Raw genomic sequence first — 214166 nt, 5'->3', positions numbered from 1 at the left:
CGCCGACGAGAACGCCGAGCCGCGCGTCCCCGACGAGCCGCTGATCGCCTCCTACATGAACTACCTCGTGACCAACCACGGCGTCATCGTCCCGCAGTACGGCGACGAGAACGACCAGCTGGCCGTCGACACGCTCCAGGAGATCTACGACGAGGTCTGGGGCGAGGGCGTCTACAAGTGCGTCGGCGTCCAGTCCGACCAGGTCGTCTACGGCGGCGGCAACATCCACTGCATCACGCAGCAGGAGCCGTCCGCCTAGTAGCCTGGCTTGCCGGGGCGCGGCGCCCCTCTTTCACGGGAGTCCGCCGCACCCCGGAGGCCCGGCCGGCCAGGCGAACGGGGCCGCCTGGCCGGTCGGCCGGGCTTTCCCCGGGCGCTCCGCTGCCTCCGCACCGGAGCGCCCTTCCCCTTCGATTGGATACCCGTCTGGCCTGGGACCTATCGCGGGTTAGGCCTATTGTTCGCTTGGATATCCCAGGTCAGACGCGTATCCAATTGCCGAAAGTTCCCGGTCGTATACGCGGCCGTCTTGATCGGAGTATCTATGTACCAGCGTATCGTCATCTACATGCGCCTGTTCCGCGAGCGTTGGTCCAACAATTGCATCCCTTCTTCTCCTTGGGATGGCACCTGCACCGGTGACGCGGCCTGTAACCCTACCTTGGGCTGCGCCTTCGGTGCAGATGCCATCTTTTTTGCTGTAGGGGAAGCGTACCATGGCAGGTAAAAAGTTCTCCCTGTTCGAGGTCATCCTCTCGGTTATATGCGTCGTATTTACCATCGAGGCGGCTGCTCCGGCATCTGCCATGGGCAACGTGCAGTTCTTCTGGTGGATCTTCCTCATCATTACGTTTTTGCTTCCCTATGGCCTGGTGGTGGCCGAGCTCGGTACGGCGTTCGATTCCGAGGGCGGCCTGTACGATTGGGTTCGCCTGGGCTTGGGCGACCGTTGGGGTGCCTGTTGCTCCTGGTGCTACTGGGTCAACTTTCCACTGTGGGTTGCAAGTATCGCCTGTATGTTCCCCAGTGTCATCAATGCGGTATGGGGCATCGAATTTTCGCTTGGGGCCCGAATTGCCATCGAGCTTGCCTTTGTGTGGGGCGTTACGGTCATGGCGATGCACCCGGTGGCCGAGGCCGATTGGGTCATGGACGGCGGTGCCGTCATCAAGGTGCTCATTACCGCCGTGGTGGGAATCGTCGGCATCTGGTTTGCCTGTAATAACGGCTTTGCCAACGACATGTCGTTTAAGACCTTCATTCCAGATTTGGGCGACACCAATTCGTTGACGTACCTATCGATCATCCTGTTCAACTTTATGGGCTTCGAAGTGGTCGCGACCTTTGCCAGCACGATGAAAAACCCGTCGCGTGATATCCCCAAGGCGGTTATCGCCGGTGGCGTTGCCATTGCGGCAATCTACATTATCTGCGGCATCGGCATTGGAGCCGCGGTTCCCACCGAGCGGCTTTCGCTCGATTCGGGCATTGTGGACGCGGTCGCCGCCATGTTGGGGCGCAGCCATCCGCTGACGATGGTCGTGGGCGCGGCCTTTTTGGTGACGCTGTTCGCCAACATGATCTGCTGGAGCTTTGGCGTCAACAACGTGGCGAGCTATGCCGCGCGTCACGGCAATATGCCGCGTCCCTTTGCGCTGGTGTCCAAGAAGACCGGCATGCCCAATGGCTCGGCACTCATTAACGGTTGTTTTGCCAGCCTGGTACTACTGCTTCAGATTCCGCTGGGCGAGGGCTCCGACGTCTTTTGGGTTTTCTTCTCGATGAACGTCGTCTTCCTGCTTATGAGCTATATTCCGATGTTCCCGGCGTTTTGGCGCCTGCGCAAATACGACGATCGCCCGCGCGTGTTCCGCGCGCCCTTCGAGGGCAAGGTGCTCGTGGTGGCACTTGCGATTCCCGTGGTGGAGCTTGTGCTTTCGATTGTCGCCACGATTGTGCCGCTCAACAGCTCACCCGCCGAGATGACAAAGTTGCCGATTCTCGTGGGCGTGGTAATCGGTGTGTTGTTGGGCGAGGTTTCGCGCCTCATATCGCGCCGCGGCCGCAGCGTCGATAATCCCGGCGTTGGTGCAAGGGGGACAGGTTTCTTTGCACCAAAACAGTAACGCCGCGAGCTGCGCGGCGCTTGCTGCATCTTGGATTACCGCTCGCGGTGCTCGGGGTCAGAAGCGAGCTTAGGCGCAAAGTAGGGGACGTGTCCCAGGTAAGGGCAGCTGTCCGTACGTTCGTCGACAAGACAGGGGACATCGTCGTAGGTGAGTGAGTCGCTCAGGCGGGCGATGGCCTTGGCGGCAGGAGCGACGAGCATCTTGAGCGGTGCGATAGGCGCCATGGCATCTCCTTTTCTTCATGCGACCCGTGTTCTGGCGCGAATGTATACGCCGCCAGTCTAGCATCCCGTCGCGGAGAGTTCAAAACCAACACAAATGCGACGGCTATTTCTGCGCTATCTTCAACGTCTCAATCTGTAACGTCTACAATCTGTAACGTCTAGCTTAATAAATCGCCTCTACTTGTTACAGATTGAGATAAACCGCCGGAGCGGGCCGTTTCCTTTCTGAACCACCACATAAGTGCCTGTTCCTTCCGTAGAGGTTTGGGTGTCGTATTGGCGTTCACCCAGATAAAACTACCAAAATAACCCCGCCTATTCTTTGAGCCAGAGCCGGCACTAATTCAAATGGCGAAATCAAAGGGCGTTCTCCGTATGGAGGGCGCCTTTTTTATCGCAGAATGGTTTGCGCGGCAGTCATAAGGCCCAGTCGGTTGCTGACGCCGAGCTTGCGATAGATGGCGTTGACGTGCTTCTTTACGGTCGACTCGCTTATGAATAGCTCGTTTGCCATCTGTTTGTTCGTTTTGCCGTCGAGCATGAGCCGCATGACTTCGGCTTCGCGCGGTTGGATATTATGTTCTGCAATGAATGCATTCAGCTGGTTTGTGTCTTCGGTCTGGGTGAGTTTAATGCCCCGAGGATAGAGGTTGGCGAGCGCGAGGCTCGCGTGCCGAGCGATTTCGAGCAGGATTGCGAGCTCGGTGTCGGTAAAGTCTCCGGCCGTGCGTTCGCGAAACAGGGCGATGCTTCCTAGCGGGCTGTCGTTGTGCGCGAGCGTGGCCGTACAGCCAAAGTAGACGCCCTGCGGTTCCATCCATTTGCGATAGATGGGCGTGGCATCGCGTCGCTCGACGTCGACCAGGTCGAGGTCGCGGTAGACGCCGACCTTATGTAGGTCAAAGCTCCATGTTGTATAGTCCATCGCGGCGTAGCGGTTGTAGTAGTCGCTCAGTGCGCGGTCGTCCATTCCGCTGCTTGCAGGATGGACGTAGCGTGGGGCATCACTGTCCGCCGCCTCGATAAGATCGAACATGGCGATCCGATGGGGCACGAGCCCTGTCGTTCCCTCGAGGGTCTCCTTTTGGAGCTTATCAATACCGTGTGATGCGTGGATTGCAAGCGCGAGCTCGTTGAGAGCAGTCCAGGTTGTACCGTCCAACTCAATAGTCTGCTGTTTATTGCATGGGGGCATAGGGCGTCCTTTCCATTGTGGAACCCAGTATGTCATGTTCTCGGCCTGAATAGAACTTTAGGTCAGCGAATGGTATACCGTCGGTCGTTGAAAGGGGCTCGAGGGACCATTGAGAACATCTCGGTGCGGCCGCATCATGGTCTCGTCAAGCAAAAGCACCGAGATTTAGGAGCTTGAAATGAAGACAATCTACGAGAGTGAATCCACGCCTAAGAAGGACGGGTTCTATATGCCCGGTGAGTATGAGGAGCAGGAGCGCACCTGGATTCTATGGCCGCACCGCTCCGACGTGTGGCGCTGCGGCGCCAAGCCGGCGCAGAAGGTCTTCACCGAGATCATCAAGACCGTTGCACGCTTTCAGCCCATCACTGTGGGCGTCAACACCGAAGACTTCCCCGCGGTGTGTGAGATCTTCGACGGCGTTGAGAACGTGCGCGTTATCCACATGGAGTACAACGACAGCTGGATTCGCGACCCCGGCCCGGCGTTCCTCGTTAATGACAATGGTGAGGTGGCCCTTTCGCACTTCCACTTTAATGCTTACGGCGGCTTCATTGACGGCCTGTATTTCCCGTGGGACAAGGACGCTTCCATTGGCCTGCAGGTGGCACAGCTTGAGCAGGTTAACCGTTATCGTCCCGAGGATTACATCCTCGAGGGCGGCTCGTTCAACTGTGATGGTCAAGGCACCGTCGTGACCACCGAGATGTGTCTGCTCAACGAGGATCGCAACCCGCAATACACCAAGGAGCAGATTGAGGAGAAACTCTCTGAGTATCTCGGTATCGAGAAGGTTATCTGGATCAAGGACGGAATCGATCCGTACGAAACGAACGGCCATGTGGACGACGTCGCATGCTTTAGTGCGCCCGGCGAAGTTTGCTGCATGTGGACCGACGATCCCAACCACAAGTTCTACAAGGAGTGCCAGGAGGCGTACAAGACGCTCTCCGAGGCCACGGATGCCAAGGGTCGCAAGCTCAAGATCCACAAGGTGATCATGCCTGCGACATCGGTATATATGACCGAAGAAGAGGCCAGCACGATCGATCCCGTCGAAGGCGTGCTGCCGCGTACTCCCGAGGATGCTTTCGAACCGAGCTATCTCAATTTCCTGCCCATTAACGGTGCGGTGCTTGTACCGCAGTTCGGCGATCCCAATGACGCCCAGGCGCTCAAGGATATCCAAGCTGCTTATCCGGACCGCGAAGTCATCGGTATCATGACCCGTGAAGTTATCTACGGCGGCGGCAACATCCACTGCATCACCCAGCAGCAGCCTAAGGCGCGCTGTAAATAGCAGTTCCATGGTGAACAGCGCTTGATTGTCCGCACGCGAAAGTCCGCCGACTTCAATGGTCGGCGGACTTTTTGTGTGATGGTTTCAGCTGAACGGCGGGCCGTGCGGCTTGGATGTGCAGGCTAATCCTGCGTGTCGCCTCCGTACATGTAGACGATAAAGCCGTCGCCGGTGTCCTGGCTGTGATCTTCTAGGATGCGCTTCATGTTGAGGTGCTCGTAGAACTGCCAGTCGGAGTTGCAGTCGCTCATCAGGAAGAACTTGGTGCAGCCTGCCTTGGCGAGCTCGGCGCGCGCAAGGTCGATGAGCTCGCGGCCGAGTCCCTTGCCCTGCCACTCGGGAACGATGATGATCAGGTTGAGCTGGCCCTGGGCATACTCGTTGCCCGTGGCGGCAAAGCGGTCGGCCGTGGCCTTTTCACGACTGTCGCCAAAGAGCGAGCCCTCGAGCTTGGCGTCGGCGGTCTTTGCCATCTCGGTTGCCTGGATAAACAGCTCGTCGTAACAGGGCTCCCAGGTGGGATTGGTACGCGGCTTGCCGTCCTCGAAGATGCCGATGCAGCAGGCGGCGATAATGCGGCCCTCGGCCTCGGCGACGAGTGCGATGGGGGAACGCTGCAGCTGCATGGCGATGTTAAAGCGTGCGCAGAAATCGGCGGCTTCGACGTCGCCGCGGTTGCGCAGCGTGTTGCACCACAGCTGGTTGTAGATGGCGGCGATGCCGGTCAGGTCATCAAGCGTGGCGGCGCGCAGGGCTACGTTCTCAAGGCTCATGGAGGCTCCTTCCAAGTTGGGTCAGGCCATCTATGAGTGTGACATGGACTCAGGACGGCCGCATCGACCATTCGGCAGACGAGCCTCGATTCCTCGGGGACGGAGGGTTCCAAGAGAGAATGAGAGCGGATTATCGGACGTCCGCTCGACGAGAGTGGATAATCTCTCACTTTTAGCGCTGATATAGGCCAAAAACGGGAGATTATCCGCTCTCATTCTGGGTAGTCTTTGGGGACGTTCTTAAACGACTAGTCAAACAAGAACGTCCCCAACGACTACCATCGCCGAGACCATGGCCGGCCTCTCCGGCACCCGCATTACCGGCTAGTTTCGCCCATGCGCTGGGGTGGGGGATATGCGTCTTCCACCCTTCCTTTCTTTGGCTGGATTTTGCGCTGAAGACAGCGATCTGCATGTCTTTGGCGTAAAGTTTATCCTTAGCACATATCAATAAGCGAAAGGCCCGGTAGTGAGTACGTTCTACTTCTTCTACGGAATCACATTCGTCTTGGTTTGCATGGTGGCGGTGTGCGTATCGGTATGCGCATACCTCGTCTCACATCGAACAAGCTACTTGACGGTCTCGGCCTTCTTTTTCTTCGACATGCTCGAAAGCGCCCTCGTATTCCTCGATGAGTATCAGGGCAGTAAGATGATGGCAGATATCCTCAGCAGCCAATTTCCCATGACTCACCCCATAACGAAACTCGTCCTATCGATTGGAATCATGGCGAGCATGTGGGCATTTGCATTGGCGATCGCAAACAAGACGAGCCGGCTTCACATGCTCGTGCCCTGCATCGTCTTTTCTGCTTTCGAGGCCATGTCGCTTGTTTTGCAGCCCGATTCAATCAAACAACTCGCATTTTATGCGTTGCGCTCCTTGTTCATGTTCGTGGCGTTTGGCATGATTTTCGTCTGCTACCGCAAAAGCAAACCGTTAGCGCGAAAGAGCTTCTATGCACGCTACGGCAGGTTTCTTATTGTGATGGCTGTGTTGACGGTGTTTGTTCTGATCGAGGATGTACGCGTTCTCGGGCTGAATATTGGGCGGATCGAAGTCATTGATTACCTGTATTTTGCCTACGGCAGAAACATCTCAGAGAACATCATGAGCGTGGTGGCCGCGATATATACCGTTCGTGCGGCGTCGCGGATCTTGTCGTTGCGCTTTTCTGCTCCGCCCACAACGTCTGGCACCTCTGCCAAGCAGATTGCGGAGGTCCGCTTCTCGGCATTCTGCGACCAGCACGATATCTCCGCGCGTGAACGCGAAGTGCTCGACCTTCTGCTCGATGGCCAGGATAACCGCGCCATAGCGAATGAATTGTTTATCTCTGTCGGCACGGTCAAATCGCATGTTCACACGATATTCCGTAAATGCGGTGTCTCATCGCGGTCCGAGCTTCTTCAGAGCTTTTGGGCAGGTTAAAGGCAGGGTTATAGGGGATATAAGCCTCCGCTTACGGCAATAACCCCGTTTGTGCAGACAAGTTTATACCCGGGGGTGGTATTCAGGTGATAGCAAGCGTCGCAAAAGCGCGGCGATGTCAACTGAAAGGTGGGTTATATGAAGACCTCTATCCCCCCCGTTTCCCGTAGAAGCTTTCTCGGCCTGAGCACGTTGGGCGCCGCGGCTGTTGCGGTGGGTGCCGCCGGTTGCGCCAACAATTCTTCAAATGCCGGAAGCGCCGGCAGCGCGAGTTCCGACAAGGCATCCATCGTCTTTCGTAACGGCACGATTCAGACGATGGTCAAAGAGGGCGACACCGCGGCCGCCCTGGCTGTCTCGGGCAACAAGATCGTATATGTAGGCGAAGACTCCGGTGTCGACGAGTACATCGATGACAACACGCGCGTCATCGATCTTGATGGCGGTATGGTGATCCCCGGCTTTATGGACGGGCATATCCACGCTCCGGGCAACTGGGTGACCGCGCTGTACGAAATCGATCTTACCAAGGCTACCACGATCGATGAGTATAAGAAGGCGGTCAGTGATTTTGTAACCAAGCATCCCGATGATGAGGCTTACGTTGGTGGCTCGTTCATGATCAACGCCTTCGAGCAAGAGGATGGCACCAATCCCGGTCCCAACAAGTCCATCCTCGATGAGATCTGCTCCGATAAGCCCATCATGCTGACCGATGTTTCCTATCATTCGGTGTGGGTCAACAGCCGTGCGCTCGAGCTTGCGGGCATCGATAACGATACCCCCAATCCCACGGGCGGCATCATCACCCGCGATGCAAACGGCGAGGCGACTGGCTACTTGATCGATTCTGCTGCAGGTATGGTGAGGGAGGTTGTCTCCGTCGAGCATACGGACAAGGAGCTTGAGAACGCTATCGACAAGTACCAGCAGGTGGCTACGAAATACGGCATCACCGGCATTACCAACATAAGCGTCGTGGGAGATTCTACGGCAGAGGATTGCCAGTTCTATACTGACCTTGAGAAAGATGGCAAGCTTAACCTGCGCATGCGAGTACTTCCTACCATTAGGCCCGGCATTACGGCTGAAGAGGCCCTTAAAACCGTGAAGGACCTCAAGAAGTTCGATAGCAACATGATCTCTACCGGTACGGTTAAGATCTACTCCGATGGCGTTACCGAGGGCGGCAGCGCCGTGATGCTCGAGCCATATACCTCCGCCGCCGGTAAGGGCGATAACTGGCACGGCGAGTCCGTCTGGGATCAGCAGGAGTTCAGCGACATGGTGGCCGCCCTCGACAAAGAGGGTGTTCAGATTCATGTTCACGCGATCGGAGATGGCGCCGTCCACAATACACTCGATGCCTACGAGCGCTGCGTCAAGGAGAACGGTGAGCGCGATGATCGCCGCAACACCATGACGCATGTGTGTGCAATCACCGACGAGGACATTCAGCGCGTCGTCGATCTCGACATTGTGTGCGCGTTGCAGTTCCTGTGGATGTATCACGATCCTTTGTGCGACCTCGAGATCGCCTTTGTGGGCGAGGATCGCGCCATGAAGTTCTACCCCGTCAAGAAGATGCTCGAGGCCGGCTGCTTTATCTCCGGTGCGAGCGATGGCCCGGTCACCGGCTATGCGCCGCTCGAGGAGATCGAGGTGGCCGTTACGCGCAACAGCCCGTATCCCGAGGAGGAGGACACCGATATGTACCGTTGGCCCGAGCAGGCCATCACGGCATATCAGGCGCTCGAGGCATATACCAAAAACGTTGCCTTTGAGAACTACATGGAGGATAAAGTCGGTACGCTCGAGGTGGGCAAGCTCGCCGACATCACGGTGCTCGATCAAGACATTCTTCATTGCGATCCCAAGAAGATCTCCGATACCAAGATTCTGTTCACTGTCTCCGATGGCCGTATCGTATACGAGGGATAATCGGTCGATCGAGGTAAAGAGCGGACGATCTGCTCGGTAGAACGCTAGGGCGCCAGCTGTCGTCGCAATTTAGTGCAGGCCGCCGCGGATGCATGAGCGTCCGCGGCGGCGCTTTTTTGCGGTGGTCATGGGGGACGTTCTTAAACGACTAGTCAGACAAGAGCGTCCCCAACGACTACCCCAAGGAATGTCCCAGACTGCCGTCAGAAAAGGAACGTCCCTAACTGTCGCGTCCGGAGCAAGACGGCGCCGCAGGTAGAGGACGGACAGCGAGCGGGCCGCATTTGAGACAAGGTGACGTGAAACGAAAGGGCGCTGACCTTCTGGTCGCGCCCTTGAAGTTGAGCGTCAGATTGTACAGGTGCGGCCCGCGCAGCGTCGAGTAGTTACGCGGTTTGGTAAAACCGCGTAACTAAACCCGCTCTGCGATCTCGTGGATGAGGTAGTCGGTCTTTTCCCAGCCCAGGCACGGGTCGGTGATGGACTTGCCAAAGACGCCGCCGTCGACAGACTGGTTACCGTCCTCCAGGTAGGATTCGATCATAAAGCCCTTGACCAGCTTGGAGATGGACTCGTTGCGGCGGCAGCTGTCGAGCACCTCCTTGCAGATGCGGTGCTGCTCCAGCGGGCGCTTGCCCGAGTTGTCGTGGTTGCAGTCGATGATCGCCGCCGGGTTGGCGTAGCCGGCATGCTCGGTATAGCGCTCAGCCAGACGCTCCAGATGCTCGTAGTGGTAATTGGGGTAGGTACGACCGTCGAGACCAATGTAGCCACGCATGACGGCGTGCGCGAGCGGATTGCCGTCGCACTCGACCTCCCAGTTGCGGAAGATGAAGCTTTGATGTGCCTGGGCGGCGTAGATGGAGTTGAGCATGACGGTGGTGGAACCGGCGGTGGGGTTCTTCATGCCCACAGGCACCGAAATGCCGCTCGACACCAGACGATGCTCCTGGTTCTCGACCGAGCGCGCGCCCACGGCGACGTAGCTCAGCAGGTCGACGAGGTACTGGTAGTTGGACGGGTAGAGCATCTCATCGGCGGTAAAGAAACCGGTCTCCTCGATGACGCGCAGGTGCATATGGCGGATGGCTTTAACGCCTTCGAGCAGGTCATCGGGCGCCTCGGGATCGGGGTTGTGCAGCAGGCCCTTGTAGCCGGTGCCCTTGGTGCGCGGCTTGTTGGTATAGACGCGCGGAATGATGATGAGCTTGTCCTTGACCTCTTCGGCGACCTTGGTCAGTCGGCTCATGTACTCAAGCACCGAGTCCTCGCGGTCGGCAGAGCACGGGCCGATGATGAGCACCTTGCGCGCGTCCTCGCCGGTAAAGACCTTGGCGACCTCGGCGTCGAATGCCTGTTTTTTGGCGGTAAGATCGGCGGAAAGCGGCATTTCCTCGCGGATTTCCATGGGGATCGGCAGCCTGCGCTTGAATTCCATGGCCATACGGGGCCTCCTCAATCAAATAAGACAAAGTGTGCATTGTCGAATGCTCGGCATTATCCGCTGTCGCACGCTAAAGTGCAAGCCCTCGTCACCCCAAAACCTGCCAAAAAGGGACAGGTTTATTTTGGCAGGTTTTATCTGGGTAAACGTTGGCTGGCCCTGGAATGGAATGATGCCACGTGGCTTGGAAGAGGTCGTCAATTTGGTCCCAGGGGAGGCGGTTTGAGGGTCGCAGAACAAAAAAACGGGGGCACAGGTTGTCCTGCGCCCCCGTTCTCGGGTGTTATCCGTTCCCTGCGGCAGAATTTACGCTGCTTCGTCGAACTGCGAGTTGTACAGGTCGGCGTAGAAGCCGCCTTGGGCGAGCAGCTCGTCGTGCGTGCCTTTCTCGACGATGTCGCCGTCGCGAATTACCAAGATCACGTCGGCGTTGCGGATCGTGGACAGGCGGTGTGCGATAACAAAGCTGGTACGGCCCTGCATCAGCGCATCCGTGGCGCGCTGAATAAGCTCCTCGGTGCGGGTATCGACGTTGGATGTCGCCTCGTCCAAAATCAGCGCCGGGCGGTCGGCCAAAATGGCGCGGGCAATGGTCACGAGCTGGCGTTGGCCCTGCGAAAGGTTGGTGCCTTCCTCGTTGATCATAAAGTTGTAACCGCCGGCGAGCGTATGGATAAAGTGGTCGCAGCGTGCAGCGCGTGCAGCGGCCTCGACCTCGGCATCGCTTGCATCGGGGCGTCCGTAGCGGATGTTCTCGCGGATGGTGCCGTTAAACAGCCACGTATCCTGCAGCACCATGGCAAACTCGCCGCGCAGTGCCGCGCGGTCCCAATCGCGTACGTCGACGCCATCGACGCGCAGCGAGCCGCCGTCCACGTCGTAGAAGCGCTGTAGCAGCTTAATGAGCGTGGTCTTGCCGGCGCCGGTGGGACCGACGATGGCGATGGTCTGGCCGGGCTGTGCCTCGCAGCTAAAGTCGTGGATGATGGTCTTGTCGGGCGTGTAGCCAAACTTGACGTGGTCAAACTCCACATGGCCAGGGCGCTTTTCGGGAATCTGCGCGTCGGCCTTCTGCTCCTCCTCGGGCGCGGCCAGAAACTCAAAGACGCGCTCGGTGGCAGCGGCCATAGACTGCATCGTGTTGCTCACGTTGCCCAGCTGCTGCACGGGTTGCGTAAAGTTGCGAACGTACTGGATAAAGCTCTGGATGTCGCCGGGCGTGGCATTGCCGGTCAGCGCGAGCTGTGCACCCACCACGACCACGCCCACGTAGCCCATGTTGCCCACCAAGCTCATAAGCGGCATCATCAGGCCCGACAGGAACTGCGAGCGCCAGCCACTAATAAAGAGGCGGTCGTTTTGACGGTCGAACTCTTCGATTGAGGCCTCGGCGCGGTCGAACACCTGAATGACGTTCTGGCCGGCAAAGTCCTCCTCGATAATGCCGTTGACGGTGCCCAGGACCTGCTGCTGCTCGCGGAAGTACGGCTGCGAGAAATGAATCATCACGGTCAGGATAATCGCGGCGGCCGGCAGTGTGAGCACGGTGACGCCGGTAAGCGGCAGGCTGATCGACAGCATCATGACGAGCACGCCGATAATCTGCGTCACCGACGTGATGAGCTGCGTCACGCTCTGGTTGAGCGACTGACCCAGCGTATCGACGTCGTTGGTGATGCGGCTGAGCACATCGCCCTTGCTGTGTCCGTTAAAGTAGCTCATCGGCACGACAGCGATCTTGGCGGCGATCTCCTTGCGCATTCGGTAGCAAATCTTTTGCGTGACGCCGGTCATGAGCCAGCCCTGGATGAGGCTGCAAACAGAGCTTGCCAGATACAGGCAGAGCAAAAAGCCGAGCGTCTTGGCGATCCAGGCAAAGTCGACATCGCCGGTACCGTTGACCTTGGCGACCAGGCCTTCGAACAGCTTGGTCGTAACCTGGCCGAGCACCTTGGGTCCCACAATGTTAAAGACGACCGAGCACACGGCAAAGGCGACGGCGGCAAGCACGGCAACCTTGTGTTGACCGATATAGCCGAGCAACTGCCGCATGGCGCCCTTAAAGTCCTTGGCCTTCTCGCCGCGGCCCATGCCACCCATGCGGCCCATGGGACCGCGCTGGCGGGTGGGCTTGGGAATCTGAGTCTTGGTCTCGTCTGCCATTAGTGCTCGCCTCCCTCCATAACGGCTGCAATTTCTTCTTGAGTGAGCCCCAGCTCCTCGGCGGAAAGCTGCGACTGTGCGATCTCCAGGTACGCCGGGCAGCTGTGCAGCAGCTCCTCGTGCGTACCAGTGCCCACCACGTGGCCGTCGTCGAGCACGATGATCTGGTTGGCGTGCATGATGGTCGCGATGCGCTGGGCTACGACAACGAGCGCGGCGTCGGTAACGTTTTTGGCAAGCTCTTCGCGCAGGCGCGCGTCGGTCCTGTAGTCGAGGGCGCTAAACGAGTCATCGAACACCAGGACCTCGGGCTTTTTTGCCAACGCGCGGGCGATGGCCAGACGCTGGCGCTGACCGCCCGAGACATTGGAGCCGCCCTGGCTGATGGGGGAGTCGTAGCCGCCCTCGCGCTCGGCGATAAAGTCCTCGGCTTGGGCGATGCGCGCGGCCTCGTGCATGTTCTCGTCGCTTACCATGTCGCCGGCAAACTTAAGGTTGCTCTCCACGGTGCCCGAGAACAGAAGCCCCTGCTGAGGGATGTAACCAATGCGGCGGCGAAGCTCGGAAAGGGTCATATCGCGCACGTCGATACCATCGAGCGAAATGCTGCCGCCCGTGACGTCGTATAAGCGCGGAATCAGCTGTACGAGCGTGGACTTGCCCGAGCCCGTGGAACCAATGATGCCGAGCATCTGACCGGCATGCGTGGTGAAGTTCACGCCGCTCATGACGTCGGCGCGGGCATCGGGATACTGGAAGCTCACGTCGCGGAAGGTGAGCTCACCGCGCGGTGCGCTGGCCGCGGGCAGTTTGGGCGAGGCGGGGTCGTTGATGCTCGTGGGGCAGGTGATGACCTCTTCCACGCGCTCGGCTGCGACCTCGGCGCGGGGCAGGATGACCGAAACCATGGTGAGGATCATAAACGCCATGACGATTTGCATGGTGTAGGAGATAAACGCCATCATGTTGCCGACCTGCATCACGCCATCGGACACGCCCTGCGCGCCAAACCAGACGATAAGCACGGTGATGCAGTTCATGACGAGCATCATGAGCGGCATCATAAAGCTCATGGCACGATTGGTGTAGAGCTGCGTGGTCATTAGGTCGAGCGAAGCCTTGTCAAAACGCTCGAGCTCATGCTCCTCGCGGTTGAACGAGCGGATGGGCATAAGGCCGTCGAGCAGCTCGCGGGCGGTGAGGTTAACGCGGTCCACAAAGCTCTGCATCTTTTTGAACTTGGGCATGGTGAGGCCCATAAGCACGCCGACGACGGCCGAGACCGCGATGATGGCCACGGCGATGGTCCACTCCAGGCCGGTGTGGTTGGCCAGGACGCGCATGACGGCGACGATGCCCATGACGGGGGCCATCAGGCACATGCGGATAAACAGGGTTGCGGCCATCTGAATCTGCTGAATGTCGTTGGTGCAGCGGGTGATGAGCGAGGCCTGGCTAAACTTGCCCACCTCGGCCGGCGAGAAGTGCATAACCTTGTTGAAGGTCTCGCGGCGCAGGTCGCGTGCGATGGAACAGGCGGTGCGCGAGGCCACGGCGCCGGTCAGGATGGTGGCGATGAGCGAGATCAGGCACAGACCAAACATCGTGGTTGCCATGCGGCCCAGATAGGCGTTCTGCACGTCGGCGGGGTCGATGCCCTGCGCCTTGTACTCGTCTTGTACATAGCTCACGGCGCGTTGGGTCACGATGGAACCCGACATGGAGCCCATTTTGTCCGCCATATCGTTGGCACCCTCGACGAGCTTGCCCTGGTCGATTAGGCCGCCTTCAACGCCTAGGCGCAGGCTCTTCATGGTGATCTTACCGCCGTCGGTATCAATCTGCTTTTGCATGTTCTGCGCTGCCGCGGCCTTCTGCTGCGTCTCGGCGAGCTGCTCGGGCGTCATTGCCGCCATCTGCTCGGGGGTGGGCATGGCCTGGGCGGCGTTGTTGTTATTCTCGCTGGACGAACCCATCATGTCATCCATGGAGTTGGCGTCAATGCCCTGGTTGAACGAAAGGACGACGGTCTCGGGCAGGCTCACGATGTCGGCAATCTTGCCGCCGTCGGCGCGCTCCTCCTCGGTGCCCTTGTACGTTCGAATGCCGTTATTATCCGCCTTGCTAAACACGGCCTCCACAGCTTTGGCGTCCTTATCGCTCATAAAGAGTTCGAGGTCGTCGAGCGATTCGGTGCGAATGGTGTCAGGTACGGGCGAGGCGATACCGCCTTGCTGCACGCCCACGTCGACGATGTCGCTCATATACGTAGGCAGCGCCAGATCGGCGTTGCAGCTGATTACGATAAGTACGATAGCTGCGAACAGTGCCAGGACATGCTTTTTAAAGAGCTTGAGAATCCTCACTCGGCATCTCTCCTTTCTTGATTGCGGTCGATAATTTCGTTGGCACGCCTAAGAAGGCGCACCATCTCTTGGGTATCTGTTTCGCCGAGCTGCTCGAGGAAGGCCGCGGTGCGGTCCTCGAATTCCCGATGCTTGATTTCGAGATCATGGAATCCCTTGTCGGTCACCGTGACGTGTACGCGACGACGGTCGGTCTTTGAGTGCTCGCGCTCGACCCAGCCTTTGGCTTCGAGAGCGCGCAGGATATTGGCGATGCGGGCGCTCGAGACCCAGGCACGATCGGCGAGTTCGCTTGGCGTGAGCGAACCGCCAGCGAGCATGAGGGCGCGCATGACGGCCATCTCGCCACTGAGGGCTTTGTCCGCAAAGCGCGAAATGCGCTGATGCATGCTGCCGAACTCGGTAAGGAGCTGACGCTCAAGTTCACGGAAATCGGCATCTTTCACCGAAAACCCCTAACACTAGAAACTATTTTTGGTAGAAGATGATACCCCCATATGCGGGCCTCATGCAGTGGGCAATATTAAGAGCGCATAAAGACTTAAAATAATTCAATTGCTGAAGCGTTTCAAAGAACTATTATGCCCGCGGTTAGGCGAGGGGTTGTCACCACCATGACGACTGGGACTCATTTATCGCCATGTGCGATGCTCCAACTTCCCGCAAGGAGACATCTGAATCAAGGGGGTTGGAGTCATGGCATTTGACTTCACGGGTAAAACCGCGATCGTTACCGGTGGCACTCAGGGCATTGGCCTCGAGATTGCCAAGGGTATCGTTGCGGGCGGCGGACACGTCGCGCTCATCGCAAGGAACGCTGCTAAGGGCGAGGCGGCTGTGGCCGAGCTTGGCGAGGGCAACAAGTTCTATCAGCTCGATGTCGCCGATGCGCCCAAGGCGCGCGAGACCGTCGAGCAGATTTTTACGGACCTGCCGCAAACCAACATCCTGATCAACTGCGCCGGTGTCATCAGCACCAAGAAGTTTGACGAGATCGACGACACCGAGTGGCGTCGCACCATCGACATCAACCTCAACGGCACCTTTACCATGATGAATGCCGTGTACCCGCACTTTAAGGCGGCACATGCCGGCACTATCGTCAACGTGAGCTCCGTTGCTGGCAAGATCGGCGGCGGCCTGCTCGGCACCGCGGCCTACGCGAGCTCCAAGGCCGGTGTCAACGGCCTTACCAAGGCGGTCGCCAAGGAGGGCGGTAAGTTCGGCATCCGCTGCAACGCTGTGTGCCCGTCGCTCACGCTTACCGACATGACGTCGATCCTTTCTGACGAGAACTCTCAGCGCATCATCAACGGTATTCCTCTGGGCCGCGCCGCCCAGGCCAGCGAGCCTGCGCAGATGGTGCTGTTCTTCGCTTCCGACCTCGCCAGCTTCGTGAACGGCGAGATCGGTGACTGCGACGGCGGCATCGTCCTGGACGGGTAATACCCCGCGGTAATCGTTTGGCGGCGACCCTGGCGAATCGGGGTTGTCGCTTTCTTTCTGACATAGGCGCGTGCGGCTACGATTCGCATGCATCCAAAGGAGATATATATGAGTGAATCGACTGCGGTGGAGGCGCCGGCTGCAAAGGAGCCGTTCTTTAAGATGTCCTCCATCCCGGGCGCCAATATTTTGGTGCCGCTTTTGCTGGGCTGCTTGCTCAACACGCTATTCCCCGACCTGTTCAAAACGCTCGGCAGCTTTACGCTTGGCATGACCCAGCAGGGTGCAAGCCCGCTCGTGGGCGCTTTTTTGCTCATCGTCGGTACGACGATTTCGTTTAAAAGTGCGCCTGCCGCCGCTGCACGCGGCGCCATCATCATCGCTGTCAAGCAGATCGTGGTCGTTGCCGTGTCGCTGCTTATCCTTTATGTATTCAACGACAACCTGTTTGGCATCTCTGCCATGGTGATGCTGGCGGCTTGCACCGGCGCCAACAACGCTATGTACGCTGGTCTGATGGGCACCATGGGCAACGAGGCCGAACGTGGCGCCGTCGCCATCACCACACTCGTTGTCGGCCCTCCGGTCACAATGATCGTGCTCGGCGCTGCTGGCCAGGCTCCGATCGGCTGGTCGCTCGTGGGCGCCATCCTGCCGATCGTCGTCGGCATTATTCTGGGTAACCTCTTCCCGAGCTTTAAGAAGATGATGGCTCCGGCACTTTCCGCCATCATCGTGCTCGTCTTCTTTGCCATGGGCTCGACCATGACCTTTGGCCAGCTCATCAACGGCGGTCTTCCCGGCATCCTGCTCGGTGTGATCTGCTCGGTGGTCTTTGCAATTCCCGTCATCGCGGTCGATAAGTTCACGGGCGGTACGGGTGTCGCAGGTGCGGCCATTTCGAGCTGCGCCGGAGCCAATGTGGCCACGCCTGCCGCCATGGCAAGCGTCAACGAGGCCATGTACGGTGGTGCCGTGCTCGCGACGGCTACGGCGCAGGTTACAGCGTGCGCCATCGTGACGGCCATTTTGACCCCGCTGGTCACCAGCTGGTGCTTCAAGCATTTTGAGGGCCAGGGTCACGGCGACAGCAAAAAGGCCGCGGCCGACAGGGTCACCGCTGCTGCTTAATGCCAAGCGGCAATCAAAGCTAAATAACTAGCCACGCCACAGGGCGGCCCCGGGGGAAATCCCGTGGCCGCCCTGCAGTTTCTGTGGGTCTCTGGGGCACTTTACCCTGCTAAAGCTGGCATAACAGCTAGAGTGAACGTCGTACAAAGGCAAGGAAAAATACCAAACAAATCGGTGAACGGTAGTTGTTCACGCTCGCATTTCCTGCGGATTTGTTAAAAACGCCCTAATGGTATAAAAAAAGAAACATATAACAGCCCTGATGAAGGGGGTGGCTATGTTATCCTTCTCAGACGGGTGAAATCTTGGGTTTTGGGTTGCAGTTCCAAGGTGGACAAACGTTTTTCCCTGTGCTAACGCGCGATGGAAGGCGAATGAAGCCGGTCATGCAACCCGAACATTCAAGAATTCAATAAGCAGCGGTGTGAGAGAGCGCCGCATTATACGTAACTAGGAGCGTGGTTACACAATGCAGGAGGCATGGGAAGGCTTCAAGGAAGGCATCTGGACGGGAGAGGTTGACGTCCGAGACTTCATCCAGAAGAACTACACCCCCTACGAGGGCGACGAATCGTTCCTCGCCGGTCCGACCGAGCGTACCAAGGAGCTGTGGGGCGAGGTCCTCGACCTGCTGCTCAAGGAGCGCGAGCAGGGCGGCGTCCTCGATATGGACACCAAGACTGTCACGGGTATCGTGAGCCACCCCGCTGGCTACATCGATAACGCCCACCGCGAGAAGGAGACCATCGTCGGTCTTCAGACTGACAAGCCGCTCAAGCGCGCTCTGCACGTCAACGGTGGTATCCGCATCGCTTGCCAGGCTGCCAGCCAGCACGGCTACAAGATCGACGAGAACGTCGTCGAGCGCTACACCTTCGAGCGCAAGACCCACAACGCCGGCGTCTTCGATGTCTACACCCCCGAGATGCGTGCTTGCCGCTCGGCTCACATTATCACCGGTCTGCCCGATGGCTATGGCCGCGGCCGCATCATCGGCGACTACCGTCGTGTCGCCCTGTACGGCGTCGACTACCTGATCAAGGATAAGGAGGCCCAGAAGGCTTCCACCCCGACGGTCATGACCGCCGACAACATCCGCGATCGCGAGGAGCTGCAGGAGCAGATCCGCGCCCTCGGCGAGCTCAAGATGATGGCCGAGACCTATGGTTTCGATATTTCCAAACCTGCTACCAACACGCAGGAGGCCATCCAGTGGATGTACTTCGCCTACCTCGCTGCCGTCAAGGAGCAGAACGGCGCCGCTATGTCCATCGGCCGTACCTCTACGTTCATCGACATCTACGCTGAGCGCGACCTTGCCAACGGTACCTTTACCGAGGAGCAGATCCAGGAGTTCGTGGATCACTTCATCATGAAGCTCCGCATGGTCAAGTTTGCCCGTACCCCCGAGTACCAGGCCCTGTTTACCGGCGATCCGCAGTGGGTCACCGAGTCCATCGGCGGCATGGGTGTTGACGGCCGTACGCTCGTTACCAAGATGAGCTTCCGCTACCTGCACACGCTCGAGAACATGGGCACCAGCCCCGAGCCCAACATGACCGTTCTGTGGTCGACCCGTCTTCCCGAGAACTTCAAGAAGTTCTGCGCCAAGACTTCTGTCGCCAGCTCCTCGGTCCAGTACGAGAACGACGACCTCATGCGCGTTTACCACGGCGACGACTACGGCATCGCCTGCTGCGTGTCCTCCATGCGCATTGGCAAGGAGATGCAGTTCTTCGGCGCTCGTGCCAACCTGGCCAAGTGCCTGCTGTACGCACTCAACGGCGGTGTTGACGAGGTCTCCAAGAAGCAGGTCGGCCCCAAGTATCGCGCCGTCGAGGGCGACACGCTCGATTACGATGACGTTATGGCCAAGTACAACGACATGATGAAGTGGCTCGCTGGCGTGTACGTCAACTCGCTGAACATCATTCACTACATGCACGACAAGTATTGCTACGAGCGCATCCAGATGGCTCTGCACGACAAGCACGTGCACCGCTGGTTCGCTACGGGCATCGCTGGCCTTTCCGTCGTGGCTGACTCCCTGTCCGCCATCAAGTACGCCAAGGTTCACCCCGTCCGTGACGAGAACGGCATCATCGTCGACTTCGAGACCGAGGGCGAGTTCCCCAAGTACGGTAACGACGACGACCGCGTCGACCAGATCGCTCACGACGTTGTGCACCAGTTCATGGAGTACATCCGCATGAACGACACCTACCGCAACTCCGTGCCCACGACCTCGGTTCTGACCATTACCTCCAACGTCGTGTACGGTAAGAAGACCGGCTCCACGCCCGACGGCCGCAAGGCTGGCCAGCCGTTCGCCCCGGGTGCTAACCCCATGCACAAGCGCGATAGCCAGGGCGCCATCGCTTCGCTGTCTTCGGTTTCCAAGCTCCCGTTCCGCGATGCCCAGGACGGCATCTCCAACACCTTCTCCATCATCCCGGGCGCGCTCGGCAAGGAGGACCAGGTGTTCTTTGGTGATATCGACCTTGATCAGCTGGGCGAGTAACTATTGTTAGTGCTATACTAACAATAACGATTACTGATTAGTGCGCCGGTTTCGGCCGGCGCCTATCGATTGAAGGAGACACATTATGAAGGTTTCTGAAGTTTCCGAGACTCAGGCCGACAACCTGGTCCACATGCTCGACGCTTACGCCGAGAAGGGTGGCCACCACCTGAACATCAACGTCTTCAACCGTGAGACGCTGCTCGACGCTCAGGCTCACCCCGAGAAGTACCCGCAGCTGACCATCCGCGTTTCCGGCTATGCCGTGAACTTCCACACGCTCACCAAGGAGCAGCAGGACGAGGTCATTTCGCGTACCTTCCACAACAAGTTCTAAAGGGACTCAACTCCCACCGGAGACCCGGTAAGGCCTACGCACTTTGCCTCTCAAACGTCCTCGCCGCTTCGCGGCTGCGGAATGTTTGCGAGGCAAAGTGCTCCCGGCCTTGCCGGGTCTCCTGCGTTATCGCACTTTAGGGAACCACGCTAAATTAAATTGGTGTCCTCGGACATGCAAGAAGCCCTCGCTGCGCACTTCGTGCGGCGAGGGCTTCTTGCGTCCTGCGGAATGTTTTGGGAGGTAGCCCAAACAGCCCCGGCGGGGGTCCTGTGTAGTCACCCTTTAGGCGGAACTCTCCTAATGGGTTGAGCGTTCTGGATACTTACTTGCTACCGTTTATCGCGTATAGCTACCGTTTGCGGAGTAAGTAACACTTAGTAATAAACCGTGTAAAATCTCAGTTAAGAACGGAGTTTTCCAGGGAGACGCTGTCCTTTGTTTTATGCAAGGGACGGCGTCTCTTTGGCGCTTGGAGACCGTTCTGTAGCAGGACGGCGGACGTGCGTCACATATTAAAAAGTCAACGTCGAGATGGGTCGTGATAAGAATGGGCAAGTACGTAATCGTGGTTGAATCTGGTTCGGATGTGACGCCAGAGCTCTGCGAACGCTACGGCATCGTGCGTGTGCCCATGCATGTCACGATTGGTGACGAGACCGTCGAGGACGGCTCGATCGATCCGCTCGAGATCTATTCGCGCTGCAACGAGTTTGGCGTGATGCCCAAGACCAGCGGCTGCGCGCCGGCAGATTTCTCTCGCGTGTACGACCGCATTCACGCCGAGCAGCCCGACGCGACCATTTTGCATCTTGCGTATTCCGAGGCCACGACCTGTTCGCATCAGTCCTCGAAGATCGCGGCAGAGGGGCGCGACTACGTGTTCTCCATGGACACGCGTTTTGTCTCGGTGGGCCAGTCGCTTGTTGTCGTCGAGACCGCCAAATACATCGAGGCTCATCCCGATGCCACCGTCGACGAGATCTTTGCTTTTACGAACTCCGTTATGGACCGCGTGTTGCTGGGCTTTGTTCCTACCGACCTTGCCTTCCTTAAGGCGGGCGGTCGCTTGTCCAACGTGGCGTTCCTAGGTGCCCATCTGCTCAAGATTAAGCCCTGCATTGAGGTAACGGGCGGCAAGTTCGTGGCGACCAAGAAGTTCCGCGGCTCTATGCTCAAGTGCGCCCGCGCCTTTATTGACCACATGGTTGCGAAGGGCGAAATTGACTACTCGCACATTGGCCTGGCGTATTCGGTAGGCCTTTCCGAGGAGCTGCGCGACGACATGGAAGTCTATGCACACGACCTGGGCTTTAAGGACGTTACCTGGACTCAGGTCGGCGGCGTCATCTCGAGCCATTGCGGCCCGACCGCCTTCGGCGCGGTGCTCACGCTCAAGGCGTAACGCCTGGCGTCTATCGATTTCTATTGCCTCGGCGGCGGGCGGGTTGCGACAACCTTCCCGCCGCTTTTGCATGGGGCCAAATAGGACAATCCAATTGACCGCTAAACCGTTTCGCCATCAAGCATATAGGCTAGAATGACTCTGGCATTTATGTAGCTAAAACCAATGAGAGGCAAGGTAGCGGGAATGGCTGAGATGAAGCTCGAGGGTATGGACGCTCGTCCTGAGGACTCCGCGTTTGCCCTGGGCCGCGTGCATTCGATCGAGACGATGGGAACGGTCGATGGACCCGGCATCCGCTTTGTGGTGTTTGTTCAGGGCTGCCCCATGCGCTGTGCGTATTGCCACAACCCCGATACCTGGTCGGTTAACGGCGGCACCATGGTGACCGTCGAGCACCTGATAGACGAGTTCCAGAGCAACCATGAGTTTTACCGCAGCGGTGGTATTACGGTATCCGGCGGCGAGCCGCTCCTGCAGCCTGAGTTCTTGGCCGACCTGTTCCGCGCAATGCACAACAACCCCGATGGTCGCGTACATACCTGCTTGGATAGTTGCGGCTATGCGTTCGACCCCGCGCATCCCGAGAAGTTCGATGCCGTACTCAACGAGACCGATATGGTGCTGCTCGACATTAAACACGCCGATCCCGTCGAGCATAAAAAGCTGACCGGTTGCGATCCTGCGCGCATCCTGGCGTTTGGCGATGAGCTGGCGCGTCGCAGGATCAAGGTCGTTATCCGTCACGTGGTAGTACCGGGCATTACCGACACGGCAGAGGAGTGCGAGGCACTCGGTCGTCTGATTGCCCCGTGGCATAACGTGGTGGGCCTGGAAATGCTGCCGTATCACACGATGGGCGTCGTCAAGTATGAGCAGCTGGGGATTCCCTATAAGCTCGAGGGCGTTCCACAGATGGATACCGCGCGCATGCCCGAGCTGCGCAACGCCGTCATGACGGGCATGAAAAAGCGCCGCGCGGAACTCAAAAACGCTATCGGCTAGGGGTAGCTCATTTGGGGCCGGTAGGGTGGAGAAGTAGCTAAAAGAGCCCCGTCCTAAAATGACTGCTCTCTGGGTTGCGGTGAGATGCGCAACAGAATCGTGCCATTTGGATAAATACGCTTGTGGTTTCTTTAAAGACACCTTAAACGCTTCTGAATATCTTTGGAAAGAAATGCCTGCTCGGTATTATGCTGCTCGTATATGAACGGGAGCAGCCAGGAGACCACGTGCGAAACGACGCATCGCGGGACGAGCATGTGCCGCAGCATAGCAGCAGATATGAGACGAAGGGCACGTCTTCGCGTGGCCTTGCCGACGCTCGCATCCGCGTGACGAAGATTGCCGCCGTTGAGATGTTAACGTTGGCGGTTATTATCCTCGGAATTACCGCTAAAACCTACGCGTCGGAGCGAATGGCACACTCAGATGCGTCAACGGTACAGACGCAAAACAAAAAGGTCTCTAAATCTAAAGCCGCCGCAAGTCAAACCCTGTCGACAGCGAGCCTCAAGACGAGGCTTTCGAAGGCGGACTTTAACGATATTCCCTCAGGCGATACCGTGCAGACCTTCTCACTGGTTGATGACCAGATCCCCGCCCTGGAGGATGAGAGCCTCGCCGCGCTCCAAGATACCCTTGATCAGGCCCAGGAATTGGGCGACGTGGGCGTGGTGTTTTACAATCTGTCGAGCGGCAAGGGCGTGACGTATAACGCGGACGCCGAGGTGTACGGTGCGAGCAGCTACAAGGCGCTCTATGTACTCTACGTCTGCGAGTTACTGGTCGAGACAGGGCAAGTATCGCTCGATGATGCTCTGGGCACCTATGGCGGCTACAGTATGGGCTGGCTGACGGTTCGCGACCTGATCGAGACCTCGGTCGTCAACTCGGATAACGACTCGTTTGTCGCGTTGCGTGCAACGTTTGATCAAGATGGCTACGAGGATTGGATTGCCGCACTCGGCGTCGAAGACGAGGTCGCGCTCGATTCGATGAGCGATTTCCCAACCTACTGCCCGCGCACCTCGGCCAAGTTGTGGCGCGAGATGAGCGAGTATTTGAGCCGCGAGAGCGAGACGTCGCAATGGCTGTCGGGCCTTCTGGCCTCTACGACCCGGTCCTTTATCCGTGACGGCATTGCGGACGACCATGCCATGGTGCGTAACAAGGCCGGTTGGATCAGCGAGGCAGGTTGCAATGCGACGTGCGATGCTGGCCTCATCGATGTCGATGGCGACACCTACATTATGAGCATCATGTCATCGATGCCGTGGAGTGACCGTTCGAGTGAGGCCGTGGCCGCCATCGCCAAGGCGCTCTACAATACCCGCGCTGCGCTGGCCTAACGGCTTCGTATTGCGCGGTTGAGTCAAAATGCTGGTACCATACCGTGGATAAACAGTTTTCACAGGTTTGGGGGATGGTATGCCTACCATCGCAATCATCGGTGCACTCGAAAAAGAGGTTGCGCAGATTAAAGAAGAACTGAACGGCGCCCGTGTGTCGCAAGAGGCGGGCTTGAGCGTTGTAAGCGGCGAGCTCAACGGTCTGTCAGTGGTCGCCACGACCGCTGGCATGGGAACCGTAAACGCCGCTGGTGCAACACAGCATCTCATCAGCAGATATGCTCCGCAGGCCGTTGTGTTTTCGGGCATTGCGGGTGGCTTAAACTCCAAACTCCATATCAATGACGTGGTTATTGGCAAGTGCCTGCGCTATCTGGATACCGACACGGCGCTCATCGCCGAGTCGGCGCCGGAGCTTGAGGAGTTTGCCTCGACACCGGCTCTGGTTGACATCGCCACCACCGTGCTTGCCGAACATGGGTTTATCGATGCTTACGCTTCTGATTCCGCTGCGGAGAAGGACCCTAAACAGTTCCTGGTTGGCACTATCGCTACAGGCGACCGCTTTGTAACGGGCGACGCCATGCGCAGCGCCGCCATCGAGGCGACGCATGCCGATTGCGTTGAGATGGAAGGTGCTGCGATTGCCCATATTGCAGCCAAGAACGGTGTCGATTGTCTGGTGCTGCGTGCTATCAGCGATAATTGTGACGAGGCATATGACGCGTTTTGCGAGCGAGAGTTCGATTTGGACGAGTACGCCCGCACCGCGAGCGGCATTACACTCGATATCGTCCGCTGCATCGCCGCTGCGTGATCGTGCATCCCTATTGTAAGAACCTACGACCAAGGAGTATCCATGGCCGATTCCATTAACTACCAGCTTGCCAAGTTCGTCGCCAGCTACGGCAAGGTTTCGCAGATCCCCGAGTCCACCTGTCCCGAGGTGAGCTTTGTGGGCCGCTCCAATGTGGGCAAGTCGTCCATCATGAACAAGCTCTTTGGCCGCAAGAACCTGGTCAAGGTTTCGAGCACGCCGGGCAAGACGAGCAATATCAATTTCTTCGAGGCCGACGACGTGCACTTTGTGGACCTGCCGGGCTACGGTTTCGCCCGTCGTTCCAAGGCCGAGCGCGACCGCTGGGCCGAGCTCATCGGCGACTTCTTCGACTCCGAGCGCAGCTTTAACCTGGTTGTGTCGCTGGTGGACATTCGCCATGACCCCAGCAAGCTCGACCATGACATGATCGACTACCTGCAGGGCAACGAGTTCAACTTTATCGTCTGCCTCACCAAGGCCGACAAACTCAGCCGCACCCAGCAGGCCCGCCAAGCGGCAGCCATCAAAAAGCAACTCAACGTCCCGGCCGAAAACGTAATCATCACAAGCTCCCAGACCGGCACCGGCATCGACGAGCTCAAGCGCCGCATTGCCGAGGCCTGCCTCTAGTAGGGGCTCTTGGCAGACAATAGTTTTCATAATGGGTTCGATTCCGAAGGTATCGACATTAGGGATTTAATGGCAGGGAGGGTTGATTTAAATGATCCAAGAGTTAACAGATCGTGGGCCGAGTAGGACATATCCCGTCTACTACCTCGAGGACGCAATGAACAACCTCGGCGACTGCTTCGACTATGCCGTCAATGACTATGGAGCAGAAGGATCTGAAGTTGCTGAACTCTTTTGCCTAAGTGGGGTTGCTCGCGAGTTTGAACGCGGCAACGCATGGGTCGTGTCGGGAAAATCGGGTGTTGAGCTGTTCGCGCTTATCGCTGAAAGGTCGGGCTATCAAAACAGGCCTATACCGGACTGCACCTATCGATTTGAGAAGACGCCGGAATATTGGGCGGGCTGGATGCTGGCATACCTGCAGTGGCGCCTAGGAGAGCCTTTCGAAGATTTGCTGCATGTCGTTCCATTTGATGTGCTGCGCAGTCTGTATTGCCCCTGGCACGAAGCCTCGGAGGAACGAGTGGTTCGCCTCGTCTGCGATATGGCGAAAAAAGCGTCCAGGCAAACCAAACTTGCGTTAGCAAGAAAGAAGCTTAAGAAAACCCAACAAGACCTAGCATACGAATCGGGTGTGTCACTCCGCTCAATCCAAATGTACGAGCAGCGCCAGAGAAACATCAATGAAGCTTCGGTAACAAGCGTAAGAGCCATAGCAAAAGCCCTCCACTGCAACATCGAAGACCTCCTAGAACCAGTCTTCGAATACAAGGAACCCAGTGCGGCGTAAACCAAGCACATAGTCGAAGCCTGTCACTAGTAAGTGCTCCAGCCTAGCAAGAGCCCCTATCAATAAAGGGCCATAATTTCAGCCCGGCGCCCCTTCAAAGCGTGGGTCCCTAGAGACATCGCTAGCCACGTTGCCATAGGGCCACCCGGGGGCATCCCCTTAAAAACATTCCGCAGCACGAGGCCCGCTTATCCGCAGCTCCGAAGGAGCACAATATTAAATCAGCGAATGCGATTATCCTGTCGAGGTCGCGTAGGTCTCCTTGGGGCTTCCCCTGAAAACAATCCGCAGATCGAATTGCCCCGTCGCGCGAAGCGCACGACGGGGCAATTCATGATCGAGGACGTTTTCAGGGGAAGCCCCAAGGAGACCGGTGAGAGCAATGAGACAGGGCGCTACAGGTACTCGATTTGAGCGCCCTCGGTGTCGCACGTTAGAATGTGGGTCTCACACTTGGGGAACTGCTCACGCAGCTTGACCTGCAGGAATTTTGCCACGATGGTGTCGTCGGTCACAGCCATAAGGGTAGAGCCCGAACCGCTGATCCAGATGGTCTTGGCGCCGCCGTTAAGGCAGGTGTCGCGCACAGCGTTGTAGTCGGGAATCAGGCGACGACGATAGGGCTCCTGGATGCGGTCGTCATTGGCGGCGGCAATCAGGTCGAGGTCGCCGGCCTCCAGGCCTCGCGTCATGCCGGCGATACGGCCCATTTGCCATACGGCGGTGGAGAGCGGAATCTCCTGCGGCACGACCTTGCGTGCCTCGCTCGTGTGAACCTCGTAGGGCGGAATCACGGTAATAAAACGCAAGCGATCGCTCACCTCGTAGCGCAGGCACTGGGGGAGCGAATCGGTCGGCGTAAAGGAGCAGACGGCGCCGCCCAGGATGGCGGGAGCGACGTTATCGGGATGGCCCTCGACCTCGGTGGCAATGCGGACGAGCTCAGCGCGGTCGACGGTGTGGCCTGTCAGTGCGGCGGCGGCCATAATGCCAGCGACGACGCAAGTGGAGCTGGAACCCAGGCCGCGAGCGACGGGTACATCGGTTTGAATGTCGATGGCGACGGGAAAAGCCGGCTCGCCCCATGCGGCCAGCGCATCGACAAAGCTGACGTAGACCAGGTTGTTCTCGTTTTGGAACTCCTCGGGGCAGCCCGTGATGGTGAGCTTGTCGGCGCGCTCGAAGGTGAAGTGCGAGTAGAGGCTGACGGCCATGCCGAGGGTGTCGTAGCCGATGCCCAAGTTGGCGCTGGTTGCTGGGACGGTGATCTTGATCATGTGGGTCCTCCTGGCGTGCCTGGCTGTTTAGTTCGCTGCTCGGGCAGTCCTGCGCAAGACGGAAAGCACATTAAGTGCTTTCCTTTGCGTGCGGAACTCGCGACGAACTAAACAGCCAGGCACGCTGCGCGCGTTCGTCATCATCCCGGGGGTTATCTGATAAAAGAAGGTGCGCCGGCTTTCGCCGGCTCCTAATGAGGGGTTTAGTTGGTAGCGATCTTTTTTGCTGCAGACTCGACGTAGCTTGCCATCTCATCGACGTCGCAGACGTCTTCGAAGCGGACGGGTTTGGACTCGAGCTCGGCGAGCTGTGCCGGTGCGGCCGTATTGGTGGCCTGCTCGAGCACGCGCATGGCCTCAAAGTCGTCCTCGGGAACGTTGAGCCCCAGAGCATCGCAGCAGGCACGCGGGAACTTGTAGGGGCTGGCGGTCGAAAGCAGCACACGGGCCTTGGCCCCCTCGGCGGGAGCGACCTTTTCAAAGACGTGATAGCCGCAAGCGGTGTGCGGGTCGATCACGTAGCCGTTCGCATCCCAGCAGCTCTTGATGGCAGCGAGGACCTCGTCCTCGCTGGCCCAGCCGCAGCCAAAGACGCTCTGAATCTTTGCCAGCAGGTCGGCGGGAACCTCATAGCGACCAGTCTTTGCCAGCTGCTCCATAAGGCCGGCAACAAGCTCGCAGTCGCCATCGGACAGGAAGTAGAGCATGCGTTCCAGGTTGGAGCTGATGAGGATGTCCATCGACGGCGAGATGGTCGTGAAGAACGGACGGTTGCGGTCGTAGACGCCGGTGGTCAGGAAGTCAGCCAGCACGTTGTTCTTGTCGCTCGCGACAATGAGCTTGGCGACGGGCAGACCCATGCGCTTGGCATAGTAGCCGGCCAGGATATCGCCAAAGTTGCCGGTCGGTACGCAGAACTCCACGGCGTCGCCGGCCTCGATGGCGCCGGCGCGCAACAGCTGCGCATAGGCGGCAAAGTAGTAGACGACCTGCGGCACCAGACGGCCGACGTTGATGGAGTTGGCACTCGAAAGCACCGTTCCGGCGGCCTCCAAGCGCTCGGCAAGCTCCTTATCGGCAAAGATGCGCTTGACGGCACTCTGGGCATCGTCGAAGTTGCCGCGAATGCCGCAGACGGCGACGTTATCGCCTTCCTGTGTGGACATCTGCAGATTCTGCACGCGGCTGACTTTGCCTTCGGGATAAAAGACGGTGATGCCCGTGCCCGGAGCGTCGGCAAAACCGGCGAGTGCGGCCTTGCCGGTGTCGCCCGACGTGGCGGTGACGATCATGATGCGCTCGGCGCCGCCGTCCTTGGCGGAAGTGCGGGCCATGAGGCGGGGGAGCATCTGCAGGGCGACGTCCTTAAAGGCACTCGTGGGGCCGCCAAAGAGCTCCATCACATAGGTCTGAGGGGCGTCAGCGCCCGGCGCAGCGTCGAGTTTGACGAGCGGCGTAACCTCTTCACTCGCGAACGTGCCGCGATATGCCTCATTCACACAGGCCGAAATTTCTTCGCCCGTGTAATCATTCAGTAACATTCCCAACACATCTTGAGCGATTTCAAAGTACGATTTATCTGCAAGCGAGCTGATATCGACCTGCTGGGTGCCGAGCTCGTCCGAGACAAACAAACCCCCGTCGGGAGCGATGCCGGTGCGGATTGCCACCTTACTTGAGCACGATAAAGTGCGTCCTCGTGTACTATGATAAGTTCCCATATAACACTGCTCCTCGGATGCCTTGGTCCCAATCGGTGAAACCATGGTATCAGAGCGCGCAAAACAGGTTCGCAGAGGCTTTTAGAAAGGTAACCTCCAGCCCATGATTAAGATTGCCAAGTTTGGCGGCTCGTCGGTCGCCGACGCCGAACACTTTAAGAAGATCAAAGCCATCGTCGACGCCGACCCGGCCCGCCGTTTTGTGGTGGTTTCCGCCTGCGGTCGCCGCTTTAAGGGCGACACCAAGGTGACCGACCTGCTCTACCTGGTTAACGCGCACGTTAAGTATCACGTGTCGTGTGAGGAGCTGCTCGAGGACATTGGCCAGCGCTATTTTGATATCGCTGACGAGCTGGAGCTCACCTATCCCATCCGTGAGGAGTTCGCGGCCTTTGCCGAGCGCGCCCGCTCGGGCGGCTACTCCACCGAGGAGCTTGTGAGCCGCGGCGAGTACTTCACCGCTCGCCTGATGGCCGAGTACCTGGGCCTGCCGTTCCTGGACGCCGCGACGGTTGTGGCGTTCCATCACGACGGTACGCTCAGCATGAACCGCACCTCCGAGCTGGTGCAGGAGTACGGTCAGCAGGGCGGCTTTGTTATGCCCGGTTTCTACGGCGCGACGCGTGAGGGCCAGATTAAGCTGCTCGATCGTGGCGGCGGCGATATCTCGGGCTCGATCCTGGCCAAGTGTCTGGACGCCGACCTTTACGAGAACTGGACCGACGTCTCGGGCTTCTACTCTGCCGATCCGCGTATTGTTCCCGAGGCTCAGCCCATTGCGCGCGTTACCTACGAGGAGCTGCGCGAGCTTTCGTACATGGGCGCAAGCGTCCTGCACGAGGAGGCCGTGTTCCCCGTGCGCGAGGCGGGTATTCCGCTGGTCATCAAGAACACCAATGCGCCGCAGGACCCCGGCACCATCATTAGCGAGACGGCTGATGAGGGCGAGGCGGAGCCCATCATTACCGGCGTGACCGGCAAGCGCGGTTTTGTCGCCATCAACGTGGCCCGCGATCGCACCAAGCCCCGCGTCGGCTTTATGCGCCGTGCACTTTCGGTCTTCGAGCGCTATGACGTTTCCGTCGAGCACATGCCCACCGGCGTCGACCGCTTTGGCGCCGTGGTACAGGAGCAGGATGTGCACGATTCGCTGTACTCGCTCGTGGGCGACATCCAGCAGGAGGTTGAGCCACTCGAGATTGAGGTTGTCGAGGGCCTGGCGCTCATCGCGACCGTCGGTCGTAACCTGCGCGGCCGCGCAGGTATTTCCGGCCACCTGTTTGGCATGCTCGGCCAGGCTGGCGTGAGCGTGCGCATGATTTCGCAGAGCTGCGACGAAATCAACATCATTATCGGTGTCGAGGATAAGGACTTCGACCTGGCGATTCAGACCATTTACCGTGCCTTCTCCGACGAGAACGGCATTGTGAAGGTCTCCGATCTGGAGGCTCCTGCACCGATTGAACCCGCCCTGGCTGCCCTCCACAAATAGCGACCATTCCGGTAGATTTTTGGGATATGTCTAGAAATCTACCTTTTGGCGCATGAGTGGGTTTTGAGGCATGTTCCAAAAAATCTAGCGCGGGGCGTTTCGTTTCGGTTTCGTTTCGACGGGGTGGGTTTCGAGTCCGCCCCGTTCTTGTATACACTGGGCAAGAATATCCTGCCTGCTTGGCGTGCGGGCAAAAGCCACAACCTTTAAAGGGGGAAGCATGAAACAGTACACGGTTGCTATTTTGGGCGCGACGGGGGCCGTGGGCACCCAGATGCTCGAGTGCCTCAACGAGCAGGAGTTTCCGGTTGGCAAGCTCAAGCTGCTGGCGAGCGCGCGTTCTGCGGGCAAGACCGTCGAGTTCCGCGGCGAGCAGGTTGTTATTGAGGAGGCTTGCCCCGAGGCCTTTGAGGGCTGCGACATCGTACTCGGCGCTGCCGGCGACGATATCGCCAAGGAGCTGCTGCCCGAGGCCGTCAAGCGTGGCGCCGTCGTGGTCGACAACAGCCACGCCTTCCGCATGGATCCCGAGGTGCCGCTCGTCGTGCCCGAGATCAATGCCGACGACATCAAGTGGCATCACGGCCTTATCGCTAACCCTAACTGCGCAACTATCATCGGCCTGGTTCCCACCTGGCCGCTGCACAAGCTCGCCGGCGTGAAGCGCATGATCGTCTCGACGTACCAGGCGGCTTCGGGCGCTGGTGCTCCCGGTATGGCCGAGCTCGAGGCCCAGCTGGCCGCCCTGGGTCGTGGCGAGGAGATTCCCGAGCCGCGCGCATTTGCCGCCCAGTTGGCGAGCAACCTGATTCCGCAGATTGGCGGCGTCAAGGAGGAGGGCTTTACCTCCGAGGAGATGAAGTTGCAAAACGAGGGTCGCAAGATTATGCACCTGCCCGAGCTGCGCGTGAACTGCACTTGTGTGCGCGTGCCTGTGCTGCGCTCGCACTCCGAGAGCATTACGCTCGAGTTTGAGCGCGACATTACGGTCGAGGAAGCCCGTGCTGCGCTGGCTTCTGCCCCGGGTGTCAAGCTGGTCGACGACCTGGGTGCCGAGGATGCGCACGACCGATTCCCCATGCCGATGGACACCTCCGACCAGGACCTGATTTGGGTCGGTCGCGTGCGCCGCGACATCTCGAACCCCGAGGCCGCGCGTGGCATCACCTTCTGGTGCTGTGGCGACCAAATCCGTAAGGGCGCGGCAACCAACGCCGTCCAGATTGCCAAACTGCTCTGCGAGTAGCGGTGGAACTGTCCGGCGGGGGCCGGGCTCAGCTTTCAGAACGTCCTCGATCATGTGCGGCGCCTTGTCCTGCTCCTTCGGAGCCGCGGACAAGGCGCCGCACTGGTCTGCGGAGTGTTCTGAAAGCTGAGCCCGGCCCCGCCTGCGGTGACTCGGCTGCGAGCGGCCTGCGATGGGGCCGTTGTTGGTTGGGGCCGCTGGGCTGATGTGAGGGCGCGTGGCCGTTGCGGGCCCTGGTCCCGGCGGCGGTCTCGGCGCTTCGCGCCTGCCTCCTTTGGGGACTGCGGGTCCGTGACGGCAGCTGCGGCGCTTCGCGCCTGCTGCCTGAGGTGACTTTGGGGTTGGGGTGAATTGAAGTTGAATACTTTTCCCGAGAAGTGAACGACCTATTTTGGACCCCCGAAGCATTGGCATATTTTGACCGCTATTTCCTGCGGCTTTGCTGCGCGAATCCTGCGGTTTTGTAATCAAAAAGTGTGGATGCTCCGGGGCCTCGTTTTTACTCGTTCACTTCTCGGGAAAAGTATTAGAGCTCAGCTGGTAGGGGTACCGCTTTGGCGTCGAAGCCCCGCGTCTTCTCCGCTTGATTGGGGAAAGTGGCCTCGCTTAAGCAATTGCGTTCCTGCCCAGACGTATCTGCGGAGTCGTCTGCACAATTCGCGGTATTATGGTGCGGAGTTTTGAAAGGAGCCGCTGGTGGTCACGACGACGTTTGCTTCGCCTTTGGGCGAAATCCTGCTTGCCGCTGATGGCCGCGGTCTGACGGGGCTTTGGTTTGAGGGGCAGGAGCACTTTGGCTCCACGCTTCTCCGGGAAGACTCCGAACATGTTGAAGGGGCCGATGCGGTTTCCGGTGCTGGTGGCATGTCGTCGGCGAGTCCGGCTCATGGTGCGGCTTCTTCGGTGCTTGAGCGTTCGTGGGCTTGGCTGAATGCTTATTTTGCAGGGCAGGAGCCTCGGTATACGCCGCCGTTGCATATGATCGGTACGGCGTTTCAGCGTGAAGTTTGGTTTGAGCTGCTTTCTATTCCGCGTGGCGAGGTCGCCACGTATGGCGAGATTGCGGCTCGTGTCGCCGCCCGCCATCGGGTGCCGGGGAACGAGGACCCCGTTGTGTCTCCTCGTGCGGTGGGGGCTGCGGTCGCTCGCAACCCTATTTCGATTATCGTGCCGTGCCATCGCGTGGTTGCCGCCGACGGCTCGCTTAACGGATATGCCGGCGGGCTCGATCGCAAGGAGTGGCTGCTTCGGCTTGAGGGCGCGTACGAGGAATAACGTTCGAGCCCTTTGCATAGCCAAGATGCCGTGAAAGAACGGGACACGCTTTCCGAATGGAGACTCAGACGGAAACCACGTCCCGGAATTCCGTTTTAAAGCGGGATGCGCTTTCCGAATGGCGTCCCAAGCGGAAACCGTGTCCCGGAATACAGCCTCAGAGTGGGACGCCGTTTCCGGTTGAGACCACCTGCTTGGACATCTTTCTACGCTCGCTCTTGCAGGGCGTAGATCGACTTATCCATGTTGAACAGGTAAGCCACGACGCAGACAATAAAGAACATCGGCAGATTACCAAAGCCGAAGACTTCGCAGCCAATAAGGATGGGTGCGAGCAGCGTATTGGTGGCGCTGCCAAAGACGGCTGCGTAGCCCAACGCGGCGCAGAACTCGGCGGGCATGCCGAGAATCCCGGCGAGTACGACACCCAGGCTGGCTCCAATGGAAAACAGCGGCGTCACCTCACCACCCTGATATCCTGCGGCAAGTGTGGTGATGGTGAGTACGAATTTGAGCGCCCAGTCCCAAGGCATGATGGCGACCTTACCGTTACCGTTGAGCGCCGCCGATATCAGGTTGGTGCCAAGGCCGCAGTATCGACCCTGCCACAGTGCGAACAGAATCGCCGATAGCGCAAGGCCCATAGCGACGATGCGCGCATAGGGGTTGGGGAGCAGCCGCGCCGCAAGGGTCTTGGCATGGGCAAGGCACCAGGCAAAGGCACCGCCTACCATGCCAAACGCGATGCCTAGTACCGCAAGCCGTCCAAGACCGGGGAGGTCAAGCGCGCATGAGGCGACAACGGCGACCTCGAACTTCTCGAGTCCCAGGGCACCGGAGGTCATACTTGCGGCGAGCGAGGCTGAAAGCGCGGGAAACAGCGCGCGGTATTCCATGCGTCCTGCGACCAGTACTTCGATAGCAAAGACCGTGGCAGCAAGGGGCGTTCGAAAGAGCCCGGCAAAGCCGGCGGCCATGCCGATAAGCAAAAACGTGTTGCCGGGGTCTCGGAAAGGTAGACGTCGGCCGATCCAATGTGAGACGGTTGCACCGATCTGCACGGCCACGCCCTCGCGTCCCGCACTGCCGCCAAAGAGGTGCGTCCCCCACGTGCTCAGCATAATGAGTGGCACCAAGCGCGGCGAGATGGCGTCCTCACGCCCGTGGCCTACGTCGAATACCAGGCTCATGCCGCGGTCGGTGCCCTTGCCCCAAGCGCGGTAGGCAAACACGATGGCAAGGCCCATAAGGGCGAGGAAGGGGAGGAGCAGGGTGATGTGTTCGTCGCGGAAGGCGCCGATCGCCAAAAGCACGCGTCCAAAGAGCGCGCAGATGGCGCCAACGATGATACCGACGGGGATTCCGACGGCACCCATAAGCACAAGACCGCTATAGGTGTTGAGCAGACGTTTGATTCTGCTCGATGCGCTGCTTTCCGACACTTCTCCTCCAAAACAAAAAAGACTCCTGCCGCGGCGTGATGCCTAGGGGCATCACGTAACAGCAGAAGTCATCAGCAACAAGGCGGTTTAGGGTAACGCGGCAGCTTCTTGGCTGGCGCACCCAACGGAGACATTCATTCCGCAGTGGCATCATAGCGGTGGATACGGTTTGGGTCAAATGGTTGCCGTGGACAGTCCTGGTGCCTGCCCGCACCCTCGTTTCCCCATATAAAACCTGCCAAAATAAACCTGTCCCTTTTTGGTCGGTGCGAAATGGGTAATACTAAAGAGTTATCCGACCAGATGGGAATTAATCGATGGCTTATATCGAATTCAAAGACGTCGTCAAAGCATACGGCGAGGGTGACGCCCGCATTCACGCGCTGGACGGCGCGAGCTTTACGGTCGAGCGTGGCGAGCTCGCCATCATTTTGGGTGCTTCGGGTGCCGGCAAGACCACGGCGCTCAACATTCTGGGCGGCATGGATACGGCGACTTCCGGCACCGTAACGGTGGATGGGCGCGATGTGAGTTCCGCCAATGAGGCGCAGCTCGTGGAATACCGCCGCGCCGACGTCGGCTTTGTCTTCCAGTTCTATAACCTGGTTCCCAACCTGACGGCGCTCGAAAACGTCGAGCTTGCGGCGCAAATCTGCCCCGATTCGTTCGATGCCGAACAGACACTTCGCCAGGTTGGCCTGGGCGAGCGCCTCGGCAACTTCCCCGCGCAGCTTTCGGGCGGCGAGCAGCAGCGCGTGTCCATCGCCCGCGCACTGGCCAAGAACCCCAAGCTGCTCCTGTGCGATGAGCCCACGGGCGCGCTCGACTATAAAACCGGCAAGCAGATCTTGCAGCTGCTGCAGGATACCTGCCGCAAGCAGGGCATTACGGTCATCATCATCACGCACAACTCCGCGCTCGCGCCCATGGCCGATCGCCTGATCTGCTTTAAGAGCGGCCGCGTGGAGAGCGAGACGGTCCAGCAAAATCCCGTGCCTATCGAGACGATCGAGTGGTAGCGCCCATGGACCAAGATCGCCAAAACAGCCAAAACCACGATACGGAGCACGTGGGTCACGATCGGGAGTTCGCGACCTACCGTACCGCTCAAAGCTCAAATGATATGGCGCCGACGGTTTTTCGCCGTGGCATCTCCCGCACAATCCGAGGCAGTCTTAAGCGCTTCCTATCTATCGTGGTCATTACCGCGCTCGGCGTGAGCGTGATGTGCGGTCTTAAGGCGGGCTGCGAGGATCTGCGCGATTCGGTCGACGTCTATTTTGACCAGCAGAATGTCTATGACATTAACGTGCAGTCGACCTATGGCCTTACGCGCGACGATCTTGCGGCCATTCAAGAGGTCGACGGCGTCGAGACGGCCGAGGGCATCTACACCGAGACCGCCTACACCGCCGTGGGTACCACGCGCGAGCGTGTAGTCGTGCAGAGCCTTTCCAGGAAGAATATCGATCAACCGGTGCTGGTGAGCGGCGATTTGCCCGAGAGCGCCGGCGAGGTCGCGGTGACTTCGAAGTTCCTGAAGGCTTCGGGCAAAAAGCTCGGCGACACGGTGAGTTTTGCCGCCAATGACGCGAGCTCGTCGAACCAAAGCGCCAAGGACCAGTTTGCCGCGGGTGATTACACCATTACGGCCGAGGTCCTCGATCCTACTGATGTGAGCTCCGACTCGACAGTCAACGCCTTTCGCGCTGCTTCGGCTGCGGACTATAAGTTCTATGTGAGCGAGGATGCCGCGACATCTTCTTCCTACTCCGCGGTCCACGTGATCGTCGAGGGAGCCAAGAGCCTCAACTCCTATTCAGATGCCTACACGACAAAGATCAACGAGGTCAAGGGTAATATCGAGAAGATTCGCGACGAGCGTGAGAAGGTGCGCGCCCAAGAGCTGACGGTCGACGCGCCGGCAAGCTTGGATGCCTCCGAGCGCCAGGCGAATATGCTCTTTGGGATTGAGCAGGACAACATCAACCGCATGCCCCAGGGCAGTGAGGAGCGCGCTCGGGCTCAGGCCGATTTGGACCAGCGCCGCGCCGCCACCGACCAGCAGTTTGCCGATGCACGCGCCGAGCTTTCCGATCTGGGCGAATGCACTTGGTACATCCAGGATCGCGGTAACATCGCAAGCTACTCAAGCGTCGAGAGCGACAGCTCTTCGATTGAGGCCATCGCCACGGTTTTCCCATTTATTTTCTTTGTCGTAGCCGTGCTCATCAGCCTTACCACCGCCACTCGTATGGTCGAGGAAGAGCGCACGCTCATTGGCTTATACAAGGCGCTCGGCTATTCACGCGGGCGAATCCTGTCCAAATACGTGGACTACTCGCTGTGGGCTTGTCTGTTCGGCGGCGTACTCGGCAACATCATCGGATTTGTGGGGTTGCCGCTGTTCCTGTTTACGGTGTTCGACGACATGTACTCACTACCCCAGATGCTGCTTTCGTACGACATCGTGTCCTCGATCGTCTCGGTGGCGCTGTTTACCGTGGGCGTGGTGGGTGCCACGATTATCGCCTGCCGCCACGAGATGGCCGAGACCCCAGCCTCGCTTATGCGTCCCAAGGCCCCGCGAGCCGGCTCGCGCATCTTGCTTGAGCGCATCGGCTTTATTTGGCGCCGCATGGGCTTTTTGAACAAGGTGGCAGCGCGTAACCTGTTCCGCTACAAAAAACGTGCCTTTATGACCATCTTCGGTATCGCCGGCTGCACGGCGCTCGTGATCTGCGGTATGGGCATCCGCGATACGTCGGTGGCGCTTTCGCCCAAACAGTACGGGCACATCACGCGCTATGACTTGCTGGCGGTCGCCAATCCCGATGACTATGCTCAGACGTGTGCGGCGCTGGAAGAGCGTAGCGCGGCCAGCGACTCCGGCGTACGCGTGACCTCGACCCTGCCGATTATGACCGACAACGTCACCTTTACGTTTGGCGGTAAGAGCGAGACCGTACAGCTCATCGTGATTCCCGACGACCGCACGGGTGACCTGGACGATTACGTGCGCCTGGAGGATGAGTCCAAAGAACCGCTCGCCCTGCGTGACGGGGACGTGTATTTAAGCAAGAGTTCACAGCTGGTGCTGGGGATTCAGCCGGGCGATACGGCGCAGGTCCAGGATTCGTCGCTCAATGTTACCAAGGTCAAGGTTAGCGATATCTCGCTCAATTACTTGGGCAACACACTTTATATGACGCAGGGCACCTATGAGCGCGCGTTCGGCCGAAGCGCGCGTCTTAACGGCATCTTTGTGCTGCTTAAGGGCTCGTCGGCCGACCAGATTGCGTTTAGCAAGAAGCTTAAGAGCGACGGTTGGCTTACGATTTCGAGTACGGCCGAGCATTGGGAGAACTATGAGTCGAACTTTACGATTATCAATTCGGTCGTAGTGCTTGTGACCTTTATGGCGGCGTGCCTGTCGTTTGTGGTGGTGTTTACGCTGTCTAATACGAATATTTCGGAGCGCGAACGCGAACTGGCGACCATCAAGGTTCTGGGCTTCCGCCGTGGCGAGGTGCACCACTACGTCAATAAGGAGACGTTGATCCTTACGGCGATTGGCACCGCACTGGGCGTGCCGCTGGGTGGCCTACTTGCCGAGAGCTTTACGTACGTTCTTCAGATGCCGTCGCTGTACTTTGATGTTGAGGTCGAGCCGCTGAGTTTCGTGCTCGCTGTGGTGCTTTCGTTTGGCTTTACGATTATCGTCAACCTCGCCACCAACCGAACCCTCAACAAGATTGACATGGTCGGTGCCCTCAAGAGCGCCGAGTAACCTGTTCTTGGATTCAAGTTGTAGCGAGCTGTGACGTGTCGCAGTCGCTTTATTGCATAAACCGCCCCGCTGAATGCATATTTTGGCGGGGCGGTTGCTTTTTACCCGCAGGTACCCCCAGGGGCGGCGTGCAAATTCCGGAGAATTCAGCATTCCGGAGTCCACGAGTATGGGAGCGGGCGCACAAAACTGCGCTGAAAGCCCTGATTCTGAGCTCCCAACGCCTCAAGAGCTGCTCGTTTTTACAAGATGCGGCCCATGGCGCCTGCCTTTCGCCCAAAATTCAGTATGCAGGCACCCTCGGCTGCTGAAAACTCCCAAAAATGCACGGCGCCTCCTGCCCTAGGCACCCGCAGCAAGAAGACGAATAGCCTCGGCGAGCATGTAAACGCAGGGCCCTCCGACCCCGACCGACGATTTCGATTGGCGACCTTTGACGGAGTCAAGGGAGGAGCCAAATCGAAATACGTCGGGCGGGGTCGGAGGGCCCGATGGGATGGATTTCGGCCGAGGCTATTCGTCGCCGAAGCTGATGCCCAGCGCCTTGGCCTCGCGTACCAGGTCGCTCTGGGGATCGACAAACTTGAGCTTGCCGGCGACCTCCTCGAGCGGCATGTGGCACATCTTGCCGTCACGCAGGGCAATCATGTAGCCAAACTCGCCGCGTAGGCAGCCCAGTGCCGCCTCAACGCCGCACTGGGTCGCAAAGATGCGGTCCTGGGCGTCGGGCTGACCGCCGCGCTGCGTGTGGCCGGGGATGGCGACGCGGGTCTCGCGACCGGTCTTGGCCTCGATTTCCTTGGCAATGTCGTAGACAATCGACGGACTCGTGCGCTCGGCGAGCTTCTTCTTGTACTCCTTCTTGGGCAGCGCCGCGTCCTCCTTGGAGATAGCGCCCTCGGCGACGGCCACGATCGTAAAGCGGCTGCCGGTCTCCATGCGATGCTCGATGGTCTTGATGACGTTACCCATGTCGTAGGGAATCTCGGGAATCAGGATGACGTCCGCGCCGCCCGCGACGCCGGCGTACAGCGGGATCCAGCCAACCTTGTGGCCCATGATCTCGATAACGAACACGCGGCCGTGACTCGAGGCGGTGGTGTGGATGTCGTCGATACACTTGGTGGCGACGTCGATGGCGCTCGTAAAGCCAAACGTCATTTCGGTGCCCCAGGTGTCGTTATCGATGGTCTTGGGCAGAGCGATAACGTTGAGGCCCTCTTCGCGCAGGCGGTTGGCGGTCTTGGTGGAGCCGTTGCCGCCCAGCATAAACAGGCAGTCGAGTTGCAGCTTGTGATAGGTGTGGACCATCGCGGGCACCTTCTCGACACCGTCGGCCTCGGGAATGTCCAGGCGCTTGAACGGCGTGCGGCTCGTGCCCAAAATGGTGCCGCCGCGGGTGAGGATGCCGCTAAAATCGGCGGGCGTCATGACGCGGAACCTGCTGTAGATAAGGCCCTGGTAGCCGTCCTCAAAACCATAGATCTCGATAGGTTCTTCGCTATTGGTCATAAGCGTTTTGACGATGCCGCGCATGGTGGCGTTGAGCGCCTGACAGTCGCCGCCACTGGTAAGAAGACCGATCCTAAGCATGATGAATCCTTCCGGGCAAGTTATAACATGCGCATAAGTTTACCCCCGCACACTGTTGATACGGGGGTAAAACGTGTTAGCTCAAGCGTATAGAAATGTAAACAACGTCAGGCGAGCGTAAGGTCGACGGGCCTGGCTCCTTACAGTGCGAAGGCGTCGACGTCGCCCCAGTGGCGGCGCAGCGTAATAGCGGCGGCGGGTTCGGTATTGTCAAAGACGACCGACCATTGCGTATTGCTGGTGATGTCTCCCTGTTTGGGCTCTTGCGCTGCGGCGCGCAGGGCTTCCCAGGCAATCGTTTCGTCCTGGGCACCGACATGGGCGTCAAGGACATCGGCAATTGCGACGGCGCGCTCTTTACCATGGCCCAGCTCGCCGTTCTTTTGGTTGGGCAGCACTTCGTCGCCATAGCAGGGGTAGAAGTTCGTAACCTGGCGTACAGGAGTCGCTTTGAAAGCGCGGTCCGGATCGTGCGGATCCCACTCTACTACGCGCGCGTCACCGGTGGCGTCGTTGATAAAGAAGTGATAATCGCGTCCTGCCATGGCGTGCATGTCGTAGGCGGAAAGCAGGTCGACAGCTTCTTGCGTGGTGGCGGCACGGTCGAGCACCAGACGGATGGCGAGCGAGGTATTGATGACAGGGCGTTGCGTGTCCTGGTCACAGGGCTTGGAATCAAGGGTGAGTACGGCAACGGAAACGCCGCATTCGTTAACACCGTCGAGCTGGGCAAACGGACCCATGAGTGCGGCGGCGCGTCCGGCGACGGAGTCAAGCGGAGTGTTATCGCCCAGGTTGTTAAGGGCAGCAAACCCGATGGAGGCATAGCCGCCGCGTGGGTGATTGCGCACCAGCAGCGCCGAGGTGTCGTCCTTAAAGTCGTAATTGCGACCGGTGCGCACGCGGCCTTCGGCATCTACGGCGACAAAAGCGCTGCAGGCAAACTGGGGAGCCTGGACATGTGCCGGCACACCGGGCAGCACCTGCGCCACCACGGCATCGATGTAGGCCTGGTCGTCGCGCACGCCAGCGGCGATGATGCGATCAAGATCGTAGTCGTAGGCGATGTCGATTGCGTACAGGTCATAGCCATCCGCGTAGCCGGTCAAGCGTTTGAGCGACGCGGCGGACTTGATTTGCTTGCGGTAAACGATACCGGTGGCAGCGGCAAGGCCGACGGCGACTCCCGCGACACCGCAGGCGATGGCAATGTTACGTGGCTTCATGACGGCTCCTCTCGTCCTGTTAGCGTAATTATCGCAAAAGGAGCGCAAGCATGATGGCTCAACCTGGTGAGTGGCACGGGATTAAACATGGAATGAAGAGTGCGGCGCTGGCGTGGCGGGGTATGCTGGAGGGGACCATCAACCCAGCGAAAGGGGAGAGCATGACGGATCAGGAAACGCCCGAACGCGCGCATGTGACGGCCGACGATATCGAGGCCGCCAACGACCTTATCGACTTTATCGAGGCGTGCCCCAGCATGTTCCATACGGCGGCGACCATTATGGCCGAGCTCGACGAGGCGGGCTTTACCTACCTGCCCGAGAATGCGGCGTGGGACATCGAGCCGGGCGGGCGTTATTACACGCAGCGCAACACCTCGAGCGTTATCGCCTTTAAGGTGGGCGAGGACCTGGCCGCGACGTGGGGCGAGGACGGCGTTGCCGGCGACTATCATTTTCAGCTCACGGCGTCGCACAGCGATTCTCCGACGTTTAAGGTCAAGGCCGTGCCCGAGCTTGACGGCGCGGGCGAGACGCTGCGCCTGAACACCGAGGCCTACGGCGGCATGATCGACTACACCTGGTTCGATCGCCCGTTGGCGCTGGCTGGACGCGTGCTGGTGCGCGAGGGCGACCGTATTGAGAGCCGCCTGCTTGCCACCGAGCGCGAGGTCGCTATCATTCCGAGCCTTGCTATCCATATGAACCGCGGCGTCAATGAGGGCTTTGCACCCAACCGCGCCGTCGACTTGTGCCCGCTCATCAGCGCCGGTGAGCTTAAGCAGGGCGACTTTGATGCTCTGATCGCCGACGAACTGGACGTCGAGCCCGAACAGATTTTGGGCCGCGATCTGTTCCTGGTCAATCGTCAGGACGCGCGCATTTGGGGCTGGGCCGACGAGTTTATCTCGACGCCCAAGCTCGACGACCTAGCCTGCGCCTACACCTCGCTGCAGGCATTTTTGGGCGCCGAGAATGCGCATGACATCTCGGTCTTTTGCTGCTTCGACAACGAGGAGGTTGGCTCCGAGACCAAGCAGGGCGCCATGTCGACGTTCTTGGCCGATGCGTTGCGTCGCATTAACGGGTCGCTGGGCTTTGATGACGAGTCGTACCACCGTGCGCTTGCCGCCTCGATGCTCGTGAGCTGCGACAACGCGCACGCCGTGCATCCCAACCACGCCGAGAAGTGCGATGCTCACAACCAGGTCGTGCTCAACGGCGGTATCGTCATCAAGGAAGCCGCCAACCAGCACTACTGCACCGATGCCTTTAGCCGCGCAGTGTTCCAGGCCATCTGCGATGACGCAGACGTGCCCACGCAAGCCTTTGCCAACAAGAGCGATATGGCGGGTGGCTCCACGCTCGGCAATCTGTCCAATATGCAGGCGAGCATGCACGCCGTGGACGTGGGTCTGCCGCAGCTGGCCATGCACTCGAGCTACGAGACCGGTGGCGTGCGCGACGTGATGTACGCGATTCGTGCCCTCACGGCTTTCTACGAGCGCGACCTAAACATCAACGGTGCCGAAAGTGTGGAGCTCTAAAACCTGCCAAAAAAAGGACGGGTTTATTTTGGCAGGTTCTATCTGGGCAAATGCCGCAATGTCAACGGTAAGACGGAGCTGCTAAGGCTTGCAGATGAAGCCGACGCCAGCGAAACCGCCGCAGGTAGAGCAAAAGTCAGCGTGAGCCCGCCGTCTGAGCCAAGGTGCCGTGAAATGAAAAGGCGCTGACCTTCTGGTCGCGCCTTTGAAATTGAACGGCAGATTGGCCAAACGGCGGGCTCGCAGCGTCGAGGGGTTCCGGCGTTTGGTAAAACGCCGGAACAATCTAATGCTCAATCCAACAACGTAAAGTTTCGCCGGCCAGCAGGTGACGCAGATTCTCCGCGGCGATGTCGACCACGTTATTGAGCGTGGCGGCCAGGTGGAACCAGCCCGAGACATGCGGCGTGATGAGCATGTTGGGTGCATCCCACAGCGGGCTTGTGGCGGGCAGCGGCTCGGGATCGGTGACGTCGACCGCGGCGCCGGCGAGATGTCCCGATTCCAGAGCGGCAACCAGGTCGTCGGCGACCACAAGATCGCCGCGGCCGCCGTTGGCAAAGAACGCGCCCGGTTTCATCGCGGCGAAGAACTCGGCGTTCGCCAGACCGCGGGTCTCGGGCGTGCTGGGCATAAAGGATGCGACGATGTCGGCCTCTGCCAGGCGCTCAGACAGGGCATCCATGCCGTCCATGTCCTCAAACACAATGGGGTAGACGAGCGGATGGCGCTTGATGCCGCGGACATGCGCACCCATGCTGCGGCAGAGCGTGGCAAAGTGGCCGCCGATATCGCCTGCGCCCAGCACCAGCACGTTGGCGTTTTTGAGCGAGGTGACCGGCCCCAAATCCTCCCAGCGATGCTCGCGCTGCAAGTCGTGATAGCCGGGCAGGCGCTTCATCATGGAAAGGACCATGGCAAACATGTGCTCGCTCACGGCCTGACCGTAGGCGCCGATCGAGCAAGACAGCTTGGCTTCAGCCGGCACGGTGCCGGCGGCAAGGTAGTCGTCATAGCCGGCGGTCTGCAATTGCAACAGTTGGAGATGGTCGCATGCCGTGAGCATTTCAGGGTCGATGTTGCCCAGGATCACGTCGGCATCGGCGACCTGTTCGCGCGTGATATCGCCGGCGCTCGTGTAGATAAAATCCTCGCCCGGAGCGCTCGACTCAAGAATTGCACGATGGCGGTCGTTGACGGGCAGCAAAACCAGGATGTTCACAAGCATTCCTCTCCGCTCAACCTGCCAAAAAGGGACAGGTTTATTTTGGCAGGTTTTATCTGGCAAAACGTTCAAATAAAACGCCAGATGCAAGACGAACGTGCCCGTCAGCATCCGGCGCATCTACGGCTACCAGCTCAGCAGCTCGTAGCCGTCCTCGGTCACCACGAGCTGTACCTCGCACTGGGCCGAGTCGCTGCCGTCCTTGGTGCGCACGCACCACCCATCGCCCTTGCTAATCTTAATGTCGGGTGCTCCGGCGTTGACCATGGGCTCGATAGTAAAGACCATGCCCGGAACCATGATAGTGTCCACGTCGGGCGCCTCGGTGGTAAAGCCCACAAACGGGTCCTCGTGGAACTCCTTGCCAATGCCGTGGCCACCGTACTCGCGCACCACGCTAAAGCCGGCGTCCTCGACCGTCTTTTGTACGGCCTCGGCCATCACGGAGAGCGGCAGCCATGGCTTGACGGCTGCCAGACCCGCCTCCACGCTGGCGCGGGTGACGTCGACCAAGCGCTGGCGCTCGGCCGAGACCTTGCCGATGCAGAACATGCGGCTCGAGTCGCTAAAATAGCCGTCTAAGATCGTTGAGCAGTCCACGTTGATGATGTCGCCCTCGTGCAGTACGTCCGTATCGCAGGGAATGCCGTGGCAGACTACGTCATTGATCGAGGTACACACGCTCTTGGGGTAGCCCTCGTAGTTGAGGTCGGCCGGCGTTCCACCATGCTCGACGGTGTAGTCGTAGATCATCTGGTCGATCTGGTTGGTGGTCATGCCCGCGGTGATATGCTCACCCACATAATCGAGCACGCCCACGTTGATGGCGGCCGAGCGCTTGATGCCCTCGATATCGGCAGGCGTCTTATAGAGCGTGCGGGGCAGGACGTTCCAGCCCTCTTCCCACAGGCGCTCGAGGCGCTCATCAAAGGAGCTGTGACATTTCTTGTATTTTTTGCCGCTGCCGCACCAGCAAGCGTCGTTGCGGCCAGGCACGGGTCCATTGTCAAACATGGCTAACTTCCTTTCATCCGAGGCTAGTATAGCCCACCCGCAGAGCAGCTAATTTGGGACGGGGCTTTTTTGACTGCTTTTGTCCGCGCGGCCTTGCGCCGCCCATATCGCTCCCAAAAGCAGTCAAAAAAGCCCCGTCCCAAATTAGCTGCTCTTGGGCAGACGGGTGCTAGTAACTCACCTGGCAGGGGATGCCGAGGGCTTGGACGCGCGCGGCAATGGCGTCGAGTGCCTCGGGAGCCACTTTAGCAAGGCCGGCGACTGGTGTCTCGCGCGCCACCGTGTAGATGGTCGCCTCCTGCGGACGAATGCGCTCGAGCGCCGCAAGCCAAGGGCCGACGTATTCGTCGCCCGTGTTGTCAATAGACTTGCCTTGGTACTCGCCGGTTAGGAATAGCGTCTGGATAATAACGTGGCCCTCAAAGCTCGCGAACGTCTCGATCTGGTGCTCGACGTCGTAGGGGCCAACAGGCTGGTCGAGCAGCTGGATAAACGCCGGGTCGACGGTATCGAGCTTAAGAATGTTGTCGTCGACCATCATGAGCGCATCATGCACCTGGGGACGGTCGGCGCGCGTGCCGTTGGAAAGCACGGCAATCTTGGTGTTCGGGGCCAACTGGTCGCGAAGCGCGACAGCGCCGGCGATAGCCTGCGGGAACTCCGGTGCGGCGGTGGGCTCGCCGTTGCCGGCAAACGTGATTACATCGGGCAGCTCACCCTCGACTATCATCTCGCGTAGTTTGGCTTCGAGTGCGTCGAGCACCACGGCAGCCGTGTTGTGTGGCTCGTGGCAGGGGCGTTCGGCGTTGAGTCCGTTTTCGCAGTAAATGCAGTCAAAGGTGCAAATCTTGCCGCTGGCAGGCATCATGTTGACGCCGAGCGAGAGTCCAAGGCGTCGGCTGCGGACGGGCCCAAAGATGGGGCTGGCATTCAAAAACGTAGACATAGGCATATGCTCCTCGGGACAGTTGCACTTAAGCATAGCATTGGCCCCCGTGCCAATCGCGGGTCTGGACACTGTTGTCTAAGCCGAAACTGTGCAGCCTGGTGAGTTTTCGGAACCCTGTCATGAAAGGGTGCGAGTCGGGTACAGTAAACGCATTTAAGTATGCGCAATATGGCGCCAGACTGTCCAAGTCGTACCTCGGTGCGGCCTGATGGCGTTTACGATAGGATCACAACATGGATTTTACGGTCGAAAATGCGGGCACCACGATTGCCTGCCGCGAGTATGCCGGCCCGGATGTATCGTCCGATGCGCCCGCCTTGGTGTGCGTGCACGGTGCGTGCGTCGACGGCACATTTTTTGACGGCATCGCCCGCGAGCTCGCCTGTGGCTATCGCGTCATTGCCTATGACCGCCGTGGTTGCGGCGAGAGCGACGATGCGGCAGACGGACGCTACGATCTGGCAGTTCAGGCTGCCGACCTGCGAGCTGTTATCCAACATGCCGGCGCCCCGGCAAATGTCCTCGCGCACAGTGCCGGTACGCTGGTGGCCCTGGAGCTTCTCCGTGCAAACCCCGCCATAATCTCGCGTGCGATTCTGCATGAACCTGCCGTGACGGATGAGGGCGCCGGCCTGGGCGCGGCCCCGGTTTTGCTCGAGATGATCGCTGCGGGAAAGGTCTCCAGGGCGTTACGGGCCTTCCTTGGCGCCATCGGCGATTCGGACCCTGAGGCCCCCAAGTTAACCGAGGCAGAAGCCAAGCATGCCCTGCGCAACGGCCGCAGTTTCATGGCAAACGAATACGGGATTACTATGACCTGCGTTCCCGATTGGGATAGCGTTCGCGCGTCGAAAACGGTGGCCGCCGTGCTCTTGGGTGAACTCTCGATTGGCACGCCCCGCGAGGCGGGCACGAGGATGGCGGCTGAGCTTTTGGACTGTCCACTCGTAATGGTTCCCGGCGCGCACAACGGCCTGCGCGATCGCCCGGCAGCGGCTGCCCAGACTGTTCGTGGCATCCTGAGGCTCTAGCGCTTGCAATAGCCGAAACAGCCTTCACCCGCAAACGTTTCGGCCGTGTTAACAAATGTGCTCAAAACCTCACGTCTGCGGCTTCAATCGCGTCGCCTGCCAACTCATAAAAATGTAACAGCATTCACGTGCTTACCTGCATCGGCAAGGTGTTACCCTTGTAACATTTGGAACCCATCGCTACCATGCGAAACTATCGAAAGGGCCCCATATGCTCAATAGTCACGAGGCCAATCTAACCGACGAGGAGGCTGCCGCTGAGGTCGCCCGCGTCGCGAAGACCTACCCCGTGGTGCGTTTGCTGTCGGCCGATCAGATTAAGAGCGAGCCTAACTGCTTGCTCGCCGGCGATCGCTGCCCTTGTCTGCGTCAGTCGAGTCTTGAGGCCTTGGCAGATTCGGGTGAGGTGTCGGAGCAACTGCTCAACGATGGTGTTGAGTACCGCGCCCGTCTGCGCCCTCTAAAGGTCGAGGGTGAGCCTCACGTCTTGCTGATGGTGCGTCCGATTGATGAGCAAGAGGCCACAGAAGAGGACCTTGTCTACACCGACGTGCTGACGGGCGTGCGCAATCGCCGATATTACGAGGAAAAGCTCCGTAGCGCCCGCATGAATGCCGGCGTTGCGATGATCGACCTTGATGATTTTAGGGTCGTCAATGATACGTGTGGCCGTCATGCCGGCGACCTTGCGCTCGGTGCTGTGGCGACAGCCATACGCAGCGGAATCCGTTCGACTGACGAGCTTGTGCGCTATGGCTGCGACAAGTTTGTGGTCGTCATGCCCAATATTCCCTCCGATGACTTCACCCGTCGCCTGCATCAGGTATCCGATGCCGTTCATGCCACGATTATTCCGGGCCATGAGTACGTGAGCTTGACGGCATGTGTTGGTGGCGTTCGCATTCATGGCGAGACAGTCGATGAGGGCGTTGGCCGCGCTGTCCAGTTACTGAGCCACGCTAAGACAAAAGCCGGTACGGTCGTGACCGATGCCGATTCCATCGAGGCCTTCCAAAGCCAAAAGCCCCTGGTGCTGATTGCCGACGATTCCAAAGTGAGCCGGTCCATCCTCGGTGAGATGCTCAAGGACGACTATCGCATTCTAGAAGCCGATAGCGGTCGCGCCACGCTCGATGCGGTTGACCGTTATGGTGGCGACCTGTCCCTCGTGCTGCTCGATATTGTCATGTCGGACATGAGCGGCTGTGAGGTGCTGGCCGAGCTTTCGCGTCAGGCAGCCCTCGATAGCCTACCTGTTATTATGATCTCGAGCGAAGATACCGACGACGTGGTGTTACGTGCTTACGATTTGGGCGCCTCGGACTATATCAGTCGCCCGTTCGATGACCGCATTGTGCGTCGTCGCGTCAACAATATTATTCGACTGTATACCAAACAGCGTCGTCTGACGAGTCTGCTGTCGCAGCAGTACAATGCGCGCGTCAATAACAGCCGTATACTCGTCGACATCATGGCGAGCGTCATGGAAGTCCGTAATGGCGAAAGCGGCAGGCATGTCACGCATATCGAGAAGTTGACTGAGCTGCTGCTTGGCGACTTGGCGCGACGGAGCGACAAGTACTCTCTTGGCAACGAGGAGCGTTCTTCGATTGCGTTGGCGTCGGCGCTGCACGATATCGGCAAGATGTCGATCGACGATGCGATTCTCAACAAGCCCGGACGTCTGACGCCCGAAGAGTTTGAAATAATGAAGACGCATACTACCATTGGCGCCGACATGCTGCGCAATCTGGGCAGAAACCATGAAGGAAGTGCCCTTTTGGACTATGCGTACCAAATCGCCCGCTGGCATCATGAACGTTGGGATGGTACGGGCTATCCTGACGGTCTTAAGGGCGACGATATCCCCATTGCCGCTCAGGTGGTCTCGGTGGCCGATGTGTACGATGCGTTGACGAGCGTGCGTGTGTACAAGGACGCCATTTCGCAAGAAGAGGCGATTCGGATGATTCTGGACGGTGAGTGCGGCGCTTTCAATCCGCTGCTTATCGAGTGTCTGCTCGAAGTGCGCGATCGTATTGCCGAGACGCTGGAGCGCCCTGCGGACGTTGTCGCGTTCCCTTCGGTTTAGCTAGGCAAAGGGACGCCCCGTCGGACCATGTGGCCGGCGGGGCGTCCTTATCTGTTGTGCGGTTCGCGAACTAGCGGGCCTGCTTTACCTTGGCCGCCGCCTCGACAAACGACTTCCATAGGTTAAAGTCGGTCTCGAGCGTCTGCCAGGTGTACTCGGGATGCCATTGCACACCCAGGCAGAAAGGCTGGCCTTCGACCTCGATGCACTCGGGAACGCCGTCGGTTGCCTTGGCGACCAAGCGCGTGCTCTTACCCAGACGCTCGACGCAGCAGTGGTGTGCGGAGTTGGTCTGGATCAGCCTGTGCCCGCCAACCGCGCGCTCCAGAAGCGAGCCCGGCACGACCTCGACGGGATGCACAGGGTCGTTGAGCACGTGGGTATGGCGCCACTGCGTGCGCCCCTCGCGAGCGCCCAGGCTCGGTACGTCCATGCACAGGGTGCCGCCAGTGGCGACATTGAGCAGCTGCGTGCCGCGGCAGGTGGTAAAGAGCGGCTTTTTGGCGCGGAGCACCTCGTCGACCAGCTTAAACTCAAAGCTATCGCGGATCTCGCAGCAGAGGGTGGGGTCGTAGGGTCGATCATCGCCCCAACGTTTGGGATTGACATCGGGGCCGCCGGGAATGGCGATGCCGTCGGCGATATCGACGTAATGACGGATGACATCAATGTCCTCGGTGATGGACATCTGCAGCGGCAGGCCGCCAGCGGCAAGGATGGCATCGACAAAGACACTGGCGATTTCCTCGTTGGGGGAGAGCGTCTCGCTTAAAAACGGCTTTGCCTCTTCCCAGCGCGGCGCCACCAGGATGAGCGGGCGGTCGGCGGGGGCAACGTCGACGTGCGGGGTATAGGACGAGGAAGTACGTGTTCCGATCATGGGTGCTGCTTTCGAATCTGAAGGTGACAGGGCGCATGAGAGACGTGGGACAACACTTTCAATGGATTTGTCCCACGGGGTTGCTGGTTAGTGGCCCTTGATGGAGTTGAGGAAGTCCTGGGCGCGCTTGGTCTGGGGGTGGTCGAAGAACTCGTCGGGCGTGCCGGTTTCCACGATTTGGCCGTCGGCCATAAACACGACGCGGTCGGCCACGCGGCGGGCAAAGTTCATCTCGTGCGTAATGACGATCATCGTCATGCCCTGCTGGGCCAGACGGACCATGACCTCGAGCACCTCGTTGATCATCTCGGGGTCAAGGGCGCTCGTGGGCTCGTCAAAAAGCATGGCCTTGGGTTGCATGGCAAGCGAGCGGGCGATGGCTACGCGCTGCTGCTGGCCGCCCGAGAGCTGTGCGGGCACCTTATCGGCCTGTTCGGCAACGCCCACGCGGCCCAGCAGGTCCATGGCGCGCTCGCGGGCCTCGTCCTTGGAGACGCCCAGCACGTCGACCGGTCCCAGCATGACGTTCTGCAGCACGGTCATATGTGCGAACAGGTTGAACTGCTGAAACACCATGCCCAGCTCGGCACGCATACGGGCAAGGTCCTTGCCTTCCTGCGGCAGGGGCTCGCCTTCGATGAGGATCTCGCCCGAGTCGATGGTTTCCAAGCGGTTGATGGTTCGGCACATGGTCGACTTGCCCGAGCCCGAGGGGCCGATCACGACGACGACCTCGCCGCGGTCGACCGAGAGATTGATGTCGTTGAGGACGTGCAGATCGCCATAGTGCTTATCGACGTGCTTGAGCTCGATCAGCGGCTGATTGCCGGTGGAAGAGGTGCTCTGTGCCATGGTGCTCGGCTCCTTATGACTGGAAATGGTAAAGCGTTAGCGGATGATGGTCGCGCCGGTCTTGTGCGAAACGTAGACAGCGGCCTTGTTGATCGCGACGTTGATGAGGATGTAGATGACCGCGATTACCAGGTAGACCGACACGAGGGCGTCGTAGTTGGTAATGAGCACGCGGGCATTTTGCATGAGGTCGGGGTAGCTCACCACGTAAGCGACGGTGGTGTCTTTGACTACGACCACAAGCTGCGAAATCAACGAGGGAATGATAAACCGAATCGCCTGCGGCAGCACGATTTTAAAGGTGATTTTAGCTTTGGAGAGACCGAGCGCTTGGGCTGCCTCGACCTGCCCGCGCGGCACGGCGTTGACGCCCGCGCGAAAGATCTCGGCCAGCACGCCGGCTGCAGCGAGCGCGACGGGGAGCGTGAGCATCCAAAACGACGGCAGCGCAATTTTGTACTGAGGCAGCACCAAAAAGAAGAAGTAGATGAACAGCAGGCTCGGTACGCCGCGGAAGAAATCGGTGAGCACGCGGCAGACCAGCTGCAGCGGCTTAATGTCGCTGGTGCGGCCGAGCATAAGGGCTAGGCCCAACACCAGCGCGATGGCGCCAGCGGTGAGTGCGACTTTAACGGTGCCCTCAAAGCCGGCAAGCAGGAACTTCCAGGTGGTGAGGTGCGTAAAGAAATACCAATAGTGGACCGAAAGCTGACCGGTCACATAAAAGCGCTGCAATACGAGGACGACGAGCGCGGCGACGGCAACAAGCGAGATGGCGGTGCCGATGCGAATCTTGGCACGCATCTTGGGGCCGGGGGCCTCGTAGAGCGCATCGCGCATGGTGAGCGCAGAAGAGGAGTGCTTGCTCATCGGAGGATCCTCACCTTCTTATCGATGTAGTTGCCAACGTGGCTCACCACAAAGGCCGTGCCCAGGTAGCCGAGCGCCGAGATAAAGAACGCGGCGACGCCGCCGAGCGAGCGCGTGTTGATGTAGCTCACCACGCCGGTGAGCTCCTGCGGTTGAAGCGGTACCTGGCTGCCGAGTGCGGTGGTGAGCATGACGGCGATAAAGAGGTTGGTCATGGGCAGCACGCTCGAGCGCAGCGCCTGCGGAATCACGATCTTGGCGAGGATACGGCTGAAGCTCATGCCGAGCGAGCGCGCGGCTTCCACCTGGCCGACGCCGACGGTGTTGATGCCGCTCATAAAGTTCTCGGAACCAAAGGCCGAGCCCAAAAGGACCGTGGCGACGATAACGCAGGTGCGGTAGGGCAGGACGACCTTGAGCGGCGGCAGCGCATAGACGACGATGATAAGCAGCGCGATGCCGGGGATGTTACGGAAGACCTGAACATACAGGTCGCCAAAAATGCGCAGCGGCTTGAGCGGCGACACGCGCATCACGGTGACAGCGACGGCCAGCACCATGGCGATGGCAAACGACTCAAGCGTCATGCCCCAGGTTGCTAGCAGCGCGTCGATATAGTTCTGGCCATAGAGCGACCAGAGCTCGGAGAGACTCATGCGGACCTCCCGCCGATAAGGAAAGGGGCTCCCGTGTGTACGGAAACCCCGACAACTCAGTGTGGAAACAGTTTAGCGCAATAAAGCGCATCGTGCGTTTCCGTATGGTTTCGTAGCGGCCGTTACTGGGCTCGCTGTCTAGGCGCCGATCTCGGGCAGCTCGGGAACGTTGGTGTCGCCCGTGCGATCGCCGATGCAGATCTGCCACAGCTCGGTCCAGGTGCCATCGTCCTCGATCTTCTTAAGGAAGTCGTTGACAAAGGCGACGCCGTCGGAATCGAGCGGCAGGCCGATGCCGTAGGGCTCTTTGCTGCCGAAGGGCTTGCCGGCGATCTTGTACTTACCGGGCTCGCGGACCAGGGCGCTCTGCTGCATGTTGTTGTCGATGACGTAGGCGTCAACGCGGCCCTGCTGAAGTGCCTGGCGGGCCTCCTCGTCGGTCTTGAACTCCTGCTGGCTGGCCTTGGGGGCGAACTCCTCCAGGATGGCGGGGCCGTTGGAGCCGGACTGGACGGCGACGTTCTTGTCGGCCAGGTCGTCGACGCTCTTGATGTCGTCGTTGTCGGCGAGCACCAGGATAGCCTGCTGGGTGTAGTAGTAGGGACCGGCAAAGGAGACAAGCTTCTTGCGCTCATCGGTAATAGTGTAGGTGGCAAAGACGGCGTCGACCTGGCCGTTCTGCAGGACGGACTCACGCGTGTCCGAGGTCACCTGGGTGATTTCGACCTTGTTCTCGCCCAGAATGTAGTTGGACAGGAGCTGCGCGATGCCGGCGTCGAAGCCACGGGTCTTGCCGTCCTTCTCGTTGAGGAGGGAGAAGAGCGTGGAGGTCTGAACGCCACCGATCTTAAAGACGCCGGCGTCCTTGACGGCCGTGGCCCAGGTGCTGGCGGCGATGGCGTCATCATCGGCCTTGGGGCCGTTGTCGACGAGCTTGTCGAATGCCTTGGCATCGAGCGTGGTGGAAGCCTCGGTGTCCTCGGGGCTCTTGGAGGAGCCGGCGGCGGAACCCTTGTCGGCCTCGGCGCTGGTGTCGGAGCAGCCGGCAAGACCAAGGCCGGCGACGGTTGCAAAGGTGGCGGCGATGAAGCCGCGACGGTCGAGAACGACCTGCTGGGAGAGGTTCTTGCTCATGGTAGAACACCTTTCTCAATAAAATCCCTAGCGGTTGAATAGAGTTATACCCTATCGCGCTCAAATGGGTCAACACGAAATAACTCAGAAACATACTTACCTTATGGGTAATTCTACCTACCAAAAAGGGACAGGTTTATTTTGGCAGGTTTTATCTGGGCAAACGTCGATTATTACAGCTGAGATAGCGTTTTGCGGACAGCATGGTCGCTCGCGGCGGTCGCTATAATGGCGGCAACGCGACATATATAAGTAAGGAGATCGCGTATGAACGGTTATTCGTTTTTCGCGCCGACCATGACTTAAAACTACCACAAAGGGGACGGGCACCTTTGTGGTGATTCTTGCAGATGTGGCGGCCTGCCTCGCTGTTTTGTCTCAATCTGTAACATCTGCAGCCATTTTTGCCGAGTAACTGTTACAGATTGAGATTTTCTCTTTAGGGGGATTTGAGTGTCTCGATCTGTAACATCTGGACGGACAAAAGGTTTCTATCTGTTACAGATTGAGACAAACAACAGGGGCAAAGACGGTTTGTCTAGATCTGTAACAATTGGGCGAGGATTTGTCCTCTAGGTGTTACAGATCGAGACAATTGAGTTGGGAAAATAAAAACCTCCGCAGGGGTGCTTCCCTTGCGGAGGTTTTTCTACTCGTTCAGCAGGCGTACCGCTTCGGCGGCCATATTCTCGACCGTCATGCCGTTCTGAGCAAGCAACTCGTTGGGGTCGTAGCGGTCGGGAAAGCCCTTGGCGATGCCAAAGGTGCGCGTGCGCACGGGCGTGCAGGACAAGTAGCACGCGACGCGCTCGCCCCAGCCACCGTCCAAGATGCCGTCCTCGAGGGTGACGACAACGCGATGCTCGGCGGCAAGGCCATCGAGAGACTCGCGGTCAAGCTCGGTTGCAAAGCGCGGGTTGACGAGCGTGGCCTCTATGCCGTATTCGGCAGCCAAGCGGTTTGTCACGCGCTCGCCCAGCTCAAAGAAATCGCCAAGCGCGAGCACGGCAACGTCGCGGCCCTGACGCACCACGTCGTAGCGAACGGTGCTGTAGTCGGTGTCCTCGGCGGGCGCCAAATCGGGGCGGCTAACCAGGCCAATGCCCGGAACGCGGATCGCCACGGGATGCTCGCGGTGGTCGAGCGACCAGCTCAGCATGGACAGGTATTCCTCCATGCAGGCCGGTGCCAGATAGCGCATGTTGGGAAGTCCGCCCAGCATGGATATATCAAAGAACGAGAGGTGCGTCTCGGATGTGGAGCCAAAGATCGACGTGCCAAACACCAGGATGGTTGCGGGGGTGTCGTTGAGGCACAGGTCGTGCCACAGCTCGTCGTAGGCGCGCTGCAAAAACGTGCCGTACACACCAAAGACTGGCTTGGCGCCCGAGCGCGCAAGCGCGGTGGCAAAGGTCACGGCGTGCTCCTCGGCAATGCCCACATCGACGAACTGTTTGCCGGCCGCGGCGCGAAGCTCGGGTGTAAAGCCCATGATGTAGGGCGTGGCGGCCGTGATGCCCACGACCTGCGGATCGCGCTCGATGGCGGCGCTGAGTGCCTCGCCCGTAATGTCGGCATAGGTGCGCGGCGCAGGCTCGCTCGGATGGCCCGGGCAGAGCTTGCGCCCAGTCGCCATGTCAAACGGACCTACGTGGTGCCAGCGCTCGGGGTCGCTCTGGGCTGGCTCAAAGCCCTTGCCCTTGGCGGTGGAGACGTGCAGCACGATGGGGTGATCGATATTGCGCAGTTCCTGCAGCGCGTCGACGAGGACCAACACATCGTTACCGGCGTCCAGATAGCGGTAGTCGAGCCCCATCGCGCGGAAAACGTTGCGCTCACAGGTGCCGTTGCTGGCGCGCAGTTCGGCCAGATTGCGATACAGGCCACCGTGGTTTTCGGCGATGGACTGGTCGTTATCGTTGACGATGATGATCAAGTTGCTGTCGAGCTCGGCGGCATTGTTGAGGCCCTCAAACGCCAGGCCGCCCGAAAGCGAGCCGTCGCCAATAACGGTAATGACGTTGTACGCGTCACCCGCCAGGTCGCGCGCGTGGGCAAGGCCGCAGCCCAAGCTCACCGACGTGGAGGTATGGCCCATGGCAAACAGGTCGTGCTCGGACTCGTCGGGATTGGCAAAGCCAGAAGCCTCACCATAACGCTCCGGATCGATATAGGTGTACGCGCGCCCCGTCAGCGCCTTGTGGGCGTAGGTCTGGTGCGAAACGTCAAAGACAATCTTGTCGATGGGGGAGTTAAACACGCGATGAAGCGCAACCGTAAGCTCAACGACGCCCAGGTTGGGGGCAACGTGCCCACCGACGGCGGCGGAGCTTTCGAGGATTGCCTGGCGGATCTCGCCGCAGAGCAGCGGAAGCTCGGCGCGGTCGAGAGCCTTGACGTCCTCGGGCGTTGTCGTTTGCGTAAGCAGCATCGTTGTGGGTTACTCCATGCGAATCGAGCGCCGGCGCTCCCTCGGCCGGCACAATTGCACAAAACAGTCTCGCACATTTTGGCGTTTGATATGTGACGGCGGCGCGGTAATTCGCCAACTGGTGGGGCAAAACGTTTTGTCCGATGCCATACTGGTAGATTCGATGATGATTTATTCAATGCGTGCAGGCCGTGGCTTGTCGCCGTGAGTCGCTGGAAGGAGGCAGCATGTCCGATGTCGTTCGTGCCGAGAAAATCGCGCAGGAGGTCGACTGTGCCGCCCGTCAGCTCGCCCAGGCGGGCCGTCTGGACCTGACGCGCGAGTTTATCCAGCATGGCGATGTGACAGTGTATACGCATGTGACCTCGGTAGCGCGGGCGAGCCTGTCCTTTGCCGAGCGCTTGGGCCGTGTCGGTATCTCGGTCGACCGCGCCTCGTTGCTGCGCGGAGCCCTGCTGCACGATTACTTTCTCTACGATTGGCACGATCCCGATCCGAGCCATCGGCTGCATGGCTTTCGGCATCCGTTTTTTGCCCTGGCGCGTGCGGAGGAAGATTTTGAGCTGACGTCGCGCGAGCGGAATATTATCGTGCGGCATATGTTTCCGCTGGTGCCGGTGCCGCCGACGTGTCGTGAGGCATGGATTGTGTGCCTGGCGGATAAATGGTGTGCTCTGCGCGAGACGGTCGCCGGCCGTCTGCCGCGCAAAGGCGGCGCGAACGATTCGAACGAGGGCTCGAGTGACGGCTCGAGCAAAGATTCGAGCGAAAAGAGGAGAGGGTAGACGGTGGGGACCGCGATCGACATGGCATTTGACGGCGCGACGCTTGCCGCCTGTCCGCTCTCGGCACTGGTGCTCTCGTTTGCCTTTTACGGGTTTTGCGGTTGGGCATGGGAGTCGACAGTCTGCGCCATGCTCAACCAAGGACGCTTTGCCAACAGCGGATTCTTGCTGGGGCCGTGTTGCCCTATCTATGGTGTGGGCGGCATAGCCTGCTGGCTTTTGCTACGCGGGATTCCGGATGCCTCGAGCCAATTTGTCGCCGCGGCGCTTGTGTGCAGCGTAATCGAGTACAGTGTGGGCCTTCTATTGGAAAAAACAACAGGCGCTCGCTTTTGGGACTATTCGCACCTGCCGTTTAACCTGCACGGACGCATCTGTCTGTACTGGACATGCGCGTTTGGCCTGGGCGCGTTGTGCATTTGTCGTTTAGTGGAGCCGGCATTGCTGGGACTGCTTGGCCATCTGCCGGTGCTGATTGTGCGGCTGTCCGCCTTTATCGTCGCGGTCGCGATGATGGTTGATGCAGCGTGCTCTTTGGCCAGTTGGCGTCGCCTGTCCGATCAGCTGGAGCGTGTGCGCGCCGACCTTGCCGACCGCATCAATGAGTCACTTGCCGATGCGTCCGACTCCATGCTCGAACGTATTCCCGATTCGACGATCGACTCGGTAGCGCAGACGCATATCCGTAGCCGCGCCGTTAACGCGTGGCTGGCCGAGCTGGGCGACGCGGCGCTCGATGCCCTTCGTGAGAAGGCTTCGATGCCGACGTTTATCTCGGATGGTGCTCGCGGCCTGGCGCTTGCCGCCCGCCGCGTGGCCGATGCTGCGCCGAGCATGCCGCGTCCATCGCTCAGTCGTCGCCTTGCCGGCAAGCGCATGAGCCGTCCGGTGCCGAGTGTGTCGCTCAGCCGTCGCGACCTGCGCTTTTTCAATGCCTTCCCGCGCTTGCGCATCAATCGCTACGAGGGCGTCATTCGAGCAACTAATCTCCGCGACCGCGCCCACGAGCTGTTTCGGCGCTAGCCGGGATGGGCGCGCACACGGCTCCCTTGCTCGCGTATTTCCCGTTCGTTTCGCGTCCGTTGCCGCGCCGTTTCCAAGATTGCGGCACCGTTTCCATTCGACAACGCAGCGTTTAACAACGACGTATCTGGTCTACACCAGTTGCCCCTCGGCCGCATTATGGGCGCCGACAACGTTCATGTGACCAAGGGGGAGCGAATGTACGATACGGGATCGACAACGTTTATGCTCATCTGCACCATGCTCGTGTTTTTAATGACACCGGGTCTGGCGTTTTTCTATGGTGGCCTGTCCAGGCGCAAAAATGTCATCAACACCATGCTTATGTGCTTTGGCGCCATTGGTCTGGTTGGTGTGCTGTGGATTGTTGCCGGCTGGTCGCTGGCCTACGGCGGCGACGGCTCGAGCCCGTTTATTGGAGGCCTTGACCAGCTGCTGTGCTTGCCGGTGCTTAACCAGGTGCTGCAGGCGGCCGAGGGCAATGCTGCGGACGGTGCCGTCTACCCTCAAATCATCAACATCGCCTTCCAAATGGCGTTTGCCATGATCACGGCTGCTATCGTCACGGGCAGCCTGGCCGGCCGCGTTAAGTTTGGTGCCATGACGGCCTTCCTGGGCATTTGGCTGCTCGTGGTCTATGCGCCGCTCGCCCACATGGTCTGGGGCGGTGAGGGTTCCTTTATCGGCGACATCATCGGCGCGCTCGACTTTGCGGGCGGCGACGTGGTGCACATCTCGTCCGGTCTGACGGGCCTGATTCTCTGTTTAATACTTGGCCGTCGTCGCGGCTTTGGCATGGTGAGCTACCGCCCGCATAACGTGCCGTTTGTGGCGCTGGGCGCCGGCCTGCTTTGGTTTGGCTGGTTTGGCTTTAACGGCGGCAGCGAGTTTAAGGCCGACGCCGTGGCCGCGCTCGCCATCCTCAACACCGTGACGGCCAGCGCGGCGGGCATGGTCTCGTGGCTTGTCGTCGAGCGCGTGCATACCGGTCGCCCCACGCTGGTGGGTGCCAGCACCGGTCTGGTTGCGGGCCTTGTGGTGGTCACGCCGGGTGCGGGCTTTGTCGAGCCGTGGGCGGCGCTGGTCATGGGCCTGATCGTATCACCTGTCTGCTACCTGGCTATCAGCCATCTTAAGACCAAGTTTGGCTACGACGATGCGCTCGACGCGTTTGGCTGCCACGGCATCGGCGGCATCTTGGGCGGCGTGCTCACGGGCCTGTTCTGCGTGCCGGAGCTCTCGTGGACCGGTAAGGGCGGCCTGTTCTACACGGGCGACGTGTCGCTGCTCATCTCGCAGATTTTGGGCATTGTGGTGACGGTCGCTCTTGTGCTGGTGCTCGATTTGGTGATCGCCGCGGTAGTCAAGGCGCTGTTCCGCGGCAGCCTGCGCGTGGACGAGGCAGACGAGGCGCTGGGCCTGGATGCGAGTCAGCACGGCGAGAGCGCGTATCCTTCGTTCTCTGGGCTCGATTAGCAGCACGGCTTTCCCAGGCACCCGACCTTGCCCCTCAAACCGTCGCTTGCGTACCGAAGTACGCGGCGCTTCTCTTTCGGGGCAATCTCGGGCACCTGGAAAACCCGTGCCACATGAATGAGCGGTTCATTTCTTTATTAAAGAAAAGAGAGGAATTCACTATGAAGAAGATTACGGCGATCGTTCGTGCCGAGAAGCTCGAGGTTCTTAAGGACGCGCTGTTTGCTGCTGATGTTCGTGGCATGACTATTAACCAGGTGCAGGGCTGCGGTGCGCAACATGGCTGGAAGGAATACGTGCGCGGCAACGAGTTGCTTGTCAACACGATCCCTAAGGTGCAGTTCACCCTCGTCTGCGCCGATGAGCATGTTGACGGCATTGTCGACATCATCTGCAACGCCGCTCGCACCGGCGCCGTTGGGGACGGCAAGATTTGGGTCGAGCCGGTCGAGGAGGTCATCCGCATCCGCACCGGCGAACACGGCCCCGCCGCGGTGTAGGACAATCTTTCGCCTGACGGGCGTGCCTCTCTTGGGGCGCGCCCGTTCTCGTCTACAATATCGTGCAGACGAAGGAGAGGCATGCCCATGATCAAGATGTTTGCGAGTGACTTAGACGGAACGCTGCTGAACGCCCTGCACGAGGCAGATGGGACCATCCGCCGTGCCATTCGCGAGCTGACCGAGGCTGGCCTGCATGTGGTTCCCGCGACCGGGCGCTCGACGTTGCCGATCGGCGAACATGGCTTTACAGGTCTGGCACTCGACGCCTGCTGCTCCAACGGATCCATCGTACGCAGCAGCCGTGGCGAGGTGCTCAAGACCTGGACCATCGACCCGCAGGTTACCGAGGAGCTGCTCAAGGCGTTCCCGGACATCTGTTTTGACTGCTCCACGCCCGATGGCATGTTCTCGAGCGGATCGTTCGAGATGCATCAGGCGGGCTTTAAAAAGGACAGTCCTATCAAGCGCATCGTGATGCGCGGCATGCGTGCACGTGGGGGGTATCACGAGGAGCAATATTTCGACCAGTCGATCGGTGACATCCTGCGCCATGACGTATGCAAGATCAATTGTCGCGTGACCTCGCCCGAGCTGGAGCGCGACCTTAAGGCGTATTTGGCCGAGCGCTCGGACCGCGTGGTCAACGCGCCGTTCGATCCGGTGATGTTCGAGATTACGGACGTGGCGTGCAACAAGGGCGAGAGTGTGGCTTGGCTGGCGGGCTACTACGGTATTGCCGAGGATGAGGTCGCGGTCTACGGCGACGGCGGCAACGACATCGCCATGCTCAAGCGCTTCCGCCACAGTTACGCGACCAAAAACGGCAGCGATGCCGCCAAGGCCGCCGCGAGCGCGACCATCGGCAGTTGTATGGCCCATGCCGTCCCCAAACACATGCTTGCCACCATGCGCAAGCAAAACTCCCGCACCATCATCGAATAATGTGACAAAGGGACCGCCACTTTGTCACATTCCGGGGTTCTCGACTAGCCAATGCTCGTAGGCGCGTTGCATGAGCTCGGCCTTGTCGGCTTTTTTGCGGCAGCCCTTCTGCTCCTCGATGGCAAGCTCATGGGCATCGCTCTGCTCAAAAGCGCTGGTGTCCCAAGCACCGTGTTCAATGCGCGACCATACGGCATCGATGAGGTGTTCGAGCTCGGCAATGTCATCGGTGCTGGCGGTCGTCGAGAACGGCGGACGCAACTCATTCGTTGCCTTGTCGGGCTCGACATAGTAGTCGCCCATGGAAGTGACGGTGTAGCCATAAAACTCGGGTGATGCTTCGACCAGCAGTTTGTAGAACTTGAGCTGACGATGGTAGCCTGCGGGGACTTCTTTGCCAAAACCAGTCTTGTAGTCAACGATCTGCACCGTTTTAGCTGCATCGTCAACGAGGAGCAGGTCGAGAAAACCAAAGAGCGGAGTTCCTTTGGTGGTCAGGCACTGCATATTCGCCTCCGTGACGCAGCGATAGCCATGCACATGCTCGACAAGCCAGGGGACGAATGCACGACAAATGCGTTCGAAGCGCTCCGAATAGCGATGGACGTCCTCGGGGGCAAAATCGAGCCACGAAATCTGCTGGCGATACTCGGCCTCAATTGTCTCAATCGCCGCCTCGCCATCGGCTGCCATTCTATTAACGATCTCCTCGAACATCGCGTGAACGATGGTGCCGAATTCGGTTTGGATCGTGGGCGCCGTGGGCAGGCGCACAATCTGCTTCTCAGGGAAGTGCTGGCTATTTGCGCATCCAGGCTCGTACGTCACAAAGTTGTTGAGCGCTGTGGCAGAAAGAAACTTCACGTCGGTATGAGGTTCCAAAAGCGCGCGGAGCTCGGGCGTATCAAACACGTAGTTGTCGCGCCACTCGGTTTCGATTGCAACGCTGAGCTGGTCTGTCTCAGCAGAAACTTCGCAAGAGTCGATAAGCCCCGTGAGCTCCTGCAAAGCCAACCCGCCGGCGCGGTACAGCTCGAGGTGTCGCTTAGCGCGCGTGATGGCGACAAACAGCAGGCGACGCGCGTCGTCGTTGTCCTTTTCATCACGAATCAGCAGGTTGGATGGGTACAAACTCATGCCGCCGGCGCCTTTGTGCCAAGTGGAGTCGTCGGCATCGAGCAGGTAGACGCAGTCGAACTCCAGGCCCTTAGAGCTATGGGCGCTGGTGAGGCGAACAGCTCCCGGCGCGCCGAGGTTGATCGATGCGTCGATACTCACGCCAAACTTTTGAGCGGCATCGAGCTTGTCGACAATATCGGGCAGGCGAAGCGCGCGTCCCATACGGCGCGCATCTCCCATTTCACCTTCGGCAAAGGCGAGTAAGGCGCGGATGCCGGCATTGAATTCGGCGGCACCCAGCGGATCCTGTTTTTTATGATCCTGATAATAGCCAAGGCTGCGTTCGACAATCTTAAAGAGCAACGCTCTGACCGGGGAGGCGCCGGCCTCGGCCGCCCACTGCATAAGGTCGTCGTGCAGCTCTTTGACGCGGGCGATATTGCTCTCGCGCATGGCGGCCATCCAGTCGCCATGCTGGTCTCGCTTGGCGCTGAGCGCAAACGTCACGGACGATGGATGGTCGCCGCCCAGCTCGGTGGCACAGATGATCTGCGGAAGATAACTGCTGGCGAGCTCCTTCTGCCCGCGAGTAAGCGCGGCAACGCAGCGCAGCAGCGCCAGCGTCGTTTGCATGCGCTCGGAGGCAAAGAGATTTTGCCGTTCACGATAGGAAAACGGCACGTTCTCCTTAACGAGGAAGGGAATCAGCGAGCGCAATGCGGCGTGTTTGGCGGAGATGACTGCAATTCCTTCATTGGGATCTTCGCAGTCATTGAGGTAGCCGGACTCAAGCCGCTGCTTAATGCTCGCAGCGACAGCGGCGTATTCTTCGGCTTTGCCGCTGAAGACGTTCTCACTAAAGTTGACCTGGTCACCTTGGGGCCTAAACGCCACGATCGATTTGTTCGAGCTGGCGTCGAGGCGATATTCAATTTGCCGTGCGATAGCTTGACCAAGCTCAACGATGGCGGGCGTGGAGCGATAGTTGGTCTTGAGCACGATGCTCCGGGGCGAGAACTCGGCCGCAAACTGGTTGGCGCATTCGATCGTGGCGCCCTGAAAACGCATGATGGCTTGATCGTCATCGCCAACGGCCATAATATTGGGCGCATCAACGCCGTCGCAGAGCAGCTCGATGATGCGCATCTGGGCACCATTGGTGTCCTGGAACTCGTCAACTTGGATATAGGTATAGGTGTCCTGGAGCACTTGGCGCAACGCGTCGTTGTGCTCGACGGCGTTAACGAAGTCGCTGATCATGTCGTCGTAATCGTAGAGATGGTGTTGGTCGAGCTCGCTCTGGTAGCGACGCGCGACGTCGCAAGCGGTCTTGAGTCGCTCGCTCTGCTCCGCAATCTTAAACGTGCGCCCCTGAGAGTTGCTGCCTCCAAAGAAGGTATCGCGCACCTTGGTGTATCCCGAGGATTTGCCCTTCTCATCGATGAGCTCGGTGCGGCGAACGGTGTCGCGCAACTCAAGAATGTACGGCACGTACGTGCCGGCGGGACAGTCAATCGGGCGGGTGAGCGATGTGGGTGCCATGGCGCAGACACGCTCGACCTCTTCCTCAAAGCGTTCGGCTAACACGGCGCTTGCCCTTCCACAGACGAGCGTAAGCAGCTCGGAATGTTCGGTGAGCCAGGTAGCGGCGTCGATATTCTGCTGCGTGATGGCGCTCAGCGTGTCGTAGTCCAGGCCACTGCGTTTGATTTTGGAGACAAAGCCGATCATCTTACCGATGTTTTGTGCAGGCATATCAGGTGACCCTCCGCCTAACGGAGAACCAAAGGGCAGCGATTTGAGCAGCCGATCAAAAATCTCTTGCTGGTGCAGGCTGGTGACAAGCGTGTCGGTCGAAGGGCGCATGAAGTACTCGGGATAGCGCGACCTGATGCTGCTTGCAAATCCGTGGAACGTACTGACTTCGATGCCGTAGGCGTCGCGGCCGATGAGCTCAATCAGGCGCTTACGCATGGCCTCCGCGCCCGCCTCGGTATAGGTGAGGCAGAGGATGTTGCTAGGAGCGGCGTCGCGTTTGGCCAAGATGTTCGCCGCGCGCAGGCTCAGCAGCTGCGTCTTGCCGGTGCCGGGGCCGGCAATGACGAGCAACGGACCATCTAGGCATTCGACGGCCTCGCGCTGTTCGGGATTCAGGCGCTCGAACAATACGTTAAAGTTGGGGGTCATGTTCATGACAGTATTACCTGTCTTCCTGGTAGAGCACACGCGTGCTATCGAGATAGTCGAGATACGTATCGATGGCACTTTGAGGTTGAACGATCTTAATGAAGGTGCTGAGCTGCAGCAGCCAGCCAAAGAACTGAGGCGACAGCGGGGCTTTGACGGTCGCCAACAGGCGCCCGTCCTGGTTCTCAAACACGACGGCGTCGAGTCCAAACTTGTCGATGAGCGGGTTCATCGCACGATCGTCGAGTTCCAGTACCACGGTGGTTTTGTCGGCAGCATAAACACCAAATGATGGTGAAACGTGATCCTCAAGCACATAGCCCGCAATACGCGGATCCTTGGTCGCGGACTCTTCGGACACCGCAACGTCGAGCATACGGTCGACGCGGTAGGGCGTGAACGGCTGATGACCCGAGCCGGCATTAGCCCATTTATCTCTAAATCCAATCATGTAATAGAGTTCGTCGGAGTAGATAAGGCGCACGGGCGTGAGCTCGTAGGTCTTTCCGTCATGATTAAGGGCCTTTTGCTTGGCGGCGTTGTAGTGGAAGTAACGAAACCGAATCTTGCGTTTTTCGCGCATAGCCTGCTGAATCAAGTCGATGTTGCGCAGGGCATAGGAGTTTTGCATCTTCACGCGCGAAGGCACGTCGACGCGCTTGTGCATCAACTCGCGTTCGCCCAGGCTGGCGAGGCTCTGCAGCTTGCCGATGAGGTGGTCAGTCAACTCATCGGTCAAAAACGGCGAACTCTGCACGGCGTCAACAAGCATGATGAGCTCTTGCAGGTCGAGCGGGCGCGAAGCCAGGGCCCATTCCCTGCCGCCGCGCTGGTTGATGTTGAGCCCAAAGTCGCGAAGCGTTTGCAGATCGCGATAGATGGCCTTTCGCTCTGCCTCAAGGTCGTGATAGGCGAGTTCCTCGATAATCTGCTGCGTTGTGAGCCCGTGCGTGCTGTCGGTCTTTTCCATCAAGGTTTTAAGCAGGAACAGAAGCCTGAGCTTTTGATTTGGTCTGTTCGCCACGTTGTCTCCTTTCGCCGGCAGGGTACCAACCGGAGATACAAAACAAGACCCGTTATTGGGACTCATTGTAGTCCGCGCGACCGTAGTATTCGCAGCAATAAGAGCTCGAATAGGGCGAAAGGTGGTTAAACGGAAATCGGCGGTTTGGCTGGATGGTGTGACATGCGCTCTATTGGCTTGGGGCCGGTTCCGGTTTACAAGGATCAGAACAGGAGAAATGCGATGGCAGACATCAAAGTCTTTGCCGAGAATCTTGAGGATTCAACCAAGGAGCAGATCGAGGAGATTTCCAGCTGCCCGGCGTTTGAAGGTGCCAAGATCCGCATCATGCCCGATGCCCATAAGGGCAAGGGCTGCGTGATTGGCTTTACGGCAAACTTGGGCGACAAGGTGATTCCCAACCTGGTGGGGGTCGACATCGGATGCGGGATGTATTGTGTGCCGCTTGCGGAGACCATTGCGCGCGATGACCTCATTCAGTTCAATCGCGATGTGAAGCGCGCGGTGCCCACGGGCTTTTGCCTTCATCGCGATCCTGCCTGCGCACTCGCGGACTTTGACATGGGGTCGTGCGATTGGCTTCAGGACAAGCGCAAGGTTGAGCGCTCCATGGGCACGCTGGGCGGCGGCAATCACTTCATTGAACTCGACGAGGACGAGGATGGGTGCCAATATCTGGTCGTGCACACCGGCTCGCGCAACATGGGCAAGCAGACGGCGGAGCATCATCAGGCGCTGGCGCAGAAGACGTGCACGGCGGATATCCCCGACGAGCTTAAGTATCTCGTGGGAGATCTTTCTGCCGAGTATCTCGTCGATATGCATAACTGCCAACGCTTCTCGAATCAGAACCGCAAGGCGATTGTCACACAGATTGTTGAGCGTACGGGAATTCGACTCGACGGAGACGGCTTTACCACCATGCACAACTACATCTCGGAAGGCGGCATGATTCGCAAGGGCGCCATTAGCGCTCATGCGGGCGAGATGGTGCTGATTCCGTTCAACATGCGCGACGGTGCCGTTATTGCACGCGGCAAGGGAAACGAGGACTGGAACTGTTCGGCGCCGCACGGGACGGGTCGCGCGATGAGCCGCGCCAAAGCGTTCCAAACGCTCGACACCAGGTCGTTCGTTAACGAGATGCGCGATGCCGGCATCTACTGTCCGAGTGCATGCGAGACGACACTCGATGAGTCGCCCGAAGCGTATAAGCCTGCGGATGATGTACTGAGACTCATGGACCCGACGGTTGATGTTATTCACCGACTCAAGCCGATTTGGAATTTTAAGGCTACTGGTAAGCGTGGTAGGCGTTAGGAGGGTTGCGATGACGCTAAAGATGGACTCCAGGGACGACCGAATTGGCCGTTCTGTGAGTTTGGGCGAGATGCTGGGCCTATCAGGCGTGATACCGCCGACGCCCGCGAATCAGCGTAGTGGGAATCGCAAAGAGCGCGATGATGAGGTTTTTGACCTCAGCGGGTTTCGCAATCGACTGGTTTCTGGGCTCGATCGCCGTATGGAGACGTCGCTTTTTGAAACTCCTTGTGTGTTGAAAACCGGTATGTCGGTCGATGACGCCCTAGGTGGCGGCGTTGGGTTGGGCAAGCTCAGCGTGATTGGCGGCGCGCATGAAGATGTCTCGAACGTGCTGGCACACGCGGTGCTACGACTGAGTGAGCGGTGCGCCGTGCTCTACATGCCGATTTGGGAGTGTGAAGAGGACGCGATCGCCCGGCTTATTCGCGCCGAGATGGATGACAAGGTGTCAGAGGATCCTGAGGAACGACAGGTCGAGGCGATTCGCGCAACGATGCGACTTAAGCAGCGCAACCTGGGCATCTTTGCCGAAGACAACATGACCATGGACCTTTTAACGAGCTGGTTGCTCGGCGACCAAACGTGGAACAGGGCAGTACTAAAGGACGTCGTGGTCGTAATTGACGGACTCGAAATGCTCGACGACAACCGTCCGATAAACGCTGTCCTGCGCGACTTACGTAACATGCTCAGCCCAACATCCGCGATTCTAGCGGGCTGCTTTGCAGTTGAGGGCCGAGACAACGACGCGGCATTTGCTGAGACCCACTGCAATGCAGACGTCCTGGTCCGTATGAGCTCCGATGGCATGGAGCCATCTTCCGCGCGAGTTTTCGGCTAAAGCCGCAACCAATAACGACAGCTCAGTCCGTGGTGCGCCTGCGCTGCGGGCCGACTATTTAGCGAAGGGCGTCTGCTGAACAGCCAGATGCCCCCGCATTTTCTTTATGCCCGCCTCGGATTTTGATTCGATGGTAAATCATCGTCAGCGTTCGTAAGAGGAAAGCCATGGCCACGATGCCGTCTCCGTTTTCTAAGGATAGCGTCTGTCCTATAGCTTGAGACATGGCGGTCTTAGTGAGGAGGTCTCTCTTCTAGAACCGTTCTTTTTATAGAAAGACCACTGCGTTGTGAAATTCGACCATTAGCGTAAGGAATGGTCGTTAATGAGACTTGGCATACTAGCATTGTTCTGAGGTAACAGTTGGGACGATTGGATATCAGAAGGAGAAATGTAATGAGCTGGAAAAACGTCAAAATTGATAAGGAAAAACTGATGGATGTTAAAGGGCGTCCTGTTCAATCCGCCGGGCTTTCTCTGATTTTCCAGCACCAAATGTTTGATGTTGATTTAAATGGCCTTCCAGTTTTCACGGACAAGAACATTGCGTTGCTGAATTTGCTGATCAACAACGATGTGTCATATGCCGGGGTAATAGAAAGTGATTACGGAAAAGAGATGGCCAGCATCTTTAAGGGAATGTTTGATGCAGGTTCATGGAGTACCCGGCAAACGAACATAAGACGTGCGGTTTATCGCGTCAACAGAGATAATTCGACCAGTTTGCCGACACTGTCCAACAGCGACAAAAACGATTCAGCTGGAAAACCGACTCAGGCTGAACTTATTAAGTTGCTTGGTATTTCAGCGGGGATGCGTGTCGATGGAAAAACAATAGAGGAGGTAAAAGCTGAAGCAAAAAAAGTTGGCAAGAAGAATGGCGGTGGCAAGAAGAATGCCGAGAACGAGAAGATTCTGACTGGGGGGTCTCTTCTTACCGCGGTGGCAATAATGGAGATGATTGCCTCTGGCGATGATTCCCATGGCAATGACAACGCGTTTCGCGAGGCACTTCTTGCAGGCCAATCAGATTTAGTTTATAAGATTGCTCACGCCGCTGAGGTCGCGGTCAACGATGCATTGGGACGGGAGTCTCTACAGGCAGCGGCTTCTAAGCTAGGGAAAAAAGAGGTCGCTAAAAACAATTATTCCTTTGCGACCAAATTCTGCCATCATGCATGCAGAGGAATAAGTGGCGGAGCTGGTAAATACTGTATTTACGATTCGGTTGTCCACGATTTTCTTCCTTATTACGCGTGCGAATATATAGAAGCAGATACCCTTGGCAGAATTTGTGGGTTCAAACCGGAGCACACAACTTTTAATGAACGATATAAGAAAGTATATGAGCAAATTGACGCATGGAAGAAGCTATCGGCTCAAGATGCTTCCGAAAAAGGCGAAGGCTATGGATATGAGAACTATCGAAATCTGTATGATGCGACTCTCGATGGCATCAATAGATGGAGAGACGCATGGAGGCTTTGCCCAAACAGTCAAGGCAATGTAATTGATCATCAGTTGAATGATGATCAATACGAGAAGTTGGATTACTGCAGTTTCGATCGCTTTGTCTGGTATTTCTTTAAAAATCAATGGCGAAAGGAAAAGGCAAAGGGACTATTAAAGAATTGGAAAAAGCTGCCTTGTAATATGTAGCTATAAGTTCGAACGGCCCCAGGCAGTTTCTCAGAGCTGCGCCTTTTTCGGCGCAGCTTTTTTCTCTAAAACTATGGAGCACCTGCTGTCTTTGGAGTTGCGCTTACAACAGACGTTATTGAACTCGATGCCGATATATATCCAGCCAACCGGGCTCTTTCTCTTTGTTGTCGGCGCACTCTTCTAACAAGTCATCTATCCGGTCCGACCCGATCGTTTGCAAGGTTGCGCATGCTTCCGGCAAGGGCCGCGCTACCTTCCTCGCCCTGAATACGGGCGACAGCATCAGGTTCGTGTGTGCCCATCCGGCAAAGCAGCTGCCGTAGGGGATAGAGCCACATCTGATCTGTCCATCGCCATCGGGATACAGACAGTCCAATTTCGAGTTTGCTACCAGGCAATAGCAAGGTCCCGGCGCCCATGGCCGGCAGTCGATCTCAAGAATGTCGCCCTTTCTGTACGGCGTGGGCAGGTCGACATGTGCCCCCTTGAACCACGGGCCAAAGATTCCGCCCACAATGCAGTCGAGCACCTCGCTGCATTCGCCCTCTTCCTCCCTGCAGATGTATTGAATTTCGCCGGTGGCATTGGCGTAGTAAGTGTAGTCCGGCTGCAGAAAGCCGTCGTATGGATATGAACAGCTCGGGTCGTTGACAAGGTTGAACAGCTCGATCATCCAGTATGAGGACGATAAATCTGTCATTTCGCTCCACTTGTCTGCGTATGCCTTCATTGCCGCAAGGGCGGCCTGCCACGATGCCACGGGGAAGGGGCCATGCGTGATGGCAGATCCCACTTTGTTGTCGACAAAGCTAATTTCGCTAATAAGCAGTACCTTCCTGTTCCCGTCGACGGCCTTTAGCGCGTTCATGCAGCCATCGATGTAGTCGAAGCAAATCTGCCGATAGTGCCAGTAAGGGGTGTCGTCTGACGAGTTGCACCCGCCAGCAACCAGTCTGCCGAGTAGCTCTCGTTTGCGGGTAATTTCAACCGGTGCTCCACCGACAATCTGCATGTAATGGTCGCCGCTCAGGAGCTGCGGATTATGCAGCAAATGCTTTCGCAGCTCCGGAGAGTCGATCAAGTTGATTATTTCTTCGTGCACGATAGCCTCCGAGTTATTGGTGCGACTTCTTGTGGATTCGGACATGGCGGCCTTTATTCAAATAGCTGTGGGTACTTCTCCTTGAGCGGTGCCTGATCCAGACGTAGCTCTTCCAGGTTGCGCTTTGCCTTGGACTCCATCCTTATGGTGTCGATAAGCGCGATGAGTGAGTCGACATACAGGTCGCCGCGCAGGTAGGCCTGGGCGGCGATTAAAATTCGCTGCTCGTCTTCGAGTGGTTTGCGATAGTACTCAAGATTCAGGTAAAGCGGCTCCGGTTCGCCGATGTAGAGGGGAAACGTCTCGTTGTAGGTAATCGAGCAACCAGTGGCACGCATGTTGCTGATATCCCCTGCATGGCGATAGTGCTCGAGGCGCTGCTGTGCATGATCAAGCCATTCGTCAGAACGGTCTGCCTGCCGAAGCTCCGCCTCAAGCTTTGTCCGGTCCCACGTGGGCAGATCGAACAACGTGAACGGCTCACGGGCACTGCCTTGCGGCGTCCAGACGATATCGCCGGTGTGGAACGGCGTGGGGATATCGACCCAGATGAACTCGAATGCGATCTCCCAATCGTTCTCAATGGGGCCGGCGGAAGGACAATAGACGGAAAGGGCCTCACCTTTGCCGTTCACTAGGAGCCAATCTTCCCGGCGATGTTCTTCGTCGGCATCGAGCGGGCACCGGGTGATGCGTACGCGTGCCTCTGGACGGCTCGCCAGCTCATCATCACCGCGCAACGCCTCGGCACATTTCTCATAACAGCTGAATGGCGCGCCGAAGGCCCCACAAAGTTGCCCGTCGGGCACAATCTCCTCTTCATACTGATAAACGTAGCCCGTCCCACTCGCAAACGCATTGACGCACCGCTTGTTGTAATCGATTGTCCAGCGCAAAAAAGCATGGAAATCGGGGATGGCCGGCCTTCCAAGACCGGCATGGGTTGCCTCCAGCGAGCAATTGGGCATGGTTCGGGCGATCTCCTGCCAAGCTTCGCATTTCTGATCGAGCGTGGCGGTCTTCGAAAACCAAGCCAGATAGGCGGCCTCAATGGTGTTGAGTTGAAAATTGATGCGGCGGAGATGCTCCCGAATGTCCCAGGAGTCCACAAAATCCAAGATGTCCATGGCTAGCTCCTCTTTGTTTCGAATCGCTCCGGCGGGGCTATCGTGTCATCGAACAGCTCCGGATAGCGGGTCTTGAGCCCGCCGTCTTCCCCTTCAAACCGCTCGGCTTTTTTCTTGACCAGCGCCTGCAGCTCGCAAAGACTTGATAGCGCAATTAGTGAGTCAAGACCCAGATTGCCGTCGAGATATGCCCGCACGCCGTACAGAATTCTCGCCTCCGGCTTGAGCGGGGTACGGCAGTATTCCATATCGAGAAGAAAACAACTCGGCTCTCCGATATAGACGGGGTACTCCAGGGGATATTCAATCTGACAGCCGTAGGCGTACATGTCGCTCGTATCGCCATTTTGCCGATGGTGCCTGAGCAGGTCGTCGGCCTTTTTTGCGGCGCATTCCCTGTAGGTGGAAGGCGGAAGCTCATCTATGACCCGCTGCGTGGTCCATGTCTGCATATTGAGAAGCAGTATGGGGTCGCTAGGGTCGCCGTGACAACAGATGATGTCGCCGGCATGGAATGGCGTCGGGATGTCAAACCACATCAACTCAAAAGCGAAAGTGGGGTCTTCGCCCTCGCGTTCCATGTCGATGCAGCTCAGCTGGCAGTCCATAATTTCGCCTTTTGCGTTGAGCATGAGCCTGTCGGCGGCATAGTAGTCTTCGTCCGGATTGATCGGGCGGCGTGTTACTTCAACCGAGGTAGGATTCTCCTCCTCAAGCACATTCCAGATTGCCTCGAAACATTTTTCGTAGCTGGTGTAGGGGCCATAATTGCACTCGCTCTCAGGGGGACTTCCCGTCTTGTCCTCAAAGAAATACATGTGCTTGCCAGGCTGTTTGAACCGGGCGATTTTCTTGCGCTCCCATCTGATGACGTCGCGAAGAAAGACATGGAAGTTGGGGATATTGAACGTGCCGTATCGCCTGCTCATCGCACAATTGGGCATGTTTTCGAGAATCTTTTGCCAGGCCTCAATCTTCTGTTGCAGCGTCTTCTCGTTCGAATGGTCGACGATGAACGCTGCCTCGGGCGTGGTGGGCTCGTAGCCGATGCCTTCCAAATGCTCTCTGATATCGTGCGAGTCGAGAAACTCGAGAATGTCCGAACGTATGGCGTTGACGCCGGCGCCGGCCGATGTGCGATATGGCTGCAAGCAGTCGTGTACGACCGATCCATCCGACCAATGTTTGCCACAGCCGGGGTCATCGTGCAGCTTTTTCGAGAGTTCGAGCATAAAGGAGCAATCATCGGGCAAGTCGCCGATATAGCGTTCGGCGGTGTAGAGCGCAGAGGGTGTGAAGTCGTCGAGGAAGCCGTCCGTGAAATCCCTCAAGCGGAGATTGCCTTCCTCAACGCCGTAGATTTTGCTCGGATAGGCGCACCAAACCTGGCCTTTGAACGAACTATCGTAGTCGTCTTCGAGCACGATGGCGAAACGAGGGCCGTGGTCGAAGGGCCGACCGTCGATCTTGATGATGTCGCCGGGGACCCAGGGGGTGTAAAAGACCTCACCATTGGCGCAGAAGTGCTTGCTATTGTTCCACGGCAAGTGATTGATGCTTTGATGCGGAGTCCGCTGATTCCGGCGGTCGCTCAAAAAGACCAAATCGCCAGCCATGGTTGCGGCGAATATCAGCGAGGCTTGAGCGCGTGGGCGGTCGTGTAAGTCTTCGGCGGTATAGAGCTTAATCTGCCAGAATGATTCGGACCAATCTTCATCGGGGTCGTCATCGACGTATTGCTTCATAAGGGCTTGAGCGGCATCCCAAGAGGCAACGGGGAAGGGGCCATCAAAGGTGTCGTGCCCGCGCTCGTCTTCACTGTAAAACACGCCGGAGACCAGCAAGATACCGAGGTCACGGTCAACGTTGTAAAGCATATCGAGTGCAGTGTCGAGTTGTTCGAGGCCGGATTCGATCGTCTCGGCGTAATCCGATGAGACCTCTTTGCGAAGCTGCTCGAGCATGGTCCGTTTTTCGTCGAGCGTCTTGAGGGAGCCGCCGATGGTTTTACAGAGGGAGCCATCTGCCATTCCCATGTGTTTGAACATATGAGCACGCAGCTCATCGTCCTTGATGCAACTGCAAACGAGCTCCCTGCCGGCATCGGTGATCACGGTATCTGCTTGGCTGTCCATAGCAACCTCCAATTCGGTCGTTGCCGTTAGCATCCATCAGAGGCTGTGCTTTGTGATCCCATTAACGGGTCTGATATGAATCTCGCGTCAAACATACTTTTGGAAACGCACTGGTACATGGGCGTGCGCGTACTGAATGGACAATCGGTAGTGGCGTTTCAAAAACTAAGCGTAACTGGCGCAACCGCCGTCTTCCTCTAAGAAGGGATCGGCCGTCGCATCGAACAGTTCTGGGTAGCGGTCCTTGAGCCAGCTGTCTGCGTCCTCGAAGCCACGCGCCTTTTTCTCCGCCAGCGCCTGTAGCTCGCATGCGCTGGCCATTGCGGCGAGCGAATCAACCGCCAGGTCGCCTTTGACATATGCCCTGACGCCGTAAAGGATTCGCTCCTCTGACTTGAGCGGCTTGCGGTAATATTCGATGTCCAAAAGAAAGCCCTCAGGCTCCCCAATGTAGAAGGGAAAATGCAAGGTGGATGAGACTTGGCAGCCGTAGGCGTACATGTCGCTGGTGTCGCCGTCATATCGGTGCCAGCGCAATAGCTTGTCGGCCTTTTGAACGAGGCGCTCTTTGTAGACGGAGGAAGCCAGCTCTTTGTCGACTCGTTCGGATCCCCAAGTTTGCAGGTCAAACAGCACCATCGGCTTGTCGGGGCGTTGGAGGTTGCAGACGATGTCTCCGGCATGGAAAGGCGTCGGGATATCAAACCACATGTCCTCGAAATCGCTGGCGGTGCCCGCCTCGTCCCACTCGCTTTTGTTGCGGTAATCGCAAGACATTACTTCGCCGTTCGCATTGAGTAAGACCATGTCGTCGGCATAGTGGTCTTCTTCTGGGTCGATGGGACGACGAGTGATCACGATGGCTTTGGGATCGTCACCGTCGAGCTCTTTCCAGATGGCATCGAAGCACTTTTGATAACTGCTGTACGGGCCGTAAAGATAGCCGCCCTGCCCGCGCCGGTCCCACGAGTAGTCCTCAAAGAAGTACAGGCTTTGACCGTCCGTCCTTTTAAGGTGCGCGAGCTTTCGTTTCTCCTGCTTGATGACATTGCGCAGAAAGGCATGGAAGTCCGGGATGACGACCGTGTCATTTCTGCGGCTCATGGCGCAATTGGGCATATTGTCGATGATCTTTTGCCAGCCTTCGAGCTTTTGCTGCAGCGTTGCTTTATGCGAGCAATTGACAATGAAAGCCGCTACGGGCGTGGTGAGCTCGTAGTTGATTCGTTGAAGATGCTCCTTAATACTGTGCGAGTCTAAAAACTCGAAGATGTCCGGACGAATATCCAGCTCGCTTTGGTTGGCGGGCTTGCGATACGGCTGAAGGCAGTCATGTCCGACCGAGCCTTCGGACCATTGCTTGCCGTAGTCGGGGCTGTCGTGCAGCATCTGCGAAAGCTCGAGCATAAAAGCGCAGTCGTCCGGCAGCTCACCGGTGTAGCACTCGGCGGTGTAGAGGGCGGAGGGGATGAAGGGGTCCAGGAGACTGTCGCTGTAGGTGCCGGATGAAAGTGAACCCTCCTTAACGCCGTGATCTTTACTAGGCCCTGCGCACCAGATCTGTCCCCAGAGCGTGTGCTCGTAGTCGTTTTCGAGCACAATGGCAAAGCGAGGCCCGTGATCAAAGGGGCGACCGTCGATTTTGAGGATGTCGCCCGGTACCCACGGCGTGTAGATGGGCTCGTTGCTGTCGCAGAACCGTCTGCTATCGTTTCGCCAGGCGCTTTCGACATACGATTTGCGAGTGCGGTTATTGCGCTGATCGCGGAGAAATATAAGCTCGCCATCCTTGGTTGCCGCAAACGCCAGGGAGGACTGCGCCATTTGATGTTCGTGAAGGTCTTCCGGGGTGTATAGGTCGATCTTCCAGTACGATTCGGACCAGTCGTCTTCAGGATACTCTTCGATGTAGCGCTTCATGAGTGCCTGCGCGGCCTCCCACGATGCGGTGGGGAAGGGACCGTCGAGGGCGTCGGCGTCGCGCTCCTCCTCGTTGTAGACCATGACGTGCAGTAGGAGGATTCCGCGGTCGCGCTCGATGTTGTGGAGCATATCGAGTGCGCTGTTGAGCTGGGCGAGATGCGAATCGATATCTTCGACCAGCTCCGGCGAAACCTCCTTGCGGAGTTGCTCGAGCATGGTGCGTTTTTCATCAAGCGTCTTAAGAGAGCCGGCGATGATTGGCGCTGGCCAGTATAGGTATTTACGCATGTGGTCGCGCAGCTCTTGGCTCTTGATGCAGCTGAGGACGAGGTCCTTGCCGGCATCGGTGATGCCATCGCATGCCTGATTGTTCATGTCGGCCTCCTTATCGATCATTACCGGCATGATGAAACGGGCGTGGCGATTGTTGGTCCCATTAACGGGACCAAGCAGCGGCTCGATGTGACAAAGGGACTGCCCCTTCGTCGCATCCAAATATTGCCTTTACGTGTTGATACACACGGTGTGCAATAATACTCGCACTGTGCAATAGCGCACAGGCAGAGTAACAAGGAGGACGCTTGTCCCAGCTCGAGAAATGCGATCGCCGGTCCCTTCGCTCGCAGCGTGCCCTTCGCCAGGCACTTGCCAGCGAACTAGCCGAAAGCGGCGATCTTTCGCGCATTAACGTCGCGTCGCTCACCGAGCGTGCTGGCCTCACGCGCCGTACGTTCTATTCGCACTACCGCGATATCCCCGACTTTATCAATCAAATCGAGGACGGCTTGCTGGCCGAGATCCGTGAGCGTATTGAGCTCATCACCGCAGCTCGGCTGCCCGATCTCTATCACAACATCGATGAGCTCGAGCCGGCGCCCGGTTCGGTTGAGCTACTGCGTTATCTTGCGGCCAACCGCGACTTGATCGGTGCTCTGCTGGGTCCGGGCGGCGACCAGGCCTTCATTAAAAGGATTATCGACACCGCGCGTGAGGCTGTGGTGCCGCGTGCACAGACGGGCATTTTGGGCCTGGCGCTGGGCACGTTCTTTGACTACTACGTCACCTACGTCGTGAGTGCCGAGGTCGGCATGATTCAGCGCTGGTTTGAGCGTGGGCTCACCGAATCGCCCGAGGCCATGGCGCGCATGATGACGGTGCTCGCTTTTGTGCGTCCTGGTGACCTGTATGGCCAACCCATCGATATCAACGTGCCGGAGTACGGCATGAAGCTATTGAACTTGCAGCTCGAGGACGCGGCCGACACCGCCGTAACCGTCGAGTCCAACAACTAAGAGGAGAGACAATGAGCAAACTCGTCGAGGGCATCAAGGACCGTATGGTCGCCGCCGCACGCGAGGCTGCGCCCACCGTGGTGGACGCCGCGCAGAAGGCCGCGACCGCGGCTGCCGAGAAAGTTGCCGAGGTAGTTGCCGATGCCAAGAATGCGGCAGGGGAGACGTCCGTCGCTAGCGAGCCCGCAGCCGCCGCCCACGCCCCCGAAGGCGCAATCTTCAACCCCGACAACGCCCACGGCAACCTGCACCTGGGCATCGACGTTGGCTCCACCACCGTCAAGCTCGCCGTGCTCAACGATGACAACCAGCTCGTCTACGCCAAGTACCAGCGCCACCACACCGACGTCCGCGCTTGCGCCCGCGACCTGTTCGAGGGTGCTGCGGCCGTGCTGCCGACGGCCCAAATGACCTGCGCCATTACCGGCTCGGGCGGCCTGCTGCTGTCCCAGTGGCTCGAGCTGGAGTTTGTCCAAGAGGTCATCGCCAGCAAGCGCGCCGTCGAGACCCTCATACCTGCCACCGATGTCGCCATCGAGCTGGGCGGCGAGGACGCCAAGATCATCTACTTCGATAACGGCATTGAGCAGCGCATGAACGGCACCTGTGCCGGCGGTACGGGTGCGTTCATCGACCAGATGGCAACCCTGCTGCACACCGACGCCAGCGGCCTTAACGAGCTCGCGGCCAACGCCACCACCATCTATCCCATCGCCAGCCGCTGCGGCGTCTTTGCCAAGACCGATGTCCAGCCTCTGCTCAACGAGGGCGCCCGCCCCGAGGACGTGGCCGCCTCCATCTTCCAGGCCGTCGTGACCCAGACCATCTCGGGCCTGGCGTGCGGCCGTCCCATCCGCGGTAACGTCGCCTTCCTGGGCGGCCCGCTGCAGTATCTCTCCGAGCTGCGCCATCGCTTCTACCTCACGCTCAACCTGGACGAGGAGCACCGCATCGTGCCCCAAAATGCTCACCTGTTTGTGGCGAGCGGTGCCGCCATGGCGCACGAGTCCAATAAGCTCAGCACGTTCCCGCAGCTCATCGAGGCCATCGATGCCCTGGGTGACACACAGGGCGCCGAGGTCGAGCGTCTGGATCCGCTCTTTGCCACCGACGAGGACTTTGCCGAGTTCAAGACCCGCCACGACACCGAGGTCGTTCCCAAGGGCAAGCTCGAAGGCTACACCGGTCGCGTGTTCATCGGTATCGACGCCGGTTCCACCACCATGAAGGCCGCGCTTGTGGGTGAGGGCGGCCAGTTGCTGCATACCTGGTACGGCAACAACAACGGTGACATCCTGGGTACGGCCAAGGTCATCATGGCCGATTTCTACAACCACATCCCCGCCGGCTGCACCATCGGCCACGTGACCACCACGGGTTACGGCGAGGCGCTGCTCATCGAGGCCCTCAAGGCCGATTCCGGCGAGATCGAGACCGTCGCGCACCTACGCGGCGCCAAGGCGTTCCTGCCCGGCGTCGAGTTTATCCTGGACATCGGCGGCCAGGACATGAAGTGCCTGCGCGTCAAGGACGGCGTTATCGAGCATATCATGCTCAACGAGGCCTGCTCGTCGGGCTGCGGTAGCTTTATCGAGAGCTTCGCCGTCTCTATGAACATGGACGTGCGCGCGTTCGCCGACGCCGCCATCCATGCCAAGGCTCCGGTGGACCTGGGCAGTCGCTGCACGGTCTTTATGAATTCGCGTGTTAAGCAGGCGCAAAAGGAAGGCGCCACGGTGGGCGACATCGCGGCCGGTCTGTCCTATTCCGTCATTAAGAATGCCCTGTTCAAGGTCATTAAGCTGCGCGATCCCAAGGAGATCGGAAGCCAGGTGATCGTCCAGGGCGGCACCTTTATGTCCGATGCCACGCTGCGCGCGTTTGAGCAGCTCACCGGCATTCATGCCGTGCGTCCCGACATCGCCGGCTGCATGGGCGCCTATGGTGCGGCCTTGCTCGCCCGCGATCGCGCTGGCGCCGACGGCACCTCGACCATCCTTTCGGCCGAGGACATCGCGCACCTCACTGTGACGCAAAAGCACGTCCGCTGCGGCCGTTGCTCCAACAACTGCCAGCTCACCGTCAACGACTTTGGCGGCGGCAGGCGCTTCATTACCGGCAACCGCTGCGAGAAGGGCGCCGGCCACAAAAAGCAAAAGACCGAGGCCCCCAACCTCTTCAAAAAGAAAAACGAGTTGCTCTTTAATCGCGAGGTACTGAGCCCCGACGAGGCCCCGCGCGGCACCGTGGGTATCCCGCGCGCACTCAACATGTACGAGAACTACCCCTTCTGGCACGCGTTCTTTACGCGCTTGGGCTTTAGCGTGCAGCTGTCCGACCAGTCGAGCAAGAAGACCTACCAGGCGGGCATCGAGTCCATGCCGTCCGAGAGCGTGTGCTATCCGGCCAAGATGAGCCACGGCCACGTGATGAACCTTATCGACCGCGATGTCGACTTTATCTGGATGCCGTGCGTTCGCTGGGAGCGCAAGGAGGATCCGACGGCTGGCAATTGCTATAACTGCCCCATCGTCATGAGCTACCCCACGGCGCTGGCGCTCAACATCGACGAGATCCGTGAGCAGAACATCGAGTTCCTGTACCCGTTTGTGCCCTATCACGACAAGACCGAGCTCAAGCGCCGCTTGTACCAGGTGCTTGCCGTCGACCGCGTGGCCGATGCTGAGGCCGGTCGCGGTCGCGTGCGCGGTCCCAAGATCACGCGCTCCGAGGTCGATGCCGCCGTCAACGCTGCCTTTGAGGCCGATGCACGCTTCCACGAGGACATCCAGACCATGGGCGAGGAGACCCTTAAGTGGGTCGAGGACCACGGCGGTCACGGCATCGTGCTCGCCGGCCGCCCCTACCACAACGACCCCGAGATCAACCACGCCCTGCCCGAGCTTATCTCGAGCTTTGGCTTTGCGGTCTTTACCGAGGATTCGCTTGCGCACCTGGTGAAGCCCGAGCGCCCCATCCGCGTCGTCGACCAGTGGATGTACCACAGCCGCCTGTACGCCGTCGCCCGTTTTGTGACGATGCGCAACGACCTGGACCTGATCCAGCTCAACTCTTTCGGCTGCGGCCTGGACGCTCTGACTACCGATCAGGTGCAGGAGATTCTGGAGGCCAGCGGCAAGATCTACACCGTGCTCAAGATCGACGAGGTGTCCAACCTGGGCGCCGCGCGCATCCGCATCCGCTCGCTCATGGCCGCGCTTAAGGACCAGGAGGCCGAGCGCATGGCCGAGGCCGCGGCCGCGGGCGAGACCTACGAGCAGGGCGATGCCGCGCCGGTGGCTCCCTCCACGGATGCCCCCGCATTCGCGAGCCGCAAGTACACGTTCGAGGCTCAGCGCGAGAGCGCATCGACCGCGTGGCCCAAGGTGCCCTTTACCGAGCAGATGCGCGAGGAGGGCTACACCATCCTGTGCCCGCAGATGGCGCCGATCCACTTTGACCTAGTCAAAGAGGTGTTCCGCGGTGCCGGCTACAACTTGGAGCTGCTGCCCTCGACCGATCACGACGCCGTCGAGGCCGGCCTGCGCTATGTGAACAATGACATTTGCTATCCGTCCATTTTGGTGACCGGCCAGATTATGGAGGCCATCGAGAGCGGCCGGTACGACCTGTCCAGGACGGCCGTGGTTATCAGCCAGACCGGCGGCGGCTGCCGTGCCACCAACTACATCGCACTCATCCGCAAGGCCCTGCGCGAGAGCGGCCACCCCGAGATCCCGGTGATCTCGCTTTCGGCGGTGGCGCTCGGTGAGGACAACCCCGGCTTTAAGATTACGCCGGCGCTGCTTAAGCAGGCAGTCTACGCGGTGCTCTTTGGCGACGTGATGATGCAGATGCTTTATCGCTGTCGTCCATACGAGGCTACGCCCGGTGCCGCCAACGCACTCTACGAGGAGTACATGGCGCGCGCCCGCAAGCTGGCGCCCAAGTTCAACCGCCACAACTACACCAAGCTGTGCCGCGAGGCCATCCGCGCGTTCGACACCATGCCGCTCGTGGGCGAGGGCACCAAGCCGCGCGTGGGCGTGGTCGGCGAGATCTTGGTCAAGTTCCACCCCACAGCCAACAACCACGTGGTCGACGTTATCGAGCGCGAGGGCTGCGAGGCCGTGGTGCCGGGCCTGCTCGACTTCTTCCTGTACTCCATGAGCAACGCCGAGCTGCAGAAGGATGAGCTCGGAAGCTCTGCAACCACGCGCGCTGGTATGCAGGCGCTCATCAAGCTCGTGGACTGGATGCGTACGCCGGTGGAGGAGCTGCTCCAAAAGTCCCGCCGCTTTGAGGCGCCCGAGCGCATCGGCACCATGGCGGACAAGGCCCGTACGGTGCTTTCGGTGTGCAACAACATGGGCGAAGGCTGGCTGCTCACGGCCGAGATGCTCGACCTGATTGACCATGGCGCGCCCAACATCATCTGCACGCAGCCCTTTGCGTGCCTGCCTAACCACGTGGTGGGCAAGGCCGTGATCAAGGAGCTGCGCCGTCGGCACCCCGAGAGCAACATTGTCGCGGTGGACTACGACCCCGGCGCGTCCGAGGTCAACCAGCTCAACCGCATTAAGCTCATGATCAGCGTGGCCAAGGAAAACATGCGCGCCGGTAAGGGCTTTAAGCTCGAGAAGGTGGCGCCGCTCGCGATGGACGAGGTCACCGGCCAGATGCGTGCCCATGATGGCTGCGTGAGCTGTGGCTCGGTCAGCGAGGAGGCCGTTGCATCGGTCGCCAAGCGTCTGGGACGCGGCATTAAGAAGTAGTTGGCCTGCTATGTGCTAGATATGAGACAACCGGGTGGTAGCCGTATCGGCTACCACCCGTTTTTGCTGGACATATGCTGCGTAAACACCCCAACTATCACCTCTTCCGAAAACGACGTCTCAGTGGCACCAAAAATCGCCCTTGGAACCCTGAGATAATGAACATATGTAGCCGTTCGCCGCAAATTACCGTCCGTTTATGGAACCCACCCCCAGCGCGCGTCATCCTTACGGTTGAATAAATACACAACCATGGAATTACGTAAGAGAGGACTGTTCCTATGAGCTACAAGACCGTTTGTGTTGCCGGTGGCGGCGTGTTGGGAAGCCAGATTGCCTTTCAGGCTGCCTACTGCGGCTTCGATGTGACGATCTGGCTGCGCAGCGAGGGCAGCATCGGCCGCACTCAGCCCAAGATCGATCATGTGCGCGAGGAGTACATCGCGGCTATCGAGGGCATGGCGGACGGCACGGGCGAGTGGTGTGCCGGTATCGCCGATAGCGACCAGCCCTTCGACAAGGAGGCGGCGCTCGCCGCCGTCGAGCGTGCCTACTCCACACTCAAGCTAGAGCTCGATCTTGCCAAGGCAGTGGCCGACGCCGATCTGGTTATCGAGTCGATGGCCGAGGACACCCAGGCAAAGATCGACTTCTACAAGAAGCTCGCCCCGGTTCTCCCGCAAAAGACCGTTGTCGTGACGAACTCCTCCACGCTGCTGCCGAGCACCTTTGCCAAGTACACCGGCCGCCCCGAGAAGTACCTGTCGCTGCACTTTGCCAACTCCATCTGGAAGAACAACATGACCGAGGTCATGGCTCAGGACCAGACCGACAAGCGCTATTTCGATGAGCTCGTCGACTTTGCCAGCGACATCCGTATGCTTGCCCTGCCCGTCAACAAGGAAAAGAACGGCTATCTGCTCAATTCCATGCTGGTGCCGTGGCTGCTTTCGGGCCTTGATCTGTACGTCTCGGGCGTCAGCGACCCCAAGAGCATCGACCTCGCATGGACGCGCGGCACTGGCGCGCCCAAGGGCCCGTTCCGCGTGTTCGACACCGTGGGCATCCAGACAGCCTACAACATCGTCATGCAGTATCAGAAGGTGCCGGGCTTGGTGAGCCCGCTGCTCAAAAAGATGATGATGCCCTACAACTTTAAGGCCATGGCATCCGTCCTCAAGCAGATGCTCGACGAAGGCAAGCTGGGCGAAAGCTCGGGTGAGGGCTTCTTCAAGTACTAAAAAGATTCCTCGGCAACATTGAGAAACGTATCATTTGCAGTGTCAGTGCGCCGCAGCGCCGCTCGGCAACGGGACAATCCGCTTTATGCGCCAACGCGAACTTGTCGACTTTGCCGTGGACTGGATCGAGCACCATCGCGGCCGCCCCGATTGATCACTTGGGAGCGGAAGGGTTGCGGATTCCCTTCGCGCCCCGCGTTTCCGTATCGCTACAAGCTTAAACTTGCATTAAGGGGCGTTTGTTAAACTGCGAGTCATAATTAGACAGGGCTGGGCAAACGCCGTGGTATATGAGGGAACAACAATGGTATTCAAAGACGGTAACGATATGGAATTGAGTGACAAGGACAGCAGACTGTTTTCGCGTCGAGCGGCTCTTGCGGGTGCGGCGGGCACGCTGGCGCTTGCCGGGACAGGGCTCATGGGCTGCTCGGTCGGCGGGGCCGGCACGGGCGCCGCATCTACTGCGAGCAACGAGCTCACTGACGAGCAAAAGAAACTCCACAAGCAGATTGTCGCGACCTACGACGTCGAGAAGCAGGCGGCCATCAAGGAGCGGCTCGATGCCGAGTACGCTGACGGCGGCTACAACGAGACCACTCCGTTTATCGCGCAGGATCCCTTTGGCACCGATACCCTGAGCTGCTACGTTCGCTTTGAGACAACGGATTCCGTAACCGTCTCCTACAAGGTCGCCGGTCGCAAAAAGACTGGTGACACGCCCAAGGTCGCCGCGTTTTCCCATACGCCCCACGGCGGCGACGCGCCGGCCACGGAACACGAGTTCAAGGTCATCGGCCTCATTCCCAACCACAAAAACACGGTAACCATCACTTGCACGGCACAAGATGGTATCAGCCGCACCTCGACGTTCACGGTCAAGACGCCGGCTCTCAAAGGCGAGGAAGAAGAGCAGCTCGCCGTCACGTCGGGGGAGTCCAATACGCCGCTTGCCGATGGTCTCTTTACTATTCTGGGCAACGACTCGTCCAAGCTCGACTTTATGTACCTCTACGACAACGACGGCCAGATTCGCGGCGAGGTGCCGATTGTCGGCTACCGCAGCCACCGCCTGCTGTTCCCGGGCGACGGCAGCATGATCATGAGCGTCTCGACTACCAAGATGGCCCAGATCAACGCCATCGGCCAGGTGGTAAACGTCTGGAGCACGGGTGACTACGAGCTACACCACGACTACGCTTTCGATGACGATGGCAACCTGCTGGTGCTGGCGAGTCACGCCGGCTCCGAAGCCGATTTGGACGTCGATCGCGCGGCCGCCAAAAAAGATAAGGACGATCGCGTTAATGTAGAGGACCTCATCATTAAGGTCGACATAACAACAGGTGACGTTTCTCTCGTCGTGGACCTGGGCGATATATTCCCCGACCTCAAGGCAAGCGCCAAGGTTGCCTCGGACGGCGACCTGGATTGGATTCACATCAACACGATCCAGTGGCTCGGCGGCGGCACCGTTTTGCTCAGCTCGCGCGAGACCTCAACGGTCATCAAGCTCACGGATATCTACGGTACGCCTACGGTCGATTGGCTTATGGGCTCGCCAGAGTTTTGGGCCGGCTCGGGCTTTGAGGACAAGTTGCTGCAGGCTCAAGGCGATTTTTCGCTCAACGCAGGCCAGCATAGTGTGACCTATCTGCCAAACGACGAGACGACCGCGACTGGTCGCTACCAGGTGCTGCTATACGACAACAACTTTGGTGTTGCCGAGAGCTATCCCAAGTTCGACTGGGGCCAGCTGGGCGCTGCGGTAGTGACCGACTACAGCAAAGGAACGCATTCGTTTGGGCGCATTTTTACGGTGGACGAGACCGCGCGCACCTACGAGCTTGTGGACCAGATCGCAGTGCCGTTCTCAGGTTACGTAAGTAGCGCGCAGCGCGTCGGCGATTCGAATAGCATGCTCGTGGCATCGGGCATAGCCAAGACCTTTGCCGAGTACGATCGCTATGGACTGCCCATTGCCACGTACGAGATGGAAGCCGAGAAGTACATCTACCGCGTGTACAAGTACGAGCTGTAGCGCTGCGCTTGGCTGTGCCTGTGCCCCGCGGCTGCGCGCGCTCGTACCGGGCCTACCTCACGTTCCGCATCACTTCACGTCAAACTCCACGCGATCGAGTTCGGGTACGTTGAGGTCGATGAGCTTGCGGGCAACACGGCGGTCGTGCGCCCCGAGCGTCTCGCTTGTCGTTACGCGAGCGACAGTCTGGCGCTCGACAACGCCCTCCTTGTCGCCCTCGGTAGCCGAGGTCTCGACGGCGACGGTGTAATCCTTAAAGCCCGGCAGCACCGCCGCAAGTTCGCGCGTGGTTTCAGTGACGCCGTAGCCGTCTTGCACGCCGGCCTGCGCCGAGCCAATAGACCCCGCCGTCATAATAATGCAGGGGATGGCAAAGATCACCGTGCCCACGATGATGCGGCGGCGCACCTTGCGTGATAGCTCGTTGACCTCGGCGTTTTCTTCAGCAGTCACAATACCGTCGCCGTTCAGGTCGCGCTTGAGCGGCACGCGCAAAAGAAGCAGCACGGCTTCGGCAGCCAGTGCGATAAAGACCACGTTGATGCCAAACTCATAAAGCGCCGAGAGAAACAGTGACCCGCTTGCAATGGCGATGCCATAGCCCGCCGCGCACAGGGGCGGCATGAGCGCGGTCGCCACGGCCACGCCGGCGATAAGCGTGGCAGGTTCCTGGTCACGCGAGTTGCCCAGCCCGCCCGCAAAGCCGCCCGCGAGCGCGACGGCAAGGTCCCACACAGTGGGCGTCGAGTTGTCGATGATGGCGGCCGTGGTGGTGCCAAGGGGCGAGAGCTTAAAATACAGCGTGGACGTGATCAGACAAAAGGCCATCTGTAGCGCGAGGCCGGCGACGGCCTCGACGGCAATCTCGCGGTCGAGCGTGGCGATGCCATATGCCATGGCAAGGACCGACCCCATGAGTGGGCAGATGAGCATGGCGCCCACGATGGCAATGTCCGAGTCGATATCGAGGCCGATGCTCGCGATGAGCATGGCGATGATGAGGATGCATAAGTGCGAGCCGGTCAGCCGCGCCCCGTTTACAAAGCGCTTGCGAATCACGTGATAGGGTGCGCGACCCTCGCGAATGTTGAATGCGCGCTTTAGGAAGCGGCCGGTGTTCTCCAGGGCCTCACTATGGGCAGGTCGAATGCCGTGGCGCCGGTGATGGCGTTTGCGTAGTCGCTTGATCTGTTGTTTGTCGAGTTCCATGTCCACCTCGTATTGCCGCAGGAACGCGGGTGCGCTCGCAGCATGTACTCTACACCGTGGCGGGCGGGGCGGTCATCTTGACGTGAAACTTAGACGAGCAGGTAAGGGGGACGTCAAATGCGGTTGCGGCCGAGTGTTTCGACAGATACAGAGCGCGGGGCCGGATGGTCTCCGACCCTGCGCTCTGTACGGGTACGTTGTTGTTGGGTTTAGCCCAGCAGACTCAGGCCGACGGAGACAAACGCCAGGATAACGCCAACGACAGACTCGCCCCCCAGCAGGCCGCTGGCGACGACCAGGCCCTGCTCCTGGAAGGCAGCATCCTTGGAAGCCTTCTCTTTGCCCGAAAGACCGGCGGCGTCGCGGTGTGCGGCCCACTTGTCGTAGGCGAGCTTGACGCAGGAGCCCAAGAAGGCCGTGAGCGACATGTAGAACGGCAGGTACACGCCCAGACCGATCATCATGGCCGGAATGCCGAGCCAATACATGACGATGCCGGCGATAAAACCGCCTGCGAACCACGGCACGCTCGGGATGCCCGAGACCATGGTGGCGACTACGCTTGCCTGTGCGGCCACAAAGCTCTTGTCGGGACCAAAGGCGTCCGGACCATAGGCGGTGACGAGCGCGACCATGACGGCGGCAGCGACCAGTGCGCCCACGATGCCGCCGATGGCCTGGCCGATCCACTGTGCGCGCGGGTTGGTGCCCAGCATGGCGCCGGCCTTAAAGTCGTTCATGACGTCGCCCGCAAGGCCGCACGCCACGGCCACGATGCCGGCGATAAAGAACAGCTTGACCTGAGCAAGCTGCGCGAAGGCCGCTACGATGAGCATGACGATGAGGCCAAAGATCTCCATGGGGTCGATACCCGTCTGGCCGCAGCTCTGCGCACTCATGATGGTGGTGACAAAGGTGAACAGCGTGACGATGACGGCTGGGACGGGGCCAAGGTCGAGCGCGATGGCGATGATCACGGCGATGGCGGCGGTGCCCAGGCCGATGATGCCGGCGTCGAGCTTAAGCGAGCCCGAGATGAGCGACTGCTCGTCGGTGTCGGTGGAGCTGTCGGCGGCAAGACCGCGAACGATACCGGCGACCTGCGGCAGGATGTCTTTAAGGACGACGGCGACGCCAAAGCCCATCATAAGGCCCATACCTAAGGACTTGACGATACCCTGCGCGGTCACAATATCGAACAGGCCGGCAGCGGTGCCGCCGACGATAATGCCAAAGTTGCCCAGCAGCGCGCCGGCAAACCAGAAGGCGACGGGGGCAAAGCCCACCAAAAAGCCGATGGACAGCAACATGGGCGAGTTGTAGATGGCAAAGGTCACGCCGGGGATATTGAGCGTGCACAGCATGCTGGGCACCACGCCCAGGGCGTCGCGCAGCACGCTATAGATGCCTGCGATGGCCATGGAGCCAAAGAGCTGCTTGCCGGTCTTGCCGCCGGCCTCGGTAGCACGCAGGGTCTGGGCTGCGGCGTTGCCGGTGGGAAACTCCAGCGCGGCGTCCACGATAAAGTGACGGTGGATGAGCGCCGTTGCCAGAAGGCCCAAAATGGTGCCGGCGAGCGCCACGATAAACATGTCGAGCCAGCTGATCTGGTCGGCATAGCCCAGCATCCAGGCGCCCGGGATGGTAAACGCCAGGCCGCCGGCGACCATGGCACCCGCGGACATGATGGTGTGGGTAACGTTGGCCTCGTTGAGGCTGGCATTGCCCATGAGCTTAAGGAAGAACAACGAGATGACGGCAGCGAAAATGATCGGCCAGGGGAGGGCGCCCATCTTGAGGGCCGTGTAGGCCGAGCTTGCCGTGATAATCACGCAGCCAAGGACGCCGATGACGACGCCGCGCAGCGTGAGTTGACCGCGCATAGAGGTGCGGTTCGAGGGATTGCCCATATAGAACTCCTTTGCGTATATCCGCTTCCCCCGCAAGCGCCGCTACGGATACGGCGCGGGAAGTCGGGTTACCAAGGGCCGCCGCGTGAGCTCGCGCACGACCGCGCATCAGTATAGCGGCAAGGTAGTCATTTTGGGACGGGGCTATTTTAGCTACCCTTTGACAGTCGACGAATTATCTGGGATTGGGGCAAATATCAACCGACATATTGGGGTAGCTAAAATAGCCCCGTCCCAAAATGACTACCTGGGATGGCTGGTTCGGGTAGGCGATATACTGCTGGGCAGACGAAAGGAGCGCCGACGATGCTTAATGGGTGCGCATATATATTGACGGTCGACGTGGGCAACACGTTCATTCGCTTTGGTCTGTTTGCCGAGGATTCGGCCGCGGCGCAGGAATGCCCGCTTGCGACGTGCGAGATCACGACGCCGCCGAGCATTACGGCCGATGAGGCGCGCATGAGGCTCGCGCGGGTCATGGGCGCACTGGCAGCCGATGCGGGCATGCCTGGTGTGCTCTTTCCCGCGGCAGCAGTGCTGAGCTGCGTGGTGCCGGCGCTCGAGCGCCCGTGGAAGGCGGCACTTTCCCGTACCTGCACGGGGCGCGTGCTCACCGTGGGGCCGGGACTTAAGACCGGCATGCCCGTGCACTACGACGACCCGGCCGAGATCGGTCCCGATCGCATCGCCGACGCCGTGGCGGCCCGTGCCGTCTACGGCTCTCCGTGCATCGTGATCGACCTGGGTACTACGACCAATATCGAGGTCATCGATGCGCGCGGAACCTTTGTCGGCGGTGTTATCGCGCCGGGGCTGGCGCTCGGCGCTCGCTCGCTCTCGGCCGCTGCGGCGCGCCTGCCGCAAGTCGAGCCCTCGGCACCCACGCATGTGATCGGTCGCAACACGCGCGAGGCCATGCGCTCGGGCGTGGTCTTGGGCGAGGTGGCCCGTATCGACGGCATGCTCGACATGGTGCTTGCCGAGATGCGCTCGACCAAGGCGGCAGGCGAGGGCGGCGTGCCCATTGTCATCACCGGCGACGATGCCGAGGCGCTCGCGGCGTTGGTCGGCCACAGCCTGACGGTAGACGACGCGCTGACGCTGCGGGGTCTCGCCGAGCTGTACCGCATCAACCAAAAGCCTCGCCGCGCATAAAGCCAAGAACGTCGGCGCCGGGAGGAAACAGCCCCGCCTTTCACCTGCTACAATGGGCCAAACTATTTCGATTTCGGAGGTGTCTGCCATGTCGGACGATCTTCATCAAACCGCGTCGGGCAAGCGCCGCGACGTTATTAGCTGGGACGAGTTCTTTATGAGCGTGGCCATCGCCGCGCAGCGCCGCAGCAAGGATCCCAATACGCAGGTGGGCGCGTGCATCGCCAGCACCAACCACCGCATTCTTTCGGTGGGCTACAACGGTACGCCCTCGGCGCTCAACGACGACTTTTTCCCGTGGGGCACGAGCGATGACCCGCTGCAGGACAAGCATAACTACGTAGTTCATGCCGAGGCCAACGCCGTGCTCAACTACCGCGGCTCGCTCAAGGACCTTGAGGGTTCCACGGTCTACGTCACGCTGTTCCCGTGCCACGACTGTGCCAAAATCCTGGCGCAGGTAGGTGTGGGCGAGGTTGTCTATCTGGACAATAAGTACGCCGACACCGACGACGGCCGCATCAGTCGCCGCATTCTCGACTCCTGTGGCATTAGCTTCCGCCAGGTTATCGTCGATGTCCACATTGGTACCGGGGAACAAACGCAGCAGTAGCGGCAGCGTGTACGAGCGCCGGGCGTTGGCAAAAGCGGCTAATTAAGCCCCGTTCCAAATTGACTGTCAAATTAACTGCTCGTGAAAGTCGTGTCCGCGCGCATGGACGGCTCGCGAGCGGGTACATGGCTGTAGTAACATAGCTCTGTCCGCGGGCGCGCCCGCGTTATTGTGAGAAAGGAGCCCCTGTGGCTGTTAACGAAGAGCTGCTTAAGAAGGTTCTTGAAGAGATTCGCCCCAACCTGCAGGCCGACGGCGGCGACATGGAGTATATGGGCGTTGATGACGAGGGCGTCGTCAAGCTGGAGCTCCAGGGCGCCTGCGCCGGTTGCCCCATGAGCGCTCTGACGCTTTCCATGGGCGTCGAGCGTATCCTCAAGGAGCACGTGCCCGGCGTTACGCGTGTCGAGCAGGTCAATGCCTCCGGCGAGGTCGAGGATCTGTACGACGAGTATGCGCCGTTCTGAGAAGCGAAAGCTGCGGGCGATGTGCTCCGCATAGACGTCATGCCCAAATGTGCGGCTGCGAGCGAAAGGCCCGCGGCCGCATTTGTATGTAGGGAGCAGGGGGACCGATATGCTCAACGACCTCTACCATATGCTTGATCCTGTCGCCATTTCGGCGGGGCCCATCACCATCTACTGGTACGGCTTGGCCTATGTGGTCGGAGCTCTGCTCACGGCGGTCGTCATGTACCGCACGCAGCGTCGTTGGGGTTTTGACATTACGGTCGACGACCTGATGAGTGTCGTGGTTGGTGTGGTCTTTGGCCTCATCATTGGCGCCCGTCTGTTCTACGTCATCTTTTACGGTGACGGCTACTACTGGGCGCATCCGCTCGAGATCTTTGCCACCAACGAAGGCGGCATGAGTTTCCATGGCGGCCTGGTGGGCGGCATCATCGGAGGCGTGCTCGTGTGCCGCATGTACAAGCTCGACGCCTGGACCATCGCCGACCTTGCCGTTATCGGTGCTCCGCTGGCCCTGTGCCTGGGGCGCTGCGCCAACTTTGTCAACGGCGAGCTGTGGGGCAAGCCGACCGATCTGCCCTGGGGCGTGATCTTTGGCGGGACAGCGGGCGATATGCCGCGCCATCCATCCCAGCTCTACGAGGCATTTCTCGAGGGCATTGTGCTCTTTTGCATTCTGCAGGTGCTCAGCCGCAAAAAACCGCTGCTGCCCCAGGGTACGTTTATGGGTGTGTTTGTGATGGGGTACGGCATCGTCCGCTTTTTCGTTGAGTTCGTGCGCGTGCCCGATGCCCAGCTGGGCTATCTGCTGGGCGGCGTCATCACCATGGGCCAGCTGCTGAGTTTGCCGCTCGTGATCGCGGGCCTGGCGCTCATCATTTTTGCCCTCCGCCGCAACCGTCCCCAGCGCATCTATCTCGACGCCTAACCACCACATACACCACAAAGGGGACAGGCACCTTTGTGGTGGTTTTGCCAGGCAATGATGACAGAACCGTAACGTTTCCCCAGATAAAACCTGCCAAAATAAGCCTGTCCCTTTTGGCAGGTTTCTAGAAAGGCTTTTCGGACTGTGAAGGATTCCGATCTCTCCACAACGGCTGCGCGCGACGCCGCCCGCATCGTTTGGTTTAAGCGCTATCCCGCCAAGCAGACGTTCGTCGCATTTTTGCTCGCCCTGCTGGCGACCACGGCGTTTTCCATCGATCCCGCCCCGGTGTCGAGCAACGCGGTCCTGGCGATCGATCCCAAGGCGACGGGCATGCTTTACGTGTGCTACGAGGTACTCCTCTCATTTGCCGGCCATACCGACGCTGTGATGCTGCTCGCGCTGGCCTGCCTACTCACGCTACCGTTTCGCTATGTGTTCTTTGGCCGCGGTGACGCTTGGCGCCCCTCGGTCGTGCTGCCGTCGCTGTTCTTTGCCGTCTGCATGGTGTTCGGCCGCAGTTACGACCTCACCGATTCGGCCGAGATTGTGCTGGGCGACAAGGCGCGCGTTATCTGCGCCTGGATTGGCGGCGCGGGCTGGATGCTTCTGGCGATTGTGGCCTTCTATCTGGCTTTTGAGTTTTTGGATTGGTTGAGTTCTCGCCGCATTCCGTTTTCGGAGGCGCATTTTGGCCGCGTGTGGCGTGTTACCCACGCCGTGCTCTCGGTCCATCCTTTTGTTGGGCCGTTTCTTGTACTCATGATTGTCTGGGCGCCCACGCTTATCGCCTCGCTGCCCGGCCTCTTTATGGGAGATACGGGCGCGCAGATCCGCCAATGGTTCAACTATCCCAACGGCACGAGCGACTACCTGCGCCTGCTTAACCCCAACGTGCTGCTCAACGGCCATCATCCGGTGGTGCACACGGCCATCATCGGCTCGTGTGTGCAACTGGGGCTTTCGCTATTCAATAGCGCCAATGCGGGTCTTGCCATCTACACCTGCGCCCAATTTGTCATCACGGCCGCCTGTGTGGCCTATTCCATATCGTCGCTGCGTAAGCTGGGCGTGAGCCTGCCGGTCCGCGGCGTCATCTTGCTGTTCTTTGCGTTTATGCCGATGTTCTCCAACTACGCGGCGCTGCTGACCAAAGACGTACTGTTTGCCGATGCGTTTCTGGTGCTGCTCGTTCAGACCGTCAAGCTCGTGGCATGTGGCCTGCCCCGTCGCGATGTCAATGCCGAGCGCGCGGGCGAGCGCACGCCTGTGCTCTTTGCGCGCCACGACTGGCTGTTGCTCGTGCTGGGCGCCATGGGTTCCACGTTTTTGCGCAATGGCGGCCTGGTCTTTCCGTTGGCGGCCTGCGTGATTGCGGCGGCGTTTTGCGCCTGGGACGCGCATGTGGCCCGTCGCGTGGTCAAACAGTCTGGCGTCGCACCCTCATGCGCCACGCCGCGCTTCCGCTGGGCCGGCGTTCTCGCGGTGCTCGCGCTCTGCCTTGCCTCCAACATGTACTTTACCAAGGTCTTTATGCCCGCGCACGATATCACGCCGGGCTCCAAGCGCGAGATCCTCTCGATTCCGTTTCAACAGACGGCGCGCTTCGTCCAAAAGCACGACGGCCTTAATTCGGGCGTTAACCCCAAGGTCAAAGACGACGGCACGATTGAGGAAGCTCCCTGCGACGGTCTGGTGACCGATAAGGAACGCGCTGCGATCGATCGGGTGCTCAAGTACGAGAATCTGGGCCGCCGCTACAACCCCGACAAGTCGGATGCCGTAAAAAACTGTTTTAACGAGTACGCCTCGCAGGAGGACATCAAGGCCTATTTTGAGGTGTGGGCCCAGATGTTCAAAAAGGATCCCGAGTGCTATATCTCGGCGCTCATCAATAACTACTACGGCTACTTTTATCCGAGTGCCCGCGATGCGTGGGTCTACAGCACGGCGCGCAGTGCCGAGATCATGGCGAAGCCCGATAACCTCAAGTACTTCGACTTCCATCCGGTCGATAGCAAGGTTGTGCGCTGGTGCGACCACCTGATCAACCTGTATCGCGTGGCAGTACAACGCATCCCGTTTATCTCGCTCACCATGAGCTCGGCCACCTATGTGTGGATCATGATCGCTGTGGTGGTCTATCTGCTACGTCGTCATTCGTGGCGCGGGCTGGCCATTTGGGTGCCGCTGCTGGGCGTGCTCGCCGTGTGCCTGATCGGTCCCTGCAACGGCTCGACCTACATGCGCTACCTGTATCCAGTCATCGCCTGCATGCCCTTCGCCATCGGCGCCACCATCACCCGCAGCGACCTTCTCTGGTTCTAACTTGGTGCAAAGGGGACAGGTTACTTTGCACCAAGGGGCTGCATCATCACGACGCCTTCATTTTGGGGTTTATCTCGCAGGCCAGTAGGTATATCATAACGACGTTTGTTTATATTGCCCGAGCATCTGCGCTGGGCTTTAGGTCGAAACCGATAGGAGACACGTATGTCCGGACACTCTAAGTGGGCCACAACCAAGCATCGTAAGGGCGCGCAGGACGCCAAGCGTTCCGCCCTCTTCTCCAAGCTGAGCCGCAACATCACCGTTGCTGCCCGTCTCGGCGGCGACCCGCTGCCCGAGAACAACGCCAGCCTCGCCGCTGCTGTTGCCAAGGCCAAGGCTCAGTCCATGCCCAAGGACAAGATCAAGTCCGCTATCGACAAGGCCTTCGGTTCGGGTGCCGATGCCGCCGTCTACGAGAACATCGTGTACGAGGGCTATGGCCCCGCCGGCGTTGCCGTCTACGTCGACTGCCTGACCGATAACCGCAACCGTACCGCCGCCGATGTCCGTTCCGCCTTCTCCCACGCTGGCGGCAACCTGGGCACCTCCGGCTCCGTCGCCTTCCAGTTTGAGCGCAAGGGCCAGATCGTCGTCGCCAAGGAGATTCTGGACGAGAACGCCAAGAAGGAGACCATGATCGCCAACGGTGCTGCCGGTGACGAGGAAGAGTTCATGATGGCTATCGCCGAGGCCGGTGGCGACGACTACGAGGACGCCGGCGAGGAGTGGATCGTTTGGACCGCCGCCAACGACGTCATGGCTGTTTCCAAGGCGCTCGAGGAGCAGGGCATCCAGGTCAAGGGCTCCGAGACCACTATGGTTCCGACCACCCCGACCGAGGTCTCCGGTGCCGACGCCAAGAAGGTCCAGCGCCTCATCGACCGTCTCGAGGAGCTCGACGACGTTCAGGATGTTTACAGCACCATGGACATGACCGACGAGGTCATCGCTGCCCTCGAGGAGGAGTAGCGCCTGCACGGGTTAAGCCGTGCATATCTGGGCATAATGAAGCGAGCATACAAGCCTCGTGGAATAGATGAGCCGGATCCGCGTGCGTATGGCACCGGACCCGGCTCTTTTATAATGATGCGAATCGTTTTGCATTCTGTGGACCGAAACCTGAAGGGAGCGCGCGTGCGCGTACTCAAACGAGCCCTAGCAACCGTGTACCTTGCCGCCGCCATCGTGGCGCTGGGCACGCTTGTCTGCCAGTTCTGGGGACCGTATACGTATCGCTTTATGCTGCTGTTGCGTGACACCATGCCTCGCGTCGTCGTTACGGTGTGCGCCGCCATCGTGGCACTTGGCGTGCTCATCGGGTTTTTCCGCCTGATGTTCGCGCGTCGCGAGCCGTCTTGCGTGCATCCGGCGGGGGAGCGCAACATCGAGGTCACCCTCGCAGCGCTTTCCTCGTGCGCTCGCGCTGCGGCAGAGCGCGACGACCGTGTGATGGTCGAGCATGTCGAGGCGCGCGTGCAGGGTTCCGACGAATCGCTCGTCCGTTTTAAGGTCGACGCCATCGCGCTCGATGACCGGGACGTGGCCTCCCTTGCAACCGCGATGCAGCAACGTATCGAGGAGGCCTGCGACACCATGCTCGGCACGCCGGGCACGACCGCACGCGTCCGTTTTTTGCCGTCCAAGACTACCGTCCAGACCGTGGAGGTTTCCGGTGAGTGATACCAATCAAGACAAGACCGTCCGCACCCCGCGCCTGACGATCGACCAGAACGCTACGCCGGCAGGCGAGTCCGCCGACACCAAGCCCGAGGCCGGCAAGCAGCACGACAGCGCCGCCAGCGACTTTGACGAGGCCATGGGTCTCATCAAGGGTACGGGGGCGGCCATCTGGAGCTATGCCGTCCGTCATCCCAACACCACGCTCGGAGCTGTCGCTGGTTTTGTGCTCGCCGTGCTGGTGCTCACGCTCGGCCTGTGGGACACACTCGTCATCGCATTCTTTGTGCTGATCGGCGCCGTGATTGGCCAGATCCGTGACGGCGAGAACGGGATCGTCAACTTCTTCGGCCGTCTGTTTAGCGGCCGCTAGTATGTATTCGACCGCCGCGTGTGCGGTGGGCATAAGGAGGAACCATGGCTTTTAACACGAAGGTCGATGTGGCCGATACCGAGCTCGAGGCAGACGAGACCGTCGCCGCCGAGGCTGAGGACGTAACGCTCGAGGACGGGGCGCTCGTCGAGGCCGAGCCCGCCGACGATGCGGACGAGGATGACGAGGAAGCGGACGAGTCCGAGGATTCGCTGACCTATTCCAACGGTGTGATCGAGAAGATCGTCGCCATGGCCACCCGCGAGGTGCCGCACGTCCTGGGCATGAAGGGCAACCTTATGCACTTTGTGCAGGAGCAGTTTGGTGCCGAGAACCTGACCAAGGGCGTGACGGTCGAGGTCACCGATGACAACCGCGTGGTCGTCAACATTTCCGTCATTATCGAGTACGGCGCCTACGCACCCGCGATTTTCGACGACGTTAAGGCGCGCGTGACCGAGCGTCTGGCCGCGATGACCGGCCTTGAGGTGGCAGGCGTCAACCTGCGCATCGAGGATGTCATCACCCCCGAGGAGTACGAGCATCGCACCAGCCAGCACGAGTAACCTACCAAATAGGGACAGGTTTGTTTCGATAGGTTTTACCTGCGAAAACGCTAAACGGTCGACCGCGCAAGCAAAAGTGCGGTCGACCGTTTTCTATATGCCCTCGATGTAGTCATTCCGCTCGTCTAACTTAGGGTTGCAATCTTCGCGTTCCGCGTTACCCTAATGGGCGCATTGTTTCCAAATTGTTAACGAGGGGTTGCCGTAATGGCCGACGAGCACGAAACAGAAAGCAAGGCATGGGCGATTGAGGCCGCCGCGGCAGAGGCGGCATCGCGTGCCGCCGAGGAGGTGCATCGTCCTCCCGTGGTGCCGATGGAGCGCGTGGTCGATCGCGCCGATATCGAGCGCGGCGAGCGTGCCGGCCGCAAGCGCAGCCAGGAGCCGGGCTTCCCGCGCTTTTTCGCCGAGCTCAATCTGGGCCTGATCCTCACGGCGTTCGCCATCGTTGCGTTTAAAACCCCCAATCACTTTGCCTTCGGCGGAACCTCGGGCGTGTCGGTCATTCTTTCCACGCTGTTCCCGACTCTGCCCGTCGGCGTCTTTATGTGGATCATCAATGCGGTTCTCGTCGTCTTGGGCTTTATCTTTTTGGAGCGCAAGGCAATCCTTTGGAGCGTTTTTGCCTCGTTTGCGCTTTCGGCCTACGTCTCGCTGTTTGAGCTCTTCATTCCGACGGATGTTTCGATGACGGGAGATATGTGGCTCGACCTGTGTTTTGCCGTGATTTTGCCGGCGCTCGGCAGTGCCATTGTCTTTGATATTGGCGCCTCGACGGGCGGCACCGATATCCTTGCCATGATCCTCAAGCGTCGCACGACGCTCGAGATCGGACGCGCCTTGCTGTTGGTCGATATCGGCATCGTGACCATCGCGGCCTTTTTGTACGGTCCGCGCGTTGGCCTGTACTGCGTGCTCGGCCTCTTTGCCAAGACGCTTGTGGTCGACAAGGCCATCGAGAGCATTCACTTGCGCAAGGTCTGTACGATTATTTGCGCAGAGCCACGTAAAGTCGAGGAGTTTATCGTCAAGCATCTCAACCGCACGGCAACGATCAGCCGCGGCTACGGCGCCTTCTCGGGCAATTGCGTGACGGTGATCATGAGCGTGCTGAGCCGTCGCGAAGCAGTGCAACTGCGCCGCTATACCCGCGATATCGATCCAGATGCGTTTATCACGATCGTTGACAGCTCCGAGATCGTGGGCAAGGGCTTCCGCGGCACGAACTAGCGCGGATATACCCTTCGAACCATTGAATAAAGCCGCCTACGTTTCAAATCGGTCATCTTGGGGTATTTGTCCCCACATTGCGCGATAATGTTGCCAAAGACGTCGTTTGCGATCCAGGTGATTCGCTCTAGATACGAAGGGATGATTTCGATGTTCTGTTCGCAGTGTGGCGCCCCCATGGGCGATAACGACAAGTTCTGCGGCGTGTGCGGTGCCCCTAATACCGAGGTCAAGGCCGCCGGCCCCGCTCCCCAGGGACAGTCTCAGCCCCAGCAGTTTGTTCCGCAACCGCCCGTGGCGAATGCGCCAAAGGGCTGTGTGGCTCAGGCGTTCCAAGACATGACCAAGACTCCGGGCGTGCTGCAGCGCGTGTGCCAGATTGCTTTTTTGCCGGCGCTTATCTGTGTCGTGTCGGTGCTCGTGCTGTTCATTCCCGTTATCGGCGGTATTGCAGCTGCCATCGGCTTTTTGGCCGCCTGCGTGGCGAGTGTGTGCGGTTCGGGCTTTGGCATCGAGTGGGGTCGCGACCTGTCGCTTAAGATCGATGACGGCATGGATCGTCCGTTGATGCGTTCCACATCGTTTGGCCTCGGGGTCTTTTCGAGCGTTATTTCGGTCGTGCTCGAGATTATCGCTGCCATTCCCGTTATTGGTGTAGTGCTTTCGCTGGTGGAGAGCGTGGTAATTGGCGCGGCGGGCTCGTATTCGTATTACGGCTCTTCTGCGCTCGAGACTGCGCTGTTTGGCTCGCTTGGCCTGCTTGTCCTGGCTATGATTGCCACGGCGGTCCTGGGAGTCTTCTTTAAGATGTTCGCCGATATCGCCGTGATGCACTTTGCGGTGACCGGTCGCGTCGAGAGCGCGTTTTCGCTCGACAAGGTCTGGGCGGCCTTTAAGAACAATAAGACCAAGCTGTTTTGCGCTTCATTCCTTCCCGAGTTTTTGACGGGCCTGGTCGCCAACGTTGTCACATGGATCTTGACGGCGGTCTTTGGCGCTATTGCCTCTGTCGGTATGTATAGCTACTACTATCGTCCTACGGGTATTGAGGCAATTGTTACCGGCGGTGGCATCTCACTCGTACTGTTCCTGGTGCTGATCGCTTTCGTCACCGTATTTCTAACGGTCTTTGGCAAGATGCTCAAGCACCGTGCCGTTGGCTATTGGGTCGCACGTTATGCAAGCGAGTGGGCCGACGAGGATAAGGACGACGTCCTGACTTTTGTATTGCCCTTCGAGAAGAAGTCCGCTCCCTCGGGTTACAGCGCTCCGGATGTCGCGCCTGAGCCCGAGCCTGAGTCTGTCCCGGGATCTGCGCCGGAGTCCGAGCCCACGACGGAGTCCGAGCCCACGACGGAGCCCGCGCCAAGCTCCGACGAGGACCCGCAAGACGAGTAGCCCTGTCACCTGCCATTTGGGGACGGGGTGGAAATGGTAGAAATAGTGCTTGACGAATGAGCGGGGGCGGACGTGTCGAAACGTCCGCCCCCGCTTTGACATCGCGATGTAGCTACGGCTGCGAGATGGTCGCGATTCGACTACTCGTTGTGCTTCTCCTCGTGGCGAGCGGCGGCACGGGCATCGTGAATGCCCTTGATGGCGGCATGGCGGGCGGTACGGGCGTCGTGCATGGCGTCGCGGGCCTCGGCGGCTGTTGCCTTGGCAGAGCGCAGTTTGGCGGCCAAGTCGGGATTGGTCTCGGCAACCGCGGCAATCGTGGGGCCGTCGAGCTCCTCTTGCGTGGGCTCGGCCAAAAAGTCGATAGCATACTGAGCGGCTACCATGGAGCCCTTGGCGAGCACGCTCTCGTCGATCTTATAGAAGCAGGAGTGCTGGGCATAGGTGGCGCCGATCTGGGGATTGCGCGTGCCCACAAAGGCAAGCACACCCGGTACACGGCGCAGGTACTCCGAGAAATCCTCGCCCGAAAGCGTGCCGCGATAATGGCCTTCGCCGGCTGCACCCAGACACTTGACCACGGCCTGACGACAACGCTCACTCGAGGCGACGTCGTTTTCGACCTTGTAGTTGGCGATGGTGTAGTCGGTAAGTTCAGCCTCGGCGCCCAGGGCCGCCGCAGTGTGCTCTACGATGCGGCGCATGAGCTCGGGCATTTCCTCGTGCGTCGAATCGCCATAGGTGCGCACCGTGCCGGCGAGGTAGGCGGTACCGGCGATAACGTTGCGCGCGGTGCCGCCGTGCAGCTCGCCGACGGTAATGACGGCCGGCTCGTAGGGGCTGATCTCGCGCGAAACGATGGTCTGCAGGGCGTTGACGATCTCGGCCGCCACCATGACGGCGTCGTGGCCGCGCTGGGGCATGGCGCCGTGGCACGAGGTGCCGCGGACATCAATGCGGAACCAGTCGGTATTGGCCATGCGCGGACCGGGCTCGCAGCTTACGGTGCCGGCGTCGACCTCACTCCAGATATGTGCGGCGTAGGCGCCGTCGACGCCGTCGAGCACGCCCGTGCCGATCATGAGTTTGGCGCCTTGGCCGTTTTCCTCACTGGGTTGGAAGACGATGCGGACCTCGCCGTGGATGTCGTCGGTCATATGGCGCAGGATCTGCAGCGTGCCGAGCATCATGGCAATGTGGCAGTCGTGGCCGCAGGCGTGCATGCAGCCCTCGTTGACGCTGGCGAACTCCTCGCCGGTCTGCTCGGTGACGGGTAGGGCGTCGATATCCGCGCGCAGCAGGATGCGGCGGCGCGGCGTGCCGTCCTCGCGGTAGGCGTCGGGTGCGGTGCCGCGAAGGGTCGCCACCAGGCCCGTCTTAAGCGGGCGCTCGTAGGGGATATTCATGGCGTCGAGCTGGTTGGCGATGTCAGAAGTCGTGCGCTCTTCGGCGAGGCTCAGCTCCGGGTGCTTATGGAAGTGCCGGCGCTGCTTGATGATGTAGGGCTCAAACTCGGCGGCGATATCTTGGATGGCTGCGGTGACGTCATCAGCCGCGCGGGCCTCGGTCGCTGCCATAATCTGCTGTGCCTTGGTCTTCGTCATGGTCGATTTGCTCCTTGCTGGTTTATCGCAAAATCGTACAGGCTCTTTCCAGTATGCCACCTGCCACTTGGGGACGGGGCAGAAATGGTAGAAATGGATACCTCCGTAACCTTGACAGGTCCAAATTGCTTGTGCACGCAGCCTTGGATGCGGCTTTCAAGCTTGAAATCTACCATTTCTACCCCGTCCCCAAGTGGCAGGCGGGGCCGTTGGGGTTGGGAAAGGTGCCGTTTACCGCTTGACGTTTTGCAGCTGTGGCGGTGGAGTACACTCGGGGGTGTTGAATTTCCTGCCAGAGATGGGGATGCCCATGCAACATATCGATCGGATTATCCGCTCTAAGAACGTCTTTACCTCGCAAGATGGCATCGATACCGCCCGTGAGCTGGCGATTGCCATCGCAGGCGACCGTATCGTCGCAGTCGGCAAGCCCGATGACGTGATCGCCGCCGCGCCTGCCGCCACGCCGGTTATCGACTACGGCGAGCAGTTTGTCTGCCCCGGTTTCCATGACGCTCATCTGCACTTCTTTCATACCTCGGTCGGTTCCTCGCCGTATATGCTCATGGATGGGGGCACGTCCGAGGTGGCGCTGGTGCAGCACGTGCTCGAGTTTTCCCAGGATCTGCCCGACGACGCTTGGGTTGTGACGCAGGGCTGGCGCGACTACCGTTGGGACCCGCCCGAGCATCCTACCAAGGCGTCGCTCGATGCGGTATTTCCCGATCGTCCCTGCGTTATGTACTCGGGCGACGGCCACACGCTGTGGCTCAACAGTCGCGCTCTCGAGGCGCTCGGCGTCACGCGCGACAGCGAGCCGCCAGCGGGCGGCAGCTACGACAAGGACGCAAACGGTGAGCTCACGGGCATTGCTCACGAGGCGGCCGCCATGCAGCTGTTGCCGCGCTGCCTAGAGTGGCTGGGCGAAGATCGCATCGCAAGCGCTTACGCCGATCAAATGAGGCGCATGGCCGAGCAGGGCATCACCTCGATCTGCGACATGTCGCTCATGCCCATGCCGGGCTGCGATTTTATCCGCGACGACGTCTACGACAAACTGCAGACAGCCGGCAAGCTGGGCATTCGTGCCCATCTGTTCCCCACGCTGCTGGATGACCAGTCGCGTCTAGAAGAGCTGCAGGCACGTTACGCGAACAACGCACTGCTTTCGGCGCCGGGCTTTAAGCAGTTCTTTGACGGCGTGTCGAGCGAACATACGGCATATCTCACCGAGCCCTATACCAATCCGCGCTTCCCGGGCGACCAAGGCCGTCTGACGGTTTCCGCCGAGCGCATGCGCAAGCTGGTTCTGGCGGCTGCGGAGCGCGGCCGCGCCGTGCGCATCCACGTTATCGGCGACGGTGCGATTCATGCCGCGCTGGATATCTTCGAGGAAGCCGCCGGTCTGTACGGCCTGCCCCAGCACGGCCACAACACGCTCGAGCACCTGGAGAACCTCCTGCCCGAGGACATCGACCGCCTGCGCAAGCTCAACGTCGTCGCCTCGAGCCAGCCCTGCCACATTACGCTCGACCCGGGTGGACCGGAGCGCGATTTGGGCTTGGAGCGCAGCCGCATCATGTGGCCGTTCGCAACCTATAAGCAGCGCGGCATTCGCCAAGCCTTCGGTACCGACAGCCCCATCACGCCCGTTACCAGCATGGACGTGCTCTACACGGCTATCACGCGCCAGGACCCCAAAAGCCACTGGCCCGAGGGCGGCTGGTTGCCGAGCGAGCGCATCGACGCGGCAACGGCTTTGCGCAACTACACTTTGGGCAGCGCCTATGCAGCAGGCGACGAGCAAAACCTCGGCAGCTTGGAGCCCGGCAAGTATGCTGACCTGGTAGTCCTGGACCAAAACCCGCTCACCGTTGACCCCCAAGAGCTGCAAGCCACCAACGTTCAGGCCACCTACCTGGCAGGTAACGTAATCTACGAGCGCTGATGCTCATGCCGTGTCGTTAAACGCGGCCCGGGCGACTTATTTTGGGATGGCGCTCGAGCCACGTCTGCATATCGGTGGGGACTCGTTATGAGCGTCCCTGCTCTGCCGGATTTGTGCGTGGGGTGGAGGCGCTGCTGCCCCGCGCGTTCAAATTGGACATTTGCAATGCTGCCTCATGGTGTTTTGCATACTTCCCATTACAGATTGCATAAAAAGGTTGGGATGTTCTTTCTGGCCCTGATGTACCCCCGCCTGGGCCGTGCAAAAAACGGAGTATTCAGCACTGCGAGCTCTGCCGGCGCCGTTGCGGTCGGGTAATGTCATGGGGATTGACGTCATTTTGGCGTCCGGGCAGGCACGAGGCATGCCTTTATGCCCTGATGGGGTCTGCCTGCCGACCCAAATCGCCGGTCGGAGGCGTCCTTGGGACCAGTAAGATGTGTCTGGCGCGTATACAGCCATCCTGGTCTGCTGAATACTCCCAAAAATGCACGGTGCTCCCCAGGGGACCCGTGCGTGCAGCGAAAGCCATGCCCATGTTCCCATCCGCATCGCCATTTTGCTGCACTGACGTTTCTGAATGCCGCGCCCGAACTAGTTAACTTGGCTCCCGTGTGGCTCCGGAGGGGCGGGGCATAAGGTTTGTCGTGAGTTCCGCACGAGCCGAAGGCCACGTAATGTGGCCTTCGTGCGAGCAGGACTGCCCGAGCAGGAAACCTTATGCCCCGCCCCTCCGGAGCCACACGGGAGCTGCGCACAAGTTATCCCCCCGGCATTCAGAAAATCTAAGTGCCAAAAAATAAGATTTTTTGACTCTGTGTTGTATAACCCGCCATTCGTGGGTACCATTCAACGCGTACGCAAACAAATAGGGTTAATTCGCGTGGCATAACCACGCGGCCCAAAAAGGAGGAGACAAGCATGTCGTCTTTGAAGCCGCTTGCAGATCGTGTTCTGGTCAAGCCCGACGAGGCCGAGCAGAAGACCGCTTCTGGTCTGTATATCGCCAGCAACGCTCAGGAGAAGCCGCAGCGCGGCACCGTCATTGCCGTTGGCGCTGGCAAGGTCAACGACAAGGGTGAGCGCATCCCCATGGACGTCAAGGAAGGCGACGTTGTCATCTACGGCAAGTTCGGTGGCAACGAGGTCAAGGTCGACGGCGAGAAGTATCTGCTGATGCGCGCCGACGACATTTACGCCGTCGTCGAGGCCTAGTCTCATCAGGCTCTCTGATTCGTCTTTGAACGCGGTCGCCGCATAGGACTCGGAAGCGGCGACGTGAGTCACATTTCTTTTGGAGGATTACCTACCATGGCAAAGAACATTACGTTCAATACCGATGCCCGCGCTAAGCTCGCCAAGGGCGTCAACACTCTGGCCGATGCCGTTACCGTCACCATGGGCCCCAAGGGCCGCTATGTCGCCCTGCAGCGCACGTTCGGTGCCCCGACCATCACCAACGACGGCGTTTCCGTCGCCAAGGAGATCGAGCTCGAGGACAACATCGAGAACATGGGTGCCCAGCTGGTGAAGGAGGTCGCCACCAAGACCAACGACACCGTGGGTGACGGCACCACCACCGCAACCCTGCTCGCTCAGGCCATCGTTAACGACGGCCTGCGCAACGTCGCCGCTGGCGCCAACCCGCTGGCCATCCGTCGCGGCATCGACAAGGCCGTCAACGCCGCCGTCGCCGAGATGAAGAAGCAGGCCAAGCCGGTCGAGACCAAGGAGCAGATTGCTTCCGTCGGTACCATCTCCGCCGGTGACCCCGAGGTCGGCGAGAAGATCGCCGAGGCCATGGAAGTCGTGGGCAAGGACGGCGTCATCACCGTCGAGGATTCCCAGACGTTCGACATCACCATCGACACCGTTGAGGGCATGCAGTTCGATAAGGGCTACGTCTCCGCTTACTTCGTCACGGACAACGACCGCATGGAGGCCGTGATGAAGGATCCGTACATCCTCATCACCGACCAGAAGATCTCCAGCGTCCAGGACATCATGCCTGTTCTCGAGGCTGTCCAGCGCGCTGGCCGTGGCCTGCTCATCATCGCTGAGGACATCGACGGCGAGGCTCTGCCCACCCTCGTCCTCAACAAGATCCGCGGCGCCCTCAACGTCTGCGCCGTCAAGGCTCCGGGCTACGGCGATCGCCGCAAGCGCATTCTCGAGGACATCGCCGTCCTCACCGGTGGTCAGGCTGCTCTGGACGAGCTGGGCGTGAAGGTCGCTGATATCACCGCCGATATGCTCGGTACCGCTAAGTCCGTCACCATCTCCAAGGACAACACCGTCATCGTCGGCGGCGCTGGCTCCAAGGAGGCCATCGACGCCCGTATTGCTCAGATCAAGGGCGAGATGGAGAACACCACCTCTGACTTCGACCGCGAGAAGCTCCAGGAGCGCCTGGCCAAGCTCTCCGGTGGCGTTGCCGTCATCAAGGTCGGCGCTGCCACCGAGTCCGAGCTCAAGGAGATTAAGCACCGCGTCGAGGACGCCCTGCAGGCAACCCGCGCTGCTGTCGAGGAGGGCATTGTCGCTGGCGGCGGCGTCGCCTTCATGGACGCTGTTCCTGCGCTCGATGCAGTCGAGATCGACGACCCCGAGGAGAAGATCGGCGTCGACATCGTCAAGAAGGCTCTGACCGCTCCGGTCGCAACCATTGCCAAGAACGCTGGCTTTGAGGGCGCTGTCGTGGTCGACAAGGTCGCCGAGCTGCCCGCTGGCCAGGGTCTCAACTCTGCCAGCGGCGAGTGGGGCGACATGATCGAGATGGGCGTCCTCGACCCCGTCAAGGTCAGCCGCGTCACCCTGCAGAACGCTGCTTCTGTCGCCAGCCTGATCCTCATCACCGAGGCCACGGTTTCCGATGTGCCCAAGAACACTCAGCTTGAGGATGCTATCGCTGCTGCTACCGCTGGTCAGCAGGGCGGCGGTATGTACTAAGGCCGACAAGGTCTAGAACTCCCACCGGGAATCCGGGGGCGTGACGGGGCTTCTCTCCGGAACGTCCTCGGACATGCAAAGAGGCTCCGCATCGCGCTTCGCGCTGCGGAGCCTCTTTGCGTCCTGCGGAATGTTCCGGAGAGAAGCCCCGTCACGCCCCCGGATCCCCTACGTTTACGGCCTTGAGGTCGGCTCGCGGAGAAGGACATGGTTGATGGGGGTACGTGTCCCTTTCGCTGTTTCGCGGCTTTGCCGCGAAAAGCGCGTTACTTTGGGGAGGGTGGGGAACGTGGTTGTTGCGGCAACTGATCCCCACCATAAATTACCTTTGGCGTACTTGCGCGAAAGCCTGCCCGTGCTAGACTTGGAATTGCTGTTTCAGGGCGGGGTGAAATTCCCCACTGGCGGTAAATCGGACGGTGCCAGAGGGGCGCCGTGGCGCAGGCGCGGTACCTGCGTCCGAGCCGATGAGTCCGCGACCCGTGCGTGCGTTGGTTCGCATGCCGGCTGAACTGGTGAGATCCCAGTACCAACGGTTAGAGTCCGGATGAAAGAGGCAGGTGATCTTATGTCTGAACAGTCGCAGCATATCCATTTTGAGAACACGAATAGGTGGAGCACCAAACAGCTCGTTACCATGGCGCTGATGTGTGCCTTGGGCGCCCTGTTTATGTACGTGCAGCTGCCCATCCTTCCTTCGGCGCCGTTTTTGACCTACGATCCGTCGCTGGTGCCAGCGATGGTGTGCGGTTTTGCGTATGGTCCCGGCACCGGTATTGCTGTTGCCGCTATGGCTATCGTTATTCACGCGCTCACCACGGGTGACTGGGTCGGTGCACTTATGAACCTGGTTGCCACGCTGGGCTACATTCTGCCCGCGGCTATCGTCTACCAGAAGATGCATACCTATAAGGGTGCCGTGATTGGCCTGGTGTTCGGCGTCATTGCCGCTACGGCACTGTCTATGGTCGCAAACCTTACCATTGGCGTATGGTTCTGGTATGGCTCGGTCGATGCGATCGCCCCGCTCATGGTTCCTGCCGTGCTGCCGTTCAACCTTATCAAGACCGTGCTCAACTCGGTGCTCACGCTTGCAGTGTACAAGGCGGTCTCCAACCTCATCACGCCTAAAAAGAACCAGGTCAAAGGCCGCGCATGATTGATTGTCGAGGCGTTTCCTTTAGCTATGACGGTGTCACGCCGGCGCTCGACGGTATCGATCTGAACATCGAGGATGGCGAGTTTTTCTGCATCCTCGGCGGCAATGGGTCGGGCAAGTCGACGTTTGCCAAGCATCTGAATGTGCTGCTGCAGCCCGATGCAGGCGCGGTGCGTATCAACGGCATGGATGCGTCCGATCCCGAGCTGGTCTACGACATTCGTTCGACCGCGGGCATGGTGTTCCAGAATCCCGATGATCAGCTGGTGGCAACGCTTGTCGAAGATGACGTTGCGTTTGGTCCCGAAAACCTTGGCGTGCCATCGGCGCAAATTGCGCAGCGCGTACGCGAGGCGCTGAAGGGTGTGGGCCTGGTGGGCTTTGAGCGCCACGAGACCCATGCACTTTCGGGCGGCCAAAAGCAGCGCGTGGCGCTTGCCGGCGTGCTCGCCATGGAACCGCGCGTGCTCATATTGGACGAGGCTTCCTCGATGCTCGATCCGCGTGGACGTAAGGGCCTCATGAAGGTTTGCCGCGCGTTGCACGATCGCGGCATGACCATCGTGATGATTACGCACTTTATGGAAGAGGCCGCCGAGGCCGATCGTGTCGCGGTGTTTCGGGCGGGGCGCGTTGCCATGCTCGGTGCGCCCGAGGAAATCTTGACGCGGGCGGACGAACTTGCCCAGCTCAACCTGGATATGCCGGCGTCGTGCTGTCTAGGTAGGGCACTCCGCGCGAAGGGCGTACCCGTTTGCGCGCAGGTGCGTGAGGTGGATATGGTCGCCGAGATTGCACAGGTTTATGCTGAGCGGAGCGGGGCGGACGTCGCTGGGCGGCCCTCCGCATCCGATTCTCGTGTGCTTGACCATGTATCCTCTGCAGCCGACGGGATGGTCGCGTCGGAACCCGTCATCGAGATTTCGCACCTCTCGCATAGTTACACGCTGAGCGCCCGCGAGCGCCGCCGATGGCGCAAGCGCTCGACCACTGTGGGCGCATCGGGCAAACAGGCTCTTTGGGGCAACGATCCAAACAGCCCCTGGGCGCTACGTGATGTTTCGCTGACGGTGCGTCGCGGCGAGTTTCTGGGCCTGGCGGGTCATACCGGCTCGGGTAAATCAACGCTGGTTCAGCATCTCAACGGGCTGATTCGTCCACAGGAGGGGAGCGTTTGCGCACTGGGGCTCGACCTATCAAGCAAGAAAGGCGCCGTCGCGGTTAAGGCCAAGGTCGGCGTGGTGTTTCAGTATCCCGAGCGCCAGCTATTTGCCGAGACCGTGGCGCAGGACGTGGCGTTTGGCCCGCGCAACCTTGGCCTGCCGCAAGACGAGGTTGTTCGTCGTGTCGCAACATCGCTTGCGCGCGTGGGCCTCGACCTTGCCGCGATAGGCGACAAGAGCCCCTTTGAGCTTTCGGGCGGTCAGCAGCGCCGCGTGGCGTTTGCCGGCGTGCTCGCCATGGAGCCCGAGGTCCTGGTGCTCGACGAGCCCATGGCGGGGCTCGATCCGGCTGCGCGCAGGGATTTCCTGGCGCTCATCGATCGGCTCCATCGTGAGGGCCTGACCGTTGTCATGGTTTCGCACAGCATGGATGACCTGGCAAATTGTTGTGACCGTATCGTTGTGATGAACGAGGGCGCGGTGTTTGCCGAGGGAACGCCCGCACAGGTTTTTGCGCACGCGAACGAGCTCAAATCGATCGGTTTGGGCGTTCCCGCTGCGCAGCGCATGGCATTGTCGCTCGTGCAAGCCGGTGTGCCGCTCCGCTGCGACAAGCTTTATACGGTTGAGGCGCTGGCCGACGAGTTGGCCGGCATGCTGCTAGGCTGCGCGGACGGACCTTTGAGGGCGTCGCGTCAGGCTGGTTCCAAGATGGCCACGCAAGAGGAGGGCTGCTAATGGAGGCATTCTCATTTGGCAGCTACTATCCGGGGGAAAGTGCGCTGCATCGCCTGGATCCGCGCACTAAGTTGCTCCTAGGTTTCGCATTTCTGATCACTGCGCTCACCGTCGGCAGCTTCCGCGGGCTGCTTCCGGTCGCAATTTTTGTCGTGCTGGTCTATGTCGCGGCCCGGGTTCCGTTGCGTCGGGTCCTATCGTCGATGGCACCACTGCTGGCGATTGTCGTGGTGGTCGCGGTGCTCAACCTGTTTTCCGATCAGAGTGGCCGCATTTTGTGGCAGTTTGGCTTTTTGCAGGTGAGCGAGGGCTCGCTGCGTTCTGCGACGTTTATGGCGTGTCGCCTGACGATGATGATGGCCGGCATGAGCGCCATTACGCTCACCACGCCGACGCTCGACCTCACCGCGGGTTTTGAGCGCCTGCTCGCACCATTCGCGCGCGTGGGGCTTCCGGCGCACGAGCTCAGCATGATTATGGGTATCGCACTGCGGTTTATGCCACAATTTGCCACCGAGATGAAACAGACGGCCGATGCACAGGCAAGCCGTGGCGCGCGCGTGACGGGCGGTCCGCTCGGTGGCGTGCGCATGCTCGGCAGTGTGGCGATTCCGCTGTTTACTGGCGTGTTCCGTCATGCCGAGACGCTTTCGGCCGCCATGGATGCGCGCTGCTATCACGGCGAGCGGGGACGCACGCGTCTGCATGCGCTTACGTTTGGCCGCGGGGATGCACTGGCCGCGGTGGCGATGGCGCTGCTGGTGGCATGCGTTGTCGTTATCAATCTTCAACTCGTCTAAGCTCGATTCGAGCGCAAGAAAGGGGTCTCTATGACCGACATCGATCGCACGGCTCAGCTCGAGCGCGTCTGCTCGTATCTCAGGCGCATTCCGGCGTGGTATCTTGCCACGACCGATGCAAACGACGGGCATCAGCCCCGCGTGAGGCCGTTTTCGTTTGCCATGGTCGATAACGACAAGCTGTGGTTTTGCACGTCGCGCGACAAGGACGTGTGGGCGGAGTTGAGCAAGAATCCCAAGTTTGAGGTATCGGGCTGGAAGCCGGGGGAGTGCTGGATCGTGTTAACTGGCGAGGCCGCACTCGAGGACGATGCATTCGTGAGTGACAAGGTGCGCCAGACGGGCTTTAAGCACATGGTGGGCATTGGCGAGCAACACGATAGTGCCAACGATGGCCGCCTTGCGTTCTTCTCGGTCCGCAACATCGCCGCGCGGTTCTGCGATATCGACGGCAGCGAAGAGCTCCTCGAGCTTTAATTTCCCAAATTAGCTGCCCATTCCAAAAAGACTGGTCAGATGACAGGAGGAAACGTGGACGGATTGAATACGGTGCTGGAGTATCTGACGTCGGTGCCGGCGTGGTACCTAGCGACGAGCGTGGACGGGCAGCCGCATGTGCGTCCGTTCTCGTTTGCGCAGATTCAGGACGGCAAGCTGTGGTTTGTAACGGCGCGCACCAAAGATGTGTGGCAAGAGCTGCTGCAAAACCAGCGCTTTGAGGCCACGAGTTGGTGGCCGGGCCATGGTTGGTTGATCCTGCGCGGACGTGCGGGTCTGGACGACCGGGCTTCGGATGAAATGCGCGAGTCCGGGTGGAAACATCTTGAGCGCTTGAGCGAGCACTATGAGGGGCCTAACGATCCCACGCTCGTCTTCTTTAGCGTCGAGGACCCCGAGGCTTTTATCTGCAATCACGACGAATGGGTTCCGGTCGAGCTCTAGGCTGCTCTGGGCGACCCTTAAGTTTGGTATTCCGTATAAGGTGGGCTCTGCATTGGCCAGCAGCATGATGCGCTGCGGCTAATGCAGAGCTCGCTTTTTTTGTCAATTCTTTCAAGCGAATGTGTCGGGTATGTTTCAATGCATTAAGACACAAATTATTTGCGTAAATATGCATTCTCGGGTGCTAAAGTTTCAACCTACCTCATAACGACGGCTGCGGAATGCACAATGACGCATAAGACCGCAGACAAGGAGTCCGATATGTCTTTAAAGGTTGGAATCGTCGGCGCGGCTGGATATGCCGGCGCCGAGCTTATTCGCCTCGTGCTCGGCCATCCCGAGTTTGAACTTGTTGCCATTACGTCCAACGCCGATGCCGGCCAGCTGCTGTCCGCGGTGTATCCGAGCTTTGCTGGCGTGAGCGATCTGGTTTTCACCACGCATGACGCCCCTGAACTCAAGAGCTGCGATGCGGTTTTTCTCGCCGTGCCGCACACGGCTGCCATGGCACAGGTGCCTGCTCTGCTTGCGTCGGGTGTCTCTTGCTTTGATCTTTCGGCCGATTACCGTCTGAGCGACGCGTCCGTCTTTGAGACATGGTATGCCGCCGAGCACACGAGCCCCGAGTTGCTCAAGACACGTGCCTTCGGTCTGCCCGAGTTGTTCTGCCAGGACTTAGAGACCGCTGCTTCCAGCCATGCCGCTGGCAGACCCGTGCTGGTCGCCTGCGCCGGTTGCTATCCCACCGCAACGAGTCTTGCTGCCGCGCCTGCCGTGCGTGCGGGCTGGGTGGCCCAGAGCGGCCCCGTAGTCGTCGACGCCATCAGTGGCGTGACGGGTGCCGGTAAGTCGTGCAACACCCGCACCCATTTTTGCAGCGCGGACGAGAATCTGGAGGCCTATGGCGTAGGAAAACATCGCCATACGCCAGAAATCGAGCAAATTCTGGGCCTTACCGATCGCGTCGTCTTTACTCCGCACCTGGCACCGCTCAAGCGCGGCCTGCTCTCTACGGTGACGCTGCCGCTCGCAACGCAGGCTCTCGAAGCGCTGACTCTTGAGGATGCCGTCGACCATTACAAGAAGTTCTACGCCGGTCGTACCTTTGTGCGCGTGCTCGATGCCGGCCAGCAACCCAAGACGGCTTCGGTTGTCGGTACCAATGCCGCCCAGATCGGCCTTGCACTCAACAAGCGTGCGGGCGTGCTGGTGGCGACGGGCGCCATCGACAATTTGTGCAAGGGCGCTGCGGGCCAGGCGGTCCAGTGCGCCAACATCGTCTTTGGTTTTGACGAGCGACGAGGCTTGCCCACAGTGGCGTGCCCGGTGTAGCACATTCGATTATTAACGATTTGGTAGTCGGGTATCGAGTTTGGCGCCACTTTTAAGCTGGTCTCATGATTCTGGCTGGCATGGCGCACCAACCGATGCCCATTTTTTGTTTGACATAAGGAGTCGTAAAGACGATGAATGCTGAGCAGTTCGATATCAAGATTCGTGCCGTAGAGGGCGGCGTAACGGCGGCAGCCGGCTTTAAGGCGGCGGGCATCCATGCCGGATTCCGCAAGAATCCCGAGCGTCTGGATTACGCGCTCGTTGTGCCCGATAAACCCTGTCCCGGCGCCGGCGTGTTTACGACCAACCGCTTTTGTGCGGCGCCCGTGCAGGTGAGCCGTGCCAACCTGGGCGGTACGGACAAGGGCTATGGCATCATCGCCGGTGTTTCAATCAACTCCGGCAACGCGAACGCCGCCACGGGCGAGACCGGCCTTGCCTGTGCGCGCGAGACGTGCAATATCGCCTCGCAGGTCATTGGCTGTGAACCCCAACAGATTTTAGTTGCCTCCACGGGCGTGATCGGACAGATTCTGCCGATCGACACGTTTGAGACGGCAATTCCGTCCGCCTACGAGGCACTCTCTGCCCATGGCGGCGCCGATGCAGCCCGTGCCATCATGACGACCGATACGCATTCCAAGGAGTATGCCGTTCGCTACCGCAGTGAGGCTGTGGGCCATGTGGGCAACGCTTATACGGTGGGCGGCATGTGCAAGGGATCGGGCATGATCATGCCCAATATGGCCACCATGATCGCGGTCATTACTACCGATGCCCCCGTCGAGTCGGCGGCGCTCCACACCCTACTGCTCTCGACCGTTAAACAGACCTTTAATAAAGTGACGGTCGATTCCGATACCTCGACCAACGACACCTGTATCATGCTGGCTTCTGGCGCTGCCGCCGCGGATGCCGAGGCCATCGTCGAGGGCACTGACGCCTTTGACGAGCTGGACTTTGCCGTTCACGAGGTGTGCGAGAGCCTGGCGCGTAACATCGCGGCCGATGGCGAGGGTGCGTCAAAGCTCGTGACGGTTAACGTCACCGGCGCCGCCAACGACGAGGAAGCCGATATCGCCGCCCGTGCCGTCGCCAACTCGCCGCTCGTCAAGACCTGCATCGCTGGCCACGACTGCAATTGGGGTCGCGTTGCCATGGCGCTCGGCAAGTGCGGCGTAAAGTTTAATCAGGAAGACGTTTCCATCGACATGATGGGCATGCCCGTCTGCCGCGATGGCCTGACTGTTCCTTTTGATGAGGACGAGGCCCTGCGACGTTTTGAGGCGCCCGAGATCGTGATTTCGGCCGACCTGGGCGCAGGCGACGCGGCAACGACCGTGTGGACCTGTGACCTCACGCACGAGTACATCTCAATCAATGGTGACTACCGCTCCTAGACTCCAGGCACGCTGCGCATCTCGCCGCGATTGCGGGCAGCGGAGCACAGCGCGATAACGATACGAAAGACGAGGCAGATTATGAAATTCGCACGCGATTGTCGTTCGAGCGAATCCAACGAAGCAACTGCGCAGCTGCTGTTCGAAGCGCTGCCGTGGATTAAAAACCTGACCGGCAAGACGGTCGTTATCAAGTATGGCGGGGCCGCCATGGTAGACGAGCAACTGCGTTGCGACGTGATGAGCGACATCGTTTTGCTCAAGATTATCGGCATGCGCCCCGTCATCGTGCATGGCGGCGGTAAAGCCATCAACGAGGCGCTGAGCCATTACGATATGCCCGTCGAGTTTAAGAACGGTCAGCGCGTGACCACGCCGGCGACCATGGATATCGTGCGCGAGGTGCTGGGCGGCAAGGTTAACCAAGAGCTGGTGGCGGCAATCAACCACCACGGTAACTTGGCCGTGGGCGTATCGGGCAGCGACGCCGGCACGCTCATCGCCGAGCCGCTCGACCCCGAGCTCGGACGCGTGGGCAAAGTGACGCATGTCAACACCGACTACATCGAGAACTTGCTCGATAGCGAGTATATTCCCGTCATCGCTACCGTCGCGGCGGGGGAGGACGGTGGCTTCTTCAATATCAACGCCGACACCGCCGCCGGTGCCGTTGCGGCGGCGCTCCACGCGCACAAGGCGATCTTTTTGACCGACGTCGACGGCCTGTACAAGGACTTTAGCGATAAAGACTCGCTCATCTCCAACCTAACGCTCGACGAGGTTAATGAGATGCTCTACGGTGGCGAGGTCGATAAGGGCATGATTCCCAAACTGCGCGCGGCCGTCGATGCGCTTGTCGGCGGCGTATTTCGCGCTCACATCATTAACGGTACCACGCCGCATTCGCTGCTCCTGGAGCTGCTGACCGATGCCGGCGTCGGCACCGTGATCCACTCTACCGAGACGGCCTACGAATTTGATACGCACCCGCACCCGCTTTCGACCTTTGCGGCGCGCCTGACCGAGAACCTCGACGAGGTCGAGAAGCTCCAGACGGTCTAGCTGGTTAGAAATCGTCACACCGTTACACCCACAGTCCGCGCCACCTGGCGCTTAACGAAAGGCATCTCATGTCACTTGCAGCTCAACAATCGCTCGAATCCCACTACGTTATGCAAACCTTTGGCCGCTCGCCGGTCGAGTTTGTCGAGGGCCACGGCATGAAGCTCACCGGCGACGACGGTCGCGAATATCTCGATTTTCTTGCAGGTATTGGCGTATGCAGCCTAGGCCACGGCAACCCGGCGGTGCTCTCGGCGCTCGAGGCCCAGGCCAAAAAGCTCCTGCATGTCTCCAACTACTTCTACATTGAGCAGCGCGGCCAGGTCGCGGCGTTGCTGTCCAAGCTCGCCAACGACGATGCGGACGGTGCGCGCGTGCTTGCCGACGCGATTGCCGCTGGCGACGAGACCACGGCGGCGGCGCTTGGCGCTCCGGCTGCGGTCGAGCAGGTGTGGGAGACGTTCTTTGCCAATTCCGGTGCCGAGGCCAACGAGGGGTCTATGAAACTCGCGCGTCTGTATGCCAAACGTGCCGGCAACGGTGGCAACACCATCGTGTGTATGCGCGGCGGATTTCATGGTCGTACGCTCGAGACCATTGCCGCGACCATGCAGGATTGGCTGCAGGACAGTTTCCGCCCGCTGCCGGGTGGCTTTGTGGCATGCACACCCAACGATGTAGATGAACTGCGTGCAATTTTTAAGCAGTTGGGAAGCGAGATTTGCGCTGTGATGCTCGAGCCGATCCAGGGCGAAAGCGGTGTGCATCCCATGACCGAGGAGTTTATGGCTGCGGCGCGCGACTTGGCACACGAGGTGGGTGCCGTGCTTATCGCCGACGAGGTCCAGTGTGGTATTTTCCGCTCCGGCAAGCCGTTCGCGTTTCAGACTTATGGTGTGGAGCCCGATATCATGAGTCTTGCCAAGGGCATCGCCGACGGCGTGCCCATGGGTGCCGTGGTGGCAAAGAAAGAAATCGCTGACATCTTTAAGCCCGGCGACCATGGTTCGACCTTCGGCGGCAGCTGCTTGGCCATCGCGGCGTGTGCCGCGACGCTCTCCGCGCTTGTGCGCGGTGACTACGCAGACCATGCCGCCAAGGTGGGTGCCTATATGGAGGCAAGGCTCGCCAAGCTGCCGCATGTTACCGAGGTGCGTGGTCGCGGCCTAATGCTCGGCTGCGATTTGGACGATGCTGCGGGTGATGCGCACGACGTTGTGGCTCGCGCATTGGTGGCTGGTGCCGTGATTAACGCTACAGGTGCACATACACTGCGCTTCCTGCCACCGCTCGTGTGCGAGGAAGCCGATGTGGACAGCTTAATCGAGATCCTGGCGGGTGTTTTAGCTTAGCGCCATCAGGCATAGCAGTTTGAAGCGGGTTCCAGACCGTCACGTGCCGTTTGGCGCACGATTGGGCAAACTGGAGCCCGTTTTGCTATCGATTTACCATGGCTGGGATAGGCCGTGTGCAAAAAAGAAAGGCCCCCATCGCTGGGAGCCTTTTCAATCAAGTGGTGGGCGATGAGGGATTCGAACCCCCAGCCTTGTGCGTGTAAAGCACCTGCGCTAACCGTTGCGCCAATCGCCCGCGGGAATTGAGTATAGCGGAAACCCTGCGGGGTTCACCGCTAATTCATAACGAAATCTAAGCGGAGACTTCGGTGCCCTTGTTCTCGTCGATAAAGAAGCGCTTGTACCAAATGAGGAACGTCAGCGTGGTATAGATCTTGCGCTGGTTGAGCGCGCGGCCCTCAAAGTGATCATCGAGCAGCTTCATGAGCGCATCGGTGTCAAAGAAATCGGCAGCCCACGGTGCGGTGAAGTACTCCTTGACGTAGTCGTAGTATTTCTGCTCGCGCAGCCAGAACTTAACTGGCACCGGGAAGCCAACCTTCTTGCGTGTTGCCCACTCATCGGGCAGCGTGCGATTGGCGGCGTGGCGCAGGACAAGTTTGCAGCCCTCTTCGTTGACACGGTAGTTGGCGGGAATATGCTCGGCGAACTCCATGACCTTTTTGTCCAGGAACGGAACGCGGAGCTCCAGGGAGTGCGCCATGCACATCTTGTCTGCCTTGAGCAGGATGTCGCCCGGAAGCCACATGTTCATATCCAGATATTGCTTCTTAGAGAGCTCGCAGCAGTCGGGGACCTGCTTGTAGTACTCTGCGCACATTTCGGAGGCGTTCTTGCCGGTGTCGTAAGCTGGCTTGAGAACCTCGTCAACCTCGGACGGGTCGAACACCTTTGCCTGGCCCACGTACCAGCGCTCGGGGACCTCGGCGCACTTGGTCAGGAAGTTGTGACCCTTAAAGTAGGGGAGATGCTGAACGAGCGAGCCCAGGGCACGGCGCACGCCGAGCGGCACGCGCTTCTTGAATGATCGCATCTCGGGGGTGTCCTCGTACCACTCGTAGCCGGCAAACAGCTCGTCGGCGCCCTCGCCCGAAAGGACGACGGTAACTTCCTCGGCGGCCATCTGTGCCAGATAGTACAGCGGTACGCTGGAGAGGTTCGATTGCGGCTCGTCCATGTGGTACTGGATATCGGGTAGTGCGTCGAAGAACTCGTCGGCGGTGATCATCTTGCGCACGTTCTTAATGCCAAGCTTGTCGGAAAGCTCGGCGGCGTAGTTGGTCTCGTTGAAGTTCTTGTAGTCAAAGCCGACGGAATACGTGGTGTCGGGCATGAGGCAGGCGGCAATGTAGCTGGAGTCGACGCCGCCGGAGAGGAACGAGCCAACTTTAACATCGGCGATGCGGTGCGCGGCAACGCTCTCGTGCACGACCTTGTCGCACTCGTCCACGTACTCCTCGAAGCTCTTGGAGTTGTCATCGGTAAAGTCGCAGCTCCAGTAGCGCTTGATGTCCATAGTGTTGGTCGTAAGGTCGTACGTAAAGCAATGCGCGGGGGCAAGCTTGAACACGCCCTTAAAGAACGTCTCCTCCGTGGCAGGGAACTGCAGCGTGAGGTAGGGACGCAGCGCGTCGCGGTTGACGGCCTTCTCAAACTTGGGGTGGTCCAGGAAGCTCTTGATCTCGGAGCCAAACAGCAGCGAGCCGTCGGAGGCCCGGTAGTAATAGAACGGCTTGATGCCAAAGATGTCACGGGCGCCGAAGAGCTTGTTCCTGTTCTGGTCGTGAATCACGAACGCATACATGCCGCGCAGGCGGTTGACCAGGTCCTCGCCCCACGCCTCGTAGCCGTGCACCAGGACCTCGGTGTCGGCGTTGCAGTGGAAGACGTAGCCGGCAGCCTCGAGCTCGGCGCGAAGCTCCTGGAAGTTGTAGATCTCGCCGTTGAAGACGATGGTGACCTTGCCGTCATCGCTCGACATGGGCTGAGCGCCAGCCTCGGAAAGGTCGAGAATCGAAAGACGGCGGAAGCCGAGGGCGACGTTATCGACGATGTGCTGGCCACCCATATCCGGCCCGCGATGGATGATGCGATTCATCATGGCCGTGAGAACCAGCTCACTCTGTTCATCTGTACCGGTAAAACCGACAAAACCGCACATGCAAGATCCTTTCTGCTGACGGCTTAGGTGCGCTGCCGCAAGGTTTGCAGCAGTCGATATCAATCAATCCTTACTATCATGCCAATCTTTTGCTTCGTGATGGGGCATAAGCGCCGAGGGGACCGAAAAACCACGGCCCGCACGTTGGGTGAAGCGGCGGGCCGTGACTGCGACGATTGCTGTGTGCGAGAGCGCGAGAGGGGCTAGCGCTTGCCGCGCTTGGCAAGGCGGTGCTCTACCTTGGCGACGACGTGGATGAGCGGAATCGTCACAACCAGATAGTAGGGTGCGGCGCAAATGTAGGATGTGATGTTGCCCGTGGTGGCCGTGAGGTTTTTTGGAGAACAGCATGAGTTCCATGACGCCGACGCTCGAAAACAGCGACGTGTCCTTGTAGAGCATAACAAACTCACTGGTCATCCCCGCATCGCGCGCATTTGTAGGGCGGGGGTTTTGTTATTTCGAATTAACCGTGCGCTGGTCCTTGCAAGTTTTTAGGGTGCTGAGACACTCGCAAGGTCAGGTGGCATATTAGGATGGTTGATAATACAGGGGCGCGACCGGATTCATCTGGGACGGTTTTTGCTCTTTTAAGGTTAGGTTTAGCGAGAAAGGTCGTTATATGTCGGGTGCGACGAAGGAGAAGCTGGCTTTGATGCGCTATGTGGAGCTGCTCGAGGCCGAGGCCCTTGTTGTTTCCAAGCCGGATACTCTTTGCGACCAGCGCATCGAGTTTGCGACCGACGACTCGCGCCAGGTGCGTCCGGGCACATTGTTTGTCTGCAAGGGCCGTGCGTTCAAGCCCGAGTATCTGGTCTCGGCGATTGCCGAAGGCGCCGTGGCGTACGTGTCCGAGGTTGATTACGACGTCGATATTCCCGCTGTGATCGTCAACGATATCCGCCGCACGCTCGCTGTGGTGGCGGACGCCTATTACGGTCATCCCTCGGGCAAGGTGAAGGTCTGCGCTTTTACGGGCACCAAGGGCAAGTCGACCTGCAGCTTTTATCTGCGTGGCATTCTTGCCAACGAGGCTAAGCTCACGGGCCGTCATCGACCAGCCCTCAACACGGGTATCGAGTTCGATGACGGTATCGAGGCCGGCCCTTCTAAGCTAACGACCCCCGAGTCCTTCCTTTTGCAGTCGCGTATCGCACATGCCGCCGAGGCGGGCGCTCCGTGGCTGGTCATGGAGGCGTCGAGCCAGGGCCTCAAATACGAGCGTACGGGCAAGATTGACTTTGAAGTGGGCGCCTTTACCAATATCGGTGAGGACCATATCTCGCCGATCGAGCACCCCACGCTCGAGGATTACTTTGCCAGCAAGCTCAAGATTTTTTCGCAGAGCCGCTTTGCCGTGGTCAACCTCGATATGGACCACGTCGACCGCGTGCTCGAGGCGGCGTCCCGCTGCGAGCGCACGGTGACGTTCTCGCTGACCGATGGACGCGCCGACGTGCGTGCGTTGGCCATTCGCAACGGCGATTGCGGCGTGATCGCCACGGTCCGCACGCCGCGCTTTACACGTGACATCGTGATCCCCACGCCCGTCAAGTTCAACGTGTCCAATGCGCTTGCCGCGATTGCCTGCGCCGAGGCCCTCGGCATTTCCGAAGAGGGCATCGTCCATGGCTTTGAGGGCGTCTTTGTTCCCGGTCGCATGGAGCTCTATCCGTCTGCATCGGGCAAGATTTTGGGCGTCGTTGACTATGCGCACAACGGCATGAGCCTCGAGACGCTTTTGCGCGACCTGCGCGAGAACTATCCCGAGCGCGAGCTGGCGGTTGTCTTTGGTGCAACGGGAGGCAAGGGTGTCGATCGCCGTACTACGATGGGTATCGCTGCCGGCAAGTACGCCGATCGCATCGTGATTACCGAGGATGACCCGGGCCCCGAGGACGTCGAGGACATCTGCGCCGAGATCGCGCGCAATGTCCAGGCGCAGGGAAACGATAGCTGGCAGATCGTGTGCGACCGCGCCGCCGCTATCGAGACGGCCGTGCGCGAGACCGACCGCCCCGCTGTGGTTATCGTGACCGGCAAGGGCGAGGAGGAGTGCATGCTGCGCAAGAACGGACCCGAGCCCTGCGAGCGTGATGGCTCGGTTCTCAAACGCATCCTTGCGGCGTACGACGCCTAAGCGCCGCTGCCTTTAGGATGGCGTTTGCGAATCATCGACGCCCGATGATGCGGTGCCTCTCAAGCGTGTTCACCTTAGGGAAAACGCGGTACCAAGATTAAGTCTTTTCTACGTAATAAATGGAGTGACCATGTCCCACAACACCCTGCCGACCGTTGCCGAGCTTTCGGGCGAGATGCGCGAGCGCCTTGCCAAGGTCAAGTACGTCTTTACCGATCTGGACGCCACGATGCTCGCGCCCGGCTCGTGCGTGCTGCGCGACAACGACGGCAATCCCTCGACCAAGCTCGTCGAGGCCGTCGTGGCGCTTGCCCGCGCTGGCATCCAGGTAATTCCCACCTCGGGTCGCAACCGCACCATGATCCACGAAGATGCCCGCGTGCTCGGCCTCAACTCCTACATTGGCGAGATGGGTGGTCTGGTCATGTACGACCTCAAGGCCAACGACTGGGAGTATCTGACCGGCGACATGCCTTACGACCCCGCCTGCGGCCTTACGCCGCACCAGGTGATTGAGCAGACCGGCGTGTGCGAGAAGATTCTCGCTCGCTGGCCGCACAAGATCGAGTACCACAACGACATGTCGACTGGCTATAAGTACCGCGAGGTCACCGTCGGCATGCGCGGCGATATTCCCGATGACGAGGCGCAGGCCATCCTCGACGAGGCCGGCTGCGGTCTGGTCTGGGCCTGCAACGGCCACTTGACTCATCTGTCCAAGCCGACGACCCTCGAGCTCGATCGCGTCGAGGACGGTCGTGCCTTTAACATCAATCCGTCGGGTCTCGACAAGGGCGTGGCGGTCGCGCGTTTCTGCGAGCATCTGGGCATCGAGCGCGACGAGACGCTGGCACTCGGCGATTCCGAGTCTGATTTCTACATGGCCGACCACGTGGGCACGTTCTGCCTGGTCGAGAACGGTCTGACCAGCGCCGGCGCGTCCGAGTTTCTTGCGTCCTGCGATAACGCCTTTGTCACGCGCGGCAGGATCGTTGACGGCTGGGCGGCGACGGCGGAGCTGCTCGTCGCGGCCCGTTCATAGCGCAGTGCCGTTACGCTTGGCCATATCTTTTCGAGAGAATCTGGTGAGGTAATGTCCGATATCGAGAATCTGGCCGGTGATACGCGCCCCATCGGCGTGTTCGACTCGGGCCTGGGCGGCTTGACGGTTGCGCGCGCGATTGCGACGGCGCTTCCGCACGAGTCCGTCTACTACTTTGGCGATACCAAGCGCTGCCCTTACGGCACCCGCACCGAGGACGAGGTGCGCTCGTTTGCGCTACAGGCGGGGCGCTGGCTTTCGAGACACGACGTCAAGATCATGGTCATCGCCTGCAATACGGCGACGGCAGCGGCGCTTCGCCTGGCTCAGCAGGTGCTCGATGTCCCCGTGATTGGCGTAATCGCGCCGGGCGCGCGTGCCGCCATCAACAGCACCCGCACGCGCCGTGTGGGCGTGCTCGCCACCAACCTCACCATCCGCTCGGGCGCCTACACGCGCGCCATCCAGGACTTGGATGCCGGCGTGGACGTGTATGGCTGCCCTGCCTCGAGCTTTGTCGAGGTTGTCGAGCACGAGCTCGCCTCGGGCGCGCATCTGCAGGAGCAGTGGCTCGAGAACGAGGATATTTTTGATACGCCAGCCGTTCGCGCGCTGGTCAACGCCACTGTCGAGCCACTGCACGATCGTGGCATCGATACCGTGGTGCTCGGCTGTACGCACTTTCCGCTGCTGGTGGGTCCCATCCGTCATGCGTTGGGGCCCGGGGTGCGCGTGGTGAGCTCCGCCGAGGAGACCACCCGCGAGCTGACCGATATCCTCACGCGCCGTGAGCAGCTGGCGGGCAACACCGCCGAGCCGCAGCATCGCTTTGCCACCACGTCCGACAACATTGCCGAGTTTGCGGTGGCGGGCAGCTTTATCTTTGGCCAGCCGCTCAAAAGCATCGAGCATGTCGATATCGACGAACTCGGTTAGGCACGCAATGTCGCCGGAGTCTTCGCCACATCTTTTGCCGAAAGGATAGTTCCATGGAATATATGCAGGTCAACCGCGCCAACGGCCGCGCCGCAAACGAGCTGCGTCCCGTTAAGCTCACCCGCGGCGTCATGAAGCACGCCCACGGCTCGTGCCTGGCAGAGTTTGGTGACACGCGCGTGCTGTGCGCCGCCACCATCGAGGAGGGCGTTCCGGGCTGGCGCAAGGGCGCTAAGGCCGGTTGGGTAACGGCGGAATATGCGATGCTGCCGGCGTCGACCGGCAAGCGCTGCAAGCGCGAACATGCCAACCGCAAGGGCCGTTCCATGGAGATCGAGCGCTTGATCGGCCGCAGCCTGCGCACCGTCGTCAATATGAAGGCGCTCGGCGAGTACACCGTTACCGTTGACTGCGATGTGATCCAGGCCGATGGCGGCACGCGTACGGCGAGCATCACCGGCGCCTGGGTGGCGCTGCACGACGCCCTTGCCATGTGGGTCGAGGTGGGCAAGCTCGAGCGCATTCCGCTTACCGGTCAGGTTGCCGCTATTTCCATGGGCGTCGTCGACGGCAACGCCCTGCTCGACTTGGATTATTCCGAGGACAGCCACGCCGAGGTCGACATGAACCTCGTCGCCACCGACTCCGGCGAGATGATCGAGCTCCAGGGTACCGGCGAGCAGGCGCCCTTCGACCGCAAGCGCCTCAACGCCCTGCTCGATCTGGGCGACAAGGGCATCGCCGAGCTCATCGAGCTTCAGCGTCAAGCCCTCGCCTAACCTGCCAAAAGGGGATGTTGATTTTGGCAGGTTTAATCTGCGAAAACGCCGAAGTATAAGACTGCCGTTGATTGAGAGGGGAGAGGCCGAGGCCCTCGTCGTCCTCTACACGGCATTGCTATAAGAGACAAGGAGGCCAGCTATGGCACTTGAGAAGATTGACATCGACACCCTCGACCCGGCGGCGACCATTGTTGTGGCCACGGGTAACGCCCATAAGCTCACCGAGATCGAGGCCATTTTGGGCAAGGTCATGCCCGAGGTGCGCTTTGTGGCGCTCGGCCAGCTGGGCGATTTTGAGGACCCCGAGGAAAACGGCACGACGTTTTTGGAGAACGCCATCATCAAGGCGCAGGCTGCGGTCGAGGAGACGGGCCTTATGGCCATCGCCGACGATTCCGGCTTGGTCGTCGACGCGCTGGACGGTGAGCCGGGTGTGTATAGCGCGCGTTATGCGGGCGTACACGGCGATGATGCCGCCAACAATGCCAAACTTCTCGTTAATCTGGAAGGCGTGGCAGACGAGAATCGCACCGCACGCTTTATGAGCGTCGTTGCGCTCATCGACCAAGACGGCCTGGTCACCTATGGCGAGGGTGCCTGCGAGGGCGTTATCGCACACGAGGGCCGCGGCGACCACGGCTTTGGCTACGACCCGCTGTTCCTGCCGGTCGATACGCCGGGCAAGACTATGGCCGAGCTCACAGCGGACGAGAAGAACGCCATCAGCCATCGTTTCCATGCACTCGAGCACCTGTCCGCCAAACTCACGGGCGAGGAGTAGGCCGTGCGTGCGGTGGTGCAGCGCGTGCTCAACGCCGGTGTGACGGTCGACGGCGAGTGCGTGGGCCGCATTGGGCGCGGCTATCTGGTATTGCTGGGTGTGGGCCATGGCGATACGCGTGCCGAGGCCGATAAACTATGGGGCAAGCTCCGCGGGCTGCGTATCAACGAGGACGAGAACGGCAAGACTAACTTGGCGCTTGCCGATGTCGACGGCGAGGTGCTCGTGGTGTCGCAGTTTACGCTGTTTGCCGATTGCCGCCACGGCCGTCGTCCGTCGTTTACGGATGCTGGCGCGCCCGATGTCGCCAACGAGCTTTATGAGTACTTTCTGACGCTCGTCGCCCAGGACGTCGACCACGTGGCGCACGGCATCTTTGGCGCCGACATGAAAGTCGACCTGGTCAACGACGGCCCGTTCACCATTGTCCTCGATACCGACAATCTGTAAGTAGCCTAATTAGCTACTTGCGTGGGGTTGTAACAGGGTGCTATAGTATTAGAGTTTTGTCTATCTTAGGGGTATTATCCCCTTTTTGAATTGCACCTTCTGGAGGCCCTGTTCATGGAAGAGATGGAAGTCAATTACGTCGACGACATCCACGAGAAGCTGACCGATATGGTGGGCGATCGCGTCAAGGTGAAGGCCAACATGGGCCGTACCCGCGTTGTCGAGCGCATGGGTACCATCAAGAGCGTCCACCCGGCTGTCTTTATCGTCGAGGTTGACGAGCGCCGCGGCCGCAAGTCGCGTCAGTCCTACCAGTACATCGACGTCCTTACCGGTCAGGTTGAACTGTTCGACCCCGAGAGCGGCGAGCACATCTTTACTCCGCTCGGCAACCAGCTCGAGGAGCATTAACGGTGACCGATCGGTCCCTCATCCTTACTGCGCCGGCAAAGATTAACCTCTACCTGGGGGTTCATACCGAGCGCGATGCCCGCGGCTACCACAAAGTCGATTCCCTGATGGCAGCTGTCGGCCTAGCCGATACCGTGACGGTCACGCCGGCGCAGGCGTTGACCGTCCAGACGGTTCCGGCATCAGATTTTCCCATGCAAAAGAATACTGCCTACCGCGCCGCCGTCGCCATGGCCGATCATTTCGGGCGCGAGGCAAACGTGTGCGTGACGATTGAGAAGCGCATCCCGCTGTGCGCCGGCCTGGGCGGCCCCTCGACGGATGCCGCGGCGGTTATCGTTGCCTTGGCTGAGCTGTGGGGCATCGACCGCACTGATCCTGCGCTGGATGAGATTGCGCGTGGCATCGGCGCCGACGTGCCGTTCTTTTTGCATACGAGCCCCGCATTCTACGTGGGTGGGGGAGACGTTCTGGCAACTGAGTACCCCGCGCTTCCTGTGACGCCCGTTGTGCTGGTCAAGCCTCGGGAGGCGCGCGTTTCGACAATTGAGGCCTATCGACGTTTTGACGAGGCCCCGGTGCCCGCGACTGCGCCCGGTGCCATTGCATCGGCTCTTAGCGTGAGTGATGCGAAGATGGCGTATTCGCTCATCCATAACAACTTGGGCATCATTTCTGCTTTGATGGAGCCGCATATCCAGGCGGTTCTCGACTGGCTGAGCGAACAGGAGGGAACCGTTGCCGTGGACGTGTGCGGGTCGGGTGCCTGCTCGTTTGCCATTTGCGACACCGCCGCCACGGCCGAAAGGCTTGCCGGGGCTGCCCAGCAAAATGGCTGGTGGTCCTGCGCGACTGAGCTTATTCACAACACGGTTCAAATCGACGCGCCAAAGAAATAAAAATTTCTCTAGCACGCGGCGAAAATCTTTGTTACTATAGTCGAGCTAACGGGTTGTGGCTCAGTTTGGTAGAGCACTGCGTTCGGGACGCAGGGGTCGCTGGTTCAAATCCAGTCAACCCGACCAGAGCATGAGGAGGGACCGCTTCTTGCGGTCCCTTTTTTTAGCTATTGTTGTGATACCGCGATACCCGCGGTATACTCATTCGAGCTTGTCTCGCTGTTTTGTGGAGGTCTACATGTTTGGACTGAGGGCTCCTGAGCTCATCATTATTCTCGTCGTTGTCCTGATTATCTTCGGGCCCAAGAACCTGCCGAAGCTCGGCAAGTCCCTCGGCTCTACCGTCAAGAATATCCGCGAGGGTATGGAGGGCGACGATAAGGACGAGACCAAGCAGGCCGAGGACGTTGTGGTCGAGGAGTCCGAGGAGGACAAGAAGATCGCAGAGCTCGAGGCCCAGCTCGCCGCCGCCAAGAAAAAGAAGGCAGAGGGCGGCGACGCGGACGCAGAGTAGTCCCATCCCTTTGGGGTGAGCACCTGACCGGCTTGCCCGCAGGCTAGCCGGTCTTTTTCGTTATGTTGACAGTTGATTGTTACATCATAGTTGGGGAGATATCCGTATGGACGCAAGCCAGATCGTACTGACCGCTGAGGGCCGCCAGAAGCTCGTCGAGGAGCTCGCTTGGCGTGAGGGCGATTACGCCAAGGAGATCGTCGAGGACATCAAGGAAGCCCGCGCGTTTGGCGACCTTTCGGAGAACTCCGAGTACGATGCCGCCAAGGACAAGCAGGCTCAGAATGCTGCTCGCATTGCCGAGATTCAGGCTATTCTCGCCAACGCTCAGGTTGCTGCCACCACGGGCGATCTGACCGTCTCCATCGGTTCCACCGTTTCGCTGATTGATCCCAACGGTGAGGTCATGGAAGTCACGCTCGTCGGTACCACCGAGACCAACTCGCTCGAGCACAAGATCTCCAACGAGTCCCCGGTCGGCCACGCCATCATCGGCCACGGCGAGGGCGACTCCGTCGAGGTCGTTACGCCTTCCGGCAAGACTCGCGTCTACACCATCGCCAAGATCGCACGCTAGACCACGGTCCCGCGTAAAGGTATGTTTTCGCTCCCTGGGACCGAATCCTGGGGAGCGTTTTAGTTTGAGGAGCTAACTTATGGCAGAGAACCAGAACGCCGCCGAGCAGGCATCGACGCTCAACGACGAGCGCGCCACGCGCCTGGCCAAGCGCGCCGCCCTGTTCGAGGCGGGCCAGAACCCCTATCCCGAGCACTCCGAGATCGAGGACTACGTTGCCGACATCGAGGCTAAGTATGCCGATCTTGCCGATGGCGAAGACACCGAGGACGTCGTGAAGATCGGCGGCCGCGTGGTCGCCAAGCGTGGTCAGGGCAAGATCATGTTCATCGTCGTGCGCGACGCAACCGCCGAGATTCAGCTGTTCTGCCGCATCAACGACATGGACGAGGCAGCCTGGAATACGCTCAAGGCCCTCGACCTTGGCGATATCCTGGGTGTGACCGGTGTGGTTGTGCGCACTCAGCGCGGCCAGCTCTCCGTCGCCCCTAAGAGCGCGACCCTGCTCTCCAAGGCCGTTCGCCCGCTGCCCGAGAAGTTCCACGGTCTCTCCGACAAGGAGACCCGCTATCGTCAGCGCTACGTCGACCTGATCGCCAACGACGATGTTCGCGAGACCTTCCGCAAGCGCTCGCAGATCCTCTCCACCTTCCGTCGCTTTATGGAGTCCGACGGCTACATGGAGGTCGAGACCCCCATCCTGCAGACCATTCAGGGTGGCGCTACGGCTAAGCCGTTCATCACGCACTTTAACGCTCTCGATCAGGAGTGCTACCTGCGCATTGCTACCGAGCTGCACCTCAAGCGCTGCATCGTCGGTGGCTTTGAGCGCGTCTTCGAGATCGGTCGTATCTTCCGTAACGAGGGCATGGACCTCACCCACAACCCCGAGTTCACCACGATGGAGGCCTACCGTGCCTTCTCCGATCTCGAGGGCATGAAGGCACTCGCCCAGGGCGTCATCAAGGCTGCCAACAAGGCCATCGGCAACCCCGAGGTCATCGAGTACCAGGGCCAGACCATCGATCTTTCCGGTGAGTGGGCAAGCCGCCCCATGACTGATATTGTCTCTGACGTGCTCGGCAAGAAGGTCACCATCGACACGCCTGTCGAGGAGCTTGCTGCCGCCGCGCGCGAGAAGGGCCTGGAGATCAAGCCCGAGTGGACTGCCGGCAAGATCATCGCCGAGATTTACGATGAGCTGGGCGAGGACACCATCGTCAACCCGACCTTCGTGTGCGATTACCCCATCGAGGTCAGCCCGCTCGCCAAGCGTTTTGAGGACGATCCGCGTCTGACCCACCGCTTTGAGCTGGTCATCGCCGGCCACGAGTACGCCAACGCATTCTCCGAGCTCAACGACCCGGTCGACCAGGCTGAGCGCTTTGCCGCCCAGATGGCCGAGAAGGCCGGCGGCGACGATGAGGCCATGGAGTATGACGAGGACTACGTGCGCGCCCTCGAGTACGGTATGCCTCCCGCGGGCGGCATTGGCATCGGTATCGACCGCGTGGTCATGCTGCTCACCAACCAGGCTTCTATCCGCGATGTCCTGCTGTTCCCGCACATGAAGCCCGAGAAGGGTTTCCAGTCCGGTGCCGCTGCCGCCAAGGCTGCCGAGGCCGGCAACGCCGCGAGCCCGTTCGTTAAGTCGCTTAAGCCCACGCTCGATTACTCCAAGATCGCCGTTGAGCCGCTGTTTGAGGAGTTCGTCGACTTCGATACCTTCTCCAAGAGCGATTTCCGCGCTGTGAAGGTCAAGGCATGCGAGGCCGTCAAGAAGTCCAAGAAGCTGCTGAACTTTACGCTCGACGACGGTACCGGTGCCGACCGCACCATCCTCTCCGGCATCCACGAATACTATGAGCCCGAGGACCTGGTCGGCAAGACCCTGCTTGCCATCACCAACCTGCCTCCGCGCAAGATGATGGGCATCCCCAGCTGCGGCATGCTCATCAGTGCCATCCACGAGGAGGAGGGCGAGGAGCGCCTCAACCTGATCCAGCTCGACGCCTCCATTCCCGCCGGCGCAAAGATGTACTAATTGGTTCCGCCGTTCTACCGAACGGCGGACCAGCCGACGCTGCGCGCCGCCCAGGGCGACAATTTGTCATTCAAAAGGCAAGGCATGACCAGAAGGTCTATGCCTTGCCTTTTTCATGCCAACTTGTTCGCCCTGGACGTCGCTCGCTGTCGTTGCCAAAACATCGGCGTTGCCGGAGTAGTCGTTGGGGACGTTCTTAAACGACCACCCAACGGCTATTGTGCACATGTCTCGCATGACAGTTGTCTCTTTTATGTTTCCTTTAGCTGTCGCTGTCTAGGATGGGGGTTAGTCGGCAGGAAGGGAGCGCCTATATGGACGATGCGAGCGAGCGCGCAATCGAAGAGGACATGCTCGATCAGTTCAATTACTTTGATGATGAGGACGAGGAGCTGATCGACCGTCGCGAGCCAGCGCCGCTTGATTCCTTTGATCTGGTCGATGAAGAGACTGATGAGGTTGAGGACGAATCAACGGAGTCCCCACAGTCTTCGCGCCTTAACTCGCTGCTTTCGAGAGCCCCCATGCACCACGGCGTTCGTGCCGGCGCGCTCCATATGAAAACTGACTGGCACCAGATCGTGACGGCAGGCGATGAATTTGCCGTCGATGCGCCGCTCACCGATAAATCATCCATCGTCTGCCGCACCGGTATGCTTATGCTCGCGAGTGGAACGGGTGCCTGGCGCGTACGCGATACCATGAATCGAGTCGCCGCCGTACTCGGTGTCACCATCCATGTTGACTTAAGTCTCCTGTCGTTTGAGTGTACTTGCATCGAAGATGGCCACTGCTTTAACGAGGTCGTCAGTCTGCCGACAACCGGCGTCAACACCCATCGCATTTGGATGATGGAGAGTTTCCTCAAGGAAATCGAGACCTATGGTCGTCGCTTCACGGTGCACGAGTATCACGAGATGCTCAAGACCGTTGAGAGTTCAAAACCTGATTACGCGCCCTGGCAACAGGGCCTTGCGGCAGCCTGCGCCTGTGGCGCCTTTGTCTTTTTACTTGGTGGCGGTCCCATTGAGATGGCATGCGCGTTCGTGGGCGCGGGTGTCGGCAACTTTGCCCGCTCCCATATTCTCAAGCAAGGCCTTGGTCAGTTCAGCGCTTTGACGCTCGGTGTCGCACTGGCCTGTATTTCATATTTGCTGGCATTGCTCGGCCTCGCCCAGGTTGTTCCGGGTGCAATGTCGCACCAAGAAGGCTATATCGGCGCCATGCTCTTTGTGATTCCTGGCTTTCCGCTCATTACGGCAGGTCTCGACATCGCTAAGCTCGACATGCGAAGCGGTATCGAGCGTCTTTCGTATGCTGTGTCGATTATTGTGATGGCGACCCTCGTAGGTTGGATGGTTGCCGAGTGTGTGGGACTGGCGCCGGACGACTTTGCCCCACTGGGCCTTTCGCCGCTTGCCCTTACGCTCCTGCGCGTGGTGATGAGCTTCGTTGGCGTATTCGGCTTCTCGGTGATGTTCAACAGCCCGGTAAAGATGGCCGCGGCAGCTGGGTTGATCGGCGCCGTGTCCAATACCCTGCGTCTGACCCTTGTCGATGCGCCGACGATGATTCCCTTCCTGGGCCTCAGCACGGGAATGCCTCCCGAGGCAGCAGCGTTTATCGGCGCGCTGGTATCGGGTCTGCTGGCAAGCTTGGCCGAAGTCAAGCTCACCTACCCGCGCATCGCCCTCACGGTGCCTTCGATTGTCATTATGGTGCCCGGCCTGTATCTCTATCGCTCTATGTATTACATGTGCACCTTCGACACAGTCAATATGCTCGGCTGGTTTGTGCGCGCAGTGCTCATCGTAGCGTTTCTGCCCGTTGGGCTGGGTGTGGCGCGTACGCTCACCGACCCTCGCTGGCGCCACACCAGCTAATTGGTACAAGGGGGGACAGGTTACTTTGCACCAAATGAGTTGCGGTGAAATAGGGACTGAATTGCTGCTTAAAGGGTCAAAACAGTCCGTATTCCACTGCAACTTATGGGGTCGGGGGATTATCGGTGCCCTGCATCTTCATAAACTCAACGCTTACGAAGCGTGTGCTGTTCGTGTTAGGGTAGTTCCACCACATAAGTAGTCGCAGACGCACGTACCACGGGCGGGCGAGATGAAGTCCCAGTAACTCCATCTCGCCCGCCCGTTTTTGTTGGCGGCGCCGCGGCGCAACACAGAAAGGACCATGCCCTTTATGCCTATCAACAAACGAGAGAGCCTGCTGTTCACCTGTATCATGTGCTTTTGCATGGTGCTCTGGATGAGCATCTACAACGTTGCCCTGCAGCACGGGGCCATCAACGGCGAGGTCATTGCCGCCGCGTGGCTCGGCTTCCCCGTTGCCTACATTTTTGCCATGTGCTGCGACTGGTTTGTTGCCAGCCCCCTTGCCAAGGGTTTCGCTTTTAAATTCCTGGTCACGCCGGGTAAGAGCTCACCGCTTGCCATGACGCTCGCCGTCAGCTCCTGCATGGTCGTTCCCATGGTCATCATCATGTCGTTCTACGGTGCGTGCGAGGGCTTGTTCCACATGCCCGGTGGCCCGCTCGCAAACCTGCAGATGCTGCCGATGATGTAGCTCATCAACATCCCGCGCAACTTTATCATGGCCCTGCCCTGGAACCTGCTGGCGGCTGGTCCGGTTGCTCGCTTTGTCTTCCGACGCGCCTTCCCCATGGGAACCGTCTTTGAAGAGCAGCATATGGAGCTCGTGCGCATGCCGGGCGCTTCCGTTGCCGATGTCGACGATGACGTTGCCGAGGACATGGGTGTTGAGCCCGCCTGCTAGGCAACAGCCTCTAACCTAGAGCGCCCGCCGCACCCGGCGATTCCTTTTTTGTAGACGTTGTCGTATGGCTGCACGCGGAAAAGGCCACAGCGGTTAACATATACTCCATATGGGTAAAGAGACCAAAGCGCCGCCACGAGTGGCGCTTTGCGTTTGAAAAACTAGCTCGTCTAAGAGGAACTAGCATGTTGGACCGTTTTACCGATCGTGCGCGCAAGGTCATGTCCATGGCCAAGCAGGAGGCGCTCGATCTTCACTCAAATAAGGTGGGTACCGAGCATCTGCTGCTCGCGCTCGCCAAGGAGGACGAGGGCATTGCCGCCGAGGCACTGCGCTCACTCGATATCTCCTACGATGACATCATGGACACGCTCAAGGAGGTCCAGACCACCGTTCCCGAGCCCAGCGAGGAGACCGAGGCCGCTAAGCTCGCCTTTACGCCGCTCGTCATCAGCGTGATGGAGCGTTCCTTCCGCGTGGCGCGCGAGAACAACCAGACCTATGTGTCGACCGAGCACCTGCTCATCGGTATCGTCGAAGAGGGCAACGGCATGGCCATGGACATTCTCATGCGCCTGGGTGTTTCGTCCGCTTCCATTAAAAAAGCCATCGAGAAGCTTACCGCCAAGGATCAAGACAAGAAGCGCCCGCTCGCCGGTGCCGGTGCCGGGCGTCCCGGTACAGGCCTGCCGTTCTTTAGCGGCTCGGACGCCTCGCAGCAAAAGGGGAGCGGCACCGACACGCTCAAGCAGTTCGCCACCAACCTTACGCAGAAGGCGCGCGACGGCGAGCTCGACCCGGTGATCGGTCGCGAAAAGGAAGTCCAGCGCATGATGGAGATCCTTTCGCGCCGCACCAAGAACAACCCGCTTATCTTGGGTGACCCCGGCGTGGGCAAGACGGCCATCGTCGAGGGCCTGGCGCAGCAGATCGCTGCCGGCAACGTGCCCGAGAACCTTATGAACCAGAACATCTGGACGCTCGACCTGCCGGGTCTTGTCGCGGGCGCCAAATATCGCGGTGAGTTTGAGGAGCGTCTCAAGAACGTAATCCAGGAGGCAACCGAAGCCGACGACGTCATCCTGTTTATCGACGAGATGCACACCATCATCGGTGCCGGTTCTGCCGAGGGATCCATCGATGCAAGCTCCATGCTCAAGCCCGTGCTCGCGCGCGGCGCTTTCCAGATTATCGGTGCCACCACGGCCGAGGAGTTCCGCAAGTACCTCACCAAGGACCCGGCCTTCGAGCGCCGCTTCCAGACCATCGATGTTGAGGAGCCAAGCGTCGAGGACACGGTCAAGATCCTGACCGCGCTCAAGCCGCGCTACGAGGAGCACCACCACGTGCGCTATACGCAGGGTGCCATCGAGGCCGCCGCGAACCTCTCCAACCGCTACATCCAGGATCGCTTCCTGCCCGATAAGGCCATCGACCTCATCGACGAGGCCGGCGCCCGCGCCCGCATTGCCGCCAACCGTGCGCCTGAGCCGGTGCGCGAGGCCGAGCATCGCGTGGAGGAGCTCAAGGCTGCCGCGCAGGAGGCCACCGAGGGCGACGACATGAACAAGGCCGCCGAGATTACCGAGCAGCAGAAGGCTGCCGAGATTGAGCTCGCCGAGGCCAAGGCAGCTTGGACGGCCGAGCTCGACGCCAGCCCGCTCACCATCGATGTCGCCCAGGTTGCCGACATCGTGTCCGTGACCTCGGGCGTGCCGGTGTCTTCGCTCACCGAGAGCGAAAGCCGTCGTCTGTTGCAGACCGAAAGCGCGCTCAAGACCCGCATTATCGGCCAGGATGAAGCTGTCGAGGCCGTGGCCAAGGCAGTGCGCCGCAGCCGCTCGCCGCTCAAGGACCCGCGTCGTCCCGGCGGCAGCTTTATCTTCTTGGGTCCTACCGGCACAGGCAAGACCGAGCTCGCCAAGACGCTCGCCGAGTACCTCTTTGGCAGCAAGGACGCGCTTATCAGCTTCGACATGTCTGAGTTTGGCAGCGAGTTCGAGGTCTCCAAGCTCATCGGTAGCCCCCCGGGCTACGTGGGCCACGACGAGGGCGGTCAGCTCACCAAGGCCGTTCGCCGTCACCCGTACTCGGTCGTGCTGTTCGACGAGATCGAGAAGGCGCACCCCGATATCTTCAACATCTTGCTGCAGGTGCTTGAGGAGGGTCGCCTGACCGATAGCCAGGGCAAGACGGTCGATTTCCGCAACACCGTGATCATCATGACGTCCAACGTGGGCGCCCGCGAGATTGCGCAGGATGCGAGCGTTGGCTTTGGCACCACCGGTGAGCAGGGTCTTACCTCGAGCGAGATTAAGGGCCGTGCGATGGGCGAACTCAAGCGCCTGTTCCGCCCCGAGCTGCTCAACCGTATCGATGACATCGTGGTGTTTCAGAAGCTTTCGGGCGAGAACCTGACCAAGATCGCTCACCTGCTGGTGGACGACTTGCGCCAGCGCCTGATTGCCAACGGCATGAACATCAAACTCACCGATGCGGCCTACGACAAGATCGTAGCCGAGGGTACCGACCTCACCAACGGCGCACGTCCGCTGCGCCGCGCCATCCAAAAGCTCATCGAGGATCCGCTGTCCGAGGAGCTGCTGGCCGGCGAGTGGGGCAGCGGCGATACCGTCCTGTGCGACGTGGCCGACGGCAAGTTCGTCTTTAGCCACGGTACGGGCGAGATCCCAGCGCCGCGTCCGGCAGGTGCGCTGGGGGGCGATACCGCTCCGGCAGCGCCGCACACCGGAAACGCCGCGCCTGTGAGCAGTGGCGTAAGCTCGGGTCCCGGCGGCATGATGCAAGCCGGTTCCGGCGCGCTGTAGGGCGTAACAAAACCTTGTGTCCACGAGGGCGTTCCAAAGGAGCGCCCTTTTTTTCTGTTGGAAAGGCCCCTCGTTCAAAGTAAATCTCATTAAACATACCAACGGCGTATGCATAAGCGTTGGTCAAGCGTTGAGGTTGGTTGAAGGGTCCAACGTCCCTTCGGCGCGGTCCGTCTACCTGCTTTATCTTAATAAAGTGGCGTTTCTCCGCCGTTAGCCGATGATGCGAGAGCGCTCGGCGTTTTCGACTGGTTTATGCAAACGAAGTCTGGGAATATACAAGGCGCATGTCTTATTGTCTAACCAGTTGCGCCAAGGAGGCACCATGGACTACAAGATCACCGGCTATGAGCCCGCCCAGCTGTTCCATTTCTTTGAGGAGGTCAGCGCGATCCCCCGTGGGTCTGGCAACGAGAAGGGCATCAGCGATTTCCTGGTTGCGTTTGCCAAGGAGCGCGGCCTCGATGTGTACCAGGACGAGGTCTACAACGTCATCATTCGCAAGCCCGCATCTGCCGGTGCCGAGAATGCCCCGACCGTGATGCTGCAGGGCCACATCGATATGGTGTGCGACAAGTTGGGCTCCGTTGAGCACGACTTTACGACCGATGGTATCGACCTGCTCGTCAAGGACGGCGTTCTCACCGCTAACGGCACCACGCTGGGCGCCGACAACGGTATCGCCGTCGCTCTGATGCTCACTGTTCTCGATGACGATTCGATCGTTCACCCCGCCCTCGAGTGCGTATTCACCACCGACGAGGAGACTGGCCTGGTCGGCGCCGAGACGCTCGACAAGTCCCAGATTAGCGCCCGCACCATGATCAACCTTGACTCCGAGGAAGAGGGCGTTGCCACCGTCAGCTGCGCCGGCGGCGTCGTCGTTACCTACACCTGCCCGATCGCGCGCGAGCACAAGACCGGTAGTACCCTCACGTTCGACATCTCCGGCCTGCTGGGCGGTCACTCCGGCAGCGATATCCACCTGGAGCGCGGCAACGGCAACCTCATCATGGCCCGCATCATCGACCGCCTGATGGTTGCCGGCGAGCCCGCCATCGTTAGCTTTAACGGCGGCACCAAGGACAACGCCATCAACCGTGAGTGCAAGGCTGTTCTGGTCTACGCCGACCACGCTGCCGCCGAGGCCGCGGCCCAGATCGCAAAGGGCATTATCGCCGACGTCACTGCCGAGCTCGAGGTCTTCGACCCTGGCTTTACCTGCACTGTCGAGATTGCCGACGACGCCGAGGTCGAGGCCATGGACGAGAAGTCCGCGCTTGCCCTCATCCGCGCCCTGCGTCTTGCCCCCAATGGCGTGATCCGCCGCAACGTTGCTACCGACGGCTCCGTCGAGGTTTCCTCCAACATCGGTGTGGTTGCCACTTCTGACGACGAGGTCAAGATCATGCTGTCCCCGCGCTCCTCGATCACCTCGCTGCAGAACGAGTTCAAGGACCGCCTGCAGACGCTGGCCGATGTCTTGGGCTTCGACGCCAAGTTTGAGTTCGAGTATCCCGGCTGGAGCTATGCCGAGCATTCGCCGGTCCGCGACGTCTTTATCGAGAGCTATCGCGAGCTCTTTGGCTCCGAGCTGCGCATCGAGTCCATTCACGCCGGCCTTGAGTGCGGCCTGTTTGCCGAGGCCCTGCACGGCCTGGACGCCATCGCCGTGGGCCCGACGCTCTCCGATGTCCACACCCCGGACGAGAGCATGGAGCTCGCTTCTGCCGAGCGCTTCTACGAGCTGCTCATCGACGTCCTCAAGCGCCTTGCCGCATAAAGGTCGCCTTGGTTAAGCCGCTCTAAAACGGCTGGCTATGAAAACGGCCGCCTGGCGTAATGCCGGGCGGCCGTTATTCGTCACAGTGCGAGGATCCCAAGGTGCTCAAGCAGGATCTTAAGCCCGATGAGGGCGAGTACGACGCCACCCACGATGGTGGCGGGTTTTTCGTAGCGCGCGCCAAAGGTGTGGCCGATCGCTACGCCGGCGACGGAGAAGATAAACGTTGTGACGCCGATAAGTGATACAGAGGGCACGATATCGACCGAGAGCGCGGCAAACGAGATGCCCACGGCGAGCGCGTCAATCGAGGTGGCGATGGCAAGGATTAGGTACTCGCCCAGGTCGATCTTTTCGGCATCCTTGCCGTCGCCTTCGTCCTCATCCTCGTCTTCGGTAAAGGCTTCCCACAGCATCTTGCCGCCGATAAAGGCCAAAAGGATAAAGGCAATCCAATGGTCGATGGGACCGATGATGCCCATGAACTGGCTGCCGAGTGCCCAACCGATTACGGGCATGCCGGCCTGAAAGCCGCCAAAGAACAGGCCGAGCACAACGGCGACTTTAAGGTTGATCTTTTTCATGCCGAGACCCTTGCAGATGGAAACGGCAAAGGCGTCCATCGAAAGGCCAACGGCGAGCAACACGAGCTCTGCGAGTCCCATAGTCTGGCCCCCTCTCTGCGGGCGAACCCGATTACACGACCACTCCCTCATTTATATGAGACCCGATGCTACCACATGAGCAGCCAAAAGAGCCCCGTCCCAAATGAGCTACCTAAGCGGTGTTCGCTCATTCTGTAAGCATCGGAATTTGCGGGCGTCACAGGGGCAAACCGTGAGAAACTTATTGACGTTTATGGAGCGTATACGATGGGAGCGATGCCTTGGATAAGAACGAGCTGCAAAAGCGTATGGAACAGGCCATCCGCCTGACGGCACCTGGTCAGCCGATCCGCACCGCCCTTGACATGATCATCGCCGGTCACCTGGGCGCCCTTATCTGCGTTGGCGACACCGAAAACGTGCTCGCTGCCGGTAACGACGGCTTCCCGCTCAACATTTCGTTTACCTCGAACCGCCTGTTCGAGCTTTCCAAGATGGACGGCGCCATCGTCATCGACGGCGACCTTACCCAGATCCTGCGCGCCAATTTCCACCTCAATCCCGACCCCTCGCTCGCCACGAGCGAGACGGGCATGCGTCACCGTACTGCCGCTCGCATGTCGGTGCTCACCGACGCCATCGTGATCTCGGTCTCGGCCCGTCGTGCCGTCGTCAACGTGTATGTGCACGGCAAGAGCTATGAGATTCAGCCCGTCACCACCATCATGAGCTCGGTCAACCAGCTCGTCGCTACGCTTCAGACCACCCGTCAGTCGCTCGACCGCTCCCTGCTGCGTCTGACGGCCCTCGAGCTGGACGACTACGTCACGCTCGCCGACATCACCGGCATTTTCTCGAGTTTCGAGATTATGCAGCAGGCAAAGACCGAGCTTAAGGATTGCATTGTCAAGCTGGGCAACCAGGGCAAGCTCGTGCAGATGCAGCTCGAGCAGCTCGCCGGCTCCAGCATGGATACCGAGTACGACTTGATGATTCGCGACTACGCAAGCGATTCCTCCGAGGCAAACGCCGAGAAGATCCGTGCCGAGCTTAGCCGCATGACGCCCAAGGACTTGTCCGACCCGCAGCATGTGGCGGCGGTTCTGGGCTACGACGACTTGGACGAGGACTCCGTCATGACGCCGCTGGGCCTGCGCACGCTTTCGCGCGTGTCCGTCGTGCGCGACGGCGTGGCCGAGAAGATCGTCGACGAGTATGGCTCGCTGCAGGAGCTCATGGACGACATCAGCAAGGATCCGGAGCGCCTGGGCGACTTTGGCGTTAACAACCCTGCCATTCTTGCGGACTCCCTGTACCGCATGAAGGGCACCAAACAGGGGAACGCATAATGGCGCCCGTATGCGCCGTGGTCGTTGCCGGTGGCAGCGGCCAGCGCTTTGGTAATCCCGGTGGCAAGCAGCTCGTCAATGTAGCGGGCCGTCCGCTTATGAGCTGGTCCATCCGCGCGTTTGACCGTAGCGATAAGGTCGGCCATATCGTCGTGGTTTGCCCTGCCGAGCGTCGTGCCGAGATGCGCCGCCTGGCCATCAGCCCGTTTTCGTATAACACGCCCATCAGCTTCGCCGATGCCGGCGATACCCGCCAGGACTCCACTCGTGCCGGCGTGCATGCGGTGCCGGCAGGCTTTGAATACGTCGCCATTCACGACGGCGCTCGTCCGCTCATTACTACCGAGGCCATCGATCACGCTATCGACGTGCTCGTGAGTGACCGCTCGCTCGACGGTGTCGTGTGTGGCCAGCCCGCGATCGACACGCTCAAGATCGTCGATGGGGACAACATCGTCGAGACGCCGCCACGCGAACTCTATTGGGCCGCGCAGACACCGCAGATCTTTAGTGTCGACGCCATGAAGCGCGCCCATGCCGCGGCGATTGCCGAGGGCTTTATCGGTACGGACGATTCGTCACTGGTCGAGCGCATGGGTGGGCGCGTCCGCTGCGTCCAGAGCCCGCGCGACAACCTTAAGGTGACGGTGCCCGAGGACTTGCGCCCCGTAACCGCGATTTTGCTCGGTCGCATGGCCGAGGGAGAGGACCTTCCCCATGTTCAGTAACCTGCGCATTGGCCACGGCTACGACGTCCACCGTTTGGTGGAGGGGCGTCGATGTATCATCGGCGGGGTCGACATTCCCTACGAGCGCGGCCTGCTGGGCCACTCGGATGCCGATGTGCTCGCGCACGCGCTGGCCGACGCTATTCTGGGCGCCTGCCGCGGGGGAGACATTGGCAAGCTGTTCCCCGACACCGACCCCGCCTACGAGAGTGCCGACTCGATGGTGTTGCTTGCCCGCGTAATGGACTATGCGCGCGAGCTGGGCTTTGAGTTTGTCGATGCCGACTGCACCATTGCCTGCCAGCAGCCTAAGATCACCCCGCACCGCGATGCCATGCGTGCCAACTTGGCCCATGCCCTGGGCGTTGACGTCGAAAACGTGGGCGTCGCCGCCACCACGACCGAAAAGCTCGGTTGGGAAGGTCAAGGCGAGGGAATTGGCGCCTGGGCCGTCTGCCTGCTACAGAAAACCGTTAAGGAGTAACGAATGCGTATCTACAACAGCGCTACCCATAAAAAGGAAGAGTTCCATCCCATCGAGCCCGGCAAGGTCCGCATGTACGTGTGCGGCCCCACGGTTTACGACAACATCCACATCGGCAACGCCCGCACGTTCATCAGCTTCGATGTGATTCGACGCTGGCTCATCGCGAGCGGCTACGAGGTCACGTTCGCCCAGAACCTCACCGATGTCGACGACAAGATCATCAAGCGCGCCAACGAGCAGGGCCGTACGGCCGCCGAGGTCGCGACGGAGTTCTCGGATAAGTTTATTGGCGTCATGCGCGCTGCCAACGTGCTCGATCCCGATGTGCGCCCCCGCGCCACCAAGGAGATCGGCCCCATGATTGCCATGATCAAGGCGCTCATCGAGCAGGGCCACGCTTACGCCGCCGATAACGGCGACGTGTACTTTTCCGTGCGCAGCGATCCCAACTACGGTCAGGTCTCGGGCCGCAACATCGACGACCTTATGGTCGGTGCGCGCATCGAGGAGAACGAGGACAAGAACGACCCGCTCGACTTTGCGCTGTGGAAGGCCGCCAAGCCCGGCGAGCCCAGCTGGCCGAGCCCCTGGGGCGAGGGCCGTCCCGGCTGGCACACCGAGTGCGCCGCCATGGTGCACCGCTACCTAGGTACCCCGATCGACATTCACGGCGGTGGCTCCGACCTTGCCTTCCCGCATCACGAGAACGAGTGCGCCCAGGCTGCCTGCGCCTGGCACCAGGGCTTCTCCAACACCTGGATGCACACGGGCATGCTGCTGGTCGACGGCGAGAAGATGTCCAAGTCGCTTGGTAACTTCTTTACGCTGGCCGAGGTGCTCGAGCAGCACTCCGCTGCCGCCCTGCGCCTGCTGATGCTGCAGACGAGCTATCGCTCGCCGCTCGACTTTTCCTGGGAGCGCCTGGAGGGTGCCGAGAATTCGCTCGCGCGTATCGCCGGTACGGTCGAGAACCTGCGCTGGGCCGCGAACCATGCGACGGCCGATGCCGATGATGCAGCATCTGAGGCGTTTGCCGCCAAGGCTGCCGAGACCCGTGCCACCTTTAAGGAGTGCATGGACGACGACTTTAACACCGCCGGTGCCATGGGCGCCGTCTTTGGTTTTGTCACCGAGTGCAATCAGTATCTGGAGCAGGCGGGCGACGCTGCCGACAAGGCCGCGGCTCTTGCTGCCGCCGATACGCTGGTCGAGCTGCTCGATACGTTTGGCGTTGAGCTTCCCGAGCCCAAGGTCGAGCTGCCGCTGGGCCTTTTGGGCGTTGCTGCCGGCTTGGTCGCCTACACTGGTGACGACGTGGACGAGGCCGCTGCCAAGATTCTCGAGGCTCGCGCCGAGGCCCGTGCCGCCAAAAACTGGGACTTGGCAGACGCCATCCGCGATCAGCTCAAGGACTTGGGCCTGACGATTGAAGATACCGCCGCCGGCACCCGCATCAAATCCCTCTAACCCCTGCGGGTTTCCCAAGCACCCGACCGCCCGAGCCACGGCACCTTGCCTTTCAATCGTCGGGCATGGCCCCAAGGTCTATGCCCTCCTCTTTCAAGGCAATCTGCCGCACCTCGGGCGGTCGGTCTATTTGTTTCGTTTGATAGTTGTATTTAGGAGGCCGTCCTATGGCCGACAATCGCAAGCGTGCGCCTCGTGGCGGCAAGCAGGCCGCTTCTGGCTCGCGTCCGATTCGCCGAAATGACCGCGCTGCCGCTTCCAGGGGCCAGCGCGATCGCACCCAAGCTGCGCGTCCGCAGCGCGATCGCAACCGCGACGCTGTCCAGGCTCCCAAGGGCGAGTTTATCGAAGGCCGTCGTGCTGCCGTCGAGGCCCTGCGCACCGGTTTTCCCATCAAGTGCGCACTCATTGCCGAGGGCGGGGAGCGCGATGCCGCCCTGTCTCGTCTGGTCGATGACCTCAACGCCGCGGGTGTCCGCATTAAGTACGTGCCGCGCGCGCAGCTCGATGCGCTGTCGAGCCACGGCGCTCACCAGGGTATTGCACTCGAGGTGGGCAACTTCCCTTATGCCGATGTTGCCGATATCCTCGACCGTGCGGGCGAGGGCCCGGCGCTTGTCGTGGTACTCGACCACGTGACCGACGACGGTAACTTTGGCGCCATCGTGCGCTCCGCCGAGGTCGTGGGCGCGGCGGGCGTCATTATTGCCAACAAGCGCGCTGCCGGCGTGACCGTGGGCAGCTACAAGACCTCAGCCGGCGCCGTCATGCATCTGCCTATCGCACAGGTCCCCAATATCGCTCGTGCACTCGACGATCTTAAGGCCGCTGGCTTTTGGGTGGGCGGTGCCTCCGAGCACGCCGAGGGCAGTTGCTGGGATGCTCCCTTCGAGGGCCGCGTGGCGCTCGTCATGGGCTCCGAGGGCGACGGCATCTCGCGCCTGGTGCTCGAGAAATGCGACTTTTTGACCAAGCTTCCTCAGCGTGGCATGACCGAGAGCCTCAACGTTGCCCAGGCAACGACGGCACTGTGCTTTGAGTGGCTACGTCGCAACGCCGGCGAGCTCATGGGGGAGGAGTAGCGCATGTCCAAGAAGAACCGCGCCAAGTCTAAGGCCAAGCGCTTTGGCGAAGGCTCGGCCAAGCCGATTGTCTCGGCCGCGACCTACGGCGTGGGCGGCAATGCGTTTGCGCAGGCTATCGCCGACCCGGTCTCGACGGTTCACTCCAATAAGCCCGAGCTGCTGGTGGTCGACGGCTACAACGTGATCCACTGCACGCCGCGTTACGAAAAGCTCGTGTACGACCATTCCGACGATCCGTTTTCCAGCGACGTTCACGATATGGCACGCACCGCCCTTATCAACGACGTTGCCGCCTTTGCCCAGGGCCGCTACGAGGCCGTGATTGTGTTTGACGGCGCTGGCAATATCTCTAGCGAGCGCCCCAACCTGCCGGCTCGCGGCGTGCGCATCGAGTTTTCGCCGACGGGTGTATCGGCCGATACCGTGGTACAAAAGCTCTGCATTGAGGCGCGCGAGGAAGGCCGCGCGTGCTCCGTGGTATCGAGTGACGGCACAATTCAAGCCGTCGTCATGGGCAAGGGCGTTACGCGCATCTCGAGCCGCATGCTGGTGGACGAGATCAAACAGATCGATAACGACGTCCGCGAGGCAGAGGAGGCTCCGCAGATCAAGATGACTCTGGGCAGTCGCCTGAGCCCCGAGGCACTGGCCAAACTCAAGGCCCTGCGCGGGAGGTAGGTAAACCTTCTATGGGGAGCTGCTTTCTCGATCGATCAACCAACTGGTTTGTAATCAATGGGTTGCGGCTTGACATCGCCAAAACGAATAGTTTTTGGTTCTGGCGAACAGATAAAACTATTCGTTCTGACGAATAGTTTTGAGATGTGGTCGGTCAAAGGGCCTGTTGCGCCTTGTCCGCAATTCCTTTATTCTTAATTAGCTTCGCGCGAAAGCGCCAAGTGTGCCAGTGTGGCGCAACGGTAGCGCAACTGATTTGTAATCAGTGGGTTGCGGGTTCGATTCCTGTCACTGGCTCCATGAGAGTTTCGGGCTCTGTTCCCTAGTGGGACAGGGCCCGTTTCTTGTGGGCAGCTAGATTCGACTGCCCGCCGTCAGTTTAAAAGCTTTCAGGTACAAGATGCCGCCGATAACGTACATGCAGGCATCAAGCGGATCTGGGGTACTAAACTCGAGCACCATGGGCGCAAGTACTTCCCAGCAGATTGAGCATCCCACCGATAATGCCAAGCTACTTGCAAAGTTGCATATCGGCGTTTTCCCACTCACCACTTCGCAGAGGACGTTTACGTAGGCGGGAAAAATGATTCCTCCGCACAGATCTCCGAGCTGATAATGGGCGAAGTCGTAGGGGAGGAAAAAGTCGAAGCTCGCAATGTATCTGTTAACGAGATACACGATGCCGGCAAGCAGCGGCAGAAGATTTGCGCTGGAAATAAGCGCAGATCTGAATCGTTTAGCCACAGACCGCAAACATAGTCAGGCCAAGGCAAATGCCCAAAGCAATGATGATGATCTGGCTGCAGCCGTTACCCGAAGGGACCATGACACTCTCTTTCTCGATACATTAGTAAATTAAAGTATGCCACAGCCAGCAGCGTATTTGTTGAGCAACAACCTGTGGCTGATACCGTGTTACACGGCCTTGCGTCGGCTGAGGCATCAGCCGAATGACCTGGCACCTGTCGTGATGGTGCTCGACGATGGCGTGAGCACCGTCTACGCCCGTGACGGGCTATCGGTAGAGCACATCATCTGGCTTCGAATAATGGTGGCGAGTGCGAGTATTGGCGTTCCTCGAAACGCTCGTTGCGCTCGCCGATTAATAGGCAACCCGTTGGGGCTCATTACGTAGCCAGATTTAAACTGCTGACTTGGGTACCGCATGTATTTCGCATGGCCGCGGGAGGCTGCGCAATCGCCTGACGCTTTTTATGAGTCATGAGCTGTTTTGGTTATGCGAGATATCGAAAGGAATTCTAGGATGGTTGTAAAACTGGAAACCGTAATAAATGCGATGGATCTTGCGGCACAGGTTCTGACCAAGGCCTCTGAAGTCATTGAGAAGGCAAAGAAGCTCGGCGTCGATCCCGATGCCGTCGGTGGTGCCGTAAAGGGTGCTGCGGATGGTGCTGCTAGCGGCGCACGTGTCGTTGCCGATGGCATTGGCAAGGGGTTCGGCGTAGCGGCCGATGGCGTTGGTGCGGCGGTTGGCGCGCTGGGCGGTGCTGTGAAAGCGTTCCAGGACTCAAGAGAAGCTGCCGAGGCTCGCAAGAAGATCAACGCCGCAAGGCAGTCGATTTTCGAAAGTGCGTCGACGGCGATGCCCCTGCACAAGTTTGTCTGCCAGCAGAAAAAGGCTGCCGATGCCGCGTTTAACGGCTTTGATATGCCTGGCTGCTACCTTATCGCAAAGTATCAAAAGGGCGATCACGATAAGAACTACAGTGACTATCTGGGAATTTATGTGGGCTCAAGCGAGCACATGTCGGAGGATATCGTTTCCACGCCCACGCGCTTGGGCGATCCGGATGTCTATGCCGATTACAAGTACCATCAAAACGTGATGCTATTTGTGTTTCCCTGCGAGCTAAAGGACCTCGATGAACGTCGCGAGCTCCTGCTGCGCTCGTTTGAAGGCAGCAGGCTCTACAACGGATCTGAGGTACTGGCTTAAGGGCTTGGTTGGAGTTGGTCGACAATCTAGATCTGTAACACGAGGACGAGCGTTCAGCTCCCAGCTGTTACAGATTTAGACAATCTGGGGGCGAGCTGAGAAGTGTCTCAATCTGTAACAACTAGGGAAGGAAAACCGTTCTAACTGTTACAGAATGAGACGTAAGCTAGGGTCTCTGCGAAACATCTCAATCTGTAACAACTAGGGAAGGAAAACCGTTCTTGCTGTTACAGATTTAGATAAATGGGAGACCGCCAGGGAAACATCTCGATCTGTAACAAATAGGGGAGAAAATGTTCTCTAAATGTTACAGATCGAGACAAAGGCCGGACCGGTCCCAGTCATCCTGGTTGAGCGAGGATATTCGGACGCACGAGGATCGTTATCGAAAGTCGATACCGCAAGGGTACTCCACCACACCAAAGTGTTCCCTCGGGAAATGTCGCCAGCGCGGCCAAATCCGCCGTCCTTCATATCTAAATTCAGCAAAACCGCAGGTCAAAGGTATATAGATACGCCCGGTACCGTGTATTTAGAGGTTTTCGTTGACAGCCCCTAAGGTTGCATCGTATTATCTTTTTCGTTCGCGAGGGCGGCGGTCCAAAAGACCAAAGAACCTGCGGATACTTGAACGATTGGGAGTTTGCCCGAGTGGTTAATGGGGACGGGCTGTAAACCCGTTGGCTCTGCCTACATAGGTTCGAATCCTATAGCTCCCACCCGTCAAGTGCCTGTATAGCTCAGTCGGTAGAGCACTTCGTTGGTAACGAAGAGGTCACCAGTTCAAGTCTGGTTGCAGGCTCCATCCGGCGGTGTAGCTCAGTTGGTTAGAGCACACGGTTCATACCCGTGGCGTCACTGGTTCGAATCCAGTCACCGCTACCATAGGTAACACGGTGGCTTCTCAATAGTATGTTGAGAGGCCACTATGGTATAAAGGCATAGTCCCGTCCGGGGACGACCTGTTTAGAGGAGGGCTTTATGGCCAAAGAGAAGTTTGAGCGCACTAAGCCGCATGTTAACATCGGCACCATCGGTCACGTCGACCACGGCAAGACCACGCTGACCGCTGCCATCACCAAGGTTCTCTCCGAGACCGAGGGCTGCAAGGCTGACTTCACTGCGTTCGAGAACATCGACAAGGCTCCCGAGGAGCGCGAGCGCGGCATTACGATCTCCGTCTCCCACGTCGAGTACGAGACTGCTGCCCGTCACTACGCTCACGTTGACTGCCCGGGCCACGCTGACTACGTCAAGAACATGATCTCCGGTGCTGCTCAGATGGACGGCGCTATCCTGGTCATCGCCGCTACCGACGGCCCCATGGCTCAGACCCGCGAGCACATCCTGCTCGCCCGTCAGGTCGGCGTTCCCTACATCGTCGTCTTCCTGAACAAGTGCGACATGGTCGACGATGACGAGCTCATCGACCTCGTCGAGATGGAGACCCGTGAGCTCCTTTCCGAGTACGAATTCCCCGGCGACGACATCCCCGTCATCCGTGGTTCCGCTCTGGGCGCTCTCGAGGGCGACGCCAAGTGGATGGACGCCATTCGCGAGCTCATGTCTGCCGTCGACGAGTACATCCCGACGCCTGCTCGTGACAACGACCTCCCGTTCCTGATGGCCGTTGAGGACGTTATGACCATCTCCGGCCGTGGTACCGTTGCTACCGGCCGTGTCGAGCGCGGTGAGCTCAAGCTCAACGAGCCCGTCGAGATCGTCGGCATCAAGGATACCCAGAACACCGTCGTTACCGGTATCGAGATGTTCCGTAAGTCCATGGACTTCTGCGAGGCTGGCGACAACGTCGGTCTGCTGCTCCGCGGCATCAAGCGCGAGGACATCGAGCGCGGCCAGGTTCTCTGCAAGCCCGGTTCGGTTACCCCGCACACCAAGTTCACCGGTGAGATCTACGTTCTGACCAAGGAGGAGGGCGGCCGTCACACCCCGTTCTTCGATGGTTATCGTCCTCAGTTCTACTTCCGTACCACCGACGTTACCGGTACGGTCAAGCTCCCCGAGGGCACCGAGATGGCTATGCCTGGTGACCACATCACCATCGAGGGCGACCTCATTCACCCGATCGCTATGGAGGAGGGCCTGCGCTTCGCTATCCGCGAGGGTGGCCACACCGTCGGTTCGGGCATCGTCTCCACGATCATTGAGTAAATTAGCTCTCTGATACAGCTGACTTAGAGAACCCGGCACTTATATGGGTGCCGGGTTCTTTTCTACGCTGGTCTTTTTGCCTGATGTTTACGCTTAGCTCGCTCTTAAGTTGAGCGTGAGGGATCGATTAGATCTCGTTGGCTCCATTGATGTGTTCCAAATATGAATGGATCTACCGAGAACCAATTGATTCGAGGTTTTCGTTGACAGCACTTACGTAGAGCTGATAAAGTACCAACTCGTGCCCGTACGGGGCGGATATGAAAGGTTCAGGATACATGCGTACTCTAGTTACTCTTGCGTGCACTGAGTGCAAGCGCCGCAACTATACGACCACTAAGAACAAGGCGAACATGCCTGATCGTATGGAGATCAAGAAGTATTGCCCCTGGTGCCGTCACCACACGCTGCACAAAGAGACTCGCTAGTCTCTAGTCACATACGCCAGTAGTTCAATTGGTAGAGCATCGGTCTCCAAAACCGAGTGTTGAGGGTTCGAGTCCTTCCTGGCGTGCCAGTCATTATTCCGTAAGCTCCCATTTGGGGGCTTACGGTTTACTCATGTATAAGCGCATTGCGCGGAGGTAACCCAAATGGCCAACAAGAAGAACAAGAAGAAGGCACAGCAGCAGGCGCCTGCCAACAAAGCTGCCGCCAACTCCAAGGTTGAGGCCAAGAAGGCCGTTGCCAAGAAGAGCGAGAAGGCTGCGAAGTCCAAGAAGAACGAGAAGCCCGGTTTCTTCGCCCGCACCAAGAAGTATTTTGCTTCGGTGAAGTCCGAGATGAAGCGTGTCACGTGGCCCGATAAGAAGGAGCTCGTGAACTACTCGGTCGTCGTTTGCGCTTCTCTGATCGTCGTCGGCGTCGTCATCGCTCTGCTCGATGCTGGCTTTGGCGAGGCTCTTGCTCTGTTCTCTGGATTGAGGGGCTAAACCATGTCTAAGCGTTGGTACGTCGTCCACACTTACTCTGGATACGAGAACCGCGTTAAGTCCGATCTCGAGCATCGCATCGAGACCATGGGCATGCAGGATCGTATCTTTGATATTGAGATTCCTATGGAGCGCGTCACCGAGATCAAAGAGGGTGGCAAGCGCGAGACCAAGGATTCTAAGATTTTCCCGGGTTATGTCCTGGTTCGCATGGAGATGGATGACGATGCATGGACGTGTGTTCGCAACACGCCCGGCGTCACCGGTTTCCTGGGCGGCAACGGCAAGCCCGCTCCGCTTTCCCGCGACGAGTACAATAAGATGACTCGTCGTCCCGGTAAGGGCGATTCGCCCAAGCGTACGTCGGTTGATATTGAGGTTGGTACGTCCGTCCGCGTCACCGATGGCCCGCTTACCGACTTTGATGGCAAGGTCTCCGAGGTTAACGCCGAGGCAGGCAAGCTCAAGGTCACGCTGATGATCTTTGGCCGCGAGACGCCGGTCGAGCTTGACTTTAACCAGGTCGCTGTCATCGCTTAAGTTTTCGTCCGTTCGCGCGAGCGTGCTTCTTCTGTGACTGCTCATCTCAGGAGTGCTTCTAACACGTGCGTGCTTACGATATAGCAAGTACTTCACACTCGTGATTCGAAAGGAATGACCATGGCTGAGAAGAAGGTTGCCAACGTCATTAAGCTCCAGATTCCTGCTGGTGCCGCTAACCCCGCTCCTCCCGTCGGCCCCGCCCTGGGCGCTGCTGGCGTGAACATCATGCAGTTCTGCCAGGCCTTTAACGCCGAGACGCAGGACAAGAAGGGCGACATTATCCCCGTTGAGATCTCTGTCTACGAGGATAAGTCCTTCTCCTTCATCACCAAGACTCCGCCGGCGGCTCACCTCATCAAGAAGGAGCTGAACCTCAAGTCTGGTTCCGCTAAGCCCCAGGCCGACAAGGTTGGCCAGCTCTCTCAGGAGCAGCTCACCAAGATCGCCGAGATCAAGATGCCGGACCTCAATGCCAACGACATTGACGCCGCCAAGAAGATCATCGCCGGTACCGCCCGCTCCATGGGCGTCACCATCGCTGAGTAGCGTTTTTCTAGGTAACGACGGGTGCTCCGACCGGGGCGCCCGTTAAATGTGTGCAATAGGGCACACGATACGATGTGGGAGGGCTCACGCCCGTTTAACCACAGGAGGTAATGCACATGGCTAAGCATGGTAAGAGCTATAACGCCGCTGCCGAGAAGGTCGACCGCGCCACGCTCTACACCCCCCTTCAGGCTGCTAAGCTCATCAAGGAGCTCGACACCGCCAAGTTCGACGAGACCGTCGAGGCCCACTTCCGTCTGGGCATCGATACTCGTAAGGCTGACCAGAACATCCGTGGTTCCATCTCCCTGCCCCACGGCACCGGCAAGACCGTTCGTGTTGCCGTCTTCGCCGAGGGCGAGAAGGCCCGTGAGGCCGAGACTGCCGGTGCCGACATCATCGGTTCCGACGAGCTCGTCGCCCAGATCCAGAAGGGCGAGATCAACTTCGACGCCGCTATCGCTACGCCGAACATGATGGCCAAGGTTGGCCGCATCGGTAAGATCCTTGGTCCCCGTGGCCTCATGCCGAACCCCAAGCTCGGCACCGTGACCATGGACGTCGCCAAGATGGTCTCCGAGCTCAAGGCCGGCCGCGTTGAGTATCGCGCCGACCGTTATGGCATCTGCCACGTGCCCCTGGGCAAGAAGTCCTTCTCTGAGCAGCAGCTCGTTGAGAACTACGCTGCCCTGTACACCGAGATCCTGCGCGTCAAGCCCTCTTCTGCTAAGGGCAAGTACGTCAAGTCCATCTCTGTGTCTTCCACCATGGGCCCTGGCGTCAAGGTCGATCCCGCTGTCCAGCGTGACTTCCTGGCTGAGTAACTTCTAGTTACTGCCTGAGCAAAGCAAGCATTGCTAAAGGAACCCGGTTCTGTCTCGTGCAGGACCGGGTTCCTTGCTATTTCGGGCCAAAACCAACACGAAGGAGATAGGCGCCTTTGTGGTGGTTTTGGTTCAAAATCTCCGTTGCGCGTCGTTTTGCCTGTGTTACACTTTAGCCTAGTGTAGTGAATACCCGAGGCTGAAAGGAGCCAGACATGTTCTATAACAAACAGCAGCTCCTAGGCCTAGCGCTACTAGATTAGATAGCGCGCTAGGGTTGTAATTTCGCTATAACGATTAGTTGTACCCGGGTGCGCTATCTTCCGCCGCTTTTGGGCGTGATGAGCGACACGGGTATTATTCTATCTTGAGGCACTCCATCTCTCCTGAAAGCCATCTGTATCTTTAGCCTGTCAGGAGGAAATCATGAGCCGCAAAATCGCAATCTTTGACACAACGCTTCGTGACGGGGAGCAGTCTCCCGGCGCCAGCATGAATACCGAGGAAAAGCTCGTTATTGCACGCCAGCTGGTACGTATGAATGTCGACGTGATCGAGGCTGGATTTCCTATTTCGAGCCCCGGTGATTATCGTTCCGTACAGGAGATTGGCAAGATCGCGGGTGACCGGTGCACGGTATGCGGTCTCACCCGTGCGGTCGATAAGGATATCGAAGTGGCCGCAGAAGCCCTCAAGACGGCTCAGAGGCCCCGTATCCATACCGGTCTGGGTGTGAGCCCCAGCCATCTGCGTGACAAGCTCCATATGACCGAGGATGAGGCTATCGAGCGCGCTATTCACGCCGTAAAGCACGCTCGTAAGTTTGTCGACGATGTCGAGTTTTATGCCGAGGATGCGGGCCGCTCCGATCAGGAGTTCCTGGTCCGCATTATCGAGGCAGCGATCAAGGCCGGCGCTACGGTCGTGAATATTCCGGACACCACGGGCTATAACATGCCCTGGGAGTTTGGCGTCCGTATTCGCGATCTGCGCGAGCGCGTGGCCGGCATCGAGGACGTTACGATTTCGGTCCACACGCATAACGATCTGGGCATGGCCACAGCCCTTGCACTCGAGGCCGTCCGCAATGGCGCGACGCAGATCGAGTGCACCATCAACGGCTTGGGCGAGCGCGCGGGCAACACGGCGCTCGAGGAGGTCGTCATGGCCATGAGGATGCACGAGCAGGACCTGGATGCACATACCGATATCGTGACGACCGAGCTCACGCGCGCATCCAAGCTCGTCAGTTCAATTACTGGTATTAACGTGCAGCCCAACAAGTCCATTGTGGGCGCTAATGCGTTTGCCCACAGCTCGGGTATTCACCAGGACGGCGTGCTCAAGGCGCGTGACACCTACGAGATTATCGATCCCAAGGACGTGGGTGCAGCGGGATCCGAGATTATCCTTTCGGCACGTTCGGGCCATGCGGCACTGCGCCATCGTCTCGCCGAGCTGGGTTATACGTTTGGCGATGAGGAATTCGAGTCGATCTACCAGCGCTTCTTGGAGATTGCAGATCAAAAGAAAGAGGTCTTTGACGAGGACCTGGAGTCGATGATTCAGGAGCGCCAGCGCGAGGTCAAGGCGATCTACACCCTCGAGGCGCTCCAGGTTTCCTGCGGCGACCCGCTTATTCCTACGGCCACGGCGACCATCACGGACGAGGACGGCGCGACACGGGTGGTTTGCTCGACGGGTACCGGTCCGGTGGATGCGGCGTACAAAGCGGTTGACAAGGCCATCTCTGCCCATGGCGAGCTGACGGAGTTCAACGTTAAGGCCATTACGCGTGGTATCGACGCCATCGGCGAGGTGACGGTGCGCATCACCGCCGAGGACGGCAAGATCTACACCGGCCGCGGCGCGGATACCGACATTATCGTGAGCTCGGCCAAGGCTTACATCAACGCTATTAACCGCATGATTCAGACTAACCGTTCCAAGGCGGGCAAGTAACGATATTCGGCAGGGCAAAGCCCGCTTGAGAGGGGAATCACATGGCACGTCCCATGACCGTAGCAGAGAAGATTTTGGCGGCACACGCAGGCCTGGACGAGGTAAAGCCGGGCCAGCTGGTCGAATGCGACCTGGACATCGTGCTCGCCAACGACATTACCGCACCTATCGCGATCGATGTCTTTCGTGAGCTGGGTGCCACCGAGGTATTTGATCGCGATCGCATTTGCCTGGTGCCCGATCACTATGCGCCCAACAAGGACATCAAGAGCGCCGAGCAGACCAAGAAGATGCGAGATTTTGCGCACGAGCAGCATGTGACGCACTATTACGAGCAAGGCTGCGCGGGCATTGAGCATGCCCTGCTGCCCGAGCGCGGCGTGGTGGTCCCGGGCGATCTGATTATCGGTGCCGACTCGCATACCTGCACGTATGGCGCCTTGGGTGCGTTTTCGACCGGCGTGGGCTCAACAGACGCCGGCGTGGGTATTGCCACGGGGCGCGCATGGTTTAAGGTGCCGCCGACGATTCGCTTTGAGATTAACGGCGAGCTTGAGGACGGCGCCACCGCCAAGGACATCATCCTGCACATTATCGGCATGATCGGCGTGGACGGTGCCCTGTACCAGGCCATGGAGTTTGCCGGCAGCACCATCGAGGGCCTGTCGATGGAAGGTCGCATGACAATTTCGAACATGGCGATCGAAGCGGGCGGCAAGGCGGGCATTATCGAGGTCGATGATGTTGCCCGCGCCTGGCTCAAGGGGCGCTGCGAGCGTGATTACGTTGAGTATCACGCCGATCCAGACGCCGAGTATGCCCAGGTTATTGCCATTGACGCGGCCGACATTAAGCCGTGTGTATCGTGGCCGCATCTGCCCAGCAACACCCATCCGGTGAGCGAGAGCCGTCACATCATGATCGACCAGGCGGTAATCGGCTCGTGCACCAACGGACGTATCGAGGATATGCGTGCTGCGGCCGAAGTCATGCGCGGCCATAAGGTTGCCGACGGGGTGCGTTGCATCGTGATTCCGGCGACCCAGGCGGTCTTCCGCCAGTGCATGAAGGAGGGGTTGACCGACATTTTCCTAGATGCCAACTGTGTGTTCTCCACGCCCACGTGCGGTCCGTGCCTGGGTGGCTACATGGGCATCTTGGCGGCGGGGGAGCGTTGCGTTTCTACGACCAACCGCAACTTTGTCGGCCGTATGGGCGACCCCACGTCCGAGGTCTATCTGGCCTCGCCGGCCGTGGCGGCTGCTTCTGCCGTGGCGGGGCATATCTGTGCGCCGTCTGACCTGTAGGGGCTACGGGGTCCTTCGACCTTTGCTCGCTACTGCGGACAGTCCTGGCACTTTTTTGTTCGCCGAAGGCGAACGCTAACTTTCCATTAGCTTTTTTGTAGCCGAAACGCGAACGAGGGATTTGATATTTGCTTGCGTCGAGTTCCGCACGAGCTGGAGAGCACTTAATGTGCTCTCCGTGCGAGCAGGACTGTCCGAGTAAGTAAGTAAATATCAAATCCCCCGCATTCCATGTTTGAACGGAGAATGATATGAACTTTGAAGGTTCGGTTTTTCGATATGGTCGTGACGTTGATACTGATGTGATTATTCCTGCTCGGTATTTGAACTCGTCGGATCATGCGCACTTGGCGGCGCATGCTATGGAGGATATTGATCCCGCGTTTGCCTCTGCCGTGAGACCCGGTGACATCATTGTGGCTGAGGAGAACTTTGGTTGCGGTTCTTCGCGTGAGCATGCCCCGGTTGCCATTAAGGCTGCAGGGGTGTCGTGTGTTATTGCCAAGAGCTTCGCACGCATCTTCTATCGCAATGCCATTAACGTGGGCCTGCCCATTATGGAGTGCCCCGAAGCTGTCGATGCGATTTGTGCCGGCGATACCGTGAAGGTCGATACCGATGCGGGTGTCATCACCAACGAGCGTACTGGCGAGACTTTTACAGCTGAGCCGTTCCCGCCATTTATTGCCGAGATTATCGAGGCCGGCGGTTTGGTTGCGCGCACGCGTGCCAAGATTGTCGCGGCAAAGGCTCAGGAGGCGTAAGCGATTATGACGGTCAAGCTGGATAATCCGTTTGCAAACGGGCCGAGTAGCGAGAGCTGGAGCTGCAACGTGAAGAAGACCTATAAGATCTGCTGTCTTCCTGGTGACGGCATTGGGCCCGAGGTTATTGCCGAGGGTAAGAAGGTGCTGGCTGCCGTGGGTAAGCGCGCTGGCGTAGAGTTTGCCTTTGAGGATCACCTGATTGGTGGCGCGGCGATCGATGCGTGCGGCAATCCGCTGCCCGATGAAACCCTTGCGGCGGCAAAGGCGTCGGACGCCGTGCTGTTGGCATCCGTCGGTGGCCCAAAGTGGGATTCGACCGATCCGGCGGCCCCGCGCCCCGAGCAAGGCTTGCTGCGTATCCGCAAAGAACTCGGCCTCTATACCAACCTTCGCCCCGTAAAGATCTACGACGCACTTGCCAGCGCATCAACGCTTCGTCCCGAAGTCATCAAGGGCGTTGACATGGTACTCGTCCGCGAACTTACCGGTGGCATTTACTTTGGCAAGCACGAGCGCTTTTATGACGAGGGCGGTGCGGGCACCGACGGTGTGGCTGGCCAGCGCGCGGTTGACGTAATGGAGTACCGCGAGTACGAAGTTGAGCGCATCGCCCGCCAGGCGTTCGAGGCAGCTCGCAAGCGCCGCGGCAAGGTGACAAGCGTGGATAAGCGCAATGTATTGGAGACGAGCCGCATGTGGCGTGAGGTCGTGCATCGCGTGCATGACGAGGAGTATCCAGATGTAGAGCTTGAGGACCTGCTCGTCGACAACGCCGCCATGCAGCTCATTAACCGACCGGCCGACTTTGACGTCGTAGTTACGGAGAACATGTTCGGCGACATTCTCTCCGACGAGGCGGCGCAGATTACCGGATCGCTCGGCATGCTTGCCTCGGCTTCGCTGGGCGATGGCGTGTCGCTGTTTGAGCCGAGCGCCGGCAGCGCGCCCGACATCGCGGGGCTCGGTATCGCTAACCCGCTCGCGCAGATCCTGTCGGCGGCAATGCTGCTCACGTACGCGCTCGACATGGGTGGGCAGGCTGCTTGGATCGAAAATGCCGTGGCGCGTGTGCTTGACGAAGGCTGGCGCACCCGCGACATCGCCGACGCCAGCACCCCTGCCGATAAGATCCTCGGCACGACCCAGATGGGCGATAAGGTCATCGCCGCACTGTAGCGTCGAGATGTCCGGAACCACCACAAAGTCACCTGTCCCCTTTGTGGTGGTTACCAGGGGGTTCTGGCGGTTGAGGACTCGATTGCCTCGTGGCGCTTGAGCTCGCGTCGCATGGTTTGCGAATTGAGCCAGGCTGCCTGCCATCCACGGATGGGGTAGCGCGCCTCGTCCAGCTCAAACTGCGTATAGCCGCAGGCGTTGATAATCGTCGTCCCGCATGCGTGCTGGCGTTCGCGTTGAAAGTCGCGAACATAGCATTGGTGCACATGCCCGTGCACCATGTAGTCGGGATTCCATGTCTCGAGTGCTGTGTTAAAGCATTCGAATCCCCGATGCGGCAGATCGTCCAGATCGCCCATGCCGGCGGCGGGCGCATGGGTGAGCAAGATGTCGCAGCCGCCGACCATCCTCACTTTGCGGGACAGCTTGCGCACGCGCTTGGCCATCTCGTGCTCGGTGTACATGTTAGCGCCATCTCGGTAGCGCATGGAGCCGCCAAGCCCCGCAATGCGGACGCCGCGATACACGTACACGGTGTCTTCGACACAGATGCAGCCGCCCGGTGCATGACGCGCGTAGCGGTCATCGTGATTGCCACGCACGTAGATGAGCGGTCTGTTGATGACCGTGACCAAAAACTCAAGATAGTCCGGGTCTAGATCGCCAGCGGACAAAATTAGGTCGACACCCTCAAAGCGTTCCTTGCGAAAGCACTCCCATAGGCATCGTTCTTCGGTATCGGCTATGGCAAGGATTTTCATAGAGCACGGACCTTCGGCTCATCGTCGGGCTGCGGAATGGTGCCCACCACGTTGTCCGCCAGCCAATTCATCTCGACAATCTGCGTGCTCGGCAGTGGGGGAAAGCCCTCAATCTGCACCACGCCGTCTTGGCTATGGAGCTCGCCGCCAAATGGATTGATGGAGCCCTCGACGATGCCATTGCGGAGGAGCTGAACAAGCTTGCGCGTCTGATAGGGCAGGCCCGGAGCGTAGCGAATGTCGATAACGCCCGAGCTCATGCCATACCAGTAGTTGACGGCGCGGACCTGGCTGTCGTCACTGGTCTCGTCCCAGGTGCCATGCAGCAGACTTCGCACGATAAGCTCGTAGTATCGGCCCCAGTTCCATACCGGCATGGCGATGCCGACGACCTTGCCATCGACCAGGCGGTGGAGTCCGTAGGCCGTGGGGTCTTCGAGCGACTTTGACATGTCGGCGCCGGTCATGACGCTCACGCCTTCGCGGCACATGGCCTCGGCAAGGCCTCCGGCGGGCACATCGCCCCAGGTTAGGATAATTTGCGCACGGGGGTCGAGCAGCGAGGCGCCAATCGCAAAGGCGTTGATCTCGCTGAGTGCGCCCGAGGCGAAGACCGACGCGTGGTAACCGATGCGGTGGTTGTCTGCCATGCTGGCGGCAAGGGCGCCCAGGAGAAACTTGGCTTCGTACATCTTGCCAAAGTACGAACGGACGCTTTGGTGGGGAAGGCCGATGGAGCAGTTAAGGAACCGAACCCGGGGATATTCAACGGCAGCCCTGAGCGTGTATTCCATCAGGCGGTGCGAGGTCGAGAAGATGACGTTTGCTCCATGTTTGACAGCCGTTTCCACGGCGGCGTAGAACACGTCCGGATCGTGACAGTCCTCAAACGCCTCGGTGCGCACGATACCTCCAAAGTGCTCATCGAGATACTGACGCCCTTGGTCGTGCAGGCTGTCCCAGCTCGACGTCGCACAGGTGAATTCATGGATAAAGGCGATGCGCAGGGGGTTGGCCGCCGAATAGACGGTCTTGCCCATAAAGAAGTTGAGCATACCGGAGGTGGACTTGGCGGGCGACTCCTCCTCATCGACGTTCGGCGCTTCGACAAGATCGACCTTGTCCTCGTCACTTTTCCCGGCGATGACCAGTTCGCGCCAGATCTTGCACAGGCGGTTTACGACGATATCTGTCGGCGTATCCAGCAGGCGGTCCTGGTTGTACACATTGAGGTAGACGAGCATGGCGTCGGCGGGCGTAATGTCCAGGTGGTCGCCGCCCGCGCGAAGGTAGGCGCGCTTAAAGAGTAGGAAGGTGTGGCGCAGGTAATCGACCTTTTTTTGGGGCCATTTTTCGATAAGGTTCTGACCGAGCATCTTGGCGAGCGTTTCGTAGCTTCCTTCGCGCGAGAACTCGATCTCGTATAGGGGGCAGACACGCCAAAACGCGCAGAACTCGCCGTACAGGCGACTTTCGACGGAATCCCATTTGCCGGGGTAGAGGCGGGTGACCTTGGCCGAAACCGTCGGGGCGTCCAGGAATTTGAGGACGCTGACGCGCTTGTTGCCCTCCTGGACATAGAACCTATGCATGAACTCGGTGACGATGATGGGGTCGCGATAGCCCTCGGTTACCTGAATGTCGTAGAGGTTGGACCACTTGCGGGCGAACTCGGTGCTAAACGGCAGCAGGGGCATAAAGTTGCATGAAAAGGCGGACTGACGGCCCTTGGTAACCGTGCCGACAACCATTTCGAGCGGAATATCCCGCAGGCCGACATTCTCTCGCTGACCTAGGGGGAGCTGGGCAACCAAACTGTCGAGGTCCGTAAGGTATGGATGCTCGCTTTGGCTAATGGCGCGTCGACGTCCTTGCTCGCCGCGCTTGCGTGCTTGACGGTAGGCCTCTTCCATAGTTTGCTCCCTTAGTCGTTTAAACAACTGTATGAACTATGGTACCACGAATGAAAACCTCCCATTTCCCGATGTCCAAGAAATGGGAGGCAGTTCACTGTCCCCTTTGTGGTGCTTTAGGCGATGATGGGAGCGATAGCGCGGATGCAGGCGTCGGCAGCGGTGAGTGTGGTGCTGTCGTCACTGACGATAAAGATGATCTTGCCCTTGATGCCAAAGTCGCCGATTTCGCTAAAGAGCACGTAGGGCTCCTGGTCAAAGCCCGAGATGGGAAGCACGGCGGCCTTGGTGGCGCTGGTCAGCTCGTCTGCCAGCGCGTCAAGGGAAGCCCATTTAGACGTGTCCTTTACGGCAACGGGCACGGCCACGCGCCCAAAGGGCATCAGATGCACGAGCGTGTCCTTGGAGATGTTGGAGTTGGGCACAATGATGGTCTGCCCGTAGGCATCCTCGATGGTCGTGTGGCGCCAGGTGATGTCCTGTACCACGCCCGACACGCCGCCGACCTCGATATTGTCGCCGGGCTTGATGATGCCCATAAAGGTCACCTGCATGCCGCCGATAAGGTTCGACAGCGTGTCCTGAAAGCCGAGCGAGATGGCAATGCCGCCGACGCCAAGAGCGGCGACGAGCGCGTTTGCGTTAATGCCAAAGCAGTTGTCGAGGATAAAGCTGCCGCCAATCATCCAGATGACGGCGCGCGCAATGTTGATGAAGATACTCGATGCCGGAAGCGGGTTATCGTCGCGGTTGAGCAGGTGACGCAGCGTCTTGGAAACGACTTTGGCGGCAACGGCGGTGCCTATCGCCAAGATACCAGCCCAGATGATGTTGTGGACCCACCGCTGCTCAAAGAAATGAAGAATCGGCTCAAACAATTCCATGTAGGGAAAACCTCCTCAAGATCGTTCAACCATGATACCCACCAAAAAGCCCGTCCGATCACATCGGACGGGCTTTTGCGCTCGATATAAGGTTTGTATGGCGGGGCTGCAAGGCCCGGCGGTGTAGCTTAGCGGCGGCGCTTCCAGATAATGCCGACCATGATGACGATGATGCCGCCGATGAGGCATGCACCGACCACGGTCAGCGTACGGTCTCCCGTTGCGGCAAGCTTACCGGCCGTCTTCTTGGTGGTGATCTGCGTGGTCGTCGTGCCGGGGTTGGATGAGGGCTCAGGCGTTGGGGTCGGATGGGGTGCGGGGCTCTCGGCGGAGCCAAAGCTGATGGTGCCCGCGAGCGAGGCCATCTTGTTCTCCCAGTCGTCCTGCCCGATCAGTGCCCTCAGCGCTGCCTCGCACGTACTCCACTCGGCGCACTTCTTAGCTTTTGCAAAGGTGGGAAAGTCGGTCGTGTTGGTAATGATGTAGTTGTTGGTGGCGACGGCGTAGTTCTTGGCGGGGTCGAGCGCGCTGCCATCCTTGGTGAGTGTGGCGCTCACAATGCGCTTGCCTTCGGGCTGCGTCCAATCAATCGTCACGTTAATGCCGCCAAAGGAGAGAACGCTGCCAGAGTCATCGCGCCACTTGTACTTGTCTTGCGCCTCCTGCTCGGTATGGCCGGCTGCCACGTAGGCTTGCTGAAGCTCGTAGCTGTGATTGCAATCGTCGCTGATCTGCAGTGAGTGCTCAAGCGCTGCGAGGAAGTTTGCACCGGTCATGGTCCAGGTCTCCACGGTGTTGCCATAAGGCGAGATGGCGATGACGTCGCCGGCGGTCACATCGCCCGCCGCGATGCCGCCGCGGATGCCGCCCGCGTTTTCGATGGCGAGGTCTGCCCCCGTCAGGGCAAGATAAGAGCCGCAGATCACATGCCCGATGGTCTGGGCCTTGGTGGTGTCGCTCGCTTTGCTGGGACGCAAATCGGTGGTGCGCACCATCTCCCAGCCATGCGTACCCGCGGCGTCTTCGCCGTAGAAATAGTCAGTGGCGGATGTGCCGATCACTTTGTTCGACTCGATTTTAAAGGCGTCGTCGAGTGGCTTGATTTTGTTATTGCGAACCTCATCGAGTTGACTCTGGTAGAAGGCACCCTTGTCGGGGTCTGCCAAAAGGTCGTTGACGTTCTTGGCGGTGTAGAGCTTCTCGTCGCTGTCGTCTGCGGGGATCGTGACCGTGTCATCGTCGGTCGTCACGGTGCCATTCGTGTCGTACTTGTACGGAATGGAAAGCAGGCCGACCTCGGCAAAGGCGCTGCCCGCCTCGACGACGCGGACCGGCTTGCCGTCGGCCCCCGTCACGTTTTCGTCTAAGTTGATGTGCTCGTGGCCCGCGACCAGTGCATCGACCCCAACGAGCTTTGCAGCAAAGGCCTTGGCGTTGAGCGTGTGCGCGATGCAGACGATAACGTTGCAGCCCTCATCCTCGCGCAGTCGCTTAGCCTCGGCATTGATGGCGGCTGCCGCATCCGAGAACGACGTGTCCTGGACAAGGCCTTCGCGCAGTGAGAATCCCAGCGACTCATCCATGGCACCCACGACGCCGACCTTGATTTTGTAGTCGAATGTGGAGTGGTCTTCGCTGTCCTCCCAGGTACGGTCGAGCGTCTTGGTGATGCTCGAGCTCCATACGCCGCTCGTAGACTTCGCGTTTGCGCAGAGCATGGCGAAGGGCGTGCCGGTGGTGCTGTAGCCGGTCATGGTGCGGAGCTTGTCCGCGCCGTAGCTCCAGTCGTGGTTGCCCGGCGTGGTCGCGTCGTAGCCGTTCGCATAAAAGGTGTCCATGAGCTCGGCGATGCTTTTGCCCTCGCTCATAGTGGCGAAGGATTGCCCGTGGAAGGTATCGCCCGCATCGAGCAAAAGATCGGGGGCACTGCCTTGAGCGCTATAGAGAACTGCCAGTCCGTCAAAGCCGACAGTGCCGGTACCCTTGCTTGCGTTGTAGCTGTACTTGTAGCTGCCGTGGATATCATTGGTGTGCATGACGGCCACGGAGCCGTCAATAGCGGCGGGCAGGTTCCCCGCGAAAGCGAGGCTTGGGATGCCTATGAGCGCGCCGGCAAACAACGCGGCAGCTAACGCAAGGCGGGGGAGTCTTTTCATGGCGGTCTCCTTACTCTTTAACAAAAACCGCCGCAAAGTGTCTGTCCCTTTGCGGCGGTTTTGACGTCTGCGCAGATAAAATCTGCCAAAATAAACCTGTCCCTTTTTGGTGGGTTTAGCTCAGCAGCATGCGGTCGTTGGCGAGCTCGCCGCCCGAGACCTCCTCGAACTTCTGAAGCAAGTCGGCCACGGTGAGCGATTTCTTCTCATCGCCCGCCACGTCGTAGATTACGTGGCCCTCGTGCATCATGATCAGGCGATTGCCCAGACGGATAGCGTCGTTCATGTTATGCGTGACCATGAGCGTGGTCAGGTGGTTCTCGTCGACGATCTCCTCGGTCAGATTGAGCACCTTAGAGGCCGTCTTGGGGTCGAGTGCCGCGGTATGCTCGTCGAGCAGCAGCAGGCGCGGCTTGGTGAGCGTGGCCATGAGCAGGGTGAGTGCCTGGCGCTGGCCGCCCGAGAGCAGGCCGACCTTGGCGTTGAGGCGCGTGTCCAGACCAAGGTCCAGGCGTTTGAGCAGCTTGACGTACTCGTCCTTCTCGGCCTTGGTGACGCCCCACGAAAGGCCGCGACGCTGGCCGCGACGCTTGGCGAGTGCCAGGTTCTCGGCAATTTGCATGTCGGCTGCGGTGCCGCGCATGGGGTCCTGGAACACGCGGCCCAGGTACTTGGCACGCTGCGACTCGCTCAGACGCGAGATGTCGGTGCCGTCGAGCTCGATAACGCCCGAATCGAGCGGATACACGCCGGCGATCATGTTGAGCAGCGTGGACTTGCCGGCGCCGTTGCCGCCAATCACGGTTACAAAGTCACCGTCGTTGAGGGTAAGGTCGACGCCGGTAAGAGCGCGCTTTTCGGTGACGGTGCCCTTGTTAAAGGTCTTCTTGACGTGCGAGAGCTTAAGCATCTGCCTCATCCCCCTTCGTGTAGGAGCTGCGGAGCTTATAGCGCTCCCAAACCACGGGCACGCATAGGGCCACGGCGACAATCACGGCGGAGAGCAGCTTCATGTCGTTGGCGTCCATGCCCAGCTGCAGCACGATGGCGCGGATGAGGAAGTACACTACGGAGCCAAAGACGGCGGAGGCAAGACGGACGCTAAACTGCGTGAGACCGCCGGGCAGCAGGCGGCCGAGCACCTCGCCGATAACAATGGCGGCAAGACCGATAACGATGGCGCCGGTGCCCATGCCAATGTCGGCGTACTTCTGGCTCTGGCAGATGAGCGCGCCCGAAAGGCCAATGAGGGCGTTGGAGAGCACGAGGGCGATCATCTTAGTGGAGTTGGTGTTGACGCCCAGGGCACGGATCATGTACTCGTTGTTGCCGGTGGCGCGCAGCGCCGAGCCGATCTCGGTGCCAAAGAACCAATACAGGATGGCAACGATAGCCACGGCGAGCAAGATGCCCAGGATGATGGCAACGGTGGACTGCGGCAGGCCCGTCATATTGCTGACGGCCGAGAACACGGTGCCCTTGGCAAGGATGGGCGTGTTGGATTTGCCCATGATGCGCAGGTTGATGGACCACAGGCTGATCTGGGTGAGGATTCCGGCGAGGATCGCGGGAATCTCAAAGACGGTGGTCAGAATGCCCGTGACCGCGCCCGCAATGGCACCGGCGCACATGCCGGCCAAAACGGCGAGCAACGGGTCGACATTGTTGCTGACGATGAGCACGGCGCAGACGCAGCCGCCGAGGGCAAAGCTGCCGTCGCAGGTCATATCGGGGATGTCGAGCAGGCGGAACGTGATAAACACGCCAAGCACCATAATGCCCCAGAGGACACCCTGCGAAACGGCGCCCTGCAATGCAATGAGCATGCTTCATACCTCCTAGGATAGGGTGGACACGTGATTTTCCATAATAGCGGTACCAATGCATAAAAGAGCAGCGGACGGACATTTTGTTTTACCAAAAACAAGCAGGGCGAACGCCGGTCTTTAGCGTTCGCCCCAATGACTCAGATATTGAATAACACAGCTATGGCGCAAGCGCGTGCCTAGCTGCGTTACCGCGCATGGCGCTACTCGTCTAGAGCGGAAAGGTCGATACCCAGGGCCTCGGCCATCTCGTCGTTCTTGACGACGACCAGATCCTTGCTTGGGAGGTGCTTGATCGGCATATCCTCGGGCTTGGCCTCGCCCTTCAGAATCTTAACGGCCATCTCGCCCGCGGCGTAGCCCAGGTCCTCATAGTTGATGGAAAGGGTGAACACGCCGCCGGCCATGCACATGCCCTCCTCGCCGGTCACAAAGGGAAGCTTGTTCTCCTTGCAGATCTGACCGACCTGCGAAGCGCCCGCGGCGATGGTGTTGTCAGTGGGGGAGTAGAGCGCGTCGACCTTGCCCACGGCAGACTCGACGACGGACTGGATCTCGTTGGAGCTCGAGACGGTGAAATCGGTGTACTCCAGGCCCAGCTTGTCGAGTTCCTTCTTGGCGGCCTTGATCTGGACGTCGGAGTTGGACTCGGCGGTGCAGTAGAGCAGACCGACCTTTTTAACGTCGGGCAGGACCTTCTGCATCATCTCGAGCTGCTCGGCGACCGGGGTGAGGTCGGAGGCGCCGGTGACGTTGGTGCCGGGCTTGTCGTTGTCCTGGACCAGGCCGGAGGCGGCGTAGTCGGTGATGGCGCAGCCCACGATGGGGATATCGGCCGTGGCGCCGGCGGCAGCCTGTGCGGCAGGCGTGGCGATGGCGTAGATCAAGTTGACGTTGTCGCCCACAAACTTGTCGGCGATGGACTTACACGTGGACTGGTCGTTCTGGGCGTTCTTCTGGTCGATCTTGACCTTGAGTCCGCTCTTCTTGATGGCCTTGACAAAGCCGTCGTTGGCGGCGTCGAGCGCGGAGTGCTCAGTGAGCTGCAGAACGCCGATGGTGTAGTCGGAACCGGCGGCTGCAGAGCCGGAACCAGAGTTGCCGCCGCATCCGGCGAGCGGGGCCAGTGCGAGCAGGCCGGCGGAGACCAGAAGGCTCCTGCGGCTGATGGTGATGTCGTTCATGTCATTACCCCCAGTATAGAAATTGCTGGAAACACTGCACTCAAACAAAGTGAAGTGGGTCTATAGTAGCGCCGATGCCCATTTTTTCAACAACCTGTCGGGTTTTTTAATACTGAACCGGATGGACGGCGGGGGATTCGGCGGGCAACGGCAAGACTTAGGCGGCGGGCGCGGGCCGCTCCCCCTCGTCCAGCGCGGCAAAGAGCTTCTTGCCGTCGAGCAGGCGCGTGCTAACGTTTCTCATGCGGCTGACCTCGACGGTGCGTAGGGTGTCGTCGGAGCCGTGCCCGTCGACGACCGTTCCCAGCAGATACGAGACGCCGTCTCGCTGTTTGATGGCAAAAGGCCGAACGGTCATCCTCGTCACTTCGATCTTGTCATGTGTCGTGACGCTTGAAATGTCAAAGCTCACCGTGGTTCCGTGGTCGATGGCCCGCTCGATGAGCTCGCAGGTATCGATGCGTTTGGCGGGCGGTCGCGTGGTCTTGACGGGTTTGCCTTCTGCGCTTGGTGTCGGCTCGGACGTATCGAGGTAGCCGCGAACGTCGGCGCTTGCCATGGCGACCAGATGGCGCGCTATGCTTTTTCTGGTCGCGATGGGTGTGGAGCGGTTGCGCATGACCATGCCATGGAGTCGAATGATTTCCTCGTCGGAGAGCGGTCGGGTGAGAAGTCGGTAACCCGCGCCGCGCTTGTACTCAATCTCGTATCCGGCATGTCGCAGGGCGGAAATCGCGGTATGGATACTGCGCCGCGCTGCCGAGATGGGCATGCGAGCGGGGTCGTTGGGATGGGCGAGACGCTCGATCAGCTCATCGGGAGGAAGCGCTTTGTCCTCACCGGTATGCTCGCTTAAGAGTTGCAGGATGCGCACAGCGCGATAGGCTGCCATGGAAGCAGCACCCCTGGTCGTGGCCTCATAGTTCTCAACAGCGGGTTTGGCCATTGCGTTCACGTCCTTTCCGTTTTTGGGTGATGATGCTACGGAGCCTAGGACACGGGGTTTGCTTAGGGGCGCAGGGCGCTCTGGGTGGTCGGTAGTCGTCGGCAAGCGGCGGGTCGAGTTTTCAACAGCCCTGCTCAGCTGACCAAAAGCTTGACAAAAGCCTGACGGATGCTGTTGAAAAAAGCGCCCCTCGGCTTGCCGAGAGGCGCTGGTGCGACACGCTGTAACGCGCGGGACGGAGTTGTGGCGATTAGAAATCGGCGTTGCCCACGGTGCGGGGGTGCGGAAGGACGTCGCGGATGTTGCCCACACCCGTCAGGTACATGACCAAACGCTCGAAGCCCAGGCCGTAGCCGGCGTGTTTGCAGGAACCGTAGCGGCGCAGGTCAAGGTAGTACTTGTACTGCTCGGGGGCCATGCCCAGGTCCTTGATGCGGGCCTCGAGAAGATCCAGGCGCTCCTCGCGCTGGGAGCCGCCGATAATCTCGCCGATACCGGGAACCAGGCAGTCGGCGGCGGCGACGGTCTTGCCGTCGTCGTTCATGCGCATGTAGAAGGCCTTGATCTCGGCCGGGTAGTCGGTCACGAAGGTCGGGCGCTTAAAGTGCTCCTCGGTCAGGAAGCGCTCGTGCTCGGTCTGCAGGTCAATGCCCCAGCTGACAGGATAGTCAAACTTGTGACCGGCGGCGACGGCCTGCTCCAGGATCTCGACGGCCTCGGTGTAGGTGACGCGGGCAAAGTCGGAGTTTGCAACGTGGTTCAGGCGCTCGATCAGGCCCTTGTCCACAAACTTGTTGAGCATGTTGAGCTCGTCGGGGCAAGTGGCCATAACGTCCTTAAGAACGTACTTGAGCATGGCCTCGGCGTTATCCATGTAGTCGTTCAGGTCGGCAAAGGCCATCTCGGGCTCAATCATCCAAAACTCGGCGGCGTGGCGCGTGGTGTTGGAGTTTTCGGCGCGGAAGGTGGGGCCAAAGGTGTACACGTCGCCAAAGGCCATGGCAAAGTTCTCGGCATTGAGCTGGCCGGACACGGTAAGGCTTGCGTGCTTGCCAAAGAAGTCCTGGCTCCAGTCGACCTCTCCGGACTCGGTGAGAGGCGGATTTTTGGGGTCGAGCGTGGTCACGCGGAACATCTCGCCGGCGCCCTCGCAGTCACTCGTGGTGATGATGGGGGTGTTGACGTAGACAAAGCCCTGCTCCTGGAAGAAGCGGTGGATGGCGGCAGCCGCGACAGAGCGGATGCGGAACACGGCGCGGAACAGGTTGGTGCGCGGGCGCAGGTGCTGCTGGGTACGCAGGAACTCGACGGTTGCGCGCTTCTTCTGCAGCGGGTAGTCCGGGGCGCTCGTGCCCTCTACCTCGATGGAGGTGGCAGAAAGCTCGAAAGGCTGGGGCGCATCGGGGGTCAGCTTGACGGTGCCGGTGCAAATGAGTGCAGCCGAGACGTTTTGGTGGGCGATCTCGTCGTAGTTGCCGAGCGTCTCGCGGTTCATGACGACCTGCAGGTCGCGGAAGCAGCTGCCGTCGTTGAGCGTGACGAAGCCAAAGTTCTTCATGTCGCGGACGGACTTGACCCAGCCGGCGACAGTGACGGTCTTGCCGCCGAGCGACTCGGCATCGGCATAGAGCTGCGCGATTTTGGTGCGGTTCACGTATCCTCCCATAACGGTTGAATGATAGTTATCCATACAGTTCGATATTCTAGCAGCTCGGCTCATTTGGGCTATACAGATAAGGCATTGACGGGACGGTTTTCAAACGAAAAGCGCCCGCGGCCAGATGGTCGTGGGCGCTTGGCGTGTTGCCTATTGGCTGTACGGCGCAGGACTCGTTACTTGGTCTTAGCCACCAGCAGCGGGTCGCCCAGCTTGACGAGCGGGTTGCCGCCGATAAGCGTTCCAGACTCGCCGACATGGTCGATGCTCTTAAGACGATCGAGCTCGGAGATGATGACGGTCACGATGTCCTCGTGGCCAGCGGCCTTAATGGCATCGCGGTCGAAACTGATGAGCGGCTGGCCTGCCTTGACCACATCGCCCATCTCGACAAAGCGGGCAAAACCCTTGCCGTTCATTTGTACGGTGCCCAGGCCGACATGGATGAACACGCGAAGGCCGTCCTCGGTGATCATGCCAATAGAGTGGTTGGTGACGGTGGTGGCGCCGATGCGGCCGTTAGCGGGCGCATAGATGGTGCCGGTGATGGGCTCGATGCCGTAGCCCTGGCCGAGCATACCCGAGGCGATGGTCTCGTCGGGAATCTCGTTTAGATTGACGAGCACACCGTTAACGGGAGCGTAGATGACGCCTTCGCGGGTGGCGAAGCTTGCTGCGGGCGGTACGGACGCCTCGCCCGACGAGTTGAACGTGGACTTGAGCGAATCGAGCAGACCCATAGATGCCTCCAACGTATCAAGTGCGCATGTAGCGCACGTGTGGTTTGCCGGAAACGTTTCGTGTGTGTTTACCGGCTCGGTCAGCGTCTCTATTTTACGCTGCTCAACGACGGCCCTGAGCTGGGATTATGTGATATATCAGTTGAAGGGAACTTATTGTGGATACGTTTCGATGCCGTGCGTCCAAGTGGGGTACGCTTGAAGGCGATACATAACGTGCGCACGAATCGCGCGAAGGGAGCATATATGATCGTCGAGAGCCATGCGCTGTGGGGCGAGGAGCCGACCGAGGAATATCCGGCGACGTTTACCTATATGGGGGCCGAACCGCTGCCCGGCAAGCCCAATGGCCGTCGCCCGGCAGTGATCATCTGCGGCGGAGGCGCGTTTACGCACATCGCCCCGCATGAGCAAGATCCGGTGGCGTTTGCCTTTTTGGATCACGGGTACCAGACCTTTGTTCTCAACTATGTCACGAGTGGCACGGGTGACGTGAGCTTTCCGCACCCCCAGGCAGATCTTGCCAAGATGGTCGCCACGGTTCGTGCGAATGCCGACGAGTGGCATGTCGATCCCAAGCGCGTGTGCGTTGTGGGATTCTCGGCGGGCGGCATGATTTGCGCCTCGCTGGCAACGCAGTGGAAGACCGGCCCCTTCGCGGCACTTGCCGGGGCGCGTCCGGACGACATTCGTCCCGATGCCGTGGTGCTGGGCTATCCATTGCTCGACTTTGCCTATGTCCGCGACATGCAGACGCGCGATCCGCGCATCGACTTGCGCGTGCCCAAGACAGGTGGCAAGACGGGGCGCGATTTGCTCAACGACTACCTGTCGATGGTGACCGGCGGCGAGGCGACCGAAGAGCACCTGGCCGATATCTGCCCTACCACGCATGTTTCGCGCCAGATGCCCCCGACCTTTGTGTGGGGCGTGTCCGATGACAAAACGGCGCCGATCGCGCAGGTCTATCCGTTTGCTCAGCGCATGGCCGAGGAGGGCGTCGCTTGCGAGATGCACGTCTTTGACCAAGGCGGTCACGGCCTTTCGCTCGGCAATGCCAATACCGCGGTCGACAACGAGGACAAGCAGGTGGCGGTTCGCCCTTGGATTCGCCTAGCCTTCCGCTTCCTGGAGCGCCATCTGTAAGAGTAAGAGGGCCAGTCCCTCCCGTCCCTCATAACTTGCGGTGAAATAGTTCCTGTTTTTGCTGGTTAAAGCCCCAAACAGGAACTATTCCACCGCAACTTCGTTTTGATGCCCGGACCGGAAACCGCGTCCCAGTTTTGCCCCTCAAGGTGGGATACAGTTTCTCGCAGAGGGTCGATCGGGAAAATGCGTCCCGGTCTGAGCGACGATTCCGGGATGCATTTTCCGCAAGATGCCTCAACCGGAAAACGCATCCCGTTTTGAGCTTCAGAGTGGGACGCGGTTTCCCCGAGAGGCCCCATCGGGAAATCGGGGACCGGAATTCGCCTGAGTAGTGGGATGCAGTTTCCGCAGCAGGCTCGTCTGGAAAACCGGGGTCCGGAATCCCCATTGCAACAATCTGTTGATTGAACGTCGCTGCATGTTCGCGCTATCATGCATGGTTAAAATTGGTTAGCCATGGCAAACGGTTAGCAATGGTGAACATAAATGCAACGCCCTGTGGGCGTCGGGGGAGGAACACGGACGTGAAGCTCGATACACTCGAGATTGGAAAGGACGCCGTTGTCGCATCGGTGGCATCGGACGACCAGGCACTCCGACAGCATATTTTGGACATGGGCTTAACGCCGGGCACCGAAGTCACCATGATGAAGTACGCCCCTATGGGCGACCCGCTCGAGATTCGCCTGCGTGGCTACGAGTTGACGCTGCGCAAAGACGATGCTGCTCGCATTGAGCTCGTGGGTATTCACGACACCGATACGAGCCCGCGCGTTAACGCCGCAATCGGCATGACGGAGCACCCGGCGCTCGGTGAGGGGACGTATTCGCCCCGCGCGGCAAAAACGGCCGTGCCCGAGGGCGCGCCGCTGCACTTTGCCCTCGCCGGCAACCAAAATTGCGGCAAGACCACGCTGTTCAACCAGCTGACGGGTTCCAACCAACATGTTGGTAACTTTCCCGGCGTGACGGTCGACCGCAAGGACGGTACTGTCCGTAACCACCCCGAGGCGAGCGTTACCGACCTGCCCGGTATTTATTCGTTGTCGCCGTACACGGGCGAGGAGATTGTCAGCCGTCAATTCATCCTTGACGAGCATCCCGACGCCATCATCGACATCATCGATGCCACCAATATCGAGCGCAACCTCTACCTGACGCTGCAGCTTATGGAGCTCGACTGCCCCATGGTTATCGCGCTCAACATGATGGACGAGGTGACGGCCAACGGCGGCGCCGTGGACGTCAACCTGCTCGAGAGCCTGTTGGGCGTGCCTGTTGTCCCCATTAGCGCTGCCCGCAACGAGGGTATCGGCGAGCTGGTGGATCACGCTCTGCATGTGGCGCGGTTCCGCGAGCGCCCGGGTCGCCTGGACTTCTGCGCGCCCGATGGCCCGGACGGCGGTGCGCTGCATCGCTGTATCCACGGCATTGCCAACCTGATCGAGGACCATGCCGTGACGGCCCACATTCCGCTGCGTTTTGCGGCGACCAAGCTGGTTGAGGGCGACGAGCTGGTGACCGAGGCACTTCACCTGGATCGCAACGAACTTGACGCTATCGAGCACATCATTACCCAGATGGAGGGCGAGGCTGGCACCGACCGCCTGTCCGCGCTGGCCGATATGCGCTTTAGCTTTATCGGCGACGTGTGCGGGCGCTGCGTGGTGAAGCCGCACGAGAGCCGCGAGCACGTGCGCTCCGTTAAGATCGACCGCATCCTGACGGGTCGCTACACGGCCATCCCGGCGTTTCTGGTGATCATGGGCCTCGTCTTTTGGCTGACGTTTGGCGTGATCGGCGCGGCGTTGCAGGGACTTATGGAGGACGGCATCGCTGTCATCATCGCCTCGGCCGATGCGGGTCTCAAGGCGTTCGGAACCAACGACGTGGTGCGCTCGCTGGCTGTCGACGGCGTGCTTACGGGCGTGGGCAGCGTGCTGACCTTCCTGCCGATTATCGTCGTGCTCTTCTTGTTCCTCTCCATTCTGGAAGACTCCGGCTACATGGCGCGCGTGGCCTTTGTCATGGATAAGGTGCTGCGTCGCTTTGGCCTGTCGGGCCGCAGCTTTGTGCCCATGCTCGTCGGTTTTGGCTGCACCGTGCCGGCTATCATGTCGACCCGTACACTCCCATCCGAGCATGATCGCAAGATGACGGTCATGCTCACACCGTTCATGAGCTGCTCGGCCAAGTTGCCGGTTTACGGCTTGCTGTGCGGAGCATTCTTCCCGCAGGCGACGGTCCCAGCCATGGTCTCGCTCTATCTGATTGGCATTGCGGTCGGTTGCATCGCGGCTTTGGTGCTCAACCGCACGGCATTTAAGGGCGACCCGGTGCCGTTTATCATGGAGCTACCCAACTACCGCCTGCCGAGCATCAAGACGACGGTGATGCTGGCGTGGGATAAGGCCAAGGACTTTATTACCAAGGCCTTTACCATCATCTTTGCCGCCACCGTGGTCATCTGGTTCCTCCAGACGTTTGACATCCGCTTTAATGTGGTCGCCGATCAGTCGCAGAGTCTACTTGCCGGTCTGGGTAGCATCATCGCGCCGTTGTTGGCGCCGCTTGGCTTTGGCGACTGGCGTGCATCCACGGCGCTCGTCACCGGACTTATCGCCAAGGAGAGCGTCATCTCGACCCTCACCGTGCTTTTGGATGCAACGTCACCCGCGGCGCTGTCGACCATGTTTTCGCCGTTTACCGCCTACGTGTTCTTGGTCTTTACGCTGCTGTACCCGCCCTGCGTGGCGGCAATCGGTGCCGTCAAGAGCGAGTTGGGCGCGCGCTATGCCGTTGCCGTGTTTGTGTTTCAGGTGACGGTCGCCTGGATCGTGGCGTTTGTCGTGCATTCGGTGGGCATATTGCTGGGGTTGGCTTAGCTATTTATTGACGGCGCAACCTCTGTGTATTGAGTTGTTGATTGCGGCCCCGCATCTGTGCTGACGGATGCGGGGCCGTTGCTATATAATCGCCCACCGCCCAAGACAATCGGAGAGGTTTCCTACATGACTCAGGCAAGACAAGATGGCATCTCGCTCAAGCAGTGGCTCCCGCTTATCGGGCTCGCCTGCTGCGCGTTCGTGTTCAACACATCGGAGTTCATGCCCATCGGCCTTCTGACTGATATTGCCGTATCGTTCTCGCTCACCGAGGCCCAGGCAGGCATCATGATTTCGGTCTACGCCTGGGGCGTCATGCTGCTGTCGCTGCCGCTTATGGTGTTTGCCTCGCGCTTTGAGTTCAAGCGTATGCTGCTCGGCGTGCTCGCCGTGTTCTCTCTGGGTCAGTTCCTGTCCGCCGTGGCGCCCACCTATCCTATTTTGGTCTGTGCACGCCTGGTGGTCGCTTGCGCACATGCCGTGTTCTGGTCGGTCGCCTCGATTATGGCCTCGCGCCTGGTCGACACCCGTCACGGGGCGCTCGCCATCAGCATGATCGCCACGGGCTCGTCCATCGCGCAGATCTTTGGCCTGCCGATCGGCCGCGCCATCGGCCTGGCCGTGGGCTGGCGCATGACGTTTGCCGTGGTCGGGGCCTTTTCTGCCGCCGCGGTGGTGTACCAGGCAGCGGTGTTCCCGGCCATGCCGGCGGGTGAGCGGTTTGCGGTTAAACAGCTGCCCGAGCTGCTCAAGAACCCGTTCCTCATCGCGCTCTACGCGGTCACGGTTTTTATGGCGACCGGCTATTACACAGGCTACAGCTATATCGAGCCCTTCCTGGCGCAGGTCGCGCACGTCGACGCGGGTGCCATTACCATGACGCTGACGGCGTTTGGCTGCTCCGGTCTGGTGGGCAGCTGGCTGTTTGGCCGCCTGTTCGACGGGCACCGCTTCCCGTTTTTGGCTATCACACTCTCCGGCGTGCCAGCGGCCCTGCTGCTCATAGGTTCGGCCGCATCGTCGCTCGCAGCAGTGCTTGCCGTCTGCGTGCTGTGGGGCTGCTGCGCCACGGCCTTTAACGTGGCATTTCAGGCCGAGCTCATCAAGTACACGCCGGCGGATTCGTCGGCTGTCGCCATGTCGATCTTCTCGGGCCTGTTTAATCTGGGTATCGGCACGGGCACCGCGATCGGCGGCGCCGTGGTTTCGGGTCCCGGTATCGCCTGGATCGGCTTCGTGGGCGGGGCGATTGCCGTCGTGGGCGTCATCCTCGCCATCACGGTGATGTTCCCGGCCATACGCCGCGCAAAGCCCGTCGCCTAATCACGTTTCCTCATCAGTTGCGGTGGAATAGTTCCTGTTTAAGGCCTCTGAAGGCCCAAGCAGGAGCTATTCCACCGCAACTTATTTTGGGGGAGGGGATACAAGCTGGGCATACAATGGATGTCGTTGTGTTGAGCTTACCGGGAGGTTGCTATGTGGGCATACGAGACGACGTTCTATCAGATCTATCCGCTGGGCTTTTGTGGAGCTCCGCGCGAAAACGCCGCGCCCGTTGCCGAGGATGAGCTTGCCCAGGCTGCCAACGACGCGCCCAACCCCGATGCCCCCATCATGAAAATCGCCCAATGGGCCGACTACCTGCAGGAACTCGGTATTGGCGCTGTGCTCATCAATCCACCGCTCGAGTCCGATAGCCATGGCTACGACACGCGCAGCCTGCGCCACATCGACCGTCGCCTGGGTGGGGATGCCGACTTTGCCGCCGTGTGCGAGACGCTGCATGCCCACGGCATCCGTGTGGTGCTCGACGCCGTCTTCAACCACGTCGGTCGCGGCTTTTGGGCCTTCCGCGATGTGCAGGAGCGCAAGTGGGACTCGCCCTACAAGGACTGGTTCCACATCAGCTTTGACGGCGACTCGTGCTACGGCGACGGCTTTTGGTACGAGGGCTGGGAAGGCCATTTTGAGCTCGTGAAGCTCAACCTGCAAAACCCCGCCGTGGTCGATTACCTGCTCGAGTCCGTGCGCCGTTGGGCCGATGTCTTTGGCGTCGACGGTCTGCGCCTGGACGTCGCCTATATGCTCGACCGCGACTTTATGCGCCGCCTGCACGCCTTTGCCTGTGAGCTCAAGCCCGACTTTGTGCTGATCGGCGAGACGCTCCACGGTGACTACAACCAGATCGTCAACGACGAGATGCTCGACTCCTGCACCAACTACGAGTGTTACAAGGGACTGTACTCCAGCTTTAACTCGATCAACATGTTCGAGATCGCCCACTCGCTGCACCGTCAGTTTGGCGGCGACCCGTGGTGCATCTACCGCGGCAAGCACCTGCTGTCGTTTGTCGACAACCACGACGTGCCGCGCCTGGCGAGCATCCTTACCGACAAGTCGTGCCTGCGTCCCGCCTATGGCATGCTCTTTGGCATGCCGGGCATCCCGTGCATCTACTATGGCAGCGAGTGGGGAATTGCTGGCGAAAAGGGCGGCCCCGATGGCGACTGGGCGCTGCGCCCTGCGCTCGATGAGCCTGCGCCCAACGAGCTGGCGGCGTTCGTCACACAGCTTGCGCACCTGCGCTCGGCCGACGACGCGGCGGCACGCGCTCTCAGCTACGGCGCGTACCGCAACGTGGTGATCCAGAACAAACAGCTGCTGTTCGAGCGCGCCTGCGACGACGCGACGGTGCTCGTGGCGGTCAATGCCGTGAACGAGCCTTATACCTTTGGAGCCGGCGAACTCAACGGTTCCTTCGTCGACCTACTTGCCGACGATGCACCCACGGTCGAGCTGACGGGTGCGCTTGAACTTGCGCCCTACGAGGTGCGCTATCTGTTGAGGGCCTAGGTCATGGCGGCGTCAGACGAGGGCTATCAACATATTGAGCATGGGTTTGAACCCGTGTTCGACCAGCACTCGCGCGTTTTGGTGCTCGGGTCGTTTCCCTCGGTGCTTTCGCGCGCCAATGCCTTTTATTACGGCAACCCTCAGAATCGCTTTTGGCGCGTGATGGCCGCGTGCCTTGGTGTGCCTGTACCACCCAACGAGGGCGACCCTTTGGTGGGCGGCGAGCCCGAGACGCTCGACGCCTCTATTGCCGCCAAGCGATCCATGCTGCTGAACGGTGGTGTGGCCCTGTGGGATGTGATCGAGAGCTGCGACATTAAGGGGTCGAGCGACGCGAGCATCAAAAACGTTGTGCCGGCATATATCGAACGCATCACTGGAGCTGCGCCCATCGAGCGGGTGGTATGCAACGGAGGTACGGCGGGGCGCCTCTATAAGCGCTATCTACAGGAGCGGACGGGTCTGTCCGCTGTCGTATTGCCGTCAACTAGTCCCGCTAACGCGGCCTGGCGCCTGGAGCGGCTTGTCGAGCGCTGGCGCGAGGCAGTTGACTGGACCGCACGGTAATCTAGATCCTTGATTGAGCATGGGCGTCGAGGCGTTTGATGATGGCATGCCAGATTGGTGCGGGCACGGCGGGCTTGACGCGCACCATGCCGTCGACATCGACACTATCGGCATCGCCGCCGCCAAGCAGCTGCGCATGCTCTATGGAGCAGCCCATGCGCACGGCGCCTACAAGCTTATCCATCGCTTCGGAAAATGGCCGGCGTAAGAGGCCCATACGCGGGGAGTGGCGAAGCGCTGCGATGCCGCTGCCGGCACAGATGACAACGCCGCCACACCACGACAGGTCACGTAGAATACATGCCCGGCGCAGCCGCAAGGCGGTTTCATGTGCCCGTTCGGTGTCCTCGGACCCAGCAAGAACGACGGCGTAGACGCGTGTTTCCGCGATTCCAAGGCGATCGAGCACCTGCTCGACAGCGATCATCGCCTCATCATCAAATGCATCATCAACAGCGAACACCATGCCATCGACTACACCGGCATCATCCACCTCCAAATCGACCGAACGGGGGAGCGCGGTGCCGGAAAGCTGAGCATAGGCGGCGATGGCATCCTGCAGGTCCCAGAGTAAAAACTCAAGATCGGCGCTCTCGGGAATACTGATATACGCAATGGTTTGCAGCGTTTTTGGTACATCGCCGCGTGCAGTTGTCTCCATGCCGCCTCTTTTCCGGTTGGTTTCCGTTTAGGTTACACCGTCTGGTGGCGCGCGGGCGCGCTATCCTAGTGCAACCCTTACGAAAGGAACGCCATGCGACTGCCCATGAACACCTCGCTTGCCACGCTCAAGCCCTCCGGCATTCGCCGGATCAACGCGCTCGCCGCCCAGCACCCGGGGTGCATTGCGCTCGCGCTTGGCGAGCCCGATTTTCCCACGCCCGATGTGATTAGCGCCGAGGTGACCGCTGCGCTGGGCCGCGGTGACACGCACTATCCGCCGAACAACGGCCGTCCCGCCCTGCGCGAGGCGCTGTCTACCTACATGGGAGACGCGGGCCTTACGTTTTCGGCCGACGAGGTCATCCTGACCGACGGCGCGACCGAGGCCCTGTCGGCAACATTTATGGCCATGCTCAACCCCGGCGACGAGGTTATTATCCCCACGCCAGCCTTTGGTCTGTACGAGAGCATCGTCGTGGCCAACCACGCCAAAGCGGTCTTTTTGGATACGGAGCCCGCGCAATTTCAGATTGACGAGGAAGCGCTTCGCGCCTGCGTGACGCCGACGACCAAGGCCATCGTTATCTGCTCGCCCAACAATCCCACGGGCTGTATCCTCGACGCGGCATCGCTCGACGCCGTGGCACACGTGGCAGAGCAAGCGGGCATCTACGTAATCTGCGACGACGTATATAACCGCCTGGTCTATGTGGATGGCTATGAGCGCTTTGCCCAGCGCCACCCGGAGCTGCGTGAGCAGACGGTGGTCATCGAGAGCTTCTCCAAGCCATGGGCTATGACCGGCTGGCGCTTGGGCTGGCTCGCAGCTGCAGCCCCCGTCATCGCCGAGATCGCAAAGGCCCACCAATACTTAGTATCGAGCGCCGTCTCCTTTGAGATGGACGCCGCGGCCCGAGCCCTGACCGTCGACCCAACCCCTATGCTCAAAGTCTACCGAGCCCGCCGCGAACGCGTACTCGCAGCCTTAGATACCATGGGCCTCGACGTAGTGGAACCAGCCGGCGCCTTCTACGCTTTCCCCAGCATCAAACAATTCGGCCTAACAAGCGAAGACTTCTGCATCAAAGCCATCAAAGAAGCCAACGTAGCCCTAGTCCCCGGAGACTGCTTCGGAACCGAAGGCCACGTCCGCTTAAGCTACTGCGTCTCCGACCAAGATCTGGACGAAGGCCTCCGCCGCCTGTCCACCTTCGTCTCAACCCTATAACCATCAGGGACGCAACACATCAGCCCACCGACATAAGGATTGTGAGTGGGGCGCGTCGGCCAACGGCAACCCTGGCTGCCCCAAAGTCAACACAGGTCGCGCCGCCAAAGGCCAGGCGCAAGCTTTTCGTAGATTCCGCACGAGCCGAAGAGCACTAAATGTGCTCTTCGTGCGAGCCCAGGACCTGACCGAGCGAAAAGCTTGCGCCTGGCCTTTGGCGGCGCGACCGAGATGGTGGAATTGTGTGCAGCCAGGGTTGCCGTTGACCGACGCCGGGGTCCCCGCCATAATACTTTCGGTTCACGCACGAATCCGCTGCCAGAGACAGCCGGTGCAAACGGGCATTGCCCGCGAGCTCAATGGGATATCCCGCCAGCCGAGGTGGTCGAGTAGATATGTCTTCTCGCCCCCGTCGCTCATGCAGCGCGGGGGCTTTCTTTTTGGACATGCCCCCGTCACGTCCTTGTGGCGGACCGTGCCCGGAAAGAATTCGAGGAGGTGTAATTCATGCCCCAGCAGTACAAAATCGACAAGGTTGCAGAGATCGAGTCCCGTATCGCCGAGAATGCCGGTCTGTTCGTCGTCAACTACAACGGTCTGACGGTTAAGCAGGCTCAGGAGCTGCGTCATCAGCTTCGCGAGTGCGGCGCCGAGATGAAGGTCTACAAGAACAACCTGGTCAAGATCGCTCTCAAGAACCAGGAGCAGCCCGAGCTCGACGAGATCCTCGCCGGCCCCGTCGCTTATGTGTTCTACGAGACCGAGCCGGTCGAGGCCGCTAAGACCCTTAAGGACTTCTCCGCTAAGTCCAAGGGCGTCCTTGAGATCAAGGGCGGTATCTCCGACGGCAAGGCCGTTTCCGCTGATGATGTTAAGGCTATCGCCGAGCTGCCCACCAAGGACCAGCTTCTCGGCCAGATCGCCGGTCTCATCTCCGGTTTCGCTCGCGACATCGCTGTCTGCGTCAACGGCGTTTCCTCTGGTCTCGCTCGTTCGATCCAGCAGGTCTCCGAGCAGAAGGCAGCCTAGTCGCTGTTTTCACCCGCGGCGGCAACGCCGCACCCCTGGCGCATTCGCGCCGTGTTTTAACTGATCTCCGTGCACAGACACGGAAACCGAAAGGACTTAGAAATGGCTAAGCTTACCACCGATGAGATCATCGATGCTCTTAAGGAAATGACCCTTCTCGAGGCTTCCGAGCTCGTTAAGGCTATCGAGGACACCTTCGGCGTTTCCGCCGCTGCTCCTGCCGCTGTTGTCGCCGCTCCCGCTGCTGGCGCTGCTGAGGCCGAGGAGAAGACCGAGTTTGACGTCGTGCTCGAGGGCTTCGGCGACAACAAGATCCAGGTCATCAAGGCCGTCCGTGAGCTCACCAACCTTGGCCTGAAGGAGGCCAAGGAGGTCGTCGAGAGCGCTCCCAAGGCTGTTCTCGAGGGCGCCAAGAAGGAGGACGCCGAGGCTGCCAAGGAGAAGCTCGAGGCTGCTGGCGCTGCTGTCACCCTCAAGTAATCAGGCTTTCTCGTCAGATTTCTTTGCAGACGGGGTTCGCATTGCGAGCCCCGTCTTTTTTTGTTTTGGCCCCTCATTCCCATTGCTCGGCACGCAGAACACCGCTGTCTTCGCCGTGCCAATCCCGTTACCGCTGGGGCATAAAATTGCACCATTCGAGCAATAATTTGCGTTGACCTGCTGAAGAATTGCGTTTGCCTTACGGCGACGTATGTCTCCGGCGGTAAGATACTTCGGTATCGCAATTTGGTCTGCGGCCGCCGTGCCGCACGCATAGGGCGCATTCTGCGCCTGCGAAAGGATCCTTGAATAACATGAAGGCAATCATCCCCGCCGCCGGCCTTGGCACGCGTTTTCTGCCTGGCACTAAGTGCACGCCCAAAGAGATGCTGCCGGTGCTCGACAAGCCGGTCATTCAGTATGTCGTTGAGGAGGCACTCGACCCCGAGGAGGTCGACGACGCCATCATCGTTACCTCTCCCGGTAAGCCCGAGCTGCTGAGCTACTTCCAGCCCGACCGTTCGCTCGAGAACCTGCTGCGCGAGCGCGGCAAGAACGCCTATGCCGATGCCGTCGCCCACGCTGGCGGTATGCCGGTCGACTTCCGTTATCAGTACGAGCCCAAGGGCCTCGGCCATGCCATTCGCTCGGCGGCCGATGCTGTGGCGGGGGAGAACTTCCTGGTTCTTCTGGGCGACTACGTTGTGCCCAACCATGACATTTGCGACAAGATGCTTGCCGTCTCCAAGGAGCATGGCGGCGCTTCGGTTATCGCTGTTGCCGCGTGTGCTCCCGAGGAGGTCAGCCGCTATGGCGTTATCGCCGGCGAGCGCGTGGGCTCCCTCGAGGGCGCTGAGGGCGTTGGCGATGCCGAGCCTGGCGCCGTGTGGCGTATCGGCGGCTTGGTGGAGAAGCCTGCTCCCGAGGCTGCGCCTTCTAACCTTTACATCGTCGGACGCTATCTGCTGAGCCCGCTGGTCATGGAGCTGCTTGCCGACCAGCAGGCCGGCAAGGGCGGCGAGATCCAGCTGACCGACGCCATGGCCCGTTCGCTCGACCGCGAGGCCATGTACGCCGTCGTCATCGATCCTCTGTCGGGCTACGACACCGGCACGCCTTCTGGCTGGATGGCCACCAACGCCCTTATGGCCGCAAGCGATCCTCGCTTTGCCGATGCCTTCTGGGATGCCATCGACGAGCGCGGCGGCTTGATGCGCAAGTAAACAGCGCTTACGGGTGCGGACTTCGGTCTGCACCCGTTTTTTATTCGGGCTGTGGTCGGGATCCGGAAACTGCGGTCCATTTTTAGGCCGAATTCTGGGATGCGCTTTCCGGCTGAGGACCCTAGCGGAAAGCGCATCCCAGAATATCGGCTCAGGACGGGATGCAGTTTCCCAAACAGGGCTCAACCGGAAACTGCGACCCAGTTTGAGGCCTCAAAACGGGACGCAGTTTCCGCCCGATCAGCCTTCGCCGCCATTCCGCCATTCAGCGACGCGCATCAGCAACTCTGTTCACAGAAAATATATGAACAGGTGTTCGATATACGCACATCTACCTGCGCATTTTCTGTCGAAAAAATTTGCTACTCCAAAAACTCAATCGCGTCAAGGCTTTTCTTGCCCAACGGTCGGTAGCTGATAAACTATTAGGTTGCGATAACTGGCGAAGCTATGCCTCGCCAACCCACCGAGCATTTCCGTGAAGGAGGAAAAACCTGGTGACCTACGCATACACTGCCACTGAGCGCAAGCGCGTCAGCTTCGGGAAAATCCCGGAGGCCATGGAGCTCCCCAACCTTATCTCTGTTCAAAGGGAATCCTTTGAGCGTTTTAAGGACGAGGGCCTTCGTGAGGCGTTTAAGGAATCCAGCCCCATCCAGAGCCAGAACCATGTTCTCGAGGTTACCTTCGGCGAGCATCAGTTTGGCGACCCCGCGCACACCGTCGAGGAGTGCCGCGAGAAGGATATGACCTATCAGGCTCCGCTTCTGACCGACGTCCGTCTCACCAACAAGGAGACTGGCGAGATCAAGGAGCAGCTCGTCTTTATGGGCGACTTCCCCATGATGACTGATCAGGGCACCTTCATCATCAACGGTACCGAGCGTATCGTCGTCTCGCAGCTCGTCCGTTCCCCGGGCGTGTACTTCAGCTCCGAGATGGATTCGGGCAAGCAGATCTACAAGGCTCAGATCATCCCGTCCCGCGGTGCCTGGCTTGAGTTTGAGGTCGACAAGCGTGACCAGCTCATGGTCTCCATCGACCGTAAGCGCAAGCAGAGCGCCACGATGTTCCTGCGCGCCCTTGGTATCGCCGTCACCAACGACGACATCATCGAGCTGCTCGGCAACTCCGATGTGATCAAGCGCACCCTCGAGCGCGATACCGCCCTTACCCGCGAGGATGCTCTTATCGAGATCTACCGTCGCCTGCGCCCGGGCGAGCCTCCCACCGTGGATGCTTCCCGCAGCCTGCTCGAGGGCCTGCTCTTCAACCCGCAGCGCTACGACCTGGCCCGCGTCGGTCGCTACAAGGTCAACAAGAAGCTCAACCTCACCACCGAGGAAGAGGTCACGGTGCTCACCGACGAGGATATCGTCGCTACGTTGCGCTACCTTCTGTCCCTCGCTGCCGGCGAGCAGGGCTTCAAGGTTGACGACATCGACCACTTTGGCAACCGCCGTATCCGCACCGTCGGCGAGCTCGTCGCCAACCAGTTCCGTATCGGCATGAGCCGTATGGAGCGCGTCGTCCGTGAGCGCATGAGCTCCCAGGACATCGACGAGATTACCCCGCAGTCGCTCATCAACATCCGCCCGATCGTGGCCTCCATCAAGGAGTTCTTCGGTTCCTCGCAGCTCTCGCAGTTCATGGACCAGGCGAACCCTCTGACCGGTCTGACCCACAAGCGCCGTCTGTCCGCACTCGGCCCTGGCGGTCTTGCCGGCCACAAGTCGGGCTCCAGCCGCCGCACCAACGTGCCGACGGCCGTCCGCGACGTTCACAACTCGCACTACAGCCGCATGTGCCCGATCGAGACCCCCGAAGGCCCCAACATCGGCCTGATCGGCTCGCTTGCCCTCTACGCCCGCGTCAACGAGTATGGCTTCATCGAGGCCCCGTTCCGCCGCGTCGAGAACGGCGTTGCCACCGACCAGATCGACTGGATGACCGCTGACGAGGAAGAGAAGCACGTTATCGCGCCGGCCAACACGCCGCTCGATCCCAAGACCAACGAGTTCATCACGACCGATGCCGAGGGCAAGATCGTCCGTCCGCATTCCGTGATCGCCCGTACCCGCGACTTCGACGGCTCCTTCGGCGCTCCCGCCGACGTGCCCGTCGAGGACGTCGACTACATGGACGTCTCGCCGCGCCAGATGCTCTCCGTCGCAGCCACGCTGATCCCGTTCCTCGAGCACGACGACGCTAAGCGTACGCTCATGGGCGCCAACATGCAGCGTCAGGCCGTGCCGCTGGTTCACCCCGCCGCTCCCTATGTCGGTACCGGCATGGAGCGTCGCGCCGCCCTGGACTCTGGCGAGGTCACCCTGGCCAAGAACGCCGGCGAGGTCATCTTTGCCGACGCCTCCAAGATTATCGTCAAGCATGCCGGCGGCATGGACGAGTATCACCTGGCCAAGTACCAGCGCTCCAACCAGTCCACCTGCATCAACCACCGCCCGCTCGTGCGCGTCGGCGACACCGTTGAGCAGGGTGAGCCTCTGGCCGACGGTCCTTCGACCGATCACGGCGAGCTCGCACTGGGCCAGAACCTCACCGTGGCCTACATGCCGTGGGAAGGCTTCAACTACGAGGACGGTATCGTCGTGTCCGAGCGCCTGGTGGCCGAGGACCTGCTGACGACCATCAACATCACCCGTCACGAGATCGACGCCCGCGATACCAAGCTCGGCCCCGAGGAGATCACTCGCGAGATCCCGAACCTCTCCGAGGACATGCTTGCCAACCTCGACGAGGACGGCATCATCCGCATCGGCGCTGAGGTCGGCCCTGGCGACATCCTGGTCGGCAAGGTTACCCCTAAGGGCGAGAGCGCTCTGACTGCCGAGGAGCGCCTGCTGCGCGCCATCTTCGGTGCCAAGGCTCACGACGTTCGCGACACTTCCCTTAAGATGCCTCACGGCGCTTACGGCCGCGTCATCGACGTCGTCCGCTTTAGCCGCGAGAACGGCGACGACCTGGCCCCCGGCGTCAACGAGCAGGTGCGCGTCTACGTCGCCCAGCGTCGTAAGATCCAGCAGGGCGATAAGATTGCCGGCCGCCACGGTAACAAGGGTGTTATCTGTAACGTTCTGCCGGTCGAGGACATGCCCTACATGGCTGACGGTACCCCGATCGACGTTATCCTCAACCCGCTGGGCGTTCCTTCGCGTATGAACGTCGGCCAGCTGCTCGAGTGCCACCTTGGCTGGGCTGCTGCCTGCGGTTGGGATACCGAGGATGCCGATTCCGACAAGTACGTCCCCGGTCCGTTCTTTACCGCGACGCCCGTCTTCGACGGCGCCAAGGAGGACGAGATCGCTGAGGTCATCCGTCGTGCCAACAAGAATATGCTCAACAAGGCCACCGCTGCCTTTGGCGATCACATGCGCCCCGAGTTTGTCACCCAGCTTGACGAGCGCGGAAAGACCCGCCTGTTTGACGGCCGTACCGGCGAGGAGTTCCGCGAGCCCATTACCGTGGGTACGTCCTACATCCTCAAGCTCGGTCACATGGTCGACGACAAGATCCACGCCCGTTCGACTGGCCCTTACAGCTTGGTTACCCAGCAGCCGCTGGGCGGCAAGGCCCAGTTCGGCGGCCAGCGCTTCGGCGAGATGGAAGTTTGGGCACTGTACGCATACGGTGCTTCCAACGTCCTGCAGGAGATCCTGACCGTCAAGTCCGACGATACCGTGGGCCGCGTCAAGACCTACGAGTCCATCGTCAAGGGCGAGAACGTCCCGGTTCCGGGTATCCCCGAGTCCTTCAAGGTTCTCGTCAAGGAGATCCGTTCCCTCGCACTGGACATCGAGCCCATGCGCGATGCCGACGAGGACGCCTCCGCCCCCGTGACCGCCGAGGAGACCTCTGCCCTCGATGACCTGGCTGCGCTCGCCGGCGTTGACGCCGACGTCGAGGCCCAGGATGCCGAGACCGCCGAGGCACCCGAGGCTGTCGCCGCCACGACCACTGATAAGGAGTAGTTGACTGTGGCAGATTTCGAAGCTACTGAATTTGACTCGGTAAAGATCTCCCTTGCCTCCGCCGACCAGATCCGTTCCTGGTCGCACGGTGAGGTCAAGAAGCCGGAGACCATCAATTACCGTACCCTCAAGCCCGAGAAGGACGGCCTGTTCTGCGAGAAGATCTTCGGTCCCGCCAAGGACTGGGAGTGCTCCTGCGGCAAGTACAAGGGCATCCGCTTTAAGGGCATCGTCTGCGAGCGCTGCGGCGTCGAGGTCACCTCGGCCAAGGTGCGTCGCGACCGCATGGGCCATATCGAGCTCGCCGCTCCCGTGTCCCACATCTGGTACTTCAAGAGCCCCACGAGCTTCCCGATGAGCCGTATGCTCGACATCAAGTCCAAGGACCTCGAGAAGGTTCTGTACTTTGCCAGCTACATCATCACCGAGGTCGACTACGAGGCTCGCGAGGCCGACGCTGACGATCTGCGTGAGGAGCTCGCCGCCGATCTGGAAGAGATCGATGCCGAGTGCGCTCGCCAGATCGAGTCCCTCAAGGAGCAGGGCAACCCCGAGAACTTTGACGAGTTCTCCGACGAGGAGCCGCTGACCCCCGAGGAGATCGCCTCCGGCATCGTCGACATCGAGGAAGAGTGCAAGGACGAGAAGCAGCTCCGCACGGACGCCTTCAACGCCTTCATGAAGCTCACCGAGCGCGACCTCATCTCCGATGAGCCGCTGTTCCGCGAGATGACCCGTTACTACTCCATGTACTTCAAGGGTGGCATGGGTGCCGAGGCCGTCCGCGACCTGCTCGCTGCCATCGACCTCCCCTCTGAGGCCGAGAAGCTCAAGGCCATCATCGCCGACGAGGACTCCCAGAAGCAGAAGCGCGAGAAGGCCGTCAAGCGCCTCGAGGTCGTTGACGCCTTCCTGAAGGGCGGCAACAGCCCCGCGAACATGATTCTGGATGTCATCCCGGTCATTCCGCCCGATCTGCGCCCGATGGTCCAGCTCGACGGCGGCCGCTTCGCCGCGTCCGACCTCAACGACCTGTATCGTCGCGTGATCAACCGTAACAACCGACTCAAGCGCCTGCTCGACCTGGACGCCCCTGCGATCATCGTGAACAACGAGAAGCGCATGCTCCAGGAGTCCGTGGACGCCCTGTTCGACAACGGCCGCCGTGGGCGCCCGGTCTCTGGCCGTGGTGGTCGCCCGCTCAAGTCGCTCGCCGAGGCCCTCAAGGGCAAGCAGGGTCGTTTCCGCCAGAACTTGCTGGGCAAGCGTGTCGACTACTCCGGCCGTTCGGTAATCGTTACCGACCCCAAGCTGCTGCTGCACCAGTGCGGTCTGCCCAAGACCATGGCGCTGGAGCTCTTCAAGCCCTTCGTCATGAAGCGCCTGGTCGAGCTTGGCAAGGTCGAGAACATCAAGGGCGCCAAGCGCGCTATCGACCGCGGTGCCACCTTTGTGTGGGACATCCTCGAAGAGGTCATCGACGGTCGTGTCGTGCTGCTCAACCGTGCACCGACCCTGCACCGTCTGTCCATCCAGGCCTTTGAGCCGGTGCTGGTCGAGGGCAAGGCTATCCACCTGCACCCGCTGGTCTGCGCGCCCTTCAACGCCGACTTCGACGGCGACCAGATGTCTGTCCACGTGCCGCTGTCCAGCCAGGCTCAGGCCGAGGCCCGCGTGCTCATGCTCTCTGCGAACAACCTGCGCTCGCCGGCATCCGGCAAGCCGGTCAACATCCCCTCGCAGGACATGATCATTGGTGTGTACTACCTGACCCAGGTCCGTGACGGTCTGCCGGGCGAGAACCACGTGTTCTCGAGTTTCGACGACGCGCTGCACGCCTATGACTGCCGCTCCGAGGTCGACATGCAGGCCAAGATTCAGGTCCGCGTGTCCGCCGAGAACGCCAACGTCATCAACGAGGACGGTACCCGTATCTTCCGCGTCAAGAACGGCAAGAACGAGTTCGTCGACTACGATGTCACCGGTAACAAGACCGCACGCTTCGAGACTTCTATCGGCCGCATCATCTTCAACCGCCAGTGCCTGCCCGAAGACTACGAGTTCATGAACTACAAGATGGTCAAGGGCGATGTGGCCAAGCTGGTTGCCGACTGCTGCGATCGTTACCCCGAGGCCAAGGTCGGCCCGATCCTCGACTCTATCAAGTACTCCGGCTTCCACTACGCTACCCGCGCCGGCCTCACCATCTCGGTGTGGGACGCTCTCATCCCTGCCGAGAAGCAGGAGCTGCTCGACCGCGCCCAGGCCAACGTCGACCAGATCAACGAGTACTTCGAGGAGGGCTTCATCAACGAGACGGAGCGCCACATCGAAGTCGTTAACGAGTGGACCGCTTGTACCGATAAGGTCGCAGCGCTCATGCTCGACATGTTCGACGAGGAGAACCCGCTGTACATGATGGCCGACTCCGGCGCCCGTGGTTCTAAGACCCAGCTGCGTCAGCTCGGCGGCATGCGTGGCCTGATGGCAGATATGTCCGGCGAGACGATCGACCTTCCCATTAAGGCGAACTTCCGCGAGGGCCTGCTGCCGCTCGAGTACTTCATTTCGACCTACGGCGCCCGTAAGGGCCTGGTCGATACCGCATCCCACACCTCGGACTCTGGCTACCTGACCCGTCGTCTGGTCGACGTGGCCCAGGACGTCATCGTCCGCGAGGAGGACTGCGGTACGCACGAGGGCGTCACCTACAACCTCATCATTCCCGGCACCACCGACCTCAACACCGATCTTGTCGGCCGTTGCTTTATTGAGGACGTCGTGGCTCCCGATGGCACCGTGCTCTTTGAGCAGGACGGCTATATCGAGAAGGTCGCCGACATCCAGAAGATGGTCGATGCGGGCCTTAAGAAGGTCAAGCTTCGCGCGCTGCTCACCTGCCGCTCCAAGTACGGCGTGTGCCAGAAGTGCTACGGCTGGGATCTTTCCACCCGTCGTCCGGTCGCCATCGGTACCGCAGTCGGCATTATTGCCGCCCAGTCCATCGGCGAGCCCGGTACGCAGCTTACGATGCGTACCATTCACTCCGGCGGCGTCGCTGGCGTCGACGATATTACGCAGGGTCTGCCTACGGTCAGCCGTATGTTCGATATCGTCGGCAACGTCAACGAGAAGATCCTGGGTCGCGAGGCCGAGCTGGCTCCGTACTCCGGCCACCTCTCGATTAAGCCCGAGAAGTCCGAGTACGTGCTGACGCTCACCGACTCCGAGGATCACACCCGTGTCCTCGACGAGCGTCGCGTTCCCGCTTCGGTGCGCTTTATGCCCGAGATCGAGGACGGCTGCGAGGTTCGCGCTGGCGACCAGATCACCAAGGGCTTCGTCAACTTCCGCAACCTGCGCAAGCTGACCGACATCGAGTCGACGATGCACACCTTCGTCGAGAGCGTCAAGGACGTCTACACCAGCCAGGGCGTCGACCTGAACGACAAGCACATCGAGGTGCTCGCACGTCAGATGCTGCGTCGCGTTCAGATCACCAACCCCGGCGACTCCAAGTACCTGCTTGGTCAGTACGTCGACCGCTACGAGTTCGCCGACGAGGTCGAGCGCGTTGCCCGTCTGGGCGGTCAGGCTCCCGTGGCTGAGCCCGTCATCTTGGGTACGCTCAAGGTTGCGTCCAACATCGACTCCTGGCTGTCGAGCGCTTCGTTCATCCGTACCGCCGGCGTCCTTACCGAGGCTGCTATTGAGGGCAAGGTCGACCACCTGCTCGACCTTAAGTCCAACGTCATCGTCGGTAAGAAGATCCCGGCTGGTACCGGCCTCAAGCCGTACGCTAACGCCAAGCTGACGTATCGCACGGCCGACGGCTACGTGGACATCGATGGTCCGGCTTCGCCCAACGCCAAGTCGCTGCCCGAGTGGGCTCCCGTGGAGCTCAAGGACCTGGACGAGCGGCTCCCACAGCAGCTCGACTGGGCTGGCTACGACGAGTTTGGCGGTGCTGACGGTTCGTTCACCCGCAACGGCCACACCATCTCCGCCGAGAAGGCTCGCCTGTACCTGTTCGACGACCTGGGCGTGTCGCAGCGCTGGACCAACAAGTTCAGCGAGGTCGGCATCGAGACGGTCGGCGACCTGGTTGGCAAGTCCGAGGAGGATCTGCTGCGCATCGATGGCATCGGTGCCAAGGCGATCGAGGAGCTCCGTGACGGCCTCGAGGCCCACGACCTGCTCTACATCCTCGAGAACAACGACGACGTTGCCGACGAGGAAGACCTCTCGCAGCTGCTGCAGATGGTCTTTAGCCCCGACGGTCCGGACGACATCCTGCTGGGCACCTCCGCTCCGACGCATCACGCCGATGCCGACGAGGAGCTCCTGGGCGCCCCGATCGACGACAAGAAGGCTTCCGCCAACGGTGCCATCAACGAGGACATGGCTTCCCTCGACGAGCTGCTCAACCAGCTCGTGGACACCGACGACGCCGAAGAGGCCAAGGACAACGACGGGGAGTAATTTCCCAGTACGTTAACCGCCCTTCCAAAGACCCGTTTCCCAACAGGGAAGCGGGTCTTTTTTTGGCGAGGAACGTTGCCCTGACGAGCACGTCGGATTCCCGGGACGGGCGGCATAGGGGTTAAGTTTGTCGCGAGTTCCGCACGCAAAGGAAAGCACTTAATGTGCTTTCCGTCTTGCGCAGGACTGCCCGAGCAGCAAGCTTAACCCCTATGCCGCCCGTCCCGGGAATCCGCCCTCGCGCACAGGAGGGGATTCCTTTTGTGTAGGCTTTGCGGAAATGTGGCCATTTTAGGATACGCCCGGCGGCGTGGTCTGTTGACGACACAGCTAACGGCACGTATCCTATCGAACTGCGTGTTTCGTAGGGGGATGCTGACCCCTCGATTCAAGCCGTTGCACTTTACAGAAAGCTGGAATCATTCGAGAAGGAGTACGCTTTGCCTACTATTAACCAGCTGGTTCGCCAGGGCCGTCGTTCCGCGCCCAAGAAGTCCAAGAACGCTGCTCTGCAGCACAACTCCCAGAAGCGCGGCGTGTGCACCCGCGTCTTCACCACGAGCCCCAAGAAGCCGAACTCGGCTCTTCGTAAGGTTGCCCGTGTTCGCCTCGTCAACGGCATCGAAGTTACTGCTTACATTCCGGGTGAGGGCCACAACCTGCAGGAGCACTCCATCGTGCTCGTCCGCGGCGGTCGTGTTCGTGACCTCCCTGGTGTCCGTTATCACGTCATCCGTGGCGCCTACGATGCTGCTCCGGTCCAGAACCGTATGCAGGCCCGTTCCAAGTACGGTGCTAAGCGCCCCAAGGCCAAATAAGCCAGATAACGTTTTGATACTTTCGCCGTGTGCCGCCTAAGCGCCGCACGGTAGACACTTAAGGAGATTTCACATGCCGCGTCGTGCAGCAGCTAATCGTCGTGAGGTTCAGCCTGACGCCGTTTACAACAACCGCCTGGTGACTCAGCTCATCAACAAGGTCCTTCTTGACGGCAAGAAGGCCACCGCTGAGCGCATCGTTTACACCGCTTTCGAGATCGTTGCCGAGAAGTCCGAGGGTGGCGACGCTCTCGCTACCTTCAAGAAGGCTATGGACAACGTCAAGCCCACGCTCGAGGTTAAGCCCAAGCGTGTCGGTGGCGCTACCTATCAGGTCCCGATGGAGGTCAACTCCCGTCGTTCCACCGCTCTGGGCATCCGCTGGATCGTCAACTTCTCCCGCGCTCGCAAGGAGAAGACCATGGCTGAGCGTCTCGCAAACGAGATTCTGGACGCTTCCAACGGCCTGGGCGCTTCCGTCAAGAAGCGTGAGGACGTCTTCAAGATGGCCGAGGCCAACCGCGCGTTCTCTCACTATCGTTGGTAAGTTAAGGTAAGGAACTAACATGGCTAAGGCTAAGCACAAGCTTTCCGATACCCGTAACATCGGCATCATGGCCCACATCGATGCCGGTAAGACCACCACGACCGAGCGTATTCTTTACTACACCGGTAAGACCCACAAGATCGGTGAGGTCCATGAGGGCGCTGCCACCATGGACTGGATGGTTCAGGAGCAGGAGCGCGGCGTAACCATTACCTCCGCTGCTACCACGTGCTTCTGGAACAAGGACGGTAAGGACTACCGCATCCAGATCATCGACACCCCGGGCCACGTTGACTTCACCGCCGAGGTCGAGCGCTGCCTGCGCGTCCTCGATGGCGCTGTCGCCGTCTTCGACGCCGTTGCCGGCGTCCAGCCCCAGTCTGAGACCGTTTGGCGTCAGGCTTCTACCTTCAACGTTCCCCGCATCGCCTTCATCAACAAGTATGACCGCGTGGGCGCTGACTTCTTCAACGCTATCGAGACCATGAAGGATCGTCTCGACGCTAACGCCGTGGCCGCTCAGGTCCCGATGGGCGCCGAGGACAACTTCTGGGGCGTCATCGACCTGGTCACCATGACTGCATGGGACTTCAAGGCCGACGAGAAGGGCATGACCTACCCCGAGCCGATGGACGAGATCCCGGCTGAGTTCGCCGACATCGCTGCCGCCAAGCGCGAGGAGCTCCTCGACGCCGCTGCCAGCTTTGACGACGAGCTCATGGAGAAGATCCTCATGGAGGAGGACTTCACCGTCGAGGAGCTCAAGGCTGCTCTGCGCAAGGGCGTTCTGGCCAACGAGCTCAACCTCGTCTTTGTGGGCTCCGCCTACAAGAACAAGGGCGTTCAGGAGCTGCTCGACGCTGTCGTCGACTACCTGCCCAGCCCGCTCGACGTTGAGGCCGTCACCGGTACCGATCCGGAAACCGGCGAGGAGATCGTGCGTCATCCCTCCTTCGACGAGCCCTTCTCCGGCCTGGTCTTCAAGATCATGACCGACCCGTTCGTCGGTAAGCTCACCTACGTCCGCGTTTATTCCGGTCGCGCCGAGTCCGGCTCCTACGTGGTCAACGCCTCCAACGGTCAGCGCGAGCGCCTCGGCCGCATCCTCGAGATGAACGCCGCCGAGCGTATCGACCGTGACGACGCTTGCGCCGGCGACATCGTCGCTTGCGTTGGCTTCAAGAACTCCACCACCGGTGACACCCTGTGCGCCGAGGGCAAGGAGATCGTCCTCGAGAAGATCGAGTTCGCTAAGCCCGTTATCGACGTTGCCATCGAGCCCAAGACCAAGGCCGAGCAGGACAAGATGTCCCTGGCTCTGACCAAGCTCGCCGAGGAGGACCCGACCTTCACGGTGTCCACCAACCACGAGACCGGCCAGACCATCATCGCCGGCATGGGCGAGCTGCACCTCGAGATCATCGTTGACCGTCTGCTCCGTGAGTTCAAGGTTGACGCTAACGTCGGTAAGCCCCAGGTTGCCTACCGCGAGACCGCTGGTCACGACGTCGAGAGGGCTGAGGGCAAGTTCGTCCGTCAGTCCGGCGGTCGCGGTCAGTACGGCCACGCCGTCATCAAGCTCGAGAAGATGGAGGAGGGCTTCGGCTACGAGTTCGTCAACGCTATCGTCGGCGGCGTCGTGCCCAAGGAGTACATCCCGTCCATCGACAAGGGCATCCAGGAGGCCCTGAACACCGGTGTTATCGCCGGCTTCCCGGTCCTCGACGTTAAGGTCACCCTGTTCGACGGTTCTTACCACGAGGTCGACTCCTCCGAGGCCGCCTTCAAGATCGCCGGTTCCATGGCTATCAAGGACGCCCTCAAGAAGTCCGATCCGCAGCTGCTCGAGCCGATCATGGCTGTCGAGGTCGAGACCCCCGAGCAGTACATGGGCGACGTTATGGGCAACCTCTCCGGTCGCCGCGGCAAGATCGAGGGCATGGAGGATCGCAAGAACACCAAGCTCATCCGTGCCAAGGTGCCGCTGGGCGAGATGTTCGGTTACGCTACCGACCTTCGCTCCCAGACCCAGGGCCGTGCATCCTACACGATGCAGTTCGACTCTTATGAGCCTGCGCCCAAGTCCATCGTGGACGAGGTCATGAGCAAGAACGCCTAAGTTCGAGCTCCCTGTTACGTAATCCGCGAGAACATCTCTCGCACTCTTTGGAGGTTTAAGTTGGCTACCCAGAAGATCCGCATTCGCCTCAAGGGCTATGATCACGAGGTCGTCGATCAGTCCGCGAAGCTCATCGTCGAGACCGCTCAGAAGACCGGCGCTCGCGTTTCCGGTCCTGTCCCCCTGCCCACCGAGCGCAACCTCTACACGGTCATCCGCTCGCCGCATAAGGACAAGGACTCCCGTGAGCAGTTCGAGATGCGCACCCACAAGCGCCTCATCGACATCCTCGACCCCACCTCGGGCACCGTTGATTCGCTCATGCGTCTCGACCTCCCCGCTGGCGTCGACATCGACATCAAGCTCTAAGCTTTTTGCTCGATAGTGCGATTTGTAAGGCCGCAGCCCTAAGGGTTGCGGCCTTTTTTGTATCGATGGGGTAAAGGGTCTACACTACTGAGCTATTCGACAAACGAGTGTATGAGTAAAACTGTTGGGGGCAGATATAGATGGTCGAGTGGATCGTTCGTCGTGCGCAGGGCGACCGTGCGCGCGTGGGCACGTTGGCGGGCGTGGTGTGTATTCTCGCCAATGTGGCACTATGCGCTGCGAAGGGTGCAATTGGCGTGCTGTCGGGATCGGTTTCGATTGTGGCGGACGCCATGAACAACCTGTCTGACGCCAGCTCAAACATCGTGAGCGTGCTTGGCTTTAAGCTGGCGGGCAAGCCGGCAGACCCCGAGCACCCTTACGGCCATGGCCGCTACGAGTATCTCTCGGGTCTGGTCGTGGCGGCGCTCGTGCTGCTCATCGGCCTCGAACTGGTGAAGTCCTCGTTTGAGCGTATCGTCCACCCCGAACCCGTCGAGTTCTCGCTTGCCCTGGTGGCAGTCTTGGCGCTTTCGATGGTTGTTAAACTGTGGATGGCGGCCCTCAACCAAAAGCTCGGTGACCGTATTGAGTCTGAGACGCTGCATGCGACCGCGCAGGATTCCAAGAACGATGTCCTTGCCACAGGCGCCGTGTTAGCGTGCGCAATTGTTTCGCAGGTGACGCATATCAATCTTGATGCTTGGGTCGGCCTTGCCGTTGGCGCCTATATTGGCTGGAGCGGTTTTGAACTCATCCAGGATACGGTGAGCCCGCTTTTGGGTCAGGCGCCCGATCCCAAGCTGGTCGAACATATTCGCGGCAAGATCATGAGCTACCCTGGCGTTTTGGGCGTTCATGACCTAATGGTTCACGACTACGGCCCGGGCAGGAAGTTCGCAAGCGCTCACGCCGAGATGGCGGCCGAGGCCAGCCCGCTGGAAAGTCATGACACGCTCGACAACATTGAACAGGCATTTAGGGACGAAGACGACATTATTGTCACGCTTCACTACGATCCCATCGTGACCGATGACCCCAAGGTGGCGAGCATGCGCTTGCGCATTCACGCCATGGCCCAACAGATCGATAGCCGCCTTTCGATTCATGACCTGCGCTGTGTGCCGGGTCCTACGCACACCAACGTGATCTTTGACTGCGTGCGTCCCTCGGATCTGCAGATGAGCGCCGAAGACGTAAAGCGCGCGCTGGCCCAGAGGGTCGAATCGGAATATCCCAAGTCGATTGCCAAGATTACGATCGACGATGACTACGTAGGGCATACCCACGAGTAGGCCTGCGCCGGCATAGCACGTTATACAGAAGGGGAGAATATGAAGAGGCTGTATCTGCTCCGCCACGGCCAGACGGAATTCAACGTCAAAAAGCTCGTCCAGGGTCGCTGTGATTCACCGCTTACCGATTTGGGCCGTCAACAGGCCCAAGCGGCAGCCGAATGGCTCAAAGCCCACGGCGTCGTCCCCGACAAAGTGGTCTCATCGCCTTTAGGCCGAGCCATGGACACGGCAAGTCTCGTCGCATGCGAGATCCTCGGTCCGGATGCTACTGTCGAGCCCTGCGAAGGCATCATCGAGCGCGGCTATGGGACCTTCGAGGAAGGCCCGCACGACGCATTGCCTACCGACGTTTGGGATCCGGGCGAGGATTTGGTCCCCTTTGGAGGAGAAGGAAGCCGCGCGCTGCAAGAACGCATGGTAGACACCCTCACCAATCTCATGGGCGCCGAGGGCATCGAAACCCTTCTAGCAGTAAGCCACGGCAGCGCCAGCCGCCAATTCATCAAGGTTGCAGCCCCAGAGGGTTTCGAGCTCCCAGCAAAACTCCCCAACTGCGCCATTATGATCTTCGATTTCGATGATGCGCGAGAAGAGGACGATACGCCCCAATGCAAGTTCACCTTGCAGCAAATTGTGGATCCCCAACAATGTCATTAGCCTGAGCGAGCAAGGTTTAGCAGACATCAACGTGTCGTCTCCCGAGCTTGGCAGAGGGGCGGCGAAATATATTAAGTTTGTCGCGAGTTCCGCACGCAAAGGAAAGCACTTAATGTGCTTTCCGTCTTGCGCAGGACTGTAGAGCAGCAAACTTAATATATTTCGCCGCCCCTCTGCCAAGCTCGGGAGACTCCACGCACTTTACCTGCGTAAACAATGTGAGTGAAATATGAATCTCGATGGATACGCCCGCAGCCGTGTATACTAAACAGCTGTGTGTAACCAGGGGAGTATTCTGGCTGGACAAAATGCCTGCTTAATAGGGTTGTCAGGTAGTCCGGACGCAATACAAGGCTGGGGAGCACGTCGTGTAAGTAGTGGTCCTCTAGGGGCGTACGCTCGGTGGTGTACGCATTGTCCCAAGACCACGCGAGAGTTGGGATCATATCTTGATCAGCATGATTCTCGGCCGCAAGATTGGCATGACCCAGGTTTGGGACGAGAACGACAACGTCGTTCCCGTCACGGTCATCCAGGCTGGCCCCTGCGCTGTCTCGCAGGTTAAAACTCAGGCAACCGACGGCTATGACGCCGTCCAGATCGGTTTCGGCGACATCAAGGCCAAGAACGTGAACAAGCCCATGGCTGGTCACTTCGCCAAGGCCGGCGTCGAGCCTGTCCGCTTCCTTCGTGAGGTCCGCGTCGAGAACGGCGAGGAGCACAAGGTCGGCGAGGTCGTCACCGTCGCTGATTTCGCTGATGTCGAGAAGGTCGACGTCATCGGTACCTCCAAGGGTAAGGGCTTCCAGGGTCGCATCAAGCGCTGGGGTCAGCGCCGCGGTCCTATGACGCATGGTTCTCACTTCCAGCGTCACCCCGGTTCTATCGGTCAGTGCGCCTATCCTGCGCGCGTCCTCAAGGGCGTCAAGATGGCCGGCCACATGGGTAACGAGCGCGTTACCGTCAAGAACCTTTCCGTTGTCCGCATCGATGCCGAGCAGAACCTCATCTTGGTCAAGGGCGCTGTCCCGGGTGCCAAGAATGGTCTCGTCGCCATCCGTATGGCCTAAGGGCCCAGCCCATTTAGCCCAGCGTCATACCAAGGAGAACACTTAAATGGCAAAGTTTGAAGTAAAGAACAGCGAGGGCAAGAAGGTCGCCGAGGCCGAGCTCGCCGCTGAGGTGTACGGCATCGAGCCGAACATCCACGTTATGCACCACATCGTCAAGTGCCAGATGGCCTCTTGGCGTCAGGGCACCCAGTCCGCTAAGGGCCGCTCTGAGGTTTCCGGTGGCGGCAAGAAGCCTTGGCGTCAGAAGGGCACCGGTCGTGCCCGCCAGGGTTCCATCCGTGCTGCCCAGTGGCGTCACGGTGGCGTTGTCTTCGCCCCCAAGCCCCGTTCCTACGCTAAGCGTATGAACAACAAGGAGGTCAAGCTGGCTATGCGCTCTGCGCTGTCCGCCAAGCTGGCCGATGGCGAGCTCGTGCTCGTCGACGACTACGGCTTCGAGAAGCCTTCCACCAAGGCTGCCGTTGCCATGCTCAAGGCTCTTGGCCTTGAGGGCAAGCGTCTGACCATCATCGTTCGCGATGAGGACGTCAACGCCTACCTGTCGTTCCGCAACATTCCCAAGACGTTCATCATCACTGCCGACGAGGCCAACACCTATGATCTCGTCAACAACAACGCTGTGCTGATGCCCGCCGACATCGCCGCTCACTTCGGGGAGGTGCTTGCATAAATGACCGCCCACGAGATCATCATCCGTCCGATCGTGTCCGAGCGTTCCTTCTCCGGCATGGAGCAGAACAAGTACACGTTCGAGGTCGCCAAGGATGCTAACAAGTATCAGATCAAGGACGCTGTCGAGGAGATCTTCGGCGTCAAGGTCGTTCGCGTGAACACCCTGACGGTCAAGCCCAAGACCAAGCGCGTGCGCTATGTCGCCGGCAAGACCCGTTCTTGGAAGAAGGCCATCGTTACGCTGGCCGAGGGCGACACCATCGAGGTCTTTGGCAACCAGGCCTAAGACTCGCTGCTGTTGAGTGAGCTCATGCCTCCCAAATAGGGGAGGCGAGAGCTCAAGGTTTTGGGCGTATAAAATGGACACGCCCGGAACCGTGTATACGTCCGGTGTCATCGCACCCGAGGCAGAACCTCGAATCCCTGTCTGCGATGGCTAACGGATACCTATTGAAAGGGATTGTAATGGCTGTAAAGCACCTTAAGCCGACCTCCGCTGGTAGGCGTTGGCAGACGATCTCCGACTTCTCCGAGATCACCTGCACCAAGCCCGAGAAGTCTCTTCTCGAGCCCCTGCCCAAGAAGGCCGGTCGTAACAACAACGGCCGCATCACCACCCGCCACCAGGGCGGCGGCGTGAAGCGTCGTTACCGCGTGATCGACTTCAAGCGCAACAAGGACGGCGTGCCCGCCAAGGTTGCCACGATCGAGTACGATCCGAACCGTTCCGCTCGCATCGCTCTGCTGCACTATGCTGACGGTGAGAAGCGCTACATCCTGGCCCCCAAGGGCCTCGAGGTCGGTCAGACCGTCATGTCCGGTTCTGACGCCGACATCAAGCCGGGCAACGCTCTGCCCCTCGCCGACATCCCCGTCGGTACGCTCATCCACGCCGTCGAGTTCCAGCCGGGCAAGGGCGCCGCTATCGCCCGCTCCGCCGGTAACTCCTGCCAGCTGATGGGTAAGGAGGGCAAGTACGCCATCGTCCGTATGCCTTCCTCCGAGATGCGCCGCATCCTCGTTACCTGCCGCGCCACCGTCGGTGAGGTCGGCAACGCCGATCACGCCAACATCGTCATCGGCAAGGCCGGCCGTAAGCGTCACATGAACGTGCGCCCGACCGTCCGCGGTACCGTTATGAACCCTGTCGACCACCCGCACGGCGGTGGCGAGGGCAAGAACCACACCTCTGGTCGTCCCTCTGTTACCCCCTGGGGTAAGCCGACGAAGGGCCTTCGTACGCGCAAGAAGAAGAAGGTCTCGAACCAGCACATCATTCGTCGCCGTAAGAAGTAATTTCGGATACCGAGTTTTAGGAGAAAGCACTTATGAGCAGAAGTCTCAAAAAGGGCCCGTTCGTGGAGACTCGCCTTCTCTCGCGTATCACCGCGATGAACGAGGCTGGCAAGAAGGACGTCGTGAAGACCTGGTCCCGCGCGTCCACCATCTTCCCCGAGATGGTTGGTCACACCATCGCCGTCCACGACGGCCGCAAGCATGTGCCCGTGTATGTTACCGAGTCCATGGTTGGTCACAAGCTCGGCGAGTTTGCGCCGACTCGTACGTTCCGTGGCCACAAGGCCAAATAGGGGGTTAACCGTAAATGGCAACTAAGTCTATTGAAACTGAGGCCACCGAGGTTCGCGCCGTCGCTAAGTACGTGCGTGTTTCCCCCAGCAAGGCCCGCCTGGTGGTCGATTTGATCCGCCGCAAGCCTGTCGCTCAGGCCTTCGACATCCTCCACTTCTGCGACCGCGCCGTCGCCGTGGATGTCGAGAAGGTTCTCCGTTCCGCCGTTGCGAACGCCGAGAACAACAACGGTCTGCGTGCCGACAACCTGGTTGTCGCTGCTGCCTATGTTGACGAGGGTCCGACGCTTAAGCGCATCCGTCCCCGCGCCAAGGGTTCCGCTTCTCGCATTCTGAAGCGTACTTCCCACATCACCGTCGTCGTTGCTCCTCGAAAGGAGGCGTAAAGCTGTATGGGTCAGAAAGTCTACCCCACCGGCTTCCGTCTTGGCATCACCGAGAACTGGCGCTCCCGCTGGTTCGCAGAGAAGGATTACGCTAAGACCCTCGGTAACGATCTCGAGATCCGCAAGTACCTCGAGAAGCGTCTCTCCCGCGCAGCTGTCTCCCGCGTCGAGATCGAGCGCGCTGGCGACAAGGTGAAGGTCATCATCTTCACCGCTCGCCCCGGCGTTGTCATCGGTAAGAAGGGCGCCGAGATCGATACCCTCCGCACCGAGCTCGAGAAGGTCGCTGGCGTCTCCAAGGGCCAGCTCTCCGTCGACGTTGTCGAGATCAAGCGCCCCGAGCTCGACGCCAACCTCGTTGCTCAGTCTATCGCTGAGCAGCTCGAGGGCCGCGTTGCCTTCCGTCGCGCCATGCGCAAGGCTGTCCAGTCCGCCCGCAAGGCCGGCGCCAAGGGCATCCGTATCCAGTGCTCCGGTCGTCTCGGCGGTGCCGAGATGGGCCGTCGTGAGTGGTACCGTGAGGGTCGCGTGCCTCTGCACACCCTCCGTGCCAAGATCGACTACGGCACGGCTGTCGCCAGCACCACCATGGGTGCCTGCGGCGTGAAGGTCTGGATCTACCTGGGCGAGAAGCTCCCGGGCCAGCCTGTTCCCAACCCTGCACTCGAGGGCTCTTCCCGTCCTCGTCGTCGTAACTCCGAGAGGAGGGGTCAGTAGTGCTTGCCCCTAAGCGTATTCTTCACCGCAAGGTGCAGCGTGGCTCCATGAAGGGCCAGGCCAAGGGTAATACCGAGCTGCATTTTGGCGAGTTTGGTATCCAGGCTCTCGAGGCCCATTGGATCACCAACCGTCAGATCGAGGCCGCTCGTATTGCCATGACCCGCTACATGAAGCGTGGCGGTCGTGTCTACATCACGATCTTCCCCGATAAGCCCATCACTAAGAAGCCTGCCGAGACTCGCATGGGTTCTGGTAAGGGTAACCCCGAGGAGTGGGTGGCCGTCGTCAAGCCCGGCCGCATCATGTTCGAGGTCAAGGGCGTGCCCGAGGAGGTCGCTCGCGAGGCTCTGCGTCTGGCGCAGCACAAGCTCCCCATCAAGACCAAGATCGTCGCTAAGCCTGCCGCTACAGAGACGGCCGAGGAGGAGAACTAATGAAGCCCGCAGAGATTCGTGAGCTCTCGGACGCTCAGCTCGTTGAGAAGCTGAAGGAAATGCGCGCCGAGCTCTTTAACCTTCGTTTCCAGATGGCCACCAGCCAGCTGGACAACACCGCTCGCGTCAACACCGTGAAGAAGGACATCGCTCGCGTCCTCACGGAGCAGCGCGCCCGCGAGATCGCAGCGGAGAAGTCCGCTGTCGCCGAGTAGGACCTAAGGAGAGAATATGACTGATTCGCGTAACTCGCGTAAGGTCCGTACGGGTGTCGTTACCTCCGTCTCCGGTGCCAAGACCATCGTTGTCACCATCACCGAGCGCAAGCGTCACCCCAAGTACGGCAAGATGATGACCAGCTCCAAGAAGCTGCACGCTCACGACGAGGAGTGCACGGCTGGCGTGGGCGACACCGTCCGCGTTATGGAGACCCGTCCTATGTCCAAGATGAAGCGTTGGCGCCTCATCGAGGTCGTCGAGCGCGCTAAATAAGCAGTCGCTCTTACGACTTGTACGTTTCCGAAGATGTGCGTATGCCTGGCTTGCATACCACGGGCCGCATAAAGGCTGCGCACCTCTCTTCGGTTCTTAGTTCGGAGGAACATCTACCATGATTCAGATGCAAACCATGCTGAACGTCGCCGACAACTCCGGCGCTCGCAAGATTCGCTGCATCAAGGTGCTTGGCGGTTCCAAGCGTCGTTATGCAGGCATCGGCGATGTGTTCATCGGTGCTGTCCAGGAGGCTACCCCTGGCGCCAACGTCAAGAAGAAGGACGTTGTCCGTTGCGTCGTCGTTCGCACCGTTAAGGAGATCCGCCGCAAGGATGGCTCCTACATTCGCTTTGATGATAACGCCTGCGTTGTCATCAACAACGATGGTTCGCCCGTCGGCACCCGTATCTTCGGGCCCGTCGCTCGCGAGCTTCGTGACAAGAAGTACATGAAGATCGTCTCGCTCGCTCCCGAGACCCTGTAGTTAGGGGAGATATATGTATATCAAGAAGGGCGATAAGGTCCAGGTTCTCTCTGGTAAGGATCGCGGCAAGCAGGGCGTTGTCCTGCGTGCTCTCCCCGCCGAGAACAAGGTCGTTGTCGAGGGCGTTTCGGTCGTCAAGAAGGCCGTCAAGCCCAACGCTGCCAACCAGCAGGGCGGCATCGTTTCGCAGGAGGCTCCCATCGATGCCTCCAACGTCAATCTCGTTTGCCCCGAGTGCGGTAAGGTTACCCGCGTCGGTCACGAGAAGGACGGCAAGAACAAGCTGCGCGTCTGCAAGAAGTGCGGCCACAAGTTCTAAGCTGCCCGCAACATCTAAGTTGCTAGCAAAGGCCCGGATGCCACGGCACCCGGGCCTTTTTCTATCCCTACTCATTGGGGACAGACATAAATGACTAGTCGTTGGGGACGTTCTTTAACGGCTAGTTGATGGGGACAGTCTTGCCACGAAAGCGTCGTACGGGGAACGCCCCCCAGGTTCCGGCAGCCTGGGACAGTCCCTATGTGCCGGCAGTTAGGGATGGTCTTTTGATGTCTGATGCCCCTAGGGGGCAGAGTAAGACAGCCTGCTTTGCCTTTAGGGATTTTGGTATTCCACCTTTTTCTGTATCATAACGATCGATGCATGCGTATTTACGCACAGAGTCTTGCGCGATAATGCGCATAGCCGCGCAAATATCTGCTAATTATGGTTTAATAATAACCGATAAACAAATAAACACGCAAATACAAGCAAATGCGCGCAAATTTGTGCGAATATAAGGCTGTTGGAAATGAAGAACTTCCGGTGAGTCAGGAGGCACATGATGACAGATTCCAAACAGGCTCCGCTCGACGCCGAAGCAGCCGCTAAGGCGGCGTTTGCCTCGGTCCAGGACAAGCCGTTCCCTAACGACATCTTTACGGCTCCCGAGCTTCGTTGGGCTGTGATCGGCTGCGGCGTTATCGCCAATCAGATGGCCCAGTCTCTCGCCCTTGCCGGCCGCAAGCTTGCGGGCGTCGCCAACCGCACGCTGTCCAAGGCCCAGGCTTTTGCCGAGCAGTATGGCGTCGAGAAGGTGTACGAGACGGTTGAGGACCTCTACGCCGATCCCGACATCGACGCCGTTTATATCACCACGCCGCATAACACGCATATCACCTACCTGCGCGCCGCTCTGGCAGCAGGCAAGCACGTGCTTTGCGAAAAGGCCATCACCCTCAACTCCGCCGAGCTCGACGAAGCGCGTGCCATTGCCGACGAGCATAACGTGGTCCTTATGGACGCCACCACGGTGCTCCACATGCCCTTGTATCGGGAGCTGCGTCGCCGCATGGATGCCGGCGAGTTTGGCCGCATGAACCTCGCTCAGCTCAACTTTGGCAGCTGCAAGGAATACGGCGACCTGACCAACCGTTTCTACAATCGCAACCTTGCTGGCGGTGCCATGCTCGATATTGGCGTGTATGCCCTGTCCGTCATGCGCCTCTTTATGACAAGCCAGCCTGTTGAGGTCGTTTCGCTCGGCAACACCTGCGAGACCGGCGTTGACGTTGCGGGCGGCATCGTCTGCCGTAATGCCGAGCAGCAGCTGGGCGTGGTGAGCCTTACACTTCACTCCAAGCAGCCCAAGCGCTCGGTCATCAGCTTTGACAAGTGCTATATCGAGGTCAACGAGTATCCCCGCGCCGATCACGCGACCATCGTGTGGACTGCGGACGGGCACCGTGAGGAGGTCCACACCGGCACCGAGGCTTACGCCCTGTGCTACGAGATGGCCGACCTGGAGAAGGCCGTTGCCGGCGATGATTCGAAGCGCGAGCTTCTGGATTACGCTTCTGATGTTATGGAGCTTATGACCAAGCTCCGTGCCGACTGGGGAGTCGTGTACCCCGAGGAGGAGTAAGCGATGCTTGCGGAGGATAGGCTCAACGCAATCGTGTCGATGGTCCAGCAGGCTGGCTCGGTTACTGTGCAAGAGCTTGCCGATACCCTGGGCGTGACGGCGTCTACCATTCGGCGCGACCTGCAGACGCTCGATCGAGCACACCGCATCGCCAAGGTCCACGGCGGAGCGACAAGTCTTGAGCGCGCGCACGTGACGCGCGACCTAACGCTCAATGAGCGCAGTGACCTCCATAACGACGATAAGGAGCGTATTTGCGCCCGCGCCGCGGCGCTGGTGGAGCCCGAGAGCTTTGTGTACATCGATTCGGGCTCGACGACGCTCAAGCTCATCGAGCATCTTCCACACCTTGAAGATGTCACCTATGTGACCGATTCCGTGCTCCATGCTCAGCACCTCGCTTTGCGCGGCATGCGTACCGTGGTGCTGGGCGGCGAGCTCAAGCCCGAGACCGAAGCACTCGTTGGCCCCGATGCCTTGGCAACCTTAGACCGCTACAACTTCAACTGTGGCTTTTGGGGTTCTAACGGCATTGCCGCCGAGCAAGGCTTCACGGCGCCCGATATCGAGGAAGCGCAAGTAAAGCGCATCTCGATGCGCCATACGGCCAAGCGCTTTGTAATCTCGGATGCCAGTAAATTTGGCATGGTGGCGCCCGTCAAGTTCGCAGATTTTCGCGACGCAACGATTATTACCGCGGGCGAGGTGCCCGCCAAGTATCGGGCAATGGACAACGTCATCACGGTCTAGCAAGCGGGAGCAGGCCAAGGCCAAAACCATCACAAAGGTGCCTGTCCCCATTGTGGTGGTTAGTAACGAAAACCGAGTGGTTTTCTCAATAGAAAAGCGGCAACGTCCATCACAGGCGTTGCCGCTTTCGTTGTCCGCCGGTTTGTCTAAGTCTGTAACAACTGGACCGTTAAAAGTGGGTTAGATGTTACAGATTGAGATACTTCCGAACCGCGCCATCCCTTTGTCTCAATCTGTAACATCTGGGACCGATTTTGCCGAGTTATTGTTACAGATCGAGATTTTCCCTTGAGGGGGATTTGAATGTCTCGATCTGTAACAGATAGACCGGAAAATGGGTTCTAACTGTTACAGATCGAGATGTTTTGGGGCCGCGGCTGAGCCATCGTGGCGGCTTGACGTTTGCCCAGATAAAACCTGCCAAAATAAACCTGTCCCTTTTTGGCAGGTTTTAGGGCTCCCAGGGGCAGGGGGCTTCGATGTAGATGTGCTCGCCGGTTACGGGATGGGTAAAGGATACGCTGTGGGCGTGGAGCATGAGGCTACAGGGGCGCGGCGTTCCGTACAGGTCGTCGCCAACCAGGGGATGATGCTCGCTTGCCAGGTGCACGCGGATCTGGTGTTTGCGGCCCGTGAGCAGCTCAACATCGATATACGAACGGGTGGGCAGGCCTCGGCGGCTCTTAAGGCGCTTGAGCACCTTGACGTGCGTCTGCGACGGCTTGCCGCTGGTGCCGACGCGCATCTTGCGGCTATCGTGGCGGTCGCGGGCGATGGGCTTGTCGATGAGCTTTTCGTTCCAGTCGATCTTGCCCTCGGCGAGCGCCAGATAGTGCTTTTCGAAGGCGTGGTCGATGACCATCTGGTCAAAGGCGGGCTGCGTCTGCTTGTCGAGCGAGAACAGCACCACGCCGGTGGTGTCGCGGTCCAAGCGGTTGAGCGGCTGCATGTCGGTCGCGGCAAAGCCGTCGCCCATCGCCAGCAAAAGGTCGCTGGCATAGTCGGTAAGCGTGCGCTCGCCGGTGCCGTCGCCGTGGACGATCATGCCGGCGGGCTTATCGATGGCCATGAGCCAGGCGTCGCAGTAGAGGACTTGAGGTTCTTCGTTCACGTGTAAGCCTTTCGGTTAGCTAATTCCCACAAACATGCAGCCCGAAGTGGCGCCGCGCAGGCGGGCGGCGGGCTTACGGCCGGCCTGCGCGGCCTCGACGGCGCGACGGACGCGTGCGACGGCGCGGCCAATCTCATCGGCCTCGAGCAGGGTTCCGTCGACCATGAGACGGCGCACGCCGGCGTCGAGCAGCTGTGGAACCTGCGGTGTGAGGTCGATGGGGTAGGCGTCGTACAGGCGCGAGCGGCCGTGGATATCGGTACGCACCGGCATGACCTTGCCGTCGATATTCTTGAGCGAAAGCTTGCGGGCGCGCAGACGGCAGTTGGCACAATCGTGGATGCAGCCATTGGCCACCTGCAGGATGCAGTGCTCGCTCGTCATAACGCGCGGGCGGCCGAAAACGGTGATGCCCAGGGCCGCGGGCGCGGAGGTACCAAGCGAGATAATCTCGTCGAGCGTGATCTCGGGCGAGAGCCAAAACGCCCCGGCTCCGCGCTTGGAGAGTGCCTCCATGCAAGGCGTGTTGTGCACGGGCAGGCAAGAGCGAATCTCGGCCGTGGCACCAACCTGGGCGGCCAGGGCAAGCTCAGAGATGTTGCCAATAGCGACCGTGGCACCGGCAACAACCCACGGGTCGACGCGCGCGTGGTCGACGGCGCGGCAGACCTCATCGAGCACGGGAACAATACCCTGCTCAAACGCATCGGCGGGGGAGAGCTCGGCCGCATCGAGCGCGTCGGTGGTCATGTAGATGCGCGCGGCTCCCTCCGCGCGCGCTGCCTCGGCGGCGTCGAGCGAGGTGACGGTGGCGCAGATCTGCGGCTCATCGCGGTAGTGCTCGGGCGCGGGGCGGGAATCACTGGTGACAATCGCCGGCAGCTCGAGCGTGTGGGCGCGCTCCTCGTAAGGCGCCAGAATGGCCTCCTCGAGCGCCTTGCAAGCGGCGGCGCGCACCTTGTGCACAGCGGAGAAGCCCATGCCACAGCCCTCATCGAGCGTCACATCAAAGCTCGCGGCCTCAAAGGGCGAGGAGCCCATACGCCCGACGTGCTCCACCAGATCGGATGCCTCGACGGCGCGGGTCTTGGCGGCCTCGACGGTAAAGCCGGTGGCGGTGGCGGTGAGCGTGGGGTCGTCGCAGCAGGTGAGCGTGACGGTAAACGGCTCGCCCAGACGCGCCGCGACGGACACGTCTACGGCGCGGCGGCGTAGCACATCGCGCTTGAGCGCAGCGCCGGCAGCGTCAATGGCGCGCTGGCTGCGAATCACACGCACGCGGCAGCCCTCGGGCATACTACGGGGAACGCGGCACTCGATGATGTCGCCGGCGGCGGCATCATCGGCGGCGATGGTAGTCAGGAACTGGTCGAACTCGTCGTCGTGACGAAGCTCCAACAGGTCGCCCTTGCCCACGGGCTCAAACAGCTCAATGCGGGCGATGGCGGCGCGGCGACGACGGTCGTCGGGTTTGAGCCCGCGCACGTCGCGGTTGGCCAGACGGCTGCCCAGCACCGTGCCCACGATCTGGCCGCGGTTGTTGGAGCGCTCGTAGCTCATCATCTCGTCGCCCGAGGTGCCGTCCTGATAGGCGTGCGTAAAGTCGCGGTTAAAGCAGCGCTTGAGTTGGCGCTGGCGAGCGGCGTCCTCGTCCTTATCTACGACGGCCCCGGCCAGCATGTCATCGATCTGATGACGATACACATCGACAATGGAGTACACGTAATCGGGCGCCTTCATGCGGCCCTCGAGCTTGAGCGATGCGGCGCCGGCGTCATACAGGCGGCGAACAAGCTGTGAAGTGTTGGTGTCGCGCGGGCATAGCGCGCGCTCGCGACCGGCAGGGGAGAGCGAGTGGCCGTTCTCGTCGATCAGCTCGTAGGGCAGACGGCAGGGCTGAGCGCACATGCCGCGGTTGGCCGAGCGGCCCGCCATGGCAAAGCTCGAGAGCAGGCACAGGCCCGAGTAGCAAAAGCAGATGGCGCCGTGGCTAAAGACCTCCAGGTCAACGTCGGGCGCGGCGTCGTGGATGGCGGCGATCTCGTCGATGGAGAGCTCGCGCGAGAGGGTCACGCGGTCGGCGCCCTGCTCGCGGCACCAGATGGTTCCGCGGTCATCGTGGATGTTCGCCTGGGTCGAGATATGGGTCTCGATGCCGGGCATGGTGCGCTTGACCTCAAAGAACAGGCCCCAGTCCTGGATGATAAAGGCGTCGGCGCCCAGCGTGGAGCAGCGGTGGATGAGCTGCAGTGCATCGCTCATCTCGGACTGCTTGATGACGATGTTGACCGTGACGTAGACGCGCGAGCCGGCCAGGTGCGCGGCGCGGCAGGCCTGCTCAAAGGCCTCATCGGTAAAGTTGGTGGCCTTGCGGCGGGCGTTGAAGCTGCCCATGCCGCAGTAGATGGCGTCTGCCCCGGCGGCGAGCGCGGCGGCAAAGGGCTCCGGGCCTCCGGCGGGGGCCAGAAGCTCGGGCCTGCGGTTGGTGGTTCGGCTGGCGGTTGCGGTCATATCCTGCCTTTCAAAATGCTCAGATATTCAAAAGTATAGTGGCACCGTCGCGATGGGCGATGCCCGCATTCTAAGCAGGACAAAGTCTTCAGTAGCCTGGGCTGGCTGACCCCGTGGAGAACCGTTCAGCGGTTCGGCGAAACCGTTGGGCGATAAAATATTATCGCAATCTGATAATTATCTTGCATCGGGCAAAATCATCCCCTACTATCCCAATCAAGCGCGGTGTTCAGACCGAACTGTGCCTCCCGGTGCGAACGCCGCGCTCACGCTCTCTATTTGATCGTAAGGAGAAAAACATGAGCAAGACCGTCGTGTCTTCCGATAACGCGCCCGCAGCCATCGGCCCGTATTCCCCCGGTATCCAGTCCGGCAACATGGTGTTCCTGTCCGGCCAGCTGGGCATCGATCCCGCAACCGGCAAGCTGCCCGAGGGCATCGAGGCCCAGGCCAAGCAGTCCCTCGCCAACGTCGAGGCCCTGCTGACCGCTGCCGGCGCTACGTTTGCCGATGTCGTCAAGACCACGGTCTACCTGGCTGACATCGCCGACTTTGCCGCCGTGAACGAGATTTATGCCTCCAAGTTTGAGGCCCCGTTCCCCGCGCGCAGCGCTTTCCAGGTTGCCGCTCTTCCGGCTGGCGGTCTGGTCGAGATCGAGGTCGTCGCCGCTCTCTAAGGCGTTGGCAACAACTAAACATGACATGCAAAAAGACCCTGCAGCGCGTGTGAGCTGCAGGGTTCTTTTGTCATGTGACGGATCGCTTGCGGAGCCACCAAGGTCAGTCTTTTTGGGACGGGGCCATTTTAGCTACCCCTATATGCAGGATTGATTTTACTTGCGGCTCATCGAAATCGTGGGCAGAGGGAGGGTAGCTAAAATAGCCCCGTCCCAAAAAGACTGCCCGCGCTCCATTTTGCTCGTTAGCCCTCCTTGCGAACTTTTTGCAGGTAGCGGTAGACGCTGGGCTCCGAGATGCCCAGCGAGGTGGCAGCGCAGGCAACAGCGCCCTTGAGCATAAATACGCCGTTGCCGTTAAGGTGGCGAATAACGTCCACGCGATCGGCCTGCCCAAGCGAGGCGACATCCTGGCCGCGGCTTTCGAGCAATTCGGAAATGCTGCGGTCGATGAGCTCCTGTGTAGACTCCGAAAGAATTTCGACCTCGATAGACGCGGGCTCCGCCTGCCTTGGCACAGCGTCGAAGCAGGCCATGAGCTGCTGAGCCATGGCGTTGATGGAGCGTACCGTGGAAAGATCGGTGTTGACGCAGAGCATGCCGACGATCTCGTTATCCTCGCGAATAAAGTACGTTGCGGATTCCAATGTCTTGCCACCGGCACCGCGCCCCTCGTAGCCCGTAATAAACGGCAGGTCGCGATACTTGGGATCGTGCATGATCTTGAGTGCCAAATCGGTGGCGGGACCGCCGACCTTGCGGCCGCTCACGATGCCGTTGCGGATATCGACGATGGCGTGGTCGGGATCCGAGAAATCGTGCAGCACGATTTCGCTGTTTTTGCCGAGTATCTGCTCCAGGAAATCGACCATCGGCAAAAAGCGACGTACAGTCTCGTTCACGGGCAACTCCTTTGGATGAAATCGGAAGTTTCATAACAATTTTTTCTCATGGTAACACGGTGTCTATTGACTCGTATATTCGCAGGTACATTGCGTAATACAGACGAACGGTAGGATTTTGGCGGTAAGCGGTCGACCAAAAGAAATGTTAGATGTTATTTTGACCAGACACTTTCCTGACCTTCGGAAATGCGTTGTCTCAGCTGAAAAATAGTCTGATAACAAAAAATTATTATTGAGAATGAGAAAATTCTTTAATACGATATTCACCGAAGGCACAACCTCAACCCCGCACTGCGTCACAATAGAGCGCTAGATGCGAAAACAACTACTTCGAGGATTGGTGGTCAAATGGCCCAGGAGACGGTTACGAACGGCACTGAAGCCCTGTTCACTCGCGAAGGCATGCCGCCCGTTAAGGAAATGATTCCGTGTGCCCTTCAGCACGTACTGGCATCGTTTGCCGGCATCATTACCCCGGCGGTCATCATGGCCGGCGTCTACGGCTTTAACAGCCAGCAGAGCACCGACATCATTCAGGTGGCGCTCATTCTTTCGGCAATCGACACGGCCCTTCAGGCCTTCGCTCCCTTCCGTCGCATCGGCGGCGGCCTGCCCATCGTCATGGGCGTCTCGTTCGCGTTCCTGCCGGCCCTGCAGGCTATGGGTGCTTCGGGCTTTAGCTTTGGTGCGCTGCTGGGCGGCGAGATTGTCGGCGGTGCCGTCGCGGTCCTCTTTGGTCTGGCCTACAGCAAGATTAAGTGGCTGTTCCCGCCCGTCGTGACCGGTACGGTCATCTTCTCCATCGGCGTCTCCCTGTATCCCACGGCCGTCAAGTATATGGCCGGCGGTATGGGCACGCCGCTGTGGGGCACCCCGCAGGCCTGGTGCGTCGCTCTTATCACCTTCGCCGTGGTCTTCGCGCTTGCCAACTTTGGCAAGGGTACGTTCAAGCTGGGATCTGTGTTCTTTGGCATGATCGTTGGCATGATCGTCTCCATCCCCTTTGGCATGATCGACTTCTCTAGCGTCGCCACCGCTCAGGTCTTCGCCCTTCCCAAGCTCATGCCCTACGCACTCGAGTTTGATCCCGAGGTCTGCATTACCCTCGCCGTCGTGTTCCCCATGGTTGCCATCCAGGTTATCGGCGATGTCTCCGCCGCCTGCCTGGGCTCCATCGACCGCATGCCCACCGAGCGCGAGCTCTCCGGCGCTATCGTGTCTCAGGGCCTCACCTCTATGGTCGGCGGCCTGCTGGGCGGTCTTCCCACCAGCGCCCTTGGCCAGAACGTGGGCATCATCTGCTCCAACAAGGTCGTCAACAAGTGGGTCTTTGTGATCATCGCGTCCGTCTTTGCCATCGCCGGCCTGTTCCCGCAGCTCTCTGCCGTGCTCTCCGCTATCCCGCAGCCCGTCATCGGCGGCGCGACCGTCGGCGTCTTTGGCACCATCACCATGAACGGCGTGCGCATGTTCACCCGCGAGGGCCTCACGCAGCGCACCACCACCATCGTCGGCACCTCCGTCGTCTTTGGCCTGGGTATCTGGATGGCCAGCGGTTGCCTTGCCGGCGAGGGTATGCCCGCCTGGGTGTCCACCGTCATCGGCTCCAATGCCGTAACCCCCACCGCCATCATGGCCATTGTCCTTAACCTGATCCTCCCGCAGACGCCGGTCGTGGCTCAGCACATCGATGCCGCCAAGGACGCTGCCGTGGATCTGGTCTTGCCCGAGAGCAAGAAGTAACCAATTCGGTGCTATTCGTCGGCGGACGTATCGCCTCGTCCGCCGACGTCATGCGGCGCCAAGCCGCACTTCAAAGGGTTTGTCCCGTGGGTAAAATAAGGCTGACGGCAGCCCAAGTGGTGAAGAACTGGGCAGCGCCGTTGTTTAGATTAAGGGGTCGATGCCTTAACGGCGTCGACCCCTCTTTTTATGCTTCGGACGCTGCTTGAGTGCCTCGGAAAGTTCGACAAGCGCTCGCAGGGTGGATTTGCCCCGGAGCTTCCGGAACGGTCCACGTGCGGTGGCGTGCCGCCCCTTCTGCGTGAGCGATTGTCGAATTACGTTATAGCTAGCTATAACGTAAAGGAAGCTGAGGGACCGTCCTGTGTTGTTGGTGACGGGTCTTTGCCCGATCGCGCGGTCTTTAGCATTTGCGGTTGAGTGCTCCGTGGATGTTGAGTGGTGGCTGGAGTAGAGCGACGAGTTGAGCGAACGCAGGAACGGGCGCCGAGGCCTCGTTGCCGAAAATCCATTTGTTAAACCAAGCGCCCGCGGATAGAATAAAGTTGACGGCAGCCCAAGGGTGATAGCTGGGCAGCGCCGTTGCTTTGATCAAGGGGTCAATGCCTTAACGGCGTCGACCCCTCTTTTTGTGCTTCGAACACTGCTTGAGTGCCTCGGTAAGTCCGATAAGCGCCGTGAGGAGCGAGACCAAAGCGGCCAGGAGCTTCACGAGCTCTGATGGGCCCGGGATGACCTCTGATTCAAGTCACCGGGCCTCAATCTTTTTCATGCATTTGAATAGAGCGGGCGACTCCCTTGGGGCCGCCTGCATGGCGTGTGCTTGGCGCATGGTATTGCGCCCCGCTTTCATGTCCGCACGAGCGCCTATCCTTACGGCAATGTAGCCGCCTATGTAGCAAGCGGCAGGCAACGGAGAAAGGCCCTAACCGTGTCAGCTGAAAAGACGCCGGGTATCTCGGCTATCGATACGACGAACTTTGCGCGCCAGATCGTGCTGGACTTTGAGTTTGCGCCGGTGCCAAAGCAGCGCCAGCGACGTGGACTGCGCAATGAGATTATCGAGGTCGGCGCCGTTAAGCTCGATTACCACGGCAACGTTATGGGCGAGTTCTCGCAGTTTGTGCAGACGGAATTTACCGAAGGCGTTGCGTTTCCCGTCCGCGAGCTTACGGGGATATCGGCCGTGGACACCGCGATGGCCGATCCGCTCTATGTGGTGATCAAAAGGCTCAGCGATTGGATCGGTCGCTACTCCGCCCAGGTGGTTTGCTGGAGCGGGACGGACCGTCGACAGCTTTTGACCGAGTGCCAGGCAAAGCACATCGACCTTTCCGCATTTCCTACGGACTGGGCCGACCTGCAGGCGTTTTACACCTCGATCATGGACGTGGGCAGCCATGGGCGCGTTTCGTTGGGCGACGCGGCGATGTGGTTTGGCATTGAGTTCGACGAGTCGACGGGCCATGCCCACAGCGCCCTTGCCGATGCGCGCGTGACCGCCAAGCTGCTCAAGCAGGTGATGGACGGGGACTACCACGTGAGCCCGCGCGCCCAGGAAGTCCGCCAACGGTGGGGGATGGGCGAGCGAGCCGAGACGCACCTTTCCAGCAAGTGCCCCGAGCTGGGCGACCTGCTGCTGAAGCTGAAGGCAGAGGGGAGGTAGGTAGATTGTGGAGACCTAACTCTGCATCAAATTCGGCGTGGAGCAAGGTCAGATCAAAATGAGCCGTACGAGCTGCTGGTGCAATATACTTGAGATACCCAAGGGGGAAAGGAGGCGAAATGGCAAAGCCGCTTTAGAAAAAGCGAAGCGGGGTGTTGATTGCCTTGAAAGTGATGCAATGTCTCTGATTTGGCTTAATAATTGCCTAACTGCCTATGATTACTTTTTCCACAATGCAAACAACTTCAATCGCGATATCGAAGGCGAACTCAACCGAAATTTTCTGATGCACGGGATGATGTACAAGCCGGTAAGAAAACAGGCATGCAAGAAGCTGCTCCTTCTGCTCCATTCTTCATCAGCGGTCTTCGAAATGTTGAAGTGCTAGATCGGAAAGCTCGTTTGCAACTAAGCTATTCGAATGAGAGGCGACCGCATTTTGAGCGTCTCATACTCTAGGTGTCTAGGTGCAATATATCGGACTGTGTTTGATTCGTAAACCCGAATTGTTGTTCAACAATTTGCGCTGTACCTGCGGCGAGAGAATAGATACCGCTCATCGTTAATATGCCGAGTTTGGCAATAAAAATCACGAAACCGAATATAATTCAAGACAAGGTTATGGGGTTGCTGGCTTCATTTCAGGTGGCCAAACAACAGAATGGCCAAGATAACGAGGGTATTGTGAACAGTAGTCAAAGGGCGTCATTCGCTGATCTATTTAACTCTCATTCTTGCGTAGGAAATGATATCCATTTCTCTTTCCCAAATATGGGTGAGGTTGAAATTACGTCGATCACGCGGGCGAACTTGTCTTTGCTGCGCAGGGCTCGAACAAAGGGATGCCCGGGCCTTATTGTCAGCTGCCCTGATTTTGAAAGAGAAGCCATCGCTATTGTGCTCTTGGCGGCGCTGGAGAACTTGATGACTGGTGAGCCTCGCCAAGGACTTCATAAGGTTCAGGTTGGCGATAAGGTCGCGATCGGAAACTGTGTCGTCAAGATTACCTCGATTGACGAAAAAACAGTCAGATTTTCTTCTCAAGATGAATCGCTTGGCCTCAGCAGAGAGGTGAGGGAGTTTCCACTTGCCCACAACGCTTCCGCTGCCGCGGAACTCTCGTTGACGCGAAGCACGAAAAAACGCAAGCGCAATTCATGGCGTAGAGAAGAAGAGCTCTATCAGTCGCTTGCCCCAACACTCAGAGACATTTTGAATCAATGTGGCAGAACCGTTCAACCAGTTGGTTACGTTACCTCTCCATCCCAATACGCGAATGATGCACCGACTGCCATCTGTAAAGGCAAAGTGCGTATAGGGGGCCGGGAAGACGACCTGAATGAAGCAATGCCAGTGGTTTACGTTGACCAAAACGGCGAGGAGCACTGTGGCTTTAAATGGCCTTTTGCATGCACTCCATCCATTTATATTGGTCCGCGGGTAGACGGAGTAGGTAGCATTTCTCAAATAATCGACATCTCTATGGATGAATCGCTTCCCGTTGAATTTGTGTCCCTGAACATTTCTACTCCCGATTTGATGAACACAACACTTCTAAGCGACATCTTAGATTTAAAAGATTGTGGAATTGAGGCTATAGGCTTCTGTGATCGTTGGACTATGGATCGTTTGCGTCAGCTTGGCGATCAGGGCTTTCTGCTATTTGACTGGGATGACTGCAATGCCGCGCTGTTGTCAGATGACCCAGTTCTGTCCGATATCCAGCGCAGGGTTCTTGATAAGCCTCATGAAATTGTGTATCCGGTGCCCGATGAACGGGCGGGCTTAACGCGTGCGGCCGAGATCGTATATAACACATTGGGCGGCATTGATGTGGATGACGACGATGTCCTCGGGGCAATCCAAGACATCTATGTTGTTTTGGGGTCTGCAATTCGAATGACGGAAGCGCCTGACAAAAAATACAGCGATTTGCAGTGTGACATTATCAACTCCGCGCGTGAATTGATCGAAGACTCGAGAGTTTTGATGCTCCCTGATTACAATCTGCTCGTTGAGGCATGCGGCATTTTAACTGATGTATTTAGAGCGGGACATCGAATGCCAAAAGAACAGGTCATATACGATTTAATTGTCGACGGCATTGAGGATGACTTGTCTACCATTCTTGTTGTTGACAGAAATCGGGTTGACGAAGTCTATGCTTATTGGGCAAAGGAACTTGAGCTAAACGGATATAGCGCGAAGCAATTTAAAGTGATTGCGGTAAGAGACTATCTGCGAGGAAAATATCTCGGCAGCCAGGATCGAGTTATTTTTAGCGGATGGTATGACAAGGGGACTATGGTCAAGGCCCTTCATGCCGGTTTGGCGAACAATGTCTATCTTGTTCTCTATGGATATGAAGATGGAAACGGTGGACTAGAAGTTGGTTGGCGGACAAATGCCCGCTTGCAATGGAATGAAATGACGAACCGTTGTCTCAAAATATCGGATAAGACATTGGATGCATTGGACGTTTCGCCGCTTAAGAGAATAAATAGAGTCTTGCCGTCAAGACGGGCAGGTGTACCGGTTGAAACTGAAGTTATTTGCGGAGAACAGCCATCGTCTTTCGTTAGTAAATTAGAGGAAAAGAGAATAAGCAAAGACATTGCAAAAGACGGAGAAGAATCAGTTCTCGCAACGCCGGTGTTGTTTCATGATGGAACTCACGTTTGGCTTAGAGCCAAAACTTCGGGTAGGAAGGGTGGCCGTCTTCTTGTTATCAGCAATTGTCTTGCTGGAAAAAGTGCAGAGCCCGATCAGAAATCCGCTTCGGCTCTTCTTCCGGGGGACGTGGTTTTGCGAACTCATTCGGATAAGTCGTATATAAAAAGGGAATCTGAAAGGTCCACAGAAAACTACGACAACGTGCTGGCTGTGGCGCATAAATGGCGTGAACCAATTAAGGACGCACGTATGGCTGGATACACAGATGCCGAAATAATAGACAGGATTTACTCAGAGGTGTCGGAAACGCGAACGAAAAGCGCAGTCCGAGCTTGGGTGAGAGGGAGGAATATTGCACCGCAAGCGAAAGAGGACGTGCGGGCGATATTTGTTGCGCTTGGTTTTTCGATAACCGACGAAGAATTAAATTCTATCGAGCATGCTGTCTCTGCCATCAGGAACAAGCACCGCGCGGTCGGCAGAATTGCGGCGAAAGATATGGTTGCAGCGTTTATTCGCGATTTAGCTAAATATGGCCTAGATAGCGCGGTTGCCGGTTTCGACGAGCGACATGAGGCAGGCGATATCGAGCTGCTCAGAGTGGCTTGCGTTGGCGATCAAAAGGACGTGGCGATTAGTCGTGTTGACGTTTTGTAGGGAGTGCTTTTAGATGAATACAAAATTCGATGACACTATTGATGAAGAGCTCAGGAACCGTCTGTATAAGTCTGTGCATGAGGAGTTTGTTGGGCCGATGGACCCAGACTCTGAAGAAATACTTGACGAGCGTGATTCTCCGGCGGGTCGGTATCATGCTGGAGTCTTGCACCCAAGGGGCGCTCACGTTGATGTCGCCCAAGGGGAGAGCGCCGGCAGAGAACCGGACACGGCTCTGGATGAACGCAATGAGGGCCCTGCTCGCGACGGTGGCTTGCCAGATATAGCGGATGCCTCAGATGTGGGCGAGGCTTTACCCGACGAGGACTATGAAGAGCCGGTCGCGCTATCTAACGCACGTGCACAGTCTGCCATTAGCATGACCGTGGCAGTTCGGCCGGGAGACGTCCTGTCGGCCGATATCCGTTGCGCAAAATATGTCCGAATCAAAGCCGACGACAAGAGCCATTTTAAACGCGTTCCCGTGCACTTTGTTTTCAAATCGGGAGACCTTGCAATTCCAAGCGGACGTCATGATGATGTCAAGCGCGTTTACAGGTTGGGGAAAGAGCATCTCGAGCTATGGCTCGTTTACCGTCGTGCTATTTCCGGCGGCGTAGTGCTCACGGTGGCTGTATGTAATACGGACAACGCAACGGGCAATCGGTCCGACGATGATCTCAAGTGTTATTACCAAACTTATTTAAGAATTAGCTCTAGCAGCGGCCTTATTCCGCCGGTATGGAATCAGGCAAATGATGTTGCATCAGCGGAAGAAGCGACAAAACGACTTATCTATCGCAATATTCGAAACTATGCGATAGGGCATGGGTGTGCAACTCGTTGGGATGATAATCGGCCTGTATTATGGGCTGAAACTCAGATTATTCCAACTGCCGAAACGCGCTCAATGAAGCCAATTCACCCGTCTATGGAAAACGTGACCCTATCGATTGAAGATTTTGGCAATCCTGACCATTGGGATGACACTGTCAAGTCGATTCAGCTTTTATGCAAGAAATATGGTCAGTGGATTGCAGAAGTGAGGGGCAAGGCTGAAGGGCTATCGGAATGCTATCGAGCGGCAGCGTGGGATAACTTGGCTCAGTGTGAAATCTGCCTTAATCGTATTGAAGAGGGCCTCGGCACGTTGGAAACGGATGACATAGCAAAAAAAGCGTTCATAATGGCCAACGAGGCCATGTATGAACAGTTCTTGCATTATAGCGTTGTCTCGGGAGAGCGTGGCAGCCTTGATGAGCCCCTTGGATACACGCGTAGTTGGAGGCCCTTTCAGCTGGCCTTTATTTTGATGAATATCAGATCGATGGTGGATGAGACATGCGAAGACAGGAAAGTCGTCGACTTGATCTGGTTCCCAACTGGTGGCGGTAAAACGGAGGCGTATCTGGGGCTTACAGCATTCGTGCTAATTTGGGAGCGTCTGTCGCATAATGAGAGTGAAGGCGTCACCGTGTTTATGCGGTATACCTTACGTCTTCTGACTTCACAACAATTCGATCGCGCCTCTTCCCTTATCTGCTCTCTTGAAGCGATGAGGCGCAAGGAGCCCGAGCTACTCGGTGGTCG

174 protein-coding genes, 7 tRNA genes and 1 riboswitch (1 of these 182 running past the window's edge) are annotated in these 214166 nt (G+C 59.5%); of the genes, 134 read left to right on the top strand and 47 right to left on the bottom strand.

Annotated features, from left to right (window positions below; all coding sequences use genetic code 11):
• From ACTM86_RS02095 to ACTM86_RS02085, 3 genes are all read left to right on the top strand, one after another.
• The coding region (locus tag ACTM86_RS02095) for an agmatine deiminase family protein (protein ID WP_441017247.1) at positions 1-259 on the top strand (259 nt) is incomplete at its 5' end.
• A gap of 285 nt (positions 260-544) precedes the next feature.
• On the top strand, positions 545-727 hold the full coding sequence (locus tag ACTM86_RS02090; RefSeq protein ID WP_441017244.1) for a hypothetical protein: 183 nt from the start codon (positions 545-547) through the stop codon (positions 725-727).
• Complete coding sequence (locus tag ACTM86_RS02085; protein ID WP_441017241.1) at positions 717-2126, top strand: APC family permease; 1410 nt, start codon at positions 717-719, stop codon at positions 2124-2126. Before ACTM86_RS02090 ends, ACTM86_RS02085 begins: the two co-directional genes overlap by 11 nt.
• Before the next feature lie 35 nt (positions 2127-2161).
• Here ACTM86_RS02085 and ACTM86_RS02080 read toward each other — a convergent pair whose 3' ends face one another.
• Positions 2162-2353, bottom strand: a complete 192-nt coding sequence (locus tag ACTM86_RS02080) for a hypothetical protein (RefSeq protein ID WP_427794893.1) — start codon at positions 2351-2353, stop codon at positions 2162-2164.
• 391 nt (positions 2354-2744) lie between these two features.
• A complete protein-coding gene (locus ACTM86_RS02075; protein WP_441017238.1) occupies positions 2745-3548 on the bottom strand; it encodes a helix-turn-helix domain-containing protein in 804 nt (267 codons plus the stop codon).
• 178 nt (positions 3549-3726) lie between these two features.
• On the opposite strand from ACTM86_RS02075, the gene aguA reads away from it, so the two are divergent.
• The gene (gene aguA / locus ACTM86_RS02070; RefSeq protein WP_154514946.1) at positions 3727-4848 is read left to right on the top strand and encodes an agmatine deiminase; all 1122 of its coding nucleotides are present in this window, start codon (positions 3727-3729) and stop codon (positions 4846-4848) included.
• A gap of 122 nt (positions 4849-4970) precedes the next feature.
• Here the strand turns inward: aguA and ACTM86_RS02065 are convergent, their stop codons facing one another.
• Positions 4971-5621: an N-acetyltransferase family protein gene (locus ACTM86_RS02065; protein WP_441017235.1), complete on the bottom strand. Its 651-nt coding sequence runs from the start codon at positions 5619-5621 to the stop codon at positions 4971-4973.
• Between the two features lie 469 nt (positions 5622-6090).
• Between ACTM86_RS02065 and ACTM86_RS02060 the strand changes: the two genes are divergently transcribed.
• A complete protein-coding gene (locus ACTM86_RS02060; RefSeq protein WP_441017233.1) occupies positions 6091-7053 on the top strand; it encodes a LuxR C-terminal-related transcriptional regulator in 963 nt (320 codons plus the stop codon).
• Positions 7054-7191: 138 nt separating this feature from the next.
• Positions 7192-8994: an amidohydrolase gene (locus ACTM86_RS02055; RefSeq protein ID WP_441017230.1), complete on the top strand. Its 1803-nt coding sequence runs from the start codon at positions 7192-7194 to the stop codon at positions 8992-8994.
• A gap of 412 nt (positions 8995-9406) precedes the next feature.
• Here the strand turns inward: ACTM86_RS02055 and ACTM86_RS02050 are convergent, their stop codons facing one another.
• The 4 genes from ACTM86_RS02050 to ACTM86_RS02035 form a co-directional block, all read right to left on the bottom strand.
• Entirely contained in the window at positions 9407-10438 is a 1032-nt protein-coding gene (locus ACTM86_RS02050) for a 3-deoxy-7-phosphoheptulonate synthase (RefSeq protein WP_441017227.1), read from the bottom strand.
• Between the two features lie 306 nt (positions 10439-10744).
• Positions 10745-12601: an ABC transporter ATP-binding protein gene (locus ACTM86_RS02045; RefSeq protein ID WP_154514936.1), complete on the bottom strand. Its 1857-nt coding sequence runs from the start codon at positions 12599-12601 to the stop codon at positions 10745-10747.
• Complete coding sequence (locus ACTM86_RS02040) at positions 12601-14967, bottom strand: ABC transporter ATP-binding protein (RefSeq protein WP_441017224.1); 2367 nt, start codon at positions 14965-14967, stop codon at positions 12601-12603. Before ACTM86_RS02040 ends, ACTM86_RS02045 begins: the two co-directional genes overlap by 1 nt.
• Positions 14964-15413, bottom strand: coding sequence for a MarR family winged helix-turn-helix transcriptional regulator (locus ACTM86_RS02035; RefSeq protein ID WP_441017221.1), 450 nt, complete (start codon positions 15411-15413; stop codon positions 14964-14966). The genes ACTM86_RS02040 and ACTM86_RS02035 overlap by 4 nt, the downstream gene beginning before the upstream one ends.
• A 250-nt stretch (positions 15414-15663) precedes the next feature.
• Here ACTM86_RS02035 and ACTM86_RS02030 point away from each other — a divergent pair, with 250 nt between their 5' ends.
• From ACTM86_RS02030 to ACTM86_RS01985, 10 genes are all read left to right on the top strand, one after another.
• The gene (locus tag ACTM86_RS02030; RefSeq protein ID WP_427728112.1) at positions 15664-16413 is read left to right on the top strand and encodes an SDR family NAD(P)-dependent oxidoreductase; all 750 of its coding nucleotides are present in this window, start codon (positions 15664-15666) and stop codon (positions 16411-16413) included.
• 108 nt (positions 16414-16521) lie between these two features.
• The gene (locus tag ACTM86_RS02025; RefSeq protein WP_441017218.1) at positions 16522-17544 is read left to right on the top strand and encodes a 2-keto-3-deoxygluconate permease; all 1023 of its coding nucleotides are present in this window, start codon (positions 16522-16524) and stop codon (positions 17542-17544) included.
• 469 nt (positions 17545-18013) lie between these two features.
• Positions 18014-20065, top strand: a complete 2052-nt coding sequence (gene pflB / locus ACTM86_RS02020; protein ID WP_427718174.1) for a formate C-acetyltransferase — start codon at positions 18014-18016, stop codon at positions 20063-20065.
• An 85-nt stretch (positions 20066-20150) separates the two neighbouring features.
• Positions 20151-20402 carry an autonomous glycyl radical cofactor GrcA3 gene (gene grcA3, locus ACTM86_RS02015; protein WP_055252439.1) on the top strand — a complete coding sequence of 84 codons (252 nt, stop codon included), beginning with the start codon at positions 20151-20153 and terminating at the stop codon, positions 20400-20402.
• A 568-nt stretch (positions 20403-20970) separates the two neighbouring features.
• Positions 20971-21807 carry a DegV family protein gene (locus ACTM86_RS02010; protein WP_441036920.1) on the top strand — a complete coding sequence of 279 codons (837 nt, stop codon included), beginning with the start codon at positions 20971-20973 and terminating at the stop codon, positions 21805-21807.
• Positions 21808-21993: 186 nt separating this feature from the next.
• Positions 21994-22812: a pyruvate formate-lyase-activating protein gene (gene pflA / locus ACTM86_RS02005; protein ID WP_427718181.1), complete on the top strand. Its 819-nt coding sequence runs from the start codon at positions 21994-21996 to the stop codon at positions 22810-22812.
• A gap of 227 nt (positions 22813-23039) precedes the next feature.
• Complete coding sequence (locus ACTM86_RS02000; protein WP_441017215.1) at positions 23040-24158, top strand: serine hydrolase; 1119 nt, start codon at positions 23040-23042, stop codon at positions 24156-24158.
• Positions 24159-24237: 79 nt separating this feature from the next.
• Positions 24238-24975: a 5'-methylthioadenosine/S-adenosylhomocysteine nucleosidase gene (gene mtnN, locus ACTM86_RS01995; RefSeq protein ID WP_441017212.1), complete on the top strand. Its 738-nt coding sequence runs from the start codon at positions 24238-24240 to the stop codon at positions 24973-24975.
• 42 nt (positions 24976-25017) lie between these two features.
• Complete coding sequence (yihA, locus tag ACTM86_RS01990) at positions 25018-25608, top strand: ribosome biogenesis GTP-binding protein YihA/YsxC (protein WP_055252447.1); 591 nt, start codon at positions 25018-25020, stop codon at positions 25606-25608.
• Between the two features lie 157 nt (positions 25609-25765).
• Positions 25766-26398: a helix-turn-helix transcriptional regulator gene (locus ACTM86_RS01985; protein WP_441017209.1), complete on the top strand. Its 633-nt coding sequence runs from the start codon at positions 25766-25768 to the stop codon at positions 26396-26398.
• 395 nt (positions 26399-26793) lie between these two features.
• On the opposite strand, the gene thrB is transcribed toward ACTM86_RS01985, so the two are convergent.
• On the bottom strand, positions 26794-27675 hold the full coding sequence (thrB, locus tag ACTM86_RS01980; RefSeq protein WP_154514914.1) for a homoserine kinase: 882 nt from the start codon (positions 27673-27675) through the stop codon (positions 26794-26796).
• 203 nt (positions 27676-27878) lie between these two features.
• Positions 27879-29396, bottom strand: coding sequence for a threonine synthase (gene thrC, locus ACTM86_RS01975; protein WP_441017206.1), 1518 nt, complete (start codon positions 29394-29396; stop codon positions 27879-27881).
• Positions 29397-29499: 103 nt separating this feature from the next.
• On the opposite strand from thrC, the gene ACTM86_RS01970 reads away from it, so the two are divergent.
• The 3 genes from ACTM86_RS01970 to ACTM86_RS01960 all read left to right on the top strand — a co-directional run bounded on the left by ACTM86_RS01970 (position 29500) and on the right by ACTM86_RS01960 (position 33409).
• Positions 29500-30888 carry an aspartate kinase gene (locus tag ACTM86_RS01970; RefSeq protein ID WP_154514910.1) on the top strand — a complete coding sequence of 463 codons (1389 nt, stop codon included), beginning with the start codon at positions 29500-29502 and terminating at the stop codon, positions 30886-30888.
• Positions 30889-31108: 220 nt separating this feature from the next.
• Positions 31109-32134, top strand: a complete 1026-nt coding sequence (locus ACTM86_RS01965) for an aspartate-semialdehyde dehydrogenase (RefSeq protein ID WP_154514908.1) — start codon at positions 31109-31111, stop codon at positions 32132-32134.
• A 696-nt stretch (positions 32135-32830) separates the two neighbouring features.
• Positions 32831-33409, top strand: a complete 579-nt coding sequence (locus tag ACTM86_RS01960; RefSeq protein ID WP_441015214.1) for a methylated-DNA--[protein]-cysteine S-methyltransferase — start codon at positions 32831-32833, stop codon at positions 33407-33409.
• 206 nt (positions 33410-33615) lie between these two features.
• Here ACTM86_RS01960 and ACTM86_RS01955 read toward each other — a convergent pair whose 3' ends face one another.
• Positions 33616-34851 (bottom strand): chloride channel protein, encoded by a 1236-nt coding sequence (locus ACTM86_RS01955; RefSeq protein WP_441015212.1) that lies wholly within the window; start codon positions 34849-34851, stop codon positions 33616-33618.
• A gap of 317 nt (positions 34852-35168) precedes the next feature.
• On the opposite strand from ACTM86_RS01955, the gene ACTM86_RS01950 reads away from it, so the two are divergent.
• Together ACTM86_RS01950 and ACTM86_RS01945 are read left to right on the top strand one after the other, a co-directional pair.
• A complete protein-coding gene (locus ACTM86_RS01950) occupies positions 35169-35870 on the top strand; it encodes an ABC transporter ATP-binding protein (protein WP_441015210.1) in 702 nt (233 codons plus the stop codon).
• Positions 35871-35875: 5 nt separating this feature from the next.
• Complete coding sequence (locus ACTM86_RS01945) at positions 35876-38641, top strand: FtsX-like permease family protein (protein ID WP_441015208.1); 2766 nt, start codon at positions 35876-35878, stop codon at positions 38639-38641.
• Positions 38642-39154: 513 nt separating this feature from the next.
• On the opposite strand, the gene ACTM86_RS01940 is transcribed toward ACTM86_RS01945, so the two are convergent.
• The gene (locus tag ACTM86_RS01940) at positions 39155-40234 is read right to left on the bottom strand and encodes a 6-phosphofructokinase (protein WP_154514896.1); all 1080 of its coding nucleotides are present in this window, start codon (positions 40232-40234) and stop codon (positions 39155-39157) included.
• Between the two features lie 140 nt (positions 40235-40374).
• A complete protein-coding gene (locus tag ACTM86_RS01935; RefSeq protein WP_441015206.1) occupies positions 40375-41460 on the bottom strand; it encodes a carcinine hydrolase/isopenicillin-N N-acyltransferase family protein in 1086 nt (361 codons plus the stop codon).
• A 161-nt stretch (positions 41461-41621) separates the two neighbouring features.
• Here ACTM86_RS01935 and ACTM86_RS01930 point away from each other — a divergent pair, with 161 nt between their 5' ends.
• Entirely contained in the window at positions 41622-43007 is a 1386-nt protein-coding gene (locus tag ACTM86_RS01930) for a M18 family aminopeptidase (RefSeq protein WP_427793650.1), read from the top strand.
• A gap of 286 nt (positions 43008-43293) precedes the next feature.
• On the opposite strand, the gene ACTM86_RS01925 is transcribed toward ACTM86_RS01930, so the two are convergent.
• The 3 genes from ACTM86_RS01925 to ACTM86_RS01915 all read right to left on the bottom strand — a co-directional run bounded on the left by ACTM86_RS01925 (position 43294) and on the right by ACTM86_RS01915 (position 46192).
• Entirely contained in the window at positions 43294-44235 is a 942-nt protein-coding gene (locus ACTM86_RS01925) for a D-2-hydroxyacid dehydrogenase (protein ID WP_441015204.1), read from the bottom strand.
• A gap of 123 nt (positions 44236-44358) precedes the next feature.
• Positions 44359-45246, bottom strand: a complete 888-nt coding sequence (gene map, locus ACTM86_RS01920; RefSeq protein ID WP_441015202.1) for a type I methionyl aminopeptidase — start codon at positions 45244-45246, stop codon at positions 44359-44361.
• A gap of 169 nt (positions 45247-45415) precedes the next feature.
• Positions 45416-46192, bottom strand: a complete 777-nt coding sequence (locus tag ACTM86_RS01915) for a radical SAM protein (protein WP_441015200.1) — start codon at positions 46190-46192, stop codon at positions 45416-45418.
• A gap of 236 nt (positions 46193-46428) precedes the next feature.
• Between ACTM86_RS01915 and ACTM86_RS01910 the strand changes: the two genes are divergently transcribed.
• Positions 46429-47226, top strand: a complete 798-nt coding sequence (locus tag ACTM86_RS01910) for an alpha/beta fold hydrolase (RefSeq protein ID WP_441015199.1) — start codon at positions 46429-46431, stop codon at positions 47224-47226.
• 211 nt (positions 47227-47437) lie between these two features.
• A complete protein-coding gene (locus ACTM86_RS01905; RefSeq protein WP_441015197.1) occupies positions 47438-49318 on the top strand; it encodes a diguanylate cyclase in 1881 nt (626 codons plus the stop codon).
• A gap of 70 nt (positions 49319-49388) precedes the next feature.
• On the opposite strand, the gene ACTM86_RS01900 is transcribed toward ACTM86_RS01905, so the two are convergent.
• The 6 genes from ACTM86_RS01900 to ACTM86_RS01875 all read right to left on the bottom strand — a co-directional run bounded on the left by ACTM86_RS01900 (position 49389) and on the right by ACTM86_RS01875 (position 56141).
• Positions 49389-50198, bottom strand: coding sequence for a gamma-glutamyl-gamma-aminobutyrate hydrolase family protein (locus tag ACTM86_RS01900; protein WP_427728070.1), 810 nt, complete (start codon positions 50196-50198; stop codon positions 49389-49391).
• An 87-nt stretch (positions 50199-50285) separates the two neighbouring features.
• Entirely contained in the window at positions 50286-51050 is a 765-nt protein-coding gene (locus ACTM86_RS01895) for an amino acid ABC transporter ATP-binding protein (protein ID WP_117840240.1), read from the bottom strand.
• 36 nt (positions 51051-51086) lie between these two features.
• Positions 51087-51920, bottom strand: coding sequence for an amino acid ABC transporter permease (locus tag ACTM86_RS01890; protein WP_195543997.1), 834 nt, complete (start codon positions 51918-51920; stop codon positions 51087-51089).
• Positions 51917-52576: an amino acid ABC transporter permease gene (locus ACTM86_RS01885; protein ID WP_441015196.1), complete on the bottom strand. Its 660-nt coding sequence runs from the start codon at positions 52574-52576 to the stop codon at positions 51917-51919. Before ACTM86_RS01885 ends, ACTM86_RS01890 begins: the two co-directional genes overlap by 4 nt.
• A 138-nt stretch (positions 52577-52714) precedes the next feature.
• The gene (locus tag ACTM86_RS01880; RefSeq protein WP_427718227.1) at positions 52715-53710 is read right to left on the bottom strand and encodes a glutamate ABC transporter substrate-binding protein; all 996 of its coding nucleotides are present in this window, start codon (positions 53708-53710) and stop codon (positions 52715-52717) included.
• A 649-nt stretch (positions 53711-54359) separates the two neighbouring features.
• Entirely contained in the window at positions 54360-56141 is a 1782-nt protein-coding gene (locus tag ACTM86_RS01875; RefSeq protein WP_441015195.1) for a 1-deoxy-D-xylulose-5-phosphate synthase, read from the bottom strand.
• A 227-nt stretch (positions 56142-56368) separates the two neighbouring features.
• On the opposite strand from ACTM86_RS01875, the gene ACTM86_RS01870 reads away from it, so the two are divergent.
• The 5 genes from ACTM86_RS01870 (at position 56369) to ACTM86_RS01850 (ending at position 60870) form a co-directional block, all read left to right on the top strand.
• Positions 56369-56926: an HD domain-containing protein gene (locus ACTM86_RS01870; protein ID WP_441015194.1), complete on the top strand. Its 558-nt coding sequence runs from the start codon at positions 56369-56371 to the stop codon at positions 56924-56926.
• A gap of 3 nt (positions 56927-56929) precedes the next feature.
• Positions 56930-57949, top strand: coding sequence for a putative ABC transporter permease (locus ACTM86_RS01865; protein ID WP_441015192.1), 1020 nt, complete (start codon positions 56930-56932; stop codon positions 57947-57949).
• Between the two features lie 198 nt (positions 57950-58147).
• Entirely contained in the window at positions 58148-59425 is a 1278-nt protein-coding gene (locus ACTM86_RS01860; protein WP_441015190.1) for an ammonium transporter, read from the top strand.
• Between the two features lie 161 nt (positions 59426-59586).
• A complete protein-coding gene (locus ACTM86_RS01855; RefSeq protein WP_441015188.1) occupies positions 59587-59925 on the top strand; it encodes a P-II family nitrogen regulator in 339 nt (112 codons plus the stop codon).
• Positions 59926-60012: 87 nt separating this feature from the next.
• A complete protein-coding gene (locus ACTM86_RS01850) occupies positions 60013-60870 on the top strand; it encodes an HAD-IIB family hydrolase (protein WP_441015186.1) in 858 nt (285 codons plus the stop codon).
• A 24-nt stretch (positions 60871-60894) separates the two neighbouring features.
• Here the strand turns inward: ACTM86_RS01850 and ACTM86_RS01845 are convergent, their stop codons facing one another.
• Entirely contained in the window at positions 60895-64182 is a 3288-nt protein-coding gene (locus tag ACTM86_RS01845; protein WP_441036919.1) for an ATP-dependent helicase, read from the bottom strand.
• Positions 64183-64189: 7 nt separating this feature from the next.
• Positions 64190-65200: a helix-turn-helix transcriptional regulator gene (locus ACTM86_RS01840; RefSeq protein ID WP_441015182.1), complete on the bottom strand. Its 1011-nt coding sequence runs from the start codon at positions 65198-65200 to the stop codon at positions 64190-64192.
• Between the two features lie 222 nt (positions 65201-65422).
• On the opposite strand from ACTM86_RS01840, the gene ACTM86_RS01835 reads away from it, so the two are divergent.
• The 3 genes from ACTM86_RS01835 to ACTM86_RS01825 all read left to right on the top strand — a co-directional run bounded on the left by ACTM86_RS01835 (position 65423) and on the right by ACTM86_RS01825 (position 69023).
• Positions 65423-66520 carry an RtcB family protein gene (locus ACTM86_RS01835; protein ID WP_441015180.1) on the top strand — a complete coding sequence of 366 codons (1098 nt, stop codon included), beginning with the start codon at positions 65423-65425 and terminating at the stop codon, positions 66518-66520.
• A 10-nt stretch (positions 66521-66530) separates the two neighbouring features.
• Positions 66531-67364: a hypothetical protein gene (locus tag ACTM86_RS01830; RefSeq protein ID WP_441015178.1), complete on the top strand. Its 834-nt coding sequence runs from the start codon at positions 66531-66533 to the stop codon at positions 67362-67364.
• Positions 67365-67760: 396 nt separating this feature from the next.
• The gene (locus tag ACTM86_RS01825; protein WP_441015176.1) at positions 67761-69023 is read left to right on the top strand and encodes a hypothetical protein; all 1263 of its coding nucleotides are present in this window, start codon (positions 67761-67763) and stop codon (positions 69021-69023) included.
• A gap of 115 nt (positions 69024-69138) precedes the next feature.
• On the opposite strand, the gene ACTM86_RS01820 is transcribed toward ACTM86_RS01825, so the two are convergent.
• The 4 genes from ACTM86_RS01820 to ACTM86_RS01805 all read right to left on the bottom strand — a co-directional run bounded on the left by ACTM86_RS01820 (position 69139) and on the right by ACTM86_RS01805 (position 75808).
• On the bottom strand, positions 69139-70173 hold the full coding sequence (locus ACTM86_RS01820; RefSeq protein WP_441015174.1) for a hypothetical protein: 1035 nt from the start codon (positions 70171-70173) through the stop codon (positions 69139-69141).
• An 8-nt stretch (positions 70174-70181) separates the two neighbouring features.
• The gene (locus ACTM86_RS01815; protein ID WP_441015172.1) at positions 70182-71255 is read right to left on the bottom strand and encodes a hypothetical protein; all 1074 of its coding nucleotides are present in this window, start codon (positions 71253-71255) and stop codon (positions 70182-70184) included.
• Between the two features lie 2 nt (positions 71256-71257).
• Positions 71258-73369 carry a hypothetical protein gene (locus tag ACTM86_RS01810; RefSeq protein WP_441015171.1) on the bottom strand — a complete coding sequence of 704 codons (2112 nt, stop codon included), beginning with the start codon at positions 73367-73369 and terminating at the stop codon, positions 71258-71260.
• A gap of 186 nt (positions 73370-73555) precedes the next feature.
• A complete protein-coding gene (locus tag ACTM86_RS01805; protein WP_441036918.1) occupies positions 73556-75808 on the bottom strand; it encodes a hypothetical protein in 2253 nt (750 codons plus the stop codon).
• An 86-nt stretch (positions 75809-75894) separates the two neighbouring features.
• On the opposite strand from ACTM86_RS01805, the gene ACTM86_RS01800 reads away from it, so the two are divergent.
• The 4 genes from ACTM86_RS01800 (at position 75895) to ACTM86_RS01785 (ending at position 84662) form a co-directional block, all read left to right on the top strand.
• A complete protein-coding gene (locus ACTM86_RS01800) occupies positions 75895-76605 on the top strand; it encodes a TetR/AcrR family transcriptional regulator (RefSeq protein ID WP_154514843.1) in 711 nt (236 codons plus the stop codon).
• 11 nt (positions 76606-76616) lie between these two features.
• On the top strand, positions 76617-81380 hold the full coding sequence (locus ACTM86_RS01795; protein ID WP_441015165.1) for an acyl-CoA dehydratase activase-related protein: 4764 nt from the start codon (positions 76617-76619) through the stop codon (positions 81378-81380).
• Between the two features lie 281 nt (positions 81381-81661).
• Positions 81662-82621, top strand: a complete 960-nt coding sequence (locus tag ACTM86_RS01790) for a 3-hydroxyacyl-CoA dehydrogenase (RefSeq protein ID WP_154514839.1) — start codon at positions 81662-81664, stop codon at positions 82619-82621.
• 304 nt (positions 82622-82925) lie between these two features.
• Complete coding sequence (locus tag ACTM86_RS01785; protein WP_441036917.1) at positions 82926-84662, top strand: aryl-sulfate sulfotransferase; 1737 nt, start codon at positions 82926-82928, stop codon at positions 84660-84662.
• Positions 84663-84731: 69 nt separating this feature from the next.
• Here the strand turns inward: ACTM86_RS01785 and ACTM86_RS01780 are convergent, their stop codons facing one another.
• Complete coding sequence (locus ACTM86_RS01780; RefSeq protein ID WP_441015161.1) at positions 84732-85871, bottom strand: DUF389 domain-containing protein; 1140 nt, start codon at positions 85869-85871, stop codon at positions 84732-84734.
• Positions 85872-86080: 209 nt separating this feature from the next.
• Positions 86081-87781: an OPT/YSL family transporter gene (locus tag ACTM86_RS01775; RefSeq protein ID WP_441015159.1), complete on the bottom strand. Its 1701-nt coding sequence runs from the start codon at positions 87779-87781 to the stop codon at positions 86081-86083.
• A 306-nt stretch (positions 87782-88087) separates the two neighbouring features.
• Here ACTM86_RS01775 and ACTM86_RS01770 point away from each other — a divergent pair, with 306 nt between their 5' ends.
• The 11 genes from ACTM86_RS01770 to ACTM86_RS01720 all read left to right on the top strand — a co-directional run bounded on the left by ACTM86_RS01770 (position 88088) and on the right by ACTM86_RS01720 (position 98525).
• Positions 88088-88939 (top strand): type III pantothenate kinase, encoded by an 852-nt coding sequence (locus tag ACTM86_RS01770; RefSeq protein ID WP_441015158.1) that lies wholly within the window; start codon positions 88088-88090, stop codon positions 88937-88939.
• An 88-nt stretch (positions 88940-89027) separates the two neighbouring features.
• A complete protein-coding gene (locus tag ACTM86_RS01765) occupies positions 89028-89552 on the top strand; it encodes a deoxycytidylate deaminase (protein ID WP_154514829.1) in 525 nt (174 codons plus the stop codon).
• A gap of 188 nt (positions 89553-89740) precedes the next feature.
• Positions 89741-90019, top strand: a complete 279-nt coding sequence (locus tag ACTM86_RS01760; RefSeq protein WP_427718265.1) for a NifU family protein — start codon at positions 89741-89743, stop codon at positions 90017-90019.
• A 109-nt stretch (positions 90020-90128) separates the two neighbouring features.
• Positions 90129-90950: a prolipoprotein diacylglyceryl transferase gene (gene lgt / locus ACTM86_RS01755; RefSeq protein WP_427747670.1), complete on the top strand. Its 822-nt coding sequence runs from the start codon at positions 90129-90131 to the stop codon at positions 90948-90950.
• Between the two features lie 144 nt (positions 90951-91094).
• Positions 91095-93278 carry a DUF6020 family protein gene (locus ACTM86_RS01750; RefSeq protein WP_441015156.1) on the top strand — a complete coding sequence of 728 codons (2184 nt, stop codon included), beginning with the start codon at positions 91095-91097 and terminating at the stop codon, positions 93276-93278.
• A gap of 165 nt (positions 93279-93443) precedes the next feature.
• Entirely contained in the window at positions 93444-94250 is an 807-nt protein-coding gene (locus tag ACTM86_RS01745; RefSeq protein WP_154514825.1) for a YebC/PmpR family DNA-binding transcriptional regulator, read from the top strand.
• 165 nt (positions 94251-94415) lie between these two features.
• Entirely contained in the window at positions 94416-94961 is a 546-nt protein-coding gene (locus tag ACTM86_RS01740; RefSeq protein WP_441015154.1) for a hypothetical protein, read from the top strand.
• On the top strand, positions 94954-95331 hold the full coding sequence (locus tag ACTM86_RS01735) for a DUF2273 domain-containing protein (protein ID WP_441015152.1): 378 nt from the start codon (positions 94954-94956) through the stop codon (positions 95329-95331). Before ACTM86_RS01740 ends, ACTM86_RS01735 begins: the two co-directional genes overlap by 8 nt.
• A gap of 44 nt (positions 95332-95375) precedes the next feature.
• Positions 95376-95897 (top strand): Asp23/Gls24 family envelope stress response protein, encoded by a 522-nt coding sequence (locus ACTM86_RS01730; protein ID WP_154514821.1) that lies wholly within the window; start codon positions 95376-95378, stop codon positions 95895-95897.
• A 207-nt stretch (positions 95898-96104) separates the two neighbouring features.
• Positions 96105-97127, top strand: a complete 1023-nt coding sequence (locus tag ACTM86_RS01725; protein ID WP_427728028.1) for a YitT family protein — start codon at positions 96105-96107, stop codon at positions 97125-97127.
• A gap of 150 nt (positions 97128-97277) precedes the next feature.
• On the top strand, positions 97278-98525 hold the full coding sequence (locus ACTM86_RS01720) for a DUF4013 domain-containing protein (protein WP_441015150.1): 1248 nt from the start codon (positions 97278-97280) through the stop codon (positions 98523-98525).
• Positions 98526-98665: 140 nt separating this feature from the next.
• On the opposite strand, the gene ACTM86_RS01715 is transcribed toward ACTM86_RS01720, so the two are convergent.
• Positions 98666-100129, bottom strand: coding sequence for a M20 family metallopeptidase (locus ACTM86_RS01715; protein WP_441015148.1), 1464 nt, complete (start codon positions 100127-100129; stop codon positions 98666-98668).
• Between the two features lie 304 nt (positions 100130-100433).
• Here ACTM86_RS01715 and ACTM86_RS01710 point away from each other — a divergent pair, with 304 nt between their 5' ends.
• The 12 genes from ACTM86_RS01710 (at position 100434) to ACTM86_RS01655 (ending at position 114977) form a co-directional block, all read left to right on the top strand.
• Positions 100434-102077, top strand: a complete 1644-nt coding sequence (locus ACTM86_RS01710; RefSeq protein WP_441015146.1) for an amidohydrolase — start codon at positions 100434-100436, stop codon at positions 102075-102077.
• 921 nt (positions 102078-102998) lie between these two features.
• The gene (gene groES, locus ACTM86_RS01705; protein ID WP_154514813.1) at positions 102999-103292 is read left to right on the top strand and encodes a co-chaperone GroES; all 294 of its coding nucleotides are present in this window, start codon (positions 102999-103001) and stop codon (positions 103290-103292) included.
• 96 nt (positions 103293-103388) lie between these two features.
• Entirely contained in the window at positions 103389-105026 is a 1638-nt protein-coding gene (gene groL, locus ACTM86_RS01700; RefSeq protein WP_154514811.1) for a chaperonin GroEL, read from the top strand.
• A gap of 370 nt (positions 105027-105396) precedes the next feature.
• Positions 105397-105589, top strand: a riboswitch (FMN riboswitch).
• 5 nt (positions 105590-105594) lie between these two features.
• The gene (locus tag ACTM86_RS01695) at positions 105595-106185 is read left to right on the top strand and encodes an ECF transporter S component (protein ID WP_441015145.1); all 591 of its coding nucleotides are present in this window, start codon (positions 105595-105597) and stop codon (positions 106183-106185) included.
• Positions 106182-108086: an energy-coupling factor transporter ATPase gene (locus tag ACTM86_RS01690; RefSeq protein ID WP_441015143.1), complete on the top strand. Its 1905-nt coding sequence runs from the start codon at positions 106182-106184 to the stop codon at positions 108084-108086. The genes ACTM86_RS01695 and ACTM86_RS01690 overlap by 4 nt, the downstream gene beginning before the upstream one ends.
• On the top strand, positions 108086-108886 hold the full coding sequence (locus ACTM86_RS01685) for an energy-coupling factor transporter transmembrane component T family protein (protein WP_441015141.1): 801 nt from the start codon (positions 108086-108088) through the stop codon (positions 108884-108886). Before ACTM86_RS01690 ends, ACTM86_RS01685 begins: the two co-directional genes overlap by 1 nt.
• Before the next feature lie 30 nt (positions 108887-108916).
• Positions 108917-109363, top strand: coding sequence for a pyridoxamine 5'-phosphate oxidase family protein (locus ACTM86_RS01680; protein WP_154514803.1), 447 nt, complete (start codon positions 108917-108919; stop codon positions 109361-109363).
• A 54-nt stretch (positions 109364-109417) separates the two neighbouring features.
• Positions 109418-109828, top strand: coding sequence for a pyridoxamine 5'-phosphate oxidase family protein (locus tag ACTM86_RS01675; RefSeq protein WP_441015139.1), 411 nt, complete (start codon positions 109418-109420; stop codon positions 109826-109828).
• Between the two features lie 261 nt (positions 109829-110089).
• Positions 110090-111160: an N-acetyl-gamma-glutamyl-phosphate reductase gene (argC, locus tag ACTM86_RS01670; RefSeq protein ID WP_427727000.1), complete on the top strand. Its 1071-nt coding sequence runs from the start codon at positions 110090-110092 to the stop codon at positions 111158-111160.
• Positions 111161-111294: 134 nt separating this feature from the next.
• On the top strand, positions 111295-112563 hold the full coding sequence (argJ, locus tag ACTM86_RS01665; protein WP_441015137.1) for a bifunctional glutamate N-acetyltransferase/amino-acid acetyltransferase ArgJ: 1269 nt from the start codon (positions 111295-111297) through the stop codon (positions 112561-112563).
• Positions 112564-112644: 81 nt separating this feature from the next.
• Complete coding sequence (gene argB / locus ACTM86_RS01660) at positions 112645-113625, top strand: acetylglutamate kinase (protein ID WP_441015135.1); 981 nt, start codon at positions 112645-112647, stop codon at positions 113623-113625.
• 68 nt (positions 113626-113693) lie between these two features.
• Positions 113694-114977 (top strand): aminotransferase class III-fold pyridoxal phosphate-dependent enzyme, encoded by a 1284-nt coding sequence (locus ACTM86_RS01655; protein WP_441015133.1) that lies wholly within the window; start codon positions 113694-113696, stop codon positions 114975-114977.
• A gap of 162 nt (positions 114978-115139) precedes the next feature.
• On the opposite strand, the gene ACTM86_RS01650 is transcribed toward ACTM86_RS01655, so the two are convergent.
• Positions 115140-115215 (bottom strand) — tRNA-Val (locus ACTM86_RS01650).
• Between the two features lie 57 nt (positions 115216-115272).
• Positions 115273-117141 (bottom strand): asparagine synthase (glutamine-hydrolyzing), encoded by a 1869-nt coding sequence (asnB, locus tag ACTM86_RS01645; RefSeq protein ID WP_441015131.1) that lies wholly within the window; start codon positions 117139-117141, stop codon positions 115273-115275.
• Between the two features lie 622 nt (positions 117142-117763).
• On the opposite strand from asnB, the gene ACTM86_RS01640 reads away from it, so the two are divergent.
• The 17 genes from ACTM86_RS01640 to ACTM86_RS01560 all read left to right on the top strand — a co-directional run bounded on the left by ACTM86_RS01640 (position 117764) and on the right by ACTM86_RS01560 (position 135118).
• A complete protein-coding gene (locus ACTM86_RS01640) occupies positions 117764-119281 on the top strand; it encodes a Mur ligase family protein (RefSeq protein ID WP_441015129.1) in 1518 nt (505 codons plus the stop codon).
• 130 nt (positions 119282-119411) lie between these two features.
• Positions 119412-120323, top strand: a complete 912-nt coding sequence (locus ACTM86_RS01635; RefSeq protein ID WP_427793596.1) for an HAD family hydrolase — start codon at positions 119412-119414, stop codon at positions 120321-120323.
• A 51-nt stretch (positions 120324-120374) separates the two neighbouring features.
• Positions 120375-121259, top strand: a complete 885-nt coding sequence (murI, locus tag ACTM86_RS01630; RefSeq protein WP_117769301.1) for a glutamate racemase — start codon at positions 120375-120377, stop codon at positions 121257-121259.
• Between the two features lie 53 nt (positions 121260-121312).
• Positions 121313-122038, top strand: a complete 726-nt coding sequence (gene rph, locus ACTM86_RS01625) for a ribonuclease PH (protein WP_441015127.1) — start codon at positions 121313-121315, stop codon at positions 122036-122038.
• A 142-nt stretch (positions 122039-122180) separates the two neighbouring features.
• On the top strand, positions 122181-122822 hold the full coding sequence (gene rdgB, locus ACTM86_RS01620) for an RdgB/HAM1 family non-canonical purine NTP pyrophosphatase (protein ID WP_441015125.1): 642 nt from the start codon (positions 122181-122183) through the stop codon (positions 122820-122822).
• Between the two features lie 3 nt (positions 122823-122825).
• Positions 122826-123272, top strand: a complete 447-nt coding sequence (gene dtd, locus ACTM86_RS01615; protein WP_117797049.1) for a D-aminoacyl-tRNA deacylase — start codon at positions 122826-122828, stop codon at positions 123270-123272.
• A 114-nt stretch (positions 123273-123386) separates the two neighbouring features.
• Positions 123387-123683: a Veg family protein gene (locus ACTM86_RS01610; protein WP_118206416.1), complete on the top strand. Its 297-nt coding sequence runs from the start codon at positions 123387-123389 to the stop codon at positions 123681-123683.
• A gap of 2 nt (positions 123684-123685) precedes the next feature.
• Entirely contained in the window at positions 123686-124582 is an 897-nt protein-coding gene (gene ispE / locus ACTM86_RS01605; protein WP_441015124.1) for a 4-(cytidine 5'-diphospho)-2-C-methyl-D-erythritol kinase, read from the top strand.
• Positions 124583-124631: 49 nt separating this feature from the next.
• Positions 124632-124708 (top strand) — tRNA-Pro (locus tag ACTM86_RS01600).
• Positions 124709-124820: 112 nt separating this feature from the next.
• Positions 124821-125096 carry a twin-arginine translocase TatA/TatE family subunit gene (gene tatA / locus ACTM86_RS01595; protein WP_441015122.1) on the top strand — a complete coding sequence of 92 codons (276 nt, stop codon included), beginning with the start codon at positions 124821-124823 and terminating at the stop codon, positions 125094-125096.
• 106 nt (positions 125097-125202) lie between these two features.
• Entirely contained in the window at positions 125203-125673 is a 471-nt protein-coding gene (greA, locus tag ACTM86_RS01590) for a transcription elongation factor GreA (RefSeq protein WP_006234960.1), read from the top strand.
• 79 nt (positions 125674-125752) lie between these two features.
• Complete coding sequence (lysS, locus tag ACTM86_RS01585) at positions 125753-127717, top strand: lysine--tRNA ligase (RefSeq protein ID WP_154514782.1); 1965 nt, start codon at positions 125753-125755, stop codon at positions 127715-127717.
• A 314-nt stretch (positions 127718-128031) separates the two neighbouring features.
• Positions 128032-129600 carry a threonine/serine ThrE exporter family protein gene (locus ACTM86_RS01580; protein ID WP_441015120.1) on the top strand — a complete coding sequence of 523 codons (1569 nt, stop codon included), beginning with the start codon at positions 128032-128034 and terminating at the stop codon, positions 129598-129600.
• Between the two features lie 313 nt (positions 129601-129913).
• Complete coding sequence (locus ACTM86_RS01575; protein ID WP_441015118.1) at positions 129914-130297, top strand: hypothetical protein; 384 nt, start codon at positions 129914-129916, stop codon at positions 130295-130297.
• A gap of 27 nt (positions 130298-130324) precedes the next feature.
• The gene (locus ACTM86_RS01570) at positions 130325-130507 is read left to right on the top strand and encodes a hypothetical protein (protein ID WP_441015116.1); all 183 of its coding nucleotides are present in this window, start codon (positions 130325-130327) and stop codon (positions 130505-130507) included.
• 185 nt (positions 130508-130692) lie between these two features.
• The gene (locus tag ACTM86_RS01565; RefSeq protein ID WP_441015114.1) at positions 130693-133335 is read left to right on the top strand and encodes an ATP-dependent Clp protease ATP-binding subunit; all 2643 of its coding nucleotides are present in this window, start codon (positions 130693-130695) and stop codon (positions 133333-133335) included.
• 325 nt (positions 133336-133660) lie between these two features.
• Positions 133661-135118, top strand: a complete 1458-nt coding sequence (locus tag ACTM86_RS01560; RefSeq protein ID WP_427796172.1) for an aminoacyl-histidine dipeptidase — start codon at positions 133661-133663, stop codon at positions 135116-135118.
• Between the two features lie 80 nt (positions 135119-135198).
• Here the strand turns inward: ACTM86_RS01560 and ACTM86_RS01555 are convergent, their stop codons facing one another.
• Positions 135199-135783, bottom strand: coding sequence for a manganese efflux pump MntP (locus tag ACTM86_RS01555; protein ID WP_441015112.1), 585 nt, complete (start codon positions 135781-135783; stop codon positions 135199-135201).
• Between the two features lie 248 nt (positions 135784-136031).
• On the opposite strand from ACTM86_RS01555, the gene disA reads away from it, so the two are divergent.
• The 22 genes from disA (at position 136032) to leuB (ending at position 153703) form a co-directional block, all read left to right on the top strand.
• Complete coding sequence (gene disA, locus ACTM86_RS01550) at positions 136032-137072, top strand: DNA integrity scanning diadenylate cyclase DisA (protein ID WP_370450554.1); 1041 nt, start codon at positions 136032-136034, stop codon at positions 137070-137072.
• Positions 137072-137800 carry a 2-C-methyl-D-erythritol 4-phosphate cytidylyltransferase gene (gene ispD, locus ACTM86_RS01545; RefSeq protein ID WP_441015110.1) on the top strand — a complete coding sequence of 243 codons (729 nt, stop codon included), beginning with the start codon at positions 137072-137074 and terminating at the stop codon, positions 137798-137800. Before disA ends, ispD begins: the two co-directional genes overlap by 1 nt.
• Positions 137790-138284, top strand: coding sequence for a 2-C-methyl-D-erythritol 2,4-cyclodiphosphate synthase (gene ispF, locus ACTM86_RS01540; RefSeq protein ID WP_441015108.1), 495 nt, complete (start codon positions 137790-137792; stop codon positions 138282-138284). The genes ispD and ispF overlap by 11 nt, the downstream gene beginning before the upstream one ends.
• Before the next feature lie 3 nt (positions 138285-138287).
• Complete coding sequence (gene cysS / locus ACTM86_RS01535; protein ID WP_441015106.1) at positions 138288-139754, top strand: cysteine--tRNA ligase; 1467 nt, start codon at positions 138288-138290, stop codon at positions 139752-139754.
• A 167-nt stretch (positions 139755-139921) separates the two neighbouring features.
• On the top strand, positions 139922-140836 hold the full coding sequence (gene rlmB, locus ACTM86_RS01530; protein WP_441015104.1) for a 23S rRNA (guanosine(2251)-2'-O)-methyltransferase RlmB: 915 nt from the start codon (positions 139922-139924) through the stop codon (positions 140834-140836).
• Between the two features lie 3 nt (positions 140837-140839).
• Complete coding sequence (locus ACTM86_RS01525; RefSeq protein ID WP_441015102.1) at positions 140840-141517, top strand: NYN domain-containing protein; 678 nt, start codon at positions 140840-140842, stop codon at positions 141515-141517.
• A gap of 225 nt (positions 141518-141742) precedes the next feature.
• Positions 141743-141817, top strand: a tRNA-Thr gene (locus tag ACTM86_RS01520).
• Between the two features lie 964 nt (positions 141818-142781).
• Positions 142782-143474: a hypothetical protein gene (locus tag ACTM86_RS01515; RefSeq protein WP_441036894.1), complete on the top strand. Its 693-nt coding sequence runs from the start codon at positions 142782-142784 to the stop codon at positions 143472-143474.
• Positions 143475-144111: 637 nt separating this feature from the next.
• Positions 144112-144193, top strand: a tRNA-Tyr gene (locus tag ACTM86_RS01510).
• Between the two features lie 10 nt (positions 144194-144203).
• A tRNA-Thr gene (locus ACTM86_RS01505) sits at positions 144204-144279 on the top strand.
• A 3-nt stretch (positions 144280-144282) separates the two neighbouring features.
• A tRNA-Met gene (locus ACTM86_RS01500) sits at positions 144283-144359 on the top strand.
• Between the two features lie 96 nt (positions 144360-144455).
• The gene (gene tuf / locus ACTM86_RS01495; RefSeq protein WP_154514756.1) at positions 144456-145646 is read left to right on the top strand and encodes an elongation factor Tu; all 1191 of its coding nucleotides are present in this window, start codon (positions 144456-144458) and stop codon (positions 145644-145646) included.
• 278 nt (positions 145647-145924) lie between these two features.
• Positions 145925-146074, top strand: a complete 150-nt coding sequence (gene rpmG / locus ACTM86_RS01490; protein WP_102372646.1) for a 50S ribosomal protein L33 — start codon at positions 145925-145927, stop codon at positions 146072-146074.
• A 13-nt stretch (positions 146075-146087) separates the two neighbouring features.
• Positions 146088-146163, top strand: a tRNA-Trp gene (locus ACTM86_RS01485).
• Positions 146164-146239: 76 nt separating this feature from the next.
• On the top strand, positions 146240-146578 hold the full coding sequence (gene secE, locus ACTM86_RS01480) for a preprotein translocase subunit SecE (RefSeq protein ID WP_154514754.1): 339 nt from the start codon (positions 146240-146242) through the stop codon (positions 146576-146578).
• Positions 146579-146581: 3 nt separating this feature from the next.
• Positions 146582-147118, top strand: coding sequence for a transcription termination/antitermination protein NusG (gene nusG / locus ACTM86_RS01475; protein WP_427718370.1), 537 nt, complete (start codon positions 146582-146584; stop codon positions 147116-147118).
• Between the two features lie 120 nt (positions 147119-147238).
• Positions 147239-147667, top strand: coding sequence for a 50S ribosomal protein L11 (rplK, locus tag ACTM86_RS01470; RefSeq protein WP_022093893.1), 429 nt, complete (start codon positions 147239-147241; stop codon positions 147665-147667).
• Positions 147668-147783: 116 nt separating this feature from the next.
• On the top strand, positions 147784-148491 hold the full coding sequence (rplA, locus tag ACTM86_RS01465; RefSeq protein WP_441015096.1) for a 50S ribosomal protein L1: 708 nt from the start codon (positions 147784-147786) through the stop codon (positions 148489-148491).
• Between the two features lie 426 nt (positions 148492-148917).
• Positions 148918-150453, top strand: coding sequence for a 2-isopropylmalate synthase (locus ACTM86_RS01460; protein ID WP_441015094.1), 1536 nt, complete (start codon positions 148918-148920; stop codon positions 150451-150453).
• A gap of 41 nt (positions 150454-150494) precedes the next feature.
• Positions 150495-151760 carry a 3-isopropylmalate dehydratase large subunit gene (gene leuC, locus ACTM86_RS01455; RefSeq protein WP_441015092.1) on the top strand — a complete coding sequence of 422 codons (1266 nt, stop codon included), beginning with the start codon at positions 150495-150497 and terminating at the stop codon, positions 151758-151760.
• Between the two features lie 251 nt (positions 151761-152011).
• On the top strand, positions 152012-152524 hold the full coding sequence (locus ACTM86_RS01450) for a 3-isopropylmalate dehydratase small subunit (protein ID WP_427727054.1): 513 nt from the start codon (positions 152012-152014) through the stop codon (positions 152522-152524).
• 6 nt (positions 152525-152530) lie between these two features.
• Entirely contained in the window at positions 152531-153703 is a 1173-nt protein-coding gene (gene leuB / locus ACTM86_RS01445; protein ID WP_441015090.1) for a 3-isopropylmalate dehydrogenase, read from the top strand.
• A gap of 50 nt (positions 153704-153753) precedes the next feature.
• Here leuB and ACTM86_RS01440 read toward each other — a convergent pair whose 3' ends face one another.
• The 10 genes from ACTM86_RS01440 to ACTM86_RS01395 all read right to left on the bottom strand — a co-directional run bounded on the left by ACTM86_RS01440 (position 153754) and on the right by ACTM86_RS01395 (position 165770).
• Positions 153754-154464, bottom strand: coding sequence for a metallophosphoesterase family protein (locus ACTM86_RS01440; protein ID WP_441015088.1), 711 nt, complete (start codon positions 154462-154464; stop codon positions 153754-153756).
• Complete coding sequence (locus tag ACTM86_RS01435) at positions 154461-156377, bottom strand: BMP family ABC transporter substrate-binding protein (protein WP_441015086.1); 1917 nt, start codon at positions 156375-156377, stop codon at positions 154461-154463. Before ACTM86_RS01435 ends, ACTM86_RS01440 begins: the two co-directional genes overlap by 4 nt.
• A gap of 116 nt (positions 156378-156493) precedes the next feature.
• Positions 156494-157261 (bottom strand): mechanosensitive ion channel family protein, encoded by a 768-nt coding sequence (locus tag ACTM86_RS01430; RefSeq protein ID WP_427718391.1) that lies wholly within the window; start codon positions 157259-157261, stop codon positions 156494-156496.
• A 128-nt stretch (positions 157262-157389) separates the two neighbouring features.
• Positions 157390-159417 (bottom strand): bifunctional metallophosphatase/5'-nucleotidase, encoded by a 2028-nt coding sequence (locus tag ACTM86_RS01425; protein ID WP_441015084.1) that lies wholly within the window; start codon positions 159415-159417, stop codon positions 157390-157392.
• Between the two features lie 115 nt (positions 159418-159532).
• Complete coding sequence (locus ACTM86_RS01420) at positions 159533-160327, bottom strand: ABC transporter ATP-binding protein (protein WP_117839998.1); 795 nt, start codon at positions 160325-160327, stop codon at positions 159533-159535.
• The gene (locus ACTM86_RS01415) at positions 160320-161243 is read right to left on the bottom strand and encodes an ABC transporter permease (RefSeq protein ID WP_427793564.1); all 924 of its coding nucleotides are present in this window, start codon (positions 161241-161243) and stop codon (positions 160320-160322) included. The genes ACTM86_RS01420 and ACTM86_RS01415 overlap by 8 nt, the downstream gene beginning before the upstream one ends.
• A 203-nt stretch (positions 161244-161446) precedes the next feature.
• Positions 161447-162427, bottom strand: a complete 981-nt coding sequence (locus tag ACTM86_RS01410; protein WP_441015082.1) for an ABC transporter substrate-binding protein — start codon at positions 162425-162427, stop codon at positions 161447-161449.
• Between the two features lie 157 nt (positions 162428-162584).
• Complete coding sequence (locus ACTM86_RS01405) at positions 162585-163373, bottom strand: hypothetical protein (protein ID WP_441015080.1); 789 nt, start codon at positions 163371-163373, stop codon at positions 162585-162587.
• Between the two features lie 250 nt (positions 163374-163623).
• Positions 163624-165027: an asparagine--tRNA ligase gene (asnS, locus tag ACTM86_RS01400; RefSeq protein ID WP_427796158.1), complete on the bottom strand. Its 1404-nt coding sequence runs from the start codon at positions 165025-165027 to the stop codon at positions 163624-163626.
• A 179-nt stretch (positions 165028-165206) separates the two neighbouring features.
• On the bottom strand, positions 165207-165770 hold the full coding sequence (locus ACTM86_RS01395; RefSeq protein WP_154514730.1) for a PTS sugar transporter subunit IIA: 564 nt from the start codon (positions 165768-165770) through the stop codon (positions 165207-165209).
• A 246-nt stretch (positions 165771-166016) separates the two neighbouring features.
• Between ACTM86_RS01395 and ACTM86_RS01390 the strand changes: the two genes are divergently transcribed.
• The 5 genes from ACTM86_RS01390 to ACTM86_RS01370 all read left to right on the top strand — a co-directional run bounded on the left by ACTM86_RS01390 (position 166017) and on the right by ACTM86_RS01370 (position 173224).
• A complete protein-coding gene (locus ACTM86_RS01390) occupies positions 166017-166916 on the top strand; it encodes an alpha/beta hydrolase (protein WP_441015078.1) in 900 nt (299 codons plus the stop codon).
• A gap of 476 nt (positions 166917-167392) precedes the next feature.
• Positions 167393-169804 (top strand): ferrous iron transport protein B, encoded by a 2412-nt coding sequence (feoB, locus tag ACTM86_RS01385; protein WP_441015076.1) that lies wholly within the window; start codon positions 167393-167395, stop codon positions 169802-169804.
• Positions 169805-169930: 126 nt separating this feature from the next.
• A complete protein-coding gene (locus tag ACTM86_RS01380; protein WP_427718405.1) occupies positions 169931-171127 on the top strand; it encodes an MFS transporter in 1197 nt (398 codons plus the stop codon).
• Positions 171128-171280: 153 nt separating this feature from the next.
• The gene (locus ACTM86_RS01375) at positions 171281-172657 is read left to right on the top strand and encodes an alpha-amylase family glycosyl hydrolase (protein WP_441015074.1); all 1377 of its coding nucleotides are present in this window, start codon (positions 171281-171283) and stop codon (positions 172655-172657) included.
• A gap of 3 nt (positions 172658-172660) precedes the next feature.
• The gene (locus ACTM86_RS01370) at positions 172661-173224 is read left to right on the top strand and encodes a uracil-DNA glycosylase family protein (protein ID WP_441015072.1); all 564 of its coding nucleotides are present in this window, start codon (positions 172661-172663) and stop codon (positions 173222-173224) included.
• A 1-nt stretch (position 173225) separates the two neighbouring features.
• Here the strand turns inward: ACTM86_RS01370 and ACTM86_RS01365 are convergent, their stop codons facing one another.
• Entirely contained in the window at positions 173226-173885 is a 660-nt protein-coding gene (locus ACTM86_RS01365; RefSeq protein WP_441015070.1) for a hypothetical protein, read from the bottom strand.
• Between the two features lie 93 nt (positions 173886-173978).
• Here ACTM86_RS01365 and ACTM86_RS01360 point away from each other — a divergent pair, with 93 nt between their 5' ends.
• The 26 genes from ACTM86_RS01360 to ACTM86_RS01235 all read left to right on the top strand — a co-directional run bounded on the left by ACTM86_RS01360 (position 173979) and on the right by ACTM86_RS01235 (position 200633).
• Positions 173979-175115 (top strand): pyridoxal phosphate-dependent aminotransferase, encoded by a 1137-nt coding sequence (locus ACTM86_RS01360; protein WP_441015068.1) that lies wholly within the window; start codon positions 173979-173981, stop codon positions 175113-175115.
• Between the two features lie 507 nt (positions 175116-175622).
• Positions 175623-176144 (top strand): 50S ribosomal protein L10, encoded by a 522-nt coding sequence (gene rplJ, locus ACTM86_RS01355; protein WP_117646079.1) that lies wholly within the window; start codon positions 175623-175625, stop codon positions 176142-176144.
• Between the two features lie 102 nt (positions 176145-176246).
• Positions 176247-176624: a 50S ribosomal protein L7/L12 gene (gene rplL, locus ACTM86_RS01350; RefSeq protein WP_154514707.1), complete on the top strand. Its 378-nt coding sequence runs from the start codon at positions 176247-176249 to the stop codon at positions 176622-176624.
• A 314-nt stretch (positions 176625-176938) separates the two neighbouring features.
• Positions 176939-177847: a UTP--glucose-1-phosphate uridylyltransferase gene (locus tag ACTM86_RS01345; protein WP_368136490.1), complete on the top strand. Its 909-nt coding sequence runs from the start codon at positions 176939-176941 to the stop codon at positions 177845-177847.
• A gap of 560 nt (positions 177848-178407) precedes the next feature.
• Positions 178408-181836: a DNA-directed RNA polymerase subunit beta gene (rpoB, locus tag ACTM86_RS01340; protein ID WP_229770619.1), complete on the top strand. Its 3429-nt coding sequence runs from the start codon at positions 178408-178410 to the stop codon at positions 181834-181836.
• Positions 181837-181842: 6 nt separating this feature from the next.
• Positions 181843-186318: a DNA-directed RNA polymerase subunit beta' gene (locus tag ACTM86_RS01335; RefSeq protein WP_370450532.1), complete on the top strand. Its 4476-nt coding sequence runs from the start codon at positions 181843-181845 to the stop codon at positions 186316-186318.
• 440 nt (positions 186319-186758) lie between these two features.
• Positions 186759-187136, top strand: coding sequence for a 30S ribosomal protein S12 (rpsL, locus tag ACTM86_RS01330; protein ID WP_154514699.1), 378 nt, complete (start codon positions 186759-186761; stop codon positions 187134-187136).
• Between the two features lie 73 nt (positions 187137-187209).
• Positions 187210-187683, top strand: coding sequence for a 30S ribosomal protein S7 (gene rpsG / locus ACTM86_RS01325; protein WP_006235013.1), 474 nt, complete (start codon positions 187210-187212; stop codon positions 187681-187683).
• Positions 187684-187702: 19 nt separating this feature from the next.
• Positions 187703-189802, top strand: coding sequence for an elongation factor G (gene fusA / locus ACTM86_RS01320; protein WP_441015066.1), 2100 nt, complete (start codon positions 187703-187705; stop codon positions 189800-189802).
• A gap of 60 nt (positions 189803-189862) precedes the next feature.
• A complete protein-coding gene (rpsJ, locus tag ACTM86_RS01315) occupies positions 189863-190171 on the top strand; it encodes a 30S ribosomal protein S10 (protein ID WP_427717612.1) in 309 nt (102 codons plus the stop codon).
• A gap of 140 nt (positions 190172-190311) precedes the next feature.
• Entirely contained in the window at positions 190312-191466 is a 1155-nt protein-coding gene (locus ACTM86_RS01310; RefSeq protein ID WP_441015064.1) for a cation diffusion facilitator family transporter, read from the top strand.
• Positions 191467-191505: 39 nt separating this feature from the next.
• Complete coding sequence (locus ACTM86_RS01305) at positions 191506-192126, top strand: histidine phosphatase family protein (RefSeq protein ID WP_441015062.1); 621 nt, start codon at positions 191506-191508, stop codon at positions 192124-192126.
• A gap of 449 nt (positions 192127-192575) precedes the next feature.
• Positions 192576-193196 carry a 50S ribosomal protein L3 gene (gene rplC / locus ACTM86_RS01300; protein WP_089572481.1) on the top strand — a complete coding sequence of 207 codons (621 nt, stop codon included), beginning with the start codon at positions 192576-192578 and terminating at the stop codon, positions 193194-193196.
• Between the two features lie 46 nt (positions 193197-193242).
• Complete coding sequence (gene rplD / locus ACTM86_RS01295; RefSeq protein ID WP_006235032.1) at positions 193243-193869, top strand: 50S ribosomal protein L4; 627 nt, start codon at positions 193243-193245, stop codon at positions 193867-193869.
• Entirely contained in the window at positions 193870-194157 is a 288-nt protein-coding gene (rplW, locus tag ACTM86_RS01290) for a 50S ribosomal protein L23 (RefSeq protein WP_006235033.1), read from the top strand.
• A 179-nt stretch (positions 194158-194336) separates the two neighbouring features.
• Positions 194337-195167, top strand: a complete 831-nt coding sequence (rplB, locus tag ACTM86_RS01285) for a 50S ribosomal protein L2 (RefSeq protein ID WP_117583062.1) — start codon at positions 194337-194339, stop codon at positions 195165-195167.
• Positions 195168-195199: 32 nt separating this feature from the next.
• On the top strand, positions 195200-195460 hold the full coding sequence (gene rpsS, locus ACTM86_RS01280; protein WP_006235035.1) for a 30S ribosomal protein S19: 261 nt from the start codon (positions 195200-195202) through the stop codon (positions 195458-195460).
• Between the two features lie 14 nt (positions 195461-195474).
• The gene (gene rplV, locus ACTM86_RS01275) at positions 195475-195846 is read left to right on the top strand and encodes a 50S ribosomal protein L22 (protein WP_006235036.1); all 372 of its coding nucleotides are present in this window, start codon (positions 195475-195477) and stop codon (positions 195844-195846) included.
• 6 nt (positions 195847-195852) lie between these two features.
• Positions 195853-196563, top strand: coding sequence for a 30S ribosomal protein S3 (gene rpsC / locus ACTM86_RS01270; RefSeq protein WP_154514689.1), 711 nt, complete (start codon positions 195853-195855; stop codon positions 196561-196563).
• Positions 196563-197000, top strand: a complete 438-nt coding sequence (gene rplP, locus ACTM86_RS01265; protein ID WP_370450531.1) for a 50S ribosomal protein L16 — start codon at positions 196563-196565, stop codon at positions 196998-197000. Before rpsC ends, rplP begins: the two co-directional genes overlap by 1 nt.
• On the top strand, positions 197000-197215 hold the full coding sequence (gene rpmC, locus ACTM86_RS01260; protein ID WP_006235039.1) for a 50S ribosomal protein L29: 216 nt from the start codon (positions 197000-197002) through the stop codon (positions 197213-197215). Before rplP ends, rpmC begins: the two co-directional genes overlap by 1 nt.
• Before the next feature lie 16 nt (positions 197216-197231).
• Positions 197232-197492 (top strand): 30S ribosomal protein S17, encoded by a 261-nt coding sequence (gene rpsQ / locus ACTM86_RS01255; protein ID WP_006235040.1) that lies wholly within the window; start codon positions 197232-197234, stop codon positions 197490-197492.
• A 118-nt stretch (positions 197493-197610) separates the two neighbouring features.
• The gene (gene rplN / locus ACTM86_RS01250; protein WP_117734331.1) at positions 197611-197979 is read left to right on the top strand and encodes a 50S ribosomal protein L14; all 369 of its coding nucleotides are present in this window, start codon (positions 197611-197613) and stop codon (positions 197977-197979) included.
• A gap of 13 nt (positions 197980-197992) precedes the next feature.
• Positions 197993-198298, top strand: coding sequence for a 50S ribosomal protein L24 (gene rplX, locus ACTM86_RS01245; RefSeq protein ID WP_006235043.1), 306 nt, complete (start codon positions 197993-197995; stop codon positions 198296-198298).
• Positions 198299-198803: 505 nt separating this feature from the next.
• Positions 198804-199883, top strand: a complete 1080-nt coding sequence (locus tag ACTM86_RS01240; RefSeq protein WP_441015060.1) for a Gfo/Idh/MocA family protein — start codon at positions 198804-198806, stop codon at positions 199881-199883.
• Between the two features lie 3 nt (positions 199884-199886).
• Positions 199887-200633 carry a DeoR/GlpR family DNA-binding transcription regulator gene (locus ACTM86_RS01235; RefSeq protein WP_427717633.1) on the top strand — a complete coding sequence of 249 codons (747 nt, stop codon included), beginning with the start codon at positions 199887-199889 and terminating at the stop codon, positions 200631-200633.
• 451 nt (positions 200634-201084) lie between these two features.
• Here the strand turns inward: ACTM86_RS01235 and ACTM86_RS01230 are convergent, their stop codons facing one another.
• Together ACTM86_RS01230 and ACTM86_RS01225 are read right to left on the bottom strand one after the other, a co-directional pair.
• Positions 201085-201744 carry an RluA family pseudouridine synthase gene (locus tag ACTM86_RS01230; RefSeq protein ID WP_441015058.1) on the bottom strand — a complete coding sequence of 220 codons (660 nt, stop codon included), beginning with the start codon at positions 201742-201744 and terminating at the stop codon, positions 201085-201087.
• 15 nt (positions 201745-201759) lie between these two features.
• Positions 201760-204255 (bottom strand): DUF3656 domain-containing U32 family peptidase, encoded by a 2496-nt coding sequence (locus tag ACTM86_RS01225; protein WP_441015056.1) that lies wholly within the window; start codon positions 204253-204255, stop codon positions 201760-201762.
• A gap of 299 nt (positions 204256-204554) precedes the next feature.
• Here ACTM86_RS01225 and ACTM86_RS01220 point away from each other — a divergent pair, with 299 nt between their 5' ends.
• Positions 204555-204932, top strand: a complete 378-nt coding sequence (locus tag ACTM86_RS01220) for a RidA family protein (protein WP_154514683.1) — start codon at positions 204555-204557, stop codon at positions 204930-204932.
• A gap of 245 nt (positions 204933-205177) precedes the next feature.
• Here the strand turns inward: ACTM86_RS01220 and ACTM86_RS01215 are convergent, their stop codons facing one another.
• Positions 205178-205834: a helix-turn-helix transcriptional regulator gene (locus tag ACTM86_RS01215; RefSeq protein ID WP_441015054.1), complete on the bottom strand. Its 657-nt coding sequence runs from the start codon at positions 205832-205834 to the stop codon at positions 205178-205180.
• Between the two features lie 351 nt (positions 205835-206185).
• On the opposite strand from ACTM86_RS01215, the gene ACTM86_RS01210 reads away from it, so the two are divergent.
• The 4 genes from ACTM86_RS01210 to ACTM86_RS01195 form a co-directional block, all read left to right on the top strand.
• Positions 206186-207580, top strand: coding sequence for a uracil-xanthine permease family protein (locus ACTM86_RS01210; protein WP_441015052.1), 1395 nt, complete (start codon positions 206186-206188; stop codon positions 207578-207580).
• 931 nt (positions 207581-208511) lie between these two features.
• Positions 208512-209246, top strand: a complete 735-nt coding sequence (locus tag ACTM86_RS01205) for an exonuclease domain-containing protein (protein WP_441015050.1) — start codon at positions 208512-208514, stop codon at positions 209244-209246.
• Positions 209247-209867: 621 nt separating this feature from the next.
• Complete coding sequence (locus tag ACTM86_RS01200; RefSeq protein WP_441036893.1) at positions 209868-212576, top strand: DISARM anti-phage system protein DrmE domain-containing protein; 2709 nt, start codon at positions 209868-209870, stop codon at positions 212574-212576.
• 13 nt (positions 212577-212589) lie between these two features.
• Positions 212590-214166 carry the 5' end (the start) of a helicase-related protein gene (locus tag ACTM86_RS01195; protein ID WP_427727140.1) on the top strand. 1714 nt of this gene lie beyond the right edge of the window, so only the first 1577 of its 3291 coding nucleotides appear in the window; its start codon is at positions 212590-212592; the stop codon falls past the right edge of the window.

Source organism: Collinsella sp. HCP3S3_E11 (assembly GCF_052067375.1).
Taxonomy (GTDB): Bacteria; Actinomycetota; Coriobacteriia; order Coriobacteriales; family Coriobacteriaceae; genus Collinsella.
The sequence above is the reverse complement of the archived record's forward strand: the minus strand, read 5'-3'. Positions and strand labels throughout refer to the sequence as shown.

Coding starts and splice junctions, on each gene's coding strand:
- ACTM86_RS01515 (WP_441036894.1), top strand. CDS start 142,782: ATGGTTGTAAAACTGGAAACCGTAATAAATGCGATGGATCTTGCGGCA.
- ACTM86_RS01420 (WP_117839998.1), bottom strand. CDS start 160,327: ATGCTTAAGCTCTCGCACGTCAAGAAGACCTTTAACAAGGGCACCGTC.
- rpsS (WP_006235035.1), top strand. CDS start 195,200: ATGAGCAGAAGTCTCAAAAAGGGCCCGTTCGTGGAGACTCGCCTTCTC.
- ACTM86_RS01525 (WP_441015102.1), top strand. CDS start 140,840: ATGTCCAAGAAGAACCGCGCCAAGTCTAAGGCCAAGCGCTTTGGCGAA.
- disA (WP_370450554.1), top strand. CDS start 136,032: ATGGAACAGGCCATCCGCCTGACGGCACCTGGTCAGCCGATCCGCACC.
- ACTM86_RS01775 (WP_441015159.1), bottom strand. CDS start 87,781: ATGGGCAATCCCTCGAACCGCACCTCTATGCGCGGTCAACTCACGCTG.
- rpsQ (WP_006235040.1), top strand. CDS start 197,232: ATGACTGATTCGCGTAACTCGCGTAAGGTCCGTACGGGTGTCGTTACC.
- ACTM86_RS02075 (WP_441017238.1), bottom strand. CDS start 3,548: ATGCCCCCATGCAATAAACAGCAGACTATTGAGTTGGACGGTACAACC.
- ACTM86_RS01690 (WP_441015143.1), top strand. CDS start 106,182: ATGATTGATTGTCGAGGCGTTTCCTTTAGCTATGACGGTGTCACGCCG.
- leuC (WP_441015092.1), top strand. CDS start 150,495: ATGGCACGTCCCATGACCGTAGCAGAGAAGATTTTGGCGGCACACGCA.
- ACTM86_RS01360 (WP_441015068.1), top strand. CDS start 173,979: ATGCGACTGCCCATGAACACCTCGCTTGCCACGCTCAAGCCCTCCGGC.
- ACTM86_RS01560 (WP_427796172.1), top strand. CDS start 133,661: ATGGACTACAAGATCACCGGCTATGAGCCCGCCCAGCTGTTCCATTTC.
- ACTM86_RS01570 (WP_441015116.1), top strand. CDS start 130,325: ATGGCCCTGCCCTGGAACCTGCTGGCGGCTGGTCCGGTTGCTCGCTTT.
- ACTM86_RS01460 (WP_441015094.1), top strand. CDS start 148,918: ATGAGCCGCAAAATCGCAATCTTTGACACAACGCTTCGTGACGGGGAG.
- lysS (WP_154514782.1), top strand. CDS start 125,753: ATGGCAGAGAACCAGAACGCCGCCGAGCAGGCATCGACGCTCAACGAC.
- ACTM86_RS01370 (WP_441015072.1), top strand. CDS start 172,661: ATGGCGGCGTCAGACGAGGGCTATCAACATATTGAGCATGGGTTTGAA.
- ACTM86_RS02025 (WP_441017218.1), top strand. CDS start 16,522: ATGAGTGAATCGACTGCGGTGGAGGCGCCGGCTGCAAAGGAGCCGTTC.
- rplL (WP_154514707.1), top strand. CDS start 176,247: ATGGCTAAGCTTACCACCGATGAGATCATCGATGCTCTTAAGGAAATG.
- ACTM86_RS01575 (WP_441015118.1), top strand. CDS start 129,914: ATGCCTATCAACAAACGAGAGAGCCTGCTGTTCACCTGTATCATGTGC.
- thrB (WP_154514914.1), bottom strand. CDS start 27,675: ATGATCAAGATCACCGTCCCAGCAACCAGCGCCAACTTGGGCATCGGC.
- ACTM86_RS02030 (WP_427728112.1), top strand. CDS start 15,664: ATGGCATTTGACTTCACGGGTAAAACCGCGATCGTTACCGGTGGCACT.
- ACTM86_RS02045 (WP_154514936.1), bottom strand. CDS start 12,601: ATGGCAGACGAGACCAAGACTCAGATTCCCAAGCCCACCCGCCAGCGC.
- fusA (WP_441015066.1), top strand. CDS start 187,703: ATGGCTAAGGCTAAGCACAAGCTTTCCGATACCCGTAACATCGGCATC.
- ACTM86_RS01725 (WP_427728028.1), top strand. CDS start 96,105: ATGGCCGACGAGCACGAAACAGAAAGCAAGGCATGGGCGATTGAGGCC.
- grcA3 (WP_055252439.1), top strand. CDS start 20,151: ATGAAGGTTTCTGAAGTTTCCGAGACTCAGGCCGACAACCTGGTCCAC.
- rpmC (WP_006235039.1), top strand. CDS start 197,000: ATGAAGCCCGCAGAGATTCGTGAGCTCTCGGACGCTCAGCTCGTTGAG.
- ACTM86_RS01925 (WP_441015204.1), bottom strand. CDS start 44,235: ATGCTTGTGAACATCCTGGTTTTGCTGCCCGTCAACGACCGCCATCGT.
- feoB (WP_441015076.1), top strand. CDS start 167,393: ATGGTGAACATAAATGCAACGCCCTGTGGGCGTCGGGGGAGGAACACG.
- ACTM86_RS01695 (WP_441015145.1), top strand. CDS start 105,595: ATGTCTGAACAGTCGCAGCATATCCATTTTGAGAACACGAATAGGTGG.
- ACTM86_RS01225 (WP_441015056.1), bottom strand. CDS start 204,255: ATGACCGCAACCGCCAGCCGAACCACCAACCGCAGGCCCGAGCTTCTG.
- argB (WP_441015135.1), top strand. CDS start 112,645: ATGAAATTCGCACGCGATTGTCGTTCGAGCGAATCCAACGAAGCAACT.
- rpsC (WP_154514689.1), top strand. CDS start 195,853: ATGGGTCAGAAAGTCTACCCCACCGGCTTCCGTCTTGGCATCACCGAG.
- ACTM86_RS01240 (WP_441015060.1), top strand. CDS start 198,804: ATGACAGATTCCAAACAGGCTCCGCTCGACGCCGAAGCAGCCGCTAAG.
- rplJ (WP_117646079.1), top strand. CDS start 175,623: ATGCCCCAGCAGTACAAAATCGACAAGGTTGCAGAGATCGAGTCCCGT.
- ACTM86_RS01850 (WP_441015186.1), top strand. CDS start 60,013: ATGATCAAGATGTTTGCGAGTGACTTAGACGGAACGCTGCTGAACGCC.
- ACTM86_RS01930 (WP_427793650.1), top strand. CDS start 41,622: ATGACGGATCAGGAAACGCCCGAACGCGCGCATGTGACGGCCGACGAT.
- ACTM86_RS01905 (WP_441015197.1), top strand. CDS start 47,438: ATGCTCAATAGTCACGAGGCCAATCTAACCGACGAGGAGGCTGCCGCT.
- ACTM86_RS01765 (WP_154514829.1), top strand. CDS start 89,028: ATGTCGGACGATCTTCATCAAACCGCGTCGGGCAAGCGCCGCGACGTT.
- ACTM86_RS01375 (WP_441015074.1), top strand. CDS start 171,281: ATGTGGGCATACGAGACGACGTTCTATCAGATCTATCCGCTGGGCTTT.
- ACTM86_RS01915 (WP_441015200.1), bottom strand. CDS start 46,192: ATGTCTACGTTTTTGAATGCCAGCCCCATCTTTGGGCCCGTCCGCAGC.
- ACTM86_RS01720 (WP_441015150.1), top strand. CDS start 97,278: ATGTTCTGTTCGCAGTGTGGCGCCCCCATGGGCGATAACGACAAGTTC.
- ACTM86_RS01835 (WP_441015180.1), top strand. CDS start 65,423: ATGGCAGACATCAAAGTCTTTGCCGAGAATCTTGAGGATTCAACCAAG.
- ACTM86_RS01785 (WP_441036917.1), top strand. CDS start 82,926: ATGGTATTCAAAGACGGTAACGATATGGAATTGAGTGACAAGGACAGC.
- ACTM86_RS01655 (WP_441015133.1), top strand. CDS start 113,694: ATGTCACTTGCAGCTCAACAATCGCTCGAATCCCACTACGTTATGCAA.
- cysS (WP_441015106.1), top strand. CDS start 138,288: ATGCGTATCTACAACAGCGCTACCCATAAAAAGGAAGAGTTCCATCCC.
- nusG (WP_427718370.1), top strand. CDS start 146,582: ATGTCTAAGCGTTGGTACGTCGTCCACACTTACTCTGGATACGAGAAC.
- ACTM86_RS01885 (WP_441015196.1), bottom strand. CDS start 52,576: ATGAGTCTCTCCGAGCTCTGGTCGCTCTATGGCCAGAACTATATCGAC.
- leuB (WP_441015090.1), top strand. CDS start 152,531: ATGACGGTCAAGCTGGATAATCCGTTTGCAAACGGGCCGAGTAGCGAG.
- ACTM86_RS01965 (WP_154514908.1), top strand. CDS start 31,109: ATGAAACAGTACACGGTTGCTATTTTGGGCGCGACGGGGGCCGTGGGC.
- ACTM86_RS01450 (WP_427727054.1), top strand. CDS start 152,012: ATGAACTTTGAAGGTTCGGTTTTTCGATATGGTCGTGACGTTGATACT.
- ACTM86_RS01610 (WP_118206416.1), top strand. CDS start 123,387: ATGGAAGAGATGGAAGTCAATTACGTCGACGACATCCACGAGAAGCTG.
- ispD (WP_441015110.1), top strand. CDS start 137,072: ATGGCGCCCGTATGCGCCGTGGTCGTTGCCGGTGGCAGCGGCCAGCGC.
- ACTM86_RS01310 (WP_441015064.1), top strand. CDS start 190,312: ATGGTCGAGTGGATCGTTCGTCGTGCGCAGGGCGACCGTGCGCGCGTG.
- ACTM86_RS01830 (WP_441015178.1), top strand. CDS start 66,531: ATGACGCTAAAGATGGACTCCAGGGACGACCGAATTGGCCGTTCTGTG.
- ACTM86_RS01910 (WP_441015199.1), top strand. CDS start 46,429: ATGGATTTTACGGTCGAAAATGCGGGCACCACGATTGCCTGCCGCGAG.
- ACTM86_RS01820 (WP_441015174.1), bottom strand. CDS start 70,173: ATGTCCGAATCCACAAGAAGTCGCACCAATAACTCGGAGGCTATCGTG.
- ACTM86_RS01565 (WP_441015114.1), top strand. CDS start 130,693: ATGTTGGACCGTTTTACCGATCGTGCGCGCAAGGTCATGTCCATGGCC.
- ACTM86_RS01715 (WP_441015148.1), bottom strand. CDS start 100,129: ATGACGAAGACCAAGGCACAGCAGATTATGGCAGCGACCGAGGCCCGC.
- ACTM86_RS01395 (WP_154514730.1), bottom strand. CDS start 165,770: ATGGGTCTGCTCGATTCGCTCAAGTCCACGTTCAACTCGTCGGGCGAG.
- ACTM86_RS01345 (WP_368136490.1), top strand. CDS start 176,939: ATGAAGGCAATCATCCCCGCCGCCGGCCTTGGCACGCGTTTTCTGCCT.
- rpsG (WP_006235013.1), top strand. CDS start 187,210: ATGCCGCGTCGTGCAGCAGCTAATCGTCGTGAGGTTCAGCCTGACGCC.
- ACTM86_RS01860 (WP_441015190.1), top strand. CDS start 58,148: ATGTACGATACGGGATCGACAACGTTTATGCTCATCTGCACCATGCTC.
- ACTM86_RS01555 (WP_441015112.1), bottom strand. CDS start 135,783: ATGGGACTCGCAGAGCTCGTGTTGCTCGCCGTTGGCCTTTCGATGGAC.
- ACTM86_RS01845 (WP_441036919.1), bottom strand. CDS start 64,182: ATGAACATGACCCCCAACTTTAACGTATTGTTCGAGCGCCTGAATCCC.
- pflB (WP_427718174.1), top strand. CDS start 18,014: ATGCAGGAGGCATGGGAAGGCTTCAAGGAAGGCATCTGGACGGGAGAG.
- pflA (WP_427718181.1), top strand. CDS start 21,994: ATGGCTGAGATGAAGCTCGAGGGTATGGACGCTCGTCCTGAGGACTCC.
- ACTM86_RS01435 (WP_441015086.1), bottom strand. CDS start 156,377: ATGGAAGAGGCCTACCGTCAAGCACGCAAGCGCGGCGAGCAAGGACGT.
- rplN (WP_117734331.1), top strand. CDS start 197,611: ATGATTCAGATGCAAACCATGCTGAACGTCGCCGACAACTCCGGCGCT.
- ACTM86_RS02050 (WP_441017227.1), bottom strand. CDS start 10,438: ATGGCCATGGAATTCAAGCGCAGGCTGCCGATCCCCATGGAAATCCGC.
- argC (WP_427727000.1), top strand. CDS start 110,090: ATGTCTTTAAAGGTTGGAATCGTCGGCGCGGCTGGATATGCCGGCGCC.
- rplK (WP_022093893.1), top strand. CDS start 147,239: ATGGCTGAGAAGAAGGTTGCCAACGTCATTAAGCTCCAGATTCCTGCT.
- ACTM86_RS01410 (WP_441015082.1), bottom strand. CDS start 162,427: ATGAACGACATCACCATCAGCCGCAGGAGCCTTCTGGTCTCCGCCGGC.
- ACTM86_RS01855 (WP_441015188.1), top strand. CDS start 59,587: ATGAAGAAGATTACGGCGATCGTTCGTGCCGAGAAGCTCGAGGTTCTT.
- ACTM86_RS01875 (WP_441015195.1), bottom strand. CDS start 56,141: ATGCTGCTTACGCAAACGACAACGCCCGAGGACGTCAAGGCTCTCGAC.
- ACTM86_RS01945 (WP_441015208.1), top strand. CDS start 35,876: ATGGACCAAGATCGCCAAAACAGCCAAAACCACGATACGGAGCACGTG.
- ACTM86_RS01640 (WP_441015129.1), top strand. CDS start 117,764: ATGTCGGGTGCGACGAAGGAGAAGCTGGCTTTGATGCGCTATGTGGAG.
- ACTM86_RS01730 (WP_154514821.1), top strand. CDS start 95,376: ATGGCTTTTAACACGAAGGTCGATGTGGCCGATACCGAGCTCGAGGCA.
- ACTM86_RS01220 (WP_154514683.1), top strand. CDS start 204,555: ATGAGCAAGACCGTCGTGTCTTCCGATAACGCGCCCGCAGCCATCGGC.
- ACTM86_RS01210 (WP_441015052.1), top strand. CDS start 206,186: ATGGCCCAGGAGACGGTTACGAACGGCACTGAAGCCCTGTTCACTCGC.
- rph (WP_441015127.1), top strand. CDS start 121,313: ATGGAATATATGCAGGTCAACCGCGCCAACGGCCGCGCCGCAAACGAG.
- ACTM86_RS02065 (WP_441017235.1), bottom strand. CDS start 5,621: ATGAGCCTTGAGAACGTAGCCCTGCGCGCCGCCACGCTTGATGACCTG.
- ACTM86_RS01200 (WP_441036893.1), top strand. CDS start 209,868: ATGGGGTTGCTGGCTTCATTTCAGGTGGCCAAACAACAGAATGGCCAA.
- ACTM86_RS01685 (WP_441015141.1), top strand. CDS start 108,086: ATGGAGGCATTCTCATTTGGCAGCTACTATCCGGGGGAAAGTGCGCTG.
- rplD (WP_006235032.1), top strand. CDS start 193,243: ATGGCAAAGTTTGAAGTAAAGAACAGCGAGGGCAAGAAGGTCGCCGAG.
- ACTM86_RS01365 (WP_441015070.1), bottom strand. CDS start 173,885: ATGGAGACAACTGCACGCGGCGATGTACCAAAAACGCTGCAAACCATT.
- ACTM86_RS01425 (WP_441015084.1), bottom strand. CDS start 159,417: ATGAAAAGACTCCCCCGCCTTGCGTTAGCTGCCGCGTTGTTTGCCGGC.
- ACTM86_RS01790 (WP_154514839.1), top strand. CDS start 81,662: ATGAGCTACAAGACCGTTTGTGTTGCCGGTGGCGGCGTGTTGGGAAGC.
- aguA (WP_154514946.1), top strand. CDS start 3,727: ATGAAGACAATCTACGAGAGTGAATCCACGCCTAAGAAGGACGGGTTC.
- rplX (WP_006235043.1), top strand. CDS start 197,993: ATGTATATCAAGAAGGGCGATAAGGTCCAGGTTCTCTCTGGTAAGGAT.
- ACTM86_RS01390 (WP_441015078.1), top strand. CDS start 166,017: ATGATCGTCGAGAGCCATGCGCTGTGGGGCGAGGAGCCGACCGAGGAA.
- ACTM86_RS01935 (WP_441015206.1), bottom strand. CDS start 41,460: ATGAAGCCACGTAACATTGCCATCGCCTGCGGTGTCGCGGGAGTCGCC.
- rplV (WP_006235036.1), top strand. CDS start 195,475: ATGGCAACTAAGTCTATTGAAACTGAGGCCACCGAGGTTCGCGCCGTC.
- rplA (WP_441015096.1), top strand. CDS start 147,784: ATGGCTAAGCATGGTAAGAGCTATAACGCCGCTGCCGAGAAGGTCGAC.
- rlmB (WP_441015104.1), top strand. CDS start 139,922: ATGGCCGACAATCGCAAGCGTGCGCCTCGTGGCGGCAAGCAGGCCGCT.
- rdgB (WP_441015125.1), top strand. CDS start 122,181: ATGGCACTTGAGAAGATTGACATCGACACCCTCGACCCGGCGGCGACC.
- ACTM86_RS01870 (WP_441015194.1), top strand. CDS start 56,369: ATGTCCGATGTCGTTCGTGCCGAGAAAATCGCGCAGGAGGTCGACTGT.
- ACTM86_RS01405 (WP_441015080.1), bottom strand. CDS start 163,373: ATGGCCAAACCCGCTGTTGAGAACTATGAGGCCACGACCAGGGGTGCT.
- rpoB (WP_229770619.1), top strand. CDS start 178,408: ATGGAGCTCCCCAACCTTATCTCTGTTCAAAGGGAATCCTTTGAGCGT.
- secE (WP_154514754.1), top strand. CDS start 146,240: ATGGCCAACAAGAAGAACAAGAAGAAGGCACAGCAGCAGGCGCCTGCC.
- ACTM86_RS01380 (WP_427718405.1), top strand. CDS start 169,931: ATGACTCAGGCAAGACAAGATGGCATCTCGCTCAAGCAGTGGCTCCCG.
- ACTM86_RS01580 (WP_441015120.1), top strand. CDS start 128,032: ATGGACGATGCGAGCGAGCGCGCAATCGAAGAGGACATGCTCGATCAG.
- ispF (WP_441015108.1), top strand. CDS start 137,790: ATGTTCAGTAACCTGCGCATTGGCCACGGCTACGACGTCCACCGTTTG.
- mtnN (WP_441017212.1), top strand. CDS start 24,238: ATGCCTACCATCGCAATCATCGGTGCACTCGAAAAAGAGGTTGCGCAG.
- murI (WP_117769301.1), top strand. CDS start 120,375: ATGTCCGATATCGAGAATCTGGCCGGTGATACGCGCCCCATCGGCGTG.
- groES (WP_154514813.1), top strand. CDS start 102,999: ATGTCGTCTTTGAAGCCGCTTGCAGATCGTGTTCTGGTCAAGCCCGAC.
- ACTM86_RS01745 (WP_154514825.1), top strand. CDS start 93,444: ATGTCCGGACACTCTAAGTGGGCCACAACCAAGCATCGTAAGGGCGCG.
- thrC (WP_441017206.1), bottom strand. CDS start 29,396: ATGGGAACTTATCATAGTACACGAGGACGCACTTTATCGTGCTCAAGT.
- ACTM86_RS01890 (WP_195543997.1), bottom strand. CDS start 51,920: ATGAGCAAGCACTCCTCTTCTGCGCTCACCATGCGCGATGCGCTCTAC.
- lgt (WP_427747670.1), top strand. CDS start 90,129: ATGCTCAACGACCTCTACCATATGCTTGATCCTGTCGCCATTTCGGCG.
- ACTM86_RS01825 (WP_441015176.1), top strand. CDS start 67,761: ATGAGCTGGAAAAACGTCAAAATTGATAAGGAAAAACTGATGGATGTT.
- ACTM86_RS01770 (WP_441015158.1), top strand. CDS start 88,088: ATGCTTAATGGGTGCGCATATATATTGACGGTCGACGTGGGCAACACG.
- ACTM86_RS01235 (WP_427717633.1), top strand. CDS start 199,887: ATGCTTGCGGAGGATAGGCTCAACGCAATCGTGTCGATGGTCCAGCAG.
- asnB (WP_441015131.1), bottom strand. CDS start 117,141: ATGTGCGGTTTTGTCGGTTTTACCGGTACAGATGAACAGAGTGAGCTG.
- rpmG (WP_102372646.1), top strand. CDS start 145,925: ATGCGTACTCTAGTTACTCTTGCGTGCACTGAGTGCAAGCGCCGCAAC.
- ACTM86_RS01970 (WP_154514910.1), top strand. CDS start 29,500: ATGATTAAGATTGCCAAGTTTGGCGGCTCGTCGGTCGCCGACGCCGAA.
- ACTM86_RS01795 (WP_441015165.1), top strand. CDS start 76,617: ATGAGCAAACTCGTCGAGGGCATCAAGGACCGTATGGTCGCCGCCGCA.
- rplB (WP_117583062.1), top strand. CDS start 194,337: ATGGCTGTAAAGCACCTTAAGCCGACCTCCGCTGGTAGGCGTTGGCAG.
- ACTM86_RS02055 (WP_441017230.1), top strand. CDS start 7,192: ATGAAGACCTCTATCCCCCCCGTTTCCCGTAGAAGCTTTCTCGGCCTG.
- ACTM86_RS02090 (WP_441017244.1), top strand. CDS start 545: ATGTACCAGCGTATCGTCATCTACATGCGCCTGTTCCGCGAGCGTTGG.
- ACTM86_RS01940 (WP_154514896.1), bottom strand. CDS start 40,234: ATGCTTAGGATCGGTCTTCTTACCAGTGGCGGCGACTGTCAGGCGCTC.
- ACTM86_RS01985 (WP_441017209.1), top strand. CDS start 25,766: ATGAACAACCTCGGCGACTGCTTCGACTATGCCGTCAATGACTATGGA.
- ACTM86_RS01635 (WP_427793596.1), top strand. CDS start 119,412: ATGTCCCACAACACCCTGCCGACCGTTGCCGAGCTTTCGGGCGAGATG.
- ACTM86_RS01780 (WP_441015161.1), bottom strand. CDS start 85,871: ATGGAACTCGACAAACAACAGATCAAGCGACTACGCAAACGCCATCAC.
- ACTM86_RS01430 (WP_427718391.1), bottom strand. CDS start 157,261: ATGGAATTGTTTGAGCCGATTCTTCATTTCTTTGAGCAGCGGTGGGTC.
- ACTM86_RS01815 (WP_441015172.1), bottom strand. CDS start 71,255: ATGGACATCTTGGATTTTGTGGACTCCTGGGACATTCGGGAGCATCTC.
- tuf (WP_154514756.1), top strand. CDS start 144,456: ATGGCCAAAGAGAAGTTTGAGCGCACTAAGCCGCATGTTAACATCGGC.
- rplW (WP_006235033.1), top strand. CDS start 193,870: ATGACCGCCCACGAGATCATCATCCGTCCGATCGTGTCCGAGCGTTCC.
- ACTM86_RS01440 (WP_441015088.1), bottom strand. CDS start 154,464: ATGAAAATCCTTGCCATAGCCGATACCGAAGAACGATGCCTATGGGAG.
- map (WP_441015202.1), bottom strand. CDS start 45,246: ATGTTTGACAATGGACCCGTGCCTGGCCGCAACGACGCTTGCTGGTGC.
- tatA (WP_441015122.1), top strand. CDS start 124,821: ATGTTTGGACTGAGGGCTCCTGAGCTCATCATTATTCTCGTCGTTGTC.
- ACTM86_RS01710 (WP_441015146.1), top strand. CDS start 100,434: ATGCCCATGCAACATATCGATCGGATTATCCGCTCTAAGAACGTCTTT.
- ACTM86_RS01900 (WP_427728070.1), bottom strand. CDS start 50,198: ATGATCGGAACACGTACTTCCTCGTCCTATACCCCGCACGTCGACGTT.
- ACTM86_RS01305 (WP_441015062.1), top strand. CDS start 191,506: ATGAAGAGGCTGTATCTGCTCCGCCACGGCCAGACGGAATTCAACGTC.
- ACTM86_RS01880 (WP_427718227.1), bottom strand. CDS start 53,710: ATGAGCAAGAACCTCTCCCAGCAGGTCGTTCTCGACCGTCGCGGCTTC.
- yihA (WP_055252447.1), top strand. CDS start 25,018: ATGGCCGATTCCATTAACTACCAGCTTGCCAAGTTCGTCGCCAGCTAC.
- greA (WP_006234960.1), top strand. CDS start 125,203: ATGGACGCAAGCCAGATCGTACTGACCGCTGAGGGCCGCCAGAAGCTC.
- ACTM86_RS01415 (WP_427793564.1), bottom strand. CDS start 161,243: ATGCTCATTGCATTGCAGGGCGCCGTTTCGCAGGGTGTCCTCTGGGGC.
- ACTM86_RS01680 (WP_154514803.1), top strand. CDS start 108,917: ATGACCGACATCGATCGCACGGCTCAGCTCGAGCGCGTCTGCTCGTAT.
- groL (WP_154514811.1), top strand. CDS start 103,389: ATGGCAAAGAACATTACGTTCAATACCGATGCCCGCGCTAAGCTCGCC.
- argJ (WP_441015137.1), top strand. CDS start 111,295: ATGAATGCTGAGCAGTTCGATATCAAGATTCGTGCCGTAGAGGGCGGC.
- ACTM86_RS01895 (WP_117840240.1), bottom strand. CDS start 51,050: ATGGCACAGAGCACCTCTTCCACCGGCAATCAGCCGCTGATCGAGCTC.
- ACTM86_RS01950 (WP_441015210.1), top strand. CDS start 35,169: ATGGCTTATATCGAATTCAAAGACGTCGTCAAAGCATACGGCGAGGGT.
- ACTM86_RS02080 (WP_427794893.1), bottom strand. CDS start 2,353: ATGGCGCCTATCGCACCGCTCAAGATGCTCGTCGCTCCTGCCGCCAAG.
- ACTM86_RS02085 (WP_441017241.1), top strand. CDS start 717: ATGGCAGGTAAAAAGTTCTCCCTGTTCGAGGTCATCCTCTCGGTTATA.